Annotated in this window: 188 protein-coding genes, 2 tRNA genes, 1 pseudogene and 1 riboswitch (1 of these 192 running past the window's edge); of the genes and pseudogenes, 93 read left to right on the forward strand and 98 right to left on the reverse strand. The window is 69.9% G+C overall.

Features of this window, described 5'->3' with window-relative positions:
• On the forward strand, window positions 1-1,002 hold the 3' portion of the coding sequence (locus AB0I81_RS26115) for an FAD-dependent monooxygenase (RefSeq protein ID WP_360661276.1). 399 nt of this gene lie to the left of the window's left edge; only the last 1,002 of its 1,401 coding nucleotides appear in the window; the start codon falls outside the window, past its left edge; the stop codon is at window positions 1,000-1,002.
• 32 nt (window positions 1,003-1,034) lie between these two features.
• Here AB0I81_RS26115 and AB0I81_RS26120 read toward each other — a convergent pair whose 3' ends face one another.
• From AB0I81_RS26120 to mqo, 3 genes are all read right to left on the reverse strand, one after another.
• The gene (locus AB0I81_RS26120; protein WP_360661279.1) at window positions 1,035-1,220 is read right to left on the reverse strand and encodes a hypothetical protein; all 186 of its coding nucleotides are present in this window, start codon (window positions 1,218-1,220) and stop codon (window positions 1,035-1,037) included.
• Window positions 1,221-1,301: 81 nt separating this feature from the next.
• Window positions 1,302-2,090 carry a FadR/GntR family transcriptional regulator gene (locus AB0I81_RS26125; protein ID WP_360661282.1) on the reverse strand — a complete coding sequence of 263 codons (789 nt, stop codon included), beginning with the start codon at window positions 2,088-2,090 and terminating at the stop codon, window positions 1,302-1,304.
• The gene (gene mqo / locus AB0I81_RS26130; protein ID WP_360661285.1) at window positions 2,083-3,579 is read right to left on the reverse strand and encodes a malate dehydrogenase (quinone); all 1,497 of its coding nucleotides are present in this window, start codon (window positions 3,577-3,579) and stop codon (window positions 2,083-2,085) included. Before mqo ends, AB0I81_RS26125 begins: the two co-directional genes overlap by 8 nt.
• A gap of 225 nt (window positions 3,580-3,804) precedes the next feature.
• Here mqo and AB0I81_RS26135 point away from each other — a divergent pair, with 225 nt between their 5' ends.
• Genes AB0I81_RS26135 through AB0I81_RS26145 form a run of 3 tightly spaced genes read left to right on the forward strand, consistent with a single transcriptional unit; the run spans window position 3,805 to window position 5,940 of the window.
• Complete coding sequence (locus AB0I81_RS26135) at window positions 3,805-4,809, forward strand: polysaccharide deacetylase family protein (RefSeq protein ID WP_360661795.1); 1,005 nt, start codon at window positions 3,805-3,807, stop codon at window positions 4,807-4,809.
• A gap of 53 nt (window positions 4,810-4,862) precedes the next feature.
• Entirely contained in the window at window positions 4,863-5,312 is a 450-nt protein-coding gene (locus tag AB0I81_RS26140) for a DUF6463 family protein (RefSeq protein WP_360661288.1), read from the forward strand.
• A 10-nt stretch (window positions 5,313-5,322) separates the two neighbouring features.
• Window positions 5,323-5,940 (forward strand): TetR/AcrR family transcriptional regulator, encoded by a 618-nt coding sequence (locus tag AB0I81_RS26145; RefSeq protein WP_360661291.1) that lies wholly within the window; start codon window positions 5,323-5,325, stop codon window positions 5,938-5,940.
• Between the two features lie 133 nt (window positions 5,941-6,073).
• Here AB0I81_RS26145 and AB0I81_RS26150 read toward each other — a convergent pair whose 3' ends face one another.
• Complete coding sequence (locus tag AB0I81_RS26150) at window positions 6,074-6,934, reverse strand: hypothetical protein (protein WP_360661294.1); 861 nt, start codon at window positions 6,932-6,934, stop codon at window positions 6,074-6,076.
• Between the two features lie 245 nt (window positions 6,935-7,179).
• Here AB0I81_RS26150 and AB0I81_RS26155 point away from each other — a divergent pair, with 245 nt between their 5' ends.
• The 3 genes from AB0I81_RS26155 to AB0I81_RS26165 all read left to right on the forward strand — a co-directional run bounded on the left by AB0I81_RS26155 (window position 7,180) and on the right by AB0I81_RS26165 (window position 9,972).
• The gene (locus AB0I81_RS26155) at window positions 7,180-8,838 is read left to right on the forward strand and encodes a histidine kinase (protein ID WP_360661297.1); all 1,659 of its coding nucleotides are present in this window, start codon (window positions 7,180-7,182) and stop codon (window positions 8,836-8,838) included.
• Window positions 8,829-9,476: a response regulator transcription factor gene (locus AB0I81_RS26160; RefSeq protein WP_360661300.1), complete on the forward strand. Its 648-nt coding sequence runs from the start codon at window positions 8,829-8,831 to the stop codon at window positions 9,474-9,476. Before AB0I81_RS26155 ends, AB0I81_RS26160 begins: the two co-directional genes overlap by 10 nt.
• Before the next feature lie 136 nt (window positions 9,477-9,612).
• The gene (locus AB0I81_RS26165) at window positions 9,613-9,972 is read left to right on the forward strand and encodes a hypothetical protein (RefSeq protein WP_360661304.1); all 360 of its coding nucleotides are present in this window, start codon (window positions 9,613-9,615) and stop codon (window positions 9,970-9,972) included.
• Between the two features lie 42 nt (window positions 9,973-10,014).
• On the opposite strand, the gene AB0I81_RS26170 is transcribed toward AB0I81_RS26165, so the two are convergent.
• Window positions 10,015-11,280 carry a pectate lyase gene (locus tag AB0I81_RS26170; protein ID WP_360661306.1) on the reverse strand — a complete coding sequence of 422 codons (1,266 nt, stop codon included), beginning with the start codon at window positions 11,278-11,280 and terminating at the stop codon, window positions 10,015-10,017.
• A gap of 1,019 nt (window positions 11,281-12,299) precedes the next feature.
• On the opposite strand from AB0I81_RS26170, the gene AB0I81_RS26175 reads away from it, so the two are divergent.
• Window positions 12,300-12,641 (forward strand): Lsr2 family protein, encoded by a 342-nt coding sequence (locus AB0I81_RS26175; protein ID WP_360661309.1) that lies wholly within the window; start codon window positions 12,300-12,302, stop codon window positions 12,639-12,641.
• A gap of 94 nt (window positions 12,642-12,735) precedes the next feature.
• On the opposite strand, the gene AB0I81_RS26180 is transcribed toward AB0I81_RS26175, so the two are convergent.
• Window positions 12,736-12,861, reverse strand: coding sequence for a hypothetical protein (locus tag AB0I81_RS26180; protein ID WP_360661312.1), 126 nt, complete (start codon window positions 12,859-12,861; stop codon window positions 12,736-12,738).
• Between the two features lie 116 nt (window positions 12,862-12,977).
• On the opposite strand from AB0I81_RS26180, the gene AB0I81_RS26185 reads away from it, so the two are divergent.
• Complete coding sequence (locus AB0I81_RS26185; protein ID WP_360661316.1) at window positions 12,978-13,340, forward strand: hypothetical protein; 363 nt, start codon at window positions 12,978-12,980, stop codon at window positions 13,338-13,340.
• Between the two features lie 4 nt (window positions 13,341-13,344).
• Here the strand turns inward: AB0I81_RS26185 and AB0I81_RS26190 are convergent, their stop codons facing one another.
• The gene (locus tag AB0I81_RS26190; protein ID WP_360661318.1) at window positions 13,345-20,553 is read right to left on the reverse strand and encodes an amino acid adenylation domain-containing protein; all 7,209 of its coding nucleotides are present in this window, start codon (window positions 20,551-20,553) and stop codon (window positions 13,345-13,347) included.
• A 186-nt stretch (window positions 20,554-20,739) separates the two neighbouring features.
• Here AB0I81_RS26190 and AB0I81_RS26195 point away from each other — a divergent pair, with 186 nt between their 5' ends.
• Window positions 20,740-21,186: a hypothetical protein gene (locus tag AB0I81_RS26195; protein WP_360661321.1), complete on the forward strand. Its 447-nt coding sequence runs from the start codon at window positions 20,740-20,742 to the stop codon at window positions 21,184-21,186.
• On the opposite strand, the gene AB0I81_RS26200 is transcribed toward AB0I81_RS26195, so the two are convergent.
• Both AB0I81_RS26200 and AB0I81_RS26205 read right to left on the reverse strand, forming a co-directional pair.
• Entirely contained in the window at window positions 21,183-21,845 is a 663-nt protein-coding gene (locus tag AB0I81_RS26200) for a cyclase family protein (protein ID WP_360661324.1), read from the reverse strand. The two genes, AB0I81_RS26195 and AB0I81_RS26200, sit on opposite strands and share 4 nt — an antisense overlap.
• Before the next feature lie 16 nt (window positions 21,846-21,861).
• Complete coding sequence (locus AB0I81_RS26205) at window positions 21,862-22,602, reverse strand: NAD(P)H-binding protein (RefSeq protein WP_360661327.1); 741 nt, start codon at window positions 22,600-22,602, stop codon at window positions 21,862-21,864.
• Window positions 22,603-22,683: 81 nt separating this feature from the next.
• Here AB0I81_RS26205 and AB0I81_RS26210 point away from each other — a divergent pair, with 81 nt between their 5' ends.
• Complete coding sequence (locus AB0I81_RS26210; protein ID WP_360661329.1) at window positions 22,684-23,169, forward strand: Rrf2 family transcriptional regulator; 486 nt, start codon at window positions 22,684-22,686, stop codon at window positions 23,167-23,169.
• Window positions 23,170-23,219: 50 nt separating this feature from the next.
• Here the strand turns inward: AB0I81_RS26210 and AB0I81_RS26215 are convergent, their stop codons facing one another.
• The 3 genes from AB0I81_RS26215 to AB0I81_RS26225 form a co-directional block, all read right to left on the reverse strand.
• A complete protein-coding gene (locus AB0I81_RS26215) occupies window positions 23,220-23,414 on the reverse strand; it encodes a ferredoxin (RefSeq protein ID WP_360661332.1) in 195 nt (64 codons plus the stop codon).
• 25 nt (window positions 23,415-23,439) lie between these two features.
• Entirely contained in the window at window positions 23,440-24,654 is a 1,215-nt protein-coding gene (locus AB0I81_RS26220; RefSeq protein ID WP_360661335.1) for a cytochrome P450, read from the reverse strand.
• Window positions 24,655-24,716: 62 nt separating this feature from the next.
• Complete coding sequence (locus AB0I81_RS26225; RefSeq protein WP_360661339.1) at window positions 24,717-25,919, reverse strand: FAD-dependent oxidoreductase; 1,203 nt, start codon at window positions 25,917-25,919, stop codon at window positions 24,717-24,719.
• 129 nt (window positions 25,920-26,048) lie between these two features.
• Between AB0I81_RS26225 and AB0I81_RS26230 the strand changes: the two genes are divergently transcribed.
• From AB0I81_RS26230 to AB0I81_RS26240, 3 genes are all read left to right on the forward strand, one after another.
• Window positions 26,049-26,690 (forward strand): TetR/AcrR family transcriptional regulator, encoded by a 642-nt coding sequence (locus AB0I81_RS26230; protein ID WP_360661342.1) that lies wholly within the window; start codon window positions 26,049-26,051, stop codon window positions 26,688-26,690.
• 104 nt (window positions 26,691-26,794) lie between these two features.
• Window positions 26,795-28,156, forward strand: coding sequence for an alpha/beta hydrolase domain-containing protein (locus AB0I81_RS26235; RefSeq protein WP_360661345.1), 1,362 nt, complete (start codon window positions 26,795-26,797; stop codon window positions 28,154-28,156).
• Between the two features lie 50 nt (window positions 28,157-28,206).
• Complete coding sequence (locus AB0I81_RS26240; protein ID WP_360661348.1) at window positions 28,207-29,433, forward strand: crosslink repair DNA glycosylase YcaQ family protein; 1,227 nt, start codon at window positions 28,207-28,209, stop codon at window positions 29,431-29,433.
• Between the two features lie 115 nt (window positions 29,434-29,548).
• Here AB0I81_RS26240 and AB0I81_RS26245 read toward each other — a convergent pair whose 3' ends face one another.
• A complete protein-coding gene (locus AB0I81_RS26245; protein WP_360661351.1) occupies window positions 29,549-30,637 on the reverse strand; it encodes a LacI family DNA-binding transcriptional regulator in 1,089 nt (362 codons plus the stop codon).
• A gap of 179 nt (window positions 30,638-30,816) precedes the next feature.
• Between AB0I81_RS26245 and AB0I81_RS26250 the strand changes: the two genes are divergently transcribed.
• Window positions 30,817-32,658, forward strand: a complete 1,842-nt coding sequence (locus AB0I81_RS26250) for a DUF2264 domain-containing protein (protein ID WP_360661354.1) — start codon at window positions 30,817-30,819, stop codon at window positions 32,656-32,658.
• Here AB0I81_RS26250 and AB0I81_RS26255 read toward each other — a convergent pair.
• Complete coding sequence (locus AB0I81_RS26255; RefSeq protein WP_360661357.1) at window positions 32,651-33,025, reverse strand: DUF4267 domain-containing protein; 375 nt, start codon at window positions 33,023-33,025, stop codon at window positions 32,651-32,653. The two genes, AB0I81_RS26250 and AB0I81_RS26255, sit on opposite strands and share 8 nt — an antisense overlap.
• A gap of 89 nt (window positions 33,026-33,114) precedes the next feature.
• On the opposite strand from AB0I81_RS26255, the gene AB0I81_RS26260 reads away from it, so the two are divergent.
• Window positions 33,115-33,666, forward strand: coding sequence for a TetR/AcrR family transcriptional regulator (locus tag AB0I81_RS26260; protein ID WP_360661360.1), 552 nt, complete (start codon window positions 33,115-33,117; stop codon window positions 33,664-33,666).
• Window positions 33,667-33,741: 75 nt separating this feature from the next.
• Window positions 33,742-35,112, forward strand: a complete 1,371-nt coding sequence (locus tag AB0I81_RS26265) for a S28 family serine protease (protein ID WP_360661362.1) — start codon at window positions 33,742-33,744, stop codon at window positions 35,110-35,112.
• A 60-nt stretch (window positions 35,113-35,172) separates the two neighbouring features.
• Here AB0I81_RS26265 and AB0I81_RS26270 read toward each other — a convergent pair whose 3' ends face one another.
• From AB0I81_RS26270 to AB0I81_RS26290, 5 genes are read right to left on the reverse strand one after another with little or no spacing between them, the layout of a single operon-like run.
• Entirely contained in the window at window positions 35,173-36,261 is a 1,089-nt protein-coding gene (locus tag AB0I81_RS26270) for a Gfo/Idh/MocA family oxidoreductase (protein WP_360661364.1), read from the reverse strand.
• Window positions 36,258-37,040: a ThuA domain-containing protein gene (locus tag AB0I81_RS26275; RefSeq protein ID WP_360661366.1), complete on the reverse strand. Its 783-nt coding sequence runs from the start codon at window positions 37,038-37,040 to the stop codon at window positions 36,258-36,260. Before AB0I81_RS26275 ends, AB0I81_RS26270 begins: the two co-directional genes overlap by 4 nt.
• A gap of 21 nt (window positions 37,041-37,061) precedes the next feature.
• On the reverse strand, window positions 37,062-37,880 hold the full coding sequence (locus tag AB0I81_RS26280; RefSeq protein WP_360661368.1) for a carbohydrate ABC transporter permease: 819 nt from the start codon (window positions 37,878-37,880) through the stop codon (window positions 37,062-37,064).
• Between the two features lie 20 nt (window positions 37,881-37,900).
• The gene (locus AB0I81_RS26285; RefSeq protein ID WP_360661370.1) at window positions 37,901-38,839 is read right to left on the reverse strand and encodes a sugar ABC transporter permease; all 939 of its coding nucleotides are present in this window, start codon (window positions 38,837-38,839) and stop codon (window positions 37,901-37,903) included.
• A 31-nt stretch (window positions 38,840-38,870) separates the two neighbouring features.
• Entirely contained in the window at window positions 38,871-40,097 is a 1,227-nt protein-coding gene (locus tag AB0I81_RS26290; RefSeq protein ID WP_360661374.1) for a sugar ABC transporter substrate-binding protein, read from the reverse strand.
• Window positions 40,098-40,375: 278 nt separating this feature from the next.
• Here AB0I81_RS26290 and AB0I81_RS26295 point away from each other — a divergent pair, with 278 nt between their 5' ends.
• From AB0I81_RS26295 to AB0I81_RS26305, 3 genes are all read left to right on the forward strand, one after another.
• The gene (locus AB0I81_RS26295; protein ID WP_360661377.1) at window positions 40,376-41,380 is read left to right on the forward strand and encodes a LacI family DNA-binding transcriptional regulator; all 1,005 of its coding nucleotides are present in this window, start codon (window positions 40,376-40,378) and stop codon (window positions 41,378-41,380) included.
• 71 nt (window positions 41,381-41,451) lie between these two features.
• On the forward strand, window positions 41,452-42,840 hold the full coding sequence (locus AB0I81_RS26300) for a HAMP domain-containing sensor histidine kinase (RefSeq protein ID WP_360661380.1): 1,389 nt from the start codon (window positions 41,452-41,454) through the stop codon (window positions 42,838-42,840).
• 61 nt (window positions 42,841-42,901) lie between these two features.
• Complete coding sequence (locus tag AB0I81_RS26305; protein ID WP_360661383.1) at window positions 42,902-43,183, forward strand: hypothetical protein; 282 nt, start codon at window positions 42,902-42,904, stop codon at window positions 43,181-43,183.
• Window positions 43,184-43,208: 25 nt separating this feature from the next.
• Here AB0I81_RS26305 and AB0I81_RS26310 read toward each other — a convergent pair whose 3' ends face one another.
• The gene (locus tag AB0I81_RS26310; RefSeq protein WP_360661385.1) at window positions 43,209-43,574 is read right to left on the reverse strand and encodes an STAS domain-containing protein; all 366 of its coding nucleotides are present in this window, start codon (window positions 43,572-43,574) and stop codon (window positions 43,209-43,211) included.
• Window positions 43,575-43,761: 187 nt separating this feature from the next.
• On the opposite strand from AB0I81_RS26310, the gene AB0I81_RS26315 reads away from it, so the two are divergent.
• Window positions 43,762-44,094 (forward strand): MarR family transcriptional regulator, encoded by a 333-nt coding sequence (locus AB0I81_RS26315; RefSeq protein ID WP_360661388.1) that lies wholly within the window; start codon window positions 43,762-43,764, stop codon window positions 44,092-44,094.
• On the opposite strand, the gene AB0I81_RS26320 is transcribed toward AB0I81_RS26315, so the two are convergent.
• The 3 genes from AB0I81_RS26320 to AB0I81_RS26330 are packed head-to-tail and all read right to left on the reverse strand — an operon-like array spanning window position 44,085 to window position 46,187.
• Window positions 44,085-44,972, reverse strand: coding sequence for a hypothetical protein (locus AB0I81_RS26320; protein WP_360661391.1), 888 nt, complete (start codon window positions 44,970-44,972; stop codon window positions 44,085-44,087). The two genes, AB0I81_RS26315 and AB0I81_RS26320, sit on opposite strands and share 10 nt — an antisense overlap.
• A gap of 29 nt (window positions 44,973-45,001) precedes the next feature.
• Window positions 45,002-45,526: a signal peptidase I gene (gene lepB / locus AB0I81_RS26325; RefSeq protein WP_360661393.1), complete on the reverse strand. Its 525-nt coding sequence runs from the start codon at window positions 45,524-45,526 to the stop codon at window positions 45,002-45,004.
• 10 nt (window positions 45,527-45,536) lie between these two features.
• Window positions 45,537-46,187 (reverse strand): class I SAM-dependent methyltransferase, encoded by a 651-nt coding sequence (locus AB0I81_RS26330; protein WP_360661396.1) that lies wholly within the window; start codon window positions 46,185-46,187, stop codon window positions 45,537-45,539.
• A 53-nt stretch (window positions 46,188-46,240) separates the two neighbouring features.
• On the opposite strand from AB0I81_RS26330, the gene AB0I81_RS26335 reads away from it, so the two are divergent.
• The gene (locus AB0I81_RS26335; RefSeq protein ID WP_360661398.1) at window positions 46,241-46,861 is read left to right on the forward strand and encodes a TetR/AcrR family transcriptional regulator; all 621 of its coding nucleotides are present in this window, start codon (window positions 46,241-46,243) and stop codon (window positions 46,859-46,861) included.
• Window positions 46,862-46,891: 30 nt separating this feature from the next.
• Here the strand turns inward: AB0I81_RS26335 and AB0I81_RS26340 are convergent, their stop codons facing one another.
• Window positions 46,892-47,830 (reverse strand): MerR family transcriptional regulator, encoded by a 939-nt coding sequence (locus AB0I81_RS26340; protein ID WP_360661399.1) that lies wholly within the window; start codon window positions 47,828-47,830, stop codon window positions 46,892-46,894.
• Window positions 47,831-48,171: 341 nt separating this feature from the next.
• Between AB0I81_RS26340 and AB0I81_RS26345 the strand changes: the two genes are divergently transcribed.
• Both AB0I81_RS26345 and AB0I81_RS26350 read left to right on the forward strand, forming a co-directional pair.
• Window positions 48,172-48,984, forward strand: coding sequence for a patatin-like phospholipase family protein (locus AB0I81_RS26345; RefSeq protein WP_360661402.1), 813 nt, complete (start codon window positions 48,172-48,174; stop codon window positions 48,982-48,984).
• 25 nt (window positions 48,985-49,009) lie between these two features.
• Window positions 49,010-50,017, forward strand: a complete 1,008-nt coding sequence (locus AB0I81_RS26350; RefSeq protein ID WP_360661404.1) for a 1-acyl-sn-glycerol-3-phosphate acyltransferase — start codon at window positions 49,010-49,012, stop codon at window positions 50,015-50,017.
• Window positions 50,018-50,058: 41 nt separating this feature from the next.
• Here the strand turns inward: AB0I81_RS26350 and AB0I81_RS26355 are convergent, their stop codons facing one another.
• Complete coding sequence (locus tag AB0I81_RS26355; protein WP_360661407.1) at window positions 50,059-51,588, reverse strand: cobyric acid synthase; 1,530 nt, start codon at window positions 51,586-51,588, stop codon at window positions 50,059-50,061.
• Between the two features lie 135 nt (window positions 51,589-51,723).
• Here AB0I81_RS26355 and AB0I81_RS26360 point away from each other — a divergent pair, with 135 nt between their 5' ends.
• Window positions 51,724-53,052: an MFS transporter gene (locus AB0I81_RS26360; protein WP_360661410.1), complete on the forward strand. Its 1,329-nt coding sequence runs from the start codon at window positions 51,724-51,726 to the stop codon at window positions 53,050-53,052.
• Between the two features lie 63 nt (window positions 53,053-53,115).
• On the opposite strand, the gene AB0I81_RS26365 is transcribed toward AB0I81_RS26360, so the two are convergent.
• The 12 genes from AB0I81_RS26365 to AB0I81_RS26420 all read right to left on the reverse strand — a co-directional run bounded on the left by AB0I81_RS26365 (window position 53,116) and on the right by AB0I81_RS26420 (window position 63,747).
• Window positions 53,116-53,430, reverse strand: a complete 315-nt coding sequence (locus tag AB0I81_RS26365) for an antitoxin (RefSeq protein ID WP_360661413.1) — start codon at window positions 53,428-53,430, stop codon at window positions 53,116-53,118.
• Window positions 53,431-53,485: 55 nt separating this feature from the next.
• Window positions 53,486-54,106 (reverse strand): LysE family translocator, encoded by a 621-nt coding sequence (locus AB0I81_RS26370; RefSeq protein ID WP_360661416.1) that lies wholly within the window; start codon window positions 54,104-54,106, stop codon window positions 53,486-53,488.
• Between the two features lie 5 nt (window positions 54,107-54,111).
• Complete coding sequence (locus AB0I81_RS26375; protein WP_360661418.1) at window positions 54,112-55,059, reverse strand: quinone oxidoreductase; 948 nt, start codon at window positions 55,057-55,059, stop codon at window positions 54,112-54,114.
• Between the two features lie 42 nt (window positions 55,060-55,101).
• Complete coding sequence (locus AB0I81_RS26380) at window positions 55,102-56,736, reverse strand: serine/threonine-protein kinase (protein ID WP_360661420.1); 1,635 nt, start codon at window positions 56,734-56,736, stop codon at window positions 55,102-55,104.
• A gap of 50 nt (window positions 56,737-56,786) precedes the next feature.
• Window positions 56,787-57,212 (reverse strand): cupin domain-containing protein, encoded by a 426-nt coding sequence (locus AB0I81_RS26385; RefSeq protein ID WP_360661423.1) that lies wholly within the window; start codon window positions 57,210-57,212, stop codon window positions 56,787-56,789.
• 97 nt (window positions 57,213-57,309) lie between these two features.
• Window positions 57,310-57,879 carry an RloB family protein gene (locus AB0I81_RS26390; protein WP_360661425.1) on the reverse strand — a complete coding sequence of 190 codons (570 nt, stop codon included), beginning with the start codon at window positions 57,877-57,879 and terminating at the stop codon, window positions 57,310-57,312.
• Between the two features lie 55 nt (window positions 57,880-57,934).
• On the reverse strand, window positions 57,935-59,146 hold the full coding sequence (locus tag AB0I81_RS26395; RefSeq protein ID WP_360661428.1) for an ATP-binding protein: 1,212 nt from the start codon (window positions 59,144-59,146) through the stop codon (window positions 57,935-57,937).
• A 40-nt stretch (window positions 59,147-59,186) separates the two neighbouring features.
• Window positions 59,187-59,867, reverse strand: a complete 681-nt coding sequence (locus tag AB0I81_RS26400) for an HAD family phosphatase (protein ID WP_360661430.1) — start codon at window positions 59,865-59,867, stop codon at window positions 59,187-59,189.
• Window positions 59,857-60,930, reverse strand: coding sequence for an ABC transporter ATP-binding protein (locus AB0I81_RS26405; RefSeq protein WP_360661433.1), 1,074 nt, complete (start codon window positions 60,928-60,930; stop codon window positions 59,857-59,859). Before AB0I81_RS26405 ends, AB0I81_RS26400 begins: the two co-directional genes overlap by 11 nt.
• Window positions 60,927-61,775 (reverse strand): ABC transporter permease subunit, encoded by an 849-nt coding sequence (locus tag AB0I81_RS26410; RefSeq protein ID WP_360661436.1) that lies wholly within the window; start codon window positions 61,773-61,775, stop codon window positions 60,927-60,929. Before AB0I81_RS26410 ends, AB0I81_RS26405 begins: the two co-directional genes overlap by 4 nt.
• Complete coding sequence (locus AB0I81_RS26415; RefSeq protein ID WP_360661439.1) at window positions 61,763-62,587, reverse strand: ABC transporter permease; 825 nt, start codon at window positions 62,585-62,587, stop codon at window positions 61,763-61,765. Before AB0I81_RS26415 ends, AB0I81_RS26410 begins: the two co-directional genes overlap by 13 nt.
• Window positions 62,584-63,747 carry an ABC transporter substrate-binding protein gene (locus tag AB0I81_RS26420; RefSeq protein ID WP_360661442.1) on the reverse strand — a complete coding sequence of 388 codons (1,164 nt, stop codon included), beginning with the start codon at window positions 63,745-63,747 and terminating at the stop codon, window positions 62,584-62,586. The genes AB0I81_RS26415 and AB0I81_RS26420 overlap by 4 nt, the downstream gene beginning before the upstream one ends.
• Before the next feature lie 112 nt (window positions 63,748-63,859).
• On the opposite strand from AB0I81_RS26420, the gene AB0I81_RS26425 reads away from it, so the two are divergent.
• Genes AB0I81_RS26425 through dnaE form a run of 3 tightly spaced genes read left to right on the forward strand, consistent with a single transcriptional unit; the run spans window position 63,860 to window position 68,618 of the window.
• Window positions 63,860-64,627, forward strand: coding sequence for a GntR family transcriptional regulator (locus AB0I81_RS26425; protein WP_360661444.1), 768 nt, complete (start codon window positions 63,860-63,862; stop codon window positions 64,625-64,627).
• Between the two features lie 59 nt (window positions 64,628-64,686).
• Entirely contained in the window at window positions 64,687-64,953 is a 267-nt protein-coding gene (locus AB0I81_RS26430; RefSeq protein ID WP_360661447.1) for a DUF6504 family protein, read from the forward strand.
• Window positions 64,953-68,618: a DNA polymerase III subunit alpha gene (gene dnaE / locus AB0I81_RS26435; protein WP_360661450.1), complete on the forward strand. Its 3,666-nt coding sequence runs from the start codon at window positions 64,953-64,955 to the stop codon at window positions 68,616-68,618. The genes AB0I81_RS26430 and dnaE overlap by 1 nt, the downstream gene beginning before the upstream one ends.
• Before the next feature lie 129 nt (window positions 68,619-68,747).
• Here dnaE and AB0I81_RS26440 read toward each other — a convergent pair whose 3' ends face one another.
• Both AB0I81_RS26440 and tgmC read right to left on the reverse strand, forming a co-directional pair.
• Window positions 68,748-69,476, reverse strand: a complete 729-nt coding sequence (locus tag AB0I81_RS26440; RefSeq protein WP_360661453.1) for an AAA family ATPase — start codon at window positions 69,474-69,476, stop codon at window positions 68,748-68,750.
• A gap of 168 nt (window positions 69,477-69,644) precedes the next feature.
• Complete coding sequence (tgmC, locus tag AB0I81_RS26445; RefSeq protein ID WP_360661456.1) at window positions 69,645-70,787, reverse strand: ATP-grasp peptide maturase system methyltransferase; 1,143 nt, start codon at window positions 70,785-70,787, stop codon at window positions 69,645-69,647.
• Between the two features lie 299 nt (window positions 70,788-71,086).
• Here tgmC and AB0I81_RS26450 point away from each other — a divergent pair, with 299 nt between their 5' ends.
• The gene (locus AB0I81_RS26450) at window positions 71,087-71,539 is read left to right on the forward strand and encodes a hypothetical protein (protein WP_360661458.1); all 453 of its coding nucleotides are present in this window, start codon (window positions 71,087-71,089) and stop codon (window positions 71,537-71,539) included.
• Between the two features lie 261 nt (window positions 71,540-71,800).
• Here the strand turns inward: AB0I81_RS26450 and AB0I81_RS26455 are convergent, their stop codons facing one another.
• From AB0I81_RS26455 to AB0I81_RS26470, 4 genes are all read right to left on the reverse strand, one after another.
• A complete protein-coding gene (locus AB0I81_RS26455) occupies window positions 71,801-72,949 on the reverse strand; it encodes a methyltransferase domain-containing protein (RefSeq protein ID WP_360661461.1) in 1,149 nt (382 codons plus the stop codon).
• Window positions 72,950-72,958: 9 nt separating this feature from the next.
• Window positions 72,959-73,822 carry a radical SAM protein gene (locus AB0I81_RS26460; RefSeq protein ID WP_360661464.1) on the reverse strand — a complete coding sequence of 288 codons (864 nt, stop codon included), beginning with the start codon at window positions 73,820-73,822 and terminating at the stop codon, window positions 72,959-72,961.
• Between the two features lie 479 nt (window positions 73,823-74,301).
• Window positions 74,302-74,952: a hypothetical protein gene (locus AB0I81_RS26465; RefSeq protein ID WP_360661467.1), complete on the reverse strand. Its 651-nt coding sequence runs from the start codon at window positions 74,950-74,952 to the stop codon at window positions 74,302-74,304.
• Window positions 74,949-75,542, reverse strand: coding sequence for an ATP-binding protein (locus tag AB0I81_RS26470; RefSeq protein ID WP_360661469.1), 594 nt, complete (start codon window positions 75,540-75,542; stop codon window positions 74,949-74,951). Before AB0I81_RS26470 ends, AB0I81_RS26465 begins: the two co-directional genes overlap by 4 nt.
• A 454-nt stretch (window positions 75,543-75,996) precedes the next feature.
• Between AB0I81_RS26470 and AB0I81_RS26475 the strand changes: the two genes are divergently transcribed.
• Together AB0I81_RS26475 and AB0I81_RS26480 are read left to right on the forward strand one after the other, a co-directional pair.
• Window positions 75,997-76,857 carry a helix-turn-helix transcriptional regulator gene (locus AB0I81_RS26475; protein ID WP_360661798.1) on the forward strand — a complete coding sequence of 287 codons (861 nt, stop codon included), beginning with the start codon at window positions 75,997-75,999 and terminating at the stop codon, window positions 76,855-76,857.
• Window positions 76,858-76,898: 41 nt separating this feature from the next.
• Complete coding sequence (locus AB0I81_RS26480) at window positions 76,899-77,138, forward strand: DUF397 domain-containing protein (RefSeq protein ID WP_360661472.1); 240 nt, start codon at window positions 76,899-76,901, stop codon at window positions 77,136-77,138.
• A 145-nt stretch (window positions 77,139-77,283) separates the two neighbouring features.
• On the opposite strand, the gene AB0I81_RS26485 is transcribed toward AB0I81_RS26480, so the two are convergent.
• Window positions 77,284-78,006, reverse strand: coding sequence for a DUF4328 domain-containing protein (locus AB0I81_RS26485; RefSeq protein ID WP_360661474.1), 723 nt, complete (start codon window positions 78,004-78,006; stop codon window positions 77,284-77,286).
• Between the two features lie 46 nt (window positions 78,007-78,052).
• Window positions 78,053-78,703 carry a response regulator transcription factor gene (locus tag AB0I81_RS26490; RefSeq protein ID WP_360661477.1) on the reverse strand — a complete coding sequence of 217 codons (651 nt, stop codon included), beginning with the start codon at window positions 78,701-78,703 and terminating at the stop codon, window positions 78,053-78,055.
• A gap of 90 nt (window positions 78,704-78,793) precedes the next feature.
• Between AB0I81_RS26490 and AB0I81_RS26495 the strand changes: the two genes are divergently transcribed.
• Together AB0I81_RS26495 and AB0I81_RS26500 are read left to right on the forward strand one after the other, a co-directional pair.
• A complete protein-coding gene (locus AB0I81_RS26495; RefSeq protein WP_360661480.1) occupies window positions 78,794-79,471 on the forward strand; it encodes an ABC transporter ATP-binding protein in 678 nt (225 codons plus the stop codon).
• Window positions 79,468-81,450 (forward strand): ABC transporter permease, encoded by a 1,983-nt coding sequence (locus AB0I81_RS26500; protein WP_360661483.1) that lies wholly within the window; start codon window positions 79,468-79,470, stop codon window positions 81,448-81,450. The genes AB0I81_RS26495 and AB0I81_RS26500 overlap by 4 nt, the downstream gene beginning before the upstream one ends.
• 25 nt (window positions 81,451-81,475) lie before the next feature.
• Here the strand turns inward: AB0I81_RS26500 and AB0I81_RS26505 are convergent, their stop codons facing one another.
• Window positions 81,476-82,480 (reverse strand): LLM class F420-dependent oxidoreductase, encoded by a 1,005-nt coding sequence (locus AB0I81_RS26505; RefSeq protein ID WP_360661486.1) that lies wholly within the window; start codon window positions 82,478-82,480, stop codon window positions 81,476-81,478.
• 83 nt (window positions 82,481-82,563) lie between these two features.
• Between AB0I81_RS26505 and AB0I81_RS26510 the strand changes: the two genes are divergently transcribed.
• A complete protein-coding gene (locus AB0I81_RS26510) occupies window positions 82,564-83,994 on the forward strand; it encodes a sulfatase (RefSeq protein ID WP_360661488.1) in 1,431 nt (476 codons plus the stop codon).
• 4 nt (window positions 83,995-83,998) lie between these two features.
• Here AB0I81_RS26510 and AB0I81_RS26515 read toward each other — a convergent pair whose 3' ends face one another.
• Window positions 83,999-84,766 (reverse strand): FCD domain-containing protein, encoded by a 768-nt coding sequence (locus AB0I81_RS26515; RefSeq protein WP_360661491.1) that lies wholly within the window; start codon window positions 84,764-84,766, stop codon window positions 83,999-84,001.
• 17 nt (window positions 84,767-84,783) lie between these two features.
• Here AB0I81_RS26515 and AB0I81_RS26520 point away from each other — a divergent pair, with 17 nt between their 5' ends.
• From AB0I81_RS26520 to AB0I81_RS26530, 3 genes are read left to right on the forward strand one after another with little or no spacing between them, the layout of a single operon-like run.
• On the forward strand, window positions 84,784-85,515 hold the full coding sequence (locus AB0I81_RS26520; RefSeq protein ID WP_360661494.1) for a (Fe-S)-binding protein: 732 nt from the start codon (window positions 84,784-84,786) through the stop codon (window positions 85,513-85,515).
• The gene (locus AB0I81_RS26525; protein WP_360661497.1) at window positions 85,512-86,906 is read left to right on the forward strand and encodes a lactate utilization protein B; all 1,395 of its coding nucleotides are present in this window, start codon (window positions 85,512-85,514) and stop codon (window positions 86,904-86,906) included. The genes AB0I81_RS26520 and AB0I81_RS26525 overlap by 4 nt, the downstream gene beginning before the upstream one ends.
• The gene (locus AB0I81_RS26530) at window positions 86,893-87,450 is read left to right on the forward strand and encodes an LUD domain-containing protein (protein WP_360661500.1); all 558 of its coding nucleotides are present in this window, start codon (window positions 86,893-86,895) and stop codon (window positions 87,448-87,450) included. Before AB0I81_RS26525 ends, AB0I81_RS26530 begins: the two co-directional genes overlap by 14 nt.
• On the opposite strand, the gene AB0I81_RS26535 is transcribed toward AB0I81_RS26530, so the two are convergent.
• Complete coding sequence (locus AB0I81_RS26535) at window positions 87,440-88,453, reverse strand: Vms1/Ankzf1 family peptidyl-tRNA hydrolase (RefSeq protein ID WP_360661503.1); 1,014 nt, start codon at window positions 88,451-88,453, stop codon at window positions 87,440-87,442. The two genes, AB0I81_RS26530 and AB0I81_RS26535, sit on opposite strands and share 11 nt — an antisense overlap.
• A gap of 3 nt (window positions 88,454-88,456) precedes the next feature.
• A complete protein-coding gene (locus AB0I81_RS26540; protein WP_360661506.1) occupies window positions 88,457-88,864 on the reverse strand; it encodes a DUF2795 domain-containing protein in 408 nt (135 codons plus the stop codon).
• Window positions 88,865-88,938: 74 nt separating this feature from the next.
• Between AB0I81_RS26540 and AB0I81_RS26545 the strand changes: the two genes are divergently transcribed.
• The 9 genes from AB0I81_RS26545 (at window position 88,939) to AB0I81_RS26585 (ending at window position 101,761) form a co-directional block, all read left to right on the forward strand.
• Window positions 88,939-90,018, forward strand: a complete 1,080-nt coding sequence (locus tag AB0I81_RS26545) for a GNAT family N-acetyltransferase (RefSeq protein WP_360661507.1) — start codon at window positions 88,939-88,941, stop codon at window positions 90,016-90,018.
• Window positions 90,019-90,106: 88 nt separating this feature from the next.
• Window positions 90,107-91,282: an SAM-dependent methyltransferase gene (locus tag AB0I81_RS26550; RefSeq protein ID WP_360661510.1), complete on the forward strand. Its 1,176-nt coding sequence runs from the start codon at window positions 90,107-90,109 to the stop codon at window positions 91,280-91,282.
• Between the two features lie 70 nt (window positions 91,283-91,352).
• A complete protein-coding gene (locus AB0I81_RS26555) occupies window positions 91,353-92,216 on the forward strand; it encodes a sirohydrochlorin chelatase (protein ID WP_360661511.1) in 864 nt (287 codons plus the stop codon).
• 21 nt (window positions 92,217-92,237) lie between these two features.
• Window positions 92,238-93,308 carry a nicotinate-nucleotide--dimethylbenzimidazole phosphoribosyltransferase gene (gene cobT, locus AB0I81_RS26560; protein WP_360661513.1) on the forward strand — a complete coding sequence of 357 codons (1,071 nt, stop codon included), beginning with the start codon at window positions 92,238-92,240 and terminating at the stop codon, window positions 93,306-93,308.
• Between the two features lie 105 nt (window positions 93,309-93,413).
• Window positions 93,414-94,427 (forward strand): agmatinase, encoded by a 1,014-nt coding sequence (gene speB, locus AB0I81_RS26565; protein ID WP_360661516.1) that lies wholly within the window; start codon window positions 93,414-93,416, stop codon window positions 94,425-94,427.
• A gap of 79 nt (window positions 94,428-94,506) precedes the next feature.
• A complete protein-coding gene (cobA, locus tag AB0I81_RS26570) occupies window positions 94,507-95,739 on the forward strand; it encodes a uroporphyrinogen-III C-methyltransferase (RefSeq protein WP_360661519.1) in 1,233 nt (410 codons plus the stop codon).
• Window positions 95,736-98,630, forward strand: coding sequence for a dynamin family protein (locus tag AB0I81_RS26575; RefSeq protein WP_360661522.1), 2,895 nt, complete (start codon window positions 95,736-95,738; stop codon window positions 98,628-98,630). Before cobA ends, AB0I81_RS26575 begins: the two co-directional genes overlap by 4 nt.
• Window positions 98,627-100,249, forward strand: a complete 1,623-nt coding sequence (locus AB0I81_RS26580) for an ABC transporter (RefSeq protein ID WP_360661525.1) — start codon at window positions 98,627-98,629, stop codon at window positions 100,247-100,249. Before AB0I81_RS26575 ends, AB0I81_RS26580 begins: the two co-directional genes overlap by 4 nt.
• Window positions 100,250-100,540: 291 nt before the next feature.
• Complete coding sequence (locus AB0I81_RS26585; protein WP_360661528.1) at window positions 100,541-101,761, forward strand: single-stranded DNA-binding protein; 1,221 nt, start codon at window positions 100,541-100,543, stop codon at window positions 101,759-101,761.
• Window positions 101,762-101,952: 191 nt separating this feature from the next.
• On the opposite strand, the gene AB0I81_RS26590 is transcribed toward AB0I81_RS26585, so the two are convergent.
• On the reverse strand, window positions 101,953-102,216 hold the full coding sequence (locus AB0I81_RS26590) for a cell division protein SepF (RefSeq protein WP_360661531.1): 264 nt from the start codon (window positions 102,214-102,216) through the stop codon (window positions 101,953-101,955).
• Window positions 102,217-102,449: 233 nt separating this feature from the next.
• On the opposite strand from AB0I81_RS26590, the gene AB0I81_RS26595 reads away from it, so the two are divergent.
• On the forward strand, window positions 102,450-102,647 hold the full coding sequence (locus AB0I81_RS26595) for a hypothetical protein (protein WP_360661533.1): 198 nt from the start codon (window positions 102,450-102,452) through the stop codon (window positions 102,645-102,647).
• Between the two features lie 698 nt (window positions 102,648-103,345).
• Here the strand turns inward: AB0I81_RS26595 and AB0I81_RS26600 are convergent.
• Window positions 103,346-103,660: pseudogene (locus AB0I81_RS26600) on the reverse strand (transposase); the annotation flags it as partial.
• 624 nt (window positions 103,661-104,284) lie between these two features.
• Between AB0I81_RS26600 and AB0I81_RS26605 the strand changes: the two are divergent.
• Together AB0I81_RS26605 and ettA are read left to right on the forward strand one after the other, a co-directional pair.
• Window positions 104,285-105,589, forward strand: coding sequence for a GGDEF domain-containing protein (locus AB0I81_RS26605; protein WP_360661536.1), 1,305 nt, complete (start codon window positions 104,285-104,287; stop codon window positions 105,587-105,589).
• Between the two features lie 675 nt (window positions 105,590-106,264).
• Complete coding sequence (gene ettA / locus AB0I81_RS26610) at window positions 106,265-107,929, forward strand: energy-dependent translational throttle protein EttA (RefSeq protein WP_360661539.1); 1,665 nt, start codon at window positions 106,265-106,267, stop codon at window positions 107,927-107,929.
• A gap of 450 nt (window positions 107,930-108,379) precedes the next feature.
• On the opposite strand, the gene AB0I81_RS26615 is transcribed toward ettA, so the two are convergent.
• Window positions 108,380-109,693, reverse strand: coding sequence for an MFS transporter (locus tag AB0I81_RS26615; protein ID WP_360661542.1), 1,314 nt, complete (start codon window positions 109,691-109,693; stop codon window positions 108,380-108,382).
• Between the two features lie 161 nt (window positions 109,694-109,854).
• On the opposite strand from AB0I81_RS26615, the gene AB0I81_RS26620 reads away from it, so the two are divergent.
• The 4 genes from AB0I81_RS26620 to AB0I81_RS26635 all read left to right on the forward strand — a co-directional run bounded on the left by AB0I81_RS26620 (window position 109,855) and on the right by AB0I81_RS26635 (window position 112,283).
• Window positions 109,855-110,358 (forward strand): VOC family protein, encoded by a 504-nt coding sequence (locus AB0I81_RS26620; RefSeq protein WP_360661545.1) that lies wholly within the window; start codon window positions 109,855-109,857, stop codon window positions 110,356-110,358.
• A gap of 66 nt (window positions 110,359-110,424) precedes the next feature.
• Window positions 110,425-110,832, forward strand: a complete 408-nt coding sequence (locus AB0I81_RS26625; protein ID WP_360661547.1) for a Zn-ribbon domain-containing OB-fold protein — start codon at window positions 110,425-110,427, stop codon at window positions 110,830-110,832.
• The gene (locus tag AB0I81_RS26630; protein ID WP_360661550.1) at window positions 110,829-111,956 is read left to right on the forward strand and encodes a thiolase; all 1,128 of its coding nucleotides are present in this window, start codon (window positions 110,829-110,831) and stop codon (window positions 111,954-111,956) included. The genes AB0I81_RS26625 and AB0I81_RS26630 overlap by 4 nt, the downstream gene beginning before the upstream one ends.
• Window positions 111,957-112,031: 75 nt before the next feature.
• Complete coding sequence (locus AB0I81_RS26635) at window positions 112,032-112,283, forward strand: SCO4226 family nickel-binding protein (protein WP_225268337.1); 252 nt, start codon at window positions 112,032-112,034, stop codon at window positions 112,281-112,283.
• 51 nt (window positions 112,284-112,334) lie between these two features.
• On the opposite strand, the gene AB0I81_RS26640 is transcribed toward AB0I81_RS26635, so the two are convergent.
• Together AB0I81_RS26640 and AB0I81_RS26645 are read right to left on the reverse strand one after the other, a co-directional pair.
• The gene (locus tag AB0I81_RS26640; protein WP_360661553.1) at window positions 112,335-114,416 is read right to left on the reverse strand and encodes an acetate--CoA ligase family protein; all 2,082 of its coding nucleotides are present in this window, start codon (window positions 114,414-114,416) and stop codon (window positions 112,335-112,337) included.
• A 5-nt stretch (window positions 114,417-114,421) separates the two neighbouring features.
• Entirely contained in the window at window positions 114,422-115,576 is a 1,155-nt protein-coding gene (locus AB0I81_RS26645) for an acyl-CoA dehydrogenase family protein (protein ID WP_360661556.1), read from the reverse strand.
• Between the two features lie 108 nt (window positions 115,577-115,684).
• Between AB0I81_RS26645 and AB0I81_RS26650 the strand changes: the two genes are divergently transcribed.
• Complete coding sequence (locus tag AB0I81_RS26650; RefSeq protein ID WP_360661559.1) at window positions 115,685-116,296, forward strand: TetR/AcrR family transcriptional regulator; 612 nt, start codon at window positions 115,685-115,687, stop codon at window positions 116,294-116,296.
• Between the two features lie 122 nt (window positions 116,297-116,418).
• Here AB0I81_RS26650 and AB0I81_RS26655 read toward each other — a convergent pair whose 3' ends face one another.
• Together AB0I81_RS26655 and AB0I81_RS26660 are read right to left on the reverse strand one after the other, a co-directional pair.
• Window positions 116,419-117,237: a MaoC/PaaZ C-terminal domain-containing protein gene (locus AB0I81_RS26655; RefSeq protein ID WP_360661562.1), complete on the reverse strand. Its 819-nt coding sequence runs from the start codon at window positions 117,235-117,237 to the stop codon at window positions 116,419-116,421.
• A gap of 2 nt (window positions 117,238-117,239) precedes the next feature.
• The gene (locus AB0I81_RS26660) at window positions 117,240-118,142 is read right to left on the reverse strand and encodes an SDR family oxidoreductase (protein ID WP_360661565.1); all 903 of its coding nucleotides are present in this window, start codon (window positions 118,140-118,142) and stop codon (window positions 117,240-117,242) included.
• 74 nt (window positions 118,143-118,216) lie between these two features.
• On the opposite strand from AB0I81_RS26660, the gene AB0I81_RS26665 reads away from it, so the two are divergent.
• Genes AB0I81_RS26665 through AB0I81_RS26675 form a run of 3 tightly spaced genes read left to right on the forward strand, consistent with a single transcriptional unit; the run spans window position 118,217 to window position 121,271 of the window.
• Window positions 118,217-119,653 carry an MFS transporter gene (locus AB0I81_RS26665; protein ID WP_360661568.1) on the forward strand — a complete coding sequence of 479 codons (1,437 nt, stop codon included), beginning with the start codon at window positions 118,217-118,219 and terminating at the stop codon, window positions 119,651-119,653.
• 23 nt (window positions 119,654-119,676) lie between these two features.
• The gene (locus AB0I81_RS26670) at window positions 119,677-120,099 is read left to right on the forward strand and encodes a thioesterase family protein (RefSeq protein ID WP_360661570.1); all 423 of its coding nucleotides are present in this window, start codon (window positions 119,677-119,679) and stop codon (window positions 120,097-120,099) included.
• Window positions 120,096-121,271: an MFS transporter gene (locus tag AB0I81_RS26675; protein ID WP_360661573.1), complete on the forward strand. Its 1,176-nt coding sequence runs from the start codon at window positions 120,096-120,098 to the stop codon at window positions 121,269-121,271. Before AB0I81_RS26670 ends, AB0I81_RS26675 begins: the two co-directional genes overlap by 4 nt.
• On the opposite strand, the gene AB0I81_RS26680 is transcribed toward AB0I81_RS26675, so the two are convergent.
• From AB0I81_RS26680 to AB0I81_RS26695, 4 genes are all read right to left on the reverse strand, one after another.
• On the reverse strand, window positions 121,234-122,775 hold the full coding sequence (locus AB0I81_RS26680) for a glycoside hydrolase family 13 protein (protein ID WP_360661576.1): 1,542 nt from the start codon (window positions 122,773-122,775) through the stop codon (window positions 121,234-121,236). The genes AB0I81_RS26675 and AB0I81_RS26680 overlap by 38 nt on opposite strands.
• A 69-nt stretch (window positions 122,776-122,844) precedes the next feature.
• Window positions 122,845-123,225 (reverse strand): globin, encoded by a 381-nt coding sequence (locus AB0I81_RS26685; protein WP_360661578.1) that lies wholly within the window; start codon window positions 123,223-123,225, stop codon window positions 122,845-122,847.
• Between the two features lie 10 nt (window positions 123,226-123,235).
• A complete protein-coding gene (locus tag AB0I81_RS26690) occupies window positions 123,236-124,099 on the reverse strand; it encodes a mechanosensitive ion channel family protein (RefSeq protein WP_360661581.1) in 864 nt (287 codons plus the stop codon).
• A gap of 646 nt (window positions 124,100-124,745) precedes the next feature.
• Complete coding sequence (locus tag AB0I81_RS26695; RefSeq protein ID WP_360661584.1) at window positions 124,746-125,030, reverse strand: hypothetical protein; 285 nt, start codon at window positions 125,028-125,030, stop codon at window positions 124,746-124,748.
• A gap of 274 nt (window positions 125,031-125,304) precedes the next feature.
• Between AB0I81_RS26695 and AB0I81_RS26700 the strand changes: the two genes are divergently transcribed.
• From AB0I81_RS26700 to AB0I81_RS26730, 7 genes are all read left to right on the forward strand, one after another.
• Window positions 125,305-126,864 carry an XRE family transcriptional regulator gene (locus AB0I81_RS26700; protein WP_360661587.1) on the forward strand — a complete coding sequence of 520 codons (1,560 nt, stop codon included), beginning with the start codon at window positions 125,305-125,307 and terminating at the stop codon, window positions 126,862-126,864.
• Window positions 126,861-127,349: a GNAT family N-acetyltransferase gene (locus AB0I81_RS26705; protein WP_360661590.1), complete on the forward strand. Its 489-nt coding sequence runs from the start codon at window positions 126,861-126,863 to the stop codon at window positions 127,347-127,349. Before AB0I81_RS26700 ends, AB0I81_RS26705 begins: the two co-directional genes overlap by 4 nt.
• Window positions 127,350-127,684: 335 nt before the next feature.
• The gene (locus tag AB0I81_RS26710) at window positions 127,685-128,989 is read left to right on the forward strand and encodes a DMT family transporter (RefSeq protein WP_360661593.1); all 1,305 of its coding nucleotides are present in this window, start codon (window positions 127,685-127,687) and stop codon (window positions 128,987-128,989) included.
• Window positions 128,990-129,189: 200 nt separating this feature from the next.
• The gene (locus tag AB0I81_RS26715) at window positions 129,190-130,899 is read left to right on the forward strand and encodes a tetratricopeptide repeat protein (protein ID WP_360661596.1); all 1,710 of its coding nucleotides are present in this window, start codon (window positions 129,190-129,192) and stop codon (window positions 130,897-130,899) included.
• A gap of 15 nt (window positions 130,900-130,914) precedes the next feature.
• Window positions 130,915-131,367, forward strand: a complete 453-nt coding sequence (locus AB0I81_RS26720) for a hypothetical protein (protein ID WP_360661599.1) — start codon at window positions 130,915-130,917, stop codon at window positions 131,365-131,367.
• 67 nt (window positions 131,368-131,434) lie between these two features.
• Complete coding sequence (locus tag AB0I81_RS26725; protein WP_360661602.1) at window positions 131,435-132,580, forward strand: pyridoxal phosphate-dependent aminotransferase; 1,146 nt, start codon at window positions 131,435-131,437, stop codon at window positions 132,578-132,580.
• A 210-nt stretch (window positions 132,581-132,790) separates the two neighbouring features.
• Window positions 132,791-133,564 carry a hypothetical protein gene (locus tag AB0I81_RS26730; RefSeq protein WP_360661605.1) on the forward strand — a complete coding sequence of 258 codons (774 nt, stop codon included), beginning with the start codon at window positions 132,791-132,793 and terminating at the stop codon, window positions 133,562-133,564.
• A 58-nt stretch (window positions 133,565-133,622) separates the two neighbouring features.
• On the opposite strand, the gene AB0I81_RS26735 is transcribed toward AB0I81_RS26730, so the two are convergent.
• The gene (locus AB0I81_RS26735) at window positions 133,623-134,066 is read right to left on the reverse strand and encodes an NUDIX domain-containing protein (RefSeq protein ID WP_360661608.1); all 444 of its coding nucleotides are present in this window, start codon (window positions 134,064-134,066) and stop codon (window positions 133,623-133,625) included.
• Window positions 134,067-134,076: 10 nt separating this feature from the next.
• Window positions 134,077-135,027 carry a DUF523 and DUF1722 domain-containing protein gene (locus AB0I81_RS26740; protein ID WP_360661800.1) on the reverse strand — a complete coding sequence of 317 codons (951 nt, stop codon included), beginning with the start codon at window positions 135,025-135,027 and terminating at the stop codon, window positions 134,077-134,079.
• Window positions 135,028-135,125: 98 nt separating this feature from the next.
• Here AB0I81_RS26740 and AB0I81_RS26745 point away from each other — a divergent pair, with 98 nt between their 5' ends.
• The gene (locus AB0I81_RS26745; protein ID WP_360661611.1) at window positions 135,126-136,079 is read left to right on the forward strand and encodes an SDR family NAD(P)-dependent oxidoreductase; all 954 of its coding nucleotides are present in this window, start codon (window positions 135,126-135,128) and stop codon (window positions 136,077-136,079) included.
• A 13-nt stretch (window positions 136,080-136,092) separates the two neighbouring features.
• Here the strand turns inward: AB0I81_RS26745 and AB0I81_RS26750 are convergent, their stop codons facing one another.
• Complete coding sequence (locus tag AB0I81_RS26750) at window positions 136,093-136,725, reverse strand: DUF47 family protein (protein WP_360661614.1); 633 nt, start codon at window positions 136,723-136,725, stop codon at window positions 136,093-136,095.
• 31 nt (window positions 136,726-136,756) lie between these two features.
• Complete coding sequence (locus AB0I81_RS26755; RefSeq protein ID WP_360661617.1) at window positions 136,757-137,746, reverse strand: inorganic phosphate transporter; 990 nt, start codon at window positions 137,744-137,746, stop codon at window positions 136,757-136,759.
• A gap of 216 nt (window positions 137,747-137,962) precedes the next feature.
• Between AB0I81_RS26755 and purU the strand changes: the two genes are divergently transcribed.
• Window positions 137,963-138,817: a formyltetrahydrofolate deformylase gene (gene purU, locus AB0I81_RS26760; protein ID WP_360661620.1), complete on the forward strand. Its 855-nt coding sequence runs from the start codon at window positions 137,963-137,965 to the stop codon at window positions 138,815-138,817.
• Window positions 138,818-138,820: 3 nt separating this feature from the next.
• Here the strand turns inward: purU and AB0I81_RS26765 are convergent, their stop codons facing one another.
• The 3 genes from AB0I81_RS26765 to AB0I81_RS26775 are packed head-to-tail and all read right to left on the reverse strand — an operon-like array spanning window position 138,821 to window position 142,042.
• The gene (locus tag AB0I81_RS26765; protein WP_360661623.1) at window positions 138,821-139,174 is read right to left on the reverse strand and encodes a VOC family protein; all 354 of its coding nucleotides are present in this window, start codon (window positions 139,172-139,174) and stop codon (window positions 138,821-138,823) included.
• Window positions 139,171-139,974, reverse strand: a complete 804-nt coding sequence (locus AB0I81_RS26770) for a helix-turn-helix domain-containing protein (RefSeq protein ID WP_360661626.1) — start codon at window positions 139,972-139,974, stop codon at window positions 139,171-139,173. Before AB0I81_RS26770 ends, AB0I81_RS26765 begins: the two co-directional genes overlap by 4 nt.
• 10 nt (window positions 139,975-139,984) lie before the next feature.
• Window positions 139,985-142,042: a prolyl oligopeptidase family serine peptidase gene (locus tag AB0I81_RS26775; RefSeq protein WP_360661628.1), complete on the reverse strand. Its 2,058-nt coding sequence runs from the start codon at window positions 142,040-142,042 to the stop codon at window positions 139,985-139,987.
• Between the two features lie 282 nt (window positions 142,043-142,324).
• Between AB0I81_RS26775 and AB0I81_RS26780 the strand changes: the two genes are divergently transcribed.
• The 3 genes from AB0I81_RS26780 to AB0I81_RS26790 are packed head-to-tail and all read left to right on the forward strand — an operon-like array spanning window position 142,325 to window position 143,899.
• Window positions 142,325-142,831, forward strand: a complete 507-nt coding sequence (locus AB0I81_RS26780; protein WP_043640342.1) for an HNH endonuclease — start codon at window positions 142,325-142,327, stop codon at window positions 142,829-142,831.
• A 45-nt stretch (window positions 142,832-142,876) separates the two neighbouring features.
• Window positions 142,877-143,674, forward strand: coding sequence for a GNAT family N-acetyltransferase (locus tag AB0I81_RS26785; protein WP_360661631.1), 798 nt, complete (start codon window positions 142,877-142,879; stop codon window positions 143,672-143,674).
• Between the two features lie 18 nt (window positions 143,675-143,692).
• Window positions 143,693-143,899 carry a zinc ribbon domain-containing protein gene (locus tag AB0I81_RS26790; protein WP_360661634.1) on the forward strand — a complete coding sequence of 69 codons (207 nt, stop codon included), beginning with the start codon at window positions 143,693-143,695 and terminating at the stop codon, window positions 143,897-143,899.
• Between the two features lie 8 nt (window positions 143,900-143,907).
• Here the strand turns inward: AB0I81_RS26790 and AB0I81_RS26795 are convergent, their stop codons facing one another.
• The 4 genes from AB0I81_RS26795 to AB0I81_RS26810 all read right to left on the reverse strand — a co-directional run bounded on the left by AB0I81_RS26795 (window position 143,908) and on the right by AB0I81_RS26810 (window position 149,136).
• The gene (locus AB0I81_RS26795; RefSeq protein ID WP_360661637.1) at window positions 143,908-144,786 is read right to left on the reverse strand and encodes a serine hydrolase; all 879 of its coding nucleotides are present in this window, start codon (window positions 144,784-144,786) and stop codon (window positions 143,908-143,910) included.
• A 276-nt stretch (window positions 144,787-145,062) separates the two neighbouring features.
• Entirely contained in the window at window positions 145,063-145,563 is a 501-nt protein-coding gene (locus tag AB0I81_RS26800) for a WYL domain-containing protein (RefSeq protein ID WP_360661640.1), read from the reverse strand.
• A gap of 265 nt (window positions 145,564-145,828) precedes the next feature.
• Window positions 145,829-147,667, reverse strand: coding sequence for a dihydroxy-acid dehydratase (gene ilvD / locus AB0I81_RS26805; protein ID WP_360661643.1), 1,839 nt, complete (start codon window positions 147,665-147,667; stop codon window positions 145,829-145,831).
• A gap of 641 nt (window positions 147,668-148,308) precedes the next feature.
• On the reverse strand, window positions 148,309-149,136 hold the full coding sequence (locus tag AB0I81_RS26810) for a nuclease-related domain-containing protein (RefSeq protein ID WP_360661646.1): 828 nt from the start codon (window positions 149,134-149,136) through the stop codon (window positions 148,309-148,311).
• Between the two features lie 213 nt (window positions 149,137-149,349).
• Between AB0I81_RS26810 and AB0I81_RS26815 the strand changes: the two genes are divergently transcribed.
• Both AB0I81_RS26815 and AB0I81_RS26820 read left to right on the forward strand, forming a co-directional pair.
• Window positions 149,350-149,640 carry a hypothetical protein gene (locus AB0I81_RS26815; protein ID WP_360661649.1) on the forward strand — a complete coding sequence of 97 codons (291 nt, stop codon included), beginning with the start codon at window positions 149,350-149,352 and terminating at the stop codon, window positions 149,638-149,640.
• A gap of 7 nt (window positions 149,641-149,647) precedes the next feature.
• The gene (locus tag AB0I81_RS26820; RefSeq protein WP_360661652.1) at window positions 149,648-150,010 is read left to right on the forward strand and encodes a DUF5130 family protein; all 363 of its coding nucleotides are present in this window, start codon (window positions 149,648-149,650) and stop codon (window positions 150,008-150,010) included.
• A 135-nt stretch (window positions 150,011-150,145) separates the two neighbouring features.
• Here AB0I81_RS26820 and AB0I81_RS26825 read toward each other — a convergent pair whose 3' ends face one another.
• From AB0I81_RS26825 to pepN, 3 genes are all read right to left on the reverse strand, one after another.
• A complete protein-coding gene (locus AB0I81_RS26825; protein ID WP_360661655.1) occupies window positions 150,146-151,096 on the reverse strand; it encodes a hypothetical protein in 951 nt (316 codons plus the stop codon).
• A gap of 125 nt (window positions 151,097-151,221) precedes the next feature.
• Window positions 151,222-152,574: a serine/threonine-protein kinase gene (locus tag AB0I81_RS26830; protein ID WP_360661658.1), complete on the reverse strand. Its 1,353-nt coding sequence runs from the start codon at window positions 152,572-152,574 to the stop codon at window positions 151,222-151,224.
• A gap of 130 nt (window positions 152,575-152,704) precedes the next feature.
• Window positions 152,705-155,266 (reverse strand): aminopeptidase N, encoded by a 2,562-nt coding sequence (gene pepN, locus AB0I81_RS26835; RefSeq protein WP_360661661.1) that lies wholly within the window; start codon window positions 155,264-155,266, stop codon window positions 152,705-152,707.
• Between the two features lie 89 nt (window positions 155,267-155,355).
• Here pepN and AB0I81_RS26840 point away from each other — a divergent pair, with 89 nt between their 5' ends.
• Both AB0I81_RS26840 and AB0I81_RS26845 read left to right on the forward strand, forming a co-directional pair.
• Window positions 155,356-155,973 carry a disulfide bond formation protein DsbA gene (locus AB0I81_RS26840; protein ID WP_360661664.1) on the forward strand — a complete coding sequence of 206 codons (618 nt, stop codon included), beginning with the start codon at window positions 155,356-155,358 and terminating at the stop codon, window positions 155,971-155,973.
• A 97-nt stretch (window positions 155,974-156,070) separates the two neighbouring features.
• Window positions 156,071-157,474, forward strand: coding sequence for an aldehyde dehydrogenase family protein (locus tag AB0I81_RS26845; protein ID WP_360661667.1), 1,404 nt, complete (start codon window positions 156,071-156,073; stop codon window positions 157,472-157,474).
• A 43-nt stretch (window positions 157,475-157,517) separates the two neighbouring features.
• Here the strand turns inward: AB0I81_RS26845 and AB0I81_RS26850 are convergent, their stop codons facing one another.
• Entirely contained in the window at window positions 157,518-158,249 is a 732-nt protein-coding gene (locus AB0I81_RS26850; RefSeq protein WP_360661669.1) for an SDR family oxidoreductase, read from the reverse strand.
• A gap of 9 nt (window positions 158,250-158,258) precedes the next feature.
• On the reverse strand, window positions 158,259-158,744 hold the full coding sequence (gene def, locus AB0I81_RS26855) for a peptide deformylase (protein WP_360661672.1): 486 nt from the start codon (window positions 158,742-158,744) through the stop codon (window positions 158,259-158,261).
• A 95-nt stretch (window positions 158,745-158,839) separates the two neighbouring features.
• Between def and AB0I81_RS26860 the strand changes: the two genes are divergently transcribed.
• On the forward strand, window positions 158,840-159,307 hold the full coding sequence (locus AB0I81_RS26860; RefSeq protein ID WP_360661675.1) for a ribose-5-phosphate isomerase: 468 nt from the start codon (window positions 158,840-158,842) through the stop codon (window positions 159,305-159,307).
• Between the two features lie 5 nt (window positions 159,308-159,312).
• Here the strand turns inward: AB0I81_RS26860 and AB0I81_RS26865 are convergent, their stop codons facing one another.
• Both AB0I81_RS26865 and AB0I81_RS26870 read right to left on the reverse strand, forming a co-directional pair.
• The gene (locus AB0I81_RS26865) at window positions 159,313-159,459 is read right to left on the reverse strand and encodes a hypothetical protein (protein WP_360661677.1); all 147 of its coding nucleotides are present in this window, start codon (window positions 159,457-159,459) and stop codon (window positions 159,313-159,315) included.
• Between the two features lie 15 nt (window positions 159,460-159,474).
• On the reverse strand, window positions 159,475-160,704 hold the full coding sequence (locus AB0I81_RS26870; RefSeq protein ID WP_360661680.1) for a GNAT family N-acetyltransferase: 1,230 nt from the start codon (window positions 160,702-160,704) through the stop codon (window positions 159,475-159,477).
• Between the two features lie 118 nt (window positions 160,705-160,822).
• Between AB0I81_RS26870 and AB0I81_RS26875 the strand changes: the two genes are divergently transcribed.
• A complete protein-coding gene (locus tag AB0I81_RS26875; RefSeq protein WP_360661683.1) occupies window positions 160,823-161,938 on the forward strand; it encodes a PP2C family protein-serine/threonine phosphatase in 1,116 nt (371 codons plus the stop codon).
• A 142-nt stretch (window positions 161,939-162,080) separates the two neighbouring features.
• On the opposite strand, the gene AB0I81_RS26880 is transcribed toward AB0I81_RS26875, so the two are convergent.
• Window positions 162,081-162,677: a response regulator transcription factor gene (locus AB0I81_RS26880; protein WP_360661686.1), complete on the reverse strand. Its 597-nt coding sequence runs from the start codon at window positions 162,675-162,677 to the stop codon at window positions 162,081-162,083.
• 152 nt (window positions 162,678-162,829) lie between these two features.
• On the opposite strand from AB0I81_RS26880, the gene AB0I81_RS26885 reads away from it, so the two are divergent.
• Window positions 162,830-164,134 (forward strand): site-2 protease family protein, encoded by a 1,305-nt coding sequence (locus tag AB0I81_RS26885; RefSeq protein ID WP_360661688.1) that lies wholly within the window; start codon window positions 162,830-162,832, stop codon window positions 164,132-164,134.
• Between the two features lie 63 nt (window positions 164,135-164,197).
• Here AB0I81_RS26885 and AB0I81_RS26890 read toward each other — a convergent pair whose 3' ends face one another.
• The 5 genes from AB0I81_RS26890 to AB0I81_RS26910 all read right to left on the reverse strand — a co-directional run bounded on the left by AB0I81_RS26890 (window position 164,198) and on the right by AB0I81_RS26910 (window position 169,472).
• Entirely contained in the window at window positions 164,198-165,154 is a 957-nt protein-coding gene (locus AB0I81_RS26890) for a hypothetical protein (RefSeq protein WP_360661691.1), read from the reverse strand.
• Between the two features lie 5 nt (window positions 165,155-165,159).
• A riboswitch (cyclic di-AMP (ydaO/yuaA leader) is annotated at window positions 165,160-165,297 on the reverse strand.
• A 68-nt stretch (window positions 165,298-165,365) separates the two neighbouring features.
• A complete protein-coding gene (gene galT, locus AB0I81_RS26895; protein WP_360661694.1) occupies window positions 165,366-166,442 on the reverse strand; it encodes a galactose-1-phosphate uridylyltransferase in 1,077 nt (358 codons plus the stop codon).
• Window positions 166,439-167,218, reverse strand: coding sequence for a DeoR/GlpR family DNA-binding transcription regulator (locus AB0I81_RS26900; RefSeq protein WP_360661697.1), 780 nt, complete (start codon window positions 167,216-167,218; stop codon window positions 166,439-166,441). The genes galT and AB0I81_RS26900 overlap by 4 nt, the downstream gene beginning before the upstream one ends.
• A 274-nt stretch (window positions 167,219-167,492) precedes the next feature.
• Window positions 167,493-168,803 carry a TrpB-like pyridoxal phosphate-dependent enzyme gene (locus tag AB0I81_RS26905; protein WP_360661700.1) on the reverse strand — a complete coding sequence of 437 codons (1,311 nt, stop codon included), beginning with the start codon at window positions 168,801-168,803 and terminating at the stop codon, window positions 167,493-167,495.
• A gap of 39 nt (window positions 168,804-168,842) precedes the next feature.
• Complete coding sequence (locus AB0I81_RS26910) at window positions 168,843-169,472, reverse strand: uridine kinase (protein ID WP_360661703.1); 630 nt, start codon at window positions 169,470-169,472, stop codon at window positions 168,843-168,845.
• A gap of 78 nt (window positions 169,473-169,550) precedes the next feature.
• Here AB0I81_RS26910 and AB0I81_RS26915 point away from each other — a divergent pair, with 78 nt between their 5' ends.
• Window positions 169,551-170,042, forward strand: a complete 492-nt coding sequence (locus AB0I81_RS26915) for a DUF5946 family protein (RefSeq protein WP_360661706.1) — start codon at window positions 169,551-169,553, stop codon at window positions 170,040-170,042.
• Between the two features lie 21 nt (window positions 170,043-170,063).
• Here AB0I81_RS26915 and AB0I81_RS26920 read toward each other — a convergent pair.
• Window positions 170,064-170,134: transfer RNA gene (locus AB0I81_RS26920), tRNA-Gly, on the reverse strand.
• An 89-nt stretch (window positions 170,135-170,223) separates the two neighbouring features.
• Here AB0I81_RS26920 and AB0I81_RS26925 point away from each other — a divergent pair.
• Window positions 170,224-170,300: transfer RNA gene (locus tag AB0I81_RS26925), tRNA-Pro, on the forward strand.
• Window positions 170,301-170,357: 57 nt separating this feature from the next.
• On the opposite strand, the gene AB0I81_RS26930 is transcribed toward AB0I81_RS26925, so the two are convergent.
• The 11 genes from AB0I81_RS26930 to AB0I81_RS26980 all read right to left on the reverse strand — a co-directional run bounded on the left by AB0I81_RS26930 (window position 170,358) and on the right by AB0I81_RS26980 (window position 178,447).
• A complete protein-coding gene (locus tag AB0I81_RS26930) occupies window positions 170,358-171,515 on the reverse strand; it encodes a site-specific integrase (protein ID WP_360661709.1) in 1,158 nt (385 codons plus the stop codon).
• Window positions 171,515-171,721: a helix-turn-helix domain-containing protein gene (locus AB0I81_RS26935; RefSeq protein ID WP_360661712.1), complete on the reverse strand. Its 207-nt coding sequence runs from the start codon at window positions 171,719-171,721 to the stop codon at window positions 171,515-171,517. Before AB0I81_RS26935 ends, AB0I81_RS26930 begins: the two co-directional genes overlap by 1 nt.
• Window positions 171,718-172,860, reverse strand: coding sequence for an AAA family ATPase (locus AB0I81_RS26940; RefSeq protein ID WP_360661714.1), 1,143 nt, complete (start codon window positions 172,858-172,860; stop codon window positions 171,718-171,720). Before AB0I81_RS26940 ends, AB0I81_RS26935 begins: the two co-directional genes overlap by 4 nt.
• Window positions 172,857-173,744 carry a bifunctional DNA primase/polymerase gene (locus AB0I81_RS26945; RefSeq protein WP_360661717.1) on the reverse strand — a complete coding sequence of 296 codons (888 nt, stop codon included), beginning with the start codon at window positions 173,742-173,744 and terminating at the stop codon, window positions 172,857-172,859. Before AB0I81_RS26945 ends, AB0I81_RS26940 begins: the two co-directional genes overlap by 4 nt.
• A gap of 23 nt (window positions 173,745-173,767) precedes the next feature.
• Window positions 173,768-174,019, reverse strand: coding sequence for a hypothetical protein (locus AB0I81_RS26950; protein ID WP_360661720.1), 252 nt, complete (start codon window positions 174,017-174,019; stop codon window positions 173,768-173,770).
• 142 nt (window positions 174,020-174,161) lie between these two features.
• Window positions 174,162-176,408, reverse strand: a complete 2,247-nt coding sequence (locus tag AB0I81_RS26955; protein WP_360661723.1) for a cell division protein FtsK — start codon at window positions 176,406-176,408, stop codon at window positions 174,162-174,164.
• A complete protein-coding gene (locus AB0I81_RS26960; protein WP_360661726.1) occupies window positions 176,405-176,623 on the reverse strand; it encodes a hypothetical protein in 219 nt (72 codons plus the stop codon). Before AB0I81_RS26960 ends, AB0I81_RS26955 begins: the two co-directional genes overlap by 4 nt.
• A gap of 18 nt (window positions 176,624-176,641) precedes the next feature.
• On the reverse strand, window positions 176,642-177,580 hold the full coding sequence (locus AB0I81_RS26965) for a hypothetical protein (RefSeq protein WP_360661728.1): 939 nt from the start codon (window positions 177,578-177,580) through the stop codon (window positions 176,642-176,644).
• Window positions 177,577-177,978 carry an RRQRL motif-containing zinc-binding protein gene (locus AB0I81_RS26970; RefSeq protein ID WP_360661731.1) on the reverse strand — a complete coding sequence of 134 codons (402 nt, stop codon included), beginning with the start codon at window positions 177,976-177,978 and terminating at the stop codon, window positions 177,577-177,579. The genes AB0I81_RS26965 and AB0I81_RS26970 overlap by 4 nt, the downstream gene beginning before the upstream one ends.
• On the reverse strand, window positions 177,978-178,148 hold the full coding sequence (locus AB0I81_RS26975) for a hypothetical protein (protein WP_360661733.1): 171 nt from the start codon (window positions 178,146-178,148) through the stop codon (window positions 177,978-177,980). Before AB0I81_RS26975 ends, AB0I81_RS26970 begins: the two co-directional genes overlap by 1 nt.
• Entirely contained in the window at window positions 178,148-178,447 is a 300-nt protein-coding gene (locus AB0I81_RS26980) for a WhiB family transcriptional regulator (RefSeq protein ID WP_360661736.1), read from the reverse strand. Before AB0I81_RS26980 ends, AB0I81_RS26975 begins: the two co-directional genes overlap by 1 nt.
• A 362-nt stretch (window positions 178,448-178,809) precedes the next feature.
• Here AB0I81_RS26980 and AB0I81_RS26985 point away from each other — a divergent pair, with 362 nt between their 5' ends.
• The 5 genes from AB0I81_RS26985 (at window position 178,810) to AB0I81_RS27005 (ending at window position 182,773) form a co-directional block, all read left to right on the forward strand.
• The gene (locus tag AB0I81_RS26985; RefSeq protein ID WP_360661739.1) at window positions 178,810-179,655 is read left to right on the forward strand and encodes a hypothetical protein; all 846 of its coding nucleotides are present in this window, start codon (window positions 178,810-178,812) and stop codon (window positions 179,653-179,655) included.
• A 1-nt stretch (window position 179,656) separates the two neighbouring features.
• Window positions 179,657-180,490, forward strand: coding sequence for a protein phosphatase 2C domain-containing protein (locus AB0I81_RS26990; RefSeq protein WP_360661741.1), 834 nt, complete (start codon window positions 179,657-179,659; stop codon window positions 180,488-180,490).
• Window positions 180,491-180,556: 66 nt separating this feature from the next.
• Complete coding sequence (locus AB0I81_RS26995) at window positions 180,557-180,841, forward strand: hypothetical protein (RefSeq protein WP_360661743.1); 285 nt, start codon at window positions 180,557-180,559, stop codon at window positions 180,839-180,841.
• 267 nt (window positions 180,842-181,108) lie between these two features.
• Complete coding sequence (locus AB0I81_RS27000; protein ID WP_360661746.1) at window positions 181,109-181,816, forward strand: hypothetical protein; 708 nt, start codon at window positions 181,109-181,111, stop codon at window positions 181,814-181,816.
• A 357-nt stretch (window positions 181,817-182,173) separates the two neighbouring features.
• Window positions 182,174-182,773 carry an NUDIX domain-containing protein gene (locus AB0I81_RS27005; protein WP_360661748.1) on the forward strand — a complete coding sequence of 200 codons (600 nt, stop codon included), beginning with the start codon at window positions 182,174-182,176 and terminating at the stop codon, window positions 182,771-182,773.
• Between the two features lies 1 nt (window position 182,774).
• Here AB0I81_RS27005 and AB0I81_RS27010 read toward each other — a convergent pair whose 3' ends face one another.
• On the reverse strand, window positions 182,775-183,137 hold the full coding sequence (locus AB0I81_RS27010) for a hypothetical protein (RefSeq protein WP_360661751.1): 363 nt from the start codon (window positions 183,135-183,137) through the stop codon (window positions 182,775-182,777).
• Between the two features lie 106 nt (window positions 183,138-183,243).
• Here AB0I81_RS27010 and sigJ point away from each other — a divergent pair, with 106 nt between their 5' ends.
• From sigJ to AB0I81_RS27030, 4 genes are all read left to right on the forward strand, one after another.
• Window positions 183,244-184,158 carry an RNA polymerase sigma factor SigJ gene (sigJ, locus tag AB0I81_RS27015; protein ID WP_360661754.1) on the forward strand — a complete coding sequence of 305 codons (915 nt, stop codon included), beginning with the start codon at window positions 183,244-183,246 and terminating at the stop codon, window positions 184,156-184,158.
• 73 nt (window positions 184,159-184,231) lie between these two features.
• Window positions 184,232-184,636, forward strand: coding sequence for a DoxX family protein (locus tag AB0I81_RS27020; protein ID WP_360661757.1), 405 nt, complete (start codon window positions 184,232-184,234; stop codon window positions 184,634-184,636).
• 3 nt (window positions 184,637-184,639) lie between these two features.
• Window positions 184,640-185,359, forward strand: coding sequence for a hypothetical protein (locus AB0I81_RS27025; RefSeq protein WP_360661760.1), 720 nt, complete (start codon window positions 184,640-184,642; stop codon window positions 185,357-185,359).
• Between the two features lie 11 nt (window positions 185,360-185,370).
• Entirely contained in the window at window positions 185,371-185,871 is a 501-nt protein-coding gene (locus AB0I81_RS27030) for a DinB family protein (RefSeq protein WP_360661763.1), read from the forward strand.
• Window positions 185,872-185,893: 22 nt separating this feature from the next.
• Here the strand turns inward: AB0I81_RS27030 and AB0I81_RS27035 are convergent, their stop codons facing one another.
• Window positions 185,894-186,370, reverse strand: coding sequence for an ATP-binding protein (locus AB0I81_RS27035; RefSeq protein WP_360661766.1), 477 nt, complete (start codon window positions 186,368-186,370; stop codon window positions 185,894-185,896).
• A 232-nt stretch (window positions 186,371-186,602) separates the two neighbouring features.
• Here AB0I81_RS27035 and AB0I81_RS27040 point away from each other — a divergent pair, with 232 nt between their 5' ends.
• The 6 genes from AB0I81_RS27040 (at window position 186,603) to AB0I81_RS27065 (ending at window position 194,877) form a co-directional block, all read left to right on the forward strand.
• On the forward strand, window positions 186,603-187,469 hold the full coding sequence (locus AB0I81_RS27040; RefSeq protein ID WP_360661768.1) for a helix-turn-helix transcriptional regulator: 867 nt from the start codon (window positions 186,603-186,605) through the stop codon (window positions 187,467-187,469).
• 167 nt (window positions 187,470-187,636) lie between these two features.
• On the forward strand, window positions 187,637-189,028 hold the full coding sequence (tig, locus tag AB0I81_RS27045; RefSeq protein ID WP_360661771.1) for a trigger factor: 1,392 nt from the start codon (window positions 187,637-187,639) through the stop codon (window positions 189,026-189,028).
• A gap of 466 nt (window positions 189,029-189,494) precedes the next feature.
• Window positions 189,495-190,127, forward strand: coding sequence for an ATP-dependent Clp protease proteolytic subunit (locus tag AB0I81_RS27050; protein ID WP_360661774.1), 633 nt, complete (start codon window positions 189,495-189,497; stop codon window positions 190,125-190,127).
• Between the two features lie 11 nt (window positions 190,128-190,138).
• Window positions 190,139-190,762: an ATP-dependent Clp protease proteolytic subunit gene (locus AB0I81_RS27055; RefSeq protein WP_360661777.1), complete on the forward strand. Its 624-nt coding sequence runs from the start codon at window positions 190,139-190,141 to the stop codon at window positions 190,760-190,762.
• Window positions 190,763-190,946: 184 nt separating this feature from the next.
• On the forward strand, window positions 190,947-192,230 hold the full coding sequence (clpX, locus tag AB0I81_RS27060) for an ATP-dependent Clp protease ATP-binding subunit ClpX (RefSeq protein WP_237106743.1): 1,284 nt from the start codon (window positions 190,947-190,949) through the stop codon (window positions 192,228-192,230).
• 82 nt (window positions 192,231-192,312) lie between these two features.
• Window positions 192,313-194,877, forward strand: coding sequence for a valine--tRNA ligase (locus AB0I81_RS27065; RefSeq protein ID WP_360661780.1), 2,565 nt, complete (start codon window positions 192,313-192,315; stop codon window positions 194,875-194,877).
• The last annotated feature ends 410 nt before the right edge of the window (window positions 194,878-195,287 follow it).

Here is a 195,287-nt window from a genome sequence, read left to right on the forward strand (position 1 = left end):
GACGGCCGCGTCGTGGGCGTACGCGTCCGCGACCAGAGCACACGCGGCTCAAGGCAGGGCGGCTCAGGACAGGGCGGTGGCTTAGAACAAGGGTTAGGGCAGGGCGGCGGAGAGTACGAGATTCGCGCGGCTCTGGTCGTCGGCGCGGACGGGCGGCGTTCGACGGTCGCGCGGCTGGTCGGCGCCGAGCGTCCGCGCATCGCCCACGCCAACGGGCGGGCCTGCTACTACGCCTACTACGAGGACCCGCGCACGGAATGGCGCTCCACCGCCGCGATGTGGCTGACCGGCCGCGAACTGGGCAACGCCTTCCCGTGCGACGGCGGGCTGTCCCTGGTCCTGCTGATGCCGCCGGTCGAACGCGCGCCGGACTTCCGCGGCGACCTGGAGGCGGAGTTCGACCGGACCGTGGGCCTCGTCCCGGGGCTGGCCGCCCGCCTGGAGGGTTGTACCAGGAGCACGAGGATCGTCAGCTCCGCCGAGCACCCGTCGTTCTTCCGCCGCTCGGCCGGCCCCGGCTGGGTGCTGGTCGGCGACGCGGGGCACTTCAAGGATCCGGTCACGGCGCAGGGCATCCGCGATGCCGTACGGTTCGGGCGGCTGCTGGGCGAAGGCGTCGCGGACGTCCTGGACGACCCCGCCGCGCTCGACCGGGCCACGCTCGCCTGGGAGCGCAGGCGCGACGCGCAGTGCGTGCACACCTACCAATGGACGAACCTGCTCGGACGCGGCGACGGCCTGGCCCACGTCCAGTTCGAGCTGCTGCGGGCGCTGACCGAGGGCCCGGACGGCGTCCGCCGCATCCTCGACGTCTACTCCCGCATCCGCGACCCCCGCGAAACCCTCGCGCTGCCCGGCCTGCTCAAGGCCACCACCCGCGCACTCCGGCACGGGACGGGCACGCGGGCGGCCATCGTACGGGCGGTCGGCGACAGCCTGCTCGAACTCGCCGGCCACCGGGCAGAGGCCAGACGACTACTGACCCGCCGGGCCACGGCCTGACACGTGATCAACGCGAGCGGGGATCACCGGCTCTACGCGGCGTCCGGCCCCTCCTCCCTGGGCTCCGGGATGTCGAGAACCTGGTGCGGCGCCCGCGCCTGGTCGGCCGGTCGTGGCGGCGGCTCCTGGCCCACGATCCGCTGAATCGCCTCCTGGCGTCGCTTCGCCGACTGCTCGTCGTCCTGCCACTGAATGCTGGGCCTGATCTTCCTCGTCACGTCGGCAACCGTACTGACGTCTGGTCCAAGAGCCGGTAACAGGAATCTCCGTTCCTGCTGACCGTTCTCCCGCCGGGCCCGTCAGCCGAGCAGGCGGGTCCTGGAGGCGTCGAGGTGCGTGCGCATGGCCGCCGCCGCGCCCAGGGGGTCCGCCGCGGAGATCGCGTCGCGGATCTTCCGGTGCTCGCCGAGCACGTGGTCCAGGTGGTCGGGGTCGCGTTCCGAGCCGGCGTACGGGCGGGTGATCGCGGCGGCGCCGAGCGCGTCGAGCAGGTCGGGGTAGAAGCGGTTGCCGGTGGCGACCGCGATGGCGCGGTGGAAGGCGAAGTCGGCCTCGACCGCGTCGCTCGCGCTGCCACGTACCGCGGCCATCCGGTGCAGCGCGGCGTCGATGGCGGCCAGGGCGGCGGGCGTACGGCGGGTGGCGGCCAGCGCCGCGGCCTCGACCTCGATGCCGCGGCGCAGTTCGAGCAGGTGCAGCCGGTCGCGCGGGCTGCGCACCGTGCCGATGGAGTGCGCGAAGTCCGCCTCCGCCGGTCTGGTCAGCACGGACGTCCCGCGTCCGCGCCGGGTCTCGACCAGTCCCGCCGCGCGCAGCCGGGAGATGGCCTCGCGTACGACGGTGCGGCTGACCTCGAACCGGGTGGCCAGGTCCCCTTCGGAGGGCAGCAACTCACCGGGCTGCCAGCTCCCGCGCCCGATACCCCGCCGCAACTCCCCCTCCACCCGGTCGGTCAGGCTCGCGCCGTGGTCACCCTCCACGCGCCCAGCCGGGCTCGCGCCGTGGTCGCGCCGCACGCGCTCATCAGGGCTCGCGCCGTGGTCGCCCTTTACGCGCTCAGCCGGCCTCGTGCCGTGGTCGTCAGCCATGTTCGGCTCCGTGTGCGGCGGTTTCGTCCAGGCCGAGGGCGGCGGCGGTGCGGAGAGCGGTCTCACGCAGCAGTTCCGGTTGGCCGGACAGGGATGTGCCGTAGGAGGGGAGGAGGGTGCGCAGGGCGGGACGCCAGTCGGGCACACGATCGGGGAAGGCGCGTTCGAGCACGTCCAGCATGATGGCGACGGAGGCGGACGCGCCCGGCGAGGCGCCGAGCAGGGCGGCGAGCCCGCCATGTGCCGACGTCACGACCTCGGTGCCGAAACCGGCGATCGAGCCCCTGCCGTTCACCCGCTTGACCACCTGCACCCGCTGACCTGCGGTGACAAGCTCCCAGTCGGCCGCCCGCGCGTCCGGGACGAACCTGCGCAGCGCCCTGAGCCGCCCGCGACGCGTCTGCGCCAGTTGCCCGACGAGGTAGCGCAGGAGACCGGCGTTCCCACGGGCCGCCCCCAGGAGCGTGCCGAGGTTGCGGCGGTTCACCGAGCGCGGCAGGTCGCTGAGGCGGCCCCGCTTGAGAAAGCGTGGTGAGAACGCGGCGAACGGGCCGAACATCAGGTACGCGCGCCCGTCCACGACCCGGGTGTCGAGGTGCGGCACCGACAACGACGGCGCGCCCGGCTCGGCGTGGCTGTAGACCTTGGCGTGGTGCCGGGCCAGCAGTTCGGGCCTGGACGTGCGCAGGAACCGCCCGCTGATGGGAAAGCCGCCGTACGCCCGCGTCTCCGCCACACCGGCACTCTGGAGCAGGGGAAGCGTTCCGCCGCCCGCGCCCAGGAACACGAACCCGGCGCGCACGTCGTGGTCATCGGCGCCTTGCCGGTCCCGTACCCGCAGCCGCCAGCGCCGGTCGTCCCTGGTGAGGGAGCGCACCTCGTGGCCGGTCCGCACCTCGACGCCGTCGCGAGCGAGCGCGTCGAACAGCCGCCGGGTGAGCACGCCGTAGTCGACGTCCGTGCCCGCGCGGGTACGGCAGACGGCGACCTGCTCACCATCGTCGGGGCGATGGCCGAACATCAGCGGCAGCCACCGCGCCATGACGTCCCGGTCGCGGGTGAACTCCATCCCGTCGAACAGCGGATGCCCGCGCAGGGCCTCGTAACGCAGGCGGAGGTGCGCGACGCCGGCGTCGCCGTGGGCGAAGCCGTAGTGGGGGACCGTACGGATGAAGCCGGCCGGGTCGCCGAGCGTGCCCTCCTCGGCCAGTCGCGCCCACAACTGCCGGGACAACTGGAACTGCTCGTTGACGGCGATGGCGCTGCCGACGTCGATCGAGCCGTCACCGAGCAGCGGCGTGTAGTTGAACTCGCAGAGCCCGGCGTGGCCGGTGCCCGCGTTGTTCCAGGCCGAGGAGCTTTCGAGGCCGAGCCCGTCGAGCCGTTCGAGCACCAGGATCGACCAGTCGGGCTGCACGCGGCGCAGCAGCACACCGAGGGTGGCGCTCATGATGCCGCCACCCACCAGCACCACGTCGTAGTCCGTCACGTGACATCTCCAACCTGTATGACAGGAACTCGTCCTGTATGACAGGTTAGCAGCAATGAAAGATTCTCCTCCTCCGAAATATTTCGGCAGATATAACACCACCTCAAAAGCCATGAATAGACGAAGGGTGTCTGATTGAGCCGAAACCTTTCTGAGATCCGTTGACTTGTTTCGGATGGTGTCCGCACAATGTCCGGCAGGTGCAGCCCCCCCAACGATCAAGGGATCAGTATGCGGAAACGCCGTTCAGTTCTGGTCGCCGCACTCCTGGGCGCGATCCTCGCCATCTGCCTGGCCGTCACCGCCACCTCCGCCGTGGCCTCGGGCCCAAGCCTCGCCGCCGCCTGCAGTGCCGGATACGTCGGGCTGACGTACGACGACGGCCCCAACGCCGGCAACACCGCCAACCTGCTCAACGCGCTGAGGTCGAACGGCCTGCGGGCCACGATGTTCAACACCGGTCAGAACGCCCAGAACAACCAGGCCCTGGTACGGGCGCAGCGCGACGCGGGCATGTGGATCGGCAACCACAGCTGGTCCCACCCGCACCTCACCCAGCTCGGCAGCGCGCAGATGACCTCGGAGCTGCAGCGCACGCAGCAGGCCATCCAGCAGGCCACGGGGACCGCGCCGCGCCTGTTCCGGCCGCCGTACGGGGAGACCAACGCCACCCTCCGATCGGTGGAGCAGCAACTCGGTCTCACCGAGGTGCTCTGGGACGTGGACTCGCAGGACTGGAACGGCGCGAGCACCGCCGCGATCGTCCAGGCGGCGGGCCGCCTGCAGAACGGCCAGGTCATCCTCATGCACGACCAGTACGCCACCACCCTGGCCGCCGTCCCGCAGATCGCCGCCAACCTGAGCAGCCGCAACCTGTGCGCCGGGATGATCTCGCCCGTCACCGGCAGGGCCGTCGCCCCCGACGGCACCACCCCGCCCACCACCCCGCCGCCCGGCGGCGGCACCTGCACCGCCACGATCTCGCAGGGTCAGCAGTGGAGCGACCGCTTCAACCTGTCGGTGACCGTCTCGGGCTCGAACTCCTGGATCGTCACGGTCACCCTCGCCTCGCCGCAGAAGGTCATCGCCACCTGGAACGGCAGCGCGTCGTGGAGCTCCGGCGGGAACGTCATGACGGTGCGGCCCAACGGCAGCGGCAACACGTTCGGCCTCACCATCCAGCACGGCGGCAACTGGAACTGGCCGTCGGTCTCCTGCCGTACGGGCTGATGTGACCTACCCGACGTTGCCGGAGCCCGCCCGGTGGGTGCATGATTCGGACCATGAGTTCCGAAACTACTGGTTCCGTAAAGAGCGTGGTCTGGGCGGGCGGGATCCTGCTCGTCCTGGGCGCCGCACACGTCGTGCTGAGCGGGGTGCTGAGCGCCGCGCACATTCCCGGATGGTGGCAGGGCGGGTTGTGGAACGTCCGGATCGCCGCCCTGATGAGCCCGGAGCCTGCCATGGGAGCGTTCTGGCTCGTCTGGGGCAGTTTCGGCGTGCCGCTCGCGCTGATCGGGGCGCTGGTCGTCGGGTTCGGGCGGCGCGGGCAGGCGCCGCCCGTCTATCTCGGCGTCGGCGTGCTGGTCTGGGCGCTGGTCGGTGCCGCCCTGTTCGAGCCCTCGCCGTTCGTGGTGGGGGCGATCCCGGGCGTCCTGATGCTGGCGGCCACGCGGAAGAGCCGGACCGCGCGGGCGGGCGCACCGACTTACGGACCCTCCGGTTCCGCATAGGCTCCCATGCATGACTCGATCAGTGGGTCGCCCCCGGGACAGCGCATTGAACCAGACCATCGCCGACGCGGTCCGCGAGGTGCTCGCCGAGAAGGGATACGCGCAGCTCACCGTGGACGCCGTGGCACGCAGGGCCGGAGTCGGCAAGGCGGCCATCTACCGGCGTCACACCACGAAACAACGGATGATCTTCGCCTCCGTCATGCACGACCTGGAGCTGGCGCCGCCACCCGACACGGGCTCACTCGTCGCCGATCTGGCGGCGGTCACGCTGAACATCGCCGAGATCCTGGCGGGGCCGCCGCCCGGCGTGGTGCCCGCCCTGCTGGCGGACGTGCACACGGACGAGAGCATGGCGGCCGCGTTCTCGGGGAGCCTCGTCAAGGCCGAGCGCGACTGCCTCATCGAGGTGCTGGAGCGGGCGATGGCCAGGGGCGAGTTGTCGCGGCTGCCCGACCTGGCCACCGTGCACGCGATGTTGCTCGGCCCGATCTTCGCCTGGTTGTTCCTGCTCCTCGAAGAGCGGGAACGGATCCCGGCGCTCTGCGAGGCGCTGGCCGAATCGACCGCCCGCACGTTGCTGGCCGGCGGTTGTGACGACCTGCGGCCGCGAGACTTCCCGGCGTGACGTTTCCGGCGTGACGTTCCCGGCCTGACGGGGGAGGGCGGCGCGCAGTCGCCGCTGACCTGCATTATCGTAGAGACCGAGTCCGGCACACTGATCCTGTGCCGGACTCAGCCTCGCGACGACTTCCGGGCGGTCAGCCCTTCCTCCAGATCGACGCGATGACGCCGTCCTCGGAGCTCAGCACCTCAGGCTGGTAACCCAGCGCCTTCAACTTCGCCGCCTTGATCGAATGGGCCAGCTTCGACAGGCCCAGCAGCTCCTTCTGGTCGCCGTTGACCTTGCCCCACACGGTGGTGTAGAGCTGGCCCGGCTCGACGGCCATGAGAACGGGCTGCAGGCCCTGCTTGGCCTTGGTCAGCAGTTCCTTGCCGCGCTCCTCGACGGTCTGGCCGAGGGTCACCTGCAGGGCGCCCGTGGCGCCACCGGCGACCCAGACGGCGGCGTAGAGGGGCTTCTCCACGGTGCCGTACACGTCCAGCGAGGCCAGGCTGTAGCCGGCCGCGGACAGTTCGGCGTTCACCTTGACGAGGGTCTCCTTCGTCATGGTGAGCTGCGACTTGACCAGCTGCGAGGTCTTCTCGAAGATCGCGCCGAAGACCGCGTTCTGGCCGGTGCCGGTGCCCGTGATCAGCGTGGGCTGGTAGCCCGCCTTGACCTGCTCCTTGATCCGCGCGGGCAGGTCGGTGACCGACAGGCCCTGCAGGACGTTCACCTTGCGGGTGGTGTCCTTGATCCAGGAGGACGTGTACTGCGGGTTGGCCGCGTTCGTCACGTTCAGGGTCGTGGGGACGTAGCCCTTGCCCAGCAGGTCCTTGACCTTGGTCACCAACTTGCCGCCGGTGAGCGCGTCAAGGGACAGCCACTCCAGCGGCTGGCTCTGGACGGCCTTCGCGGGCTGCGCGGCCGGCTGCACGGCCATGGCCGGGGTCGCGCAGGCCAGCATGGAAGCGGTGACAGCCGCGGCGAGGGCGAGGGCCTTCTTCGTGCTCGTCATGTTCCTCCTCGGTAAAAGGCATCCCAATTAGGGACAAGACGGGACCATAACAGGGGATGAGTGGAAGGCAACCCAAAGTTACCGTGATCGTGACAAGGCTGTGTCAAAACCTCCCACACAAGGATGACTGCGGTGAGCTATAAGACCGGCCGCCGCCCGCGTGACCGCTGCGTATCCTTGACCTGAGGCACCCCCGGGCCAGCGAGAGAGGACGATCACCGATCGACGCTCTGGACCTGTACGCCGTGCTGCCGCCGGCCGTCACCGGAGCCGGGTTCGTCGCCGGGGCCGGTTATGTGGTCGCGGGTCTGGTGGCGTGGCGGTCGCGGGCCGGTCGCCGGTTCGGGGCGCTGCTGGTCGCCGAAGGGGTGCTGTGGTCGCTGCACCAGCTTCCGCTGCCCGTACCGCGTGAGGTCGCCGGGCTGATGACCGGGCTGTGGCCGGCGGTGCTCGCCCACCTCGTCATGGCCTTCCCCACCGGCCGGCTGGGCGGCCCGCTGCCCAGGACGGTGGTGGGGCTGGGCTACCTGTGCGCGGCCGTCATGGGGCCGCGGCACCTCGCCGGTCCTGACGCGAGCGCGGTGATCGGTGGCGTGGGCACGGTCGCGCTCGTGCTCATCGGCGTGACCGTGATCGCGCTGCAGGCGCTGCGGTTGCGCAGGAGCAGCGTGGCCGCGCGCCGCTCACTCACGCCGGTGCTGGTAGCGGCGGTGGTGGCTACGGCGCTGTTCGTGGTGTGGAAGCCCCTGGAGATCGCAGCCAACTCGGCGGTCGCACGGGGCCCTGTGTCCGCGGCCGGACCGGAGGCCGCGCTCGCGCATGGGCCGGGATCCGTGGCTGGGCCGGAGGGCGTGCTCGCGTTGGTCGTGCAGGTTGCCTTCGCCGCCGTCCCGCTGGCGTTCCTCTGGAGCCTGCTGCGCCGCCGCATGGACAGGGGCGGGGTAGCGGGGCTGGTGGTGCGGCTGAACGGCGTACAGGTGGAGCCGGGAGGGGAGCCGCGTCCGGCCACCCTGCAGACCGCGCTGGCCGAGGCGCTGCACGACCCGGCGCTGCGCGTGGGGTACTGGGTGCCGGAGGCGGAGGCGTACCTCGACGTCGGGGGTGATCCCGTGCGGGAAGGTCCCGGCCAGGTGGTGACGAAGGTCGACAGGGACGGCCCGCTCGCCGTGCTCGCCCACGACCCGGTGCTGCTGGAGGACCCGGAGCTGATCCAGGCGGCCTGCGCCGCCGCCTCGCTCGCCCTGGAGAACGAGCGCCTGACCGCCGAGCTGCGCGCCCGCCTGCGCCAGCTCGCCGACTCCCGCGCCCAGGTGCTGCGCGCCGCCGAGTCCGAGCGGCGCCGGGTGGAACGCGACCTGCACGACGGCGTACAGCAGCGGCTGCTGGCGATCCCGCTGACGCTCAGCCTGGCCGAGGCGGCGCTGGCGTCAGGACCCGAGCGGGCGCGACCGCTGATCGGCGAGGCCAGGGACACCGCGTTCGCCGCCCTGGCGGAGGTGCGCGCGCTGGCCCAGGGCATCCATCCGCCGATACTCACCGAACGCGGCCTCGTGGGCGCGGTGCGCGAGCTGGCGGCGGTGGCGCCCGTGCCGGTGGCGGTCTCGTCCGAGGTGAGCGGCGACCTGCCGGCGGAGGTCGAGACCACCGCCTACTACGTGGTGGCCGAGGCCCTGGCGAACCTGGCCAAGCACGCCGCCGCCGGCCGGGCCGCGGTCACCATCAGCCAGGCGGACGGCAGGCTGCGGGTGGAGATCCGGGACGACGGGCACGGCGGAGCCGACCCGGAACGCGGCTCGGGGCTGCGCGGGCTGGCCGGCCGGGTCGAGACCAACGGCGGCAGCCTGCGCGTGCACAGCCTGCCGGGCCACGGCACCAGGATCGAGGCGACGCTGCCGTGCGCGTAGTGATCGCCGAGGACAACACGCTGCTGCGGGAGGGCGTCGCGCGGCTGCTCACCGAGGCGGGCTTCGAGGTCGTCGCGACGGTGGAGGACCCGGCGGCGCTGCTGGCCGAGGTGGCGGCCCGCCGCCCGGACGTGGCCGTCGTCGACATCCGCCTGCCGCCCACGCGGACCGACGAGGGGCTGCGCGCGGCCAGACAGATCCGGCGGGCGTTTCCGGGCACGGGCGTCCTGGTCCTGTCCCAGTACGTACGCGTCAGCTACACCGTCGAACTGCTGGACGGCGGCGCCCGCGGCCTCGGTTACCTGCTCAAGGACCGGGTGTCGGACCTGGCCGAGTTCGCCGCCGCGGTACGGCAGGTGGGCAGGGGCGGGTCGGCGTTCGACCCGATCGTGGTGGACCAGCTCGTCGGCCGGCACACCGGCGGCGACGACCCGCTCCGCACGCTGACCGAGCGGGAGCGGGCCGTGCTCGCGCTGATGGCGGAGGGCCGTACCAACCAGGCCATCGCCGAACGCCTGACCATCGCGGAACGCACCGTGGAGAAGCACTGCACCGGCATCTTCACCAAGCTCGGCCTGCCGGCCCGCCCGGACGACCACCGCCGCGTCCTGGCCGTGCTGCGTTATCTGAACGCCTGAACGTTCGCGGGTGCGGGTAGCCGCACCCCCGCGATGCGGGTGGCACGGCCCCGGATGGGAGCGGGCTCGCTTCCCGCCGCCAGGCCGCGCCAGCACACTCGTCCGCAAGGCATCCGGATGAGAGCGAGTGTTCGCCATGAACGTTGTCACAGCCGCCCGCGGGGTGGCGGCGGCCCTGAGCCTGATCATGGCCGTGTACCTGGCCGTGGACGGCGCGCACCGGCCGGCCAATCTGTTCCTCTGGCCCGACGTGGCGGTGGCGGTGTTCCTCGCGGTGGCCGCCGCCCTGCCGGCCCGGCGGGCCCGCGCCGCCCTGATCTTCGCCTTCGGCTGGTCGGGAGGCGTCCTGACGACCTCGGTCTTCGGTTACGTGGTGCGCGGCGAGTTCGCCTGGCCGAACTTCGGCCTGGTGCTGGTCTCCGTGGGCATGGCGGTGCTGCTCGCGGTGACGGGTGAGCGCGAGCGGCATGGCGGTGCCGCTCGCGGTGACGGGTGAGCGCGAGCGGCGGACCCCCACCGCTCGCGCCCAGGCTCCGGGTTACTTGTAGGTGATGTCGGAGGAGGAGTAGAGGCAGTTCACGCCGTCGGCGCCCTCACCGATCTTGCTGGGCTCGTCGCCCTTCGGCACGCCCTTGTACTTCTCGCAGATGGTTGCGCTGCCGTACACCGTGATCCGGCTGAAGCGCGCGGTGTCGCCCCAGTTGGTGTTGATGCCGGCCAGCACCTTGGTGGAGCGGGCGGTGATGCCGTCCATCACCACGTGGCGCTTGTAGGAGCTGGAGCAGTTGCCGCAGGCGCGGTAGAGCTTGCCGGAGCTGTGCACCTGGAAGTTCTTGATGGTCAGCGTGCCGGCGCCGTTGTGCTGGAAGACCTTGTCGGAGCCGGACTTGGCGCCGCCGCCGTCCACCAGGTACGTGGCCGAGGAACTGGAGGACTTGAACGTGGCGGCGTCCTCGCCGACGTCGTTCCACCACACGTTGCGGATGGTGCAGGAGCCCTCGCAGTGGATGCCGTCGCCGGCCGGGGCGTCGAGGATGACGTTCTGGATCGTGCCGCCGTTGGCCACGGTGAACATCGGGTCCTGGCTCTCGCCCTGGCCGCCGTCGCCGATGCCGTAGTAGCGCTTCATGCCGCCGTCGAAGAACGTGCCCGCGTCGCGGGTGGTGGTCTGGTGCACGCTGCCGGTGTTGGAGGGCCAGGAGCCGCTGCCGTCACCGCCGCCGGGGGGCGGGGTGATGGTCGGGGTGGGGGTCGGGTCGGGGCCGGGGTTGGAGCCGCCGGCGGCGCGTACCGTCCACTGCTTGGTGGCGGCGGAGTCGCAGGAGTTCTGCTGCAGCACGGCGCCCGAGGAGGTGGAGTTGTCCTTGACGTTCAGGCACTTGCCGCCGTTGGAGTTGACCACGCGGTAGTTCGATCCCGAGGCGGTCAGCGTCCAGGTCTGGGAGGCGGCCCCCGAGCAGTTCTCCTGCTGGACGGCCTTGCCCGCCGAGGTGGAGGCGTCGCGCACGCCCGCGCACTTGCCGCTGTGCTGGGCCTTGATCTGGTAGTTGCCGCCCGAGGCGGTGAGCGTGAAGATCTGCCCGGCGGCGTCGGAGCAGGCGTTCTGCGTGAGCTGCACGCCGTCGCCGGTGCTCTGCCCAGGTACGGTCGCGCACAGCCCGCTCGCGCCGTTGACCAGCACGTAGTTGCCGGTGGACGGGGCGGCGGAGGCCGGCGCGTTGAGTGCGGTCACCAGCCCGCCCGTCGTGACGATGCCGGTGGCCAGCACGAGTGCCAGCCTCCTGAGACGTTTGTTTTCGCGCACGTCGAACTCCATTCGAAGATGAGTGCTGAACGGTGGCCTCTTCCGGCGCATGCCGAAGCCGAGGCCGCGGAGCCCAGACGGGCGGGGACGCACCGTTTGGGTAAGCGCTTTCCGGTGCGGTCGAGTTAAGCACAGCCGGAATGCGCCCAGGAAGTGTCCGTTGCCGATCCCCTGCAAACGGGCGGCAAGTCGCAGCAGTGCCGATCGAAGACCGAGTATTCGCCCAGGTCACGGCCGAAGGCGGTAAGGCGGGTGCGAGGTGAAAGTTTCACGGCTCACCGCATTCGCGGTGGCCGCGGGAAGTTGGAGCGTTGTTACGGCGCGACGCCCCCTCGTCCCGGAGGAGCGGTCCGACCGGTGCTCGGCGACCGCGTTGGACTCACAGAGGGGCGCGGCCGGTCGGCTTTCGCCGATAGGCACGTCGATCTCACGCACGAGCCGCACGACCGGTGGTTCGCCTATTGGGCGGCAGTTTGACTATCTATGGGAATCGGCTCCTCAGGTGTGGTCTGTCGCCGAATTACCGGACAGAGGATGAGATCGGATGGAAAGGCGCTCCCGGCCCACAACCGGGATGCCGGCATCTGATCACGAGGGGAGCCGCGGGGGCCGCCTCACGCATCCGGTGACGTCCGGACACGATGTGTTTTAATTCCACTTCAATACCACGGATTCCCCGCCATTGGCGGCGGTTTGCGCCAACGCGTGGTCCCGGCTTCGGGCGCGGGAGGTGGGAGGCGGATCCGGTGGGCGCTCAGGTGAACCGGGGTGCCGGCCCGTCACTACCACAACGCCCGTGACATCGGATGACCTCTGACGTCGGTACGCGCGAAACCGCCTGCCGCGCCGGAGAATGCGGGCCCGGGGAATCGCCGGAGTGGCCCCGGATGGGCAAGGAGCGACGTAACCGGGCGCGGGTTCGGTAAAGTCGTTTGCGCAGCTAACGCACCCCTGGGTGATGCATGATGTGCTGAAGGCGGCTACAGTACCTGCAACCGCGACCTAATTGGAGCACCCTTATGGCGAAGCGCATTGTTGAGTCCTTTATCGATGACCTCGACGGTAGTGAGGCCGAGGGGACGACAAGGTTCGCGCTCGACGGAACGAGCTACGAGATCGACCTGTCGGGGACCAACAGGGAGAAGCTGGAGAAGGCTCTGGCGCCCTTTATCACCAAGGCGCGGGCCGTCCGTGCCGAGCGGACCGGCCGCGGCCGTCGTGGCGCCGGCGCCTCGGCACGCGCCGTCAGCCGCGAGAAGGCCACTGAGATCAGGCGCTGGGCCAAGGCTCAGGGGCTGCCGGTCAGCGAGCGGGGGCGCATCGCCGCCACCGTCGTCGAGCAGTACGAGTCGGCGCACTGAGCTTATTGCCGACTCCATGTCGGCCCCACCGGGTCGGGACGATTGTCGCCGTCAGATGATCTTCTTTATTCGGAGGGGTCGGGCTTTTCGCTGTCTAGGGAATGAGCGCGGCGATGAGCCCGTATTCGATGGCCGTCGCGGCGGAGGCCGCTTCCTGAACCACCGCCATGGCCAGCAGGGCGATGCCGAGCATGACGACGATCCTGAGGGTCGCGCGCATGAGGGTCCCCTTCGATCGGCGGGTTCTTCCGAACTCTTCGACGTTCGCCGGGCCCCGAATGGTTCACCCCGATCGAAAGCGCGCGTCGTGATCGGGGAACTTGCAGAGTGTGGGGCATGGAGATTACCTACGAACTGGGCGAGATCGTGGCCGAGCGGCAGGTGGAGGCCATCGCTGCGGGCGGGGCCCGCACCCCGGTGACCATCAGGTTCGGCAGGCCGCGCCCCGACGAGCTCAGCACGACCGGCGACTGGTGCTGCCCCCACCAGATCCTGGGCCTCGGAGACGACGGCGTCGATGCCGCGTTCGGCGTCGACTCGTTGCAGGCCCTCATGCTGAGCGTGTACACGGTGCGGCTGACGCTGGCGGAGCGCGCGGAGGCCGGGTCGGTCCGGCTGGACTGGCTGGGTCAGCCGGACCTCGGCCTGAAGGTGGACCCGGAGATCGACAAGCTCTTCGGCGGGCCCACCCCGAGCTGATGAATCAGCGGCTGCCGGCCGGCAGGAGCAGGCGTTCGTCGGCGCGGCGCTGCTCGGTCTCCCGGTCCTCGATCTCGGCGTCCGGCACGGCGTCCGGCAGTCCGTCCTCCAGGTAGCGGAAGCGGCGGCTGAGCCAGCCGTACAGGGTCCAGCCGACCAGGATCACCGCGCTGACCAGGATCACCAGCGCGAGCCCGCGGCCGGGACCGGTGCCGAGCAGCGGGCCGAGCGAGCCGGCCAGCGCGCCCCCGGGCTGCAGCAGCGGCGTGAAGGCCCGGTCGGCCAGCGGCCCGATGACGACGTACCCGAGCGGCATGGTGAGCATCATCAGCGTCATGTACGTCGACAACACCCGCCCCTGCAACTCCAGCCCCACCTTTGTCTGCACCAGCGCCAGCCAGTGCCCTTCCACGACGGACTCGGCGAAGAAGAACGTGAACATGCCCACGGCCAGCAACCACGGCTCACCGCCGAGCGCGATGGCCACCTGACCGGCCCTGTTCACCCACATGAACGCCAGGATCCCGGTGGTACGGCGGCGCGTCCCGCCCCAGGCACTCATGGCCAGCGAGCCCAGCAACGCCCCCAGGCCACCCGCGCTGAGCACGACGCCCAGCGTCTCGACCCCGTGCTCGATCATGATCAAGGGGACGAAGAGGGCGAACCCGGCGGTGTAGAAGACGTGGTCGATGACGAACAACCGCAGCGCCGCCGTCAGCCCCGGCCGCCGCGCGATGTAGCGCCAGCCGCCCGCGATCTCGGCGAGCATCGGCTCCTCGCGGCGGCGGAAGAGCCGGTCGGGGAAGCGGACCAGCAGCAGGGTCGCCCCCGCGACGAGGAACGTGGCCGCGTCCGCCAGCAGGATGCCCTGCAACGGCACCTCGCCGAACAGCCCGGCCGCGAGCAGCGGGGCCAGCAGCGTGCCCGCGCCGACGCCCAGGCGGCTGATGCCGTTGGCGTGGCCGAGGAACGGTTTGGGCACGAGTTGTGCCACCCCGGCCGCGTACGCGGGCCGCTGGAAGGCCGAGCACAGGGAGCTGATCCCGCACAACAGGTAGATGTAGCCCATGTGGGGATCCCCGCCGCCGGTCGCGAGCAGCGCGACGGCCACGGTGGCCAGCGCGGCGATGAGGTCGGAGACGAGCATGACCATGCGCCGGTCGTAGCGGTCGGCGATGGCTCCGGCCAGCGGCCCCGCCAGGATGCCGGGCAGCAGGGCGACCGCGGAGATGTAGGCGAAGTCGGCGATGTTGCCGGTCCGCTGGTACACCCACAGGGTCAGGACGAGCTGGGTGAGCGCGTTGCCCACCATGGACACCGACTGGCCGGCGGCCACCACCGCGAACCTGGTCAGGCTCGCCCGCACCTCGCCCCGCTCGGGCGGCGGCGCGGCCGGCCGCGGGCTTCTGCCCCGGGCCAGGTCGTCCGCCCAGCCGGTGAGTATCCGCGCGAGCTGGTCGGGCTGGTGCTTGAGGAAGCCGTGCCCGGCCTTGGGGATGACGGCCAGGTCCACGCGCTCGGCGAAGTGCTCCCACTCCCGGTGGCGCTCCTCATGCAGCTCGGTGACCCGGTCCTTCTCGCCGACGACGCTCAGCAGCGGCGTGCGCAGGCGCGGCGCGTCCTCGTCCAGGAGCGCGTGCGCGAAGTACGCCTCGGCTCCCCGGTCGTCGTGGCGGACGGCCCGCATGAACGCGGCCTGCTCCTCCTCGTCGGCGAAGTCGGGGATGCCGCCGCCCAGCGCCCTGATCTGGGCCACGACCCTGCGGTCGGAGATGAAGCGGTCCAGCGGGAACCGGCGCTGGAGCCAGTCGAAGACCCGTCCGGGGAGCCTGGCCGTCGGGAAGACCGCCCCGATGGCGACCCCGCGCAGCGGCAGGCCCTCCTGCTCCGCCCGGGTGGCGAGGGCGACGGAGAGGGCCGAGCCGAAGCCGCAGTGGCCGTAGATGTACAGGGGGCCCGGCAGGGCGCGCAACTCCTCCAGGCAGCGCTCGACGAGGTCGGCCAGGGGGAGCGCTTGTTCGTCAGGGCGGCTCCAGTCGCGTCCCGGGCTCTGCAGGGAGTACAGGTTCCAGCCTGGGGGCAGGACGGGGACCAGCGGCTCGAAGGAGATGGCCTGGCCGCCCGAGTACGGGATGCAGACGAGCGTCCCGACGGCGGGACCGTCGAGCGGCGGCGTCAGGCGATGCAGCAGCGCGTCGCCTGTGCTTTCCCGGCCCGTGTCCGACAGCGTGTCGAGGTGGGTGGCGAGCAGGCGGACGGTGGGCCGGCGGTACAGCTCCAGCAGGCTCACCCGGACGCCGAACGCGGGCTCGATGGCCCGGACCAGCTTCAACGCGGTGAAGGAGTCCCCGCCCAGCTCGAAGAAGCCGTCGTCGGGACCGATGTCGCGCACCGGCAGGACCGTCGCCCACACCTCGGCGAGGCGGCGTTGCGTGGCGGTCTCCAGCTCGGCGGGCTCGCTCTCGCCCCGCTCCTGCGGCGCGTCGGGCAGCGCCGCGCGATCGACCTTGCCGTTGGGGGTCACCGGCAGCACGTCCATGCTCATCATGCGGGCCGGGATGGCGTGGTGCGGCAGCACCTCCTGCAGCCCCGCCCGCAGCCGCGCCATCGGGGCGTCATGGTCGGCCGGAACCACGTAGCCGACCAGGATTGGCCGGCCGCGGCCGTCCCGGCGTACCGCGGCGGCCGCGGTACGCACCTGGGGCAGCGCGGACATGGCCGCCTCGACCTCGGCCAGCTCGATCCGGTGGCCGTTGACCTTGACCTGGTCGTCCAGCCGGCCCAGGAAGTCGAGCACGCCGTTGGCGCGCAGCCGCGCGCCGTCGCCGGTGCGGTACATCCGCGCCCCCGGCCCGTCGCCGAAGGGGTCGGGCCGGAAGCGCGCCGAGGTCAGCTCGGGCCGTTCGTGGTAGCCGGTGGCCACGCCCGCGCCGCCGATCCACAACTCGCCCGCCACCCCGAACGGCACCGGCTCCCCGTACGCGTCCAGCACGTAGAGCCGGTTGCCCGGATAAGGGCGGCCGATCGGCAGCGGCGAGCCGTCGGGCAGCCCGTCCGTGTCGCCCTCGAAGCAGGCGTTGTCCACGGTGGCCTCGGTGACGCCGTAGGAGTTGACCACCCGGCCGCCGGGGCCGACCAGCGCGCGGGCGCGGCGGTACTCGTGTACGTACCACTGCTCGGCCCCGCCCGCCAGGATCCGCAGCGTGGACAGGTCCTGCCCGGCGCCTTCGACCTGGTCGAGCAGGCCGCGCAGCACGGTCGGCACCAGCTCGGCGACCGCCACCTTCTCGATCCGCAGCAGCCCGGCCAGCGCCTCGGGGTCGAGCAGGACCTCGCGCGGGCACACCACCAGCCGCCCGCCGGTGCACAGGGCCCGCAGGGTCTCGCCCGCGAACACGTCGAAGGAGAAGCTGGCCGCCTGCAGATGCGTCCAGCCCTCCTCCAGGCCGTACGCCTCGCGCCACATGGCGGCGGCGTGGCGGAGGTTGCCGTGGGAGACCACGACGCCCTTGGGCGTTCCGGTGGTGCCCGAGGTGTAGAGCATGTACGCGGCGTCGTCCGCGCCGACCTCGACGGGCGGGCGCTCCTCCGGCGGGGCCTGATCGTCGTACCTGATCGCCCGTACGCCGTCGAACTCGGCCTCCGAAGCCGTCAGCAGCGCCTTGGCAGCGCTGTCATGCAGCATGTGACGCAGCCGCTCGGCCGGATAGTCGGGGTCCAGCGGCACGAACGCGGCCCCCGCCTTCCAGGCGGCCAGCACGGCGGCGAACACCTGCGGGCCTCTGGCCAGGTGGATCCCCACCCGGTCCCCGCGGCCCACCCCGGCGGCGTGCAGCAGCCGGGCCAGCCGCTCGGCCTCCTCATCCAGCTCCGCGTAACTGGTGTCGCGGCCCTCGTGACGGATCGCGGGCGCGCCGGGGGCGCGGCGCGCGTGCGCCTCGATCAGCTCGTGCACCCCGCCGCCGTCCGGCACGGCGGGCGCGTGGCCGATGCCGGCGGACAGGATCGCCGCGCGCCGGTCGGGCGAAAGGAGCGGCAGCCTGCCGCAGTCGGCGTCCGGCTGGCCGAGCGCGCCGTCGAGCAGCGTCAGGAGCTGGTCGAGCAGGGCGTGGGCGGTGTCCGCGTCGAACAGGTCCTTGGCGTACTCCACGGCCAGGAGCGGTCCATCGGCCGGATAGTCGAGCGTCACCGTCAGGTCGAGCTTGGTCAGGCCGGGAAAGGTCTGTCCCAGGCGCTCGACCGTGACGCCGCCGTGCGCGGCGGTGGCCGCCGGGGTGTTCACGACGATCAGCATGACCTGGCTGAGCGGGCCGCGGTCCGGGCGGTGGCGTACCCCGGCGGCCTCCATGATGTCGGCCAGCGGCAGGTCCTCGTGGTCGAGGGCGTCGAGCACGGAGGCGTTCGCCCGGCGCAGCGCCGTGCCGAAGCCGGGCTCGCCCGACAGGTCCGTGCGCAGCGGCAGGACGTTGATGAACGCGCCGATCGTGTGCTCGCGTTCCGGGTCGGCGCGGTGCGCCACCGGGGCCAGGACCGTGATGTCGTGGTGCCCGGTCTGGCGCGCGATGAGGAGCTGGAGCGCGGTCAGGACGAAGGTGTGCGTGGTGGTGCCGGCCTCGTGCGCGGCCAGTTCGACGCGTTCCAGCAGTTCCGGGTCCAGCGGGCGCTCGATCTTCGCGCCCGCGAAGGTGCGTACCGGCGGGCGGGGCCGGTCCGCGGGCAACTCGACCTCGGTGTCGGCGCCCGCCAGGCGGGCGGCCCAGTGCTCGCGCAACCCCGCCCTGTCCCGTACGGACCGCGCCTCGCGACGCAGGTGGCCCGCGAAGTCGCCGGGGTCGGCGAGGTCGCCGCCGCCGAGCAGCGCCGCCAGCTCCTCGGCCAGCACCGAGGCGGACCAGCCGTCGAACACCAGGTGGTGTACGGCGACCACCAGCTCCCACTCCTCGGCCGCCATCCGCATCAGCAGCCCGGCCAGCAGCGGGCCGGTCCTCGGGTCGAACGCGCGCCGCCCGTGCTCCTCGGCCAGCTCCTTGGCGCGGGCGGTGCGCCGGTCGGGCGGCAACGAGGTCAGGTCGTGGACGACCAGCGGTGTCTGCCCGGTTGTCAATCGCGGCGTTCGATCGCCCGTGTCGAAGAGCATCACCGGTCCTTCGTCGCCCTGCTCGACCACCGCGCGCAGCGCGTCGTGCCGGGCGACCACGGTACGCAGCGCTTCGGCGATGGCCGATTCGTCCGCGGTGCCGGTGATCCGGTAGCGCACGCCGAGGGTGTCCAGCGGGGTGCCGGGCCGGAACTGCTCGGCCAGCCAGGAGTCACGCTGGAAGTCGGTGAGGGGCAGCTCGCCCGTGGTCTCGGCGTCGGTGTCCTGGTCCGGGAGCGGGGCCGGGGCGACGTCTTCCAGCAGCCCGGCCAGACCCGCGACCGTGGGGTTGGCGTACAGGTCGGCCAGCGCCACCCGTACCCCGAACTCCCGCTTGACCCGGGTGACCAGCCGGGTCGCCAGCAGCGAGTGCAGGCCCAGCTCGAAGAGGGAGTCCTCGCGGGCGACGGTCACGACGCCGAGGACCTCCGCCACCATCGCGGCCAGGCGGTCCGTCGGTTCGCCGCCGGGCTCGGATCCGGCCAGGAAGGCGGTGTCGAGCGCGGCCAGCGCGGCCAGGTCGATCTTGCCCCGCGAGGTGAGCGGGAAGACCTCGACCGGAATCAGCAACGACGGCACCGAGTGCGGCGGAAGCCTGCGGCGCAGACCCTCGCGAACCTCCTCGACCGCCGCCTGCGCGGTGGCGGGCAGCACGTAGGCGATCAGTGACCCGCGTGCGTCGTCGTAGCGGACCACGGCGTCGCGTACCTGCGGCTGGTCGAGCAGCGCCCGCTCCACCTCGGCGAGCTCCACCCGGTGCCCGCGGACCTTGATCTGCCGGTCCATCCGGCCCAGGCAGACGAACCGGCCGTCGGGGAGTTGCCGTACCCGGTCGCCCGTGCGGTAGTAACGCGTGCCGTCGGCGGCGGTCAGGAAACGTTCGGCGGTGAGTTCCGGCTGGCCGAGGTACCCGGCGGCGACCGTGGGGCCGCCGATCAGCAGCTCTCCGTCCGCGCCGGGCGCGACGGGCTCGCCGTCGGCGTCCACGACACGGGCCAGCACGCCGGGCAGCGCGCGGCCGATGGCCGGGGTGCCGAGCTCGGGTGCGGCCAGCGGCCCCGCGTGGTCGTCGTAGGTGACGATGACCGTGGTCTCGGTGGGACCGTACACGTCCACCAGGCGGACCAGGGGGTCGATCGGCAGCCGCCGCCAGTCCCTGACGCGGTCGGCGCGGACCTGCTCGCCGCCGATGCGGACGAGGCGGATCGACTCCGGCAGCGGCAGGTCGTCGGCGAGCATGCCGTCCACCAGCTCATGCCAGTACGCGGTCGTGGTCAGCGCCACGCTGATCCGCAACTCCGCGCAGCGCTGCAGGAAGGCATCGGGCGAGGAGATCATGTCCTCGTCGCGGACGACGATGGTGGCGCCGGCGGACAGCGGCGTGCAGATCTCATCGACACTGCTGTCGAAGGAGATCGAGGAGAACTGCAGGACCCGGTCCCGGGGCTCGATCTCGTACGCGGCCGCCATGTTGCGGCACAGGTGCGCCAGCGAGCCGCGCCGGATCCCGACCCCCTTGGGCCGCCCGGTCGTGCCGGAGGTGTGGATGACGTAGGCGAGGTCGTCGGGCCCGGCCACGCCCGGCTCTTCCTCATCCCCTGCCGGGGCGGTGTGCCCGGGGGCGGCCAGGCAGCGCAGCCCCAGCTCCGCGAAGACCGGCTGCCAGCGCGTGGGGGACACGACGGTGGTCACGTTCACGCCCCGCGCCGTGGTGGCCAGGCGGTCGGGCGGGTCCATGGGGTCGAGCGGGACGAACGCCGCGTCGGCCAGCAGGATGCCGACGATCGACACGATGGCGGGGGCGCCGCGGCGGGCGCACAGGCCCACGGCGTCGCCCGGCGCGACCCCGGCCGACCTCAGCTCGGTGGCCAGGGCGCGGGCTCGCGCGTACAGGTCGTGGTAGGTCAGCGCGACCTCGCCGTCCACGACGGCGAGATGTGTACCGCGGGTGACGGCGTGCGCGCGGATTGCGGTCGTGAGGTCGATCGGAGATATGGGGGAATCGGTACGTTCTTCATCGAGTGGACGCAGCCGATCCAGCCGTCCGTGGATCATGATGAAGAGGGTTCTGTTCAACGATGAACATCATGAGACAGGCTCGCATCTGATGCCCGACCCCCGTTGAAAGTTCAAATTTACCGCTTTGTTGGCGGGTTGTAGGTAGTAACAGTCAGGAGTGCCGCGCTCTCTCGGCGTGGCGTCGTCCCTGGTCGGCGGATGGCAAGTGACAATGATCGGTAACGGTGGGTAAGGGGGAGTTCGATGCGGGGCATCGTGCCGGTGCTGGCGGTCGCCGTCCTCGTGCCCGCCCTGATGAGCGCTCCCGCCGTGGCGGGGGAGTGGCCGCCGGACTGGCGCGAGCTCACCTCGTTCCAGGTCATGCCGCACGCGCCGCACCAGAACGACGTGATCAGGGTGCTGCTGCACTGTCCCGGCGACGCGAACCACGCGATCGTCGGCTCCACCGCGTTCACCCTGAAGGGCTCCTGGCGGCCCTACCGCGAGGTGGGCCTCGGCCTGTCGGAGCGGGGCTTCGCCAGGGACGGCGTCATCATCTCCCGCTACGCGCCGCCGGGACACCACAAGGTGCGCCTCAAATGCGTCAAGGTGCTGATCGACAAGGCCACCCGGCTCAGGAAGGTCAAAGTGCTCAGCCGCGCCTACGCCCCGCTGCTGGTCCGCGATTTCCGCATCCGGCAGTACTTCTAGACCAGCGCGTAGGCCCGTACCGGGAACGTGCCCATGCCGCGGATGGCGGGCGGCGCGGCGTGGAACACGAACGGGCGGCCGGCCAGCCGTTCCAGCCCCGTCAGGTGCTCCACCACCGGGATGCCGGCGGCCAGCAGCTTCGTGTGGGCGGGGCGGGTGGGGTCGGTCAGGTCGTCCACGTTGACCGCGTCGATGCCCACCAGGGCGGCCTCGTGCTCCACGAGCCAGTCGGCCGCCTCCGGGGTCAGGTACGGCTGCGACGCGTGACCGTAGTGCGGGGTGCGCCAGTGCCGGTCCCAGCCCGTGTGCACCAGCACCGCCCTGCCCCGGACCTCGTGCTCGTCGAACGCCTCGGGCCCGATCTCCCTCGGCCCGCCGGTGGCCGGCACCAGAGTCCCCGCCAGGTTCACGAACTTGGACAGGGGCATGTCGCTCAGGTCCATGCCGTCGGCGTACCGGTGGAAGGGGGTGTCGACGTAGGTGCCGGTGTTGCCGACCATCGTGATGCGGCCGATCTGGAACTCGGTGCCGGGAGCGTAGTGCGCGCGGGACTCCGCCCTGGACAGGTGGTCGGCCGTCTCGGGCCCCGGCAGCCCGGGGTGGGTGGTCATGCCGTCCTCGACGACATGCGAGAGGTCTATCAACGTGTGCTGCCCCATGGGGTCACGGTAGCCCCTACTGCTTGACGAGCCACTCCTCGAACGTGGTCGGCGCGATGCGCGCGCCGTCGCCGGGCAGCAGCACGTTGCCCGCCATCTCGGGGCCGAACATCGTCGACCACGTCGGCACGAGCCTCACCTCGCGCCCAAGTGCCTGGTGGGTGCGCCTGACCATGTCCACGAGATCCTGCGGCTCCGGTCCCGCGACGTCCGCGTGGCGTCCCTTGGGCTCGCCCGCCGCGATCTCCGCGAGCACGTCGGCCACGTCTGCGGGCGCGATCGGCTGCACGAGCAGCGGCGCGATCGTCGCCACGCCGTCCTGCTCGGTCCAGGACGCCACCATCGCGGCGAAGTCGTGGAACTGCGTGAACGGGACGATCGTCCACGGCACGGGCCCCGCCGCCACCAGCTTCTCCTGCTCCCGCTTGCCGGCGTAGTGATCGTTGCCGTCCACCCGGTCGATGCCCACGATCGACAGCAGCACGTGATGGCGCACGCCCGCCCGCTGTCCGGCGGCGAGCAGGTTGCGGGTGGTGCCGCCGAAGTAGGCCACCGTCTCCGCTCGCCCGCCCGGCTGGCCGTTGACCGCGTCGATGACCGCCTCCACGCCGGTGAGGGCGGCGTCGAGGCCCTCGCCGCTCACCAGGTCCACGCCCAGCGAGCGGCTCATGCGCACGACGTCGTGCCCTGCCCGTTCGAGGGCGGCGACGGTCAGGGCGCCGATGTTGCCGGTCGCGCCGGCCACTGCGATCCGCATGATGATCTCCTTCGATCCGTTGGCGGCTTCACCATATCTCGGACTAAACAGATCCTCAATGTCCGCGATATGCTGTCGATCGTGAAGTTGCCTGGGAGCACCGAATGGTTGTTGCATTGCGCGACGTCGCTGGCGCAGCTCGAACCGGGCGAGACCGCTTCCGCGGCGCAACTCGCGGAGTACTACGACCTGCCCGCGCCCTACCTGGCCAAACAGTTGCAGGCGCTGGTCAGGGCGGGGGTGCTGGCGGCGACGACGGGGCCGCGCGGCGGGTTCAGGCTCGCGCGGGCGGCATCGGACATCACGATGTTGCAGATCGTGGAGGCGGTGGACGGGGCGGCGTCGCCGTACGAGTGCAGGGAGATCCGGCAGCAGGGCAAGGGCGCGCTGCCGCAGGAGGAGTGCCGGAGCATCTGTGTCCTGGCCCGGAAGATGGCCGACGCGCACCGGGCCTGGCGGCAGAGCCTGCGCGGGGTCTCACTCGCCGACATCCTCGACGAACTGCCGGAAGGCGCGCCGCAGCGGACCCGCTCCCGCCTGACGGGCATCACGCCTCCGCGCCGATGAACGACAGAAGGGCCGGCCCCCGGTGGGGGGACCGGCCCTGGGCCGAACGTCTACTCGCTCACCTCGATGGCGGCGCCCGGGCAGACGGCGACCGCCTCGCGGACCACGTCGTGCTGGTCGGCGCCCGGCTCGGCATTGAGCAGGATCACGATGCCGTCGTCCTCGCGCTGGTCGAACACCTCAGGTGCGAGCAGGACGCACGACCCCGCGCCACAACACTTGTCCTCATCGACGATGACCTTCATCTCTTCTCCTCCTGGTTGATCGGGTTCACCAGCGGACGGGGACCGTACGCAGGCCCCCGACCGCCAGCCCTTCCACGCGCTCCAGCTCCTCCGCCGGCACGGTCAGCTCCAGCGTCGGGAGCTTGCGCAGCAGCACCTCCAGCACGACCTGCAGCTCGGTACGGGCCAGCGACTGGCCCAGGCAGGAGTGCGCGCCGGAGCCGAAGGAAAGGTGCGCGTTCGGGCTGCGGGACAGGTCCATCTCGGCCGCGCCGTCGAAGGCGCTCTCGTCGCGGTTGGCCGAGGCCATGCTGCAGATCACCGTGGTCCCCTTCGCCAGGAGCTCCCCGCCGATCTCGGCCTCCACGGGCAGGTAGCGGGGCAGGCCGAAGCCGGAGTTGGCGTCGAGCCGCAGCGTCTCCTCCACGGTGGTGCGGATCAGCGACGGGTCGGCCAGCAGGGCCTCCCAGCGGGTACGGTCGGCCAGCAACATGCCGACCATCTTGCCGATCATGTTCGCGGTGGTCTCGTGCCCGGCGACCAGCAGCGCCATGCCGGTGACCAGGATCTGCAGGTCGGACAGCCCGCCCTCCTCCGGGCCGCCCGCCGCGAGCAGCTCGCTGAGTATGTCCTCGCCGCCCGGGTTGGCGCGCTTGTCCTCCAGCAGGTCGGACATGTACTGGAAGAACTCGGCCTGCGCGGCGTCGATCTCCTCCTTGCCGTACCGGGTGAGGTTGAGCAGCGTGTCGGACCAGTACGAGAACTTCTCGCGGTCCTCGGCGGGCACGCCGAGCATGTCGCAGATGACGTACACCGGCAGCGGGAAGCCCAGGCTCGCCCTGAGGTCGCCCGGCGCGCCGCTCTTGACCATGTCGTCGATCAGGTCCTCGGCGATCCGCGCCATCTGGGGCCGCAGGGCGGCCATGCGCTTGGCGGTGAACCACCGGCCGACCAGGCGCCGCCAGTGCACGTGCCCGTCGCCGCTGTCCGGGATGATCTGCGCCAGGTCGCTGTTGAACACCCCGCCGCCGTCGGCCGTCAGCCGGGCCGCGTCGGGGGCGGTGAGCTGGCGGGTGAAGCGCGGGTCGGCCAGCACCTGCTTGACGTCGTCGTACCGGGTCAGCAGCCGCGCGCCGTCACCGCTGGGCAGCTTCACGTGCGCCACCGGGCAGCCGGAACGCAGCTCGGCCCACTCCTTCGGCGGGTCCAGCGGCGTTTCGCTGGGGATCGGATAGCTCAGGACCTGGTCGTTCACCGACATTCGGCATCTCCTCGCGTACGGATGGTCGGCCGCCCGGGGGCGGCCCTGATGTCTTGCTCGTGTCAGCCCTTTGGTGCCGTCGTGACGGGCCTGGCGCCCTGCCCGGTGCCGAGGCTCTGCTGCCTCAGCACGCGGGCCTGCTTGGGCATGTTCCAGCCGAGTACGCCGGTGACCTGCCCGTTCTCCCGGTAGACGGCGGCGAAGCGGCGCTGCTCCAGGTCGCCCTCCGCGATGCTCACCTCGGCCGCCGCGGACGGCAGGCCGTGCGCCTGGATCTTGATGTCGTACTGGTCGGTCCAGAAATACGGGATCGGCGTGTACGCACGATCCGCACCGAGCACGTTGGCCGCCACCACCTGGGCCTGCTCGGTGGCGTTCGTGCGGTTCTCCAGGCGCAGCCGCCTGCCGAGCCCCTCGTGTTGCCAGGAGGCCACGTCCCCGACGGCGTAGACGCCTTCGGCGGCCAGGCAGCGCGAGTCGCACTCCACCCCGTCCCCGAGCGACAGCCCGCTGCCCGCCAGCCAGCCGGTCACGGGCCGGGAGCCGATGGCCACCACGACCGCGTCGGCGGGCAGCACCTCGCCGGTGGCCAGCCGTACCCCGGTGACCCGCCCGTCCGCGCCGATCAGCTCCTCGACCGCGACGCCGAGCCGCAGCGCGACCCCGCGCTCGGCGTGCGTCCGGGTGAGCAACGCGGCGGCCGGGTCGCCGAGCTGCTCGGCGAGGATCGCGGTGCCGAGACCGACGAGGGTGACGTCGAGGCCCATTCCACGCGCGGTCGCGGCCACCTCCCCGCCCAGCACGCCTTCGCCCACGACCACCAGCCGCCGGGCGGCGATCAGGTGGGTGCGCAGGGTCAGGGCGTCGTCCAGGCCGCGCAGCGTGTGCACGCCCGCCAGCCCGTCCTGGCCCGGCAGGCGGCAGGAGGTCAGGCCGGTCGCGATCACCACGGTGTCGGCCCGCAGCGCGCGGCCGGTGGCCGTGTGCACCTCGCGGGCGGCGGTGTCCAACGCTACGGCGGGCTCGCCGCGTACGAACTCGGCGTTGAGCGCCTCCAGCTGGGCCTGCCCGCGGAGCTGGGCGCGGGCCGGCTCCCAGGCTCCCGCCAGGACCTGCTTCGACAGCGGCGGCCGGTCGTAGGGGAGGTGGGGCTCGGCGTCGAGCAACGTCAGCCGTCCCTCGTAACCCTGCCGCCGCAGCGCCTCCGCCGTGCTCAGACCGGCGGCCGAGGCGCCGACGATCAGCACGCTCCCGGGCGGGGTCACGCCGCGTCGCCCCGGTGCCGGCCTGCACTGATTGGCATAGCTCGTGGTCCTTTCCTTGGTCTCGTCCCACAGATTACCCTACACATGTAGGAAAACCTGCACATGTAGGAAGACGATAAGGTGAATGGCGTGGTGACGACCAGAGGCGGCAGCGGCCCCACGGGGGACAGGCGGGTCCGCCGTACTCATACGGCCCTGGCGCGGGCGCTGCTGCGACTCGTCGAGGAGCAGGACCTGTCCAGGGTCAGCGTCGCCGACGTCGCCGAGCGGGCCGGCGTGAGCCGCTCGACCTTCTACGACCACTACCGCGACGTGCACGAACTGGCCGAGGCCGCCTGCACCGCGATGATCGACAACCTGGTCGAGTCGCTGCCCGACACCGGCCGCTTCGACCCGGCCGACCCGGGGCCCAAGGCCACCCAGTCGCTGGAGAACTTCTACGCCAGCCTCGCCGAGCACGCCGGGCTCTACCGCGCCCTGCTCGGGCCGCAGGGCAGCGCGCGCGTCGCCGACCACATCCGCCGCCGCACCACCCACGCCATACACGAGCGCCTGCGTGCCGCGGCCGACGATGGCGAGTTGTCCGAGCACGCGGGTCCGGCGGGAGGTGTTCCGCCCGAGATCCCCGCCGCGTTCACCGCCGGGGCGCTCATCGGCGTGGCCGCCGACTGGCTGCAGCACGGCTGCCCGCGTTCGCCCGCCGAGATGGCCGCGCTGACCTGGCCGCTCTTCAGCGCGCTCTTCCGCCTCGACGCCCGCACACCACGCTGAGCCCGCGCGGCCGCGACCGGTGATTGTGCCGATGCGGGACGGACGGGAACGCGGGGAGCATCGGGAATGGCCGGCTCACCGGAGCCCCGGAAGGAGATCGACCCATGGCGCCATTCCCCGAAGCCGCACGTACGCTCGCCCGCACCGCCATCGTGGCGTTGACAGCCGTGAGCTTGTTACCCCTCAGCTCGCCGGCCGCCGCCTCGGTTGTGCCGGTGGCGGTTCCGCAGGTCGAGGGGCCGCTGCCGGGAGCGCCGCCCGGGGATCCCGGCTCGCCCGACCTGGCGGAGACCTATCCGTGGCTGGCGACCGACGCCGACCTGGCCGCGCGGGGCTACGTCGAGCAGGAGTTCTACCTGTCGGGCAATGCCGACGCCTACAGCGCGACGGGGGAACTGCTCGCCTCCGACGTGCCGTACCGCACCCGGGCCGTGGTACGCCGCCCGGTCAGCCAGGCCAGGTTCAACGGAACCGTGCTGACCGAATGGCAGAACGTCTCCGCCGGGTACGACCTGGACGCCCTGTGGGACCCGGAACTCGTCACCCGCGCGGGCTACGCCTGGGTCGGCGTCTCCGCCCAGCGCGTCGGCGTGAACCAGTTGCGCCAGTGGAGCCCCACCCGGTACGGCGCCCTCGACGTCACCGGCGGCGGCCAGTTCATGACCGACCAGCTCTCCTACGACGTCTTCTCCCAGGCCGCCAAGGCGATCAGGGGCACGACGCTGCTGGGCCGGCTGCGCGCGGACACGGTGCTGGCCATCGGCGCCTCGCAGTCCGCGGGCCGGCTGACCGTCTACTACGACGCCGTACTGCCGCAGATAGAGAGCGTCTTCGACGCCTACGGCCAGATCGTCGGCCCCGCCCCCACCCGCGCCGGCACGGAACCGGTCTTCCACGTGTTGTCCGAGACCGACGTACGCTCGCCCGTGCGGCAACCGGACACCGCACGCTACCGCCGCTGGGAGGTGGCCGGCAGCGCCCACTCCGGCTGGCACGGCTACAGCGCCCGCGTGCCGCTGCTCACCCGCGACCTCGGCACCCCGCCCACCTACACCTGCGCCAGGCCGCCCTTCAGCCGCGTCCCGCTGCACCACGCCCTGGCCGCCGCCTACGACCACCTGACCCGCTGGGCCGAGCGCGGCGTCGCGCCGCCCACCGCGCCGGTGCTGGAGTTCGCCGCGGACGGCACCAAGGCCCGTGACGAGCTGGGGCTGGCGCGCGGCGGCATCCGGTTGTCGCAGGTGGAGGCGCCGACCGCGCTCAACGACGGCGACAACTCCGGACCGACCTTCTGCGTGTTGTTCGGCGCCCACATCCCGTTCGGCCAGGACGTGCTCGACCGGTTGTATCCGAGCAAGGGGCACTATGTCACGGCGGTGGTGCGCGCCGACGCGCACAACGTCAAGGCCGGCTACCTGCTGCCCGCCGACGCCCGTCGCAACCTCCTCGACGCCACCCGGCCGTGAATGGCTTTCGGCTTTGCGGTCGAACTTGCTTTCGATTACGCTGCCTGTCCGTGGCCCACCTGACTCTCAGCCTCCGGTCGGCGCGACGGCTGGCCGTGATGTGCCAGCACCTGGCAGGTCCGCGCCCCGGCGGCGACCTCGAAGGGTTGCGCCAGGTCCTGCGCAGGCTGCGCTGCCTGCAACTCGACCCGATCAACGCGGTCGCCCGCAGCCACCTGCTCGTGTTGTGGAGCCGGGTCGGCCACTTCGACCCCGCCGACCTCGACGTGCTGTTGTGGCGGGAGCGGTGGTTGTTTGAGTACTGGGCGCACGCCGCCTCGATCGTGCTGGCCGAGGACTACCCGATCCACCATTACCTGATGCGCCGCTACGGCGCGGGCCAGTCCGCCTACTCCAAGATGGTCGGCGACTGGCTGCGCGACAACGACGCCCTGCGCGGCCATGTGCTGGACCGGCTGCGCGAGAAGGGGCCGCTGCCGCCCGCGGGGTTCGACGACCTCGCGGCGGTGCCGTGGAAGTCGACCGGGTGGACCAACGGCCGCAACGTCGATCGCATGCTGGACTTCCTGTGGTGCCAGGGGCACGTCATGGTGGCCGGGCGGCAGGGCCGTACCCGCCACTGGGACCTGGCGGAACGCTGTCTCCCCGAGCAGGCGCGCGCCGAGCCGCTGCCCACGGAGCAGGTCGTGGCGCTGGCGGCCGAGCACGCCCTGCGCGCCCTCGGCGTGGCCCGCCCGATCGACATCGAGCGCCACTTCACCCGCGACCGCTATCCGGGGCTGCCGGAGGCGCTCGACGGCCTGCGGCGCGCCGATCGGGTCGTGCCCGTCACGGTGGAGGGCGGCGACGAGCCCTGGTACGCCCACCGCGACGCGCTCGCCCTGCTGGAACGGGACGAATGGGAGCCGCACACCACGCTGCTCTCCCCGTTCGACAACCTCATCTGCGACAGGGAGCGCACCGCACGGCTGTGGGGCTTCGTGTTCCGTACGGAGATGTACATCCCCCGGCACAAGCGGCAGTACGGCCATTACGTCATGCCGATCCTGCACGGGGACCGGCTGATCGGCAGGCTGGTCCCCAAGGTGGACCGGCGGCGGGGTGTGCTGGAGGTCGAGGGCGTGTTCCCTGAGGCGGAGATGGAGACGGCCGACGAGAGCACCGTACGGTCCGTCGGCCGGGCGGTGGCGGAACTGGGCGCGTTCGCGGGGGCCCGCGAGGTCGCTTACGGCGAGAAGGTCCCGGACCGGTGGCGACCCCACCTCGTCACCGGCTGACTCACCGCCGACCGGGGACAGCCGGCTGATCCACCGCCGACCGGGCAACTGGCTGATTCATCGTCGGCCAGGGACAGCCAGCCGATTCACCGCCGGGCGGAGGCAGTCGGCTGAGTTACCGCTGGTCGGGAGGTAGGGGGCGGACCGAGTCGCGGACGATGATGTGGGTGCCGAGCATGACGTGCTCGGCCTGCCCCGTCCTGTCGGCGCTGCCGGTGCCGCGTTCCAGGGCCATGCGCACCGCCGTGCGTCCCAGCTCCTCGTGCGGCACGTGCACGGTGGTGAGGTCGATGTCGGCGGAGGGCGGCAGGTCGTCGAAGCCGACCATGGAGATGTCGTCGGGGATGCGCAGCCCGTGCTCGCGCAGGGCCTGGCGCGCGCCGGCGGCGATGAGGTCGTTGACGGCGAAGATGGCGGTGAAGTCGGGCGGCCCGGCCTCCAGGCGCTGCCGGACCATGCGGTAGCCCTCGCCGCGCTCCATCGTGCCGTCGAGTTCGAGGCCGGGGTCGTGCGGCACGCGGTGGTCGGCCAGCGCGTTGCGGTAACCGGCGATGCGGCTGTCGGGGGTGGTGTGGCCCTCGCGCCGGCCGAGGAACAGGATGCGCCGGTGCCCGGCCGACAGCAGGTGGCTGGTGATCGCGTACGCGCCGCCGGTGTTGTCGTACTCGACGACGAGGGCGGGCACGCCGGGGCCGAGCGCGGGACGGCCGCACAGCACGAGCCGCGATCCGGCCAGCGCCAGCGCGCGGGCGTACTCGGTCATGCGCTCGCGGTAGGCGTCGTTGTTGACCACGTTGCCGACCAGGATCACGCACTCGGCGTGCTCCTGGCGCATGAGCTGCACGGTGGCCAGCTCCCGCTCGGGGTCGCCGCCGGTGGTGCCGACGATGCACAGCTTGCCTTCGAGCGCGGCCTGCGCCTGCACCCCCTGCGCCACGTGGGCGTAGTGCGGGGAGACGACGGAGTTGACGATGATGGCCACGCTGCGGCTGCTGGCCCCGGCCAGGCCCCGCGCGTTGGCGTTGGCCACGTAGTCGAGCTCGCGCACCGCCCGCATGACCTTGCTGCGGGTGGCGGGGGCGCTGGGGTAGGTGCCGGACAGGATCCGGGAGACGGTGGCCACGGAGACGCCCGCGTGCGCGGCCACGTCGCGGATCGTGGTCGGCCGCCGCTCTCCGCCTTCTGACGCCGTACGCCGCGCCATCCCGCCTCCAGGTGCTGAAACAAGAGGGTAAACCGTTTACACGCATGGTTCCGTCTGGCTGTCACCGTGTCAAATCTCCCGCCGGGGCTTCCGGATGCCCGGAAACCGAGTGAAGCGATTACCCGCCAAGACCGTAAGAGCACTCCATTCGTCCGGTTGGTTGGCCTAGTATGCGTTTTATGTCACTGCCGGATGAATCCTGGACCAGGGCGCAATGGGAGGCCATGGCGGATCGCCTGCTGGCCGCCGTGGCGCCGTACGCGACCGACGGTTTCGCCCAGTACCGGCTGCCCGGCAAGGCAAGCAGATCGGGGCCGGAGAGCGACGGACTGGAGGGGTACGCGCGCACATTCCTGCTCGCCGCGTTCAGGATCGCCGGCGCGCGGGGCCAGGTGCCGCCCGCGCTGATCGAGCGGTACACCGGCGGGCTGACCGCCGGGACCAACCCGGCGCACCCCTACGCGTGGCCGGCCCTGACCGACATGTCGCAGCAGCTCGTCGAGGCCGCCTCGATCGCCCTGGCGCTGCACGAGACCCGGCCCTGGTTGTTCGACCGGCTGTCCCCGGCCGAGCGGGAGCGGGTGGTGGACTGGCTCGCGGGATTCGTCGGAAAGCGCACGCCGGACAACAACTGGGTGTTGTTCCGGGTGGTGGTGGAGCAGTTCCTGGCCGAGGTGGGCGGGCCGTACGAGCCGGACGAGATCACCGGCGGCCTCGACCGCATCGAGGACTGGTACGCCGGCGACGGCTGGTACTCCGACGGCAAGGGCAAGAACTTCGACTACTACTGCGGCTGGGCGATGCACCTGTACCCGTCGCTCTGGGCCAGGATGGCCGGCGACACCGCCAGGCAGGAGCTGTACGCGGCCCGGCTGCACCGCTTCCTCGACCAGTACCAGCACTTCTTCGCCGCCGACGGCGGCCCCGTGCACCAGGGCAGGTCGCTGACCTACCGGTTCGCCACGGTCGCGCCGCTGTGGCTGGGCGCGCTGACCGGCGCCTCACCGCTGCCGCCCGGCAGGACCCGCCGCATCGCCGGCCGCACGCTGCGCCACTTCGCCGAACGCGGCGCGCCGGACGGGCGCGGGCTGCTCACCCTCGGCTGGTACGACGCTTTCGCGCCCATCGCGCAGTCGTACTCGGGGCCGGGCTCGCCGTACTGGGCCAGCAAGGCGTTCCTCGGGCTCCTGTTGCCGCCGGAACATCCGGCGTGGACGGCCCCGGAGGAGCCCGCGCCCGTCGAGTTGGCCGACCAGGCGCTGGCCATGCCCGCCCCCGGCTGGCTGCTGCACGCCACCCGCGCGGACGGCGTCGTGCGGCTGGTCAACCACGGCAGCGACCGCGACCGCGTACAGGACCCGGACGGCGACCCCGACCCGCACTACCTCAAACTCGCCTACACCAGCCACACGGGCCCCGAGGTGGGGGAGAAGGCGCAGGGCGTGGACAACCACCTGGCCGTCGTCGCCCCCGACGGGACCGCCTCGGTGCGCCGCTTCATCGAACCCCTGACCGTTTCCGACCGCTTCGCCGCCTCCGCCTACCGGGACGGCCCGGTGCGGGTGGTGACGGCCTCGGTCGTGGACGGCGCGGCGGAGATCAGGATCCACCGCGTCACGGCCCCGCCCGGCCACCGGGTACGCGACGGCGGCCACGCCCTGGCCGCGCCCGCCCCGCTCGACCTGCGCGAGGAGGCGTCCCTGGCGCGGGCCCGGCGTCCCGACGGCCTGACCAGCGCGGTTCGCGCCCTGCACGGCTACACGGGCACGGGACTGGCGACGGCGGAGGGCGCCAACGCCTACGGCGCCCACTCGGCCACCCCGTACGCCCTGGCCGCGTCCCACCCGGGCGGCACCGCGTTGTACGTCAGCCTGGTCTGGCTGGCGAACACGGAGCCGCCCGCCCCTGACGTGCGGATCGAGGACGGGGACCTGGCCGTGGTGACCCTGCCGGGCGGGGGAACGGCGGCGGTCCGCATGGCCGACGTCCCCACCTGCGAACGCCGGGACACCATCAGCTGACGGCGAAGAGCAGGGCGGCGCTCACCAGCATGACCACGGCGGTCGCGAAGTGGATGCCGAACGCGACCGCCTTCGTTCCCCCGTGGCGCAGCACGATCAGCGTGTCGCCCAGCGGCGCCAGAATGAGGACCAGCATGAACCAGGCTTCGGCGGCAGGCCCGGCGAAGGCCAGCAGGGCCAGGCCGACCAGGCCGTAACAACCGTCGCGCAGACCCTTGATCGTCAGGTACGCCCGGTCGCCGTCGGCCTTGGCGGGAACGCCGTAGCCGGCCGCCGCGGCCTGCGGGACGAACAGGAAGCGGTAGCCGACGAAAAGGATCAGCAGGTTGAGCGCGATGGCCAGGCCGTAGGCGATGAAAGTGAGCATGTCCTTCTCCGAGTGCTAGCAGTGCTAGGAACGAGAATGACGCTAGCACGAGCGACGACAGAAGCGCTAGCGGTGCTAGATTAGGGAGCATGTCGATCCAGAAGCGCCGGGAGCGCGAGCGGGCGGAGCGGGAGCAGCTGATCATCACGACGGCGCGGGAACTGGCCGAGGCCGAGGGATGGGAGGCGGTGACGACCAGGCGGCTGGCCGAACGGGTCGAATACAGCCAGCCGGTGCTCTACAGCCACTTCAAGGGCAAGGACGCCATCATGACGGCGGTCGCGCTCGAAGGCTTCGCCGAACTGGCCGAGGAACTGCGCGCGGCGCCTGCGACGCTGGCCGGGGTGGCGCGGGCGTACACGGATTACGCCGAGCGGTGCCCCGCGCTCTACGACGCGATGTTCCGCCGGCACGTGGACCTGCCGTTCGCCACCCCGCAGGCCCCGCCCGCGCTCTGGGCCTCCTTCGACGTGCTGACCGAGGCGGTGCGCCCGCACGCCCGGGGCGAGGACCTCGGCCTGCTGACCGAGACCTTCTGGGCCGCGCTGCACGGCCTGGTGACGCTCACGCTCGGCGGCCGGCTGCCCCGTGACCAGCACGACCGCAGGCTCGCGCTCCTCGTGGCCCGTTTCGAGACGTGACCATGCTTTTCGGGGCGGCATGATCGGTATACGTTCGGGCGATACCCTGGCCCTCCTCCTAAGGAGTCGCATACCGTGCGATCCCGATTACTGGCCGCCCTGGCCATCGTGGCAGCCCTCGCTTTCAACGCCGTCCCCGCGGCGGCCCAGGACGACCTGCTGGACAGGCTCAAGGCCATCCCGGGACTCACCGTCGTGTCGGAGACCCAGCCGTCCGGCTACCGCTTCTTCGTGCTGAGCTACACCCAGCCGGTCGACCACAGACATCCAGGCAAGGGGACCTTCCAGCAGCGCCTCACCCTCCTGCACCGCGCGGCCGACGCCCCCGTCGTGCTCGCCACGGGCGGGTACGGGCTGCCGGTCAACCCCACGGCCTCCCGTACCGAGCCGACCCGGCTGGTGGACGGCAACCAGGTCTCCGTCGAGCACCGCTTCTTCCGCTCCTCCCGTCCGGCCCCGGCCGACTGGGACGATCTGACGATCTGGCAGGAGGCGACCGACGAGCACCGGATCGTCGGGGCGCTCAAGACGATCTACTCGGGCAAGTGGATCCAGACCGGCGTCAGCAAGGGCGGCATGACCTCGGTCTACCACCGCCGCTTCTACCCCGGTGACGTGGACGGCGTGGTGGCCTACGTCGCGCCCAACGACCCGGTCAACCCGCAGGACCGCGCCTACGACAGGTTCTTCGCCCGGGTCGGCACCGGGGCCTGCCGCGCCGCGCTGGAGAACGTGCAGCGCGAGGCGCTCAAGCGGCGCGCGCGGATGGTGGCGCTGCTGGAGGCCGACGCCGCGAGCAACGGCTACACCTTCGACAACACGCTCGGCAGCGCGGACCGCTCGTTCGAGATGACGATCCTCGACACGGCCTGGGCGTTCTGGCAGTACTCCACCGAGGCCGACTGCGCCTCGGTGCCGCCCGCGACCGCCACCGACCAGGAGCTGTACGCCTGGATCGACGCCGTGGCCTCCTTCGGCTTCTACACCGACGAGGGCCTGGAGTACTACCTTCCGTACTACTACCAGGCGGCCACCCAGCTCGGCTGGCCCGACCTGTCCTTCGGGCACCTGCGCGGGCTGACCCGCCACCGCAACCTCTACCAGCCCAACGGCGTGCTGCCCGCCGAGCTGCGCTCCCGGCACGATCCCCGGCCGATGATCGACGTGGACCACTGGGTGCGTACCCGATCTGAGCGCATGTTGTTCATCTACGGTGAGAACGACCCGTGGAGCGCCGAGCGGTTCACCCCGAGCAGGCGTGACTCCTACCTGTACGTCGCGCCGGGCGCCAACCACGGAGCCTCCATCGCGCTGCTGCCCGAGGCCGACCGCGCGGCGGCCACGGACACGCTGCTGCGCTGGGCGGAGGCGTCGCCGGCCAGGCGACTGCCGGAGGCGGCGGACCTCCCGGCCGACAACATGCTCCCGGACCGCCGGACCCGCTGACCCGAGCGGGCAACCCTCGACCGGACCGCAGGACCCGCTGCCCCGGCGGCTACCGCGCCGTCACCGCTTCTCGGCGGTGGCGAGCGCGGCGGCCGGGCCGCCCCAGGACACCAGCCGGTCCCTGACCTCCTCCCGTACGGGCAGCGCCAGCGCCTCGTCGTACGCCTGATCCAGCAGCGCCCCGATCTCGACCCGCTCCCCGGACTCGGCCGAGCGGACCGCCCCCTCGACCATCGCCAGGCTCCTGACGTTGCCCTGGATCGTTCCCGACGGGGTCACGCCCGTGCGCAGCGCACCGGCGAACTCCTCGAACGCCCCGGCGATCTGCTCATGCGCGCCCGGCGGCACCTCGGCGGTCCCGCTGACGCTGGAGGTGACCTGCCGCTCACCGTCCCACGTCGCGGTGCCGCCGGCGCCACTGGCCCGCCACTCCCCGTTCCAGGACGTCTCCTGCCCGTCGGCGCACCAGCTCCCGGTGTACACGTACCGGGCGCCGTCGTCGAAGACGAAGGTGGCGGTGGCCGCCGCGTCGCCCCTGAACCAGCTCCACGCGGGGTTCCAGCTCTCGCACCGCACCGAGACCGGCTCGGACCCGAGCAGGTAGCGGGCGGCGTCGAAGGCGTGGATGGCCATGTCCACCAGCAGCGGTTGCGCCATCTCCTCGCGGAAGCCGCCGAAGCGCGGCCCACGGAAGAACCCGGTGGTGAGCAGCCCGGGAGTGCCGAGCCCCGCGAGCAGGTCACGGTAGGCGGACAGGGCGGCGAAGTACCGGCGCGACTGGCTGATCATCAGCAGCTTCCCGGCCGCCTCGGCCGCCGCGGCCTGCACGAGCGCCTCGGCCAGGGTCGGCGCGGCGGGCTTCTCGCACAGGACGGGGACCCCGGCGAACAGCGCCTCGATGTTGACCGCGCTGTGCGCCGCCGGGACGGTGACGTTCACCACGGCGTCCGGCTCGGTTACGGGCAGCAGGTCGCCGAGTGTGGCGGCCGCCTTGGCCGCGCCGCCGACGGACCGCACGGCCGCCTCCGCCCGCCCGACGTCCAGGTCGGCCACCCCGACGACCTCCACGCCGGGGGCGGCGGCCAGGGTACGAAGCCAGGCCTGGCCCATTCCCCCCGCCCCGACCTGGACGACGCGCAACGGTCTCACTGGTTCTCCTTGTTGGCCATCGCGCCCCGGTAGCCGTGCCCGTTGAAGAAGTCGCCCGTCTCGTAGCGCAGCAACGTCGGCAGTTCGCGCCGCGCCGGGTCGCCCGCCGCCCACTCCACGCCGTTGGAGATCACCTGCAGCACGTCCGGGTGGTGGTAGACGGGGTAGTCCTGGTCGCCGGGGCTGAAGTAGAAGATCTTGCCGTTGCCGCGGCGGAAGGTGCAGCCGCTGCGGAAGACCTCGCCGCCGGAGAAGGAGCTGATGAAGATCAGCTCGTCGGGTGCGGGGATGTCGAACTGCTCGCCGTACATCTCCTGGGCCGGGATCTCGATCGGGTGCGGGATGCCGCGCGCGATGGGATGGGCCGGGTTCACCGTCCAGACCAGCTCGCGGTCGTTCTCGCTGCGCCAGCGCAGCGTGCACGTGGTGCCCATCAGCTTGGTGAAGATCTTCGACCAGTGGCCGGAGTGCAGCACCAGCAGGCCCATGCCGGACAGGACGTGCCGGTGCACCCGCTCCACCACCTCGTCCGACACCTCACCATGGGCGGCGTGCCCCCACCAGGTGAGCACATCCGTGTTCGCCAGCACCTCTTCGGTCAACCCGTGCTCGGGGTCGTCAAGGGTGGCCGTGGCGACGCTCGCCCGCTCGCCCAGCCTGGCCTCGATGCCGCGCCGGATGGTGTTGTGCATGCCGTCCGGGTAGATCTTGGCCACCTCGGGCTCGCGCTGCTCATGCCGGTTCTCGCCCCACACCAAGACGCGAATGGATGCGTTCATCGATATTTCCTTCCCATTTGACTATTTGACCGCGCCGCTGACGGCGCCTGCCGCGATGTAGCGCTGGGCGAAGATCAGGAGCAGCGCCGCCGGGATGGAGGCGAGCACCGCCGTGGCCATCACGGCGGACCAGTCCTGCGTGTTCGCGCTGATGTAGTCGTAGATGCCGAGGGTGATCGGCCGCACCTCGGGCGTGCTGGTCAGGGTGAGGGCGAACAGGAAGTCGCTCCACGCCGACAGGAACGTGAAGAGCGCGGCCGTCACGATCGCGTTCCTGCTGATCGGTACGACGATCGAGACGAACGCCCGCAGCGCCCCGGCCCCGTCCACCATCGCGGCCTCGACCAGCGCGCGGGGGATGGAGCCCATGAACGCGCGGATGAGCAGCACCGCGAAGGGGATGCCCGCCGCCGTGTTGGCCAGGATCAGGCCGAAGATGTTGTTGAGCAGGAACAGGTTGTTGAACAGCGGGTAGAGCGCGTTCGCGATGACGATGGCCGGGACCATCTGCGTGATCAGCAGCACCAGCAGGAACACGTTCAGGCCGCGGGATCGGAAGCGGGACAGGCCGTAGGCGGCCGGGGTGGCGATGACCAGGGTCAGCAGCACGGTGCCGAGCGCGATGAGCAGGCTCGTGACGAAGTTCTGCCCCTGCTCGGAGATGGCCTTCGCATAGCCGGTCAAGGTCGCGTTGATCGGGAAGAAGTCCCTGGTGGTGGCGCCGGAGCTGTCCTGCAGGCTGCTGTTGACCATCCAGTAGACCGGGAAGATCATCACAGCGAGGAAGAAGACGCCGAGCACCGTCATGGGCAGCCGGCGCACGGTGGAGGAGTTGTTCACGTTCGGCTCCGATCAGCGGCCTACTCGTTCGGCTCTCGGCGCGAGATGTAGAGATAGACCAGGGCGAAGACGAGTGACACCACGATGAGGATGTTGCTGATCGCGGCGCCCTCGCCGAAGTTGAACTCGACGAAGGAGGCGTTGTACGCGTCCGTGGCCAGCGTCTGGGTGGAGTTGGCCGGGCCGCCGCCGGTCAGGCCCAGGATGATGTCGACGACCTTGAGCGTGTAGACGACGCCGAGCACGATGACGACGCTGACCACCGGCCTGATGTTCGGCCAGGTGATGTGCCTGAACGCCTTCCAGCCGACCGCGCCGTCCAGCGAGCCGGCCTCGTACAACAACTTCGGCACCGCCTGCAGGCCGCTGTACAGGATCGCCACGTTGAACGGGATCCCCAGCCAGATGTTCACGCCGATGACGCCGATGAGCGCCAGCGTGGGATCGACCAGCCAGGGCACGGCCGGCACGCCGAACAGGCCGAGGAACTGGTTGAGCGCGCCGCTCTCCTGGTCCAGCAGCCATTTCCAGACCGCGCTGGAGGCGATCAGCGGCAGCAGCCAGGGAAGCAGCAGCAGTGAGCGCAGGAAGCCGCTGAGCGGGAAGTTCCGCTTGAAGAACAGCGCCAGCGCGAGCCCGATCACGAACTGGAAGACGATCGACCCGACCGTGAACAGCGCGGTGTTCACCAGGGTCGTGGTGAACAGATAGCTCGACAGGATCGTCGCGTAGTTGGACAGGCCCACCCAGGGCGCCTCGCCGCTGTAGAAGGTCGAGGTCGTGTACTCCTGGAAGCCCATGACGACGTTCTGCACGATCGGATAGCCGAAGAACATCGCCACGAACACGATGGCCGGCAGGCAGAACAGCCACGGCGTGGCCCGCCTGAGCAGCCGCATTCGGGCGATCTTGCGGCGGCCGCCTGCCGCGGCCGGCAGGCTGAGGTTGGCTGACGTCACCAAACCACTCCTTTTCGGGGTTCTCGGACGCCTAGTCGCCCTGCGCCAGGCGCAGCGCCTCGGCGGGAGCGGCCTTGCCCGTCAGCGCGAGCTGCACGGCGTTATAGATCTTGGTCGCCGCCTTGGGCCAGTCGGGCCCGAGGAGCGCGGTGCGCGAGCGCGCGTTCTGCACGGTCGTCACGAACGGGGCCAGCGCCGGATTCGACCTGCCGGCCTGCTCGGCGACGGCCGGGGTGGTCGGCACGTTCTGCGCGACCTTCGCCGTCTGGAGCTGCTGCTCGGGCGAGACGAGGCACTGCACGAACCGCCCGGCCTTGGCCATCTTGGCCCTGTCAGCGGTGCGCGGCACGGTGTAGACCTCGCCGCCGAGCGGCGCGACCGTGGTCTGCGTGGGCAGCCGCGTGGGGATGGTGAACGCCCCCCACTGCACGTCCCGCTGCTCCTGCAGGGCGGGAATCTGCCATGGGCCGTTGACCACCATGGCCGCCTTGCCCGCGATGAACTGGTCGATCACGTCGTCCTGGCTCCAGATGAGGGAGCTCTTGGACATCGACCCGTCGTTCTGCAGATCGACGAGGAACTGCACCGCCTGAACGGTCTCCTCGGTCGTGATGTCCTGTTCCGTGCCGCCGTTGCCCCACATGAAGGGCAGGAACTGCCACGTGCCCTCGTAGGTGTTGATCGTGCTCATCGCGAAGCCGTAGCGGTCCTGCGTGGTCAGCCGCTTGGCGTTCGCGCGCAGGTCGTCCCACGTCTTCGGCGGTGTGGTGATGCCCGCGGCCCGGAACATCTCCTTGTTGTAGAAGATGCTGAGCGTGTTCACGGCGGGGGCGAGGCCGTACAGCTTGCCCGCGTACGTGCCCGCCTTCACCACGGCCGGCAGCATGCCCTCGCCGCGAATGCCGTAGTCGGACAGCGGGGACAGCGCGCCGGACTCGGCGATCTGCTGCACGTCGGGGTTGTCGAGCATCAGCACGTCGGGCAGGGTGCGGGAGCTGCTCTGCTGGAGCACCTTGCGGATCAGCCCGGGTCCTGCGACGTGGCTGATCACCAGCGTGACGCCGACCTCCTTGGCGCACGCCTGATAGAGCGGGTCGCGCGACGGGTCGAGATAGTCCTGGACGGTCAGAGTGTTGGGGGATTCCGTGCCGGAGGCGGCCGCCCCGCCGCACGCGGTGAGCGTGGCGGGGAGGATAAGGGCCGCCGCCGCGACAGCCACTTTGGGCGCTCTTCCGGTGCGCTTCTGTGCTGTCCTCATGTGCGCTACTCCTTCGGGAACGAAGGCTTCGAGCTGGGGGAATAGGTCACGAAGGGGCCGGCGGGCCGCGCCCCGTGAGCAGGTGGAGGTGTTTATGAGCCACGCGCAGCGTGGACGGACACTGATCAATCAAAACGCTTAACCGCGTTCGCTTGTGCAGTATGTTGCGCCGATCTGTCTGTGATGTCAACCACAAGTCAATCGTTTTGCAAACGGCGGCCGGGAGATATAGTCGCAGTGCTTCGCGCCCCTCACGAGCGAGCCGGGAGGCGGCATCCATGGTCACGATGCGCGACGTCGCCGAGCGGGCCAACGTCTCCATCGCCACGGTCTCGTTCGTGCTCAACGGCACCAAGCGGGTCGCGCCCGAGACCCGGGCGCGCATCGAGGCCGCCATCGAGGAGCTCAACTACCGGCGCAACGTCGTCGCCCGCGCCCTGGCCAGCTCGCGCACGCGCATCCTCGCGCTGCTGCATCCCGACCTGGAGTCCCGGCCGAACGCGACGGTGATCCAGTTCGTCATGGGCGCGGCGCACGGGGCCCGCGAGCGCGGCTACGACCTGGTGTTGTGGCCGGTCAACGACGACGAGCAGATGTCGCACCTGCTCGCCGGCGGGCTCGTGGACGGCGCGCTGCTCATGGAGGTGCGCACCCGTGACTCCAGGATCGGGCGGCTGGTCGCCTCGCGGGTGCCGTACGCGCTGATCGGCCGCACCGAGGACGACGACCAGCCGTACGTCGACATCGACTTCGCCACCACCATCCACCAGGCGGTCGAGCACCTGCGCTCCTTCGGCCACGAGCACATCGCACTGGTCACGCAGCCCACGACCGGCCAGGAGCCGGGCCGCGTCAGGCGGGTGGAGCTCGCCTACCTCGACGCGATCGAGCCGCTCGGCGGGGAGCCCGCCGTCATCGCGGTGGACAGCACGTCGGCCGGCGGGCGGGAGGCCGCGCAGGTGCTGAGCGCGCGGTTCCCGCGCTGCACGGCCGTGGTCCTGGCCAACGAGGGCGCCTCCGCGGGGCTCGCCAAGGGGGTGCGGGCCCTCGGCCGCGCCATCCCCGGCGATCTGTCCATCATCTCGGCGGCCACCACCCAGGAGCTGGGCGAGATGATCGAGCCGTCGCTGACCGTGATGGCCGCGCCGGCCCCGCGGCTGGGCCGCCTGGCCGCGGACGCCCTGATCGACCAGCTCGAAGGGGTCCAGGACGCGCCGTTGCAGGTGCTCATCCCGTGCACGCTGGTGCCGGGCCAGTCGGTGGGCCCCGCGCCGGGCCAGTGAAAATGTCGGGAATCTCCCGAGGTTGGCGGTGAGCGTGGCGACTGTGTTCTGCTGATCCTCGGGGGAGGCGCGTGAGCACACGGTTGGGCCACTCGTTGCGTACGCGGCTGGCGTTGTTCGCCAGTATCGCGATGTTGCTGCTGAACGTCGTCGTCAGCGCCTTCGTGCTGTACGGAATCCGCGGCGAGGCGGCCCGCGCCAGGGCCCACGAGGCGGCCGGCAAGGGCGTCCGCGTGCTGCTCCTGATCAAACAGGACCGGCTGCCCCGGGAACTGCCGCCCGACGGGCTGGACGGCATCCAGGTGGTCGACCCGAGCGGCCGGCCGGTCGCCTGGACGCCGAACCTGGCGGGCGAGCCGCGTGTGACGAGCGAGGTCCCGCGCCGGAGCCAGGCCAACGACTCCAGCGGGATGTGCGACCTGCCCGCCCTCCCCGGGCGCTGCGAGATCGTGGTGGCGCTGGTGGCCTACCAGCCGGAGGGCGAGTGGGTGATCTACTCGCTCACCCCGGCCGTGCCCTGGTACGTCAGCCCCTACGTGATCCTCTTCCAGCTGGCCGTGACGGCGCTGCTGGTCGCGCTGACCTGGTTCGGGGTCTCGCGCGTGGTGGCCAGGACCCTGGCGCCCGTCAGCAGCATCACCAGGAAGCTGGCCGAGATCAGCGAGGGCGGCGGCGGGATGCGCGTGCCCGTACCGGACAACGAGGATGAGATCAGGGAGCTGGCGGAGACCGGGAACAGGACGCTGGAGCGGCTGGAGTCGGCACTGGAGCAGCAGCGGCTGGCGATGGAGCGGCAGCGCCAGTTCGCCGGCGACGCCTCGCACGACCTGCGCAGCCCGATCACCGCGATGCGCGCCCAGATCGAGGACGCCCTCCTGCACCCCGAGGACACCGACTGGCGGGAGACCGGCGCCGAGGTGCTGACCAGCCTGGACCGGCTGCAGGCCATCGTGACGGACCTGCTCACGCTGACCAAGCTGGACGCGGGCGCCCCGCACCGGCGGGCCCCCCTCGACCTGGGCGAACTGGTGGCCGCCGAGACCGCCGCGCGGCCGCGTACCAAGCTGGTCGCCGCCACCCTGGAGACAGGGGTGATCGTCGCGGGCGACCGGCTGCAACTGGCCCGCCTGCTGACCAACCTGCTGGACAACGCCGAGCGGCACGCCGAGCGGCAGATCATCATCACGGTGCGGCGGCAGGGCGAGGAGGCCGTCCTGGAGGTGGTGGACGACGGCACCGGCATCGAGCCCGAGCACCGCGAGGTCGTCTTCCAGCGCTTCACCCGGCTGGACGCCTCACGCAGCCGCGACGCCGGCGGCACCGGGCTGGGCCTGCCCATCGCCCGCGAGATCGCCACCGCCCACCTCGGCACGCTGACCATTGAGGACTCCGGCACCGGCGCCAGGTTCGTGTTGCGGCTGCCGATCCACGAAGACGGGCACATCCTGGGACATGACTGATTCGGCGATGATCGGGGCATGCCTTCCCGGACCAGGTTTGCGCGACCGGAGGGAGATCCACATGGAGCAGCGGGGGACCGGCACCCGAATCAGTCATTCCGCCGAGGGGGAGGCCCGCGTCCGTTGCACGCCTCCTGCCGCCGCTGAACTTTTCGAGATCGCCGTCCTGGACACCACGGGCGACGATGGCCAGGCGCGCTGGCACACCATCGGCTGGGGCGTGGACCGGGGCGATGCCGAGAACATCGCGGAGGAGTATGTGACACGGACGTTGTGCCCGTACGACGAAGCACAGGTCCGGCAGAACGGGACCCTGGTAGGAGTGCACCGCAGGCCGGCCTGACGGCCGGCCCTGGAAGCTCTGACGGCTACGCCGCGGGCTCCGGCGGACTCAGGTGGCCGAGCACCGCGAAGAGAGCCTGATCGACATGGTCGTACATCGACACCGCCCGCTCGGCTCCCGTGATCTCCATCAGCCGGGCGGGCATCGGTTGCACCGCGGCCAGATGCAGGGCGACGCCGTGTGCGCGGGCGAGCGCGGCGGCGGCGAGCAGCACGGCCAGGCCGGAGCTGTCCAGGAAGGTCAGCCGGCTCATGTCCACGATGAGGGGTTCGTCGAGCCGGCGGCGCTGCGTGTCGATGTACTGTTCCAGATCGCCGGAATTCGTGGTGTCCACCTGTCCCGCCACGCTGATCAACGTGGCCCCGGGAAGGTGGCGACAGGTGAGGTTCACGGGCACTCCTGCACGGGGTGAACGGCTGATGGGTCAACGATCGCCGCGGCGACGCCTGTCGTCTGCCCCGAACTCTAAACCCGTAGGTAGATACCGGAAAGGTTTTTCGTCATAGAATCTTCGGGAAATGTTATTCACCTGTGTCCCGCTCTCCGGGGCCGGGACCGGGCCGAAGGGGCGAAGGGCCGTGAGCTCAACCGACGACCGCTCGTCCAGCTGGACGTTCCTCACCCATCATGCCCGGGTGCTCGTGGAGATCGCCCGGGATCCCGCCATCCGGCTGCGCGACATCGCCGCCGGCATCGGCATCACCGAACGTGCCGTGCAGAGCATCGTCCGCGATCTCTACGAGGCCGGATACCTCAGCCGTCACCGGGTCGGCCGGCGTAACCACTACAGCCTCAACCTCGACCAGCACTTCCGCTACCCGACCGAGGCGAACCTGCCGATCAGCCTGCTGGTCGACATGTTCGCCCAGCACGACCTGCACGACAGGAAGAGCCCCGGCGATCAGTCCTGACCGTCCATGACGCCGTAGGCCGTCGAACGGAAGAGGAAGGAAGCCCAGGAGCGGTAGGGCCGCCAGGACTCGGCGATCTTCCGGTACGCGGCGGGGGAGGCGTCCTTCGGCAGCCCGTACGCCTCCCGCAGGATCGCGAACAGCCGCGGCTCGTCCCCGGGGAAGGCGTCCGGCGCGCCCGCGCCCCGGATCAGGATCAGGCCCGCCGAGAACGGCCCCACGCCGGGCAGCGCGCGCAACTCGGCCAGGGCCTCCTCGGGGGACAGGGAGCGCAGGTGCTCGGTGGTGAGCACGCCGTCGAGCGCCGCCCTGGCCAGGCCGCGTACCCACTCCTCCTTCTGCACGGGCAGCCCGAGACCGCCGGCCTCCAGCAGTGAGACGGGTGGCGGGAAGGCCGTGTACTCCTGCCCGTCCACGGCGACCCGCGCCCCGTACCGCTCGGCGATGCGCTGCTTGATCCGGGAGGCGATGAGCATCGACGAGCGCTGCACGATCACGGCCCAGCACGCCGCCTCCCACGGGCTCCAGAAGCACACCGGGCGCAGTCCGGGGCGGCGCCGCCGCAGATCGCCGAGCACCGGGTCCTGTTCGCCCAGTTCGGCGAAGCCCGTGCCGTCCACGTCGAGCGACAGGATCCGCGCCACCTCGCCCCTGATCCCCGGACCCGCCGCGCGGGTCGTGGTGACGGCGACCCCGCCCGGTGCGGCGGTCACGCTCACGCCGATCGGCCGCCAGTCGGCCTCCGCGCTGTAGGCGAAGCGCAGCGTCCTGCCGTCGGAGGGCAGGGCGCTGGTGGCGGGCCAGTCCTCGACGAAGCGCAACGAGTCGGCGAACTCGAAGGGGCCTTCGGCGGTGAGCGTGAAATCGTGCGTGGTCATGCGCGTATGGTAGGCGGGCCCGGTGCGGGCTATGACCTGGCCGGGAGCTCCACCACTCCGAGGATGTCCGCGCGGCCGACCGTTCCCCCGCCGAGTTTGTCCATGCTGTAGCGGGAGTCGAGGGAGACGTTGCGGTAGTCGCACATGAGCCAGACCCGATCCTCCCGCACCTTGACGCTGAACGGCTTCGGGTTGCCCGGGTGCAATGGGGACAGGTAGGGCTCGTCCAGCGGCTTGCCGTTGAGCACGACCCGCTCTCCGGGCGCGTCACAACACTCCAGGGAGTCTCCCGGCACGCCGATGACACGCGCCAAGACCGATGATCCCGGCGAGATCCTGGTCCAGTCGTCGGGTACGCGGTACATGACGATGTCGCCGCGGCGCGGGACGTACTCGCCTTGGGTGAGCCGTACCGTCACCCGCGAGTCCTTCTTGATCGTCGGTTCCATGCTCTCCGACGGGACGAGGACGAACTTCCGGCCGATCACCACATCGGTGAGCCCGCACCCGGTGATCAGCAGCAGGACCAGCGATAAGCAGGCAAGACGATTCATTCGCCGTACCCTACAGGCGGCAGCTGATCTCCATGCCGTCCTCTATGGGGAAGGTCACGCTCTGGTAGCCGCTCTCGGGGTCGCGGACGTGGTCGAGGTAGGGCCGGAGGCTGTCCAGGTTGACGTCGTCGGCGACGACGAGCGTGCCGGGGGCGAGGCGGGGCTCCAGCAGGCGCAGGACGGGCAGGCACAGGTCCTTCCAGCCGTCCAGCAGCGCGAAGCCGACCGGTTCCGTGCGTCCGGCGAGGGTTTCGAGGGCGTCTCCCTCCAGGATCGTGATCACGTCGTCGAGCCCGGCCTCGACGAACGTCTCGCGGGCTGCGGCGATCTTGTCCTTGCTCATCTCGGTGGTGAGGACGTGGCCCGTGCCGTTGTCGCGTACGGCGGCGGCCAGGTGCAGGGTCGAGATGCCGAACGAGGTGCCGAATTCGACGATCGTGGCCGGGCGGGTGGCCCTGACCAGGTTGTAGAGCAGCTTTCCGCCCTCGGCGGAGATCGGCATGTAGATCTCGGCCGAGGCGTCGGCCAGTTCCTGGGCGGTCGGGGGTTCGGCGGGGAGTCCGGCGTAGGCGCGGGCGGCGGTGGCGTCGTCGTGCTCGGCCGCGGCGAACATCCGGTCGATGGCCTGCTTGACCCGTTGGTCGGTGAGTGTGTTCATCATGGATCCTAGAGTAGACGCAACGTCGCGTCTAAGCTAGTGGGTATTCTGACGGCATGACGGAGACGGGCGGGCCGGAGCGGCGTCACCACGGCAACCGGCACGGGCGCAGCGAGGCGGCCAGGCAGGCGGTGCTGCGGGCGGCCGACGACCTGCTGGCCGAGAAGGGCTTCGCGGGCGTCACGATGGAGGGCATCGCGGCGCGGGCCGGGGTCGCCAAGCAGACCGTCTACCGGTGGTGGAGCAGCAAGACGGCGGTGCTCGTGGACGCGTTCGTGGAGGACCTGGCCGAGGAGCTGACCCCGCCCGACCACGGTCGTCTCGCCCTCGACCTGCCCGCCTACCTCGCGCAGCTCGCCCACGTGCTGAGCGGGACCGACACCGGGGCCGTGTTCCGGGCGCTCATCGCGCAGGCGCAGCACGATCCGGCGTTCGGGGCGGACTTCCGGGCCAGGTATCTCGACGTTCAGCGGGGGCGCGACCGGTTGCCGCTGGAGCGGGCGGTGGACAGGGGCGAACTGCCCGCCGGCCTCGACGTGGCGGCCGAGACCGATCGGCTCGTGGGGCCGCTGTACTACCGGGTGCTGGTCACGGATGAGCCGGTCGGGCGCGAGTACACCGACCGGCTCGCCGAGGACTTCCTGCGCCGCGCGACCCGCGACGCCGGGCGGCCATGACCGGGTCGGAACCGCCGTGCCGGGTGCTGGTCAGGCCGGGTTTCCTGCCGTGGGTGAGTGCGTGCTCAGCGCGCGCGTGAACCAGTCGAGCGCCTGGGACAGCTCTTGCGGGGGCACCCAGCCGTTGATCACCGCGAGGAGGCGGGTGTAGGTGTCCCAGCGCGGGTCGTTCGCCGCCTCCAGCCGGGCCGTCAGGCGGCCGGTCAGGCCGGGGTCGTCCGGGTTCAGGCCGTGGTGGCGGGCATAGCTCGTGATGAGCGACGTGACGTACGGGCGGGCCTCGGGGGAGGCCGGGTCGAGGCCCGCCGCCAGGGCGGGGGCGGCCAGGTCACGGGCCAGCGCGGCGGGGTCGGGACGCAGGACACCGACGGACTGTTCGCCGTGGAGTTCGGCCATGCGTGCGATGCTCGCGCGGAAGTCCGGGTCGCGGGAGAGTTCGGCCAGTTCCACCCACGCCTCGACCTGCTCCGGTGCGGGGTCGTCCGGCAGTTCGGGGGTCAGCGAGGTCATGGCTCCGGCGAAGGAGGGCCCGGCGTCGCCGAACGCGGCGGACAGGAAGTCATTGATCAGGCGGTGCCGCTCGTCCTTAGACAACTTCGCGAGTTTGTGCATCAGTTCCGTCTCCTCTGGGGTGGAGCCGCGCCTGGCCACCGCCGTCAGCACCGCCCGCCGCACCCGCAGCGCGCGGATCTGCGTCTCCAGGGCCTCGGCGTGCGCCGCGGCGACCTCGGGCAGGGACAGTTCCCGGTCCACGACCGCGCGGATCGTGGGCAGGTCCAGGCCGAGGTCGCGCAGCGTGCGTACGAGGTCCAGGCGGGCGGCGGCGGTCAGGTCGTACAGGCGGTAGCCGGCGGGGCTGCGGGCGGTGGGCGGCACGATCCCCTCGTCGGAGTAGAACCTGATGGTCTTGACCGTCAGCCCGGTGCGCCGGGCCAGGTCGCCGATCGAGTAGAGCGTGTCCCCGTCCATGCGCCCAACTCTGGCGTCTCCCCTCGCTGGAGACTCAAGCGGCACCGTACGATCGCGCCGCCGGTGCCGTACACCTTCTGCACGTCCCGTTCCAGCGGTTGCCGGGTGATGTGGCGGCCGATGCCGCGGTTCGCGCCGGTCACGAGGGCTACGGAGCCGGAAATACGCATGGCTGCCTCCTGGCAGTCGTCAGGTGAGTGATTCGGCGTTCACGCTAGGACCTGACATTGACGTCAGAGGCAAGGGTTGTGAGGAGGGGCACGCATGCCCGGGTGACATCGCCGCTGGAAGGGGGACAATCCCACCATGGCCCGACCTGCCGCCCGCGCCGGATGAGTCGCGTGGAGACCGCGTTCGTGCTCGGCGGCGGCGGCGTGCTCGGCGCGTACGAGGTGGGTATGCTGCGCGCGCTCGACGAGGCCGGCATCCGCCCCGACCTGGTGGTGGGCACCTCCGTCGGCGCGCTGAACGGTGCGGTCATCGCCGCGGCCCCTGGCGAGGCGGTCGAGCGGCTGACGGGACTGTGGCAGTCGGACGTCGTGCGTACGGCCTTCGCCGGCTCCTGGGTCGCCCGGTTGTCCACGCTGGCCAAGACGGGCACCCACCTGCACCCGATCAGCCCGTTGCGCGGTGTTCTGAGCAAGACCGTGCGGGTTTCGCGGATCGAGGAGCTGGAGGTCCCGTTCCAGTGCGTCGCGGCCTCGGTCGAGCGGGCGGCGGCGCACTGGTTCACCGGCGGGCCGCTGGTGGACGCGGTGCTGGCCTCGTGCGCGGTGCCCGGGCTGCTGCCGCCCGTGGTGATCGGCGGCGAGCACTTCTACGACGGCGGGCTGGTGCACAGCATCCCGATCGGGCGCGCCGTGCTGCTGGGCGCGCAGCGCGTGTACGTCCTGCACGTCGGCCGCATCGAACGCCCCCTGGCGCCGCCCAGGCGGTTCTGGGAGGTGGGCATGGTGGCCTTCGAGATCGCTCGCCGGCACCGCTTCGCCGAGGACCTGGCCTCGCTGCCGCCGGGCGTGGAGGTGCACGTGTTGCCCGCCGGGGTCACCGAGCCGCTCTCGCCGCTGCGTTACCGCGACGTGTCCCAGGTCGCGGCCTGCATCGACCGGGCGTACGAGGCGTCTTCCAGGTACCTGAGTCACGGGGCAGGATGAAAGCAGGCCCCTGAAGGAGGCTGCGGTGCTTCCACCTCGCATTCTGCGCAGGCTCGTGCTGGCGCCACTGGTCATCGTGGTGACCGTGTTCATGGTGGTGACGCTGCCGTTCTGGCTCGTCGTCACCGCCGCCGCCTCGTTGCGCCTGCCGCCGCCGCAACGCAGGGGAGCCAGGTTCGTCTGGTTCGGGGTGGCGTGGCTGACGTTGGAGCCGGCCGTGCTGATCGCCTGCCTGTGGTTGTGGGTGGCGGGCGGTGCCCGGCTGCAGGATCGGCACTACGGGCTGATCGAGTGGTTCCTGTCGCAGGTGTACGCCGCCGCCGTGCGGATCTTCCGGCTGGCCGTGGACATCGAGGAGCCGGAGCTGACCGAGGAGGAACGGGCGGCCCGGCTGAACAGGCCGATCATCGTGCTGTCCAGGCACGCCGGCCCCGGCGACTCCTTCCTGCTGATCTACCACCTGCTCGCGCGCTACCGGCGGCGGCCCCGCATCGTGATGAAGGCCGCGCTCCAGTACGACCCGTCGCTCGACGTGGTCATCAACCGGCTGCCGAACGCGTTCGTGCCCCGCAAGTCGGGGCAGGGCCACATCGTCGAGGAGATCCGCCGCCTGGCCGCCACGATGAGCGACCGGGACGCGCTGGTGATCTTCCCCGAGGGCGGGAACTTCACCCCGCGCCGCCGGCGGCTGGCGATCAGGCGGCTGGAGGAGAAGGGGCTGGCGGCGGAGGCGGAGCGGGCGCGCGGCATGGACCACCTGCTCCCGCCCCGCCCGAACGGCGCCATCGCGGCCATCGAGGCGTGCCCGTCGGCGGACGTCATCTTCGTCGCGCACACCGGGCTCGACGACCTGATCACGCTGGGGGACGTCTGGCGCAAGCTGCCCGTCAGCGCACACATCACCGCGAAGTGGTGGCGGGTGCCGGCCGACGCCATCCCGGGCGGGCGCGAGGAGCGGATCGACTGGCTGTATGACCACTGGGAGCAGATCGACGCCTGGATCAGGGCCCAGCGCCTGGCCAGCACCGCCTAGTCAGACGCCTGGATCACCGCCCGGCGCCTGGCCAGGGCGGGCTAAGCCGGCGCGCCCGGTGGCAGGACCGGGAGGTCCTTCGGCGGGCCGTGCTGGATGAGGTGGAGCAGGGCGTCGGTGTCGAGGTGCTGTTCGACCAGGTCGCCGAGCGCGTCGAGCCGTTCCTCGCGCAGCCCGGCGAAGTCCGTGTCCGGATCGGGGGTGAAGTCGCGCCCGGCCCGCCGCGCCACGTCGGCCAGGAAGGCGCGACGGAAGCCGTCGTTCTCCAGGGCGCCGTGCCAGGTGGTGCCCCAGACGTTCCCGGCCCGGCAACCGTCCAGGAACGGCTCGCTCCCGGGATCTTCGCCGGGTTCGTGACCAGCGACCCCGAGACCGCCGTCCACCGTCGCCACCCCGTGGTGGATCTCGTACGCCCGCACCGCCTGCCCGTACGCCGTCCCCTCGGGCCTGCCCAGCCGCTTGTCCCGCCCGAACTCGGTCCGCACCGGCAGCAGCCCCAGCCCCTCGACCAGCCCCGCCCCCGACTCGACCGGGTCGTCGATCTCCCGCCCGAGCATCTGGAACCCGCCGCAGATCCCCAGGACGGGCCCGCTCCTGGCGCGGATCGCCGCCGCCAGGCCGTTCTCGCGCAACCAGGCCAGGTCGGACACGGTGGCCCGGGAGCCGGGCAGCACCACCAGGTCGGCGTCGTCCAGCTCGGCGGGATCGGATGCGAAGCGCACCACGACGCCCGGCTCGGCCGCCAGCGCGTCCACGTCGGTGAAGTTGGAGATGCGGGGCAGTCGCACGACCGCCACGCGCAACGTCTGTCTGCCGTACGGCGGCCGTACCGCGACGCTGCGGTTGTCCAGGGCCAGCGAGTCCTCGACGTCCAGCCAGAGCCCGTCGAGCCAGGGCAGCACGCCGTACACCGTCCGCCCGGTCACTCCCTCGATCATGTCGAGCCCCGGCTTCAGCAGCTCCTTCGCGCCACGGAACTTGTTGACCACGAAGCCGGCCACGTGGGACTGGTCGGCGGCGTCCAGGAGGCCCACGGTGCCGTAGAACGCGGCGAACACCCCGCCCCTGTCGATGTCGCCGACCACGATCACCGGCAGGTCCGCGGCCCTGGCCAGGCCCATGTTGGCGATGTCGCCGCGGCGCAGGTTGATCTCGGCGGGGCTGCCCGCGCCCTCGCACACCACCACGTCGTACTGCTTGCGCAGCCGTCCGAGCGACTCCAGCGCCGCGGCGCGCAACCTGTCCCTCAGTGCGCCGTACTCCATGGCGTCCACGTCCGCCACCGGGCTGCCCATCAGCACGACCTGGCTGCGGCGGTCGCTGCCGGGCTTGAGCAGGATCGGGTTCATGTCGGCGACGGGTTCGAGCCCCGCGGCCTGCGCCTGCATGGCCTGTGCCCGGCCGATCTCGGCGCCCTCGGCGGTGACGTACGAGTTGAGCGACATGTTCTGGGCCTTGTACGGGGCCACGCGGACCCCCTGACGGGCCAGCCAGCGGCAGATTCCGGCGGTGATCACGCTCTTGCCCGCGTCCGACGTGGTACCCGCGACCAGCAATGCCCCATTGACCATGAGATCACCGTACACACGGCATGAGTCGCGAAATTTCGCGGTAACCACCCATTTACGAATGCTGTGACTTCTGCCACTCTGGCTAGAACATTGCCCTAGAACTCGATTCTAGATTTCCCTACGGAAAGGGTGGGCATGGTCGGGACGTTCGGTTCGCCACGTACAGGCACCATCGACGCGCGGTCCCGCGCGCCATTTGGCTGGGCACCCCTGGTGGTGCTGTTCATCGTCGGACTAGTGGACCGGATCGAGCACAACCTCCTGTCGGGCGTGCTCCCGCTCATACAGCAGGAATGGGGCTTCAGCGACACCGCGGCCGGCTCCATCCCGACGGCCGCCGCACTGGCCGCCGCCGTGGTGTCCCTGCCCGCCGGGTACCTGGCGGACCGCTTCAGCCGTACGCGGATCATCACGATCGTGGTGTTCTGCTGGGCCATCGCCACGCTGGGCTCCGGCCTGGCCACCGGCTTCGCGATGTTCTACCTGATGCGGGTGTTCCTGGCGGTGGCCGAGAACATCGACAACCCCGCCGCGGGCAGCCTGCTCGCCGACTACTACCCGCCGGCCAGCCGCGCCAAGGCGTACGGGCTCACCCGCGTGACCACCTACCTCGGCGGCGTCGGAACCCTGCTCGGCGGGGTGCTGGCGCAGGCGTTCTCGTGGCGCACGGCGTTCCTCATCATGGTCATCCCGGGCCTGCTCACGGCGCTGCTCGTCTGGTTCCTGCGCGAGCCGAAACGCGGCGAGCTGGACCGGCTGATCGCCTCGGGAGAGCCGCCGTCGGAAGCCGCCGCCGCCCCGCCTTCCAAGGAGGTCAAGCCGCCGTTCTGGAACCAGCTCCGCCAGGTGGCGGTCATCCCCACCCTGATCTTCGTCTGCGTCGGCCTGGCCCTGCTCAGCCTCGGACTGGCCGGCATCTTCTTCTGGCTGCCCACGCTCATGGTGCGCGAGTTCGCCGTCGGCGTGGGCACGGCCGCCTCGCTCAGCGGCCTGATCACCATCGCCGGCACGCTCACCGGCACCCTGGTCGGCTCGTGGCTGGGCAGGAAGTGGCACGGCACCCGCAAGGGCGGGCGCCTGCTGGCGGGCGGCGGCGGCATCACGGCCGGCTCCGCGGTGCTGGCCGGCGCGCTGTCCATGGACTCCATCGGCGCGCTGACGGTCCTGGTGCTGGTCGCGTGCTCGCTGATGTCCATCGCGATCCCCAACATGACCGCCTGCCTGGCGGACGTGGTCCCGGCCGCCTCGCGCGGGCTCGGCTTCGCCGTCCTGCAACTGCTGCTGACCTTCGGCGCCGCGTTCGGCTCGCTGGTCGTCGGGATCGGCTCGGACGCGCTGGGGTCGCTGCTGTCCGGCATGTACATCCTGATCGTCCCCATGGTCGTGGGCGGCCTGCTCACGCTGGGGGCCAGGGCCTCGTTCGAGCGGGACGCCCGCAAGGTCATGGACGACGCCCGCGGCTGACCTGGAACGCACAGAGGCGGCGCACGCACCCGAAGGGCGTGCGCCGCTCGTCTCCGTTCGGGCTTACGCCGGCGGCGGCGTGCGGCGCTCGCGCTCCTCCTCGGGCGTGAGCGGCGGCTGCTGCCGCGTCGAGTGCGGCTCCTGAGGCTGGGTCGGCGGCTGCTCACCCGGGCGCGGCTCACCTGGGCGCTGCTCGCCACCACCGCTGCCATAACGGCGCTGTACGGCGTCGGCGCCCTTGCCGATCTGGTCGTCGTACTTGTGCCCGGTGCGCTCCTTGACGAACTGCTCGGCCCGGTCGATCACCTGGTCGGCCTGCTTGGAGTGCCCTCTGGCCAGGTCTTCGGCCTTCTTCAGCCAGTCTCCGATGCGGCTCATGACCAATTCCCCGTTTCTTCAGACTACGTCCGGCCCCTACCCGCCGAACCTGGAATCAGTCACTGACGGCCAGTCGCACCCCGAACCCCACGATCACCACACCGGTCAACCGGTCGAGAACCCGCCGTACCGTACGAGACCGCAGGAACCCGCCCATCAGCGACGCGAACCCGATCAGCAGCGCGCTCCACACCAGCCCTTCCACCACGTGCACCCCCGCCAGCACCAGCCCCATCAGCGCGTGCGGCGCCCCCTCGGGGATGAACCCCGGCAGCACGGCCACGTAGAACGCCCCCACCTTGGGGTTGAGCAGGTTCGTCAGCAGCCCGCGCCGCAACCCCGCGCCGAAGCGCACCTCCTGCCGGAGCTCCGGCGCCTGCTGCTCGCCATCCCTGGCGAGCAACATACGCAACCCCATCCACAGCAGGTACGCCGCCCCGGCCCAGCGCAGCACGTCGTAGGCGAGCTGCGAGGCGGCCAGCAGCGCCGACAGCCCGGCCGCGGTGAGCACGCCCCAGACGAGCGTGCCGAGCTGGATGCCCAGCGTCACACCCCAGGCCGGGCGCCGGCCGGCGAGCAGCGACGTCCGCAGGACCAGGGCCGTGTCGAGGCCGGGGGTCACGGTGAGCAGGGCGACCACGGCGGCGAACGACCAGATCGATGCGGCGATATCCACAAATATCAGGGTATGAGGAGCAGCTTTCCGGTGGTACGCCGGGCAGCCAGGTCGTCGTGCGCCTGCCGCGCCTCGGCCAGCGGGTAACGGTGCGAGACGTTGATCGCGAGCTGCCCGGAAGTGATCCAGCCGAACAGGTCGGAGGCGCGCTGGAGCAGCTCCTCACGGGCGGCGATGTAGTGCACGAGCGTGGGCCTGGTCAGGAAGAGCGAGCCCTTCCTGTTGAGGACCTGGGGGTCGAGCGGCGGCACGGCACCGCTGGCGGCGCCGTACAGGGCCATGAGGCCGCGCGGGCGCAGCGCCTCCAGCCCGCCGTCGAACGTGGCCTTGCCGACGCCGTCGTACACGACGTCGATCCGATCCCGCAGGGCCTCGGCGAAGTCGTCGTAGCCCAGCACCTCATCGGCCCCCGCCTGCCTGGCCAGCTTCTCCTTCTCGCCGGTGGAGACCGTCGTGTAGACCTTGGCGCCCTTGAGCTTGGCGAGCTGGATCAGCAACTGCCCCATGCCACCCGCGCCGGCGTGCACGAGAACCTGATCGCCCCGCTTGACCTCGTGGGTGGAGGTGATCAGGTAGTGGGCCGTCATGCCCTGCAACATCGCCGCCGCCGCGACCTCCGCCGGCACGCCCTCGGGCACCGGCACCAGCCGCCGAGCCGGCACCACGGCCTTCTCGGCGTAGCTCCCCATGACGTTGGCCCACGCGACGGTGTCGCCCACGGCCACGTCCCGCACGCCCGCCCCGACGGCCGAGACCGTGCCCGCGCCCTCGGAGCCGATCGGGGTGGGCAGGTCGAGCGGGTAGACGCCGGAGCGGTGGTAGATGTCGATGAAGTTGACGCCGCTGGCGGCCACGTCGACGACTACCTCGCCGTCACCGGGCACGGGGTCGGGACGTTCGACGTATTCGAGAACCTCTGGGCCGCCTGTGGCGGAGACGATGATCGCATGCATGCCCCTAGTCAACTCCTTGCCCGGGGGCCGGTGCCACCCGGGTCAGGGCTCCTTCGTGCCGCGGAGTTCGAAGTCGTCGAAGGCCATCTTCAGCAGCGACTTGCCGTCCTTGGTCGTGCGGGCGAACACCCCGACGTGGCCGTTGCCGATCCCGTTCGGGTCCTCCACCTCGTGCACCCGCTCGTCGTTGACCCACATGGTCAGCCGCACGGCCGAGTCCACCTGCTGACACGACGCCGTCACGCGGGCCTTGCCGCCCAGCCCGTCCACCTGTACGGGCTGGGCCAGCGTGCCGCCCGACCCGTCCACGATGCGCCGGATCCTGGCCTTGCCGCTCGTGTCCAGCGCGAACTCGTAGTAGGTGTCGTTGCTGGAGTTGTCGTCCAGGTCGTGGCAGTAGACGCCGTACTCGCTGGTTCCGGTGGATTTCTTGACATCGGCGGTGACGCTCACCACGACCGAGGCGGGCAGCAGCGGAGTGGGTGTGGCGGAGGGGTCGGGCGCGTCCGTTGGCTTGGTGATCAGGAAGGGGATGGGGGCCTTCGCGAACTCCTCCTCGTTGCCCTGCTCCACGTCCAGCCCGTAGGTCCCGTCCGAGCGATATCCGTAGCTGGAGCTCTCCGTCGGGTCGTAGGTGCCGCTCCAGCCGCCGGAGGTCTGCGTGAAGTCCTCCTGGTAGAGCAGCCCCAGGTCCTTGGGCGGTCCGCTCGGCGACAACACCGCCCACGCGGTCACGCCCCCCGCCACCAGGACGGCCGCGGCCGCCGCCAGGCCCGCGTACAGCGCTCCCCGCCGGCGCTTGGGCTGCTGCGGGACGGCCGTGAAGGCAGCGGTGGACTGCTGCCAGGCCACCTGTACGGTCTGCGCCGCCTGCTCCGGCGCCGCCGCCCGCCCGACGAGATGGTCGAGCAGTTGTTGCGCGGTGGGCCGCGTGGCCGGGTCCTTGCGCAGCGCCGCCGCGACCAACTCGCGCAGGCCGGGCTCGACGGCTTCGAGGTCCGGCTCGGTGTTGAGCACCTGGTACACGATGGCCGGCAGCGTGTCCCCGCCGAACGGCGCCCGCCCGCTGGCCGCGTACGCCACCAGGCAACCCCACGAGAACACGTCGCAGGCCGGCGAGACCGGATCGCCCCGCAACACCTCGGGCGCCATGTAGCGGGGGGTGCCGACGAGCTCGCCGGTGCCCGTGACGCCGCCGAGCGTGTCCAGCGCCCGCGCGATGCCGAAGTCGATCACGCGCGGGCCGACGGGGGACAGCAGCACGTTCGACGGCTTGAGGTCCCGGTGCACCACCCCGGCGCCGTGGATGGCGGTGAGCGCGGTGGCCACGCTGACGGCCAGCGCGTCGAGGCTGGAGCCGCGCAGCGGGCCCGACTGGCGTACGGCCTCTTCGAGGTTGGGGCCGGGCACGTACTCGGTGACCACGTAGAGCTGGCCGCCGTCGAGCGCGGCCTCGATGACGGCGGCCGTGCAGAACCTCCGCACCCGCTGCGCCGCGTCCGCCTCCCTGCGAAAACGCATGCGGAACTGCTCGTGCTGGCTCAGCTCCGGGTTGATCACCTTGACGGCGACCCGTTGCCCGGCAGGGTCCTCGGCGAGATGGACCGTGCCCATCCCGCCTCTGCCCAGCACACTAAGCAGCCTGTAGCGCCCGATGTGGGAGGTTTCACCGCTCACGGCGCGTAGCTTACCGATACCGCGCTCGCCGCCGCTGAGCACACGGGGTCCTATTCGAAGTCGCACCCCGGGTTCGGCGCGTCCACCGAGAGCGGCGCGCCGTGCGGGAGCACGTACAACACCTCCAGGACGATGGGCTTGTCGCCGCGGTTCTGCCCGATGTGCACCTCGTCGGAGCCGCTGGGCTCGACGATGATCTGCCCTGCCTGGTACACGCCGTCGGACTCGCAGGTGGAGCCGAAGTGGCTGAGGGTGCCCTTGCGGACGACTCCGTAGAGGGTGCCGTCGTGGTAGTGCCAGCCGGTGCTGCCGCCGGGCGCGATGGTGATCTCGCGCAGGATGTAGTCCTGGTCGCCTATCGTCCGCTGGGAGATCAGCTTGGCGGTGACGCCGGTGCTGGGGGTGGCGTTGGCCGTACCGGGGATCAGTACGAGGCTCGCGGCGGCGATGAGTCCCAGTCGGATGAGTTTGTTCATCTGCACTGCCTTCCAGATCTTGGTTACCGGTTCGCCAGCTAAGACAGGGCGGGCTGCCGATCTCGTGACAGGTGCGGCGAATTGGCCCTGGAACGGCTCAGCGATCTCTTCCGGACCGCTGGATGACTTCGACGATCAGCCAGGCGTTCGTGGAGGGGTTACGACCTTTCCGGTTGGGTTCACAGTGCTCCGGGTCCGCTCGCAGCGCACGTTCCCGCGCGATCTCATGGTGAGCGAAAGGGAAGTCCCGTCCCAGGTGCTTGTCGTAGTCCTTGATGTGTTTCCTGAGTCGCTGTCTGATGCGTTCCTGGTCGCAGGCGGCCGTGTGGTCCTCGAAGTGGTGGAGGATCCACAACTCGAAGCAGGGCAGGGAGACCGCCAGGTTGACGCGACCCCTGCGTGCCGCGACCAAGGCTTGCTCAAGGGTGGTGTGCTGGTCGACATCCACGACGCACCACACTTCGTCGTAGGCGATGTTGACGTCCCGCTGCGCGCGAGCCTCCCGATCCTTCTTGTCGCGCTCGCGGACGGCATAGGCGACGATGGCCGCCGGATCTCGCCCGAGGCCGATCACCTTGCAGTTGCGGATCTCCACGGGGAGGGAGCGGAAGTAGTGGCGGACGCCTTCGAAGTATTCGACCTCCGTGACTTCTCCCTCACACGCCACGAGGACACGCTTCTTCGGTGCCCGGCGGCCGACGGGACGGTCAAGGCGCGGGGGGCTACGCCTGGGGCTCATGGGTGCTGGCGGGTCCCTTCAGGAAGATCTCACGAATGTCCTCGAAATTGAGGTACGGAACTGCGCCATATCGGCCCTGTAGATAGCCGCGTTCTATGTTCTCGTCACGACGGGTGTGAAATTCGGCGAGTGAGTAAAGGTTGGTGGCGCCTGAGCTGTCCTTCTCGGTGAACCACACCTCATCCCTGGCCAGAAGCCCATCCTCGATGAGTGAGCCGAGGAGTGTGGTGTCGTGCGAGGAGAAGATTAGCTGTGCGTTGGCTCTGTTGATGTCGGGGTCCTTGAACATCCGGATCAACGTCGAGCTGAGCAGTGGATGCAGGCTGGAGTCGATCTCGTCGGCGAGCAGGATGCCACCGATGTGCAGGACGATGATCGTGTGGCCCAGAAGGGAGAGCCACGCGCGGGTGCCAGCGCTTTCTTCCTCAAGGCTCAGTGACGGCATCTCTCCCGCTCTACGCATGATGAGCTGGTCATGCGGCTCGGCCTCCACAAGCTCGACCCGCTCGATGCCCAGGTCCGCGATACGCAGCAGTTCATTTATGTTGTCTGTCGCGACCCCACGGCGCAGGAGGAGTTTAACCAGGTCAAGGCGAGACTCCTCATTCAGTTCGCCGTGCTGGACAAAATCGATGGCGACGAACTTCAGAGTGTCGTAGATGGCGGTCAACAGCGAATGGTTGTTGGACGCCGCGCACGAAAGATAGAGCGAGTTCGGCCGGGTGAGTCTGCGTATGCGCTGTACCTCGCCGGTAAGGCTGCGCCCAAAGGTCATGTCGGCGGGCCCGGTGCGATCGAAGAGCTTCTTCGGCCGCCCTCGGGGAAAGGCGTTGAGCCATTCCCCTAGCACTACTTCATCGTCCATCTCGAAGCCATAGGAGTATCGGACGCCTTGATGGAGGAAGTCGGCCTCGAAGAACGATGGTGTCCGAAGTCCGGCTCTGGAGAGCTTGAAGGGGTTTCTGGGCACCCCTTTGGTCGGATCCCAGGAGGTGTGGGACGACCGGATGGCATCGGACATCCACCGCAGGGCGTCGAGAAGATTGGACTTTCCCGACGCGTTCGCGCCGTAGATCCCGGCGACGTGGAGCGATTCGGTGCGCTTCGGCTCCCCCCGGCGCGGAACGGCTATCAGGGAGAGCGTCTGCTCGTCACGGATCGACCGATGGTTGGCAACCCGGAAACGCAGCAGCACGATCTTCCCCTAGCCTTCAACTGGCAGTGAGCCTACACTTTCAAGCCCTCTTACGAAGAGATTCCCCGTAACTGCTCAGGTAAGCGCGGACTCTGGCCAGAGTCGGCAGGCCCCGCTCCGGTGAGACCACCAGTACGCGGCAGCCCGCCGCCCGTGCCGCCGCGATTCCCGTTGGGCTGTCCTCGATGGCCACGCATCGGGACGGTGCCGCGCCGAGGAGGCGGGCAGCCTTCAGGTACGGGTCCGGCCACGGCTTGCTTCGTTCCGTGTCCTCGTCCGCGATGACCAGGTCGAACGCATGCCCCAGCCGGGGCAGCACCAGCTCCACGATCCGGCGGGGAGAGGCGGTGACCAGGGCGGTGGGGATGGCGCCGGCGGCCAGGCCGGACAGGAGTTCGGTGGCGCCGGGCAGCACGGTCAGGTCGCGGGCGACGCGGGCGGCGAAGGCGTCGGTGAGGGGGCCGGTCAGGCCGGGGTCGCCCAGGTGGGCGGCCACGTCCTCGACGGTGTGGCCGTGTACGTGCGGGTGGTCGGCGGGGGTGAGAGTGCGGCCGAGGGGCTCGGCGACGGCGGCGACCGCCTGCCACCACAGCCCCTCGGTGTCCACCAGCGTGCCGTCCATGTCGAGCAGGACGGCGGCGGGGTCGGGCGGGGTACCCGGCGGGACGGTGGCGGGGCCGGGCGTCATGGTGCCTGGCCGGTTCGCGGACTCAGACGGCATCGGCGGCCACGACAGGGGAGGGGACGGTGACCGTGCGGGCCGCCACCAGGACGGGGCGCTCCACCAGGCGTACCGCGACGCGCGTGCCGGGGCCGAGCCGGGCGGCCTCGTGGCCGGGCACGTCCGCGAGCACCTCCCCGCCCGCCACCGCGAGCCTGAGCCGTACGGAGGCGCCACGGAACGAGGCCGCCAGCACTTCGGCGGGACCATCGGAATTCTGGACGACCTGCACGGCCTCCGGACGGACCAGGACGTCCACGGACGGATCCGCTGGAACGGGGCCGTCCACGGGAAGGAGTTGGCCGAGCACCGTCACCTGGTTCCCGGAGACCTGCCCGGTCAGGTGGTTCATGGTGCCGACGAACTCCGCCACGAACGGGGTGGCCGGCCGGTCGTAGACGTCGGCGGGCGCGCCCGCCTGTTCGAGCCGCCCGTCCCGCAGCACCGCCACCCGGTCCGCGATCGACAGGGCCTCCTCCTGGTCGTGGGTGACGAAGATGGTGGTGATGCCCAGGTCGAGCTGGAGGCGGCGGATCTCCTCGCGCAGCGTCACCCGTACCTTGGCGTCCAGCGCGGACAGCGGCTCGTCCAGCAGCAGCACGCGCGGCTCCAGGGCGAGCGCGCGGGCCAGCGCGACACGTTGCTGCTGGCCGCCGGAGAGCTGGTGCGGGTAGCGGTCGGCGTGGGAGGGCAGGCCGACGAGTTCGAGGAGTTCGTCCGCCTTCTTCCGCCGGGTGGCCACCGGTACCTTGCGTACGCGCAGGCCGAAGGCGACGTTGTCGCGGGCGTTCAGGTTGGGGAAGAGGGAGTAGGACTGGAAGACCATGCCCGCGTCCCGCTTGTTGGCGGGGACGTTCGTGACATCGCGGCCGTCCACCAGCACGGCTCCGGAGTCCGGGCGTTCGAACCCGGCCACGCACCGCAGCGCCGTCGTCTTCCCGCAGCCCGAGGGCCCGAGCAGGGCGACGAACTCGCCGGGTGCGACGATCAGGTCGAAGCCGTCCAGCGCGACCGTCTGGCCGAACGTACGCCGCAGCGCACGGAACTCCACCGATGCGGTCATTTGCCCTTCTCCTTGCTGAAAATGGTGGACACGGCCAGCAACAGCAGCCAGATGAGCAGCAGGCTGAGGATCGACACCGCGACCGAGAGTTGCCCCTTGGAGCCGGAGACGGTCACGATCCACACCGCGAACGGCTGGTAGCCCAGCAGGCTGGCCACGGTGTACTCGCCCAGCACCAGCGCCAGCGTCAGGAACGACGCGCTGGCCAGCGCCGTGCGCAGGTTGGGCACGACCACCCGGGCCAGCACGTACGGCCACGAGGCGCCCAGGTTGCGTGCCGCCTCCACCAGCGTCCGCACGTCCATCGTGCGCAGCCCGGCGTCCAGCGACCGGTACACGAACGGCAGCACCAGCACCACGTACGCCAGCACCAGCACCACCGGGAACCCCGGATCCTGCACCGCGATCATCGTGGCCCAGAACGGCGTCGGCGCGAGCAGGTCGGTCCCGTCGCGCAGCGCCGTGCCGATCCCGGCGACGAACGTGATCGGCGGCACCACCAGCGGCAACGTGCACAACACCTCCATCACCACCCGCAGCCGGGGCGCGAAGAGCCGCACGGCCAGCATCGCGGGCAGCGCCAGCAGCAGCACCAGCACGATCGTGGCCACGGCCAGCCCGAGCGAGAGCGACAGCGAGGCGGCGAAGCCTTCGGCCGTGAGCAGTTCCCCGTACGCGGCGAACGACACCCCGGCGGTCGGCGTGTAGATCGTGTACCAGAACGAGGTGCCGAGCGGGATCAGGAAATAGGCGGCGGCGAGCAGGAACACCGCACCGCGCCACCACGCCCTGGTGCGCCGGGGCGGGGCGCCGGAGACGCGTTCCAGGCCGGTCAGTGCAGCCATCGCGAGGTCCTCCTCTGCAGCGGCAGGTAGATCGCCATGACCAGCCCGGCCACCACGATCATGTCGAGGCTCAGCGCCAGCGCGATGTTCTCGTAGCCGACCAGCACGTCGCCGGTCAGCGCGCTGGCGATCTTCAGGGTGACGAGCGGAACGACGGTCCCGACCATGGCGTTGGCGGTGGCGTACGCGGAGAAGGACGACCCGAACAGCAGCACCACCCCGCCCAGCATGGCCGGGGCCAGCACCGGGAGCCCGACGAAGCGCCAGTAGTGCCAGGCGGTGGCCCCGCTGCCGGCCGCCGCCTCGCGCCACTGCGGTCGCAACCCGTCCAGCGCGGGCGCCATGGCCAGCACCATCAGCGGGACCGAGAAGTACAGGTAGACCACGACCAGGCCCCAGAACGTGTACAGCGAGCCGGAGGGCAGCCCCACCAGGCCGCTGACCACGCCGGCGTTGCCGAGCGTGGCGATCCAGAAGAAGGCCAGCGGCACGCCGCCGAAGTTCGCCAGCACGCCGGACGCGGTCAGCACGGCCTCGCGCAGCAGCGTGGAGCGGGAGGTCACCACGGCGTGGGCGAGGAACGTGCCCAGGACCGCGCCCAGCAGCGCCACCACGGCCGACAGCTTGACGCTGCCGGCCATGGCGGTGAGGTAGCCGCCCTGCAGGCTCTGCGACAGGTTGGCCAGGCTTGGCCGTCCCTGCGCCGTGAACGCCCCCGCCACCAGCACGACGGCGGGGACGCCGAACACGAGCGCGAAGAACGCCAGCAGCGGCAGCGCCCCCAGCCAGCCCCTTGAACGCGAGCGGTTCATCCCGAGATCGCGGCGTCCCAGCCGGCGGCCAGCTTGGCCTTGGCCGCGTCCACCTGCGCGGTGGTCGGGAACTCCGGCGTGCCCTCGACCGAGGGCAGCTTGTCGGCCAGCGCCTTGTCCACGGTGCCGTCGGCCGTCATCGCGGGCAGCAGCACGGGCCGGGCGAAGCCCTTGAGGTAGAGGTTCTGGCCCTCGGCGCTGTAGAGGTACTCCTGCCACAGCCGGGCGGCCGCCGGGTGCGGGGCGTCCTTGTTGACGGCCTGGGCGTACATCTGGAAGTACCTGCCGTCGGAGGGCACGTTCACCTTCCAGTCGATGCCCTTGGCCGTCATCTGGGGCGCGTAGGCGGCGTTGTTGTAGTCCCAGTCGATGCTGATCTGGGTCTCGCCCTTCTCGATGGTGGCCGGGGTGGTCTCGACCGGGTTGTAGTTGCCGGCCTCCTTCAGTTTCTTGAAGAAGTCGATGCCGGGCTGGATGTCGTCGAAGGAGCCGCCGTTGGCGACGGAGGCGGCGTACACGCCGGCGAAGGCCGAGCCCGACTTGGTCGGGTTGCCGTTCATCGCGACCTTGCCCTTGTACTCGGGCTTGAGCAGGTCGGCGAACGTCGTCGGGCAGTTCTCGATCTTCTTGGCGTCGCAGCCGATGGACACGTACCCGCCGTAGTCGTTCACCCAGAGCCCGGTCTGCTCCTTCTGACCCTCGGGGATCTTGTCGAAGGTCTGCACCTTGTACGGTGCGAACAGCCCCTCGGCCGCGCCGCTGATCGCGAACGACTGGCCCAGGTCGAGCACGTCGGGGGCGCGGTCCTGGCCCTTGCGGGTCTTCACGGCGTTGATCTCGTCGGCGCTGGCCGCGTCGGGGGTCTCGCTCTCGATCTTGATACCGTACTTGGCCTGGAACTTCTCGATGATCTCGCCGTAGTTGGCCCAGTCGGGCGGCAGCGCGATGACGTGCAGCGCGCCCTCCTTCCTGGCCGCCTCGACGAGCTTGTCGAAGCCGCCGAAATCGGCGGCGGAGGTCGCGGTGGCCGCGTTGACCGCGTTCGCCCCGCCCTGCGACGCCTGGGTGGTCTGCTGGGTGCCGGGGGCGGCGCCGCACGCCGCGGTGACTACGGTGATGGCTGCGGCAACGCCGGCCGCACGGGCGCGAAGTGTGAACACGTCGCCTCCACTTTCCAGGGGGTGTGGCAAGAACGTAGGGGAACTTGTACAAACAAGCGAGCACCAGTAAGTCGCATCAATGTTGCTCTTTCGTGAATGGGAGGGATCGGTGATGGTTGCGCGCTATGAACGGATCGCCGATGAGCTGCGGGGCGAGATCATCGCCGGCGCCCATCCGGTCGGTTCCCAGCTCCCCAGCGAGGCGGAGCTGGCGGCGCGGTACGGCGCGGCCCGCGGCACCGTACGCCAGGCGGTGGCCGTGCTGGCCGCCGAGGGCCTGGTCGGCTCCCGGCAGGGGGCCAGGCGCATCGTGCTCGGCAGGACCCGCAGCCAGAGCTTCGCCGAGTTGCACAGCTTCGCCCAGTGGGCCCGCGCGAACGGCTACCGCTTCGGCGGCCAGGTGATCGCCCAGCGCCGCAGGCCCGCGGGCGGGACCGAGCCGGCCAGGCTCGGCTCGGAGGAGGTGCTGGAGGTGCTGCGCGTGCGCACGCTGGAGGGCGAGCCGGTGTTGCTGGAACGGACGGTGTACGCCGGGTGGGTGGCCCCCGCGGTCGAGGAGTTGCCCGCCGACTGCGAGTCGGTCACCGAGGCGCTGCACGCCTCCATCGGCCTGGTGTTCGCCTATGGCGAGCATCTCATCGACGCCGTGCCCGCCGGGGCCCAGGACGCCCGCCTGCTGGGGGTGCGCCGGGGCAGCCCGCTGCTGCGCCAGCGCAGGACCACGACCACCCACGAAGGCCGCCCCGTGGAGTCCTCCGACGATCGTTACCGCGCAGGCAGCGTGGCCTTCAGCATCCGCAACTCGATCGGCGCGAACCCCCTCGTACGGCACGCCGGCGACTTGCGTTTCGGGGCCGGAGAACATATGTTCGAGTTGTAGCACCCGCCTTCCCCCGGGTGGCTCAGCAAACCGACCAGAGCCGCGGGGGGAGAAGCGTCTTGAGCAGACTCTATGGCGATCCGATAGAGGTGTGGACGCGAGACGGGGAGCCGACCCAGTTCGTCTGGCGTGACCGGCTCTACCTCGTCCGCCGCGTCCTCGACCAGTGGGTGGTCGCGCGCGAGTGGTGGAAGACCGGCGAGGGCGACCCCGGTGAGCGCCAGTTCTGGCGGGTGGAGGCCAGCCCGGGACGCGAGACGGGCTCGTACGAGCTGCGTTACGACACCGCCAGCAACGGCTGGCTGCTGCTGCGGGCGTGGGACTGATGGCGCCCCCGTTCCCGCACCTCAACGTCTCCTCCGCCTACTCCATGCGCTTCGGCACGGCCTTCCCGAAAGCCCTGGTGAACCGGGCGGTCGAGCACGGGATGGACATCCTCGCGCTGACCGACCGCGACGGCCTCTACGGCGCGATCAAGCACGTACAGGCGTGCGCGGAGGCCGGGATCGCGCCGGTGCTCGGCGTGAACCTGGCGCTCGACGTCCCCGCCTCGGCCTTCACCCCGGTGCCGGGGCTGCGCGCACCGCGCCCCAGGACCGGTCCGGGAGCCGAGGACCGCGTCACCGTGCTGTCCCGTGGCAAGGGCTGGTCCCGCCTGGCCCGCCTGGTCACGGCCGCGCACCACGTGGGGGAGCGGGGCGAGCCCAGGGTGACCCGCGAGCTGGTCGGCGAGTGGGCGGGCGGCCCCGGCGAGCATGGGTTCGGCGCGGAGGACGGGCTCGTGGTGCTGCTCGGGCCCAGGTCCGACGTGGGCCGCGCGGTGGCCGAGCGGCGCGACGAGCACGCCAGGACGCTGCTGGGGTTGTGGCGCGCCGCGGTGCCCGGCGTGGTGGTCGAACTGGTCGACCAGTACGGCTTCCGCGACGCCATCACCGCCGTGCGGATGCTCGGGCTGGCCGAGTCCATGGGCGTGCCCGCCGTGCTGAGCAACGCCGTACGCTATCTCGACCCCGCCGACCACCAGGTGGGCGACGTGCTCGACGCGGCCCGCCAACTCGTTCCCCTGCACCCGCGCCACCTCGACCGCACCACCTCCCACGCCTACCTCAAGGGCACCAAGGAGATGCGGCAGGTGGCGGCCAAGGTGTGCGGCGCGGACCAGGAGCGGGTGGCCCGGCTGCTGTACACCACCAGGCGGCTGGCGGAGGCGTGCGCGATGGAGCCGCTCGACCTGCTCGCGCTCCGCAACGACCCGCCCGACCTGCACCTGCCGGAGATCGGCCGCGACCCGGTGCCGCTGCTGCGTCACCGGGTGGAGGACGGCCTGTTCAGGCGCGGCCTCGACGGCTCGGGCTCGGGCTCCGGCTCCGGCTCCGGCTTCGGCTCCGGCGAGGTCAGGGAACGCCTGCGGGACGAGATGGCGATCATCGAGCGCAAGCGCCTGTCCGGATATTTCATCGCAGTGGCTGGCATCACCGACATGATCCGTGGCATGGGCATCCGCTGCGCCATCCGCGGCTCGGGCGCGGGCAGCCTGGTCAACTACCTCATCGGCATCGGCGAGGTGAACCCGATCGAGCACGGCCTGCTCATGGAGCGCTTCCTGTCCGAGGGCCGCATCGGGCTGCCCGACATCGACGTGGACGTCGAGTCGGCCCGCCGCCTCGACTGCTACCAGGCCATCTTCGACCGCTACGGCGAGTCCCGGGTGGCCTGCGTGTCCATGATGGAGACCTACCGCGCGCGCAGCGCCATCCGCGACGTCGCCGGGGCGATGGGCCTGCCGCCGCACGAGATCGACGCCATCGCCAAGGCGTTCCCGCACATCAGGGCCAGGCAGATCACCGCGTCCCTGGAGGACCTGCCAGAGCTGCGCGAGAGCCGGCTCGGCGAGGCCGGGCTCGACCGGGTGTTCCGGCTGGCCGAAAGGCTCGACGGCCTGCCCAGGCACATCGCGCTGCACCCGTGCGGCGTGCTGATCGGCAACGCGGGGCTGCGCGACCGCACGCCGGTGGAGCGCAGCCTGCTGGGGTACCCGATGTCGCAGTTCGACAAGGACGACGTGGAGGAGGCCGGGCTGCTCAAGCTCGACGTGCTGGGGGTGCGGATGCAGTCCGCGCTGGCGTACGCGCTGAGCGAGGTCAAGCGGGTGGACGACGTCACGGTCGAACTGGACACCCAGCACGGCGACGACCCCTCCGTGCAGTACGTGCCGCACGACGACCAGGAGACCTACGACATGATCTGCGCTTCCCGCACCCTGGGCTGCTTCCAGATCGAGTCGCCGGGTCAGCGCGAGCTGGTGGCCAAGCTGGAGCCGCGCAGGATGCACGACCTGATCGTGGACATCTCGCTGTTCAGGCCGGGGCCGGTCAACTCCGACATGGTCACCCCCTACCTGGAGGCCAGGCACGGGTGGCGGCAGCCGTACTATCCGCACGAGCGGCTGCGCGAGGCGCTGAAGGAGACGCACGGCGTCGTGGTCTTCCACGAGCAGGTGCTGAAGATCATCTCGGTGATGACCGGGCGCGACCTGTCCTTCGCCGAGAAGCTGCGGCGCACCCTGGACACGCCCGAGGGGCGCGAGCGGGTGCGCAGGACCTTCGTCCCCCTGGCCAAGGCCGGCGGGTTCGACGAGGCGGCCGTGGAGCGGGCCTGGAAGGTGCTGGACGCGTTCGGGGCCTTCGGGTTCTGCAAGGCGCACGCGGCGGCGTTCGCGCTGCCCACGTACCAGTCGGCCTGGCTCAAGCGGCACCACGCGGCGGCGTTCTTCGCGGGGGTGCTCACGCACGAGCCCGGCATGTACCCGCCGCGCGTCATCATCGACGAGGCCAGGCAGTGCGGGGTGAAGATCCTGCCGCTGGACATCAACAAGTCGGGCAGGGACTGGCGGGTGGAGCGGCTGGGGCCGCGCGTCCAGGTCCGGGTCCGCCCCGCCGACCTCGAAGGCGCTCCTCGCTCTTCCAGGGAGTTCAAGATCGGGGAGATCGGTAAGGGGTACGCGCTGCGGGTGCCGTTCTCGGCGATCAAGGGCGTGAGCGAGGCCGAGGTCGAACGCATGGTGGCGGGGCAGCCGTACACCTCACTGGCCGACTTCTGGGACCGCGCCCGCCCCTCACGGCCCACGATCGAGCGGATCGTGCAGGTCGGCGGCCTGGACGCGCTGCACGACCTGCACCCGGGCGGGCCTCGCTGGAAGCCCGGCGAGCTGACCCGCCGCGACCTGATCGCCCAGGTCGGCGTGCTCGACCGGGCTTCGGGGATCGGCGTGCGAGCCGGCCCGCGCAAGTCCAAGCGCTACAGCTCTCACATGGATCTCTCTCAGAACGTGGCTCCTCCGGCGGTCCAGTTGCCGCTCGGGTTCGGCGAGCGACTGCCGCCGGGGGAGCTGCCCGAGATGACCGAGACGGAGATGGTCGAGGCCGAGCTGGAGATCCTCGGCGTCGACATCAGCCGGCACGTCATCAGCTTCCACGAGGACCTGCTGGACGCGCTGGGGGTGGTGCGTTCCAGGGACCTGCTCGCCCAGCGCAACGGGGCGGAGATCCTGGTCGCCGGGGTCAAGGTGGCGACCCAGACCCCGGCCGTGCGCTCGGGCCAGCGCGTCATCTTCACCACGCTCGACGACTCGACCGGGCCGGTCGACCTGACGTTCTTCGAGTCGGTGCAGGGGCACTGCGCGGCGACCGTGTTCGGCTCGTGGCTCATGCTGGCCAGAGGGGTGATCAGACGCACCGGGCCGCGAGCGGTCTCGATGCGGGCCGTGGACTGCTGGAACCTGGCCGACCTGGACGCACTCTGGCGCTCCCGGGGCATCGATGCGGTCCGCGCCGTGATCGACCGGGCTCCTGAGGACCTGGCGGGCGTCGGTGGCCGCCCGATCGAGTACGCCAACGGCTTCCGCCTCTCCCCGTACTCAGACCTCGCCCCCGCCACCCCGCCCCGCCAACTCTGGCACGCCAGCCCGGGCAGCTCCGGTCCCGCTGCTTGATCATTCATCTTGTACGGCACAGCCGACGTCACGCCACCCACCGCACGTGGCCGGCCTCCATCCAGGAAACGCTCCTCCGGTTCCCCGGCGCGCCGCCGTTACGTGCGCAACGTGGGCCGTCCGCGTGGGTCAGTCGTTTTCCAGCACGTATCGCAGGTAGAAGTCCGGCTTGGCCAGAAAGCGCCGCCAGTCGTCAACCAACTGGAGCTTCTCCCACTCCGTGGTCTGAATGCCGTGCTCATTCAGTTCGTTGATCTGCGCTCCGGGAAGGCCGGCCAGGATGGGTGAGTGTGTCGCGCAGATGATCTGACCGCCCTCACGTGAGACACGGTCCATGAGAGCGAGCAGGCGAAGGCAGGAGCGGAACGACAATGCCGCTTCGGGTTCGTCCAGCAGGTAGAGACCTGGGCCGGACATCATGCGGTCGAGGACCGTGAAGAATCCCTCTCCGTGGGACTGCTCCGTGAGGTCCTCCTCCCAGAATCCGTGCATGCCGGACACGCTCTGTCCCAGGTTGAAGAGCGTCTCGGCGCGGAAGAAGAATCCCCGTCGCTTGCGCCGAGGACCGCGCAGAAGTCGCAGCCCGTCCGTGGTCAAATCGGCGTTGAGTGCTTCTCCCAGCGGAGAGGGCATCCCCGCCGAGGCGTATCTCGTACCCGCCTTGCCGCCCTCGGAATTGATGCCACAGACATCAGCGATGGCCTCCACCAAGGTGGACTTTCCTGACCCGTTCTCACCCACCAGGAACGTCACTCGATCGGTGAAGGTCAGCCCGTGCGTTTCAAGATGACGGACCAGAGGAAGGGCGGCGGACCAGTCTTCTGGAGGGCGGGGAAGTTCCAGCCGCGTCAACAGCACGTCTACCCTCTTTCCGCCGTGTTCGGAAGCCGGCGCGCATGCTCGCGGACCGGATGTCCCAGCTCGGCGTGGTCGCCGACCCGATGTGCGCGTCCGAGGATATGTGCTGCCGCGCTGAGCTGCCCGCCCGGCACGTCGAGCAGGTCCGCGAGGCTGCTCATAGGTCGGTCAGGCGGGGAGATCCCAGGAGGGGCCGTCAACATCGCCCAGCCAGACACGCTGCCAGCTTGGAGTGACGGTCAATCCGAAGCCGGATTGATGGGGGGAGCCCGCTTGCTGCCATATCCCTATGGCGTCCTCAACCGCATCCCAAAGACGCAGCGGGCCATGCTGCTGCACTACCCACCCCCCACCCTCGGCTTTACGGGTGCTCGCCTGTGAGCCGGTGGCGACATCGAGCAGAATTGTCTCGTCTCCCAGACCTGCACGCTGGGCCGATGGTGCGCCCAACTGGGCCACGAACAATCCTGTGCTGTCATCAAGGATCCTCGGATCGATCCTGCTCTCTCGTGGCTCTCCTCGCGGCATCAAAGTAGACGCCAGGGGATGAGGTAGGTGCGGACGCGCGGTCATGAAATAGAGGTCATCGCTGAGGAAGCGTCCGTTCGCATTACCGGCGTCGTCGAGGGTCAGGTGAGCGAAGGCGACGCCTCCCATCCATCCAGCCATCGGGGTCGTGACAGTCCCACCATCGCGTACCTGCCATATCCAAGGAACCGGGATGTAGCGGACGGAACAAGTGGTGATCAGGCGGTCGTATTCGGCGTTATCCGCATACCCCGCCAGGCCGTCACCCACAGCGAGCGTCGGTGCGTATCCGGCGGCCTGGATCGCATCGTGAGCGCGAGCGGCTACCACAGGGTCGTACTCGATCGAGGTCACCTTGCCGTCGCCGAGCCGGTGGCACATCAGAGCGGTGGAGTATCCGGTTCCTGTTCCGATCTCCAATACCTTGTCGTCCTCGCGGATCTCGGCGGCCTCCAGCATCCGGACAACCAGGCTGGGCATGGTGGACGAGGAGGTGGGCACGCCCGACATTCGGCCGGTCGCCTGCTCCGCCATGACGCCGTTCACCTGGGTGACCCAAGTGGCATCACGGTAGACCAGTCGCAGCCAGTCAACCGTACTCATGTCCTCGCGCCGGATGACCTCCCAGCGATCCCCATACTCCGCGCTCTGTAGGACCGCCTTTCCGAGGAAAAGTTCACGTGCGACGGATTCGATCGCATGCTGCCACGGCGAGTTTTCGAAAATAGCGGCCAGAGCGTTTCTCGGCGGCGGAGACGCGTTGGACGTCTGCGGGATGTTCATTTGCTGTTCTCCAACAGAAGATCGGCAATGGCGGCCGATATCGGTGCTCCCGTTTCGTCTTCAATCTATCCCCATTGCCCGCTGTGGGGTTGCATTCAAGAAAAATCTGGCCAATCCTCGGAAAGGTTCCCAGCTGCGCGTGCGGCTTCGGGGGCCGTTCTCGGGAGCGCCCGTTCTCGTGTCACGCGCTCTTCCGCGGGCCCCGGACTTGGAGCACATATCCGATCTATATCAGATATATAACGGCTACCGCTAGCATTTATCCCAGTCCAACCAAAACGAACGGTGAAGGATGTGTCGTGCGCCTAGGGAAAATATCCGCTCTGGCAACGGCCGGATTCGCGCTCTGTGTGAGTTCGGCGATCCCAGCGGCTGGTCCGGCTGCGGCTGCGGTTTCCGCCAAGGGCTGGTACAGCGATAATTACCACCGGAAAGAAGACAGCGACAAGGGAGGGATCAGCACTACCCTGGTGCTGAAAACCCGTGACAACAACAACCGGGTCCAGGCGACGTTTTGGGCCGAAGGGGAAAAGCTGCAGATATCCGATAACGACCACCCGTATGAATATGCGTGCGTGAAACTCTGGAAAAGAGGCACGGATTACACCAGGTGTGCAGAGGAGGGGGACGAAGGATTCAGGAACCTCGATCTGCCGGAAAACATCGAATATACGCTTGAACTCTGGCTGGAAAAAAATGGAAGCGCCGGTCACCGGGAAGTTTCGACTCGACTCGGCGGCGGGCGCACCTAAAGTTCTCAGGAAATTCTCTCTACGTCACAGTTTCGCCCGATATCGACCCACGCCGCAAACACAGGGATCAGCTTGTAGACGGGCACTTAGCCGAGGTCCGGCATGGGCTCAACACCGGTTGATCATGAACAGCCGTGGAGAGGCCGGCGGAACTCGCTCACGCTCGCCCCAAGGGGTGGCCTACGGCCCTTCCGCCGGCCTCTCCACTCCCGCCTGGTCGCGTATCTCCACTAGAGACCTGGAGAAGGGATGGCGGGCACGTCAGCGAACGACCTTGCGCCATCCGCCTCGGGCGAGGCGGATGGCACCGTCCGGCTGGATGAACACTCGCGCCCCATGCAACGGCAGCGCGCCGTTGATCAGCCAATGTTCACGGATGTCATCGAGGATGTCCCAGAGGCGGCGCGGACCGGACTGATGGATCTCTGGCAACTCGGCACCGTGCGCTTCGGCCCGTGCCCATGAGCCATCCGCATGCACCAGCAAGGCTGTCCGTCGCCCGTCTTCGCCCTCCTCATAACCGTGCTGAATACCGCCCGAGGTCATGACCTCCAACATGGACCTCAGCTCCCACGCGCTCCCGGCATCCACCACCGGGTAGCGGCCACGGCTCACCTGCTCACCCGTTTCCTCTTGCGCGCGGCCGAACAGCTCCTGCAGCCGGGGTGGATAGTCGCCACCGGAACGCGTGGGCATGAACATCGCCCAATCCCGCGCGATATGCCCCACGGCCTTGCCGTCCGCCGTCTTCATGGCCGTCACGATCAACGAGGTATTCGCGATCACGGTGACGAGCCGCCCACCCGGCCTCAGCGCCACCAGCCAGCTCGGCGGAATCGGACGTACCGACACCATCGACACGATGCGATCGAACTCCCCCGGCAGCGGACCGGTGGCATCGCAGGTGACGACCTTGGGATGCAGCCCGATCGAATCCAGGCGCGCCGAAGCCGCCTCGACCAGGTACGGCTCCACATCGATGCTGGTCACAAGGCCGTCTCCGAGCAACCGCGACAACAACGCCGCGCTGTATCCCGATCCCGTCGCCACGTCGAGCACCCGCGCCCCGTCGTAGACCTCACCGTGCCGCAGCATGCGGACCACCAGACTCGGCAAGGTGGCCGATGACGTCGGACGCCCGGACACGACGCTGCCGGGATCCGCGTGATCGGCGTGCTTGCCCGCGACCTCCGTGATCATCGTCTGGTCACTGTACGCCGTCGCGAACCAGCTCTCCTCGTCCTCAGCGCCGTCGTGCAGCTCCCAGTGCCCGAACTCGCCCCCGGGAGGTGTGTCCCACCAGCGGGGCACAAAGACATGCCGGGGCGTGGACGTGACCGGCTCGCGCCAGCGCGACCCTGCTGATGCCACCTCGACCGCGAGCTGCGCAGCGCGCGCTTGCCACGTCATGTGGTTCCCCTACAGGTCTGGGTCACAGTAGGACGGATCGCACGCCTCGGTCTCTGCCGGCGAGCAGTCCGAACCGTCCCCCGTGCTGGGCTTGCACTCAGGGTTGCACGCCATCGTATGAGGTGACGGCGGGATGGCGGAGACGAGTTGCCGCCACAGGTCCCCCGCGAGGATGTCACCGAGTGGGCTCGCCTTCACGTTGCCCGCTGACATCCATCGCGCCATGACGCACGGCCACACCTCCCCGTCCGGGCTGATGGCGACCTTGGTCCGTCCGCACTTGCCGCAGAGCTGCCCGACCTCGGGCGTCGTCGTCGTTGTCCCGCGACCGATGCCCCTGATCCGGTCCGTGCCGATCCTGGTGATGCCCAGTGCTTTGAGATCGGCGATGGCACCTCCTACCCGTTGATCTGGGAACATCTCGACAATGGCCGCTCGAATCGGGATGCTGCGGCGTACCGCTTCGATGATGTTGGCCCGTGTCCGGGCGTGGCTGCCTGAACGTGTCGTTATCCGATCATGCATTTCGGGATCGTCACTGTAGTAACTGGTGGCGAGGGATACGCCAGGCAGAGTGAATAGCTCCTCCCACCACGAATGGCGGATGTTGAGCAGATTGGAGAAGACCTCCACGGACGAACCCACATCCACGGCATGCCGCAGAAGAGCGGGAAAGGCAGGATGAATCGTTGCCTCTCCGCCGATGAACTGGACTTGCGCAATCCCCAGGCTTGCCGCCTGGGTGATGACGTCCGACCAGTCGGCAGCCGTCATGCTTCCATGCGTCCCCAGAGGGCTAGAGCTGGCATAACAGTGTCCGCACTGAAGAGGGCAGCGGCCGGTCAGCTCAATTTCCAGCACTTTGATCGCCATGGGGGGTTCTTCCCTTGAGGTCGCGGGCTTCAATTGCCCGGATTTCAGAAACAATCATTATGACTCTCCCCTCCGACCGACAGTTTGGACGCTACGCAAACGATGCCAGCCCGTCCAGTCGTAGTAGATAATCTTCTTTGCGTCGCTCCCCTCACGTATACCTATGGCGATAATAAGGCATTCGTATGTGATGCGCTTGTTGTTTCTGCGGCTAGGCCGAAATGGCCTCCCAGGAATCAATAATCAACTTTCCCCACCAATGTCCCAGTAGGGTATTGATGGATCTTTATCTCGTGAGTCATGTGCCAACCAGTTCCCGCTCGGCGACGATCAACGCAGAGCAGCTTCTGTCCGACAAGAGGGGTAGAGGGCGGCAACGCGGGCGCTCAACCCCCTACAAGAGGAGCGTCAACCGCGTTGCCGCCATCCGGAGCGAGATGCGTCCCAGGGCCATCCTCGGCAGGAGCCGGCCCAACACCTCACTCCGGGCTCGGGACTTCTTCGGATCTTGCCGAAGGGAGCGAGGCGGGTTGCAGATCGTCCAGAGTGACGACGAGCTGCACGGCGAGTGCGTACTCCAGCAGATGGAAGGCATCCAGCGGGATCACGCGATGACGTTCCACGGTGATGATCTTGCCGCGAGATGGGCGCAGGACGTTGGCCAGCACTCCGTACGGCTCCGCCCGGCCAGCCGTGTAGACAGTTGCACCCTGCCGCAGGCGCGGGCACGCGGCCACCGATTCCGGGGCGCAGGCGGCGCAGGTCGGCGGCGCGTTGGTGTAGCCCTTGACGGCAGGATCGTCGTCCAGGTCGTCAGCCACCAGCCACGGGATACGGCCGTTCGGCTCAGCCGCCGAACGGCCGCACACCTGGCACAACAGGTGCATCATGCAGCGACGTTGCCGTATGGAGTTGACCATCTTCCACTCCGGCCGGCCTCCCCGGTGCAGCCCATGACGTGCCCACAGCACGCCAAACTGGAAGTCCTCTCGTACGGCGTCGGCGTAGCTGAGCCGTCTCCCATCCGTGGCCCCCGGGTCCGGTACGAACATCAGCGGATGCGATAGTGCCTCCTCGCTGTACGCGGTGATATACGGCACCCGCAACCGTGGCGGCGCGGCAGCGGTCATGACCTCCTGCCATCCGACTGGCGGTGGCGGGCGGCGGCGCACAAGCCCTCATAGAGGGACGCTGCCGGATCCATTCCGTCCGCTCCGGCCACATGCCCACCACTCCCGGAGCCCGCTCTGATCCCGGCTTGATCGATCCCTGCACCTGAGATCTCCCGAACCTGCTCCTCCGATGAGGGCACATCCATGAGCGCCCACACCACGCAACCCTGTCTGGGCCAGCACACGCCCCACTCCTTGGCAAGGCTTTCGACCAGGTGGAGCCCACGCCCGGACTCCTTGATCGGCCCGTTCTCCTTCATCGCAGCGGTCGGTGTACGCGGAAAGGGCACCTGCATCGACCCCTGATCGATCACCCTCACCCACAGGCTATTGGAACGATCCAATTCGAACTCCACCCGCACCTGACCGCCCGGCCATCCGGACCGGGTGTGCTTGACGGCGTTCCCAACCAACTCGGTGAGCACTAGCAATACATCGTCGATGGCATCGCCGACCGACACGCGAAGAACCACTCTCGCGCAGTGCCGCGCCACCGTCACCGACGCCGCGATCCCCGGCAGCCAAAAGCCACCCACGTGCTGCCCCATTACAACCACCACGCTGCGCGATGAACCCGCTGCACAGCGCCTGCGTCTTCGGCGTCCACTCGGCACCAGGGCCGCGGCCCCCACGTATAGATCCAACGCCCGCGCCGGATCTTGGCGCGGACCCTTATCGAGGGCAGGGCGATGCCGACTCGCCGCAAGTCGAGCTTGGAGTTCAGGCCGAGGTCGGCCAGTCCTTTGTCGAGGCGCATCAGGTGAGCGAGGCGTTGCACATCGTGACTACTGACAGCCATGAAGGACCTCTCGTCTGCTCGTGAAGCCACGCCGTCGCAGGCTTGGCTCGGGGCGGTCTTGGCTCCTTAACTGCGTCCGATGCTGCACCATGTAGTCCCAGCGTGCAAGAGAATCTGTAAATTTACATGCCGAGTCGACAGGGCAAATGACACGCTACGATGCGTGCTGACATAACCCTTCAGTCGAGATGCTGGAGATCGTGATGGTGGGACGAGGTCCGACAGTCCGACGCCGACGTCTGGCGGGCGAGCTTCGTAGGCTGCGCGAGCGAAGCGAAATGACCATTGAGGCCACCGCTGAACGCCTGGGCTGGTCCACTGCCAAGGTTTCGCGTATCGAGACTGCGCGCACCGGGATCAATGCACCCGATCTAACAGCCATGCTTGATCTCTATGGCGCAGACGAGGATCGGCGCATGGCGTTGCATGCGCTCGCTCGCGCCGCCCGCAAGCGCGGCTGGTGGGATGCCTACGCCGACTCCACGCCCAGCGACTACGCCACCTATATCGAGTTGGAGGCTGAGGCGGCATCCCTGCGCAGCTTCGACCCACTCATCATCAACGGGCTTCTTCAGACCGAGGACTATGCCCGTGAGATCATCCGGGCGGCTCTCATGGCGCTGTCCCCTCCAGCGGAGATCCAACGGCGTGTGGAAGTCCGCACGACTCGGCAACTCCTCCTTGCGCAGGAGGACAGCCCGCTTACCCTTTGGACGATCATCAGCGAGGCGGCGTTGCAGCAACAGGTGGGCGGCCCGGAAGTTATGGCCGCGCAGTACGCCAAGCTTGTGGAGCAGGCAGAGCGAGGCAACGTCATCGTTCAGGTGCTTCCGTCTGTCAAAGGTGCCCATCCGGCGACCGCTGGACAGTTCGCCGTCATGGAATTTCGCGAGCCCTACGACCCTCAAGTGGTGTATGTCGAGAGCATGACGAGTAGCCTGTATGTGGAGAGTGAAGTGGAAATTTACCGCTATACCCTCGCGTTTGACCATCTCCGAGCAATGGCCCTCGATCCCGACGAGTCGAAGGCGCTGATCTTGAGCATGGCCAAGCGGTCATGGTGAGGAAGGGTGTCCGGTTGCACACAGAGAGCCCAGGTGTCCAGGTGGACTTGACCGGCGTGGCGTGGCGCAAGAGCAGGCGTAGTGGCAATGGCGCAAACTGCGTCGAGGTGGCCGCCGTGGACGCTCGGCTTCTCCCACTCGGCAAAAGTGAGACGACTGATCGCCTATTCCTGGTTCGCGATTCGAAAGATCCTGATGGCCCCATCCTCGCCTTCACGAAGGCCGAGTGGGACGCGTTCGCTGAGGGTTTCAAGGATGGCGAGTTCGACGACCTAGGCTGACCTCGGTCTCATCTAGGTTCGTAACGATCTCTCATCGTCGGTCTGCGGACACTGCTGATTCTTCAGGAAAACGCTCCTCCGGTTCACCGGCGGGACAGCGTGATGTGCGGGACGTGGGCCATCCGTGTGGTGAACCGTGAACCGGTCAGCTCGTGCCGCTCACCGCGGTCGAGCCCGAGGTCGGGGTGGGCTGGGGTGCGAAGGTCTGGACCGGGGCGGGTTCGAGGGTCCAGGTGGAGCGGCCCGTGCGTTGCAGCGTGGTCAGTTCGCGTACGGTGCTCGCGCACAGCAGGGCGGCCACGCACGCGCATGCCAGCTCCAGCACCCCCACCCCCGTAAGGTCGCCGGAGGAGGAGTCGAGGGGCAGTCGGATCGTCACCAGGGCGAGTGTGGCCAGCCAGCTCAGCCACCAGCCCGTCAGCAGTGTCAGCCACCGGCCCCGGCGGCCGGCCGGTGGGCGGGTGCGGCGCCAGACCTCGTCGACCAGGACGGCGGGGGCGATCAGGTTGAGGCCGGGGATCAGCCAGGCCGCCGCCACCGGGGCCGTCGCGGCCGAGCGGTCGTTGGCCTGTCTGGCACGTACCAGCCAGGTCACGTAGGCGGCGGCAGCGGCGACGGTGGTGCCGGCTACCAGCATCATGAGCACCGCGAACGTTGTCACCGCCCCTACCACCGCCTCGGCGTCGGCGCCGACGGGCCGGCCGCCGAACGCGGCGAGTTCGGCCGCGAGTTGCCGGCCGCGGGACAGCTCGAAGATCACGAGGGCGCCGATGGAGAGGAGCTGGGCGGTGAGGGTCACGTAGACGGCGGAGGCGGCTCTGGTGGGCGATGCCTGGGTGTAGCGCACGTTGTTCTCCCCCCGGGCCATGCGCTGAGCTTCTGATTAACTTGTATCCCGGGAGCCCCTCTGTTAATCAGCTCACCACGCCGGATTCCCATGCCCAGGCAGCGATTTCGACCCGGTTGCGTACGCCGAGTTTGGCGAAGATGCTGCCCAGGTGTGTCTTGACGGTGGACAGTGACACGAACAGCTCGGCGGCCACCTCCTGGTTGGAGCGTCCCCTGGCCACCAGGCGCACGACGTCCAGCTCGCGGTCGGTCAGCGGATCGTTCACCGGGAGTCCGGCCGTGCGCCGGGGGTGGGTCAGGTGCTGCAGCAGCCGTACGGTGATCGACGGCGACACCAGCGCGTCGCCCGCCGCCGCGGCCCTGACCGCCTCGATCAGCAGCGTGGGGCCGCTGTCCTTGAGCAGGAAGCCGGTGGCGCCGGAGCGCAGGGCGCCGTAGACGTACTCGTCGAGGTCGAAGGTGGTGACGATGACCACCCGCATGGGGTTCTCCACGCCGGGGCCCGCCAGCACCCGGGTCACCTCCAGCCCGTCGAGCTTGGGCATCCTGATGTCGAGCAGGCACACGTCCGGCCGCAGCCGCCTGGCCTCCGACACGGCGTCGGCGCCGTCCGCTACCGCGGCCACGACCTCCATGTCCGGTTGAGCGTCCAAAATCATCTGGAAGCCGGTGCGTACCAGTTGCTGGTCGTCGGCGATGAGAACCCGAATAGTCACGGCCCCAACTCTAGGATCAGCCGTTCGGCCGATGGGCTCTGGTCGCAAGGAGGATCCCGGGGCGTACCCTCCGGCGGGAGCCTGGACGGCATGAACGACGTGCTTGTTGGACGAGCCCTGGCCAAGCGGTTCGGGCAGACCGTCGCCCTCGGCGGCGTGGATCTCACGGTACGGGCAGGCGAAGCGGTGGCGATCATGGGCCCGAGTGGTTCAGGCAAGTCGACGCTGCTGCACTGCCTGGCCGGCATCATGAAGCCGGACGAGGGTGAGGTGCACCTGCTCGGGCACCGCATCGACACCATGGGCGAGCGCAAGCGCAGTGCGCTGCGCCGTACCCGCTTCGGCTTCGTCTTCCAGTTCGGCCAGCTCCTGCCCGAGCTGCCCGCCGAGGAGAACGTGGCGCTCCCGCTCATGCTGAACGGGACGCCGAGGGCCCAGGCCGTACGGCAGGCGCGCGAGTGGTTCGGCCCGCTGGGCCTGCGGTCCATGGAGTCCAGGCGGCCGGGGGAGTTGTCCGGCGGGCAGGCCCAGCGGGTGGCCATCGCCAGGGCGCTGGTGAGCAGGCCGGCCGTGGTCTTCGCCGACGAGCCCACGGGGGCGCTCGATCAGCAGACCGGGCAGGAGACGATGCGGCTGCTGGTGGAGGCCACCAAGCACAACGGGGCCAGCCTGATCGTGGTCACCCATGATCTGAATGTGGCTGCCTGGTGCGATCGCACGGTGGAGGTCCGCGACGGTCAGTTGCTGGTAACCGGGGTACGCGCGTGAACCTCGAACTGACCTGGCGGCTGCTCAAGGGTGGCGGGCGCAGGGGAATGCTGGGCACCTGGCTCACGCTGGGGGCGGTGGCCGTGGCGACGGCGTTGCTGCTGTTCGCGGTGGCCGCCAACTTCGCCTTCGAGGCCAGGGCCGAGCGCGGAGCCTGGCGCAACCCGGTCCCGGCCGCGTCCGAGGCGGGAAAGGGGACGGCGGGGAACGAGGCGGGGGCGGCCGGGGACGCGGTGGCCATTGAGGCGTCGCGTTACGACTTCGTACGCGACCAGGCCATCACCGTCATCGACCTGGCCGCGCTCAAAGGTAAGACCCCGGCCCCGCCGCCCGGTCTGCCCCGCTTCCCCGCACCCGGCGAGGTGTGGTTGTCGCCGGCCCTGGCCGCGCTGGCCAAGGAGCTGCCGGCCGCCGAGCTGGCCGGCCGCTACCCGGACCCGGAGGGCGTGCTCGGCGACGAGGCGCTGGTCCACCCCGGCGAACTGGTCGCGGTCGTCGGCCACGCGCCGGACTCCCCGGCGATGACCGCGAAACGATCCCAGGACTGGATCGTCGGCAAGCCGCCGGTCAAGGTCGCGAGCCTGGCGGGCGCGCCGAGCGAGGACGCCGAGGCGTACCAGGTGCTCTCGGTCATCGCCAGTGTGCTCATGGTGGTGCCGCTGCTGGTCTTCGGGGGCGCGGCGGCCCGGCTCACGGTGGCCAGGCGCGATCAGCGGCTGGCCGCGCTGCGGCTGATCGGCGCGACGCCGGGGCAGGTCGTGGCCATGACCGTGGCGGAGGCGGTGATCGTGGCGCTGGCCGGCGCGCTCACGGGGGCCATCGCCTTCGCCCTGGCCGTACCGCTGCTGGCTGGGATCGAGATGCAGGGCGGGCCGTGGTTCGTCGCCGACCTGTTCCCGGGCCCGCTCGTGCTGGCCGGAGTGCTGGTGGCGGTGCCGCTGCTGGTGGGGTTGTCGGCGGTGGCCGGGCTGCGGCGGGTGGTGGTGAGCCCGCTCGGCGTGGCCAAGCGGGAGACGCCGCCCGCCATGCGGTTCGTACGGGTGATCGCCCTGCTCGCGGCGCTGGCCGCGTTCCCGATGATGACCAGGGGCACCAGCGTCGCGATCATCGCGGTGGCGCTCGCCCTGGCCTTCCTGTGCATCAATCTGGCGGGGCCCTGGGTGGTCGGCATGATCGGCCGGATCACGGCGGCGAGCGCGCGGGGGCCCGCCCGGCTGCTGGCGGGTCGGCGGCTCGTGGACGATCCCCGTTCGGCCTGGCGGACGGTGAGCGGCGTCGCGCTGACCGGCTTCGTGGCGGGTTTCCTCGGCTTGCTCAGCCCGGCCGCGTTCGAGACCGAGGTGTCGGGCCCGCCCCAGCTCCGCGTCACCGCGCCCGCCGGACAGGCGGCGCAGGTGGCCGACCAGGCCCGCGAACGGCTGCGGGAGGCGGGGGTCACGGCCACCGTGAAGCCGGTCAAGGACGTCGTGGGCGCGGCCATACGGGACTCCGACGCGGCCGCCCTGGATCGCGCCCGTACCGCGATGTCCGGACTCGTGCCCGGCCGCACGCCCACCACCGAGCTGGACGACCAGCGCTTCGGCGTGCAGATCCTGGCCGACGTGCGGGTGGGCACGATCGTGGTGCTGTCGGTGTCGTTCCTGGTGGCCATCGCCGGCTCGGCCATCACGGCCACGTCGTCGATCCTGGACCGGCGGCAGACGTACGGGCTGCTGCGCCTGGCGGGCACGCCGCTGGAGGTGCTCGACCGGGCACGCAGGGCCGAGACGCTGATCCCGCTGACCGTGATGGGCGGCGGGGCGATCCTGACCGGGGCGTTCTGCGCGCTGCCGTTCATGTTCGGCGCGGTGAACGTGGTCGGCGTGGCCACGCTGGCCGGCTGCGTCGTCGTGGGCTTCGGCGGGGTGATCGCGGCGGGCGCGCTGAGCCGCCCGCTGCTCCGCTCGGTCACCGCCGACCCTGCGCCCCGCCCGGACTGACCGCCTTGTACGAGCCCCGCCCGGACTAACCTCCCTGTACGAGGTCGCGGACGAGCTTGAGCGACGGCTCGTCCCGCACCCCCATGACCAGCAGGCTAGTGACGGGGCTGCGGTGCCACAGCTCCAGTCGTTCTTTGATCCGGCCGGGCGGGCCGACGAGCGAGATGCCGTCGGCCAGTTCGTCCGGGATCGCCCGGAACGCCTCGTCCTTACGCCCCGCCAGGTAGAGCGACTGGATGTGCTCGGCGGCCTCGGCGTACCCCATCCGCCCGATGATGTCGGCGTGGAAGTTGCGCTGCCTGGCGCCCATGCCGCCGATGTACAACGTCAGCATCGTCTTGACGATGTCCAGCGCGGCCGGCACGTCGTCGGAGATCAGCACCATCACCATGGCGGCAACGTCGAAGCCCGGCTCGGCGCCCGACAGCGACTCGCCGTACATCTCCTCGATCTTCTCGGGGAAGGCGAACAGCGGCAGCCACCCCTGCGCCACCTCGGCGGCCAGCGCGACGTTCTTGGGCCCTTCCGCCCCGAGGTAGATGGGAATGTCGGGGCGGAGCGGATGTGTGATGGATTTGAGCGGCTTGCCCAGCCCGCCGGGCAGCGGTAGCGGGTAGTGCTCGCCGTCGCTGGTCACCGGCTCCTCGCGCCGCCACACCTGCCGCATGATGTCGATGTACTCGCGCGTCCTGGCCAGGGGTTTGGCGAACGGCCGGCCGTACCAGCCCTCCACGACCTGCGGCCCGGACGCGCCCACCCCGAGCAGCAGCCGGCCGCCGGTCAGGTGGTCGAGCGTCATGGCGGTCATCGCCGTCGTGACCGGGGGTCTGGCCGAGATCTGGGCGATCGAGGTGCCCAGCTTGATCCGGCTGGTACGCGCGCCGTACCAGGCCAGCGGGGTGAACACATCGCTGCCGTACGCCTCGGCCGTCCACACCGAGTCGTAGCCGAGCCGCTCCGCCGCCAGCACCGATTCGGTGGCGTCGTCGGCGTCGCGCTGCCAGTAGCCGAGATTGAGACCGAGCTTCATGAAACACCTCCGGAATTAAGTTCTATTACGGTCGGAGGCGCGCAAAGTGTCAATGGAGGATCTTCCGGGGTAGTTCACACTCTGTGCTCAAGGTTCTCTGCCGTCTCGCCTGCCTGCTGCTCGTCCTGCCGGCGGCCGAACCCTCGGTGGCCGTGGGCGCCTCGCGGCCCAACATCGTCGTGGTGGTGGCCGACGACCTGGAGACCGGCACGCTGCCGAACTTCCCGAACATCACCCAGCACCTCGTGGGCCAGGGCGCCTCGTTCGACCGGTTCTTCGTGACGAACTCCTGGTGCTGCCCGTCCCGGGCGTCGATCCTGCGCTCACAACACGTGCACAGCCACGGCGTCCTGACCAACACCGCGCCAGAGGGCGGTTTCGACCGTTTCCACAATCTGGGCCTGGAACGTTCCACCATCGGCACCTGGATGCAGGCGGCCGGCTATCGCACGGGCCTGATGGGCAAGTTCCTCAACCACTACCCGGGCAAGACGGCCAAGGAGACGTTCGTGCCGCCCGGATGGGACGAGTGGGCCGTGCCGGTCCGCGAGTTGTACCAGGAGTACGGCTACCGGCTCAACGCCAACGGCGCCGTGCAGGACTACGGCTGGATGGAGCAGGACTACCTGTCCGACGTGCTGAGCCGCAAGGCGCGCGACTTCATCACCACCTCCGGTGACAAGCCGTTCTTCCTCTACCTGGCCCCGATCGGGCCGCACAACCCGGCCAACCCCGCCGCCCGGCACGCGCACGCCTTCCCGCAGGCCATGGCGCCGCGCACGCCGTCGTTCAACCAGGCGGACGTGAGCGCGGAGCCGCTGTGGTTGCGCAGCAGGCCGGTGATCCCGCCGGAGGGCCTGGCCAAGGTCGATGAGGACTACCGCAGGAGGCTGCGGGCCATGCTCGGCGTGGACGACCTCGTGGGCGAGGTCGTACGGGCCTTGCAGGCGTCCGGCAACCTTCAGGACACCTACATCTTCTTCACCTCGGACAACGGCTTCCATCTCGGCACGCACCGCCTCAAGCAGGGCAAGACCACGCCGTACGAGGAGGCGATCAGGGTCCCGATGGTCGTGCGCGGCCCCGGCATCACGCCCGGCTCGACGATTCAGCAGATGGGAGCCACGATCGACCTGGCGCCGACGTTCGCGGAGCTGGGCGGGGCCACGGTGCCCGCCTTCGCGGAGGGCCGCTCGCTGGTGCCGCTGCTGCGGGGCCGGCCGCCCGGGGAGTGGCGGCGGCACGTGCTGGTGGAGTTCACCCGGCCGGCCAACCGCTCGTCGGCCGCCCAGACGCCCGTGCCCGCCTATCGGGCGTTGCGTACCGAGGACTACACCTACGTCCGGTACGAGACGGGAGAGCTGCAGCTCTACGACCTGAAGGCGGACCCGTACCAGCTGCGCAACCTGGCCGCCACCGCCGATCCGGCGCTGCTGCAGGGGCTGGAGCAGCGGCTGGCGGGGATGGCGGGGTGCTCGGGGGCGGTGTGCCGGGAGGCGGATCGCAGGGAGTGAGCGCTCAGCGGAACAGCGTGGGGTAGGCGTGTGCCAGGTGCTCGGAAACGGCTCGGGTCGCCTCCTCCGCGTCGCCGTCCTCGATGGCCGCCAGAATGCGTACGTGGTCCGCGCGCAGGATCGAGGTGTCGCCCAGGCGCTGCACCGCTTCGACCGAGTATCTGCGCATCGAGTCGCGTAGCGACCGCATGATGGCGGCGATGAGCCGGTTGCCCGACGCGTCCGCGATCGCGCAGTGAAAGGCCGTGTCATGCTCCACGAACTCCTCCGCCGACTCCGCCGCGTCCATCCCGGCCAGGGCGGCGGCCAGCGCGGAGGTGTCGGCCCCCGCGCCGGCGGCGTGCGCGGCCGCCCACTGCTCGATCATGTGCCGGGCGTCGATGACCTCGCGCATCTCCAGGCTGGCCAGGCCGAGGTGGAGCCGGAGCAGGTCGGTCAGTGCCGAGTCGGGGCGCGAGGTGAGCACCGCACCCGCGTCGGGACCCCGGCCCACCTGCGAGGAGACCACGCCGAGCGTCTCCAGGACGCGCATGGCCTCGCGTACCGAGGAGCGGCTGACGCCGAGCTGCTCGGCGAGCTGGCGTTCGGCGGGCAGCCGGTCGCCTGCGGTGAGGCCGTCCTCGGCGATACGCCGCTCGATCTGTGCGAGTACGTCCTCGAACGTCCGCGTTCGCTTGACGGGACGCCAGCCGGTGCCGTCCAACGACGCCTCCCAGTAGTGGCCGGAATGATTGTGGTTCGGTATGGTCTGACCATACTGTGGTCGGACCATACCTTGGAAGGAGAGCCGTGCGAGTCGCCCTGTTCATCACGTGCGTGAACGACACGCTCTTCCCCGGCACCGGCAAGGCCGTCGTGTCGCTGTTGCGCAGGCTGGGCTGCGACGTGGACTTCCCCGCCGCCCAGACCTGCTGCGGGCAGATGCACGTCAACACCGGCTACCGGCAGGAGGGCACGCGGCTGGCCCGGCACTTCACCGAGGTGTTCGCCGGGTACGACGCGGTCGTCGCGCCGTCGGGGTCGTGCGCGGCCATGGTGCGCGAGCAGTACCCGAAGCTGGCCAGGCCCGGCAGCAGGGGAGCGGTGGCGATCGCGGAGGTCGCGCCGAAGGTGTACGAGCTGTCGGAGTTCCTGATCGACGTGCTCAAGGTTGAGGACGTCGGCGCATATTTCCCGCACCGGGTGACATATCACCCGACGTGCCACTCGCTGCGCGGCCTCCACCTGGGCGACCGGCCCACGCGGCTGCTGCGGAACGTGCGCGGCCTGGAGCTCGTGCCGCTGCCGGGATCCGACGAGTGTTGCGGCTTCGGCGGCACGTTCGCGGTCAAGAACCCGGCGGTGTCGGCGGCGATGGGCGCCGACAAGACCCGCAACGTGCTCGACACGGGCGCCGAGGTGTTGTGCGCGGCCGACAACTCCTGCCTCATGCACATCGGCGGCACCCTGAGCCGTCAGAAGACCGGCGTCAGGACCATGCATCTGGCCGAGATCCTCGCATCGACGGAGGAGATCCAATGAGTGCCACATTCCTCGGCATGCCAGGAAATTTCCCGGAAAACTCGCAAAAAGCCGTACAGGACTCGCAGCTCCGCTTTAACCTCCGCAAGGCCACGCACACCATTCGCGGCAAGCGGGCGAGCGTCGTCGGCGAACTGCCGGACTGGCAGGAGCTGCGCGCGGCCGGCAAGGCGATCAAGGACGACACCCTGCGCCACCTCGACCGCTACCTCCTCCAGTTGGAGGAGGCCGTGACGAGGGCGGGCGGCACCGTGCACTGGGCCAGGGACGCCGCCGAGGCCAACCGCATCGTGACGGACCTGGTCAAGGCCACCGGCGAGAGCGAGGTGGTCAAGGTCAAGTCGATGGCCACCCAGGAGATCGGGCTCAACGAGGCGCTGGCCGGGCAGGGCATCGCCGCGTACGAGACGGACCTGGCCGAGCTGATCGTCCAGCTCGGCGACGACTTCCCCAGCCACATCCTGGTCCCCGCGATCCACCGCAACCGTTCGGAGATCCGCGAGATCTTCCTCGACAAGATGCCCGAGGTTTCGCCCGACCTCACCGACGACCCGCCCGCCCTGGCCGAGGCCGCCCGGCTGCACCTGCGCGAACGTTTCCTGCGCAGCAAGGTCGCGATCTCCGGCGCCAACTTCATGGTGGCCGAGACCGGCACGCTGGTGGTCCTGGAGTCGGAGGGTAACGGCCGCATGTGCCTGACCCTGCCCGAGACCCTCATCAGCGTGGTCGGGATCGAGAAGCTGCTGCCCTCCTGGCGGGATCTGGAGGTGTTCCTCCAGCTTCTGCCCAGAAGCTCCACGGGCGAGCGGATGAATCCCTACACGAGCATGTGGACGGGCGCCGTCGAGGGCCAGGACTTCCACCTCGTCCTGCTCGACAACGGCCGCACGGACGTGCTCGCCGACGAGGTGGGCCGCCAGGCGCTGCGCTGCATCCGCTGCTCGGCCTGCCTGAACGTGTGCCCCGTGTACGAGCGCGCGGGCGGCCACGCCTACGGCTCGGTCTACCCGGGCCCGATCGGCGCCATCCTCACCCCGCAGCTGCGCGGCATGTCCTCGGAGCTGGACGCCTCGCTGCCGTACGCCTCCAGCCTCTGCGGCGCCTGCTACGAGGCCTGCCCGGTGGCCATCGACATCCCGGAGGTCCTGGTTGACCTGCGCGCCAAGGCCCCGCACTCGGCGGCGGAGAAGGCCGGGATGAAGGTCGCGGGCTGGATACTGAACGACCACGAACGCCTGGCCAAGGCGCAGCGCGCGGCCACCCGCGTACGCAAGCTGGTGCCCAAGCGGCTCCCCGGGCCCGGGCTCTCGGCCTGGACGGACACCCGGGACCTGCCCGAGATTCCGGAAGAATCCTTCAGAGATTGGTGGGAGCGCGATGGGCGCGCGTGAGGAGATCCTCGCCAAGGTCCGCAAGGCCGTCGCCGGTGCGGAGGAAGTAGCGATTCCCCGGCATTATCGGACGGAACGGCACGGTGGGGACATCATCGGCCTGTTCGCCGAGCGGGTGGACGACTACCGGGCGATCGTGCACGTCGTGCCGGCCGCCGAGGTGCCCGGCAAGATCGACGAGTGCCTGGGCGACCGCCGCATGTTCGTCCCCGACGGCTTCGACCGGCAGGGCGGCTGGAACGACCTGAAGACGGCCGACGGCGTGATCACGAACTGCGCCGTGGGCATCGCCGAGACCGGCACCATCGTCCTGGACCACGGCCCCGGGCAGGGCACGCGCGCCCAGACGCTGGTCCCCGACTACCACCTGTGCGTGGTGCGGGCCGACCAGATCGTGGCGAGCGTGCCGGAGGCCGTCGCCCGGCTCGACCCGGCCCGCCCGCTCACCTGGATCAGCGGCCCATCCGCCACCAGCGACATCGAGCTGAACCGGGTCGAAGGCGTGCACGGCCCCCGCACCCTGGAAGTGATCATCAGTACCTGAGCACGGCGGCCACGTCGGTCACCGCGTCGGTGAACCACAGCTCGGCGTCCGTCATCGAGGCCGCCCTGGCCAGTGCCGCGTCCGAGCGCTCCCGTACGGGCTCATCGACGCCCCACCGGCGCAACTCGGCCGGATCGGTGCCGACCTGCGTGCCGTCCCCGCCGATCCAGACGGATTTCGGCAGCTCACCGGGCAGCAGCACCGCCTGCACCCGGCCCTCGCGCAGGGCCTGGCACACCCGGGCCATCCCCGTGGGCCCCGCCGACTCCTGGTGCCGCTCCAGCAGCTCCGCGCGCCTGCGGGCGAGCCACTCGTCGAGCGCCCGCTCCACGTCGGCCTCGAACCGGCCGTGGTCCTCCCGGCTGCCGTGCTCGACGATCGTCACCCGGTCGGCGGCCTTGGTGCCGAGATGGTGCAGCAGGTACGAGCGCGACTTCGGCTCGCCGGCGACCAGGACCAGCTCCGCGCCGATCCTGCGTACCTGCTCGTCGATCTCCTTGGCGACGGCGGTCGCGTTCTTCTCCCAGGTCTCGTCCACGGCCCGCTCGTACCGCTTCTGCGACCAGCCCCCCTGGGCGGTCTTCTGCAGCGGCCACGAGGCGGCCTCCACGACGGTCCTGCGCGGCGATCCGCCGCCGAAGACGGTCAGCTCGGCCCCCGCGTGGTCCACGATCACCCGCAGGTGCGGCACGTTCTCGCCGCGCCGCATCAGCATGGGCGCGACGTGCGGCAGCGGCGTCCAGGTGGCCAGCTCGTACGGCGCCTCGGGCAACGTCTCGGCCAGCACCACGTCACCGTGCGTGGCGAACAGCGCCTGCCCGGCGGCGGCCCGCAGGGCGCCCTCCTCCAGGGCCTCCACGGTCGCCTTGTCGGCCTGGTGGTCGAGCTGGTCGCGCACGCTGCGCCAGTGGGTCAGCCGCTCGGGTCTGGTGAGCGCGCCCAGGTAGACCGATGCGTACGGGCCGCGCCGCTCGTACAGCGGCCGGAGATGGTCGAGCCGCACGGTTCACCACCTCCGCTTCTCCACGCCGAGCCCGAGCGCCTCGGCCACCTCCGCGATGTTCGCGTAGCGGCGCTCCGGCAGGGACTCCACCATGTCGGCCACCTGGTCGGGCGCGTCCACCCGCCGCGCGTGCCGCAGAAGCTCGCCCTTCTTGGCGGGCCAGTGCGCGTCGCTCAGCCATTTGGCCAGGTCGCTACGGACATCCACGCCATGTTGCGTGATGCCCTCCGCGGTGCCGGGCTCGTGACCCGGCGGATAGGACTGGGGCGACCCCTCGCCGGGGCCGGGCATGGCCTCGGGCCCCTTCCACTCTTCGGCGTGCGTGCTGCCCCCGCCGCGCACCAGGCCCTCGGTCTCGTGCTTCTGCTGATCGTCCAGGCGGGGCCCGTGCTTGTCGCTCCCACGTTCCATGTTGTCACTCCCCTCCAAGCGGCCCCTACCCCCGCTTTGGTGGGCAAACATGGCGGCTGTGTACTCTGCGCAGGGTGTTCGATTCCGACGTGCGCATCGCCACGGAACGGCTCACGCTGCGGCCGTTCGGACCCTCGGACGCCCTCAGGATCCGCGCGATCGTGCAGTCCGGCGCCCGGTTCCTGCCGCCGGGCGCACCGACCGGAATCTCCGGCATCGCCGGCTGGCTCATGGCCGGCGTGCACGAGTTGCGCCGTTCGGGGCAGGGCATCCACCTGGCCATGATCGACGCCGAGGGCCTCATCGTGGGCTCCATCAGCCTGTTCAAGACCTCGTGGACCGCGGGCACGACCGAGGTCGGGTACGCCGTGCACCCCCAGCACCGGGGCCGCGGCCTGGCAACCGAGGCGGTGCGCGCGCTGACCGCCTGGGCGTTCGACTCCGTGGGGCTGCGCAGGATCGACCTCACCGCCAGGCCGGACAACCTGGCCTCGCTGAGCGTCGCCTGCAAAGCGGGCTTCACCTGGGAGGGCACGATCCGTGACGCGGTCGTGGACCAGAACGGCGCGCACGACCTCGTCCTGTTCGGCCTGCTGCGGCACGACGGCCGCGAGCCGGTGGCCGCCCTGCCGCGGGCGGAGCTGCGTACAGAACGGTTGCTCCTGCGGCCCCTGCGGCCCGGGGACGTCCCTGACCTGGCCGTCACCGGCGCGGATCCGGTGACGCAGGCGTACACGGGCGTGCCGCGCGGCTACACCGAGGAACACGCGCGCCAGTACGTCGAGCACGCCCACCGCATGTGGTTGCGCGGCACGGGCGCCGTCTGGACGGGCGAGGAGTTGGACGGCGGGCGCTACGCGGTGAACGTGGACCTGCGCGACCTCGACTGGCACAACAGGAGCGCCGAGGTCGGCTACATGACCGCGCCCTGGGTCAGGGGCCTGGGGTACGCGGGCGAGGCCGTGCTGGCCGTCGCGCGCCGGCTGTTCGAGCAGCACGGCTTCGTCCGGCTCCAGCTCCGCGCCACCCCCTCCAACCTCGCCTCCCAGCGGGTGGCGGAGAAGGCCGGCTTCGTACGCGAGGGCCTGGCCCGCGCCTCGCTCGGCGGCCAGGACCTGATCGTCTACAGCCTCGTCCCCTCCGACCTGGCCTGACTCCCCGAGGGCACACCGGACTGTCCCTCGCACCCTTTGTGAAACCTCTCCGCAACCGTCACCCTTGGATTGAGGACGGTGAGGCACAATGATCACGGTTGTCGGCTGGGACGGATCCCAGCTCTCGGCCAAGGCGACGGCCAAGCTGAACGAGGCCGGGCTCGTGGTGGGTCCTGACGCCATTGTCGGGCAGCTCAGGCACAGCACGGCGACCGTGACGGACGGCCCGCTGCTGGAGGTCCTGGACGGCCATCTGGAGCACGGCCAGGGCCCGGCGGTCGTGGTCGTGGAGGGCGATCCCGGCTTTTTCGGCGTCGTACGCATGTTGCGGGCGCACGGCCTCAAACCGGATGTGTTGCCGGCCACCTCGCTCGTCACCCGCGCCTTCGCCTGCGCCGGGCTCAACTGGGAGGACGCGCTGATCGTCGCCCCGTCCGGCCCTGGCCAGCTCAACAGGGCCGTCAACGCCTGCCGCGCCCATCCCAAGGTGGGGCTGCTGGTCGCGCCGGGAGTGGGCCCCGGCGAGCTCGCCAGGGAACTGGCCCCGACGACGCCGCGCGCGCTGATCGTGTGCGAGGACCTCGGCGGCCCCGACGAGCGCGTCACCCACAGCCGCATGGGCGAGGCCACGACCAGGCCGTGGAAGGACCCCGACGTGGTCCTCGTCATCGACCCGCTGCACCGGCCAAAGCCGCCGGGCTGGGTGGCGGGGGCCCAGCCCGGGCCGGCCGAGTGGGCGCTGCCGTTCGAGGGCGGGCTGCCGCCGGAGGTCAGGGCGTACGTGCTGGCCAAGCTGGGACCGCGGCTCGGGGACCTGGTCTGGGACGTGGGCGCGGGCGTCGGCCAGATCGCCGTCGAGTGCGCCAGGCTCGGCTCGGCCGTCGTGGCCGTGGAACGGGACCGGCAGCGCTGCGCCGAACTGCGTGCCAACGTGATCGCGCACGGCGTGAAGGTGGCTCTGACCAGGGGCCAGGCGCCGCCCGCGCTGGAGCCGCTGCCCGACCCCGACGCCATTTACGTGGGCGGCGGCGGGCTCGACGTGATCATGGCCTGCGCCGCCAGGAACCCGCGCGTGCTCGTCTGCGCGCTGAACAAGGTCGAGCAGGTCGCGGCTCTGCTCGACCGGCTGCGCGAGCAGGGCTACCACGGCGAGGGCACCCAGATCCTGGCTTCCAAACTGTCCTTGAACCCCGACGGCTCGCACAGTCTTACCGCGTCAGACCCGGTTTTCGTGGTCCACGCGACGCCCGTGCGCACAGCGTGACCTGTTCCCTACGGGTGCGCATCGGTTATCCTCGCGTGACTTTGTCCACCGCACCGGAGAATCCCTCACGATGAAGCCGCCGCTCCTGCTGATCGGGCAGGGCTCACAGGACGACGCCTATGCCGCGGAGTTCGGCAGGTTCGTACATCGCCTTCGCTGCCGCCTCGACCAGACGGGCGCCGACGTGTCCGGGGGGTATCTGGAGCGGGCCACGCCCCGGCTGAGCGACTCCGTCGCCTCCCTGGTCGCCAGGGGGCACCACCGGCTCGTGGCGCTGCCGCTGAGCCTGAGCAGGATGGGCGAGGAGTTCCCCGCCGCGATGGCCGTGGAACAGCAGCGGCACCCCACGCTGATGTACGACTCCGGCCGCCCGCTCGGCCCCGACCCGCGCGTGCTCTCGCTGCTGGCCGAGCGGCTCAACGAGGCCGCCACCGAGTTGTCGGGCTTGCGCGAGCCCGCCAGGCCCCGCGCGCTGGAGCTGGCGGGCGCCAGGCCCCGGCTGCGGGCCGTGGACTCCTCGCTCGTGGAGGACCTGTACGCGCACGTCGAGCCGGGGGAGACCGCCGTCGTGCTGGTCGGCGAGGGCTCCACGGACGCCACCGCCAACGCCGAGGTGCACCGCGTCTCGCGGCTGTTCTGGGAGACGCACGCCTACGACTTCATGACCGTCGAGACCGCGTTCGTGTCGGTCACGCCGCCCGGGGTGCCCGGCGGGCTCGAACGTTGCCGGCGGCTGGGGGCCAAGCGCGTGATCGTGGTGCCGTACCTGCTGTTCGCGGGCGGCATGCTGGAGCGCGTGTGGGCGCAGGCGCTGGCGTACGGCGCGGGACATCCCGACCTCGACATCCGCTGCGCCGAGGTGATCGGCGACTGTGAGAGCCTGGCCGACGTCGTGATCGACCGTTACGAGGAAGCCCTTCAGCTCGTCCCGTGATCGCTTTTGTGGAGGTTTGTCGTGCTAGCTGAGACGCTTGCCGCGATCCGTCCGGCAGACCCGTCCGCTCTCGCCGAGGCCCGCGCCTACCAGGACCGCCTGACCAAGCCCCGCGGCTCGCTCGGCGTGCTCGAAGAGGTCGCGGTACGCCTGGCCGGCTCGGCCGGGGTCAGCCCGCCGCCCATGCCGGAGCCGGCGGCCCTGGCCATCTTCGCCGCCGACCACGGCGTGCACGCGCGCGGCGTCAGCCCGTGGCCGCAGGAGGTCACGGTGCAGATGGTCGCCAACTTCCTGGCGGGCGGCGCGGTCGCCAACGCCTTCGCCGCCCAGTCCGGCGCCTCGGTGACCGTGGTGGACGTGGGCGTCGCCGCCGACCTGCCCGACGCGCCCGGCCTGGTCAAGCACAAGATCGCGTACGGCACCGCCGACCTGTCCGCGGGCCCCGCCATGACCGTCGACCAGGCCGTCAGGGCGATGGAGGCGGGCATCGTGGTGGCCGCGGACCTGGTGGCCAAGGGGGCGCGCTGCCTGATCACCGGCGACATGGGCATCGCCAACACCACCGCCTCGGCCGCGCTGATCTCCGTCTTCACCGGTGTGGACGCGGCGGAGGTGACCGGCAGGGGCACGGGGATCGACGACGAGACGTACGAGCACAAGGTCGGCGTGGTGCGCGAGGCCCTGCGCCTGCACGCGCCCGACGGCGCCTCCGGCTCGCCCAGTGAGGCGCTGCGGGCCCTGGCCGCCGTCGGCGGGTTCGAGCACGCGGCCATCGCGGGCTTCATCCTGAGCGCCGCCGCGTCGCGCGTGCCGGTGATCCTCGACGGCGTCATCGCCGGCGCCGCCGCCCTCGTGGCCGCCGCGCTCGATCCGGCCGCGATCGACCACTGCGTGGCCGGCCACCGCTCCGCCGAGCCCGGCCACGCCGCCGCGCTGATCCACCTCGGGCTGCGCCCGCTCGTGGACCTGGAGCTGCGGCTCGGTGAGGGCACGGGCGGCCTGCTGGCGCATCCGATGGTGTGCGCGGCCGTACGGGTGATGCACGACGTGGCCACGTTCGACTCCGCGGGAGTGACCGAAAAGCCCAGGTGATGATCTCGGCGGGAGCGGCCGAGAAGCCCGGGTGATGATCTCGGCGGGATCGGCGGGAGTGGTCGAGAAGCCCATGTGATGATGGAGACACTGGAGGTGCGGACAGTGTCTCGATATGGACCGATGTACGGGCCCGACATCACGTTCCTCGGGGTGGACCGTTGCGACGTCAACGATCCCGGGAGTTACGCGGACGCCGATGTGGTGATCATCGGCGCCCCCTTCGACGGCGGCACCACGAACCGGCCCGGCGCCAGATTCGGCCCGCGGGCGCTGCGCCAGGCCTGCTACATGCCGCACGACGGCTCCAGGCCCAGCCTGGCGCTGCGCGTGGACGCGCTGCGCGACCTGCGGGTGCTCGACGCCGGCGACGTGGAGTGTTACTCGGGCGACGTGGAGGGCTCGCTGGCCGCCATCGAGGAGGCGGTGCACCGGGTGGCGGCATCGGGGGCGATCCCGCTGGTGCTCGGGGGCGACCACACGGTCGCGCTGCCGGACGCCAGGGGGACTGCCAGGGCGTACCCGGCCGGGCGTACCTCGATGATCCACTTCGACGCGCACGCCGACACCGGGGACATCGCCTTCGGCCACCTGTACGGCCACGGCCAGCCCATGCGGCGGCTCATCGAGTCCGGGGCCATCCGCGGCGACAGGTTCCTGCAGATCGGGCTGCGCGGCTACTGGCCGGAGCCGGAGACGCTCGGCTGGATGGCCGCCAGGAACATGCGCTCCTACGAGATGACCGAGATCGTGGCGCGCGGGCTCGACGAATGCCTGACCGAGTCGTTCGGGATCGCCCTGGACGAATGCGACCAGATCTTCCTGTCCGTGGACATCGACGTCTGTGACCCCGGCCACGCCCCCGGCACCGGCACGCCCGAGCCCGGGGGTTTCACCTCCAGGCAACTCCTCGATTCGGTTCGCCGGATCTGCTACGAACTGCCCGTGGCCGGGATGGAGGTGGTCGAGGTGGCGCCGCCCTACGATCACGCGGACATCACCGCCTACCTCGGCAACAGGGTTATCCTGGAAGCCTTGTCAGCGATGGCCAGACGCCGCAGGGACGATGAGGGCGGGCCTCGCTGGGATCCGCGGCAGCCACTTCTCGACGGTCGTTAACCCATGCGCAGCAAACGACGTATGCGAAGCCGGTAGGTTTACCTCTGAACAGAACCTTCGCGAACGGGAGATTCCCCCCATGGGTCCCTACCTCCTCGGCCTGCGGCTTTCCGGCCGCCGGGTCCTCGTCGCAGGCGGCGGCCGCGTCGCTCAGCGGCGGGTGCCCGCGCTGCTAGAGGCCGGTGCGGAGGTCACCGTCGTGTCGCCGTCGGTCACGCCGGCGCTCGACGACCTGATCGCCGCCGGCAGGGTCACGTGGCACGCCCGGCCTTACGAGGTCGGCGACTGCGACGGGGCCTGGCTCGTACAGGCCTGCACCGACGACAGATCCGTCAACACCGCGATCGCCGCTGAGGCGGAGGCCAAGCGCGTGTGGTGCGTGCGCGCCGACGACAAGGACGCCTCCGCCGCCTGGACGCCCGCCACCGGGCGGGTCGACGAGATCAGCGTGGCCATCACCGCGGGCGGCGACCCGCGAAGAGCCGCCGGCATCAGGGACGCGGTGGTCGAGGCGCTGCGCGACGGCACGGTCGACGCCCGCCGCAACCGCACCAAACCCGTCGGCGTGGCCCTCGTCGGCGGCGGCCCCGGCGATCCCGGCCTCATCACGGTACGCGGGCGGCAACTGCTCGCCCAGGCCGACGTGGTCGTCGCCGACCGCCTCGCGCCCCGCGCCCTGCTCGACGAGCTGGCCCCCGACGTCGAGCTCATCGACGCCGCCAAGGTGCCCTATGGCCGGTCGTTGTCCCAGGAGACGATCAACGAGCTGCTCGTGGACCGCGCCAGGCAGGGCAAGTTCGTGGTCCGGCTCAAGGGCGGCGACTCGTTCGTGTTCGGGCGGGGCGGCGAGGAGATGATCGCCTGCACCCAGGCCGGCATCCCGGTGCTGGTCGTGCCCGGCATCACCAGCGCCGTCGCGGTGCCCGCCGCCGCCGGGGTGCCGGTGACGCACCGCGGGGTGAGCCAGGAGTTCCACGTCATCTCCGTGCACGTGGCGCCCGACGACCCCAAGTCCACCGTCGACTGGCCCGCGCTGGCGCGTTCCGAGGGCACGCTGGTGTTGATGATGGCCGTCGAACGCCTGGCGAAGGTGGCCGAGACACTCGTCCGCGACGGACGTTCCCCGGAGACTCCCGTAATGGTGGTACAGGACGGTACCCTTCCGACCCAGCGGGCGGTAATCGCTTCGCTTTCCACCGTGGCCGACCGCGTGTCCGCGGCTGGGATACGGCCGCCGGCGATCGTCATCGTCGGCGACGTCGTGCGGGTCGGCCAGGAGGTCGAGATGGTTCGAGCGGAGCGCTTGCCGTGAACACGGCCATGGATGACGGGCGGAACGAGTCACCGGGGGAGCAGACGTTGAGCTTCCGCCCGGTAACCGACGAGGACCTGGACAAGGCCCCGACCGACGACGCCCAGGACACCGCGGCCGGCGGGGCTGCCGCCCGGGACACACCCGAGGGCGGGGCCGCGCGGGACGTATCCGAGGGTGAGGCCGCGCGGGACGTGCCTGAGAGCGGGGCCACGCAGGACGTACTTGAGGATGGGGCCGTCTTGCGGGACGCACCCGAGGACGGGGACGTCTCGCGGGACGTACCTGAGGACGGGGCCGTCGCGCGGGACGCGCCCGAGGGTTCCGAGTCCCCGCCCTTTGAGGCGGCTCCGGCGCGCGAGCCGTCGCTCTTCGAGGAAAGACCGGTGCGTGAGCCCTCGATCTTCGAGGGCACTCCCGCGCGCAGGCCGTCGCTCTTCGAGAAGCCGGCCGCGTTGCGGCGGCCTCCCGAGGGGGAGGGGCCGCAGCCGGGGCTTCGGGCGCGGCCCGGCTTCGATGAGCCGCCCTCCGGCCGTCCCTCCATGTTCGTACGGCCTGCCGCACTCGGCGGCCCGGGCGCGACTCCTCCCGCGGACGCCGGCGGACCCGTAACCGGTGGTCACGAGCCCGTTGAGGGCGATGACGAGCCCGCGCGTGACTCTGCTGGCAAGCCCGTGCGCGACGAGGCCGCCGCCACCTCGGATCCCGCCGATTCCCCGCAACCCGAAGCCACGGGAAGTGATGTCCTGTGGACCGCCGAAGAGCCTGAGCCCGGCGCCGAGCCTGTGGCCGAGGACTCGCTTGAAGCTGAGCCCGAGCCCGAGCCCGGGCCCGAGTTCGAGCCAGAGCTTGCGGCGGAGGCTTCGTCCGAGCGTGAGCCCCAACCGGACAACCAGCCCGAGCCCGAAGCCGCCGCCGATCGTGACGCCGTCGCTGACAACGCTGACACGATCTCCGCCGAGACTGGTTCCGAGCCCGAAGCCGCTGCCGAGTCCCCGAGCCCCGAGTCTCGGATCACCGACTCCGAGACCGCTGGCTCCGATGCCGCCGCCGACGCGGACGCCGCCCGTACTGAGGCTGCCGCCGCAACGGACGCAGACGCCCGTACCGACGCTGACACCGACGCTGACACCGACGCCGAAATCGGCGCTGAAGCCGGAACCGACGCCGGCCCCGAGGCGGAAGCCACCGCCACGACCCCCGGATCTGAGGCAGAGAGCGAACCCGGGCCGGGGGAGCGGCTGGAGGAGTTGCCGGCCGAGGCGGCTGAGGCGCTCATGGAGGCGCTCGGCTCTCTCCGCGAAAGCGTCGCCGACCTGCGCTTCGCTCTGGACCTGCCCGGCTCGGAGGAGGCCCAGCAGGCCCAGGCCGACCTGCTGGCCCAGCTGGAGAACTACGTCCTGCCCCGGGTGAGGACCCGCACCGCCCCCGCCCTCATCGTGATCGCGGGCTCCACCGGCGCGGGCAAGTCCACCTTGGTCAACAGCCTCGCCGAGAAAAACGTCTCGCGTACGGGCATCCGCCGCCCGACCACCGGCACCCCCGTCCTGGTCTGCCACCCCGAGGACTACGACTGGTTCGCGCGGGGCGAACTGCTGAGCGGTTTGGAACGCCTGGACAGGCTGTCCCCGGAGTCGGGCACGCGCAGCCTGGTGATCAGCGCGACCGAGAAGCTCCCGCAGGGCGTCGCGCTGCTCGACACCCCCGACATCGACTCGGTGGTCGAGGAGCACCACGACGTCGCGCACCGCATGCTCGACGCCGCCGACCTGTGGATCTTCGTGACCACGGCCGCCCGCTACGCCGACGCCCCGGCCTGGAAGCTGCTGCGCCTGGCCAAGGAGCGCGGCGCCCGGCTGGCCATCGTGCTGTCGCGCGTACAGCAGAAGTCCGCCGACGTGGTGCTCAAGCATTTCGTACGCATGCTCACCGAATACGGGCTGGGCGACATCGACAGGTTCGTCATCCACGAGTCGACGGTGGCCGACGGGAAGCTGCCCGACAGCGAGGTGACCGACCTGCGGCTCTGGCTGGCCGAGCTTTCGGTGGATGAGAAGCAGCGGGCCCAGGCCGTACGCGAGACGCTGAACGGCGTGCTGAACAGCTTCCGCACCCGCGTACCCGCGCTGGCCAGGCACCTGGAGGCGCACGTCGCGTTCAGGGCCGAACTGCGCGGCGACGTGGAGGCGGCCTTCCTGGGCGCGCTCGGCGAGATCGAGAAGTCCTCGAAGAACGGCTCCCTGCTGCACGGCGAGGTGCTCGCCCGCTGGCAGGACTTCGCCGGTTCCGGCGATCTCGTGCGCTCGCTGCAGCTCCGCAAGCGCGGCCGGGCCGCCAAGCAGGCGCCGGAGCGGGTGCTGGCGTTCAAGGGGGCGATCCGCACCGGGCTCGAATCGGTCATCGTCGCCGCCGCCAACCGTGCCTGCGAGGAGGTGGTGGCGCGCTGGAGCCACCGTTCCGAGCTGGGGGCCAAGCTCGGGAAGGACCTCGACAGGCCCTCCGACAATCTTGTACGGCACACGGGCCGGGCCATCGCGTCCTGGCAGGATCATCTGGGCGAGCTGGTACGCACGGAAGGCGTGGCCAAGCGTTCGGTGTCGAAGCTGGTCTCGTTCGATCCGGACTCGCTCGCACTGATCTTCATGGTCGCGATGTTCAGCGGCAACAACGGCGAGGGAGTGCCGCACCGGCTGGTCAACGCCGTGCTCGGCGCGGAGTCGCTGCGCGGCATCGGCGCCAAGGCGCTCAGCGATCTGAAGGCCAGGATCGGCATGCTGTTCGACGAGGAGGCCATGCGTTACGTGCAGGCGCTCGATTCCGCGGGCATCCCGGACGAGTCCGTGGCCACCCGTCTCTACCAGGCAACGTACAACCTTGAGGTCGCTCGATGACCACCACGACCACCAGACCGGGGCTCGCTCCGCGGCTGGCCGCGCTCACCAAGGTGGTGGAGCTGGGGCCGGGGCGGCTGGACAAGAAGCTGCTCGACGAGGCGAACGCGCTGCTGAAGCGGGCCGGGGACCGGCTCAAGCTGTCCTCGGAGCACACCGTCGTCGCCCTCGCGGGCGGCACGGGCAGCGGCAAGTCGTCGCTGTTCAACGCGGTCTCCGGGCTTGAGCTGTCGCCGACCGGCGTACGCAGGCCGACCACCGCCCGTACCCATGCCTGCGTGTGGGGCCTTGAGGGCGCCGGGCCGCTGCTCGACTGGCTGCAGATCCAGTGGCGGCACCGCTTCTCCCGGGCCAGCGCGCTGGACAAGGGCGACAGCCAGCTCCACGGGCTGATCCTGCTCGACCTGCCCGACCACGACTCGATCAGGGCGCTCACCGACACCGAGGCGGACCGGCTCATCGGGCTGGCCGACCTGGTGGTGTGGGTGCTGGATCCGCAGAAGTACGCTGACGCCTCCACGCACCGGCGCTACGTGACGGAGCTGGCCGGGCATGAGGCGGTCACGGTGTTCTCGCTCAACCAGGCCGACCGGCTGACCGCCGAGGAGCTGGCCGAGCTGGTCATCGACCTCAACGACCTGCTGCGCAGGGAAGGCGTCGACCATCCGAGCGTCGTACCGACCTCGGCCGTCACCGGCCGCGGCATCGAGAGCCTCAAGAGCGTCATCGCCACCGCGGTGGCCCGCCGCCGTGCCGCCATCGTGAAGCTCGAAGCCGACCTGCACCGGCTGGAGCAGAAGCTCAGCCAGGCCATGCCGATGGGGGAGGCGCTGTCGGCGCCCTCCGCCGTGGACGAGGCCCGCAGGATGGGGCTGACGGACGCGCTGTGCGACGCCGTCGGCGTACCGGCCGTGGGCGAGGCCATGGAGAACGTGTACGCGGAACGGTCGAGCCGGTGGGTCGGCTGGCCGTACCCGCGTTGGATCGGGAAATTCCGCCCCGACCCGCTCAAGAGCCTCAAGCTCGACGATGTGGGGCAGGAGATCCACGGCATCGCGACCACTTCGGTGAGCGCCCAGTCGGCCGAGGTCGCCAACGCGGTGCAGGCGCTGGCCGACGGCCTGTCCATGGGTATGCAGCCGGTGTGGCGCACGGCCGTGCACCGGGCCGCCAGGTCCCGCGCCGGTCAGCTCCCGCAGGCCCTGACGGAGGACCTCACGGAGGTCGCGCCCCAGCTCGACCGGGTGCCCGGCTGGTGGCGGGCGCTCAAGGTGTGGCAGTACTTCCTGGTGGCGGCGTTCGTGGCCGGCCTGGCCTGGCTCGGGGTGGGCCTGCTCATGCCCGGCCAGCTGCCGCCGTCGCTGGAACTGCTGGGCGACACGGCGACACTGCCGTGGGTGGGCCTGATGATGGCCGCCGTACTGGGGCTCGGGGCGTTGTCCGGCATCGCGTCACGCAACTTCGTGGAACTGGGGGCTTCGCGGGAGCGGGAGCGGCTTGAGCGCGAGATGAGGCGCAGGGTCGCGGCGGTCTCGGCCACGATGGTGGTGGAACCGGTGGAACGGGAACTGAACCGCCACCACGCCTTCTACACGGCACTACGCGATTTGTCGGTGTAAGCCTGGCCCGGTGTCGGTGTCACCACGGCTTGTTGTTTGATGTGGGCCCGGCTTGACCGGGACGTGAAGCGAGGCCGCGGCCCAGCACAATGGGGTGCCGCGGCCAGCTCGCCTTCCTCCTACTTCCCGACCGCCTGCACCCTCCCTGCCGCTCACACCCCTCATCCACAGCCTGCACGTGGCCTCACCCTCTCCATCCACAGAATCGCGTTCGGCCGCCCCTGCCCCAGCCCTTCCACGGCACCGTGTTCCCCGATAGCGGGCAGCCGGCCCGCCATATGGGAGGCACGGATGAACGACATTTACATCACACTCACCGGCAACGTCGCGGCCGAGCCGAGGCAGTACAGCTTCGACGAGGGCACCAAGGTCACCTCACTGAAGGTCTTCACCTCACACCGCTACTTCGACAAGAAGACGGGTCAGTGGACGGACGGCGAGCGGGTCTGCTTCACAGTCCGCTGCTGGCGCGCCCTGGGGGAGAACGTGGCAGCGTCCGTACGAGCGGGCCAACCCGTGGTGGTGTCGGGAAAGCTGCGCATCCGCGAGTTCGGCCCTGAGGGAGAGCGCCGCTTCATGCCCGAGATCGAGGCGAGCGCGGTGGGCCACGACCTCCGCTGGGGCACCGGTGCCTTCACCAAGCCGGAGCGAGGCGGAGTCAGCTCGGTGAGCAAGGAGATGCGCGACCGGCTGGATGAGGAAACCCGCGACTGGGCAATGGGCACCCGCCCCCAACGCCCCCTCACCCGCCCCAGCCTCCACACCGAATCCGACCCCGCCACCACAAACGACAGTATGAGCCCCCTGGACTCCTGGGACGCCCTGCCCCGCACACGGGGTACAGACGAGGGCACAACAAACCCCCTGACACCGAACGACGACACGGCACCCGCACCGATCTCCCAACCCTCACGCACCCCGGCGTCCACCGGCAGCACAGTCCGCAGCCAGGAGCCCAACGGAAGCACCGTGCGCGGGTTGGAGTCCAACGGCAGTATCGCGCGGGGATCGGAGCCCGAGGACGGTACGGCGCGGGGCCTGGCGTCCGAGAACGGCTCCGCGCGGGGTTCGGCGTCCGAGAGCAACACCGTCCGAGGCTTGGAGTTCGATAACGGCGGCACACGCGGACTTACCTCGAAGAACGAAACCGCGCAGACACTGACGTCGAACCAAGACCAAGACCAAGACCAAGACCAAGACCAAGACCAAGACCAAGACCAAGGCCGGGGTCTGGAATCCGAAGCCCGCCGCCCTGTGCGCTCGCGGAAATCAGCGAGCGCAACCGTGCGTACACGAGGCCAGGAAGGGGAGTCCGGGCCCGCGCAAGTGCGGGAGGCAGACGCCGTGTCCGCCCAGGGCCCAGAGGAGGGCACCGTACGCAGGCTCGCGACGAAGGACGGCACGCCCCGAATCCTCGGCGGCGAGGACCACGACAAGGGACGCATGACGAGCGGCGATGAGTCGGGCGTCGAGGAAGAGCCGGCGAAGATGAAGGCCAGAGTGGCAGCGTAACGACGCAGCCCTCGCAGCATCCCGAACTTCGAGACATCCCGGGGCTCCAAACCGCCTGGAGCCCCGGCACGAGAGAACTGCCGGGGACTCTGAACTGATCCGGGGCTTCGGAGCCGTCCGAACTTTGGGCGACTCCGCGGCTTCGGGCTCGTCTGCGCTTTGGGCGGCTCCGACGCTTCGCAGGACGTGAATCAATCGGCGATGTGAGCCAGATCGGGGATGTGCGCGGCAGCGATCCGAGGCTGGGCCGGGGGCTGGAGGAGGAAGAGCTTCCGATCCAGCCGCTGCATGTCACCGCCCCGCCCGCAGATCAGCCCAGCGCAGAAGTCCACCAACTGTTTGGCCACGTCATCAGCCAGTTGCGTGAGATCTATGGCCACGGGAACACCCGTACGGAAGTAGTGCCCAACGTGGAGCACCTCGTTGTAGTCCTTCGGACGTAGCGTCTTGATCACGGGTCAAGTCTGCCGACGCTCCCATGTATTACAAGGGCCGTATCTCATGCTGGTGGGGTACGGGGCCGCGTCGACGATCACCGACTCGACGCCGAAGGGTGCCGGTTCGTGGTGCCATGCCTCGGCCAGGCTGCCCTAACGGCCCGTCCCTTTTCGCCGACACTTCATCCGCCCGGGAGGCAGGCGACGAATACCGGCTGTTCGAGAAGTCGATTCGATCCCGGAGGTACCTCATGCGAGACTCTCTGGTCCGCCCGCGCCTCTTCGCCCTGGTGCTGGCGCTGGGCATGCTGCTGGCCGCAGCGCTGGCGCTGGCGGCTGGCTCGCAACTGTCACAGACCATCCAGTCCGAGCTCATCCAGGGCACCCACACCAAGTGGACCGTCCTGGCAGAGGGCGTCGCGGCCCCGAGAAGGCCCATGACGCCGTAAGGAACGTGAAAGGCGCTGTTCCGGCTTGGATGTGACCTGGCTCGGACCCACCAGCCTCCAGACGCTCGCTGACCTCCAAAGGCTCGCTGACCTCCAAAGGCTCGCTGACCTCCAAAGGCTCGCTGACCTCCAAAGGCTCGCTGACCTCCAAAGGCTCGCTGACCTCCAAAGGCTCACTGACCTCCAAAGGCTCACTGACCTCCAAAGGCTCACTGACCTCCAAAGGCTCGCCGGCCGCCAGGAGGTAGCTGGTCTCCGAGGGTGCATGATCTCCGGGGGATGGCTGGTCTCTAGGGCACGAAGCCCCGGCCGCACCGCTGCCCGTCCTGCTGCAACTGCGCGTGCACGCGGCGCCCGGCCCCCGGGAATCACCCGGTCCTAGCCGTCGCTGCAACTGCTCGTGCACGCGCGGTGCCCGTAACTTCCCCTTGAGCGCGCGTGCACCGCGGCGATCTCCCCGGCCAGCTCGGCATCGCGCCCTGCGCCCCGCGCCCCGCGCGCGGGGGTCGGGTGCGGCGTTGCGGCGGTCGTAGAAGGCAGTACGGGAGACTCCCAGCAGCTCACACGCCCACTGGACGCTGTGGCCGCCCTGCTTCTCCGCCTAGATGAACGGGTGCACGCTCACCGGGTCTCCTTGGCGAAGAAAGCCGTCGCCCGCTTGAGACGTCGATGTTCTCACGCAGACGCCGATCCTCACGCAGACGCCGGGTCTCTCGCCCTAGCGTCGCCAGTTCCTCCCGTTCGCTGCTGGTCAGCCCGTCCCGCTGCCCGGCATCGACCTCGGCCCAGCGCACCCACTGCCGCACCGCCGTCTCGGTCAGGTCGAAGTTCTGGGCCACCTCACGGACCGACCGGTCGCCCCGCCGGCACAGCTCGACGATCTCGGCCTTGAGCTCCGGCGTGAACGAGCGGCGAGGACGCGGCTTCTTCTTCCCCATGCTCTTCATATGCACGTGAGCCTGGAGGTGCACACGCGCCGCCCCTGTCTCATCGGTGATCTCGATCATGGACATCTTCCGGGGACGAACCCCTGATCTCGGATGTCCGTCAAAGCGGATCAAGCCCACTGAGGGTGTGGGGTGTGTGGGGGTGGCGTTGGGGGCCTGGGGGTGTGGATGTGGGGCGGGGGCGAGCTGAGGTGTGAGGCGGCGCGTTCAGGGCTGAGGGCGTGGGGGCGGGGCATGGGTGGGGACGCAGTTGACGGTCTCTTGTGCGGGGGCGGTGGGGGCGGTTGAGGTGTGATTGGGGGATGGGTGTCGCAGGTCGAGTTTGGTGTTGCGGAGCTTGGGCTGAGGTAGTGCAGAACTTGCGGATTGTGGGGACCGGCCGCGGGTGTCAGGGGTGGGCGATTCCGTGCGCGGTGGCGGTCAGTTGGGATGGAGGGGGAGGGGGCATCGGCCGGGTCCCGTAGACACCCCGAGGACGGCCGATGGGCTGTTGCCCGCGTCAGATGGCTAGAGCTCCTGTCAGGTCCAGGTTACGCCCCGCACCATGGCTGCTCCTTTCCAGCACGGCTCTCCATCACGGCCCGCTCGTGGAATGAGCAGGTGTGGTCAGTGCCAACGTATCGGTTCCCATCGCACAACGCACACTCCGCAATTATTGTGTTACACATCGTTAGTCAGGGAGGAGACGAGATGGCGGTGACCAGTCACGCCTCGATCAAGTCTCGCGACGGTGTGTCAACACTGGCCGACCGCTGGCCGTTGCTGGGGCAACGTCGCCCGCTCGTGGTCTACTTGTGCGCGATCGTCGCTCTTGATCTCGCTGCGATCATGATGTTCGCGGCGTCCACCGTTTTCTATTGGAGAGACGCCCTCACGTTCGGCGCTCTGATGGGGTGCGGTGCGGTGTGCATCGAGGCCACCAGGCGGCTGGGCGTTCCTGCCGGAGTGTCACGCGACCTGTTGTCGGCGTGGTGGTTGCCGGTGGCGCTGCTTCTGCCGCCGGTCTATGCCCTATTCGCGCCTATCGTGCTGCAGATCCTGCTTCAGGTACGCGTGCGTGCGACGGTGCTCTATCGGCGGGTGTTCAGCTCGGCGGCCATCGGACTGGCCGGGTGTACGGCCTCTTTCCTGTTCCACCGGTTCGTCGACGATCCGTGGGTGTTGTCGCGGGGCACTGGTCCGCCGATCCTCTTCGTGGTGGCGGCGGCCGTACTCTTTTCCCTGCTCAACATCGGTCTCATCGCCATCGCCGCGCACATGGAAGATCCCGAAACCGCCTGGCGGGATCTGTTGTGGAACAGGGAGAGTGTGCTGCTGGACATCGTCGAGCTCTGCCTGGGCGTCACGGTCTCCATCGGGTGCGGTCTCAACCTGGGGTGGCTGGTTCTCGCGCTGCCGCCCGTGGTGCTGCTCCAGCGCAGCCTTCTGCACGCCCAGCTTCAGGCCGCCGCACGTACCGACGCCAAGACGGGATTGCTCAATGCCGCCGCCTGGCAGCGCGAGGCGGACACCGAGATCGTCCGGGCGCGGCGCAACGGTGACAGCCTGGCGCTCCTGATCATCGACATCGACCACTTCAAGCGGGTCAACGACGCCCACGGCCATCTCGTCGGCGACCAGGTTCTGGTCGGAGTGGCGTCCATGCTGCGCGGTCAGCTGCGTGAGTACGACGTGGTGGGTCGGTTCGGGGGAGAGGAGTTCGTCGTCCTGCTGCCGGGCACCGACATCGATGAGGCTCGTCTGGTGGCCGAACGTCTGCGTATCCGCATCGGGCGCATGGCCATTCCCGTGGACGACACGTTGGTGAGGGTGACGATCTCGGCCGGGGTGGCGTTGTTGAACGTTCACGGTGATGATCTCATCGACTTGCTCACGGCTGCCGATCTGGCTCTTTACCGGGCTAAGGAGCTTGGTCGGGATCGGATCTGCATTCCTGCTGTTCAGCCTTCCTCCTCTTCACCTCCCGATGGCCGCCCACTCCCCAGCGACGGCTGATCGCCGCCCACTCCCCCGCGACGGCTGATCCCTGCCTTCTGACTTCCTGCCCTCTGGCTTCCTGCTCTGGGACTTCCTGCTCTGGGACTTCCTGCTCTCTGAGCCTCCGGTCCCTGAGCCTCCGGTCCCTGAGCCCCCGGTCTGAGAGTCCGGGCTCTCTGCGTCCGCGACCTCTGCGTCCGCGACCTCTGACGCCTCGTCTACTGACGCCCCCTCTGCGCTTCCGTCCTGACCCACCCCTTCGCTTCCCGCCCCCGTTCCCGGTTTGGCGTCCCCTCGTTTATGCCGCCCGGGTTTGCTTCCTCCGAACTCCGCTCCTAGCTTCCGCCGCTGGGCTCTCCGTCGGATGGTTCTCGTTGAGTGGGTTCGCGTTCGCTGGTTCCCGTGTGCCGGTCTCCCCCCCGTGAAGGCTTGCGGTTCTGGTGGCGTTGGCCTGTTCCTGCCTGGTGGTCCTGGCCGCCCGGTGGTGCCCGATGGGTGGTTCAGGGCTGGTGGGTTCCCGATGGGGTGGTTTGGGGTCGGTGGGTTCCAAGCTGGTGGGTGGGACGGTGCATTGCCCGGGGTGGGGTGGGTTGGCTGGTGGGATGGGGCTCGTTCGTTGTTTGGAGGTGTTGGGTGGATGTGCGCTTCCGGGGAGCGGCGGAAGCCCGGTTGGGAGCCCCTAAGCTAGAAGGTATGCCGGAGTACATCTACACGATGCAGCGCGTGCGCAAAGCGCACGGCGACAAGGTTGTCCTTGACGACGTCACGCTGTCGTTCCTGCCCGGAGCCAAGATCGGTGTCCTGGGGCCGAACGGCACCGGAAAGTCGACGCTGCTCCGGATGATGGCCGGTTTGGAGCAGCCGTCCAACGGTGACGCCAAGTTGATGCCGGGCTTCACGGTGGGCATGCTCCAGCAGGAGCCGCCGCTCAACGAGGAGAAGACCGTCCTCGGCAATGTGCAGGAAGGCGTCGCCGAGACGATGGCGATGCTCCAGCGCTACAACGACATCGCCGAGCAGATGGCCACCGACTACAGCGACGAGTTGCTGGAAGAGATGGGCAAGCTGCAGGAGCAGCTTGAGCACCGCAACGCGTGGGATCTTGACAGCCAGCTTGAGCAGGCCATGGACGCCCTGCGCTGCCCGCCGCCCGACGCCGACGTGACCATGCTGTCCGGTGGTGAACGCCGCCGGGTCGCGCTGTGCAAGCTGCTGCTCGAAGCCCCCGACCTGCTGCTGCTCGACGAGCCCACCAACCACCTCGACGCCGAGAGCGTGCAGTGGCTGGAGCAGCACCTGGAGAAGTACGCGGGCACGGTCCTGTCCGTCACCCACGACCGCTACTTCCTCGACAACGTGGCCGGCTGGATTCTGGAGCTCGACCGGGGCCGCTCGTTCGTCTACGAGGGCAACTACTCCACCTACCTGGAGGCCAAGGCCCAGCGGCTCAAGGTCGAAGGGCAGAAGGACGTCAAGCGCAAGAAGCGCCTCGAGGACGAGCTGGAGTGGGTGCGGTCCAACCCGAAGGCCCGTCAGACCAAGAGCAAGGCCCGCCTCCAGCGGTACGAGGAGATGGCGGCCGAGGCCGACAAGTTCCGCAAGCTGGACTTCGAAGAGATCCAGATCCCGCCGGGCCCGCGTCTGGGCACCACGGTGATCAGGGCCGAAGCGCTGACCAAGGGGTTCGAGGATCGGGTCCTGATGGAAGGGCTGACGTTCGACCTGCCCCGTAACGGCATCGTCGGCGTCATCGGCCCCAACGGCGTCGGCAAGACCACGCTGTTCCGCATGATCACCGGTAGTGAGACGCCGGACGACGGTAAGATCATCGTTGGCGACACCGTCAAGATCTCCTACGCGGACCAGAGCCGGGGCGGCATCGAAGCCGGCAAGAACGTCTGGGAGGTCGTCTCCGACGGGCTCGACCACATCAAGGTCGGCAATGTGGAGATGCCGTCGCGGGCGTACATCGCGGCGTTCGGGTTCAAGGGCCCCGACCAGCAGAAGAAGGCCGGGGTGCTGTCGGGTGGCGAGCGTAACCGGCTCAACCTGGCGCTCACCCTCAAGCAGGGCGGCAACGTGCTGCTGCTGGACGAGCCCACCAACGACCTCGACACCGAGACGCTGTCCTCGCTGGAGAACGCGCTGCTCGACTTCCCGGGTTGCGCCGTGATCACCTCGCACGACCGGTGGTTCCTCGACCGCATCGCGACCCACATCCTGGCCTGGGAGGAAGGGTCGAACTGGTACTGGTTCGAGGGCAACTTCGCGGACTACGAGAAGAACAAGATCGAGCGGCTGGGCGCCGATGCGGCCCGCCCGCACCGCGTGACGTACCGGAAGCTGCACCGCGACTGATTGGGGAGAGGGGCCGGCTTCGGCGGTTACGCGACAGCCGGATGCCGGCCGCCCCGAGACTGATCTCGGAGCTTTGGCTGCCGGTCACGTGGCTATGGGGCCGGATGCGTAACCTCACGCTGGTCGGTGGGCGCACGCGATGCCGGTTGGTGGGCGTACGCAATGTGGTGCGGCTCGACTTGCTGACACAACCTGACGTTGTCAGACAGAACAACCCACGGATCAGCTGAAGGGCATATCCGTGGGTTGTTCTGTCTGGTTTCTCGATCCGTGGCGTGTGCGGAGGGTCAGGCCCGTGGTGTGTCCAGGGGGTCAGGCCCGTGATGTGTGCGGAGGGTCAGGTCCCTGGTGTGTCCAGGGGGCCGGGTCCGTGGTGTGTGTGGAGGGTCAGGTCCCCGGTGTGTTCAGGGGATCGGGTTCGTGGTGTGTGCGGAGAGGGCGGCGGCTATGTCACTTGGCCTCTTCGAGTAGGGCCTTGGCGGGGGTGTGGGGGGAGCGTCGCCAGGGGCCGTTGAACAGCAGGATCGCCGGGATGAACAGGACGAGGCAGCCCAGCGCCACGAACAGCCACGTCTGCCAGTTCGTGGCCTCAACCACGTGCGGGATGACCAGCAGCCCGATCACCGCGATGCTCTTGCTGAGGAAGCCGAACAGACCCCAAGCGGTCCCCTGCAAACGCGGGTCCGCGTCCTCGGCGTCCTCGGAGTAGTTGGCCATCCAGGGGGCGTAGGCGACCCCGAGCGAGCCGCCGAGCAGCGCGCCCACCACCATCAGCGTGCCGGTGGAGACGCCCTCCTGGCCGAGTGAGACGGCCAGGTAGGCGGTGACGAGCACGGCCGCGACCGTGCCGCCGAGGGAGAACGGCTTGCGTAGTTGCGTACGGTCCGACAGCCGGCCCGTCACGATCAGCGTGATGAGGTTGAGGCTCCAGAAGGCGGCCATGATCGTGGAGGCTTCGGCGCTGCTGATGCCCAGCGCTCCGACCAGCATGGTCTGCCCGAACAACGACAGCGTGATGTAGAGCACCAGCCACAACGAGATCCCGACCACGTGCGCCCAGATGTTGCGCCTCGCGAAGAGCGTGCGCATGCGGGGCGGGCTGCCGAGGTCCACCACGGCGCTGCTGGCCCGTTCCGTGTGCTGGATTCGCGCGCGCAGTTCGGGGGACAGGTCGGCGATGTTGAGGGCGATGACGATCGAGATGACCAGCGAGAAGCAGCCCATGATGACGAACTGGGAGCGCCAGGAGTCGTTGAAGATCGGCAGGGTCCAGCCGGCGACGGCCGCCGCCAGGAAGTTCGCGCCGACCGGTCCCCAGGTCCAGAAGCCGAACGCCTGCGCCCGCCCCAGACGAGGCGAGAAGTCGCGGATCAGCGGTGCGGTGCTGGCCATGGCCACGCCGTCCACGAACGCCAGCACGATCCTGGCGATCAGCAGGTCGCGCGGGCTGTGTACGAGCGTCATGGCGAAGCAGCACACGGCCGTCAGCGCCATGAGCGGGATCAGCAGCCGCACCCGGCCGAGCCGGTCGGTGAGCCGGCCGCCCAGGATCGAGGCGATCGCCCCGGCCACCGCCGCCGTGCCGGACACGAGGCCGTACGTGGCCAGCGTCATGTCGAGGTCTTCGAGCAGCAGGGGCACGACGGGCGCGATCTGCCCTTCGTAGGAGCCGATGAGGATGGCCAGCACGGCCATCGTGAGGATCTTCATGCGCCGGGCGCCGGTCGGGTACTCGTCGAGCTCGCGGACGTAGGACAGCCTCATGCGCTGTCAGCCTTTCTGTCGTGCCGAACCCCTCGCAGCGTTCTAGAAGCTAGCTCTAGAATTCTTTTCTGATGCTGCTCCTCACAAGAGGCTCGGTCAAGAGTGATCGGCCCGTCGGCGGCTAGAATGAAATTCTAGGATTCCGGACGTAAGGAGCCCCCGTGGACCTGGAACTCGACGGCGTGCACTTCGACCACACGGCCGTGGCCGCGCCCCGCATCAGGGACCTGCTGCCGATCTACCGCGACCTGCTCGGCGGCCGGCATCTGGGCGGTGGTGGGGACAACCGGGTGGTCGGCTACCGGACGTTCCAGCTCACGTACAAGGGCGGCGGCAAGGTCGAGTTGATGGAGCCGCTGGCCGGATCGACGTTCTTCGACAGCTTCTTCGAGCTGACCAGGGGCAGGGGCGGCGTACACCACCTGAACTTCCACGTCGACGACCTGGACGCGGCGGTGGCCAGGCTGACCGAGCGCGGCTACCGCCTGCACGGGCTCAACCGGGCTGACTCCCGCTGGCGTGAGGTGTTCCTGCACCCCAAGGAGGCGCACGGCGTGCTGATCCAGCTCGCCCAGCCGGGGTCGCGCGCCGGTGAGGTGCGTTCCACTCTGGAGGAGGTGCTGGCCGGGCGCGGCCGGAACGGCAACGGCATCCCCAGCCCATGAGGCCCTTGAGCGGGAGCAGAAGGTAGATCTAGAGTGTGATTCTAGAACTACGGATTGGGGAGGCCGATGAAGCCGGTGCCTAAGCCCACGCCCGAGACCCAGCCCTTCTGGGACGGCACGGCCGCGGGAGAGCTCAGGATCCAGCGCTGCAAGACGTGCGAGCGGCACTACTTCTACCCGCGGCCGAGCTGCCCCCGCTGCGGCGGTGACCAGGTCGAGTGGGTCCGCGCCAGCGGCCGCGCGACCCTGTACTCCTATGTGATCAACCACCGCCCCGCGCCCGGTTTCGAGGACGAGGCCCCGTACGCGATCGCCGTCGTCGAGCTGGAGGAGGGCGTGCGGATGATGACGAACATCGTGGGCGTGCCGAACACCCCCGAGAACCTGCCGCTGGACATGGCGCTGCGGGTGGTGTTCGAGCAGCGTGGCGAGATGAGCGTGCCCCAGTTCGAGCCGGCCGGAGACGCCCGATGACCATCGTGATCGCCGGCGCCGCCGAGACCGACGAGGTGGGCCGCCTGCCCGGCCACTCCACCATGCAACTGCACCTGGAGGCCGCCAGGAACGCGCTCGCCGACGCGGGCATGACCATCCACGACATCGACGGCGTCGCCACGGTCGGCACGCCCGGCCCGATCCAGATCGCCCACTCCCTCGGGATCACGCCCGCCTGGCTGGACGGCACGGGCGTGGGCGGCTCGTCGTTCCTCTTCCACGTACGGCACGCGGCCGCCGCCATCCGCGCCGGACTGTGCCACACGGTGCTGATCACCCACGGCGAGTCGGGCCGCTCGCGCGTAGGGGCCGGAAAGTACGCGATGGGCGCCGACTCGCTGCTGGGGCAGTTCGAGCTGCCGTACGGCGTGCTCGGGCCGCCCACGTCGTTCACCATCCCGGCGCTGCGCTACATGAAGGAGACCGGCCTCACCCACGAACAGCTCGCCGAGGTCGCGGTGGCGCAGCGGCGCTGGGCCCACCTCAACCCGAGGGCGATGTATCGCGACCTCATCACCGTCGAGGACGTGCTGGCCTCGCGCCTGGTGGCCTACCCGTTCCACCTGCTGGAATGTTGCCTGGTCACCGACGGCGGCGGCGCGCTCGTCGTCACCACGGAGGAGCGGGCCCGCCGCTCCCCGGTGTACCTGCTGGGCTCCGGCGAGTCGGCCGACTCGCCGATCATCTCGCAGATGGAGGACTTCACCACCTCCAAGGGCTTCCGCCTGTCGGGCGAGGCCGCGTTCACCGAAGCCAAGATCACGCACGAGGACGTGGACCACCTCATGGTGTACGACGCCTTCGCCCACGTGCCCATCTACGGCCTGGAGGACCTGGGCTTCGTCGGCCGGGGCGAGGCGGGGGCGTTCATCGCCGAGGGCCACACCTCGCCGGGCGGCCGGCTGCCGCTGAACACGAACGGCGGCGGCCTGTCGTACACGCACACCGGCATGTACGGCATGTTCGCCATCCAGGAATCGGTGCGCCAGCTCCGCGGCGAGGCCGCCGCCCAGGTGCCGGACGTGGAGCTGAGCGTCGTGCTGGGCAACGGCGGCATGTTCGCCTCGGCCGCCACCCTGGTCCTGGCCAACCGCCTGCCCTGAACGGAACTTGATGGAACGGGTATGGAACGCCCTTCTCACAGGGAGCAGACTCTGACGTAGGAGGAGGGATTCGCCATGCCGAAGTTCATGGACGTGCACAGTGGGTTCGTCGGCGCGACCGAGGAGCAGTTGCGCGCGGCACACGAGCGTGACCTCGCCATCGAGGAGGCCGAAGGGGTGCACTTCGAGCGCGCCTGGCTGGACCCGGACTCGGGGAAGGTGTTCTGCCTGTCGTCGGGGCCGTCGAAGGAGGCGGTCCTGCGCGTACACGAGAAGGCGGGGCATCCCACGTCGGAGATCTACGAGCTCCCAGTGGAAGTGGACTAGCACACGACGGGCGGCCCACCGAAGGGCCGCCCGTCCCTCAACATGAGGCAATCAACGCCAGGTGATCAGCGCGTCCAGGGCCTCGACGCGGGATCCGGCCACCAGCAGCGGGTTGATCTCCAGCGACTCCAGCCCGTCCCCCAACGACTCGGCGAACGCCGCGATCCGCGCCACCACCCCGGCCACCGCGTCCAGGTCCACGGGCTCGCCACCCCTGACCCCGTCCAGCAGCGCGGCCCCGCGCAACTCCGACAGCGCCGTACGCACCTGCGCCGCGTCCACCGGCAACACCCGCAGCGCGGTGTCACGCAGCACCTCCACCCAGACCCCGCCCAGCCCCACGGCCAGCGTCAGCCCCCAGGCCGGATCGCGTACCACCCCGACCAGCAGCTCGACCCCGCCGGACCGCTGCGGCTGCACGAGCACGCCGTCGAGCGAGGGCAGCGCGGCCACCAGCTCCCGGTAGGCCCGCCGCACCTCCTCGGGCCCGCCCAGCCCCAGCCGTACCCCGCCGATGTCGCTCTTGTGCCCGAGCCCGTCGGCGGCGACCTTGAGCACCACCGGATAGCCGAACCGCTCGGCGGCCGCAAGAGCCTCGCCCTCCCCGCCGGCCAGCTCGGACGGCACCACCGGCAACCCGGCCGAGCCGAGCAGCGCGGCGGCGCGATGTTCGGCCCACACCCCGCTCGCCCCGGCAGGGGGCGCGGCGGAGACGGGAGAAGGGGCAGGCCGGGAAAGAGCCTGTGCCCGCAGCGAGGACCACCGGACCGCCGCGCCGATGGCGTGCAGCCCGTGCTCGATCCCGCCCGCCACGTACGGGAACCCGGTCTCCTCCTGCACCCGCCGCCCGAACTCCGTGACGTCGGTCAGCACGTTGCTCACCACCACGACCGGCACCGGCGACTCGGCGATGCGCCGGGCGCTGGCCGTGTACATCGCCAGCACGGGAGCGGGGTCGGGCGGCGCGGCCTTGGGTGCGTCCGACAGCAGCATGACCAGGTCGATCCCGGGGTCCGAGGTCACGATGTCCAGCGCGCGGCCCATGAGGGTGCGGTCGATGAGGACGTACCCGGTGACGTCGAGCGGGTTGGCCACGGTGCCGAAGGCGGGGACGATCTCCGCCAGCCGCGCCACCGTCTCGGGCGCGAACGGCGGCAGCTCCAGCCCCTCGTCCTCGGCCCGGTCCGCGATGATCTCCGAGGCGCCGCCGGAGGGGGTGACGACCCCGACGCGCCGCCCCGGCAGCGGCCCGGAGGAGGCCAGCAGCCCGGCGGTGATGATCAGGTCCTCCAGCGAGCGCACCCTGATCACGCCGAGCTGCCGCAGCGCGGCGTCGATCACGTCGTCGTCGCCCACGAGGGCGCCCGTGTGGGCCTGCGCGGTGTGCGAGGCCAGCTTGCTGCGGCCGATCTTGAGCGCCACGATCGGCTTGCCCGCCTCCAGCGCCCGCCGCGCCACCCGGGAGAACTCGGCCGGATTCCTGATCGTCTCCAGGAACAGCGCGACGACCTTGGTGGCGGGGTCGTCCACCAGGTACTCGATCACGTCGGTCACGGTGACGACCGACTCGTTGCCCATCGAGGTCAGCAGGCTCACGCCGACGTTGCGGGCCTGCGCGAACCCCAGCACGGAGCTGGCCAGCGCCCCGCTCTGCAGCACCACGCCGACCGAGCCGCGCAGCAGCGGCTGGGGGATGGGCAGCCCGTAAGGGGTCACGCCGGCGGCGGCGTTGATGTACCCGTTGCCGTTGGGCCCCAGGATCGTCAGCCCGTGCTCCACCGCGAAGGCCGCGACCTCCGACTCCAGCCGCGCCCCCTCCTCACCGGCCTCGCCGAACCCGGCGGTGAGGATCACGTAACACCGGATCCCCAGCTTGGCGCCCTCCCGCAGCACGCCCAGCACGGCCGCGGTCGGCACCATCACGTACGCCAGGTCCACCCGCTCCGGAATCTCGGTCAGGCTGCGGTACGCGGGCATCCCGTGCACCACGCCGCCCCGCGGATTGACCAGGTGCACGGGCCCGGGAAAGGCGTGCGCACGCAGGTTGGCCAGCGTGCTGATCGACCATCCGGACTTGTCCGTGGCCCCGACCAGCGCGATCGAACGAGGGTTGAACAGTTCCCCGACCGACATGTCCCTCATTCCCCGATGAGACCGAGCTTGGCGTGGCCCTTGATGAGGTTGCGGGCGATCGTGCGCCGCTGGATCTCGTCGGTGCCCTCGAAGATGCGCAGCAGCCGCAACTCCCGATACCACCGCTCGATCGGCAACTCCTTGGTGTACCCCATGCCCCCGTGGATCTGCAGCACCCGGTCCACGACCTGGTTGGCCATGACGGCCCCGTTGAGCTTGGCGATCGAGGAGGCGTGCCGCGCGTCCACGCCCTGGCCGACCCGCCACGCCGCGTACAGCGTCAGCCACTTGGCCGCCTCGATCTCCACCTGGGAGTCGGCGATCATCCACTGGATGGCCTGGTACTCGGAGATCGTCTGCCCGAAGGACTTGCGGATCTTGGCGTAGTCGATGGCCATCTGCAACATGCGCTCGGCCGAGCCGATGGCGCGGGCGGGGATCATGTAACGGCCCTGGCCGATCCACTGCATGGCCAGCTCGAAGCCCTTGCCCAGCTCGCCGAGGATGTTCTCCTCCGGCACCCGTACGTCCTGGAACACCAGCGAGGCCGGCCCCCACTGGCCCATGGTGGGGATCGGCTCGGACTTCCAGCCCATCTCCCTGTCCACCAGGAAGCAGGTGACGCCGTGCTCCTCGGCCAGGGCGAACACCATGACGAAGTCCGCCTCGTTGCCGCCCGTGATGAACGTCTTCTCCCCGTTGATCACCCACTCGGAGCCGTCGCGGGTGGCGCGGGTGCGGATGTTGCGGGCGTCGGAGCCGGCGCCGGGCTCGGTGATCGCGAAGCAGGAGCGGCGCTCGCCCTCGATGGTGGGGATCAGGTAACGCTGCTTCTGCTCCTCGTTGCCGGCGTAGAGGATGTTGTCGGCGCTGCCGCCGAACGAGAACGGCACGAACGTCCGGCCGATCTCCATGGCGATGATCGCGGACATGATGGGGCCGAGTGCCGCGCCGCCGTACTCCTCGGGGGTGTTGATGCCCCAGAAACCGGACTTCCTGGCCTTGGCGCGCAGGTCGCGCAGGACGTCGGGGGCCAGCGCCGGACGGCCCTCGCGCTCGTTGCGCAGCACCTCGGGCTCCAGCGGTACGACCTCCTTGTCGATGAAGGCGCGGACGGTGTCGCGGATCTGTCGTTCCTCGGGGGTGAGCGAGAAGTCCACAGCCGCCTCCTGGAAATTTCTAGAATCGTTCTCTAGGAAGAGATTCTAACCGTTGTGACCCCATGTCAAGAATCTGATTCTAGAATTCGCAACGATAGGATACGAGGCATGGCACGCAAGTCCTCGTGGGAGTGGAGCCGTACGGCCCAGACCCGCAAAAGCATGCTGCAGGCGGCTCGCGAGGTCTTCGGCGAGCACGGCTTCGCCGAAGCCAGCGTCTCCGAGGTCGTCCGGCGCGCCGGCTCCAGCGTCGGCAGCCTCTACCACCACTTCGGCGGCAAGACCGAGCTCTTCCTGGCCCTGTACGAGGACCACCAGGTCGCCCATGAGCAGGCCGCGGCCTCCAGCGTGGCCAAGGCCAAGAAGCAGGGCGTGGCCGACCCGGTGGAGCTGCTGATCGCGGGGGCGCGGGCGTACCTGGCGGGCGCGTGGGAGCGGCGCGACCTGGTCAGGCTGTTCATCGACGGCGACGGGCCGCCCGGCTTCGAGCTGATCCGCCGCACGCGCGGCCGGGAGTGGGTACGCCAGAACGCGGTGCTGCTCGGGGCCGGGGGAGACCCGCTCGACCGCTTCACCGTGGCCGTGCTGACCAGCATCATCGGTGAGGCCGCCCGCGAGGTCGCCACCTCCGACAGCGAGCAGGAGGCCCAGGAGGTCATCGAGGCGGCGGTGACCCTGATCCACCGCCTCGACCCCCTGCGCTCGCTCGGTGAGCCCTAGACCACTGTCGCGTGATCCACCGCCTCGACCCCGACGCCTTGGGCCACTGTCGTGTGATCCACCGCCTCGACCCCTACGCCTTGGGCCACTGTCGTGTGATCCACCGCCTCGACCCCCAAGCCTCAGGTCACTGTCGCGCGGCCCCTGTCGAGGACCACGGTGCCGTCGTCCTTGGCGGTCCTGAACAGCACCTCCGTCCCGTCCACCCAGATCGACACCGTCAGGGACTCCCCGGGCAGCACCGGGCTGGAGAACCGCCCCGACATCGCCTTGAACCGCGCCGGATCCGACCCCGCCACCGCGTGCAGCAGCGCCCGCCCGGTCAGCCCGTACGTGCACAGCCCGTGCAGGATCGGCCGGTCGAAGCCGGCCCTGGCGGCGAAGGCAGGATCGCTGTGCAGGGGGTTGTAGTCCCCGGACAGCCGGTAGATCAGCGCCTGCTCCGGATAGGTGGAGTAGGTCACCTTGTGGTCGGGCGCCCGGTCGGGCAGGGTCCAGGAGTCCTTCGGCCCGCGCTCGCCGCCGAACCCGCCCTCGCCCCGGATGAACACCGAACTCCGCGAGGCGATCACCAGCTTCCCCGAGGCCAGGTCCACGGCCCGCGACTCGGAGGTGACCAGCGCGCCGGAGCCCTTGTCGTAGATGCCGGTCACGCGGGACGTGGTCCGCACGCCGCCCGCCGCCGGCAGCTCGCGGTGCAGCTCGAAGCCCTGCTCGGCGTGGACCAGCATGGCCCGGTCGAAGTCGCCGAGCCGCCGCCCCGGCGCCTGCGCGGCCAGGACGGCGAACGTCGGCAGCACCCGCTGGTCCTTCTCCGTGGTGAACTCGAGCTCGGCGGTGCCCGCCCCGACGCCGAGCGCGTACAACATGGTGTCCTTTGAGGTCCACGTGCGCTCGTGCGCCGGTCCCTCGACGCCCACTATCGAGTGGTCGAGTGGCATCGTCAGTCCTCCTCCCGCCCGGGGATGCGGCCGTTGGTCAGCGCGTTGGGCGCGGCCTTGTCGACGAGGGCGGGGATGACCGAGCCCAGCTCGGCCGGGTCCCACCGGGCGCCCTTGTCCACGCCGGGGCCCGCGTGCCAGCCCTCGGCGACGCTGATCCGGCCGCCCCGCACGTTGAACACCCGCCCGGTGATCGAGCGGGCCTCGGCGCTGGACAGCCACACGACCAGCGGCGCGATGTCGTCGGGGTCGGCGCCTGTCGCGCCGGCGGGCATGAGGTTCTCGGTCATGCGGGTCAGCGCGGCGGGGGCGACCGCGTTCACGGTCACGCCGTAGCGCTCCAGCTCCCTGGCCGCGATGACCGTCAGGCCCGCGATGCCCGCTTTCGCGGCGCCGTAGTTGCCCTGCCCCGGGTTACCGTAGATGCCGGAGGATGAGGTCGTGTTGATGATCCGGGCATCCACGGCGTCGCCGGCCTTGGCCTTGGAGCGCCAGTAGGCGGCGGCGTGTCGCAGCGGCGCGAACGTGCCACGCAGGTGCACCCTGATCACGGCGTCCCACTCGTCGGCGGTCATGTTGACGAGCATCCGGTCGCGCAGGATGCCGGCGTTGTTGACCAGCACGTCCAGGTCGCCGAAGTGGTCGATGGCGGCGCGGATCAGCCGCTCGGCGCCGTCGAAGTCGGAGATGTCCTCGCCGTTGACGACGGCCTGGCCGCCCATGGCCTCGATCTCCGCCACCACCTCGGCCGCGGCGCCGGAGGAGCCCGTGCCGTCCACCTCCGCCCCCAGGTCGTTGACCACCACCTTCGCGCCCTGTCTGGCGAATTCCAGGGCGTGCCCGCGCCCGATGCCCCTGGCCGCCCCGGTGACGATCACCACACGGCCTTCGACGATCCCACTCATCCGACACCTCGATCCTTGACCGGCTGACGATGTGAATTGGATTCTAGTATTAAAATCTAGAAAGGACAGGGCCCTTGGCGGCGACCACGACCACCACCCCGATCGGCTACGCCTGGCGGACGTTGTCCGTCGTGAGCCTGGCCAGCATGCTGACCGGGCTCGGCGGCAGCGCGATCAACGTCGCGCTGCCGGAGATCGCCAGGCACACCGGCGCCGGCGCGACGGCGGCGGGCTGGATCCTCCTGGGATACCAGTTGACCACGACCGTCCTCATGGTGGTGTTCGGGCGGCTGGCGGATTTGTTCGGCAGGCGCAGGATGTACCTGTTAGGGCTGGGCACGTACACGCTGGCCGCCTTTCTCGCGGGCCTGGCCCCGAACGCGTGGGTGATCGTGGCCATGCGGGTGTTGCAGGCCGCCGGGGCCGCGATGTTGCTCACCAACAGCGCCGCCCTGGTCAGCGACGCCTTCCCGCGCGAGCGGCTGGGGGAGGGCATGGGCGTGTACGTGGCCTCGTTCTCGATCGCCGGGCTGATCGGGCCGACGCTGGGCGGCCTGCTGGTCGGCAGCCTCGGCTGGCAGTGGGTGTTCTGGTTCAACGTGCCGCTCGGCCTGCTCTGCCTGTTGTGGGGGGCGATCGTGCTGCGCAGGCCCGAGAGCGGGAGCCGGGACGGCGGGCTCGACGGCACGGGGAACGTTCTGGTCCTGGCCACGCTGGGCGGGCTGCTGCTGGCGTTGTCGGAGGTCACCAGGCTCGGCTGGGACCATCCCGTGGTGCTCGGCGGGCTGGCGGCCTTCGCCGTGGGGCTGCCGCTGTTCCTGCTCAGGGAGACCCGTGCGGCGCATCCGGTGGTGGACCTGGGCCTGTTCCGCGAGCGCGGCTTCGCCTACGGCACGCTGGCTTCCTTCCTCAACGCCGTGGCCCGCATGGGCATGGTGTTCCTGGTCGCGCTCTACTTCCAGGCCGTGCGCGGCGACGATCCCGTGGAGGCGGGCGTCAAGGTGCTGCCGCTGGCCATCTCCGCGCTGATCGCCTCGGTGACCTCGGGCTTCCTGCAACGCCTGATGAGCGCGCGCACGCTGGCCGCAGCCGGGGCCGCCATGACCACCTGCGGGCTGGTGGTCATGTGCGCCGTGATGTCGGCGACGATGCCGTACGCGGCCGTGGCGGCCGGGCTGGTGCTCATCGGCCTCGGCTCGGGCGTGTTCCTGCCCGCCAACAACACCGCCATCCTGGACGGCCTGCCCTCGGGCAGGCTCGGCATCGTCAACGCCATGCGCCTCATGCTGCAGAACACCGGCAACGTCGTGGGCACCGCGATGGTCCTGTCGATCATCACCGCGCCGCTGCCCGCCGTGCTGCACCAGCAGGTCTTCGCCGGCACACTGGCGCAGCTCTCGGGCGTCGCGGTCGAGCAGCTCGTGACCGGCTACCGCTGGGCGCTGGGCTCCATGGCCGCCATCTCGGTGCTGACCGTGCTGGCGTGCCTGGCCCGCCGCAAAGCCACCTGACAGGTACGGGTAGCGTTGCGGACGTGGTTGAACGCATCCCGCCCGAACGGCATATCTATCTCCGCACGGTGAGATTCGGCGATGTCGACTCCCAAGGGCACGTGAACAACGTACGTTTCCTCGACTACCTTGAGGACGCCCGTTTCGGCATGTTCCACATCGATCCGTACAACGCGGGCGACGAGCCGTTCAAGGGGCTGGTCGTGACCCGCCACGAGATCGACTACCGCCGCCCGCTGGGCTTCCGCGCCGAGCCCGTCCGCGTGGAGACGTGGGTGACGCAGGTCAGGGCGGTGCGCTTCACCCTGCAGTACGAGATCCGCGACGACGAGGGCCTCTACGTCACCGCGTCGTCCGTGCTGGCGGCCTACGACGTCGAGCGGGCCGGCCCGCGCAGGCTCACCGAGAGCGAACTGGCCTACCTGAAACGCTACGCCGCGGAATGAGTCGCGGTAACAAGCGCTGGCTGATGCTGGCGCTGGGGGTGAACGCGCACGCCTGCGTCACCCTGGGGCTGTTCGGCCTGCCCCTCGTCATGCCCGAAATTTTGCGACATTTCAACGTTCCGTTGCCCGTGGGCGGTCTCATAGCGAACGCCCCGGCCATCGGCATCCTGGTCACCCTCGTCGCCTGGGGCGCGCTGGCGGACCGGCACGGCGAACGGCTCATCCTGGGCCTCGGCGTCGGTATGGCGGCCGTGTTGTTCGGCGCCACCGCCTTCGTCGAGCAGACGTGGGCGGTCGTCGCGCTGCTGGCGCTGGCGGGCGCGGCGGGCTCGGCCGCGATGGTCGGCGGCGGGCGCATCGTGCTGCGCTGGTTCCGGCCGCCGGAGCGCGGCATCGCCATGGGCCTGCGCCAGGTCTCCTTCACCCTCGGCATGGCCGTGGCCGCCTTCGCGCTGCCGCCCATGGCTCGGGCGTACGGGCTGCCGGGCGTCTTCCTGCTCTGCTCGGGCGTGAGCCTGCTGGCCGCCGTGCTGGCCGCGCTCTTCCTGCGGGAGCCGCCGCAGGCGATCTCCGGGGGCCGGGCGGAGCGGGCGCGCTCGCCGTACCGGCAGCCCGCGCTCTGGCGGGTGCACGCCACCAGCGCCCTGCACGTGGTGCCGCAGGTCGTGGTCAGCACGTACGGCGTGGACTGCCTGGTCAGCTCCTACGGCTGGGACCCCGTGGCGGCCGGGCGGCTGTTCGGGGTGGCGGCGATCGGCGGGGCCGTGGTGCGCATCGCGGCCGGGCGCTGGTCCGACCGCACGGGCCTGCGCATGCGGCCCCTCCTCCTGCTCACCCTCTGGAACATCGTCGTGCTGGCCGTGCTGGTCGCCGGCACGTTCACCGGGGCAGGATTCGGGGCCGCGGCGCTCGCGGTGGCCTCGGTGATGACCGTGGCGGGCAACGGCCTGGCCTACCTGGCGGCCGGCGAGCTGGCCGGGCCCGGCTGGGCCGGGAAGGTGCTCGGCACCCACAACACCGTGCAGAACACCGTCTCCCTGGCCGCCACGCCGCTCGCGGGAGTCCTGATCGCGGGCACCGGCTACTGGGCCGGCATCGCCGCCGGGCTGGCCTGCGCCGTGCTCTCGCTGCCGGTCATCCCTTCTCGGGGGGAGCGGTCGAGGAGGCCGTGAGCCAGACCGCCGTGTCGGGCGGCAGCAGCCCGCGCTTGAGCGGCCCGCTGGACAGGAGCACCTCCTCGTGCCTTGGCAGGCGTACCGAGCGGGTGCCGCAGTTGATCGCGCAGATCAGGCTCCCGCGGGTGAAGAAAAGTGCTCCCGAGGGTGACTTGAGCCACTCCAGGGTGTAAGGAATCTTCCCGGCCAGCTCGCGGCGGCAGGCCAGGGCGCGGCGGTAGAACTCCAGCGTCGAGTCCGCGTCCCCCTCCTGCTTCTCCACGCTCAGCTCCGCGAACGTGTCCGGCTGCGGCAACCACGGCTCGGTTCCGCCCGGCGAGAACCCGTGCGAGGGCGGGTCCACCGTCCAGGGGATGGGCACCCGGCACCCGTCGCGCCCCGGCAGCTTGCCCTTGGACTGGAAGAAGACCGGGTCCTGCCTGGCCTCGTCCGGCAGGTCGGTCACCTCGGGCAGGCCCAGTTCCTCACCCTGGTAGAGGTAGGCCGAGCCGGGCAGGGCCAGCATCGCCAGCAGCGCCGCCCTGGCCCGCGCCAGGCCCGTGCCGGGGTCGGCCGTCTCGTAGCGGGTGCGGTGGCGTACGACATCGTGGTTGGACAATACCCAAGTCGCGAACGGCACCGCGGACACGGTGTCGTCGATCACCTTCCTGAACGCGGTCGCCGACCACGGCGCCTGCAACCAGGCGAAGTTGAAGCTCTGGTGCAGCTCGTCGGGGCGCAGGTAGAGGGCCAGGTCCTCGGCGCTGTCGGTCCACACCTCGCCCACGGCCATGCGCTCGCCCGGATAGCCGTCCAGCACCCGGCGCCAGTCCCGGTAGACGTCGTGCACCTCCGGCTGCCCCCACACCGGTGAGACCGACTTGAACGACTGGTCGCCCACGTCGGGCAGCCCCTCCGCCTTGTACAACCCCATCGCCACGTCGATGCGGAACCCGTCCACCCCGCGGTCCAGCCAGAACCGCAGCACGTCGAGGAACTCCGCGTGCACCTCGGGGTTGCGCCAGTTGAAGTCGGGCTGGCCAGGCGCGAACAGGTGCAGGTAGTACTGGCCGTCGGCGGCCCGCGTCCAGGCCGGGCCGCCGAAGGTGGACTGCCAGTTGTTGACCGTGTTGCGGAAGATGTACCGATCGCGTCCCTCGCCCCGCAGCGCCGCCTTGAACCAGGCGTGCTCCGAAGAGCTGTGGTTGGGCACGATGTCCACGATCACCCGCAGCCCATGCTCATGCGCGTCGGCGACCAGCGCCTCGAAGTCGCCGAGCCCGCCGAACAGCGGATCGACGTCACGGTAGTCGGCGACGTCGTAGCCGCCGTCGGCCATGGGGGAGCGGTAGAACGGCGTCAGCCAGATCGCGTCCACGCCCAGCCGCCGCAGGTACGGCAGGCGTTCGCGCACCCCGGCCAGGTCGCCGACGCCGTCACCTGAGGCGTCGGCGAAGCTGCGGACGTAGATTTCGTAGACGACTGCATCACGCCACCAGGGGATGTCCATGTGGCGTGTCATGCCCGCTATGCCGGCGACTTCACCAGCCCGCGGGCCGCGACGTCGGGAGGTCCGCCAGGCCGGGGGGTGTTACGTGGGCGAGTTCACCAGGCTGTGGGCCGCGTAGACCAGATAGTCCCAGAGCTGGGTCTCCTGCTCCTGCGTCAGGCCGAGCGTGTCGACCGCGTCGCGCATGTGCCGCAGCCAGGCGTCGCGCTCGGCCTCGCCGATGACGAACGGCACGTGCCGCATGCGCAGCCTGGGGTGGCCGCGCTGCTCGCTGTAGGTCTTGGGGCCGCCCCAGTACTGGACCAGGAAGCCCCGCAGCCGCTCCTCGGCACCCGTCAGGTCGGACTCCGGGTAGAGCGGCCGCAGGAGCGGGTCCTCCGCGACCCCCTCATAGAAGCGGTGTACGAGGCGCCGGAAGGTCTCCTCGCCCCCGACGGCGTCGTAGAAGGAGGTCTCTGTCACGTTTCCCAGCTTAGGCGGTGGCGACCATCGGAATGCCCGCGGTGTCGAGTGCCGTCTTGACCCGCAGCCGCAACTCCCTCGACACCTCGGCCTGCGCGGCGGGCACCGTCTTGGCGGAGATGCGGAACACCAGCGAACTGTCGGACAACTGCTCCACGCCGAACACCTGCGGCTGCTCCACGATCTTGGCCTCGCGCAGCTCGGTGTCGGCCCAGATCTCCTCGGCCACCTGCTCCAGCAGCACCCGCACGCTCACCACGTCGGCGTCGTAGGCCACCGGCACGTCCATGAAGGCGCGCGACCAGCCCTGCGACTCGTTGCCGACCCGGGTGATGGTGCCGTTGCGCACATACCAGACGCGGCCGTCGAGGTCGCGCAGCCGGGTGACGCGCAGGGTGACCGCCTCGACGGTGCCGATCACGCCGCCCACGTCGATCACGTCGCCCACGCCGTACTGGTCCTCCAGCAGCATGAACATGCCGGCGATGAAGTCCTTCACCAGTTCCTGGGCGCCGAAGCCGATGGCCACGCCGAGGATGCCGACGCTGGTCAGCAGCGGGGCGATGGGAATGGTCAGCCGGTCGAGCACGGTCAGCACCGCGGTGCCCAGGATGACGATCGAGGCGACGTGCTTGAGCACCGACCCCATCGTCTCGGCCCGTTGCTTGCGCCGTTCGTGCAGGAGCGCGTCGATGCCGTCGGTCGCCGCGCCCTTGCGGAATCGGCTGGCGATGGAACCGGTCGTGGCCGCGCGGGTGACCACCCTCGCGATCACCTTGTGCGCGATCCTGCGGATCACGAAGGCGAGCACGAGGATCAGGACGATGGTGATCGCGCTGGACAGCAGCAGCGCCCAGGGCTCGTTGCCAAACACCTTGACCAGAGTAGAGCAAATGACCGTGTCACCCTCACATAGGGCTGACATTTGCGTGGCCACCTGATTAAGGTTGGGCATTTCCGGCCCGGGCGCGGACGGTGGTCCCGCTGTCACCAGCAGTAACACTAGGTGGATCCCCCTCCAGAAGCGGTTCGGTCGGCTTTTTGGACCGTTTCGATCCAAAAATACCGCCGACCGAACCGCCCGCCGTCACATCACGCCGGGGAAGACGGGGTCGCCCGCTCTCTGGGCCGCGGAGGGAGAGAGCGGACGCTCCGATGACGGACGGCTCGGACCAGGACACACACCCGGAAGCATGTCCTGTGCCGGTTCCGGGAGGGATCCCCCCGAACACCCGCCCGGCGGACCGGGCGGGCGGCTTGACGGGTGCGGCGCACGTTCAGAGCGCGCGGCACCGGGTGGACGGGGCCGGGTGGACGGGGCCGGGTGGACGGAGCCGGTTTGGGCTCGCGGCACCGGGTGGACCGGGTGGTCCGGGGCGCGGTTGAGCCGGAACCGGCGGAGTGACCAGGGCTCCGCCCAGCGGGATGCCCTCCGCACCGGTCACTCCGCCGGCTCCCATGAGCCGCCGCGGGATGTGGTGAGCCGTGGTGGCTGCGCTCCACCCGGATCACCACGATCGTCACTCCCCCACGGCGGCGAGCACGCGGGCGACCTTGGTCGCCGCACCGGCCGGATCGTCGGCCGTGTGCATCCGTTCGCCCCAGGACCAGCAGTACCACCAGTCGGGCATGTCAGAGACGGCTGCCGACCGGCAGGTGACGTTCTCGGACAGGCTGGTCGCCTTCGGGTTGATGACCCGTACGAACCGGCGCCCGTTCTGTGTCTGGACCACTCGTGCGAGCAACCCGCGCTCGGCGAGCTCGGCCACGAGGCGCTCCAGGTGCTCGAAGTTGTCGTCCCCCACCGTTCGTTCCTCCCTCAGGAATGCTTCTGGTGGGCCAAACATGGCCCATGTCAACAGTTGGCGCAACGGAGGGGTCCGCTCACGGGGAGTCGCTTCTCACTCATGGGATGTAAGAAACGCACCCGGGGAGGACGATCCTTAACCGTAGGCTGGTTGCGCGCGTTTCAAATCTCTTCGGTATTGCTTCATAGTCATGGGTAGGCGCACAGCGACTTGAAGGCTACGCTGAGTCACCAGTTGCGGACCCGTCGAGACATGCGTGAGAGGGGCCGGGATGTCCGGCAGACAGCACAGGGAGACGGAGATCGCCCGGCGGATCAGGGCCAGAGGCCTTGCCGCCGGGCGCACGTCGGCTCAGATAGCTGATGAGATTCACGAGGCGTGCACCGTCCAGTTCAGCACCTCCCGGATCAAGGCACACCGCCTGGCCCACGGGATCGCGCTTGCCGACGTCATCGAGCAGGTGAGAGCCCTGTTCGAACGAGACTCCAAGGCGATGCCCGGCATCGGGGAGACCCTGCTGTCGGCGTACGAGAGCGGGCTCAAGCGCCCCGGCCCCGAATACCTGCACTACCTGTGCACGGTCTACCGGGTCGAGCCGGGCGCGCTGGGCTACGACGCGCCGTGCATCTGTGGCCACGGCCACCGGATGCCGGGGGTGGTGAACGGCGATGGCAAGGATCGGGCGCTGAACGCGGTGCCGGAGCGCGAGTTGGTTCTCACACCGATGGAGCCAGAGGTCGATGCGGAGGAAGACGAGAACATCCTGCGCCGCACCCTATTAAGGCTGCTCAATCCCGACACGAACCTGGCCGAGCAGCTCGACGGGCCGGTGCTGGGAGCGTGCGAGGGCATCAGGCGCAGGATGGACGAGATGCTGGTCTCGGCCACCGTGTCCGCCGCGATGCTCGACCAGTGGGAGGAGGCGACGGTCAGCTTCGGCCGCCAGTACACCACCACGGCCCCGCTGCGGCTGCTGTGCGACGTGCTGCTCGAACTGAGCGCGGTACGCACGGCGATGTCCCGGCGTCAGCCCATCGACCTTCAGGAACGACTGTGCAGGATCGCCGCGCAGCTCTCCGGCCTCAGCGGCATGATCCTGATCAACCTGGGCGACCACCGCCTGGCCCGCTCGTTCTTCCGCACCGGGCGCACGGCGGCCGACGAGACCGGCGACCGCGCTCTGCGCGCGTGGATCACGGCCCGCGAGTCCCTCGTCCCCCTCTACTTCGGCGACGCCCGCGAGGCGCTCACCCTGGCCAAGAAGAGCCGCGACATGGCCGGGGCCACCCCGTGCCCGGCGCAGGCCATGGCTCCGGTCGTCGAGGCCAGGGCGCTGGCCATGATGTCGGGCGGCGAGAGCAAGAAGGAGATCGTCGACCAGGCCAAGCGCGCCCTGGCGCGGGCCAGGAACGCCTTCTCCCACATGCGGCCAGAGGACAAGGAAGACCTTGCCTTCGGCTATACCGAGAAGCAGCTCTACTTCTACCAGGGTGACGTGCTCACCAAGCTCGGCGAGACCATCGAGGCCGAGGTGATCCTGGATCGGGCCCTGCTCAAGTACGAGGACCACATCCTCGACCAGACGCTGATCAGGTTCGACCAGGCCCAGTGCAAGCTGATCGACGGCGACGTCAAGGAGGCGCTGAGCATCGGCACGAAGGCACTGGAACTGGTCGGCGACGAATATCTCACCGACCTGATCGTGCGGCCCGCGGTCCAACTGGAAAAGAACATCATGGCGGTGGACGCCAACCACCCGCTGCTGCCCGCCTACCAGGCCGCGCTGCACCGGCGGCGCAAACAGTCCCTACTGAAAGGGGGCGATGGATGAAGCTGACGATCAGGCGTTACCGCTGGTCGGATCTCGACACCATCCTCGCGCTCCATCGGATCTGCCTCGCGAAGGTGGGCCTGGTCCCGGGAGACGGCGTCTACTACGACGACGACTTCCCGCGGATCCAGGACATCTACCTGGCCTGCGGAGGCGATTTCCTGGTCGGGGAGGTGGACTCGCGGGTCGTGTCGATGGGCGGGCTCAAGCCCATCGACACGAACACCGCCGAGATCTGCCGGTTGAGGGTCCATCCCGAGTTCCAGCGCCGCGGTCTGGGCGCGGCCATGCTCATCGCGCTGGAGCAGCGCGCGGTGGAACTCGGGTTTCTCGGTGTCAGGGGTGACACCACGCTCAACCAGGAGGCCGCGCTGGCGCTGTACGAGCGCCAGGGCTGGCGCGAGCTCTCCAGAGAGCAGGTAGGCGGCCTGACGGTCGTCCACGGTGAGAAACGCCTGCTCCCGCCGGCCGTCCTGGAGCTCTAGGGCTGTCGGCCACAGCACACCTGCCACGGCCCCACACCAACCCCTCCTGGGGCCGCCAGCCCCGTACTTCCCCGGTGTCCTGTCCCGGGGCCTGCACGGCGTGAGGTTCCCGCCGTCCTCCGGCCGTCACCTGTGGTGACGCTTCCCTGGCTGCCATATCCGGCATCATTCGCCGAATTCGCATGCACGATATGTTGGACTCGGGCGCATATCGGGGTGCGCGGATAAGGATGCACGAACCAGCGGGTGAGCCTCTTACCACTCGGGTGTAGACAAGCATCACCGGTGGCGCCCTGTACACCAAAGGCTGCGAATAGTAGTGCCATGCTTTTCTCATGGCAGATGTGCTCGCTCCCCGCCCCCACGCCCATCGCGGAGCCGTGCTTCTGTTGTTCGTCAGCGCCGCATGGGGGTCGGCGTTCCCACTGATGAAAGATCTCATCCATCGGTTACCTGTCGAGGACCTGCTCGCCGAGCGTTACCTGCTCGCCGCGGTGACGCTGATCCTGATCAAGCCGCGCTGCCTGCTGGGACTGCCCAGGGACACGTGGATCAACGGAATCTACCTCGGGCTCATGTTCGGCGTCGGGCAGGCCGGGCAGGCATTGGCGCTCAACCACCTGCCCTCGGCGGTCTCGGGATTCGCCGTCGGCTGCAGCGTGATGATCACGCCCATCCTGTCACTGCTGCTGTTCAAGGATCCGGTGCGGCGGCGGGTCTGGATCGCGGTCGGGCTCTCGCTGGCCGGCATGACCGTGTTCACGCTGCTGCGCGGGGTGGAGGAGCACCAGATCTCGGTGCTCGCGCTCGTCGTCACCCTGGTCGCCGCCGCGCTCTACTCCGGCCACACGCTGCTGCTGAACCACCTGTCCAAGCGCCCGGCGGGTTTTCCCGTGTACCAGCTCACCGTGATCCAGCTCTTCACCATCGGGGTGCTCACCGGCGGCGTGGCCGTGCGCGACGGGATCACCCTGCCCTCCACCCCGCCCGACTGGCTGATCCTGCTCCACCTGTCCGTGATCGCGTGCGCGCTGGGCTTCTTGGCGCGGTCCGAGGCCCAGAAGCACCTGTCCGCCGTGCCGAGCCAGATCTTCATGTCCTCGCAGCCCGTCTGGGTGACCGCGATCGCGGTGGTCTGGTTCCACGAGCCGCTGGGCGGGAGCATGATCGTGGGCGGCCTGCTGATGGCGGGCGCGACCCTGCTCGCGCTGCCCGACAGGGCCCGGTTGCCGGGAAAAGAACGCAGCCGCCGCGATCTGCTCTACCTGGCCGGCCGGGCGGCGCTGGCACTGGCCAACCGGAGGATCAAACGTGAGGATCCGCTGGGGCTCGTGGGCGGCTCGGCGCCCTATCTGGCCAAGAGCGCCTGTACGAACGTCACGGCCTGCCCCTGGCACACCCGCTCGCTGAAGGGCGGGGAGGAGCCCAGCCTGGAACGCCTGCTGTCGCGTGCCACCCGCATTGTCCGGGAGCAGAGCCGAGCAGAGCTGGGCCGGACGGGGCTGGATCTAACAGGGCTAGGCCGGAGTGGGCACGGCCGTTGCCAGTCGGTCACCCTGCACGGTCGATGTCTGTGCGACTTGATGGGCAAATCCGACGGGCCTCATACTACACGATTCCAGCGCTGGTTTCGGTCCTAATGGGTTAGACCTCCCATTCAAAAGGCAAGTGCTTTTTATCCGGTTGCTTCCCACTTATTTGGGTTAAACCTTGATATTCGGTGGAGTGACCCAATAATGGGTGTTCAACCCCAAGTGGAGAGGCATGTCATGAAGCGCATCGTCGTCCGCAAGCCTGGAACCGCAAGGCTGGCCGGGACCTCCAGCGTCATTCACAAGGGGTGACTGAGGAGAGGTCCCACCTCAGGGTCAAGGGCGAACCACCCGCCCGATGGGGGGCCGCGCGGCTACTGACGCCGCTGATCGACGCGCACCGTCGGCCGCGCGGCCCCTACACCATGGCCTCCGCCCTGCTCAGCCACCTGGTGCCCGCGACCCTGCGGCGCTCCCCTGAGCTGGTGGCGGCCCACGACATCGAGATCCTGGCGGCCGCGCCCGAGCTGGCGGGCGTCGTGCGGGCCGGGCGGGGCACCATCGACGCGGAGCTGCCGGACGAGGAGCGCATCCTCGTGCCCGCGCCCCGCCGTACACTGCGGCTGGCCAACGGGATCGCGGAGTTCGTACGAGCCGCAGTACGCCCGGGACGGGCCCTGGCCGTGTGCAACGGCGATGCGGCCGACCCCACCGATGCCGAACTCCTCGAAGTCCTGATGCGGCGGATCTCGCCCACCACACTGACGATCATGGTCTACTCCGGCGGCCCAAACCCGCCACCCGACACCCGCGACGCCGACGAGCTGTGGACGATCGTCGACCGATGCATGCGTGAGGGCTTCCTGCACGGCGCGGTGGAACTGGGGGAGAGGGGCCTGGCCGCCACGGAGCCGGGCAGCGCGCTCTGGTGGCGCTTCGCCCAGCGCACCGCGACCGCGCTCGGCGGGCTCGGGCGCGTGGAGGAGGCCCGTGCGGTCTGGGACCGGGTGCGCCTGGCCAGCCAGGACCCGGCGATGCACGCCGCCGCCGCGTACGGCACGGCGATGCTCGACGCCCGCCACCCCGACCCGGCCCGCCGCGACCTCGGCAGGGCCAGGGCCTGGGTCAACGAGGCGATCGCCATCTCCACCATCCTGCCCGACCCCCGGGAACGGGCCTTCAAGCTGGGCTTCGACCGCAACGGCCTGGCGCTGATCGAGCTGCGGCACGGCCGGCTCGACGCCGCGCTGTCGCTGGTGGAGTCGGCCATCGAGTTGGCGGGTGAGCTGGGGGAGCGGCACCGGCCGCACCGGATGGTGTTGCTGGCCAACCGGGCACAGCTCCTGGCCGGGCTCGGGCGTACCAAGGAGGCGCTGGACGAGTACGGGGCGGCGATCGCGCTCGACCCCGGCTTCCCCGACACCTACCTCGATCGCGGCAACCTGCTGTTCAAGCTGGGCAGGCACGACGAGGCGCTGGCCGACTTCGAGCAGGCCATGCGGGCGGGGCCGCCGCTGCCCGAGGCGTACTACAACCGGGCGGAGGTGCGTACCGTGCGGGGGGACGTCGAGGGGGCGCTGGCCGATCTGGGGCTGGTGGTCGAGCTGGATCCCGGTTACCTGGACGCCTACATCAACCGCGCCGGGCTGCTGGCCGGCTGCGACATGGACGAGGAGGCCAGGCTCGACGTCGAGACGGGGCTCAGGCTGGCTCCCGGCAATCCGTACCTGCTCACGGTGCTGGGCCAGCTGGAGACGGCGGCGGGCCGGCACGCGGAGGCCGAGGCGGCCCTGGACCAGGCCCTGGAGGCCGCGCCGGGGCTCGTGGCGGCCTGGGGGAGCCGGGGGGCGCTGCGTTACGCCACCGGCGACCTGGAAGGCGCGGTCGCGGACCTGACGCGGGCCATCGAGCTGCGGCCCCAGGCCGACCTGTACGCCAACAGGGCCGTCGCCCTTCGCGCCCTGGGCCGTCAGGCCGAGGCCGAGGCGGACGACCACCGGGCGGCGCGTCTCTCCTGATGGGAGCATGGGGGCATGAGGGGGCGAATAGGGCGTGCGGCCGTGGTGTGTGCCGCTCTGGGGGTGTTGTGGTGGGCCACCGTGCGGCTCGCGTGGGCGGGCGTCGGCTGCGAGGACTGGAGCTGCCTGCCCCCGGCCGTCGGCGTCGTCGTGGTGATCAGCCTGGTCGCGCTCGCCGGGTCCGCGTTCGCGCTGGAGCGGGTGGGGGTGCGGCCGGGGCGGCGGGTGGCGCTGGCGGCGGCGGGGATGCTGGTGGTGTTCAGGCTCGCCAGTGAGTCGCTGCCCTCGTGGACGTCGTCGTTCGCGCACGCGGTCACGGCCGGGGCGGCGTTCGGGGTCGCGGGGGTGCTGGCCGCGTTCGTGACGGAGGCCCGGGTGGCGCGGCGCTGGAAGATCGCGACGGGGGCCGGGGTGCTCGCGCTGCTGCCCGTCGCGCTGGTGGCGTCCTTGGTGCGGTACGGCCTCTGATCCCTTGACAGTGGGACGTTCGCGGCGGACTGTTCCATATACGGAACCTGTCACCGGAGGTGCTGTCATGCGGGCCAACTCCCGATTCGAGCACGTGCAGCCGATCGGCCTCGACGTGGTCGCCGCGGCCGCCGGAAACGACCCCGACGTGCTGCGCCTGGAGAACCTCGACACCGACGTCCCGCCCCCGCCCGCGGCCGTGGAGGCGACCACGCGATCGCTGGCGGAGTGCTCGGGCAACAGCTGGCTGCCCCTCACCGGCCTGCCCGAGTTGTGCCAGGCCGTGGCGGCCGACCTGCGGGTCCGTACGGGCCTCGACTACGACCCCGTGCGCCAGATCGCCATCACCTCGGGCGGAATGTCGGCGTTCATGCCCGTGCTGATGAGCACCACGGAACCCGGCGACCCGGTGGTGCTCACCGACCCCACCTACGCGGGCCTGCTCCAGCGCGTACGGCTGTCCGGCGCGCGCCCGCACCTGGTGCCGCTGCGCGTGATCGACGGCCACTGGCGGCTGGACCGGGAGGCGCTGGCCGAGGTGCGCTCGGCCGCGGCGCTGCTGCTGATGAGCCCGTCGATGCCGTCGGGAGTGGTCTTCGACCGGGCGGACTGGGCCGTGATCGCGCAGGTCTGCGAGCGCACCGGCGCGTACCTGATCTACGACGCGGCCATGGAGCGCATCGTCTTCGACGGCCATCCGCGCATCAACCCGTGCCGGGTGGACGGCCTGGCTGAGCGCACGATCATCGTCGGCTCGGTGTCCAAGGAGTACCGCATGATCGGCTGGCGGATCGGCTGGGTCGCGGGCCCGCCGGACATCATGTCCCGCGTCATGCTCGCGACCATCTACAACACGACGGTGTCCGGCGGCTTCGCCCAGCTCGGTGCCGCCGCCGCGCTCAGGGAGCCGTCGGGCGTGGCGGAGGCGGTGGCCGAGTACCAGGCCCGGCACGACACGGTGGTCGCGCAGCTCGACGGGCTGCCGGTGGTGCGGGCGGGCGGCGGCTGGTCGTGCCTGGTGGACGCCGAGGCCCTGGGCCTGACGGCCACCGAGCTGTCCGACCGGCTCCTGGAACGCGGCCGGGTCGCCGCCACGCCCATGACGGCCTGGGGCGTGTCGGTGGCGCCCCGCTACGTGCGCCTCGTCTTCAGCAACGAACCCGTCAAGCGCCTGGGCGAACTGCGCTCCCGCTTCGAGGCCGCCCTGCCCTGAACCGCCCTGACCTGAACCGCCCTGCCCTGAACCGCCCTGACCTGAACCGCCCTGACCTGAACCGCCCTGACCTGAACCGCCCTGACCTGAACCGCCCTGACCTGAACCGCCCTGACCTGAACCGCCCTGACCTCAATCGCACGGGCCTGAACCGTACGGGCGTGGGCGAAGGGCGCTGCGGAGGCGCCCGGTAGGTCTACGGTGGACTGCGTGGGCTTCAACGAGCTGATCAGCGATCTCGATCACAGTGCCAGCGTCCAGGCGGCGGGCATCAGGCGCGGTTACGGCGGGCCACCCGCCCGCAGCGTGAACGTCGGCGCGGGCCTGGCCCGCCTGCGCTGCGCCTCCCTGCTCAAGCCCCTGTACGCCTGGGTGAGCGCGGCCCGCATCCCCGACGCCGGACGCTGGCGAAGCCACGCCGAGCCCGCCGTCGTCGTCTCCTCCAACGCCGACACGCTCAACCTGTGGCTGGCCATCGGCCCTCACGTCATCCTCGACGACCTGCGCGAACGTACGGGCGTGGCCTGGACGCCGCCCAACGGCGACCCCTCCAGGTTCGGCTCCGTCGAGGTCTCGGCCGGCGAGGTGGCCCTGGCCTACGCGGTGCTCGCCCAGTCGGCCGCCGCCGGGGACCCGGTGGCCACGACCGTGCTCGACTGGATGGGGCAGGTGGCCGACTCGCAGGCGTTCGGCGCCCGCGAGGCACTGGGCTGGCCCGGGGCGGCGGTCAAGTGCGGCTGGTACGGCGCCCCCGACGAGACCTGCCTGCGCACGCACGCCGTGGCCGTCAAGCCGGGCGGCGGCACCAAGGTCAGCGTCGTCGTCGCGATGACCGCGCTGCCCTACACCGACGCGCAGGAGCGGGAGGTCTATCGCGAGCGGGTGGGCGAGGGCCTGCCGGTGGAGCCGGAGCACGAGAAGGTGTCCGGCACACTGCTACGCGGCCTGATGTCGGTCACACACGCCGAACTGGGCCGCCCCTAAAGCCCTGAACCCGCGCCCCTGCGGGCCCGTGCAGCGGGCCCGTGCAGCGCGGCCGAGCTCATCCGGGATCCCGCGTGAGCTCCTCGATGACCTTGGCCAGTTCGGGAGGTTCGACGCCCGTGGGCAACTCCCGCACCCACACGTGGCCACGGAAGGCATCCCGCTCCTCCTCGGTCAGCGCCCCTGGGACCACCTCAGGCCGGGCCTGCGCGAACCTGGCCAGGTAGAACGGCTCCCGCTTGACGAACCGCACCCCCAGCCACCAGAAGTCCCGATCCACCTCGACGAAGCGGTCCAGCACCGCCGACCCCGGCAGCCCGGTCTCCTCCGCCAGCTCCCGCCTGGCCGCCGCCAGCAGGCTCTCGCCGGGCTCGGTCCTGCCGCCGGGCGGTTCCCAGACGTCCGCCCGGGCGATCCGGTCGTACCAGTGCATCAGCAACACCCGGCCGTCACGATCCAGGCAGACGACGCGCGCGGCGGGGTGATCGTTTATGTCGCTCACCCGGCAGACGCTACCGGGGGATGTGGTTGCGCAGGCGAAGGTCGTCCGGGTAGGGGCAGAAGTACGTCTGGTCGCGTACGTACACCGCCTCCTGCCCCCGCGCGTGATGGCGCAGCAGCGTCGTGGGCACGCTCAGCGGCACCAGGCCCGCCCGGTAGGAGTCGATCACCTCCACCGCGTCGGCCCGCCTGACCGGGTCCAGCGCGAGCATGCCCAGGCAGTGCTGCAGCACGTTGACGTTCTTGCCGGTGCCGGCCTTGGTGGCGAGCGTGCGCTGGAAGACCTCGGCGTAGCCGGCGGCGACCTCCTCGCGCGGCCGGGCGCCGGCCGTGGCCACCACCCGGCCCGCCTCCCGGTAGAGCGACGGATCGTGGGCCAGCAACTGCATCTTGTGCCGGGCGTGGAAGGCGACCAGGTCGCGCGGGCGCCAGTCGCCTTCGAGCAGCGCACGCAGCCTGGCGTGCGCGAACACCCGCTCCACGAAGCCCTCCCGCAGCAGCGGGTCGTGCAGCCGGCCCTCGTCCTCCACCGGCAGCAGCGGATGCCGGTCCATGACGATCCCGGCGAACAGGCCCCGGTTGCGCCGATCGAGCGGCTCGCCGCCGGGCCGGTAGAGGGGCACGCCGTGGATGCCGCAGGTGGGGCTCTTGGCCTTGAAGACGAATCCGTCGACGTCCAGCTCCGCGGCGCTCCGCGTGGCCACCGCCATGACGGGGGCGGTCACGTCGGCGCGCGTGGTCCTGGTCACCAGGCGCGGGCCGTCCTCGCCGCGCTCCTGGCGCATGGTCTCGCGCGGGCTGCCCAGGCCCGCCTCCATCTCGGGACAGACGGGGACCCAGTCGACGTACGGCGACAACTCGTCGGTCAGGAAGCGGTCGCGGCTGTGCCCGCCGTTGTACCTGACGGGCTCGCCGAGCAGGCAGGTGGAGACGGCCACCCGCGGGCGCTCGGCATCGGTGATCACACTTCACATTGGAGCCCGGGGGAGGTGTGGCGGGCAACCAAGCAGGGGAAGATCCATGTTGACCTGGAGTGCGCTCCAATTCGTAGGTTGGAGCCATGACCACGCCACAACGCAAGATCGGATCGGGCTTCGGCGCCCGGAGCACCGCGGACGACGTGCTCGCCGGGATCGATCTGTCAGGAAAACTGGCGATCGTCACCGGGGGCTACTCCGGCATCGGGCTGGCGGCCACGCGGGCGCTCAGCCGCGCGGGCGCGCACGTGGTGGTGCCCGCCCGCCGCCGCGACTCAGCCGAGGAGGCGGTCAAGGGCATCGACCGGGTCGAGGTGGACGAGCTCGACCTCGGTGACCTCGGCAGCGTACGCGGCTTCGCCGAACGTTTCCTCGCCACCGGCCGCGACGCCCACGTCGTCATCGACAGCGCGGGCATCATGGCCTGTCCGGAGACGCGCGTCGGCCCCGGCTGGGAGGCCCAGTTCGCCACCAACCACCTCGGCCACTACGCGCTGGTCAACCTCCTCTGGCCGGCCATCGCGCGTGGCCGGGGGCGGGTGGTGGCCGTCTCGTCCGCGGGACACCGCCGCTCGGGCATCCGCTGGGACGACGTGCAGTTCGAGCGCGGGTACGACAAGTGGGCGGCCTACGGGCAGTCCAAGACCGCGAACGTGCTGTTCGCGGTGCACCTCGACGCCCTGGCCAAGGAGTCGGGCGTGCGCGCGTTCAGCCTACATCCCGGCGGCATCCTCACCCCGCTGCAGCGGCACCTGCCCAGGCAGGAGATGGTCGACGCCGGCTGGATCGACGAGGAGGGCAACCCGCTGGAGCCCAGCTTCAAGACGCCCGAGCAGGGGGCGGCCACCCAGGTGTGGGCGGCCACCTCGCCGCTGCTGGAGGGCATGGGCGGGGTCTACTGCGAGGACTGCGACATAGCCGAACAGGCCGCCGGTCCCGACTCGGCGGGGGTGCAGCGCCACGCCACCGACCCGGACCAGGCCGCCCGCCTGTGGACGCTGTCGGCGGAGCTGACGGGCATCAACGCTTTCCGCTGAAGCCAGCCCGGACTCAACGTTTCATGGCGCCGTCGGCGATGGCGTCCGCCGCCTCGCCGATGGCCACGCCCACGATCTCCAGGCGGCGTACCAGCTCCCGCTCCTTCATCGCGTTCGCGGTCAGCTCGGCGGAGAAGATGCGGGAGATCTCGTACTGGTACATCCGCCGGATCGCCCCGCCCGCCTTCTTCGCCTCCAGGGCGTCGTGGGTCACCACGGACGGGCGGGTGGCCAGGTCGCGCACGGCGTTCTCCAGGGCGTCGATGCCCACGATGACCTGGTCGAGCATCGGGGTGAAGCGGATCTGGTGGGGCACCCGGTACAGGTGGGACTCGCGGACGAAGTCCCGCAGGGAGTCCAGCACGTCGTCGATCGACCGGGACAGCCGGAACAGGTCCTCCCGGTCGATGGGCGTGACGAGCGCCGTCTTGAGCTCCTCGACGAGCCGGGCACGCTCCCCGTCGCCGAGGTGCTCGATGGAACGCATCTGCTCGTGCGCCCCCGTCGTGCCGACCTCGCCGCCGATCATGGCCATGGCCAGCCACGCGCCTTCCTTCGTGGCCTGGAGCTGCCCGAGCAGCGCCTCGGTGAGCGCACTGTCCATGCGCCCGGTCATGAGGTCCCTGATCCGCCGCAGCCGCTTCACCGGCGGGCCGCCTCGGAACGTGCCATCCCCTTCACGTCAGCTCCCCCTTCACCAGCAGCGCCAGCCCCCAGCCCAGCAGGCCGCTCGCGGGCAGCGTCATCAGCCAGGCCGAAACGATCTTGCCGGTGGTGTACCAGCGAACCCGGCCCCCGCCCTGCGCCACCCCCGCGCCGATGAGCCCGCCGGCGATGGCCTGCGTCATGCTCACCGGCATGCCCACGGCCGCGCACCCGATCACCGCCGTGCCCGCGGCCAGCTCCGCCGCCACGCCGTGCGCGGGTCTGGAGGCGATGATCTCGCGGCTCAGCGTGCGGCCCGCCTTGGGCAGGCCGTACAGGGTGCCGAGCGCGAACAACACGGCCACCAGCGACGTGTACGCCACCGGCGCGCCGGTGAACCCGATCGCGATCATGAACACGGCCAGCATCTTCTGCGCGTCGTTGGCCGCGTACGCGAACGTCTGCAGCAGGAACCCCGCCCAGTGCCAGCGCCACAACCCCCGGGCCGTGGTCGTGGCCACCAGCAACCGGATCGCCACCCACCCCAGCAGCCCTCCGGCGAACGGCGCGGCCAGCCCGAAGGCCAGCACCAGGACCGTCCATCCCGGCGAGGCCGGCAGCCCGTACCCCAGCCCCGCCCCGGTGACGCCGCCCACCACGGCCAGCGTGAGGCTGGTCGGGCGGCCCTTCGCGCCGAGCGTGGCCACCACGGTCACCGCCGCGACCACGGCGACGGTCATCGCGACCTTGCCGCCGGGCTCCTCGAAGGAGGCCAGCCGGGTCACGAACGTCAGCGCCACCTGGTGCGTGCCGAGCGGCACGAGCGCCACCATCGCGACGAGCACGAGGATCCCGGTCAGCGGGCGCACCGTGGGCAGCTTGAGCCCGGTCGCGAGGAGCGCGCCACCGTCGTTGACCCCGCACACGACGGCGAACAGGCCCGCGACCACGGCCAGGACGACGGCGTCCAAGGGCATGTGCTCCATCCCGTCCCCGCCATCGGTGGCGGGACTCTGATCCACGGCTTCACCGGGAAGTTCGCGCGCGCCATCGATGGCCGCGCCGCACCGGCGATACCGAGTGACTACCCGGGATGTGCCCAATGATGGATGTGAGTCGCGTGTGATCGCTCACGTGCCCCTGTCGCCGCGGGTACTCTCGGCCCATGCCCGCAGGGCGGTAACCTGCCCAGATCAGCCGCGTGGCGCCCGAGCGCCGGAGTCCCTGAGAGTGAAGGCATGACCAGCCCCGCCGAATACATCCTGACGCTGTCCTGTCCCGACCGCCCCGGTGTGGTGGCCGCGGTCTCCGGCCTGCTCGCCGGGCACGGGTGCAACATCATCGAGAGCCAGCAGTTCGGCGACAGGGTGGCACAGCGCTTCTTCATGCGCGTGCAGTTCTCGGGAGCGCTGGGCGAGGACGAGCTGAACGCCGCCTTCGCCGCGCTCGCGCCCGAGTTCGCGATGGAGTTCAAGCTGCGCGACGTGGCCAGGAAGCCGCGCGTGCTGATCATGGTCAGCAAGTTCGACCACTGCCTGAACGACCTGCTCTACCGCGTACGCTCCAAGGCACTGGACATCGACATCGTCGCCGTCGCCTCCAACCATCCCGACCTGCGGCCGCTCACCCAGTCCAACGGCATCGACTACCACCACCTGCCGGTCACGCCGCAGACCAAGGCGAAGCAGGAGGCCGAGGTGCTGGCGCTGGTGGAGCACTACCAGGCGGACCTGGTGGTGCTGGCCCGCTACATGCAGGTGCTGTCGGAGGATCTGTGCGGGAAGCTGGCGGGCCGGTGCATCAACATCCACCACTCGTTCCTGCCGTCGTTCAAGGGCGCCAAGCCCTACCACCAGGCCCACAACCGCGGGGTCAAGCTCATCGGGGCCACGGCCCACTACGTGACCGCCAACCTGGACGAGGGGCCGATCATCGAGCAGGAGGTGGCCAGGGTCAACCACAGCCACTCTCCCGAGGACCTGGTGGCGATGGGCCGCGACGTGGAGTGCGTGGCGCTGGCCAGGGCGGTCAGGTGGCACGCCGAGCAGCGGGTGCTGCTCGACGGCCACAAGACCATCGTCTTCCCGCGCTGACGTTCAGGGCCGGTAGGTGCCGAAGAACCAGGAGTTGCCCTCCGGGTCCTGGCAGCCGTACTCGCGGGAGCCGTACGGCTGATCCACCAGCTCCATGGTGATCGTCGCGCCCGCGGCCTTCGCTCGGTCGTGGTGGGCGTCCACGTCGTCAACGGCCACGTAGATGCCGGGGCCGCCGGGCTTCCCCGGGCTGATCATGACCAGGTCGTCCCCCACGAGCAGTTCGGCGTGCTGGACGGCGCCCTGGTCATCCTTGGCGCTCTCGTGCACCTTGAAGCCGAACGCGGTGGTCAGGAAGTCGATGGCGGCCCGGCAGTCCTGGTAGCGGGCCAGCGCGTAGACGGTTCGTGTTCTCATGAGGCCAACGATGCCCGGCCGGCGTCGCCGGGTCTTGGACAAATCTGACCGGGCGTCGTGTCGCCCAGCTCCCGGAACTCGCGGTTCATGTGCGGCTGGTCATAGAAGCCGCATTCCACCGCGACCTCGGCCGGGGACGTCCCGGACCGCAGCAGCCGTACGGCCCGCCCGAACCTGATGACCCGGGCCGCCGTCTTCGGCGGCAGCCCGATCTGGTCGTTGAAGCGGGCGACCAGATGGCGGTGGCTCCAGCCCAGCGAGTCGGCCAGCGACGAGACGCCCAGCCTGCCGCCGGACTCCAGCAGCCGCGCCCACGCCCACGGCAGTTCCGGCCCCAGCGAAGGCCCGGCCGCGATGCGCTCGCACAGCAGCCGGTCGGCCAGCGCCAGCCGGTCGTGCCAGGACGGGGTCGAGGCCAGCCGCTCCACGGCCAGGTCGGCCCACGGCCCGAGCAGGTCGCCGGTGGGCACGAGGTGGTTCTTCAGGTGCCGCAGCGGCAGCCCGTAGAGCCGCCGGGCCCCGAACGGCGTCAGGAACACCTCCACGCCCTCCGCCGGTCCCGCCGTCCTGGTGACGGTGAAGCGGTCGCTGAGGCCGCCCCCGAACGACGTCACCCGCTGCCCGCCGGCCTCCATCGGCGTGCCGAAGCCCAGGATGAGCACCGATCCGGGAAAGGCCGGCTCCGACCGGGTCACCGGCGCGGCGTAGTGCTCGCGGTAGGCGCACAGCCTCAGCACGTAGGGCCTCAGGGCAGCGCTGGGGGTGGCCTCGACCATGGCCACCCCCAGCGTCGTGCTCATACCTCCGAGACTACAGACCGATGTGCCCGGCCAGGAACGTCAGCGTGTCGGCCGCCAGATCCACGGTCCTGCTGATCGAGCGCGCGCCGTGCCCGACCTCCGTCTCGTTGCGCAGCAGCACCGGACGGTCGCCCGTCGAGGCGTGCTGCAGCGCCGCGCACATCTTCCAGGCGTGCAGCGGGTGCACGCGCGTGTCGGACTGGAAGACGGTGAACAGCGTCGCCGGGTAGGCCACCGACTCCTGGACGTGGTGGTACGGCGAATAGGCCGACAACCAGCCGAACTGCTCGGGGTCCTCGGCGGAGCCGTACTCGACGGCCCAGGTGGCGCCGAGGCCGAACTTCTCGTACCTGATCATGTCGAGCAGCGGCGCGGAGCAGACCACGGCGGCGTAGAGGTCGGGGCGCTGCGTCAGCGCGGCGCCCACCAGCAGGCCCCCGTTGGAGCCGCCGGAGATGCCGAGCCGGTCGGGCGTGGTGACGCCGGTGGCGATGAGGTGCTCGGCCGCCGCGTGGAAGTCGTCGAAGACGTTCTGCTTGTTGGCCAGCATGCCCGCGCGGTGCCACTCCTCGCCCTCCTCGCCCCCGCCGCGCAGGTTGGCGATGGCGTAGACGCCGCCGGCCTCCACCCAGGTCAGGATCGAGGCCGAGTAGCCGGGGGTCATGGACAGGCCGAAGCCGCCGTAGCCGTTCAGGATGGTCGGCCGCGGCCCCTGCGCCTCCCCGACCGGGGAGATGACCAGCATGCGGACGTCCGTGCCGTCCTTGGAGCGGTACACCACCTGCTCGGTACGGACCGGGGGCACCTCGACCGCACCGGGGGAGGCCGCCCAGAGCGTGGTCTCGCCGGTCCTGGCGTCGTAGCGCTGGATCGTGGGCGGCCTGGTGTTGTCGGTGTAGCCGAACCACGCCTCGTGGCCGCCCTCGGGGCGCTCGGCGATGCCGCCGATCGTGCCGAGCCCCGGCGTGGCCACCTCGCCGAGGCGCTCGCCGGTCGCCAGGTCGTGCACGGTGATCTCGCTGATCGCGTGGCGGGTCCAGCCCACCAGCATGACCGGCCGCTCCAGGTCGTCGAGGATCGCGAAGTCGCTCAGCACGGCCTCGGGGTCCTCGGGGACCAGGTCGCGCCAGGTCTCGAAGCCCGGCTCCGCCGGGTCGGTGACGCACACCCTGCCCCTGGGCGCGTCGCGGTCGGTGTGCACGTAGAGCCTGCCGTCGCGGCCGAACATCAGCCCGGACTGCGCGTCCACGCCCTCCTGGACGACCCGCAGCTCCGGCCGGTCGATCGGGGACGCGGTCAGGTCGGCCACCCAGATGTCGTTGCGCGGCGCCGTGCCCTCGTGGGCCGAAACCTGCAGCCAGTTTCCGTCGCGCGAGACCGAGACGCCGTAGTAGTTGGTCATCTTCAGGCCCTGCCCGAAGATCATCACGTCGTCCTCGGTGGAGGTGCCCACGCGGTGCAGGTAGACGCGGCGGTGGAACTGCGTCTCGTTCTCCGGCACCTCGGTGCTCGGCAGCCTGCGGACGTAGTAGAACGCCTCCCCGCCGGGCAGCCACGCCACGGGGGAGTAGCGGCAGCGGTCGATCGGCCCCTCGACCCGCTCGCCCGTGGCGACGTCCAGGATGTAGAGGATCGACTCCTCGTTGCCGCCGACCGAGATCTGGTACGCCAGCAGGCGCCCCTCCTTGTCGGGCTGCACCGCGTCGAGCGTGGTCAGGCCGGACGGGTCGATCGCGATCGGGTCGATGAGCGCCCGCTCGGTCCCGTCGGGCTCGACCACGTAGTAGACCGCGTGCTCCTGGTCGGGGGTGCGGCGGGAGAAGAAGTGGCGTCCGCCGCGCCAGGCGGGCACGCCCACCGAGCCGGAGCGGAGCAGCTCGGCGATGCGGCTCTTGAAGCGCTGGGTGCCGCGTTCCTTGCCGTACAACTCGGCCTGCGCGAGCAGCCACCCCTTGGTCTCGGGGCTGTCGGGGTCCTCGAGCCACCTGTAGGGGTCTGGGACGGGCGTTTCGTGCAGGATGTCGGTGATGTCTTCGCGACGTGCGGTCGGGTACGGCTCTCGCGTCATGCAGGAACCCTACTGCCAATGAGCATGCGTAAAGCGCTGGTAGAGCGGGCATAAAACGTACCGTGAGTCCCTCTGGTCATTCCGGCGTGAGGTTTTTGGGGTGGCGGGGACCACGGTGCAAACGCCAGACTTGGTGACAGGACGGTGCCGTGGTGACCATCCGCTGGACCGTCCGGCGGAGGTCCACGTGACGGAAGCACAAGTGCCCCAGGAGGGGCCGACAGGAGGGACATGCCGAGGCATGTCCCCTTTGATACGCGCGCAGCGGGAAGAGGCCCGGTGATGCGCCAGGTCCTGCTGCTGAATGCCACCTATGAGCCATTGACCACCCTTTCGCTGCACCGGGCCGTCGTGCTCGTGCTGCGGGAGAAGGCCGACGTCGTGCACCGCGACGGCAGGGGCGCCGTGCTGCGCTCGGCCAGCCGTACGCTCGACGTGCCCTCGGTGATCAGGCTTCGCAGATATGTCCGAATCCCCTACCGTTCCCGCATCCCCCTCACCCGGGCCGCCCTCATGAGACGCGACGACTACCGCTGCGCCTACTGCGGGCAGAAGGCCGAGACCATCGACCACGTCATCCCCCGGTCCAGGGGCGGCACGCACACCTGGGAGAACTGCGTCGCCTCCTGCACCACCTGCAACCACAGAAAGGCCGACAAGTACCTGGAGGAGCTGGGGTGGACGCTCCGCGTCAGCCCCGCGGTGCCACGCGGCGCGCACTGGCGGCTCATCGGCGCCTCGCTCGTCGGTGACCCCCAGTGGGCGCCCTACCTCGAGGCGGCGGCCTGAAACCGCGTTGAGCGAGGGTCCACGTGCCTGACAGCATGAGCAGGCATGTGGACCTTCACCTCAGACGTTGAGGAGTACGCCGAGGTCGCCGAGCCGTTCCTGCTCGGCGACCCGGTGCGCAACACCGTGCCACTGACGGTCCTGGCCAACCTGCGGGCGGGCATGCCCGTACGCAGCCCCCTCTTCGGCTGGTGGACGGTGGACGGAGAGCCGCGCGGCGCGGTCTTCCACACGCCGCCGCATCCCCTCGGGCTGTTCGCCGTGCCGGTCGAGGCGGTCGGGCCACTGATCAAGGCGCTGGACGGCACGCTGCCCGTCTTCGTGGGCCCCCCGGAGCCGGCCGCCGAGGCCATGAGGCTGCTCGGAGCCCCTTCCCGGGTGGTCTCCGAACGGCTCTACCGGCTCGGCACGCTGTCCGTCCCCGACGTCCCCGGCCGGGGCAGGCTCGCCGTGCCCGGCGACTACCCGCTGCTCGTGAGCTGGTATCAGGACTTCGGCACGGAGACCGGGATGGGCGAGGGCGACGTGGCCGACCGGGTCGCGCGCCGGTTGAGGTCCGGGGAGTTGTTCCTGTGGGAGGCGGAGGGGGCGCCGGTCTCGCTCGCCGCGCTCTCGCCGGCGGCCGGCGGGGTCTGCCGCATCGGTCCCGTCTACACGCCGCCCTCGCGTCGCAGGCGGGGGTACGGGGCCGCGGTCACCGCGTACGCCAGCCGTACCGGGCTGGAGGGGCGCTGTGAGCAGGTCGTGCTCTTCACCGACCTGGCCAACCCCACCAGCAACGCCATCTACCAGGCGATCGGCTACGAACCGGTCTGCGACTATGCCCATGTCAGCTACGGCTAGCACGGCTACTATGGGCCCATGCCGCGCTACGACTTCCGCTGCCGCGCCTGCGGTTCCACGTTCGAGGTGTCCCGTCCCATGTCCGCCTCCGACGACCCGGCGACCTGCCCCGAGGGCCACGGCGACACGGTGAAGCTGCTGTCCACGGTCGCCATGACGGGCAGCGCGGCCACGCCCCGCCCGTCGGGCGGGGGCGGCTGCTGCGGCGGCGGCTGCTGCTCCTGACCTGGCCGCTAGACGTGCACTGATCGGGTCAGGGCGTTGACCACCAGCCTGGACAGGTGCTCGACGGTGTCGATGCCGGTTCCCATGGCCGGGCTGCGCTCCGACAACACGGCGATCAGCATTTCGTGCCCGCGCGCCATCACCCGCCCCACGCTGTTGACCGTCCACAGCCCGTCGTGCGCCTCGGCGGGCAACCAGCCGTTCTTCAGCGCGACCTGCCCACGGGAGCTCCTTGCCGCGGCCGCGCTGACGCCCCACGCCTGTGACGGCTCCACCGACGACATGAGGCCGAGGGCGTAGCGCCTGCTGTGCGCGGGCAGGGGCCCACCGGGGCCGGTGAGCTGCTCCAGCACCTTGACCTGGTCGGACGGCCTGCTGCGGGTGGCTCCCCAGGAGAGCCCGTAGCCGGGCCGCGTGTGCCGCACGCCGAGGCGGTGCAGAGCCCGGTCGAGCCCGTGCCGGCCGCCGATCGTCATGTACAGCTCATGCGCGCAGTCGTTGTCGCTCTGGCGGATCATGCGCGAGGCCAGCTCACGCTCGTACCCGCTCAGCCGCCTGCCCTGCTGTCCGAGCAGGAACGCCAGCAGGATGTCCATCTTCGCGACGCTGGCCAGCATGAACGGGGTGCGCTCGCGAAAGGCGTACCTGGCGCCCGTCGTACGGTCATAGACCGCCAGCGCCGCCCGCCCGGGACGGTCACGCAGGTAACCCTCCAGCACCCGGTTCAGAGCCCGCCGCTGGGCCGGCGGCAGCGTGCTCTCGGTGACGGGCTGCTGCCCGTGCCGTGCCGGGGCCGCCGGACGCGGCGCGACATCCGGCGGCCCCACCGCACAGCTGGGCAGGAGGAGCAGCAGGGCGGCGAAGAGCGAGAACTCCCGTACGCGCATGTGCGGGAGCCTGCCACCCGCCACCCCAACGGCCGGCACCCGGCCGGTCAAACGCCGACCAGTTTTACCCAGCCACCCACCCAGTCCAAACCCGCAGCCCTCAGATCGGCCGAGTCCGAACAGCCGGACCTGCGCGGCTCAGACTTGCCCGGACCTGCGTGGCTCGGACCTGGCCGGGCTTGCGTGGCTCGGACTTACTACCCGGACCTGCGTGGCTCGGGTTTGCGCGGCCCGGACCCGTACGGCCCGGACCGCGTCTCGTCACCCAGGACGGCTCTAGGCGGCCGTGGTGGCGCGCCTCTTGCGGCGCTGGAACGGCAGGAACCGATCGGCGAGGTGCGGACGGGACGGCGTGAGCGTGGGTTCGACCGCCATGATGCGGTCGAACCTGAAGGCCCTGATCGCGCGGCGCATCCTGCACATGCCGACCAGGTACCAGTATTCGCGGTGCACCAGGCACGTCACCGGCTCGACATCGCGAACGGTGATGGCACCCGAGGCGTCGCGGTAGTGCAGGCGGATCATGAGACGGCTGGTGATGGCGTCGGCCATGAGCCTGGCACGGGAGGCCACGTCCATGGGCAGCGGCTCGGTGAGGGTCGTGAGCGTGGTGGCGATGACGTCGTCGTCGAGCTCCAGGTGCTCGAATGCGTGCTGCAGGCCACGCCTGGCGGTGACGGCCTGGGGGCCCGCTCCGAGGTGAGCGAGGGAGAGGGCGAGTGCGGCGATCTCGGCGGTCGTCAGCGGGCGAGTATCGTGCTTCACGACTGTCGTCATACCCCAATACTAGGGACGCCCACCGACATTTTTCGAAAACCTGTCCGTAAGGACAGCCCGTCCAACAGCCGGAGCACCCTTCCCCCCCGCCACCCAGAAAACGACGACCTCCGATCGCCGTCACGCGGAAACGAAGACTCCCGGCCGCCCCCACGCAGAAAGGCGGCGACTACCTGTCGCCGCCTTTCGCACAGTCACTCAAGCACCCAGGCAGCCACCCAGTCCGCGCCGGACGGCGGTTACCGGGAGGCGCGTCGGGCGGCGACTAGCGGGAGAGCTGCGTCAGGTCCCGGGAGGCGCCCGTCGAGGCCGACGTCGTCATCGCCGCGTACGCCTGCAGCGCCACGCTAACCGCCCGCTGCCGGTCACGCGGCCGGTATCCGCCCAGCTCGGCCAGCAGCCGCTCGCGCCGCTCCGCCAGCTCGGCCTCGGGCACCCGCAGCTCCAGCGAGCGACCGGGGATGTCGATGTCGATGATGTCGCCGTCCTCGACCAGCGCGATCGCGCCACCCTCCGCCGCCTCCGGCGAGGCGTGACCGATCGACAGCCCGGAGGTGCCGCCGGAGAAGCGCCCGTCGGTGACCAGCGCGCACACCTTGCCCAGCCCCTTGCCCTTCAGGAAGGACGTCGGGTAGAGCATCTCCTGCATGCCGGGACCCCCCTTGGGGCCCTCGTAGCGGATGACGACCACGTCACCGGCCTTCACCTTGCCGCCGAGGATCCCTTCGACCGCCTGCTCCTGCGATTCGAACACCACCGCAGGCCCGCTGAACTTCCAGATCGACTCGTCCACGCCGGCCGTCTTCACAACCGCGCCGTCCCGCGAGATGTTGCCGTAGAGCACGGCCAGGCCGCCGTCGGCGGAGTAGGCGTGCTCGCGGTCGCGGATGCAGCCCGCCGCACGGTCGAGGTCGAGGTCGTCCCAGCGGTTGTCCTGCGAGTACGCCTTGACCGTACGCACGTTGCCGGGCGCCGCGTGCCAGAGCTCCACGGCCTCGGGCTTGACCGACGGCGACAGGGCGTCCCACTGGGCCAGCAGGTCGGCCAGCGTGCCGCCGTTCACCGTGGGCACGTCGCGGTGCAGCAGCCCGGCCCGGTCGAGCTCGCCCAGGATGGCCGGGATGCCGCCGGCGCGGTGGACGTCCTCGACGTGGTACTTGTCCGTGGCCGGGGCGACCTTGCACAGGCACGGCACCCGCAACGAGATCTCGTTGATCTCCTTGAGCCCGAAGTCCACCTTCGCCTCGCGGGCGGCGGCCAGGATGTGCAGGATCGTGTTGGTCGAGCCGCCCATCGCCACGTCGAGCGCCATCGCGTTCTCGAACGCCTCACGGGTGCCGATCGAACGCGGCAGCACCGACTCGTCGCCGTCCTCGTAGTAGCGGCGGGTGATCTCCACGAGCTGGCGGCCGGCGTCCTCGAAGAGCTGCTTGCGCGCCTTGTGCGTGGCCAGGATCGTGCCGTTGCCGGGCAGCGCCAGACCCATGGCCTCGGTCAGGCAGTTCATCGAGTTGGCGGTGAACATGCCCGAGCACGAGCCGCAGGTCGGGCAGGCGTTCTCCTCCAGCTCCAGCAGCTCGGCGTCGGAGACGGAGTCGTCGGCGGAGGCGATCATCGGGTCGATCAGGTCGAGCTTCTTGCCGGGCGTCTTACCGGCCTCCATGGGGCCGCCGGAGACGAAGATCGTCGGGATGTTCAGCCGGAACGCGGCCAGCAGCATGCCCGGCGTGATCTTGTCGCAGTTGGACACACAGATCATCGCGTCCGCGCAGTGCGCCTCGACCATGTACTCCACGGCGTCGGCGATCAGCTCACGCGAGGGCAGCGAGTAGAGCATGCCGCCGTGGCCCATCGCGATGCCGTCGTCGACCGCGATCGTGTTGAACTCACGGGGAATCGCCCCCGCCTGCCTGATCGCCGCGGACACCACGTCGCCGACGTCCCGCAGATGGACGTGACCCGGCACGAACTGCGTGAAGCTGTTGGCCACCGCGATGATGGGCTTTCCGAAGTCGCTCCCGGCTACGCCGGTCGCCCGGAGCAGGGCCCGGGCACCGGCCATGTTCCTGCCGTGGGTGACTGTACGTGACCTGAGGGCGGGCATTGCGCATCTCCCATCGCTAGCGAGTCTTCACATGTTACGGCCATCGCCCGGTAAATGAGACGCCTGTCCATGCACTGGACGCTTGGTTACCGGATCGTGCCGCAACTGTGCCCCCCGCAACAGCAGCACGGCAGGTGGTGTGGCCCGCGCCTGGGCGGTGCGGCAGAGCAGGCAGTGTGACAGACCGCCCAGCGCGGCCCTACCGGTCCTGCTCAGCGCGGCTGGCCGGGGGTACGGGTGCAACGCAGTGTGGCGCTGTGCTCGCGCACAGTATGGCGCGGTGCTTGCCCGCGGCGCATAGCTGCGTTCGGGCGGCTGAATCGCGCATGTCTCCGAGCACAGCACCGGCCGTCTCCGAGCACAGCACCGGCCGTCTCCGAGCACAGCACCGGCCGTCTCCGAGCACAGCACCGCTCGTCTCCGGGCGCGGAACTGGCCGTCTCCGGGCGCGCTGCCGACCGTCTAAGGGCGCAGAACTGGCCGCGCAGGGAATTGGCAGCGCGGAAGCTGGCCGCACACGGAACTGGCCGCACACGGAACTGGCGCGCGGGGAACTGGCCATGCGGGGAGTTGGCTGGGGTGGAACTGGCCGCCGTCCTCGGCGGCTTCGGCGAGGGGCGGGCGGCCAGCGGAAGGGGTGATCAGCCTTCGCCGTAGCGGGGCGGCAGTACGTCGGCGGCGATGTCGTAGATCCGGTCGATCTCGGCGGTCGTCAACGCCCGCTCCCGCTTGGTGATCCATTTACGGGCGCGATCGCCCTGGTAAACGTCCACACCGCGGATCGACATGATCTTCCAAGGCACCGGCGGGCCGTAGATGGCCAGCGACGGCACGACGGAGACCTCGCGTCCGAAGGACTCGCTGATCAGCTTGCTCGCCTCGGTGGCCTCCCATTTGGCCTCGGTGAGGCGGGGCTTCATGTCGAAGGGGCCATGGAAGAGCTTCTTGGCCATCTGTACGCGTACGGGCAGACGCCTGTCCCACTTCTCGGAGTCGACCGCGTACACGCCTGTCGGCCCCACCACCAGATGGTCGATCTGGGCCTCGCTGCCCGGGATCGCCCTGGCGTGCAGGGTGCGGTAGCCGCTGCGCTCCAGCTTGCGGAGCTGGGCCTCGGTGCGGCGCTCCGCCACGGACGTCCGCCGCCACGCGGGCACGGACGAACTGGAGCGCGCGCGGTAGACCGCCTCGAGGATGGCCGCGATCACTCCCGCGGTCACGCCCACTCGCCAGTCGCGCACAAGGAAGCCCACCACCAACCCCACGAGGACCGCCAGGATCACGCGGTTGCGCAGGCGGCGGAAGCGTGGTTGTTGGAGCAGGCTACGCACGGACGCGCGTTCTACCGGCGCGTACGTGGAGGTGGGCGCCGAAGGCTTCGCGGCGGCGGTCTGCTCGCTTTCTGGTCGGTCGCTCACCCAGATGGGTGACGCGTTGTGACCGTCTTCTCGCTGGTTGTCGGAGTCCACGTAACTCACCGTAGCCCGGGATTTCGATCGATTCCTAGTGTTGCCGTGTCCATAGTTTTATGGCCCAGCTCATCGTGTTCCACGCATGGTTTCGGGGTAGGTCTAGGGTTCTTCTCTAGAGAAGCCTGCCCTCGGTAAAAGATCTTAACCCGGCACGCGACAGTACTTCGAACGGGTCTGGTCTGACCCGCCCATGAGGTTTACGTTCTTGGTGTGAACGGCGCGGCGGAGATTCTGCTCTTTCTCTTCGGGGTGTCCATGGGGCTGTTCGTGCTGATCACCCTGCTCGTCATGCTGCCGGGGCGCGGTGCGCAACGCCGGATCGAGGCGGGTCCGGTGTGGCTGGGCGGTCCCTTCAGGAGCGAGCGCGGGGTGAGCACGTCCGGCCTCGTACTGGCCGATCGGGTGGCGCACTGGGCGGAGGTGCCCGAGCACGACTGGGTGGCCACGGCCGAGACGGCGGAGCCCGGCCGGCATGTCGGCGGCGCCTCCGCGGGATGGTGAGGTGAGCATGCGAGGACTGACCGCCGCCCAGGGCGACGACGTCAGGCAGGCCCTGCACACCGCCGAGCGGCGCAGCGGGCTGCGGTTCGGGGTGTTCCTCGGGGAGCCGGTGGGCGGGCGGCGGCACTTCGCCGAACGTCTGCACGCCGCCCTGGGCGAGGAGTCCGACCGCGCCGTGGTGGTCTTCGTCGACCCCGGCGGCCGGGCGCTGGAGATCGTGACGGGCGACAGCGCCAAGCGGAGGCTGAGCGACAGCGCGTGCCGGATGACCGCGATGTCGATGGCCACCGCCTTCAGCGTGGGCGACCTGATCGGCGGCCTGCTGTACGGCATCGGCGCCCTCGGCGAACAGGCCACCGCCCGCCGCTGAATCCAGGCGGCCGGTGTCTTTCGGGTGCGCCGCGGCCCGCCGCTGAACCCAGGTGGCGGGTGTTTCGGGCGCGCCGCCGAGCCACGGCGACCGGTGCCGTTCGGGCAGGCCACCGCCCGCCGCCGAAGCTGGTGGTCAGAGGCGTTTGAGCAGGGTTACGACGTGTTCGCTGACGCCGCCCAGCAGGGTCGCGGGCTCGATCGGGGTGTCGGCGATGGCCGAGAACAGCGAGGGCAGTCCGGGCAGCGGGAACCCGTCCTCCTTCAGCGCCGAAGTGCCCACCGGGTTCTTGTCCAGCGCCGCCCGGCTGCGCTCCCAGGCGTCGAGCACCTCCTCGGGCGACGGCACCCCGAACCCGTGGCCCACGGGGGCGGCGTGGCGCAGCCGTACGAGCGGGGTCTCGGCGAAGGCCAGCGCGGTACGGGCGCGCGACTGCAGGTCGGCGCGCGGCTCGGGATCGATCCAGTCCATGGCCGAGCACGGGTTGCGGCAGGTGGCCACGCAGACGCCCAGCGCGCCCGCCAGCTGGCTGTGCTGCCGGTCGAAGTAGGCCCGCCAGCCCTCGGAAGGCTCCGCCGACACCCGCAGCGTCCTGTTGGTGGCCGACTGCTCGGACTTGGTGTGGTCGCACTCCCTGTCGCCGATCACCCCGAACCGGCTGCCCTCCGCGCTCAGCCCCTCCGGCCACCTGGCGGGGTCGCCGGCGTGGCCGAGTTGCGGCTCGAAGGCCAGCAGGGGCAGGTACTCGCTGGCTATGTGGACCGCCGCGATCATGGGACTCAGCTCGCGCCGGTGCCACCGTACGGCGATGACCTCCAGCAGCAGGCCGTAGGCGGGGCGCAGCGACTCCAGCGCCCCGCGCGGCTGCTCGCGCGGCGTCTGCGGCATGTGGCAGGCCCTGGCGCGCCGCCGCAGATCGGCGGGCACCACCCGGGCCTCGGCCGCGAAGTCCTCGGCGTCGAGCGAGAGCAGTCGCTGCCCGAACTCGCACACCTCCGCGATTTCCGCGGCGGGCGCGAGCGCGCCGAGGTCGGCGAAGGCGTAGCGGCGGGCCAGGGCGATGAACAGGTCACGAGTCGAGTCCACGCGATGACTTTCTCACGATCAGCCAGTGATTACGGACATGGTGGTCCATGGGTGTCGCCACGCGGCCAGGGTCCGAATGAGCCGAAATTTGCGAGTACTCGGCGGATGTCCTGATTCCGAGGCGGTCACGGGCAGGGGGCACGGATGCACTGGATCTCGCCGGGCGGCCCGCTGACCGTGGGGTCGGCCGTCGGCTCCTGGGGATCCGGCAGCGTGGTCGGCTCCTGCGACGGCTCGGGTTCGGGCTCGGGCTCGGAGGTGGTCGGCGCGACCGTGGGCGGGCTGGTCGGCGGGGTGGTGGGGGCCGACGGGCTGGTCGTGGGCAGGGGCGTGCCGCGGGTCGGCCGCTCGGTGGGCATGCGCTTGGTCGCGGGCGGCCAGGTCCGCTGCTCGCCGGCGGTGCGCGTCGGCGAGGCGGGCACGATGTCGATCGGGGTGCCGGGGAGGGGGACGATGGGCGCGGCGGGCTGGACCGCCTGCTCGGTGGGCTGCAGCCAGACGAAGCCGGCCACGGCCGCGGACACGATCACGGCCGCCGCCATGGTGAGCCCCGCCCGCATCGTGCGCCGGCGGCTGCGCGGCCCCGGCGGCGCGGCGGGAGCGGTGAGCGCCGCCCGTACGGTGCGCCGCTTGCGTGGCGCGGGCAGCGTGGCGGGGGCGGCCAGCGCCTTGCGCGCGGCCTCGGCCATCTGCGGCGCGCTGTCCCAGCGCGCGTCGGGCGTCTTGGCCAGCGCCCGCTCCACCACCTGCCGCGGCCCCGGCGGGATGCCGTCGGGCAGGTGCGGGATGGGGGAGTTGAGGTGCTTGAAGATGATCTGTACGGGCGTGTCGCCCTGGAACGGCAGATGCCCGCTCAGGCACTCGTACGCCACCACGCCCAGGGCGTAAATGTCCACCCCGGGCGTGACGTCGCTGGAGGTGGCCATCTCCGGAGCGCAGTAACCGGCCGAGCAGAGCATCGTCCCCGTGGCCGTCAGCTGCCCGGCCGAGGCCGAATGGGCGATGCCGAAGTCGGTGAGCGCCACCCGGCCGTCGGGCCGCACCATGAGGTTGGCCGGCTTGACGTCGCGGTGCACGATGCCCTGCGCGTGCGCGGCGGACAGCGCGTCGGCGACCTCCGCGACCAGCCGCATGGTGGTCTCCGGGTCGAGCGGGCCGCGCCGCAGCCCGCGGTCGAGCGACTCACCCTGTACGTGCTCCATGACCAGGAAGCTGACCCGGCGGCCTTCGACGTCGCAGGTGCCGTAGTCGTAGACGTCGACCACGCCGGGATGCCTGAGCGTGGCCATGGCCCTGGCCTCGTTCTGGAAGCGCTGGGTGAACCTGGGGTCCTCGCTGAGCGCGGGCATGAGCACCTTGACCGCCACCGTACGCCCGAGGACCGTGTCGTCGGCACGCCAGACCTCGCCCATGCCGCCGCCACCGAGGCGGTCGCCGAGCGTGTAGCGGTCGTTGAGGGTGGTCCCCGCACCTAGCACGTTTCCGAGGCTAACACCGCGCCCGGGATGCCATCGTCATGTCACCCCAGGTGATCAACACCTGATCAGCATGGCCGGGGGAGCCGCCCGGCCGCCCGTTGTGGCAACGGGGGACCGGGCAGCCCATATGTCACGCGGACGCGGCGTCCTTGCCCTGGTTGCGCAGGGCGCGGCTGACGCCGTCGGCGCCTTCGAGCACGAGCCGGCGCAACGCCTGCGGCGGCTGCTCGCCGTCCAGGAAGTCGTGCGCGGCCCGGACCGTGGCCTGCTCGATGAGCAGCGAGGGGAAGCACCCGACGGCGAACGTCGAGGCCTGGTCGAACGTCCACTCCCGGTAGATGCGCCCGGCCTCGGCGAAGTACTTCTCCCTGAAGGGCGCCAGCAGCCCGGGGTGGTGCGGGTCCTGGAAGCCGCCGATCGTGGCGCGGGCGATGTGGTTGGCCAGCTCGCCGCCCACGATCTGCGCCCACGCCGCCGCCTTGGCCTCGGCCGTCGGGATCGCGGCCCGGCAGCGCGCGGCCGAGCGCTCACCGGTCGCCGTAGGGTCGAGCTCCAGCTCGGCCTCGATGTCGGGCCCGGCCAGCCGGCCGCCGGAGACCAGCGCGTGCACGAGGGTCCAGCGCAGGTCGGCGTCCACGGTCAGCCCTTCCGGCACCGAGGAGCCGTCGAGGATGCCCTGCAGCAGGTCGAGGTCCTGCTGCGAGGTGGCCGCGGCCGAGAACGCCTGCAGGTAGGAGAGCTGATGGTCGGAGCCGGGCGCGGCCGAGCCGAGCAGCGAGCGCAACTCGGTGGCCAGCAGCGCCAGGCCCTCGGCCCGCCAGGCCGGGTCGGCGTACTGCTCCACGGCCATCCGCGCCTGCCGCAGGATCGCCTGCAGGACCGTGATGTCGGTGACCGTCGCGGCGCCGGAGATGACCAGCTTGACGTAGTCGCGCGTGGGCATCTCGCCGTCGCGGGTCATGTCCCAGGCCGCCGACCAGCACAGGGCGCGCGGCAGGGAGTCGGTGAAGGCCGCGATGCCGCCGTCGACCAGCGTCCGCATGGAGCCCTCGTCGAGGCGGATCTTGGCGTAGGTCAGGTCGTCGTCGTTGAGCAGCACCAGGTCGGGCTGCTCCTCGCCGACGAGCTGGTCCACCTTCGTACGGGCCCCCACGACGTCCAGCTCCACCCGCTTGGTCCGGGTCAGCTTGCCGTCGGCCAGCGAGTAGAGGCCGATCGCGATCCGGTGGGAGCGCAGCGTCGGGTGCTCGGCCGGCGCCTCCTGCAGCACCTCGAACCTGGTGAACCGGCCGCCGGACACCTCGAAGTCGGGACGCAGCGTGTTGACCCAGGAGGTCTCCAGCCATTCCTTGGACCAGGAGGACAGGTCGCGGCCAGAGGTGCGCTCCAGGGCGCCGAGCAGGTCGGCCAGCTCGGTGTTGCCCCAGGCGTGCTCGGCGAAGTAGTCGCGCACGCCGGCCAGGAAGTTGTCCAGCCCGACGTAGGCCACGAGCTGCTTGAGCACCGAGGCGCCCTTGGCGTAGGTGATGCCGTCGAAGTTGACCTCGACCGCCTGCATGTCGGGGATGTCGGCGGCGATGGGGTGGGTGGAGGGGAGCTGGTCCTGGCGGTAGGCCCAGGACTTCTCCACGTTCGCGAACGTGGTCCACGCCTTGGTCCACCGGGTGGCCTCGGCCTGCGCGAGCACGGACATGTAGGTGGCGAAGGACTCGTTCAGCCACAGGTCGTCCCACCAGCGCATGGTGACGAGGTCGCCGAACCACATGTGCGCCATCTCGTGCAGGATCGTCTCCGCGCGCCGCTCGACGATCGCGTCGGTGACGCGGGAGCGGAAGACGTAGTCCTCCAGGAACGTCACGCAGCCCGCGTTCTCCATCGCGCCGGCGTTGAACTCGGGCACGAAGAGCTGGTCGTACTTGCCGAAGGGGTAACGCACCCCGAACACCCGGTGGAAGAAGTCGAAGCCCTGCCGGGTGACCTCCAGGATGTTGTCGGCGTCGAGGTGCTCGGCCAGCGAGGAGCGGCAGTAGATGCCCAGCGGGATGCCGTCGTGCTCGGAGGTCACCTTGTGGTAGTGGCCGGCCACGAGCGCGGTGATGTAGGTGGAGATGACCGGCGTGGGCGGGAACTCCCAGCGCCTGGCCGCCTGTACGGTGCCGTGCCGGCCCGCCTGCTCGGGCAGGTCCGTCACACCGGAGGCGGCGGCGTTGGAGATGACCTCCCAGTCGGCCGGGGCCAGCACGGTGAGCTGGAAGGTGGCCTTGAGGTCGGGCTGGTCGAAGCAGGCGTACATGCGGTGCGCGTCGGCCGTCTCGAACTGGCTGTGCAGGTAGACCTTCTGGTCCACGGGGTCGACGAAGCGGTGCAGGCCCTCGCCCGTACGCATGTAGGCGCAGTCGGCGTCCACGAGCAGTTCGTTGGACTCGGCGAGGGAGGGGAGCGGGAAGCGCCCCTTGTCGGCGTCGTAGGCCGACACGTCGAGGTCCTCGCCGTTGAGCGTGACCTTGCGGACACCGGCGCCGTGCAGGTCGATGAAGGTGGAGGCCCCCACGCGCGTGCTGGTGAAGCGGACCTTGGTCACGCTCTCGAAGCGCTCTTCTCCCTCCGTCAGGTCGAGTGCGACCTCGTACGACTCGACCTTCAACAGCCGGGCGCGCTCACGAGCCTCGTCCCGGGTCAGGTTGCCTGCCAAGTTGCGCTCCTTTTCACCACTTCGTCGGGGTTGTCCGTATCCTGCCATGCCGGGAATAGGACCCGAACCACCTCAGGTTACGGGGATACATGACGCAGAAGATTCCCGTCGACCTGTGGTTCGACCCCTCGTGCCCGTACGCCTGGGTGACCTCGCGCTGGCTGCTCGAGGTCGAGAAGGTCCGTCCCATCGAGCCGCGCTGGCGCATGATGTCCCTCTACTTCCTCAACCAGGAGAAGGACGTCCCCGCCGACTACCTCGAACGGGCCGCGCGGGCCATGGGCTCCATCAGGACCATCGCCGCGGCCGCCGCCAAGCACGGCGAGCAGGTCATCGGCCCGCTCTACACCGGTCTCGGCACGCGCCTGCACAACCAGGGCCTCAAGGGCCCCGAGCGCCTGCGCGAGGTCGTCGAGGGCGCGCTCACGGACGCGGGGCTGGAGCCGGCCCTGGCCGACGCCATGCACTCCGAGGAGTACGACGCCACCATCCGCGCCTCCCACGACGAGGGCATCACCCTCGTCGGCCAGGAGGTGGGCACCCCGATCATCCGCGTCGGCGAGAACGCCTTCTTCGGGCCCGTGATCACCCGCATCCTCCGGGGAGAGGAGGCGGGCACGCTCTGGGACGGCGTGCTCGCGGTCACCCAGTACGACGACTTCTTCGAACTCAAGCGCACGCGTACGAAGCGTCCGCAGTTCGACTGATACGCCGGTGTAAGAATTCCTGACGGCGGGGGAAATGGCTTATCCCCCGCTCAGGAAGACCCTCGCGTGTGGCGTGGGTCACTGTCAGGATGGGCCTATGCGCCAGCTGTACATCGGCGGTTCCTGGACCGCCTCGGCATCGGACGAGCCCATCGAGGTCGTCAACCCGGCCACGGAAGACGTCATCGACCGGGTCCCCGCGGGTTCGCCGGACGACGTCGAAGCGGCCGTGGCCGCAGCCGCGAAAGCCTTTCCCGAATGGTCGCGGACGGCCGCCGCCGAGCGAGGAAGACTGCTCAGCGAGGCCGCCGACCTGCTGAAACAGCGATCCGACGAGATCGCCAAGACGATCGCGGGCGACATGGGCGCGCCGCTGCCCTTCGCGCTCAGGGTGCAGACCCTCATGCCGGCCGGCGTTCTGGCCTCCTACGCCGAGCTCGCGGAGAGCCATCCGCGCGAGTCCCGCGTGGGCAACTCGCTGGTGGTCAAGGAGCCCATCGGCGTGGTGGCCGCGATCACCCCGTGGAACTATCCGCTGCACCAGATCGTGTGCAAGGCCGCCCCGGCGCTGGCCGCCGGTTGCACGGTGGTGCTCAAGCCGAGCGAGGTGGCGCCGCTGGCCGCATACGCGCTGGCGGAGATCTTCGACGAGGTGGGCCTGCCGCCGGGCGTGTTCAACCTGGTCAGCGGCCGCGGGCCGGTCGTCGGCGAGGCCATGGCCGTCCACCCGCAGGTGGACATGGTCTCCTTCACCGGCTCCACCGCCGCGGGCCGCAGGGTGGCCGCGCTGGCGGCCGAGTCGGTCAAGCGGGTCGCGCTGGAACTGGGCGGCAAGTCCGCCAACATCATCCTGCCCGACGCCGACCTGGCCCTGGCCGTCAAGGTCGGCGTGGCCAACTGCTTCGTCAACGCCGGACAGACCTGCACCGCGTGGTCCCGGATGATCGTCCAGCGCGACCAGTACGACGAGGCCGTGCACCTGGCCGTCGAGGTGGCGCGCACCTATCGCGTCGGCGACCCCTTCGACGAGGGCACCAAGATCGGCCCGCTGGTCTCGGCGGCCCAGCGCGACCGGGTGATCCGCTACATCAACCGGGGCCAGGAGGAGGGCGCCAGGCTGGTGACGGGCGGCACCGACCATCCGCACGAGCGCGGCTACTACGTCGAGCCCACGGTGTTCGCGGGTGTGGAGCCGGGCATGACGATCGAGCAGGAGGAGATCTTCGGGCCGGTCCTGTCGCTGCTGCCGTACACGACCGAGGACCACGCCGTCGAGATCGCCAACGACACCAAGTACGGCCTGGCCGGCGCCGTCTGGGCGGGCACCCAGGAGCGCGCGGTGACCGTCGCCCGCAGGCTGCGCACCGGCCAGGTGTCGGTCAACGGCGGCCGGTTCAACCCGCTGGCCCCCTTCGGCGGCTACAAGCAGTCGGGCGTGGGCCGCGAACTGGGCGAGCACGGCCTGGAGGAGTACCTGGAGGTCAAGTCTCTGCAGCTCTGAGAGGCGTGGAGGGGGTGTGCCGCACCCCCTCCACGCGGAGCGGCTAGACGAACAGTCCGCCGGTGGCCAGGATGTTCTGCCCCGTGACCCAGCGCCCGTCGGGACCGGCCAGGAACGCGACCACCGCGGCGAGGTCGTCGGGCCTGCCCAGCCGGCGCAGCGCGGTGTAGGTCACCGACAGCTCCAGCGCCTCCGGAGGGTTGGCGCCACGCAGCATGTCGGTGTCCGTGGCGCCGGAGGAGACCACGTTGACCGTGATCCCGCGCTCGCCCAGCTCCCGCGCGGCCACCTTGGTGAACTGCTCCACCGCGCCCTTGCTGCCGACGTAGAGCGCCAGGGTGGGCGCGGGAACCTGCGTGTTGAGCGAGGAGATGTTGACGATGCGCCCGCCGTCGCGCATCACCCGGCCCGCCCACTGGATGGCCAGGAACACCGAGCGGGCGTTGACCGCGAACACCCGCTCGTACTCCTCGTCGGTGAGGTCGGCGATCGGTTTCTGTGCCTCGGCGGTGGCGGCGTTGTTGACCAGGATGTCCACCCCGGGCAGCCGCGCCTCCGCCTCGGCGAACAACCGCCGCAGATCCTCCTTGTCGCCGAGATCGGCCCGCACGGCGTGCGCGCCGGTCTCCTTGGCAAGTCGCTCGGCCGCCTCGGACGAGTTCTGGTAGCAGAAGACGACTTCCGCGCCGTCGCTGGTCAGTCGCTCCACGATGGCCTTGCCGATGCCCCTGGAGCCTCCGGTCACCAATGCGCCTTTTCCGGAAAGTACGCTCATGCCGCCAAACTATGCTCTGAGCATGATCTTGCGCGCCTCGTTTCGCGGCAGGCGATCGACGTAGAGCTTGCCGTCGAGGTGCTCGGTCTCGTGCTGGAAGCAGCGGGCCAGCGAGCCGCGCGCCTTGACGCGTACCGGGCGTTCCAGGCGGTCCAGGCCCTCGACGGTGACGCCCGCGGCGCGCCCGACCGGCGCGTAGATGGGCTGGTGGGACTGGCGGTCGGGGACGGACAGGCAGCCCTCCTCGTCCAGCACCTCCTCCGGGTCGTCCACGGTCAGCAGCGGGTTGACCACGTGACCCTTGCGGCCCGAGATGTCGTAGACGAACAGCCGCCTCGACACGCCGATCTGCGGTCCTGCCAGGCCCACGCCGTTGACCGCGTACATGGCCTGGAACATCTCGTCGATCAGGCGGCGCAGCTCGCGGTCGAAGTCCGTCACCGGCTCGGCGGGGGTGCGCAGGACGGGGTCGCCGATGGCGCGGATCTCTCGCATGGCAGTCTGCTTTCGCTCTGTAAGGAGTGGCTGGCAATGGAGACCATTACTCTAGCGGGCGAGCCCGATCGGCGGGGCTGTGGAAGACTGGGCGGGTGCGCGTCTACATCGGTGCCGACCATGCCGGCTATGAGCTCAAGAACCACCTGGTGTCCTGGCTGAAGGACCACGGGCACGAGGTGACCGACTGCGGTCCCTTCGTCTACGACGCCGAGGACGACTATCCCGCGTTCGTCCTGCGGGCGGCCGAGGGCGTCGCCGGCGACCCCGGCAGCCTGGGGGTGGTGATCGGGGGGTCGGGCAACGGCGAGCAGATCGCCGCCAACAAGGTACGCGGCATCCGCGCGGCCCTGGCCTGGAGCGAGGAGACGGCCGGCCTGGCCCGCGAGCACAACAACGCCAACGTCGTCAGCGTCGGTGCCCGCATGCACTCGCTCGACGAGGCCACCAGGTTCGTGGAGGTCTTCCTGACCACGGCCTTCACCGGCAGCGAGCGCCACAGCAGGCGCATCGCGCAGCTGGCCACGTACGAGACGATCGGCCAGCTGCCCTCGCTGCCCTAGTTCCTTCAGCTCTTGCGCTTGACCTCGCGCCTGGGCATCTCATCACGCAGGGGCCGCCTGTCGGCGGCCTCCTGCTGTTCCTTCGACGGTTTGGACACGTCGCGGGCCCGCATGGCCACGACCGCGGTGATCTGCAGACTTTGCAGCGCCATGCCGTCGAGCCTACGTCAGAAAGTCAGCCCGGCCCACGGTTTGGGGCTCCACGACATCGCGGTGGCCAGCCCGCGCACCGCGCCGGCGGAGTGCTCGCGCAGCAGGCCCGCGTCGAGCTGCTCGCCGAGCATGCCGTCGCCCATGTACGCCGAGCCGAGGGCGGCCACCGGCAGGGTCAGGTCCGGCTCGTCCTCCACGGGCTTGCACTCGGCGCCGGAAAGGTCCGCGGTGAGCCGCCAGCGGCGGGCGTTCCACGGGCACACGTCGTCCCGGACCTCGATCACCACGTCCACGGGCGCCGCGTAGGCCCTGGAGATCAGTGCCCTGTCCACCTCGACCACGCGCACCCACAACTCGTCCGACCACCGCGGGCGGAGCTGGCGCTGGTCGGCCAGCAGCGCGATCAGCGGATCGTCGGCCGGCCTGCTCGCCTCGACCTTGGTGACCAGGTCCCGGTCCAGGACGCTGCGCCACAGCAGGGCGTAGGCCGCCGGGTCGGTCGCCTCCAGCTCGTTCACCTTCAGCGTCCCGTTCGGTACGCCGGAGTCGTCCCAGGACGACTTGATGCGGAACAGGGCGTAACCGCGTACGCCGCCGTCGTCCTCGGCCAGGACCGAGCGCAGCGGGCCCGCGCCGCGCTGGTCGAACTCCTCGTCGGCCAGGACGTCGTCCCAGTTCTGGGACTTGCGCTCGTAGCGGCCCGGGCGATGGGTGACGACGGAGGCGAACACCTTCTCCAGTTCGGCGCGTACCTCGGCCGGTTTGGCGATCCTGAGCCGCAGAGATGGGTCCGCGGGGGCGCCGGGCACGAAGGAGGAGCGGCGGGTGTCGATGGCGCAGGACAGCTCGACGGCGGCCCTGCCGTAGCCGTACCGGCCGTAGATGAGCGATTCGGAGGCGTAGAGGGCGGCCACGGACTCGCCGCGCTCGCGAATGTCGGCGAGCTGCCTGCGCATCAGCGAGGACAGCACACCCCGGCGGCGGTGGGAGGCCAGGACGCTGACGGCCGTGACGCCGGCGACCGGGAGCTGCCTGCCGCCGGGCACCGACATCGTGAGGCTGAGGACGGAGGTGACGCCGGCGATCTGCTCGCCGTCGAAGGCGGCGAGCGTGCGGTCGAACTCGGTACCCGCCTTGAACCGCTCGGTCTGAGTGGGGTGCGGGGACCAGCCGAACGCCTCTTCGGTGACTCCGGCGAACGCCGGCCACTCTGATTCGTCAACAGGACGGATCGGATACGTCATGCGTCCAAGGTAGGAGCGGGCAAAGGGGAAGGGCCACCCAATATACGTCCTTAATGATCAAGGCGTTGGTCAAGTGGGCTGCCCAAACATGGGTCAGACCGATACAGTCAGGCGCATCATGAGTTCCCGTCCGGCGCCGCTGATCCCGCCTCGGGTCCGCGCGGTCCTGGTGCGGGTGCCAGGCCTGGTGCCTGTCGTGCGGTTCGTCCGGCGGGTGTTGCTGGGCCGCGAACGCAATCTGCTCACCACGCTGATCGTGCTGGCACTCGTCATCGGATTCCTCGCGGCCGAGTCCTCGACCGAGTGGTTCTCGCCCTCGCTGCTGATCCTGGTCACGCTCATCGGCGGGCTTCAGCTCAGGCTGCGCAGCCTGGTCAAGCTGCTCGTGGGGATCGGGGTCTCACTGGCCTACGTCGCGGCCAACATCGGCGCGGGCAGGGTCGGGCTGGGGCTGATGGTGACGATCGTGTTCACCGCCGTGCTGGCCGTGCTCATGGCCAGGACCAGGGGCAAGCTCGGCGTGCAGGGCCTGCGCGGCGACGCGATGCTGCTGGAGCTGCGCGACCGGCTCAGGAGCCAGGGAGAGCTGCCCGCGCTGCCCAAGGACTGGGGCGGCAAGGTGGTGCTCAAGCAGGCGGGCGGCTCGTCGTTCGGCGGCGACTTCCTGGTCTCCATGCGCGACGGCGACTCCGTCGAGATCGCGCTGGTCGACGTGTCGGGCAAGGGCGTCGACGCGGGCACCAGGGCGCTGCTGTTGTCGGGCACGTTCGGCGGGCTGCTCGGCTCGGTCGACGACTTCCTGCCCGCGTGCAACGCCTACCTGCACAGGCAGCGCGGCGACGAGGGGTTCGTGACGGCCGTGCACGTACGCCTCGACCTGGCGACGGGCGACTACACGATCACCTCGGCCGGGCATCCGCCGGTGGTGAAGTTCGACGCGGGCACCGGCAACTGGCAGGTCGCCTCGGCCAAGGGCGTGGTGCTCGGCGTGGTGCCCGACCTGCACTGCGAGCCCGACAGCGGCACCCTGCGCAAGGGCGACGCGCTGCTGCTGTTCACCGACGGCCTGATCGAGCAGCCGGGCCGCGACATCGACGCCGGGCTCGACCGGCTGCTCGGCGAGGCGGAGCGGTTGTTGCCCTCCGGGTTCCGTGACGGCGCCAGGGCGCTGGTCAACGCCATGGCCTCCGGGCACAACGACGACTGCGCGCTGGTGCTCATCTGGCGCCCGTGACCGTGAGGTTTCACACGCCGCGTTCGTGATGTCGCTCACTGGCCGTGGGATCGGCCCGGCTGACATTCTCTAGGTACCCGGGATCCGGCGGAGCGGCGCGGCTCCACCGGGTCCCGTAACCACCACTACCGCCCCGCACCCCTCACAACCAGCCGCTGTCGCTGGCGATCCGTACGGCGTCCAGCCTGTTGCGCGCGCCCGTCTTGCACATGATGCGCGACAGGTGGTTGCGCACGGTGCCGACCGACAGGAACAACTCGTCGGCGATCTCCGTCGAACGGGCCCCGCCCGCCGCGATCCGCAGCACATCCAGCTCCCGCCTGGTCAGCGGATTGGACGCGCACTGCAACGCGGCCAGGGCCAGCTCCGCCTCGATGGCCCGCCGGCCCGCCGCGACCTGGCGCACCCCGTCGGCCAGCTGCTCGGGCGGCACGCACAGGCTCATAAACCCCAGCGCCGGACCGGCCAGCGCCTCGCGCACCTGCGCCGGATTCGGCGCGGCCGACAGGATCAGCACCCCGCACCGGGGCGCCTGCCGGGCCAGCGGCCCGGCCACCGGCGGACCCGGCAGGTCGAGATCGACGACGGCCACGTCGGCCTCGGCCGCCAGAGCCGTGCGCACCACCTCCTCCGCGCGTCCGGCCTCGGCGACCACCCGCAGGTCGGGCTCGGCTCCAAGGGTGGCCAGCAGGCCACGGCGCACCAGCGGCAGGTGCTCGGCAATGAGAATGCGAATCAAGACGTCCCCCTCCGTCGTCTCTTAGAGTGATCGGCTGACTGCGTACTGTCAATGCTCAGGAAATGCGGTAAGCCTTGCGGTGCGGCGACTTGGACTACTCTGGGGCTGTCGGACCTTTCGCCTGTCCTTGCCGTATCCGGGAGCGCGCCTAGATGAACTGGCTCTACGTCGTGGGGATCATCCTTTTCATCCTCGGGTTGCTGTTCTCCATCGCCCTGCACGAGCTCGGCCACCTGGTGCCCGCCAAGATCTTCGGCGTCAGGGTGACCCAGTACATGGTGGGCTTCGGTTCGACCGCCTGGTCGCGGCGCAGGGGCGAGACCGAGTACGGCATCAAGTGGATCCCGTTCGGCGGCTACATCCGCATGATCGGCATGCTGCCGCCGCGGCCCGGCGACGACCCCACCAAGGCCAGGAGCACCGCGACGGGCCCGTTCCAGGGCCTGATCGAGTCCGCCAGGGACGCCGCGCTCGAAGAGGTGCGGCCGGGCGACGAGGACCGGGTCTTCTACCGCAAGAAGTGGTGGCAGAAGGTCATCATCATGTCCGGCGGCCCGGCCATGAACTTCGTGCTCGCCTTCATCTTCTTCAGCATCCTGCTGGTCGGCATCGGCCTGCCCACCTATGCCCCGATCGTCTCGCCCGCGACCAACACGTGCGTGATCCCGATCACCGAGCAGCGCACGCAGTGCACCGCCGCCGACAAGCCCACGCCCGCCGCCCAGGCGGGCCTGAAGCCCGGCGACCACCTGGTCACCTTCGACGGCAAGAAGATCGGCGACTGGGACGACGCCACCACCCTGATCCGCTCGCACGGCGCGGGCCCGGTGCGACTCGGCATCCTGCGCGACGACAAGCCGATGACGCTCAACGTCACGCTCATCGCCCAGGACCGGCCCAACCCCGACAACCCCGAGCAGATCGACAAGAACGTCGGCTTCCTGGGCGTGCTGCCCACCGAGGTCATGCAGCAGCAGAACCTGGGCCAGGTCGTCGGCTACATGGGCGAGCTGACCGTCAGGGTGGCGGGCTCGCTGCTCAACCTGCCCGAGAAGATGGTCGGCGTCTGGCACGCGGCCTTCTCCGGCGAGGAGCGCGACCCCGAGGGCCCGGTGGGCGTGGTCGGCGCGGGCCGGATGGGCGGCGAGATCATGGCCTCCGACCTGTCCACCGAGAACAAGGCCGCGATCTTCATCCAGTTGCTGGCCGGCTTCAACCTGGCGATCGGCATGTTCAACCTCATCCCGCTGCTGCCGCTGGACGGCGGGCACGTCGCCGGGGGCCTGTGGGAGGGCATCAAGCGGGCCTACGCCAAGGTCATGCGCCGGCCCGAGCCCTCGTACGTGGACATCGCCAAGGTGCTGCCCCTGACCTACGCCATCGCGATCGTGATGATGGTCATGGCGGGCCTGCTCATCTACGCAGACCTGGTCAACCCGCTCAGGCTGACCGGCTGAGGACGTCCGTGGAGGCGCCGGACCGGCTGCTGCCGTGTCCTGCCCGAGCGGTGCGCGGCCGCGCTAGTTCATCGAGATGTGTACGTGATCGAAGTGGTTCTCGGTGATGCTGCCGCGGTCGGTCATCCCGCGCCAGCCGGATCCCTGGTTGATGCGCTGCTTCCAGATCACGTACTTGACGCCCAGCTTGTCCTTGTTCTTGATGGCCCAGTCGGCGATCCGGTCGCCGAGCGCCATGTTCTCCGCGCCGGGCATCGAGCCGCCGGTGCTCATCATGAAGTCGCAGGCCCGGCCGAGCGGATGCTCGCCGCTGGCGCCCGCGCGGAAGCAGCCCACGCTGGACGGCAGCTGGAAGTTCTTCTCCACCTGCGCCTTCATCAGCCGCGTACGCGAGGTGATGTTGTCCGAGCCTGACGGCAGCTCGGGCGCCCAGGATCCGTCGGAGTTGCGGCCCGTACCGTAAGGCACCAGGTCTTCAAGCTTCTTCCTGATGTCCTTGATGACGTCCTCCGCCTCGTCGCGCTGCTCGGAGACCTCGGACGTGTCCGCCTTGATCTTGGCCGCCAGCTTGGCGGCCTCCTCGCTGGCCTTCTTCTTCTCGTCCCGCGCGCGCGCCACGACCTGCACGATCGCCTGCTGCTCCGCCGTGAGCTGTTCGAGCATGGCCGCGGTGTCGGCGTCGGTGGGGATCATGATGCCGGGCAGCCCGGGGTTGCCGTTCTGGTAGCGCAGGCGGGCGATCTCGGCGACCCGCTGCTCGGCCGTGACCAGCGTCTGCTCGGCGGCGGCCAGCCTGGCCTTGGCCGTCTTGGCGGCCTCCTGCGCCTTGGCCAGATCGACCCGCTTGAGGTTGTACTTCTCGATCTGCTTGTCGACCTTGCTGTTGAGCTGTTTGAGCTGGGCGCGGAGCTGCTCTTCCGATGGTTTGGGCGCGGCCTGCGCGGGGGTCGCCGGGAGGACGGCGATGGCGCAGGCGGCGATGAGTCCGATGGCAAGGGTCGCACGGGGCGAAGCCGCCACGTAGGTGTTCCTCTCCCTCTGCCGGCCGGGTTAGCTGACGGGTTGGGCATGGGAGTCGCCTGCCGCCGAAGCGGATTCACCCCAGGTGCGGTTTGGGTCCCCGGCTCCCGGGCAACGCGCCCGGGATTAGGCATGCAACGGCGGTTACTGCCGGTGCATATGGGGATATTAGTGGTAGATCACGAGTCATGCGACCTTAACAAGAAATCTATTAGTGATCTATCTGTGATCGAAGCATGCGTGCGGCCTCCTCCGGCAGCACGTCGTTGACGAAGGCGCCCATCGCCGACTCCGATCCGGCCAGGAACTTGAGCTTGTTCGGCGCCCGCCTGATGCTGAACAGCTCCAGGTGCAGATAGGCCAGCTCCCTGCCCTCACGCACCGGCGCCTGGTGCCAGGCCGAGATGTAGGGCATGACGAGCCCGAACAACCCGTCGAATGCCCGCAGCACCGAGGTGTAGAGCGGCGCGAACGCAGCCCGCTCAGCCTCCGTGAGCGCGGCCAGGTCGGGCACCTGCCGGTGCGGATACACGTGCACCTCGAACGGCCAGCGCGCGGCGGCCGGCACGAAGGCCGTCCACAACTCGTTGGCGGCCACCACCCGCGTCCCCGCCTCCCGCTCTGCGGCCAGCACGTCGGCGAACAGGTTGCCCTTGGTGTAGCGCCCCGCCGCGCCGAGTTGCAGCTTGGTCCTGGGCGTCACGTACGGGTAGGCGTAGATCTGGCCGTGCGGGTGGGCGATCGTGATGCCGATCTCCTCGCCCCGGTTCTCGAAGCAGAACACCTGCTCCACGCCCTCGATCGCGGACAACTCGGCCGTACGGTCGGCCCACGCCTCCATGACGAGCCTCACCTGAGCGTCGGAGAGCCTGGAGAAGGAGGAGGAGTGATCGGAGGTGAAGCACACCACCTCACACCGCCCCGCGCCCGGACGCACCTCACTGAGCCCGCCCGGCTCGCCGTAGCTCCCGAAATTTCCGGAGAAGGAGGGGAAGCGGTTCTCGAACACCGCCACGTCGTAGTCGTAGGCCGGGATCTCCGTCGAGCGTTCGTCCGACGACGGGCACAGCGGGCACTCGGCCGTGCCGCCCGTCGGCAGGAACGTACGCGTCTGCCGGTGCCCGGCCATCGCGATCCACTCCTCGGTCAGCGGGTCGTAGCGCAGCTCCGAGGCCACCGGCCGGGGGCCGAGCGTACGCCGGTCGATCGCGCTCCTGTCCGCGTCGTCACGCAGGTCGAAGTAGATCAGCTCCCGGCCGTCGGCCAGGTGGGTGATGGTGCGCTTCAAGGGGTGCCCTCCACGATGATCAGTTCTCCGGCCCGTTCGGCCAGCTCCGTGCGTGCGTCCTGCGGCAGCCCCGCGTCGCTGATGACCACGTCGGCCTCGCTCAGCTCGGCGATGGTGCTGATGCCGACGGTGTTCCATTTCGTGTGGTCGGCGGGGATCACCAGCCGGTGTGCCGCCGCGACCAGCTCCCTGTCGGTCTCGGACTCCAGCAGGTTGGGCGTGGTGAACCCGGCCCGCACGCTCATCCCGTGCACGCCGAGGAAGAGCGTGTCCACGTGCAGGCGGCGGATCGCGGCCACGGCCACCGGCCCGACCAGGGCGTCGGACGGCGTGCGTACGCCCCCGGTCAGCACGACGGTGCGGTCGGCGCGCGGGTTGCGGTGGAAGATCTCGGCGACCGGGATCGAGTTGGTGATCACGGTCAGCTCGGGCACGCCGATCAGGTGGTGGGCCAGCGCCCACGTGGTGGTCCCCGCCGACAGCGCCACGGCCGTGCCCGGGCGTACGAGGGTGGCCGCGCGCCGCGCGATGGCGTCCTTCTCCTGCTGCTGGCGGGCGGACTTGGCGGTGAAGCCCGGCTCCTCGGTGGAGCCCGGGCCGAGCGCCGTCGCGCCTCCGTGCACCTTCTCCAGCAGCCCGCGCTCGGCCAGCACCTCAAGGTCGCGGCGGATGGTCATGTCGGAGACGCCGAGCTCGCGTACGAGGTCGGCCACCCGGACGCCGCCGTTGCTGCGCACGCGTTCGAGAATCGCCTGCTGGCGCTGCTGTGCGAGCACGCCCGCTCCTTCCAACAGATTCCACCAAATTATGACACGAAATTGTTGGGGAATGTTAGTTCGGCGGGATCGCTTGCGCTGGTCGGTGTGGGCGGGAGACGTTGTGGGGCGAAGGACGTACCGAGATGACCCGCTGACCGATCACCGGAGGCGAGCTGATGGCCAGGCGCGCGCGCAAGGGCAGGGCCCGCAAGAAGAAGAAGGCGAACCACGGCAAGCGTCCCACGGCGCGATGACGGTCGGGTGGCCGCGGGGGCGGCCACCTTTCACCGGTTCACCGGGGTAGTTCGTCGAGGGCCTGGTCGATGCGCTCCTGCGGCAGCGTGTAGTCCTCCAGGTCGCCGGCCAGATAACGGTCATAGGCGCCCAGGTCGAAGTGGCCATGGCCGCACAGCGCGGTCAGGATGACCTTCTCCTCGCCGCTCTCCTTGCAGCGCAGCGCCTCGGCGATCGTCTCGGCCAGCGCGTGCGTGGGCTCGGGCGCGGGCACGATGCCCTCGGTCCTGGCGAAGCGGACACCGGCCTCGAAACACTCGGTCTGCGAGCGGGTGACGGCCTCGAACAGGCCCAGTTCGTACATGTGGGACAGCAGCGGTGACATGCCGTGATAGCGCAGGCCGCCCGCGTGGATCGGGTCGGGCACGAACGAGTGCCCCAGCGTGTGCATCTTCAGCAGCGGCGTGAATCCGGCCGTGTCGCCGAAGTCGTAGGCATAGGCGCCGCGCGTGAACGACGGGCAGGCCGCCGGCTCGACCGCCCTGAACACCGTTTCCGCGCGCCCCGCCAGCTTCTCGCGCAGGAACGGGAAGGCGAGCCCGGCGAAGTTGGAGCCGCCGCCCGTACAGCCGATGACCAGGTCCGGCGGCTCGGGGAGCTGGGCGAGCGCCTCCTCGCCGATCACCGTCTGGTGCATGAGGACATGGTTGAGCACGGAGCCGAGCGCGTAGCGGGCGTCGTGCGTCGCGCCGGCCACCTCCACGGCCTCGCTGATCGCGATGCCCAGGCTGCCGGGGGAGCCGGGGTCGTCGGCCAGCACCTTGCTGCCCGCGCCCGTCACGGGGGAGGGGCTGGCGTGCACGGTGGCGCCGTACACCCGCATGAGAGAGCGGCGGTACGGCTTCTGGTCGTAGGAGGCGCGTACCATCCAGACCCGGCACTCCAGGCCGAACTGGGCACAGGCGAACGCCAGGGCCGAGCCCCACTGCCCCGCGCCGGTCTCGGTGGTCAGCAGCCGCACGCCCTCGCGCGCGTTGTAGTACGCCTGAGGGACCGCCGTGTTCGGCTTGTGCGACCCGGCGGGGGAGCCGCCCTCGTACTTGTAGTAGATCCTGGCGGGCGTGCCCAGCGCCTTCTCCAGCCGCCGCGCCCGGATCAGCGGCGTCGGCCGCCAGAGGCGGTAGACCTCCAGCACCTCCTGCGGGATCGGGACGAACCGGTCGCCGCTGACCTCCTGCCCGATCAGCTCCATCGGGAAGAGCGGGGCCAGGTCGTCGGGGCCGATGGGCTGCCGCGTCCCCGGATGCAGCGGGGGAGGAGGCGGGACGGGCAGGTCGGGAACGATGTTGTACCAGTCGGCTGGGATCATCGCTTCAGTCTGCGCCGAGCCTGCCCCCCTCGCCAGAACTCAGCGGACCAGCACGGCGGGTCGTCGCGGATGGTCGGCCCGCACCACGACGTCGGCCGCCTCCTGGGGCCGCGCCTCCCGCTCGTAGCGCGCGTAGGCGGGCAGCCGCCACCGCTCGCCGTCCGGCGTCCCCCGTTCGAGCGCGCCAGGCGACAACCACAGGTGCACGCCCACCTCGAAAACCAGCCCCCGCCCCAGCAGCAGCGTCCCGTCCACCAGGACCACCCCGCCCGGCGGCAACACCTCGTACGGCACCCGGTACGCCCGATCGGTCCCGCTGTCCCACAGCGCCGGCAGCACCCGCCCCGACCCGCCGGGATCCAGCGGCTCCAGCACCTCCCTGCGCAGCGCCTTGGCGTCGAGCCAGTCGTCGTAGAAGACGTCGGGGTCGGTCCTGCCGAACTCCAGCCGCAACGAGGCCGGCCGCAGGAAGTCACCCGCCGACACCCGCAGCACGGGCCGGCCGCGCAGGCGCAGCGGCGCGACCAGCGCGTCGGCCAGCTCCCAGGGCCGCGCGGCAGGCGCCCCGTCCACGGCCACCCGCACCCACGCACCCGGCGGCCGGCCGGAGATCACCTCGGCCAGCTCCTCGACAAGGGCCTCTCGGGAGATCGGTCGCGCACGCATCATTTCCCACTTTAGGGGCGGTTCCATGGGCGGCGGAAAAGTCTTCGACAGGACGTCGGCGGGCGGCCTAGGTTGCCTGCCATGGCTTCTTGCGACTGCGGCGCGAGCGAAGGACCGCTCGGTCTGTGCGCCGACTACTACCACGCGATCCTGGCCGAGGAGCAGCGCGACCCGGAGATGTACCGGTGGCACCTGGTCGTGGTCTGCGTGTACCTGCTCCAGCATCCCGCGGAAGGGAGCCAGAAGCATCTGGACGGGCAGTTCCGCTGGTTGCAGCTCTACGTGGACCAGGGCCTGGAGGCGGTGCTCCGCCTGCAGCGTCACCAGGTGTCGCGCAACAACCACCGGGTCAGGGCCGCCTACGACGTGTCGCCGCTGGAGCCGTACGAGCCGCTGCCGCCGGGCGGCCACTCGGGAGGTTTCCGCGCCGCGTTCACCGGGCTCCCGTACGGCGAGGACGGCAGCTTCGTCTTCGAGGGACACGAGGCGTACGGAAACCACCTGCTGACCCTCGCCGAAGCGACCCTGGAGTCCTGGACAACCGAAAGGCCAGGCCCCCCTGAGCGGGGCTGACCTGGCCTTTCGACACGCGAGAGCGGACGACGGGAATCGAACCCGCGTAGCTAGTTTGGAAGACTAGGGCTCTACCATTGAGCTACGTCCGCGCGAACCGGTCGAACTCTGGTCTAGACTTCATCCGGTCGTCAGAGCAAAAGCGTACCGGAGTCCCGGAGCGCATGTGCACTCGGCGAGACGGGGCGTGGCGCAGCTTGGCAGCGCGCTTGCTTTGGGAGCAAGAAGTCGCAGGTTCAAATCCTGTCGCCCCGACCAGCCAGCAGAGGCCCTCTCCCGGATCGGGAGGGGGCCTCTGCTTGTCTAACTGCTTGTCTAAGATGTCTGGAGCGTTCCAAAGATGCGGTCCATGGCCACAGCACCCGACTGGACCACGGGACGGATCTGCTTGCGGTAGACGGCTTCGGTCGTCGCCGTGCTGCTGTGACCGACCAGGCGGGAGATCTCTTCGAGCGGTAGCCCGTTGTCAGAGAGCAGGGACACGAAGCTGTGCCGCAGCTCTCGGGGCGTCCACTCTTTCGGGTTCATCCCGTTCGCGTTCTTGATGACGTTGCGAAACGCGCGCCGCACGTTGGCCGCGTCCAGTTCCGTCCCGGCTGCTGAGGCGAACACCAGGCTGTTCGCCTTCCACTCCTTCCCCTGGGCCTCTCTCTGCGTCGCTTGGAGCGCTACAAGCGCCTCTACGCACCTCTTGGGCAGTGCGAGCGTCCTCCTGGACTTCCTGGTCTTGGTGTCGCCGCTGGCCCGTACAGAGCGCCACACAGCGACGTACGGCGGTAGGGACGGGATCGCCTTGTCGTTCCCGCAGAGGTCCACGTGGTCCCACCTGAGCGCCCTCAACTCCTCCGTTCGGGCACCGGTGAGGAGGGACACGACGATGTAGGCGTGCATGCTCGACCCCTCAGCGGCTCTGAGCACGGCGTCCGCCTGGGCGAACGTCATCGCCTTGGAGTTGCGGCCCGCCCTACCCGCTGGCACGCCGCAGAGGTCCACGACGTTCCGCTTGACTCTGTCTCGTGCCATCGCGCGCCTGACTGCCCGGTTGAGGCAGGAACGGATGATCTGGAGCGTCCGGGTGCTGAGCGTCTTCGACTTGGCGGCCAGCCACTTGTCCACGTCCTCCGTGCTGAGGTCGCGGAGCCTTCGCTTGCCCAGTGCGGGGATGACGTGTTTCTGGCAGTTGATGGTGTACAGGTCCACCGTGCTCGAAGAGCGTCCACTGAGCCCGAAAGCCAGCCAGTCATTGACGGCCTGTTCCACGGTGAAGTCTCCGGGTGCGATGGTCAGGCCGTCTTCGTAGTCCCTGATGATCTCTCTGAGCTTGTTCTTCGCTTCGGTCTTGGTCTTGCCGCTCCCCGTCTTGACGATGCGCTTCCCCGCAGGCGTCCAGCCGACCGTGAGCGAGGCGATCCACCGTTCGCGCTTACTGTCCCAGTGCAGGCCGCCGTCCCCCCGGCTGCGGCGCTTTGTCATCAGGCAGCTTCCTCCGCTTCCTTCTCCAGCAGTGCGATGTAGTTGCGGATGCCCTTCGCGGTGATCAGGCGTGCGCGGCCCTGCTTGACCGACCGCAGGCGGCCCGAGCGGATCTGCTCGTAGATCACCGTCCGGCTCATGCGCAGCACGCGCATGACGTCGGTCACCCGGTAGAGCTGTGTGTCGTCGGGCGTGGCGAGACTCAAAGGCCGTTCTCCTCACCAGGGACAGCTGGGACAGTGGGCAGGGACGTCTGTCCCTGCTGATCGGGTGCGTTTGCGCTGGTCAGGGCTAGGTCAGGGACGCCAGGGACAGCTGGGACACCTTCTGGTGCCGTTGTCCCTGGCAGTCGATAGCGGCTGTTGGCGTCCACGCAGAGTTGGCCATCGGTGGCCATGCGCGGGCAGGTCTTGCGGATGTTCTCGTAGGACACGCCGGTGCCGTCGGCGATGGCCTTGGGTGTGCTGTTCGGGTTGGCGCGGACGTAGCGGACGATGGAGGCGCGGGTTTCTCCCAGCGTGTGGTCCTCGGGCGGGCCGTCGAGCAGGCGCCATACTCCGGCGGTGGGTTCGAAGGCCATGGCGTATTCGGCTTCTTCGACGTCGCGGCCGGTGACGTGCAGGACGCCGTCGGCGGTGCCGCGCTGGCGCTTGAGCACGAGCGTGGCGTCGGCGGCACCGGCCAGGCCGTTGGTGCCGGAGACCTGTTCCAGGAAGTCGTCGGAGCCCATCTTGCGGACGTGGTGGACCAGGACGACGGCTACGCCGTAGGTGTCGGCCAGGTTCTTGGCGCGGCTCATGGCGGTGTAGTCGGCGTCGTAGGCGGACAGGCCGGGTGGTGTGGTGCCCCGGATTTTGGCGAACACGTCGATGACGACCATGCGTGCGCCGGGGTTGCGGTCGAGCCAGCGGGCGATGGCCTTGTCTCCGCCGCTGGGAAGGGTTTCGCAGGCGGTGGACAGGGTCAGGCCGCGTGGGGCGGGCTTGTCTCCAAGGATCTTGCTCATGCGGGATTGGAGACGGCGTGGCGTGTCCTCCAGCGCCAGGTACAGGACCGGGCCGGGCTCCACTTCGATGGTTTCCAGGGCTTTGCCTCCTCCGGCGACGGCGACGGCCGTGGCGAGTGACAGCCAGGACTTCCCGACCTTGGGCGGACCGGCCAGCAGGTTCAGCCCTTCGGCGATGACACCGGGCACGGCCCACTTGGTCGGCGGGAAGGTGACGGACATGAGTTCGTCGGCGGTCCAGGCGGTACGGAACGGCGTGGGTGCGGGTCCTGGGTCGCCGGGCACGTGGACGGCATCACCGGCGACCAGTCGTAGGTGGGCGGGTCGTTCGTTGGTCATGCGGCCACCGTTCGCGGGCGGCGGGACCCTGCTCGAAGTCCGGACGCGATGGTGCGTGCGGCCTCGCCATAAGGCTGGCCGACCTGTTGGGCGGCGCTGGTGAGCCACCCGGTGACGTCGGCCTCGGGCAGTTCGCCTCCGGCCACGAGTTGTCCGAGAGCGACGGACGCGCGATAGAGCGCGGTGTTGTGCCCGTGTGGCGGCGAGTCGGTCACTCGCTCCAACTCGGCCGTGATGGCGGCCCGTAGGTAGGAGCCGTGCCGGTCGGCGGCCAGGGCGACGGTCACAGGCCGTTGGGCGGGTAGCGGCGCGGGCCGGAGCAACTCTGCCAGCCAGGCTGGCAGTGGGGCGGCGGGCGGCGCGTGAAGCACCTCGTAGACGCCGCCCTGGCCGTCGCTGACGGCGACGCGGCTTCCAGGGCCGACCACGTAGCCGCCAACGGCTCGTGTGTCGATCAGCCAGCCGAGTGTGCCTTGGGTGTTCGTTGCAGGCACGTCGGCCGGAGCTGTGTAGTAGAGGTGCAGGCCGCCGCGTCGGGTGCGTACCTGGAAGGTCTCCAGGGGCAGTTCCTGGCCGTGGTCGGCGCACAGAGCGGCGAAGGCGTCGGCACCGTCGCGGATGCCGGCGCGGTCCCACTTCGGTGGCGGTGTCTGGTCGGGCTTTGGCCGGTCCAGGTCGATGACCACGAGCCCAGAGGGGCCGCAGGCCACACCGATGTTGTAGGGCTCGCGCCAGATGGCAGTGATGGTCTCGGGGTTGGCGGTGGCGCGTTCTTCCCAGCGGGTGAATCCGCGGGGCGGCACCTTCGATCCTGGTGTGAGCGGGAAGACGTGCCAGCCACGGGCGGCGGCGGCCAGGGCGTAGCGGATCGGGTCAACGGTCATGACGGTCTCCTGGTCGTGGCCGGTCATCGGGTGCCGTCGCTGTGGAGGCGGCGGGTGAAGTTGAAGAGGTGGCGTCCCCAGCGGAGCCGTAGGCCGGTGCCCTTGCAGCGGCGGCACTCATGGGTGCCGCGTCCGATGCGCTTGGGCAGGTGGCGCTTGCCCTGGCACTTGCGGCAGGTGCCGAACGGTTGGATGCAGCACTTGGCGACGTAACGGATGGTGATGAACAGGGCTGGGATGGTCACTGCGCTAGCGATGAGCAGGTCCGGGTTCATGGGTGGCCTCCTGGGCCGTTTCTGGGTGTCGTCAAGCGAGGGCGCTAGCGTGCTAACGCCCTGGCCAGGGCTTATTTCTGGTGCTAGCGGGGGTGCTAGCGATAGCAGCCTCAGCCGCTAGCGCTAGCACCCTCCGGCGGGGTCACTCAGTGCCGGATCGACGGTTACGCTCTGCTATGGCGTCGGTGAGGTCGTCCAGGCGGATGCCGCGCCTGGTGACGGCCTTGCCGTCGATGCGGCGGCCGATGCTCTGGACGGCTACGCCGTGCGGCTTGAGTGCGGTGGTGAGCTGTTCGGAGGCCCAGCCGGTGTAGAAGTCGGGTCGCAGGTCGGCCAGGCGCGAGCAGAGGGTCTCGTTCCAGGCGGCCGTCTCGCCTGCGGGCCAGATCTGGGCGACGTCGGTCAGCAGGTCGAACGTGGGCGCGTCGGTACGGGTCTGGGTGCCCTCCTCGGGCAAGGTGCCCGCCAGGCCGCGTAGCTGCATGGCGCGGTTCACCACGAACTTTGCGGCGTCAGTGTCCACCATGAAGGAGCGGCGGGCGGCGGGCTTGCCGAGGCCGGACAGGATGCCCCACCCGGCTTCCTTGACGGGCTCGAAGATGGTGGCGCGGTAGCCGTTCTTGTACATCGAGGTGCCGAGGATCATGTCGTTGGCGACCTGGTCGGCGACGCTCATGCAGTAGCGGGTGTTGACGTTCCGCGTGATCCCGGTCGGAAGCGAGTCCTTGTCCGGGATCTGGGTGCCGATCAGCAGGATCACGCCCAGGGCGCGGCCCAGCTTGATGACCTTCTCCAGGATCTCCCCGGCTTCCTTACCGAACTTGCCGTGCAAGAACAGCTCCTGGATCTCATCGATCGCGACGATCAGCGGGTGCAGACCGGAGTCCTTGAGGCTGGCCAGTTCGGGAGTGACCTTGTTCTCGGGAGCTTTGCCGAGCTGGGCATAGTGGGCGATGCGCTTGGAGCGGCGCTCGCACTCCTTGTACAGCCAGCGGATCATCCCGGCGCAGCGGGCGATCGTCTCGTCGTCGAAGCCGTTGCCGTACTCGGTGCAGACCGGCTCCAGCACCTTGAAGTCCCCGACGCCCTTGAGCTCGTAGATGCGCAGCTCGGCGCGCGGGTCCAGCGAAGCGGCGAGCACGGCCAGGCGCAGAGCGAAGGTCTTGCCCGAGCCGGGCTGGCCACCAACCAGCCAGTTACGGAACATCAGCGAGCCGTTGACCGTGTCCATGCGCGGCGTGGTGGCGAACGGGAACGGCTTGAACACGTCCACCTTGCCGTCCTTGAGCAGCGGCCAGGACGGCTGCTTCATCTGGGAGGCGGGCTCGTAGCCGACCCAGAGGGCCAGGCGTCCGGGGTGGCCGTCGCCCGGCTCGGGCCACACCTGGTCGAGCGGGAGCCGCATGCCGGAGGCCAGTCGGCCACGGCGGGCGACTACGTCGGCGGCCTCTACGCCGAAGGGCAGGTCGATGATGGCCAGGTGGCCGGGGCCGTCGCGGTGGATGTCCTGCGGGAAGCTGATGGCGTGCTGGTCCTTGCTCACGGCCTGGTTGATGCCGGAGATGCCGCAGGACAGCAGCGCGCGGCGGACCAGCTCGGCGGTGAGCTTGCGGTAGCGCGGCCCTTCGCTGACGCGGTCGGTGATGGGCTTGTCCGTGGGCCTACCGGCGCGGGCCAGTAGCGGTACCGCCACGCCTACCACCAGGAGGCGGCCCCATGCAGGGAGGTCGGCCAGCAGGAAAACCAGCAGGCCGACCAGGCCCGCCGTGGCGAGGCCGGCCACCACCCACCAGCGCCACCGTGACTGCCGCTGGCGCTGCTTGTCCAGCTTGAGCCAGGTCTCCGGGTCGTTGCGGTCGGCGGCGTACTGCCGCAGCGCCCAGTTGCCTTCCTCCGCCGTCGCCCAGTGCAAGAGCTTGCCGGTGGCGCGGAAGAACCCGACCGGGGCGTACAGGGCGGCTTTGGCGGCGTACTTCGGAGAGCGTACGGCGTGGTAGCCGAGCACGTATCCGGCGTTCTTGGCCTGCCAGACGAGCATGGCGCGGATACCGCGCCAGGAGCGGAGCGTGGCCGGGATGATGGGCGCGCGCCGCTGGGACTGCTGGGTGGTGTACGGCGCGGCGTCGTCGTCCGGCGGATCAACCGGCGGTCCGAGGACGGTGCCCTCGATCGCGATCGTCTCGCGGTCGAAGAACTCGTCCTCGGAGGGCTCGGCGTCGGTGTCGAGGGTGCGCAGCTTGCGGCGGCTGTCCAGCGGCACCACCTGACCGCCGGTCTCGACCGGCTCGACCGTCGCGGTCGTGGACCGGTCGGCGAACGGGAAGCCGTTCAGACCGGTCAGAGGTCCGGCGCCGGACTCGTTTTCCGGTTCGTGCGGGTTCTGGGTCATGATGAGTGCACCTCGTTGGCGTAGTAGCGGGCGGGGTTGCGGGGCGCGACCGGAGTCTTGGCGGATGAGGTCGCGCCCTGTGCGTTGGTGGCGTGGTCGTGGAAGGCTCTGCGGATTCGAGCCCGGGTGCGTGGACCGGTGGCCAGCATGCGGGCGAGCGTGGTGAGCGGGATGGCCAGGCAGAGGGCCGTGACGGTGACGGCGAAGTTCAGCATCTGGATCCCTCCTTTCGGTCAGGTCGGGTCGTTGCGCAGGGTGTCGCGGACGGCGCGGGCGGTGTCCATGCCGCAGCCGAGGGCGCGGCGGAACTTGTCCGCGCCGGAGTCGGCCGACAGTTCACCGGCTGCGATCAGGCGGCGGGCTTGATCGGTGAGTTTGTGGAGGTTGGCTGCATTTGCCCTGTACGACGGGGTGGTAGGGGTACTGGTAGGGCCGTGTGCGAGGCTGACGAACGCGGCCAGGATGATCGGCAGGGCGGTGACGACGGCGACTGCCACGATCGGCCCCAGGACGTGCAGGACCAGCCGGGACAGGGAGAAGTCGGCGGCTACCAGCGGCAGGTAGGGCCAGGCGTTCATGGCGAGCGTCAGGCCCAGGAACAGCCCTTCGATCCGGACGAGTTTGCGGTCGTTGAGCGGCTGGCCTCGGGTGCCGAGGTAGGCGCGGGCGCCGACCACGACCAGCAGGGCCAGCGACAGGAACGGCTCGACCAGCCAGGCGAACACCCAGGCCGGAGACCAGGGCGGCGCGCTGTCGGCGGCGAAGTGCTGGACCCCGGCGGTGGACCAGGCCAGCGCCAGGGTGAGCGAGATGAGCGCGGCGACCACCAGGAGGCGGCGCATGCGGGCGGCCTGCCAGGCGCGCATCTCGGGGTCTTGGGCCAGGGTGTGCAGCCGGGCGGCTTCCTGGGCGGCCTTGCGGCGCTTGCGCACCTTGGCCGTGTCCAGCAGCAGCGGCGCGTCGTCGTCTTGCAGGCCGGTGAGAAGGTGGGCTTCGGCCACCTCGGCGCGCAGCTTGCGCACGCGCTTGGTCTCCCCGCTGGCCACCGGCCGGGGCGGCACAGCGCCTGCGGCGGGCTTGTGGTTGGCGAGGTGTTCGAGGTCGGCCAGGGCGCTGGCCATCTCCTCCGGAGTTGGCTCGAAGGGTTGGTCAGGCTGGGCGATGTGGCTCATGCGGCTGTCTCCGTCCGCGCGTCGGCGCGCTGGTAGTGGCAGGTGGTGCAGGTGTCGGCGTAGCGAGAGATGACGAACCCGGCGTCCAGGCCGCAGTCCGGGCAGCGGCGGCGGGCGGCGTTGGCCTTGGCCAGGGCCGTCCACTTGGCTGGTGTCATGGGGCGCTTGGGCAGTGCGAGGCGGATGTCGTAGAGGTAGGCGGCGCGGACGCCGGGTGCGCCGTGCCGGCGGGAGCGCCAGAGGATCTGTGCTTGGACTCCCTGGCCGCCGGGCCGGAGCCCTTCGGCGGTGAGCTGGCGCAGGGTGAGCAGGTGCGGCGGGGCCATCCGCCACGGGTAGGTGGGGATGCTGTGGCGGCTGGCGGTGGGGTCCCAGAAGGCGGCGCGGATGCGGGACATCAGCGCTCCTCGCAGCGGGAGCGGAGGCGGCAGGACCGGCAGCCGGGGGCGCAGGATGCGCCGTGGACGGGGCAGAGCTGGGTGCGGCGGCCGGTCGAGGTGCCGCAGCGGCGGCAGCCGATGACGCTGGCCGAGCGCTGGCCGCAGTCCAGGCAGCGGAAGCGCGTCATTATGCCACCGCCTGGTCGTCGCTGAGGTGCTGGTCGTCCAGGCTGAGACCGGCCCAGACGCCCTCTCCCGGGTCGAGCGCGAGCGCGTACATCACGCAGGCTCCGAGAGCCGGGCAGGTGTGGCAGATGGCGATGGCTCGCTGTTCCCGTTCCTGGCGCTGGTCGGAGGTCTCGTTGTCGGTGCTGGTGAACAGGTGAGCGGTGTCAGGGCCGCAGGCGGGACCGGCGGCCAGGACGGCGTCGAGCAGCTTGGTCAGTGTGGGGGACGCGTACAGGTCCGCGTCCTCAGAGCACTGCACTTGGTGGAGCATGATGAGAAGGCCTCTCTTGAGGTGGGCCGGGGCGGCTCGTGTCTTGGCGGATGAGGGCCGTCCCGGCGTCGAAGGTGACCGCTGTGGCGATCGGTGGTAAAGCCGCCTTTTCGGTGGGAGGCGGGAGCCCGGATTCAGTTCTCTTAGCGGCGAGTGCTCAGCCCGTCGGCGTGCGCCAGAGTCGGCGCCTTCCCAGGTCTTCCGGCTGTGCGTCGTAAGCGAAAGCGTCCCCTTCGGCAGCTCCGAAAGGGGGACTTGCGCTTACAGTCAGTACATTGACTGCTACGGTCCGCAGTTGTCAAGCCCCCCTTTCCTGTTACTGTTAAGTCCCGGTAGCGATGGAGGGGCAAATGCATCCAGACGTGCTCAAAGTGCTGAGCATCGAAGAGCCGCTCGACCGAGCCAAGGAGGCCGGGCGAGTCCACGACGAGTTCCAGAAAGGCGGGGAAGAGCTGGCCAGAGTGCGGCGCGAGGCGCTGCAAGCGCTCGTGGACAGCGGCATGAACAACACACAGATCGGTGAAGCGCTCGGGATGACCCGTCAGCGTGTCGGCCAGTTGCTGAAGTCAGGACCAGCACCGGAGCGCGCGTTCCTCGGCACGGACACACTCACAGTCGTAATGGCCGGCAAGCTCGAACTCGGTCGGCCGGACCCGCAACCGGTGGTGTCTCACGACGACCTGATCGCCTTCGAGCGGCTACGCCAACTCGCCAGGACCCTAGGCCTGGACGCCACCTATGAGGTGGAGGCAAGCGGGGGTTTCGTGAGGCTCAACCGCGACAACCTGTTCGTCATGTGCGGCCCGCGCCACTTCCCGAACGTGCGCGAGGTCATCGAGTCGGACGAGGCGATCTCCTTCGCCAAAGACGAGCAGGGCTGGCACCTCATCGACCAGCGGACCGGCCGAGTATTCCGCTCACCGATGGATGCAGGAGAGCCACGGGACTACGCGTATCTGGCCCGCCTCCGGCGGCCCGACGGGAAGGGCACCTTCCTGTACGGGGCCGGTATCCACGCGGTCGGCGAAGCAGGCATCGCGCACTTCCTGGAGCACAACCTGGCCGACGTGTACAAGCAGCTCAAGGGCAAGCGGTTCTCGGCGATCATCGAATGCGACTTCGACCCGAACACCACAGGTCGGGAGATCACGGCGACCAGGCCCGCTTCCGACTATCACCTGGCGCCAGGGGCGTGACATGGACGTCTCTTTCGCCTTGCTGCCTGGATCGGACCAGAACCCCAACGAGGATGCAGTAGCGGCCACAGCGGATGTCCTGGTGGTCATCGACGGGGTAAGCACATCGCGGCTGGCCACGGGGTGCATGCACGGCACCCCGTGGTACGCCAACGCGCTGGCTGCACAGGTCGTCGCAGCGGCGTCCAAAGAGCCGGGCAAGGACCTGCGGGCAGTGCTGTTCGAGGCACTGCGATCTGTAGCTGCGAGCCACGCGGACACGTGCGACCTGACCTCCGACGGCACCCCCTCGGCGACCGTGGCCATCGCGCGGCCTTTCGGTGACCGGCTGGACTACCTGGTGCTCTCGGATGCCACGATCGCCATCGAGACCAAGACCGGCGTCGAGGTCATCTCGGACAAGCGAGTGGATGCCCTGGTCGGGGAACTCTCCTCTGCGGCCAAGAAGGCGGTGGCGGGGAGCGAGGAACAGAAACAGCGCCTGGAAAAGCTCATCACCACTCAGCGCAAGCTCCGCAACGTCGAGGGCGGCTACTGGCTGGCCGGAGCCGTGCCGGAAGCGGCCGAGCATGCCGTGGTCGGCTCCGTTCCCCTCTGCGAGGTCCGTTCCATCGCGGTCATGACCGATGGTGCCTCCTGCCTCGTGGACGTGTACGCGCTGATGGACTGGAACCATGCCCTGCGAATGCTCGCGGTCGACGGGCCGGGAGCATGGCTGCGTCGGGTGCGGGAAGCCGAGCAAGCAGACACAAACAAGAAGCGCTGGCCCCGGTACAAGGTGAGCGACGATGCCACGATTGCGCTCTGTCGAGAGCTGGGCACGTCGATTAGCTAGGACGGGCCGGTGCAGGCGGTGTAGCCGGACCAGGCACATGAACGCAGCAAGGCTCGCATCCATTCGATGAACGAGGCCGTACGGCGTTATGTTGCTCGTAGCGATGCTGGGTTGAACTCGACTCCCGCGTTGATGATCGATGTCTTTGTGTTGCTGATCTGCATGCTTCTCCCTCACATCTCGTACAACCTCAAGCACGAGCAGGCGCGAGATAAGAAGGGCAAGGTGGTGCGTGATGAGCGGACGAAGGACCTTCGGGTCTCGATCGCAGGCCGGACGGCGGCGCCCCTCATGACGGTGGTGTACACATCCCTCCTGGGATGGACCTACGTCAACGGGGAGGCGGGTTGAACCCAGCAACGCGCTAATCGGAAGGCGCCAGGCGTTGCTGCGGGCAACAACGATGTGCTTCCTCATGACGGTGGCGTAAGGGGCACTGGCAGTCAGCAAGGAGACCGGTCGCAGGGGTGTCCCAGCTGTCCCTGCTGTCCCACAACTCTTGTTGACCTGCATAAACGCAGGAGATCATGTGGGACACAGGGAGATGAGGGGTGTCCCAGCTGTCCCTCAACGAGTGCAGCTCTTGATGTCCCTGGTAGTGCACGGCAAGATCGCGCCGTGACCGATTACGAACGGGTGGCAGACGCCTTAGGGAACACCACCTGGATCACCTGGTGTACAGGTACAACCCTTGCAACCCTGGACGACGTCCTCGCTCCCGATAGCGGAGACTGGAACCCGCCGACGGCTGCCACATTTAGCGAGGCTGATGAGGCCGCCCATCTTGATATGCAGGAGGGGATGTCGGTCCTCTTGGCAGGTGCGCTCGGGCATGGGGTCGTCCTCTTGGAACCGGGGCTGCCCTTCTTGGGGAGCGGCGCGCAGGACCGCCTCTCTCAGGCAGGTGCGTGCCTGGACGTCGGCTGGAGCGACTTCGGCCCGCCCTTCGTCACGTACAGGGAGAAGGGGCGTGTTGTAGTGAGCTTCGACGGCATTGTGTGGGAGGACGACGCCACGCCCGACCAGGAGACGGTGGAGCGCTGGATGAGCACCACACCCGGCGGGTTGGAGGGGTGGCAGACCAACTACGGCACGGCATCGCTGATGACAGCGGAGGCCATCATGGGCGCGCCTATGGATGAGCAGTGGCTGGCGCGAGAACACACCTGCATAACGCGTAGATGGGGTGACCCGGAGCGTCGTCCACGCTCGGTGAGCCTGGGAGAGCTGCTGAAACATGTTGCAGCGCCTCTCCCGGGCGAAGCGCGGGCTGAATCGGCGGGCGAAGCTCCAAACAGCCCTGATAGCGGTCATCCGCCTGCTTGACGTTCTGCTTGACAATCGCGGTGAATGATCTCGAACGCAGGCGTACATCAGCGGACGTCGCCAGCCCGTTGACCTGGTCTTCAGCCCTAAAGGAACGGGTGTTCGAGGTGGTTTGGGAGCAAGAAGTCGCAGGTTCAAATCCTGTCGCCCCGACCAGCCAGCAGAGGCCCCCTCCCGGATCGGGAGGGGGCCTCTGCTTGTCTCTGACGTTGCGCGAGGTGCTCACGATCGTGAACGCGCCCGAGCCCCGGCCCCTGCCGACCGAGGTCCTCGTCCACGTCAAGGCGATCGGGCTGACCGTCTGATCCCGTTTCGCCGGATGGAACCAGGGGGCCGGCCGAGAAGTCCCCTGGCATCATGAGGGCCGTGATCGCCATGGACGCTTCAGACCTTCGCAGTGGGCTGATCGAGTTGCTGGAGGGCATCGAGCCCTGGGACGAGCGGGAGCGCGCGCACCTCGCCACGGCGGCGGAGTGGATCGCGAGCGGAGCCCAGCTCTACCGGGTGCGGAAGCCTGACGTTCCGGACATGCATCTGGTCAGCTATTTCGTGGCATTCGACGAGACCAGCAGGGAGGTTCTGCTGGTCGGCCACCGCGCGGCAGGGTTGTGGTTGCCGAGCGGTGGTCATGTCGAGCCGATGGAGGATCCGTGGGACGCCGTCGTACGCGAGTGCGCCGAGGAGTTGCGCATCCCGGCCGTCCCCTCGGAGGTCTCCGGCAGGAAGCCGTTCTTTCTGACCGTCACCCAGACGCGCGGCCAGGGACGGCACACCGATGTGTCGTTGTGGTACGTCCTGCGGTCGGCGGTGGGCGAGATCACCTCCTTCGACGAGGACGAGTTCGAAGCGATCAGGTGGCTGCCGCTGCACCAGGTACTCGCCGAGCCGGAGGACACCCTCGACCCCCACATGCACCGCTTCACCGGCAAGCTGATGGCCGCCCTGGCCCCCGCGTAGCTCAGCGTCGCGCCAGCGCCAGCACGCTCAGGCCGAACATCAGGACGCCCAGAGGGAGATGGACAGACGGCACGTGCGCGATGCCGAGCGCGACCTGGATCGAGGCGAGGACCAGGAAGCCGGACGCCTGCCAGATGGGCCGGGGCGAGCCGCCGCCCGGCTTCCACGCCAGCACCGCCGCGAGCACGTACAGCACCGAGGCCCCGTACATCACGCGGGCTCCGGCACTGTGCAGCAACTCTCCGTAGGACGTGGTCAGCAGCAGTCCGGCGGAGACCGCCTGAAGGAAGATGGTCAGCGTCTGCAGGGCGATCGCGATCTGCAGGAACGTAAAGCGGCGCTGTGCCGTCGCCTGGGTGGCCATGCCACGGTCCCCTTTTCCGCCCGGGGGCAGTAGGTCGATAAGGTCTCAAGCAGTTCGACTACGCGGGCCTGCGAAAGGTAAGGCGGGGGCGGCCATGAGCGTGGGGATGGCTGATGAGATCGCCGGGGAGCGGCGTCAACTGATCAATGTCGCCTACCGGTTGCTCGGTTCGCTGGCCGAGGCGGAGGACGCCGTACAGGAGGCTTACGCGCGCTGGTACGCGCTGCCGCCCGCCAGGCGTGACGAGGTCGTGTCCCCCGGGGCCTGGCTGACGACGGTGACCGGCCGCATCTGCCTGGACGTGCTCGGCTCGGCGCGGGCCCGGCGCGAACGCTATGTCGGCGCCTGGCTGCCCGAGCCGCTGCCCGACCACGCCGAATGGGGCCACGCCGCCGACCCTGCCGACCAGATGGTTCTGGACGAATCGGTGGGCATGGCCTTCCTCGTCGTCCTGGAGTCGATGACGCCCGCCGAACGGGTGGCGTTCGTCCTGCACGACGTCTTCCGTTACTCCTTCGCCGAGATCGCCGGCCTACTCGGCCGGACGTCCGCGGCCTGCAAGCAACTCGCGTCCTCGGCCCGGCGGCGGGTGCACGCCGCCGCACGCACGCCGGATCCGGCGGCCGGGCAGGCCGACGCGGTACGGCGGGTAAAACAAGCATGGGAGGCCAAGGACATCGCGGCCCTCGTCGACCTCCTCGACCCGGCCGCCGTGATGACCGCCGACGGCGGCGGCACGGCCGGCACCGTCCTGCACCCGATCGAGGGCGGCGCCCGCATCGCCCGGTACATGGTCGCCATTGCCGACAAGGTTCCGGGGCTGGAACTCCTGGAGCGGTCGGTCAACGGCGCGCCGGGGCTGGTGGCCCGGCAGGCCGGCGTCGTCGGGACCGTGGCCTCGTTCGAGGTCGCCGATGGCCGCGTCACCCGGATCTGGGTGGTCCGCAACCCGGACAAGTTGCGCCCGTGGGCGCGAAACGACCGGACGGTGTACCTACCTACACCCCCGTCGGACACCTAGGCCGATTGTTCCCGCCGAGCGGCCTCCCTAGCGTCGGAAGCAGCCAAGAGCAGCGACCGGGGAGGCAGCAACCGTGACCACCGCACCACCCAGGACCATCGGCAGCCGCGCGGCGGGCATCGCCCTGTGGATCCTGCAGATCGCCGTCGCGGGCTTCTTCCTCATGTCGGCCGTGGCGAAGTTCACCGGAGCCGAGCCGTCCGCCTCCACGTTCGAGGCGATCGGGCTGGGCGACTGGTTCCGCCACCTGATCGGGGTGCTGGAGGTGGCGGGCGCGGTGGCGCTGCTGGTGCCGCGCCTGGCCGGGGCCGCCGCGCTCGCGTTCGTCGGGCTGATGGCGGGCGCGGTGCTGATCGAGGCGTTCGTGTCCGGCGGCTGGATCGTGCTGCCGCTGGTCGCGCTCCTGCTCTCCGCCGTGATCGCGTGGGGGCGCAGGCAGGACGTGGCGCGTCTTTGGGCGGCGGTCGCGGGGCGGTGAGCGATGCTGGGGTCCGTGGACCTGTTCGCCGACGATCCGATGACCTGCCCGCTCACCTATCCCGGACGCGTCCCGCCCGGCTCGGGCATGCTGGTGGATGACGCGTACGTACCGATGAGTGACGGTCAGGCGTTCGCGGCGGTGCTGGCGGCCGAGGGCTGCGCGCCCCTGGACGCGCGCCACCGCGTCGTCGCAGTCGGCTCCAACGCCGCCCCTAGCCAGTTGCGGCGTAAATTCCTCAATCATCGGGTACGCCCGATCGTCCCCATGACCCTCGCCGAGGTACGCGGCATCGCCCCGGGCGTCTCCGCCCACGTCAGCAAGTGGGGTTACGTGCCGGCCGCGCCGATCGAGACGCCCGGCGAGAGCTCCAGGCTGTTCGTGCTCTGGCTCGACGAGCACCAACTCGGCGCGCTCGACCTCACAGAGCCCAACTACCGCCGCCGCCCGCTGGCCGATCCGGTCACCCTGGAGTCCGGCACGAGCCTGCCACCCCCTTTCGTGTACGAGGGCAGGCACGGCTGCCTCGCGGGCCCGGACGGTCAGGGTCGCCGCCTGACACCCCAGAGGACGCTGATCCAGTCTCTCCTGGACGATTCGCCCGCCCTGCGCCACCTGTGCGGCAACACCCCCGAGGACTTCGTGGACAACGTCAGGGACGACACCGTGCGCGAGGCGGCCTACGCGGTACTTCAGTCCGAGAGCCGGTTCAGGTCGGGATAAGGTCGGCGTTCGTGACAGACACTCGTGTCCCCCCGCCCTACACCGGCGACGAGCGGACCCAGCTGAACAACTGGCTCGAATGGCACCGCGCGACCCTGGCGGTCAAGGTTGCCGGCCTGACGGAGGAGCAACTGCGCCTGCGCTCCGCGCCGCCCTCGTCCCTGTCCCTGCTGGGCCTGGTCAGGCACATGGCGCACGTCGAGCGCGCCTGGTTCAGGCGCGTGCTGGACGGCCAGGACCTGCCCAAGCTCTGGGACAAGGACCGCGACAACGACGCCGACTTCAACGAGGTGGACGACGCCTCGGCCAAGGAGGCGTTCGACACGTGGCAGGAGGAGATCGGGCACGCCCGCGCCATCTCGGCCGCCCGCCCGCTGGACGCCGTGGGCGACCGCAACGGCCAGGACTGCTCGCACCGCTGGATCCTCATCCACATGATCGAGGAGTACGCCCGCCACAACGGCCATGCCGACCTGCTGCGCGAGCGGATCGACGGCGTGACGGGTGAATGACGCCCAGGCGGGGCCCGGGCGTTCAGTCGTCGGCGCGGAACAGCGCCCAGACGGCCTTGCCGCCGCGGGTCAGCGGGTCCCAGCCCCAGCACTGGCTGTAGGTCTCGACGATGTAGAGCCCGCGGCCGTTCTCCGAGATGAAGTCGGGCTCCTTGGGCGTGGGCACCTTGTCGCTGGGATCGGCCACCGCGAGCAGCACATGGGGCTCGACCCGCATGAGCAGCAGCTCGATCTCGCGACGGCCCGCCGCGTACATCGCGTACCTGACCGCGTTCGTCACCAGCTCCGACACCACCAGAGCGGCGTCGTCACTCAGGTCGTGCAGCCCCCAGTCGCGCAGCGTCGAGCGGGTCACGTCCCGGGCGGTCTTCACCGAGTCGGCCTGAAAAGGCAACGGACACGAGGTCGTGTACGGCTTGCCGCCCATGAGCAGGTGGTCGAAGCCCACCTCGCGGGTGATCTGCAGGCAGTCGGCAGTGGCCAGAGGGTCCTCCACCATGCTGCCTATCCCTCCCCGTTAAGCCTTGGTTAGTGCATGTTTGGCCCAATATGCACTAAGCCATCATGGGTCACGAACGCTGCACCTGCAAGACCCAAATGCACGTGCAGCTGCATTGTGCAGCAGCAAGCGACGTTTGGGGCATAGATATCCTAATCGGACACGAGGTTGAGACCTTGTCATACCCGGCAATGTGGTGTCACTGTGTGTGCGGACCTTGATAGGAGGCAAAGTGACGCAGAACCAGCCGGGTTCCGGGCCGACGGCGCTGCGCATCCTCCTGGGCTCCCAGCTGCGCAAGCTCAGGGAAGCGAGAAACGTCACTCGTGAGGAGGCCGGAAACCTCATCAGGGGTTCGGAATCCAAGATCAGCCGGATGGAACTCGGCCGAGTGGGGTTCAAAGAACGCGATGTCGCGGACCTGTTGACCCTGTACGGGGTCGTGGATCAGCAGGCTCGCTCCGCGGTGCTCGACCTGGTCGCCACCGCCAACGAGCCTGGCTGGTGGCACAGGTTCAACGATGTCCTGCCGACGTGGTTCCAGGCGTTCGTGGGCCTCGAAGAGGCCGCGGCCAGGATCAGGACCTACGAGGTCCAGTTCGTGCCTGGACTGTTGCAGACCAAGGAGTACGCGAGGGCCGTGGTGACCGCCGGTTCGGCGGGCATCGGGGCGGAGGAGATCGCCAGGAGGGTGGATCTCCGGCTGGAGCGCCAGCGGATGTTCGACAGACAGGACGGGCCGGTCTTCTGGGCGGTGATCGACGAGGCCGCGCTCCGGCGGCCGATCGGCGGGGCCGAGGTGATGCGGGCGCAACTGGAGCACCTCATCGACCTGATGCGCCAGACGAACATCACGATCCAGGTCATGCCGTTCAGCTTCGGCGGGCACAGCGCGGAGGGCGGCGCGTTCAGCGTCCTGCGCTTCCCCGACAGCGATCTGCCCGACGTGGTGTACGTGGAGCAGCTGGCCAGCGCGCTCTACCTGGACAAGCGCGAGGACGTGGACCGCTACACCGAGGTGATGGAACGCCTGTGCGCCGTCAGCACCACCCCGGACGAGACGATCGAGCTGCTTAGGGCGATCGCGGACGAGTTCTGACCGCGGTGGCGTCGTGGTTGGGTGTGCATCTGCCCTAGACTGGCCATCGGCGTTGGACGCCGCCGTGGCGGAGCATGCCCAACGCCGCACATGTGGGCGCGGCGCGTGAGCCGTAATCCAAGGACGTGCCCGCGATCACTCGTAGCTTGATCAAGGAGACCATTCCCGTGAAGACCGCTGTCGAGGAGCTCAGCCCGACCCGGGTCAAGCTCACTGTCGAGGTGCCGTTCGACGAGCTGCGCCCGAGCATGGATGCGGCGTACAAGAAGGTCGCGCAGCAGGTGCGCGTCCCCGGGTTCCGGCCTGGCAAGGTTCCGGCCCGCATCATCGAACAGCGCTTCGGCCGGGCGGTCGTGCTGGAGGAGACCCTCAACGACGCGGTGCCGAAGTTGTACGGGCAGGCCGTCGACGAGGCCGACGTGTTCCCGGTCAGCCAGCCTGACATCGAGGTCACGAAGATCGACGACGGTGAGCAGATCGAGTTCACCGCCGAGGTCGACATCCGGCCCAACTTCGAGGTCCCCGACTACCAGGGCGCCGAGGTCACGGTCGACTCCGCCGAGGTCTCCGACGAGGACGTGGACGGCCAGCTCGACGGCCTGCGCCAGCGCTTCGCCACGCTGACCGGCGTGGAGCGCGCCGCGACCGGCGGCGACTTCGTCGTCATGGACCTGCGCGCCGAGATCGACGGCGACAACATCGAGGAGCAGCAGGCCAGCGAGGTCTCCTACGAGGTCGGCGCCGGCTCCGTGCTGCAGGGCCTCGACGACGCGCTCGAGGGCATGTCCGCGGGCGAGGAGAAGAGCTTCAAGACCGAGCTGGTCGGCGGCGAGAACGCCGGCGAGGAAGCCGACGTGATCATCAACGTCAAGTCGGTCAAGGAGAAGGTCCTGCCCGAGCTGGACGACGAGTTCGCGCAGCTCGCCAGCGAGTTCGACACGCTCGACGAGCTGAAGAACAGCATCCGCGAGCAGGCCCGCCGCAACAAGCTCATCGACCAGGTCGTGCAGGCCCGCGAGAAGGCCCTCGACACGCTGCTCGAGAAGATCGACATCCCGCTGCCCGACAGCGCGCTCAAGGCCGAGGTCGACGCCCGCAAGCACAACCTCGACCACCAGATCGCCGAGAGCGGCCTCAGCCGCGACGCCTTCTTCCGTCTGTACCAGACGACGGAGGAGGAGCGCATGGCCGAGTTCGACACCAGCTCCGCCAGGGCGATCAAGGTCGGGTTCGTGCTCGACAAGATCGTCAAGTCCGAGGAGCTGGGCGTCTCCGAGCAGGAGCTGACCCAGTTCGTGGTCCGCCGGGCCATGGAGATGGGCGTCCAGCCCAACGAGCTGGCCAAGCACCTCGCCGACAACGACCAGCTCACGCTGGCCATGGTCGAGATCGTGCGCGACAAGGCCAAGTCGGTGCTCGGCGACGCCGCCAAGATCGTGGACACCGACGGCAACGAGGTGGACCTCAAGGCGATCTACAGCGAGATCAACGACGAGCCGGTCGTCGAGGAAGAGGCTCCGGCCGAGGCCAAGTCCGACGAGGACAAGGCCGAGGCGTGAGCCTCCCCCAGGCGATCTGACCGCGCCTCGACCAGCCCCCGGACCCCGCGGTCCGGGGGCTGTCTCGTTTTGGCGCACGGGTTTTCGCGTACGGCTGACTGGGACCGTTAGGGCGTTGTGGCGGTGAGGAGACCATGCCCCGGGCCGTTACGGCGCTGCGGGCGCTCAGATGGCCGCTGCGGGGACGAACGGATCAGGGTCTTTCCGGGCACCGCACCCCCGGTGCGACTCCCCGACCCGCCATTTCAGAGCCTCTGGGACGTCGGCGACGCCTGGAGAGCCCCTGCGGTGACGGTCACGCCCGGCCGCGAAGGGGGAGGCGCGGAAGCCGCATAGGCACAGGAGTGCGTCCATCCGAACCTGCGCCGTCAGCGAACAGTCTGGGGGACCGGGCATGACCTGTGGGCGGCGCGCGTTAAGGTCACAAGCAAAGCCAATCGATTACGACGCATCGGAAGGTGACGCTGTGACCAGCCCGCCGACCTTCTATCAGCCTGAGTCGCGAGGCCGTGAGAACGGCTCGTCCTTCCGGCTTGAGGACCAGCTTTACCAGCGCTTGCTGCGCGAGCGCATCATCGTGCTCGGGCAGGAGGTCAACGACGAGATCGCCAACCGGATCTGCGCCGAGCTGCTGCTGCTGGCGGCAGACGACCCCGAGCGCGACATCACGCTCTACATCAACTCGCCAGGTGGCTCGGTCAGTGCCGGCATGGCGATTTACGACATGATGGAATACGTGCCCAACGACGTATCCACTGTTGTGATGGGTATGGCGGCTTCGATGGGGCAGTTCCTGCTGACCGCGGGGGCGAAGGGCAAGCGCTACGGCCTGCCGCACGCCCGCGTCATGATGCACCAGCCCTCCGGTGGCATCGGCGGCACCGCCGCCGACATCGCCATCCAGGCGGAGCAGATGCTCTATGTGAAGAAGACGCTGGCCGAGCGGATCGCCTTCCACACGGGGCAGCCGCTGGACCAGATCGAGTCCGACTCCGACCGTGACCGCTGGTTCACCGCCGAGGAGGCCAAGGACTACGGCTTCATCGACCACGTGGTGCGCAGCGCGCGGCAGGTGCCCTCCGTGGGCCCGGTCTCCTAGGGGGAGCTGACATGAACATCGAAAGCCGTTACGTTCTCCCCTCCTTCGTTGAGCGCACGTCTTACGGCGTGAAGGAGATGAACCCGTACAACAAGCTCTTCGAGGACCGCATCATCTTCCTCGGAGTGCAGATCGACGACGCGTCGGCCAACGACGTCATGGCGCAGTTGCTGACGCTGGAGTCGCTCGACCCCGACCGTGACATCAGCATCTACATCAACTCGCCCGGCGGCTCCTTCACGGCCATGACGGCGATCTACGACACGATGCAGTTCGTCCGGCCGGAGATCCAGACCGTCTGCCTCGGCCAGGCCGCGTCCGCCGCGGCCGTGCTGCTGGCCGGCGGCACCCCGGGCAAGCGCTTCGCGCTGCCGAACGCCCGGGTGCTGATCCACCAGCCGTCCACCGAGGGCGGCGGCCAGGGCAGCGACATCGAGATTCAGGCCCGCGAGATCCTGCGCATGCGCACGCTGCTGGAGGACATCGTGGCCCGGCACACGGGCAAGCCTTCCGCCGAAGTCCGCAAGGACATCGAACGCGACAAAATTCTCAACGCGGACGAGGCGAAGGCGTATGGTCTGATCGACGACATCATTCCGTCCAGGAAGAAACGAGCTCAGGCCGTAGCTTCCTAGACGGGACGTGACGCGCCGGAGCGCTGCCCAATAGGGCACGTTCCGGTGCGACTCGCCGCTAGGGGGCTCACTGAGGGCCCAGAAGACGGTAACGTCGAAACCTGAGCGGTTCGGCCTAGTCCGGAGGATGTCCGGAGACACTGCTCTCGGGAGCAGGGCGGTCCCACGCAAAGGAGTATCTGGGGTGGCACGCATCGGCGACGGGGGAGACCTGCTGAAGTGCTCTTTCTGCGGGAAGAGTCAGAAGCAAGTCAAGAAGCTCATTGCCGGTCCAGGCGTCTACATCTGCGATGAGTGCATCGATCTCTGCAACGAGATCATCGAGGAGGAGCTCTCCGAGTCCTCCGAGCTCAAGTGGGACAATCTGCCCAAGCCGAGGGAGATCTACGAGTTCCTCGACGCCTACGTCATCGGTCAGGACAAGGCGAAGAAGGCACTCTCGGTGGCGGTTTACAACCACTACAAGCGGGTGCAGTCGGGCGACCGGGGCAGAGACGACGGTCTTGAGCTGGCCAAGAGCAACATTCTGCTGCTCGGGCCGACAGGCTCGGGAAAGACGCTGCTGGCGCAGACCCTGGCGAAGATGCTCAACGTGCCCTTCGCCATCGCCGACGCCACCGCGCTGACCGAGGCGGGCTACGTCGGCGAGGACGTGGAGAACATCCTCCTCAAGCTCATCCAGGCCGCCGACTACGACGTCAAGAAGGCCGAGACCGGCATCATCTACATCGACGAGGTCGACAAGATCGCCCGCAAGAGCGAGAACCCGTCGATCACGCGCGACGTCTCCGGTGAGGGCGTGCAGCAGGCGCTGCTGAAGATACTGGAGGGCACCACGGCCTCGGTGCCTCCGCAGGGCGGCCGCAAGCACCCGCACCAGGAGTTCATCCAGATCGACACCACCAACGTGCTGTTCATCTGTGGTGGAGCGTTCGCCGGTCTGGAAAAGATCATCGAGTCGCGCATCGGCAAGAAGGGCATCGGCTTCAACGCCATCATCCGGTCGAAGGAAGAGGTCGACACGGCCGACATCTTCGCCGACGTGATGCCGGAGGACCTGCTCAAGTTCGGCATGATCCCCGAGTTCGTCGGCCGGCTGCCGGTCATCACCTCGGTGCACAACCTCGACCGCGAGGCGCTCATCCAGATCCTCACCGAGCCGCGCAACGCGCTGGTCAAGCAGTACCGCAAGCTGCTCGAACTCGACGGCGTGGAGCTGGAGTTCACCGACGGCGCCCTTGAGGCCATCGCCGACCAGGCCATCCTGCGCGGCACCGGGGCCCGGGGACTGCGCGCGATCCTGGAGGAGGTGCTGCAGTCCGTCATGTACGAGGTGCCCTCCCGCCAGGACGTCGCCCGGGTGGTCATCACCCGCGAGTCGGTGATCGAGCACGCGATTCCGACCCTCGTGCCCCGCGACCAGCTCGCCGCCAAGCAGCAGCGCACACCGCGCGAGAAGTCGGCCTGATCCGGCCCGCGACACCGCCAACGCCCCGTGGTTGAGAAACCATGGGGCGTTTCGCTTGCCCGCATCCCTAGAATTGGTTGCTGTGACAACGCCAGAGCTGCCTACTCAGTACACACCGGCCGACGTCGAGACCCGTAGCTACGAGCGCTGGGTATCCGAAGGCTACTTCCGCGCCGACCCGGGCAGCTCGCGCGAGCCGTACAGCATCGTCCTCCCGCCGCCCAACGTGACGGGCGTCCTGCACATCGGGCACGCGCTCGACCACTCCATCCAGGACGCGCTGACGCGCCGCACCCGCATGCAGGGGCGCGAGACGCTCTGGCTGCCCGGCATGGACCACGCCGGCATCGCCACCCAGAACGTCGTCGAACGCGAGCTGGCCAAGCAGGGCAAGTCCCGCCACGACCTCGGGCGCGAGGCGTTCGTCGAGCGGGTCTGGGAGTGGAAGGAGGAGTCCGGCGGCCGGATCCTCGGCCAGATGCGCAAGCTCGGCGACGGCGTCGACTGGTCGCGTGAACGCTTCACCATGGACACGGGGCTCTCCCGGGCCGTGCAGACCATCTTCAAGAAGCTCTTCGACGACGAGCTGATCTACCGCGCCGAACGCATCATCAACTGGTGCCCGCGCTGCCTGACCGCGCTGTCCGACATCGAGGTCGAGCACAGCGAGGACGACGGCGAGCTCGTCTCGATCCGCTACTCCGACGACATCGTGGTGGCCACCACGCGCGCCGAGACCATGCTCGGCGACACCGCCGTGGCCGTGCACCCCTCCGACGAGCGTTACGCGCACCTGATCGGCACGATGGTGGAGGTGCCGCTCACCGGCCGCATGATCCCCGTGGTCGGCGACGAGCACGTCGATCCGGAGTTCGGCACGGGAGCGGTCAAGGTGACCCCGGCCCACGACCCCAACGACTTCGAGATCGGCCGGCGTCACTCGCTGCCGTCGCTGACGGTCATGGACGAGCGCGGCGTGATCACCGCGCACGGCCCGTTCGAGGGGCTCGACCGCTTCGAGGCCCGCCCCGCCGTGGTGGCCGCACTGCGCGCCGAGGGCAGGATCGTCGCGGAGAAGCGCCCGTACGTGCACTCGGTCGGCCACTGCTCGCGCTGCAAGACCGTGGTCGAGCCGCGGTTGTCGCTGCAGTGGTTCGTCAGCGTCGGCCCGCTGGCCAAGGCCGCGGGCGACGCCGTCCGCGACGGCCGCACCCGCATCCACCCGCCGGAGCTGGCCAAGCGCTACTTCGACTGGGTCGACGACATGCACGACTGGTGCATCTCCCGCCAGCTCTGGTGGGGGCACCGCATCCCGGTCTGGTACGGCCCCGACGGCGAGGTCGTGTGCGTGGGCCCCGACGAGGATCCGCCCGCCGGCTACACGCAGGACTCCGACGTCCTCGACACGTGGTTCTCCTCGGGCCTGTGGCCGTTCTCGACCATGGGCTGGCCCGACCAGACACCCGAGCTGGCCCGCTTCTACCCGACGTCCGTGCTGGTCACCGGCTACGACATCCTGTTCTTCTGGGTCGCGCGAATGATGATGTTCGGCCTGTACGCGATGGATGGCGAGCCGCCGTTCCGCACCGTCGCGCTGCACGGCATGGTCCGCGACCAGTACGGCAAGAAGATGTCCAAGTCGTTCGGCAACGTCGTCGACCCGCTCGACTGGATCGACCGCTTCGGCGCCGACGCCACCCGCTTCACCCTGCTGCGCGGCGCCAACCCCGGCGCCGACGTCGCGGTGAGCGAGGAGTGGGCGGCCGGCTCGCGCAACTTCTGCAACAAGATCTGGAACGCCACCAGGTTCGCGTTGATGAACGGCGCCGCCGTGGGCTCGCTCGAAGGCGCCGAGCTGACCGCGGCCGATCGGTGGATCCTGTCACGCCTGCAGTCGGTGATCACGGCGGCCGACGCGGCCTTCGAGGAGTTCGAGTTCGCCAAGGCCTCCGACCTGCTCTACCACTTCGCGTGGGACGAGGTCTGCGACTGGTACCTGGAGCTGGCCAAGATCCAGCTCGGCGAGGGGCTGGAGCACACCCGGCTGGTGCTCGGGCACGTGCTCGACGCGCTGCTGCGGCTGATGCACCCGCTGGTGCCGTTCGTGACCGAGGAGTTGTGGCGGGCCGTGACCGGCGGCGAGTCGATCGTCGTGAGCCCATGGCCGGTGGCCGAGGCCCGGTACACGAACGCCGCGGCCGAGGCGGAGATCGAGGCGTTGCAGGAGTTGGTGACCGAGGTCCGCCGCTTCCGCTCCGATCAGGGGCTCAAGCCGGGCCAGAAGGTGGCGGCGCGGCTCGGGCTGAGCGGCACGCCGCTGGCGGGGCAGGAGACGGCGATCAGGTCCCTGCTGCGGCTGACGGAGCCGTCGGAGGCGTTCAACGCCACGGCACGGTTCACGGTGGGCGCGGTGAGCGTCGAGATCGACACCGCCGGCGCCATCGACGTCGCGGCCGAACGCAAGCGGCTGGAGAAGGACCTGGCCGTCGCGCGCAAGGAGGCCGCTCAGGTGGCCGCCAAGCTGGGCAACGAGCAGTTCATGGCCAAGGCGCCGGAGAACGTGGTGAGCAAGGTCAGGAGCCGGGCAGAGCAGGCGGAGGCCGACATCGCGCGGCTCGAAGCGCAGCTCGCCGGTCTGGGCGTTTGAGCCGTACGCGCGAGGGGAAGGTCCATTCGTTACCGAAGATGGACCTTCCACGTCTCTGAGGCTGCTACAGTTTTCAACGCGGGGCCAATCGGCCCTGACATCCTTGTGAACGAACCTCAACCTCTGGGTTGCGTCCGCCACGCGGTTGGACAAGAGCCAAATGTTGGAGTAAGTTAGCAGGGTTGCCTCGAAGAGAGGCAAGTCCGGAAGCTACCGGATCGGGCGATTTGACAAGGATCGTCCGGATCTGATACGCTGAAGGAGCCGAAATGTGCGCCTCTCGCACGGAGGTCCGGAAGGATCATCTGAGCGGGTGTACGCGTCCGTTTCTTGAGAACTCAACAGTGTGTTAAAAGCCAGTGCATGATGCACAACCCCGTCATTGATTTGACGGATTCCTTTGGTTGACA

This window comes from Nonomuraea sp. NPDC050404, from assembly GCF_040655495.1.
Taxonomy (GTDB): domain Bacteria; phylum Actinomycetota; class Actinomycetes; order Streptosporangiales; family Streptosporangiaceae; genus Nonomuraea.

Coding starts and splice junctions, on each gene's coding strand:
- AB0I81_RS26460 (WP_360661464.1), bottom strand. CDS start 73,822: ATGGCGATCAAAGTGCTGGAAATTGAGCTGACCGGCCGCTGCCCTCTT.
- AB0I81_RS26405 (WP_360661433.1), bottom strand. CDS start 60,930: ATGACCGCATCGGTGGAGTTCCGTGCGCTGCGGCGTACGTTCGGCCAG.
- AB0I81_RS26995 (WP_360661743.1), top strand. CDS start 180,557: ATGAACGAGGCCGTACGGCGTTATGTTGCTCGTAGCGATGCTGGGTTG.
- AB0I81_RS26150 (WP_360661294.1), bottom strand. CDS start 6,934: ATGACGAGCACGAAGAAGGCCCTCGCCCTCGCCGCGGCTGTCACCGCT.
- AB0I81_RS26605 (WP_360661536.1), top strand. CDS start 104,285: ATGGCGGTGACCAGTCACGCCTCGATCAAGTCTCGCGACGGTGTGTCA.
- AB0I81_RS26125 (WP_360661282.1), bottom strand. CDS start 2,090: ATGGCTGACGACCACGGCACGAGGCCGGCTGAGCGCGTAAAGGGCGAC.
- AB0I81_RS26385 (WP_360661423.1), bottom strand. CDS start 57,212: ATGAACAAACTCATCCGACTGGGACTCATCGCCGCCGCGAGCCTCGTA.
- AB0I81_RS26410 (WP_360661436.1), bottom strand. CDS start 61,775: ATGGCTGCACTGACCGGCCTGGAACGCGTCTCCGGCGCCCCGCCCCGG.
- AB0I81_RS27035 (WP_360661766.1), bottom strand. CDS start 186,370: ATGGTGGAGGACCCTCTGGCCACTGCCGACTGCCTGCAGATCACCCGC.
- lepB (WP_360661393.1), bottom strand. CDS start 45,526: ATGAATCGTCTTGCCTGCTTATCGCTGGTCCTGCTGCTGATCACCGGG.
- AB0I81_RS26145 (WP_360661291.1), top strand. CDS start 5,323: ATGACTCGATCAGTGGGTCGCCCCCGGGACAGCGCATTGAACCAGACC.
- AB0I81_RS26140 (WP_360661288.1), top strand. CDS start 4,863: ATGAGTTCCGAAACTACTGGTTCCGTAAAGAGCGTGGTCTGGGCGGGC.
- AB0I81_RS26975 (WP_360661733.1), bottom strand. CDS start 178,148: ATGACGCGCTTCCGCTGCCTGGACTGCGGCCAGCGCTCGGCCAGCGTC.
- AB0I81_RS26195 (WP_360661321.1), top strand. CDS start 20,740: ATGCGGGGCATCGTGCCGGTGCTGGCGGTCGCCGTCCTCGTGCCCGCC.
- AB0I81_RS26205 (WP_360661327.1), bottom strand. CDS start 22,602: ATGCGGATCGCAGTGGCCGGCGCGACCGGCAACATCGGCGCCCTGACC.
- AB0I81_RS26220 (WP_360661335.1), bottom strand. CDS start 24,654: ATGTCGGTGAACGACCAGGTCCTGAGCTATCCGATCCCCAGCGAAACG.
- dnaE (WP_360661450.1), top strand. CDS start 64,953: ATGGCGCCCCCGTTCCCGCACCTCAACGTCTCCTCCGCCTACTCCATG.
- AB0I81_RS26495 (WP_360661480.1), top strand. CDS start 78,794: ATGAACGACGTGCTTGTTGGACGAGCCCTGGCCAAGCGGTTCGGGCAG.
- AB0I81_RS26475 (WP_360661798.1), top strand. CDS start 75,997: ATGGTGGGACGAGGTCCGACAGTCCGACGCCGACGTCTGGCGGGCGAG.
- AB0I81_RS26865 (WP_360661677.1), bottom strand. CDS start 159,459: ATGGCGCTGCAAAGTCTGCAGATCACCGCGGTCGTGGCCATGCGGGCC.
- AB0I81_RS26180 (WP_360661312.1), bottom strand. CDS start 12,861: ATGCGCGCGACCCTCAGGATCGTCGTCATGCTCGGCATCGCCCTGCTG.
- AB0I81_RS26940 (WP_360661714.1), bottom strand. CDS start 172,860: ATGACCAACGAACGACCCGCCCACCTACGACTGGTCGCCGGTGATGCC.
- AB0I81_RS26640 (WP_360661553.1), bottom strand. CDS start 114,416: ATGTCGGTCGGGGAACTGTTCAACCCTCGTTCGATCGCGCTGGTCGGG.
- def (WP_360661672.1), bottom strand. CDS start 158,744: ATGCGAGAGATCCGCGCCATCGGCGACCCCGTCCTGCGCACCCCCGCC.
- AB0I81_RS26245 (WP_360661351.1), bottom strand. CDS start 30,637: ATGGCGCGGCGTACGGCGTCAGAAGGCGGAGAGCGGCGGCCGACCACG.
- AB0I81_RS26960 (WP_360661726.1), bottom strand. CDS start 176,623: ATGCTGAACTTCGCCGTCACCGTCACGGCCCTCTGCCTGGCCATCCCG.
- AB0I81_RS26630 (WP_360661550.1), top strand. CDS start 110,829: ATGACCATCGTGATCGCCGGCGCCGCCGAGACCGACGAGGTGGGCCGC.
- AB0I81_RS26200 (WP_360661324.1), bottom strand. CDS start 21,845: ATGGGGCAGCACACGTTGATAGACCTCTCGCATGTCGTCGAGGACGGC.
- AB0I81_RS26340 (WP_360661399.1), bottom strand. CDS start 47,830: ATGGACGGGGACACGCTCTACTCGATCGGCGACCTGGCCCGGCGCACC.
- AB0I81_RS26915 (WP_360661706.1), top strand. CDS start 169,551: ATGGCTTCTTGCGACTGCGGCGCGAGCGAAGGACCGCTCGGTCTGTGC.
- AB0I81_RS26650 (WP_360661559.1), top strand. CDS start 115,685: ATGGCACGCAAGTCCTCGTGGGAGTGGAGCCGTACGGCCCAGACCCGC.
- AB0I81_RS26465 (WP_360661467.1), bottom strand. CDS start 74,952: ATGACCGCTGCCGCGCCGCCACGGTTGCGGGTGCCGTATATCACCGCG.
- ettA (WP_360661539.1), top strand. CDS start 106,265: ATGCCGGAGTACATCTACACGATGCAGCGCGTGCGCAAAGCGCACGGC.
- AB0I81_RS26955 (WP_360661723.1), bottom strand. CDS start 176,408: ATGACCCAGAACCCGCACGAACCGGAAAACGAGTCCGGCGCCGGACCT.
- AB0I81_RS27010 (WP_360661751.1), bottom strand. CDS start 183,137: ATGGCCACCCAGGCGACGGCACAGCGCCGCTTTACGTTCCTGCAGATC.
- AB0I81_RS26615 (WP_360661542.1), bottom strand. CDS start 109,693: ATGAGGCTGTCCTACGTCCGCGAGCTCGACGAGTACCCGACCGGCGCC.
- AB0I81_RS26365 (WP_360661413.1), bottom strand. CDS start 53,430: ATGAGCCGCATCGGAGACTGGCTGAAGAAGGCCGAAGACCTGGCCAGA.
- AB0I81_RS26275 (WP_360661366.1), bottom strand. CDS start 37,040: ATGAACGCATCCATTCGCGTCTTGGTGTGGGGCGAGAACCGGCATGAG.
- AB0I81_RS26360 (WP_360661410.1), top strand. CDS start 51,724: ATGGTCGGGACGTTCGGTTCGCCACGTACAGGCACCATCGACGCGCGG.
- AB0I81_RS26425 (WP_360661444.1), top strand. CDS start 63,860: ATGGTTGCGCGCTATGAACGGATCGCCGATGAGCTGCGGGGCGAGATC.
- AB0I81_RS26455 (WP_360661461.1), bottom strand. CDS start 72,949: ATGACGTGGCAAGCGCGCGCTGCGCAGCTCGCGGTCGAGGTGGCATCA.
- AB0I81_RS26840 (WP_360661664.1), top strand. CDS start 155,356: ATGACGCAGAAGATTCCCGTCGACCTGTGGTTCGACCCCTCGTGCCCG.
- AB0I81_RS26850 (WP_360661669.1), bottom strand. CDS start 158,249: ATGAGCGTACTTTCCGGAAAAGGCGCATTGGTGACCGGAGGCTCCAGG.
- AB0I81_RS26965 (WP_360661728.1), bottom strand. CDS start 177,580: ATGAGCCACATCGCCCAGCCTGACCAACCCTTCGAGCCAACTCCGGAG.
- AB0I81_RS26845 (WP_360661667.1), top strand. CDS start 156,071: ATGCGCCAGCTGTACATCGGCGGTTCCTGGACCGCCTCGGCATCGGAC.
- AB0I81_RS26885 (WP_360661688.1), top strand. CDS start 162,830: ATGAACTGGCTCTACGTCGTGGGGATCATCCTTTTCATCCTCGGGTTG.
- AB0I81_RS26905 (WP_360661700.1), bottom strand. CDS start 168,803: ATGATCCCAGCCGACTGGTACAACATCGTTCCCGACCTGCCCGTCCCG.
- sigJ (WP_360661754.1), top strand. CDS start 183,244: ATGGCTGATGAGATCGCCGGGGAGCGGCGTCAACTGATCAATGTCGCC.
- AB0I81_RS26800 (WP_360661640.1), bottom strand. CDS start 145,563: ATGACGACAGTCGTGAAGCACGATACTCGCCCGCTGACGACCGCCGAG.
- AB0I81_RS26745 (WP_360661611.1), top strand. CDS start 135,126: ATGACCACGCCACAACGCAAGATCGGATCGGGCTTCGGCGCCCGGAGC.
- ilvD (WP_360661643.1), bottom strand. CDS start 147,667: ATGCCCGCCCTCAGGTCACGTACAGTCACCCACGGCAGGAACATGGCC.
- AB0I81_RS26235 (WP_360661345.1), top strand. CDS start 26,795: ATGGCGCCATTCCCCGAAGCCGCACGTACGCTCGCCCGCACCGCCATC.
- AB0I81_RS26725 (WP_360661602.1), top strand. CDS start 131,435: ATGCGGGCCAACTCCCGATTCGAGCACGTGCAGCCGATCGGCCTCGAC.
- AB0I81_RS26400 (WP_360661430.1), bottom strand. CDS start 59,867: ATGCCGTCTGAGTCCGCGAACCGGCCAGGCACCATGACGCCCGGCCCC.
- AB0I81_RS26875 (WP_360661683.1), top strand. CDS start 160,823: ATGAGTTCCCGTCCGGCGCCGCTGATCCCGCCTCGGGTCCGCGCGGTC.
- AB0I81_RS26950 (WP_360661720.1), bottom strand. CDS start 174,019: ATGAACCCGGACCTGCTCATCGCTAGCGCAGTGACCATCCCAGCCCTG.
- AB0I81_RS27005 (WP_360661748.1), top strand. CDS start 182,174: ATGAGGGCCGTGATCGCCATGGACGCTTCAGACCTTCGCAGTGGGCTG.
- AB0I81_RS26470 (WP_360661469.1), bottom strand. CDS start 75,542: ATGGGGCAGCACGTGGGTGGCTTTTGGCTGCCGGGGATCGCGGCGTCG.
- AB0I81_RS26870 (WP_360661680.1), bottom strand. CDS start 160,704: ATGACGTATCCGATCCGTCCTGTTGACGAATCAGAGTGGCCGGCGTTC.
- AB0I81_RS26705 (WP_360661590.1), top strand. CDS start 126,861: ATGAAGCTGACGATCAGGCGTTACCGCTGGTCGGATCTCGACACCATC.
- AB0I81_RS26540 (WP_360661506.1), bottom strand. CDS start 88,864: ATGGAACGTGGGAGCGACAAGCACGGGCCCCGCCTGGACGATCAGCAG.
- AB0I81_RS26320 (WP_360661391.1), bottom strand. CDS start 44,972: ATGACCACGCACGATTTCACGCTCACCGCCGAAGGCCCCTTCGAGTTC.
- AB0I81_RS26710 (WP_360661593.1), top strand. CDS start 127,685: ATGGCAGATGTGCTCGCTCCCCGCCCCCACGCCCATCGCGGAGCCGTG.
- AB0I81_RS26255 (WP_360661357.1), bottom strand. CDS start 33,025: ATGCTCACTTTCATCGCCTACGGCCTGGCCATCGCGCTCAACCTGCTG.
- AB0I81_RS26780 (WP_043640342.1), top strand. CDS start 142,325: ATGCGCCAGGTCCTGCTGCTGAATGCCACCTATGAGCCATTGACCACC.
- AB0I81_RS26185 (WP_360661316.1), top strand. CDS start 12,978: ATGGAGATTACCTACGAACTGGGCGAGATCGTGGCCGAGCGGCAGGTG.
- AB0I81_RS26525 (WP_360661497.1), top strand. CDS start 85,512: ATGAGTGCCACATTCCTCGGCATGCCAGGAAATTTCCCGGAAAACTCG.
- AB0I81_RS26585 (WP_360661528.1), top strand. CDS start 100,541: ATGAACGACATTTACATCACACTCACCGGCAACGTCGCGGCCGAGCCG.
- AB0I81_RS26680 (WP_360661576.1), bottom strand. CDS start 122,775: ATGACACGCCACATGGACATCCCCTGGTGGCGTGATGCAGTCGTCTAC.
- AB0I81_RS26660 (WP_360661565.1), bottom strand. CDS start 118,142: ATGAGTGGGATCGTCGAAGGCCGTGTGGTGATCGTCACCGGGGCGGCC.
- purU (WP_360661620.1), top strand. CDS start 137,963: ATGACCAGCCCCGCCGAATACATCCTGACGCTGTCCTGTCCCGACCGC.
- AB0I81_RS26720 (WP_360661599.1), top strand. CDS start 130,915: ATGAGGGGGCGAATAGGGCGTGCGGCCGTGGTGTGTGCCGCTCTGGGG.
- cobA (WP_360661519.1), top strand. CDS start 94,507: ATGGGTCCCTACCTCCTCGGCCTGCGGCTTTCCGGCCGCCGGGTCCTC.
- AB0I81_RS26910 (WP_360661703.1), bottom strand. CDS start 169,472: ATGATGCGTGCGCGACCGATCTCCCGAGAGGCCCTTGTCGAGGAGCTG.
- AB0I81_RS26335 (WP_360661398.1), top strand. CDS start 46,241: ATGACGGAGACGGGCGGGCCGGAGCGGCGTCACCACGGCAACCGGCAC.
- AB0I81_RS26555 (WP_360661511.1), top strand. CDS start 91,353: ATGAAGCCGCCGCTCCTGCTGATCGGGCAGGGCTCACAGGACGACGCC.
- AB0I81_RS26250 (WP_360661354.1), top strand. CDS start 30,817: ATGTCACTGCCGGATGAATCCTGGACCAGGGCGCAATGGGAGGCCATG.
- AB0I81_RS26700 (WP_360661587.1), top strand. CDS start 125,305: ATGTCCGGCAGACAGCACAGGGAGACGGAGATCGCCCGGCGGATCAGG.
- AB0I81_RS26675 (WP_360661573.1), top strand. CDS start 120,096: ATGAGTCGCGGTAACAAGCGCTGGCTGATGCTGGCGCTGGGGGTGAAC.
- AB0I81_RS26635 (WP_225268337.1), top strand. CDS start 112,032: ATGCCGAAGTTCATGGACGTGCACAGTGGGTTCGTCGGCGCGACCGAG.
- AB0I81_RS26375 (WP_360661418.1), bottom strand. CDS start 55,059: ATGCATGCGATCATCGTCTCCGCCACAGGCGGCCCAGAGGTTCTCGAA.
- AB0I81_RS26215 (WP_360661332.1), bottom strand. CDS start 23,414: ATGAAGGTCATCGTCGATGAGGACAAGTGTTGTGGCGCGGGGTCGTGC.
- AB0I81_RS26505 (WP_360661486.1), bottom strand. CDS start 82,480: ATGAAGCTCGGTCTCAATCTCGGCTACTGGCAGCGCGACGCCGACGAC.
- AB0I81_RS27055 (WP_360661777.1), top strand. CDS start 190,139: ATGAACATCGAAAGCCGTTACGTTCTCCCCTCCTTCGTTGAGCGCACG.
- AB0I81_RS26795 (WP_360661637.1), bottom strand. CDS start 144,786: ATGCGCGTACGGGAGTTCTCGCTCTTCGCCGCCCTGCTGCTCCTCCTG.
- AB0I81_RS26580 (WP_360661525.1), top strand. CDS start 98,627: ATGACCACCACGACCACCAGACCGGGGCTCGCTCCGCGGCTGGCCGCG.
- AB0I81_RS26990 (WP_360661741.1), top strand. CDS start 179,657: ATGGACGTCTCTTTCGCCTTGCTGCCTGGATCGGACCAGAACCCCAAC.
- AB0I81_RS26515 (WP_360661491.1), bottom strand. CDS start 84,766: ATGGTCCGACCACAGTATGGTCAGACCATACCGAACCACAATCATTCC.
- AB0I81_RS26295 (WP_360661377.1), top strand. CDS start 40,376: ATGGTCACGATGCGCGACGTCGCCGAGCGGGCCAACGTCTCCATCGCC.
- AB0I81_RS26355 (WP_360661407.1), bottom strand. CDS start 51,588: ATGGTCAATGGGGCATTGCTGGTCGCGGGTACCACGTCGGACGCGGGC.
- AB0I81_RS26595 (WP_360661533.1), top strand. CDS start 102,450: ATGCGAGACTCTCTGGTCCGCCCGCGCCTCTTCGCCCTGGTGCTGGCG.
- AB0I81_RS26655 (WP_360661562.1), bottom strand. CDS start 117,237: ATGCCACTCGACCACTCGATAGTGGGCGTCGAGGGACCGGCGCACGAG.
- AB0I81_RS26625 (WP_360661547.1), top strand. CDS start 110,425: ATGAAGCCGGTGCCTAAGCCCACGCCCGAGACCCAGCCCTTCTGGGAC.
- AB0I81_RS26550 (WP_360661510.1), top strand. CDS start 90,107: ATGATCACGGTTGTCGGCTGGGACGGATCCCAGCTCTCGGCCAAGGCG.
- AB0I81_RS26260 (WP_360661360.1), top strand. CDS start 33,115: ATGTCGATCCAGAAGCGCCGGGAGCGCGAGCGGGCGGAGCGGGAGCAG.
- AB0I81_RS26165 (WP_360661304.1), top strand. CDS start 9,613: ATGAACGTTGTCACAGCCGCCCGCGGGGTGGCGGCGGCCCTGAGCCTG.
- AB0I81_RS26770 (WP_360661626.1), bottom strand. CDS start 139,974: ATGAGCACGACGCTGGGGGTGGCCATGGTCGAGGCCACCCCCAGCGCT.
- AB0I81_RS26930 (WP_360661709.1), bottom strand. CDS start 171,515: ATGACAAAGCGCCGCAGCCGGGGGGACGGCGGCCTGCACTGGGACAGT.
- AB0I81_RS26820 (WP_360661652.1), top strand. CDS start 149,648: ATGCGAGGACTGACCGCCGCCCAGGGCGACGACGTCAGGCAGGCCCTG.
- tgmC (WP_360661456.1), bottom strand. CDS start 70,787: ATGAACATCCCGCAGACGTCCAACGCGTCTCCGCCGCCGAGAAACGCT.
- AB0I81_RS27025 (WP_360661760.1), top strand. CDS start 184,640: ATGCTGGGGTCCGTGGACCTGTTCGCCGACGATCCGATGACCTGCCCG.
- AB0I81_RS26290 (WP_360661374.1), bottom strand. CDS start 40,097: ATGAGGACAGCACAGAAGCGCACCGGAAGAGCGCCCAAAGTGGCTGTC.
- AB0I81_RS26530 (WP_360661500.1), top strand. CDS start 86,893: ATGGGCGCGCGTGAGGAGATCCTCGCCAAGGTCCGCAAGGCCGTCGCC.
- AB0I81_RS26985 (WP_360661739.1), top strand. CDS start 178,810: ATGCATCCAGACGTGCTCAAAGTGCTGAGCATCGAAGAGCCGCTCGAC.
- AB0I81_RS26485 (WP_360661474.1), bottom strand. CDS start 78,006: ATGGCCCGGGGGGAGAACAACGTGCGCTACACCCAGGCATCGCCCACC.
- AB0I81_RS26330 (WP_360661396.1), bottom strand. CDS start 46,187: ATGATGAACACACTCACCGACCAACGGGTCAAGCAGGCCATCGACCGG.
- AB0I81_RS26785 (WP_360661631.1), top strand. CDS start 142,877: ATGTGGACCTTCACCTCAGACGTTGAGGAGTACGCCGAGGTCGCCGAG.
- AB0I81_RS26775 (WP_360661628.1), bottom strand. CDS start 142,042: ATGACGCGAGAGCCGTACCCGACCGCACGTCGCGAAGACATCACCGAC.
- AB0I81_RS26175 (WP_360661309.1), top strand. CDS start 12,300: ATGGCGAAGCGCATTGTTGAGTCCTTTATCGATGACCTCGACGGTAGT.
- AB0I81_RS26945 (WP_360661717.1), bottom strand. CDS start 173,744: ATGACCGTTGACCCGATCCGCTACGCCCTGGCCGCCGCCGCCCGTGGC.
- AB0I81_RS26305 (WP_360661383.1), top strand. CDS start 42,902: ATGGAGCAGCGGGGGACCGGCACCCGAATCAGTCATTCCGCCGAGGGG.
- AB0I81_RS26790 (WP_360661634.1), top strand. CDS start 143,693: ATGCCGCGCTACGACTTCCGCTGCCGCGCCTGCGGTTCCACGTTCGAG.
- AB0I81_RS26415 (WP_360661439.1), bottom strand. CDS start 62,587: ATGAACCGCTCGCGTTCAAGGGGCTGGCTGGGGGCGCTGCCGCTGCTG.
- AB0I81_RS26765 (WP_360661623.1), bottom strand. CDS start 139,174: ATGAGAACACGAACCGTCTACGCGCTGGCCCGCTACCAGGACTGCCGG.
- AB0I81_RS26970 (WP_360661731.1), bottom strand. CDS start 177,978: ATGTCCCGCATCCGCGCCGCCTTCTGGGACCCCACCGCCAGCCGCCAC.